This window comes from Priestia sp. JV24 (genome assembly GCF_025910025.1).
Classification (GTDB): Bacteria; Bacillota; Bacilli; order Bacillales; family Bacillaceae_H; genus Priestia; species Priestia megaterium.
The window spans coordinates 172,643-398,500 of sequence record NZ_JAPCIN010000016.1; the positions used below are offsets into that span (position 1 = coordinate 172,643).

At 38.5% G+C, this 225,858-nt stretch carries 238 protein-coding genes, 3 tRNA genes, 1 rRNA gene, 2 pseudogenes, 4 riboswitches and 1 other annotated feature (1 of these 249 running past the window's edge); of the genes and pseudogenes, 54 read left to right on the plus strand and 190 right to left on the minus strand.

Translation table 11 applies throughout. The features are described 5' to 3' along the window. From OK414_RS13320 to thiT, 3 genes are all read right to left on the minus strand, one after another. Window positions 1-276 carry the 5' portion of an ethanolamine ammonia-lyase subunit EutB gene (locus OK414_RS13320; RefSeq protein ID WP_034651661.1) on the minus strand. The gene continues 1,095 nt to the left of window position 1, outside the view, so only the first 276 of its 1,371 coding nucleotides appear in the window; its start codon is at window positions 274-276; the stop codon falls past the left edge of the window. 26 nt (window positions 277-302) lie between these two features. Beyond that, window positions 303-1,721, minus strand: a complete 1,419-nt coding sequence (locus OK414_RS13325) for an ethanolamine ammonia-lyase reactivating factor EutA (RefSeq protein ID WP_263045833.1) — start codon at window positions 1,719-1,721, stop codon at window positions 303-305. A 156-nt stretch (window positions 1,722-1,877) separates the two neighbouring features. After that, complete coding sequence (thiT, locus tag OK414_RS13330; RefSeq protein ID WP_080743108.1) at window positions 1,878-2,486, minus strand: energy-coupled thiamine transporter ThiT; 609 nt, start codon at window positions 2,484-2,486, stop codon at window positions 1,878-1,880. 32 nt (window positions 2,487-2,518) lie between these two features. Continuing rightward, window positions 2,519-2,619: riboswitch (TPP riboswitch) on the minus strand. A gap of 174 nt (window positions 2,620-2,793) precedes the next feature. After that, a riboswitch (Lysine riboswitch) is annotated at window positions 2,794-2,978 on the plus strand. Between the two features lie 102 nt (window positions 2,979-3,080). Between thiT and OK414_RS13335 the strand changes: the two genes are divergently transcribed. Then, the gene (locus OK414_RS13335) at window positions 3,081-4,520 is read left to right on the plus strand and encodes an amino acid permease (RefSeq protein ID WP_013057233.1); all 1,440 of its coding nucleotides are present in this window, start codon (window positions 3,081-3,083) and stop codon (window positions 4,518-4,520) included. 36 nt (window positions 4,521-4,556) lie between these two features. Here OK414_RS13335 and OK414_RS13340 read toward each other — a convergent pair whose 3' ends face one another. From OK414_RS13340 to OK414_RS13360, 5 genes are all read right to left on the minus strand, one after another. Further along, entirely contained in the window at window positions 4,557-4,925 is a 369-nt protein-coding gene (locus OK414_RS13340) for a hypothetical protein (protein ID WP_034651656.1), read from the minus strand. Between the two features lie 103 nt (window positions 4,926-5,028). Beyond that, entirely contained in the window at window positions 5,029-5,520 is a 492-nt protein-coding gene (locus tag OK414_RS13345; protein ID WP_016764305.1) for a GNAT family N-acetyltransferase, read from the minus strand. Window positions 5,521-5,610: 90 nt separating this feature from the next. Beyond that, window positions 5,611-6,198: a cysteine hydrolase family protein gene (locus OK414_RS13350; protein ID WP_176585429.1), complete on the minus strand. Its 588-nt coding sequence runs from the start codon at window positions 6,196-6,198 to the stop codon at window positions 5,611-5,613. A gap of 21 nt (window positions 6,199-6,219) precedes the next feature. Further along, window positions 6,220-6,528 (minus strand): cupin domain-containing protein, encoded by a 309-nt coding sequence (locus OK414_RS13355; protein ID WP_034651653.1) that lies wholly within the window; start codon window positions 6,526-6,528, stop codon window positions 6,220-6,222. Beyond that, window positions 6,503-7,270, minus strand: coding sequence for a YqcI/YcgG family protein (locus OK414_RS13360; RefSeq protein ID WP_263045834.1), 768 nt, complete (start codon window positions 7,268-7,270; stop codon window positions 6,503-6,505). The genes OK414_RS13355 and OK414_RS13360 overlap by 26 nt, the downstream gene beginning before the upstream one ends. A 152-nt stretch (window positions 7,271-7,422) precedes the next feature. On the opposite strand from OK414_RS13360, the gene OK414_RS13365 reads away from it, so the two are divergent. Then, window positions 7,423-8,064 carry a LysE family translocator gene (locus tag OK414_RS13365; RefSeq protein WP_263045835.1) on the plus strand — a complete coding sequence of 214 codons (642 nt, stop codon included), beginning with the start codon at window positions 7,423-7,425 and terminating at the stop codon, window positions 8,062-8,064. Here OK414_RS13365 and OK414_RS13370 read toward each other — a convergent pair. From OK414_RS13370 to OK414_RS13385, 4 genes are all read right to left on the minus strand, one after another. Continuing rightward, the gene (locus tag OK414_RS13370) at window positions 8,050-8,871 is read right to left on the minus strand and encodes an alpha/beta fold hydrolase (RefSeq protein ID WP_016764310.1); all 822 of its coding nucleotides are present in this window, start codon (window positions 8,869-8,871) and stop codon (window positions 8,050-8,052) included. The two genes, OK414_RS13365 and OK414_RS13370, sit on opposite strands and share 15 nt — an antisense overlap. Window positions 8,872-9,081: 210 nt before the next feature. Next, window positions 9,082-11,508 (minus strand): DNA topoisomerase IV subunit A, encoded by a 2,427-nt coding sequence (gene parC, locus OK414_RS13375; RefSeq protein WP_013083362.1) that lies wholly within the window; start codon window positions 11,506-11,508, stop codon window positions 9,082-9,084. Beyond that, window positions 11,505-13,481: a DNA topoisomerase IV subunit B gene (parE, locus tag OK414_RS13380; protein ID WP_013083363.1), complete on the minus strand. Its 1,977-nt coding sequence runs from the start codon at window positions 13,479-13,481 to the stop codon at window positions 11,505-11,507. The genes parC and parE overlap by 4 nt, the downstream gene beginning before the upstream one ends. 333 nt (window positions 13,482-13,814) lie before the next feature. Then, window positions 13,815-14,228, minus strand: a complete 414-nt coding sequence (locus OK414_RS13385; RefSeq protein ID WP_013057242.1) for a CoA-binding protein — start codon at window positions 14,226-14,228, stop codon at window positions 13,815-13,817. 205 nt (window positions 14,229-14,433) lie between these two features. Between OK414_RS13385 and plsY the strand changes: the two genes are divergently transcribed. Together plsY and OK414_RS13395 are read left to right on the plus strand one after the other, a co-directional pair. Next, window positions 14,434-15,027 carry a glycerol-3-phosphate 1-O-acyltransferase PlsY gene (gene plsY, locus OK414_RS13390; RefSeq protein WP_013083364.1) on the plus strand — a complete coding sequence of 198 codons (594 nt, stop codon included), beginning with the start codon at window positions 14,434-14,436 and terminating at the stop codon, window positions 15,025-15,027. Window positions 15,028-15,401: 374 nt separating this feature from the next. Further along, entirely contained in the window at window positions 15,402-15,692 is a 291-nt protein-coding gene (locus OK414_RS13395; protein WP_013057245.1) for a HesB/YadR/YfhF family protein, read from the plus strand. Window positions 15,693-15,733: 41 nt separating this feature from the next. On the opposite strand, the gene OK414_RS13400 is transcribed toward OK414_RS13395, so the two are convergent. The 3 genes from OK414_RS13400 to tlp all read right to left on the minus strand — a co-directional run bounded on the left by OK414_RS13400 (window position 15,734) and on the right by tlp (window position 18,017). Further along, window positions 15,734-16,156, minus strand: a complete 423-nt coding sequence (locus tag OK414_RS13400; RefSeq protein ID WP_013083365.1) for an acyl-CoA thioesterase — start codon at window positions 16,154-16,156, stop codon at window positions 15,734-15,736. A gap of 78 nt (window positions 16,157-16,234) precedes the next feature. After that, window positions 16,235-17,662: a phospholipase D family protein gene (locus OK414_RS13405; RefSeq protein ID WP_404932073.1), complete on the minus strand. Its 1,428-nt coding sequence runs from the start codon at window positions 17,660-17,662 to the stop codon at window positions 16,235-16,237. A 112-nt stretch (window positions 17,663-17,774) separates the two neighbouring features. Continuing rightward, on the minus strand, window positions 17,775-18,017 hold the full coding sequence (tlp, locus tag OK414_RS13410; RefSeq protein WP_013083367.1) for a small acid-soluble spore protein Tlp: 243 nt from the start codon (window positions 18,015-18,017) through the stop codon (window positions 17,775-17,777). A 172-nt stretch (window positions 18,018-18,189) separates the two neighbouring features. Between tlp and OK414_RS13415 the strand changes: the two genes are divergently transcribed. Further along, entirely contained in the window at window positions 18,190-18,801 is a 612-nt protein-coding gene (locus OK414_RS13415) for a hypothetical protein (RefSeq protein ID WP_034651643.1), read from the plus strand. A 31-nt stretch (window positions 18,802-18,832) separates the two neighbouring features. Here OK414_RS13415 and OK414_RS13420 read toward each other — a convergent pair whose 3' ends face one another. From OK414_RS13420 to acnA, 4 genes are all read right to left on the minus strand, one after another. Next, window positions 18,833-18,976 (minus strand): acid-soluble spore protein N, encoded by a 144-nt coding sequence (locus OK414_RS13420; protein ID WP_263045837.1) that lies wholly within the window; start codon window positions 18,974-18,976, stop codon window positions 18,833-18,835. A 44-nt stretch (window positions 18,977-19,020) separates the two neighbouring features. Continuing rightward, window positions 19,021-19,164 (minus strand): FbpB family small basic protein, encoded by a 144-nt coding sequence (locus OK414_RS13425; protein WP_013057252.1) that lies wholly within the window; start codon window positions 19,162-19,164, stop codon window positions 19,021-19,023. Window positions 19,165-19,378: 214 nt separating this feature from the next. Beyond that, window positions 19,379-19,978, minus strand: coding sequence for a TlpA disulfide reductase family protein (locus tag OK414_RS13430; RefSeq protein WP_013057253.1), 600 nt, complete (start codon window positions 19,976-19,978; stop codon window positions 19,379-19,381). 195 nt (window positions 19,979-20,173) lie between these two features. Next, window positions 20,174-22,894 (minus strand): aconitate hydratase AcnA, encoded by a 2,721-nt coding sequence (gene acnA, locus OK414_RS13435; protein WP_013083370.1) that lies wholly within the window; start codon window positions 22,892-22,894, stop codon window positions 20,174-20,176. Between the two features lie 220 nt (window positions 22,895-23,114). Between acnA and sspO the strand changes: the two genes are divergently transcribed. The 4 genes from sspO (at window position 23,115) to OK414_RS13455 (ending at window position 25,194) form a co-directional block, all read left to right on the plus strand. Then, window positions 23,115-23,264, plus strand: coding sequence for a small acid-soluble spore protein O (sspO, locus tag OK414_RS13440; RefSeq protein WP_013083371.1), 150 nt, complete (start codon window positions 23,115-23,117; stop codon window positions 23,262-23,264). A 212-nt stretch (window positions 23,265-23,476) separates the two neighbouring features. Beyond that, a complete protein-coding gene (locus tag OK414_RS13445) occupies window positions 23,477-23,617 on the plus strand; it encodes a small acid-soluble spore protein P (RefSeq protein ID WP_013057256.1) in 141 nt (46 codons plus the stop codon). Between the two features lie 152 nt (window positions 23,618-23,769). Then, window positions 23,770-24,210: an Hsp20/alpha crystallin family protein gene (locus OK414_RS13450; protein ID WP_263045838.1), complete on the plus strand. Its 441-nt coding sequence runs from the start codon at window positions 23,770-23,772 to the stop codon at window positions 24,208-24,210. 150 nt (window positions 24,211-24,360) lie between these two features. Next, window positions 24,361-25,194, plus strand: coding sequence for a Ku protein (locus tag OK414_RS13455; protein WP_013057258.1), 834 nt, complete (start codon window positions 24,361-24,363; stop codon window positions 25,192-25,194). A gap of 21 nt (window positions 25,195-25,215) precedes the next feature. Here the strand turns inward: OK414_RS13455 and OK414_RS13460 are convergent, their stop codons facing one another. From OK414_RS13460 to OK414_RS13500, 9 genes are all read right to left on the minus strand, one after another. Beyond that, window positions 25,216-25,614, minus strand: a complete 399-nt coding sequence (locus OK414_RS13460; protein ID WP_013057259.1) for a hypothetical protein — start codon at window positions 25,612-25,614, stop codon at window positions 25,216-25,218. Between the two features lie 186 nt (window positions 25,615-25,800). Further along, window positions 25,801-27,513 (minus strand): restriction endonuclease-like protein, encoded by a 1,713-nt coding sequence (locus OK414_RS13465; RefSeq protein WP_263045839.1) that lies wholly within the window; start codon window positions 27,511-27,513, stop codon window positions 25,801-25,803. Next, on the minus strand, window positions 27,467-29,101 hold the full coding sequence (locus OK414_RS13470) for an MrcB family domain-containing protein (protein WP_016764319.1): 1,635 nt from the start codon (window positions 29,099-29,101) through the stop codon (window positions 27,467-27,469). The genes OK414_RS13465 and OK414_RS13470 overlap by 47 nt, the downstream gene beginning before the upstream one ends. Window positions 29,102-29,521: 420 nt before the next feature. Continuing rightward, entirely contained in the window at window positions 29,522-29,974 is a 453-nt protein-coding gene (locus tag OK414_RS13475; RefSeq protein WP_029322049.1) for a hypothetical protein, read from the minus strand. Window positions 29,975-30,045: 71 nt separating this feature from the next. Then, window positions 30,046-30,525, minus strand: coding sequence for a (2Fe-2S)-binding protein (locus OK414_RS13480; RefSeq protein WP_034651629.1), 480 nt, complete (start codon window positions 30,523-30,525; stop codon window positions 30,046-30,048). Between the two features lies 1 nt (window position 30,526). Next, a complete protein-coding gene (locus OK414_RS13485) occupies window positions 30,527-31,360 on the minus strand; it encodes an FAD binding domain-containing protein (protein WP_263045840.1) in 834 nt (277 codons plus the stop codon). Next, a complete protein-coding gene (locus OK414_RS13490) occupies window positions 31,347-33,677 on the minus strand; it encodes a xanthine dehydrogenase family protein molybdopterin-binding subunit (RefSeq protein ID WP_170943839.1) in 2,331 nt (776 codons plus the stop codon). The genes OK414_RS13485 and OK414_RS13490 overlap by 14 nt, the downstream gene beginning before the upstream one ends. 18 nt (window positions 33,678-33,695) lie before the next feature. Beyond that, window positions 33,696-34,340, minus strand: a complete 645-nt coding sequence (locus tag OK414_RS13495) for an NTP transferase domain-containing protein (RefSeq protein WP_263045841.1) — start codon at window positions 34,338-34,340, stop codon at window positions 33,696-33,698. Next, window positions 34,328-35,347, minus strand: a complete 1,020-nt coding sequence (locus tag OK414_RS13500; protein ID WP_263045842.1) for an XdhC family protein — start codon at window positions 35,345-35,347, stop codon at window positions 34,328-34,330. The genes OK414_RS13495 and OK414_RS13500 overlap by 13 nt, the downstream gene beginning before the upstream one ends. Window positions 35,348-35,531: 184 nt before the next feature. Between OK414_RS13500 and OK414_RS13505 the strand changes: the two genes are divergently transcribed. Further along, window positions 35,532-35,762: a hypothetical protein gene (locus OK414_RS13505; protein WP_034651616.1), complete on the plus strand. Its 231-nt coding sequence runs from the start codon at window positions 35,532-35,534 to the stop codon at window positions 35,760-35,762. A gap of 12 nt (window positions 35,763-35,774) precedes the next feature. Further along, on the plus strand, window positions 35,775-36,008 hold the full coding sequence (locus OK414_RS13510) for a hypothetical protein (RefSeq protein WP_013057270.1): 234 nt from the start codon (window positions 35,775-35,777) through the stop codon (window positions 36,006-36,008). Window positions 36,009-36,138: 130 nt separating this feature from the next. Here the strand turns inward: OK414_RS13510 and OK414_RS13515 are convergent, their stop codons facing one another. After that, window positions 36,139-36,378: a hypothetical protein gene (locus OK414_RS13515; RefSeq protein WP_013057271.1), complete on the minus strand. Its 240-nt coding sequence runs from the start codon at window positions 36,376-36,378 to the stop codon at window positions 36,139-36,141. Window positions 36,379-36,448: 70 nt separating this feature from the next. On the opposite strand from OK414_RS13515, the gene OK414_RS13520 reads away from it, so the two are divergent. The 5 genes from OK414_RS13520 to OK414_RS13540 all read left to right on the plus strand — a co-directional run bounded on the left by OK414_RS13520 (window position 36,449) and on the right by OK414_RS13540 (window position 39,299). Then, window positions 36,449-36,922 carry an Hsp20/alpha crystallin family protein gene (locus OK414_RS13520; protein ID WP_263045843.1) on the plus strand — a complete coding sequence of 158 codons (474 nt, stop codon included), beginning with the start codon at window positions 36,449-36,451 and terminating at the stop codon, window positions 36,920-36,922. Between the two features lie 147 nt (window positions 36,923-37,069). Further along, window positions 37,070-37,966 carry a hypothetical protein gene (locus tag OK414_RS13525; RefSeq protein ID WP_258358324.1) on the plus strand — a complete coding sequence of 299 codons (897 nt, stop codon included), beginning with the start codon at window positions 37,070-37,072 and terminating at the stop codon, window positions 37,964-37,966. A gap of 92 nt (window positions 37,967-38,058) precedes the next feature. Next, the gene (locus OK414_RS13530; RefSeq protein ID WP_013057274.1) at window positions 38,059-38,190 is read left to right on the plus strand and encodes a hypothetical protein; all 132 of its coding nucleotides are present in this window, start codon (window positions 38,059-38,061) and stop codon (window positions 38,188-38,190) included. Between the two features lie 84 nt (window positions 38,191-38,274). Then, entirely contained in the window at window positions 38,275-38,829 is a 555-nt protein-coding gene (locus OK414_RS13535) for a PadR family transcriptional regulator (protein WP_016764331.1), read from the plus strand. Further along, on the plus strand, window positions 38,826-39,299 hold the full coding sequence (locus OK414_RS13540; protein ID WP_263045844.1) for a DUF4188 domain-containing protein: 474 nt from the start codon (window positions 38,826-38,828) through the stop codon (window positions 39,297-39,299). Before OK414_RS13535 ends, OK414_RS13540 begins: the two co-directional genes overlap by 4 nt. A gap of 25 nt (window positions 39,300-39,324) precedes the next feature. Here the strand turns inward: OK414_RS13540 and OK414_RS13545 are convergent, their stop codons facing one another. The 3 genes from OK414_RS13545 to OK414_RS13555 form a co-directional block, all read right to left on the minus strand. Next, entirely contained in the window at window positions 39,325-40,020 is a 696-nt protein-coding gene (locus OK414_RS13545; protein ID WP_263045845.1) for an SAM-dependent methyltransferase, read from the minus strand. Between the two features lie 67 nt (window positions 40,021-40,087). Then, window positions 40,088-40,429 (minus strand): DUF3147 family protein, encoded by a 342-nt coding sequence (locus OK414_RS13550; protein WP_016764334.1) that lies wholly within the window; start codon window positions 40,427-40,429, stop codon window positions 40,088-40,090. After that, a complete protein-coding gene (locus tag OK414_RS13555; protein WP_016764337.1) occupies window positions 40,422-40,829 on the minus strand; it encodes a MarR family winged helix-turn-helix transcriptional regulator in 408 nt (135 codons plus the stop codon). Before OK414_RS13555 ends, OK414_RS13550 begins: the two co-directional genes overlap by 8 nt. Before the next feature lie 174 nt (window positions 40,830-41,003). Between OK414_RS13555 and pssA the strand changes: the two genes are divergently transcribed. After that, on the plus strand, window positions 41,004-41,495 hold the full coding sequence (gene pssA, locus OK414_RS13560; protein ID WP_170943840.1) for a CDP-diacylglycerol--serine O-phosphatidyltransferase: 492 nt from the start codon (window positions 41,004-41,006) through the stop codon (window positions 41,493-41,495). 32 nt (window positions 41,496-41,527) lie between these two features. Here pssA and OK414_RS13565 read toward each other — a convergent pair whose 3' ends face one another. Further along, window positions 41,528-41,755 carry a hypothetical protein gene (locus tag OK414_RS13565; protein ID WP_034651602.1) on the minus strand — a complete coding sequence of 76 codons (228 nt, stop codon included), beginning with the start codon at window positions 41,753-41,755 and terminating at the stop codon, window positions 41,528-41,530. Window positions 41,756-41,978: 223 nt separating this feature from the next. Here OK414_RS13565 and OK414_RS13570 point away from each other — a divergent pair, with 223 nt between their 5' ends. Then, complete coding sequence (locus OK414_RS13570; protein ID WP_016764340.1) at window positions 41,979-42,737, plus strand: TrmB family transcriptional regulator; 759 nt, start codon at window positions 41,979-41,981, stop codon at window positions 42,735-42,737. Window positions 42,738-42,841: 104 nt separating this feature from the next. Continuing rightward, a complete protein-coding gene (locus OK414_RS13575; RefSeq protein WP_264363535.1) occupies window positions 42,842-44,011 on the plus strand; it encodes an MFS transporter in 1,170 nt (389 codons plus the stop codon). Window positions 44,012-44,055: 44 nt separating this feature from the next. Here the strand turns inward: OK414_RS13575 and OK414_RS13580 are convergent, their stop codons facing one another. From OK414_RS13580 to OK414_RS13610, 7 genes and pseudogenes are all read right to left on the minus strand, one after another. Beyond that, window positions 44,056-44,526, minus strand: a complete 471-nt coding sequence (locus OK414_RS13580; protein WP_263045846.1) for a DUF523 domain-containing protein — start codon at window positions 44,524-44,526, stop codon at window positions 44,056-44,058. Between the two features lie 83 nt (window positions 44,527-44,609). Then, window positions 44,610-45,050: an Asp23/Gls24 family envelope stress response protein gene (locus OK414_RS13585; RefSeq protein WP_171777163.1), complete on the minus strand. Its 441-nt coding sequence runs from the start codon at window positions 45,048-45,050 to the stop codon at window positions 44,610-44,612. 27 nt (window positions 45,051-45,077) lie between these two features. Beyond that, entirely contained in the window at window positions 45,078-45,287 is a 210-nt protein-coding gene (locus OK414_RS13590; protein ID WP_016764344.1) for a DUF2273 domain-containing protein, read from the minus strand. Window positions 45,288-45,302: 15 nt separating this feature from the next. Next, window positions 45,303-45,845: an alkaline shock response membrane anchor protein AmaP gene (gene amaP / locus OK414_RS13595; protein WP_263045847.1), complete on the minus strand. Its 543-nt coding sequence runs from the start codon at window positions 45,843-45,845 to the stop codon at window positions 45,303-45,305. 146 nt (window positions 45,846-45,991) lie between these two features. Next, window positions 45,992-46,822, minus strand: a complete 831-nt coding sequence (locus OK414_RS13600) for a YihY/virulence factor BrkB family protein (protein WP_034651593.1) — start codon at window positions 46,820-46,822, stop codon at window positions 45,992-45,994. A gap of 283 nt (window positions 46,823-47,105) precedes the next feature. Further along, entirely contained in the window at window positions 47,106-47,468 is a 363-nt protein-coding gene (locus OK414_RS13605; RefSeq protein WP_016764347.1) for a YidH family protein, read from the minus strand. A gap of 184 nt (window positions 47,469-47,652) precedes the next feature. Beyond that, window positions 47,653-49,105: pseudogene (locus tag OK414_RS13610) on the minus strand (alanine/glycine:cation symporter family protein). Between the two features lie 473 nt (window positions 49,106-49,578). On the opposite strand from OK414_RS13610, the gene OK414_RS13615 reads away from it, so the two are divergent. Continuing rightward, window positions 49,579-50,778: a multidrug efflux MFS transporter gene (locus OK414_RS13615; RefSeq protein WP_034655131.1), complete on the plus strand. Its 1,200-nt coding sequence runs from the start codon at window positions 49,579-49,581 to the stop codon at window positions 50,776-50,778. Window positions 50,779-50,811: 33 nt separating this feature from the next. On the opposite strand, the gene OK414_RS13620 is transcribed toward OK414_RS13615, so the two are convergent. The 4 genes from OK414_RS13620 to OK414_RS13635 form a co-directional block, all read right to left on the minus strand. Continuing rightward, window positions 50,812-51,111, minus strand: a complete 300-nt coding sequence (locus OK414_RS13620; RefSeq protein WP_263045848.1) for a TIGR04104 family putative zinc finger protein — start codon at window positions 51,109-51,111, stop codon at window positions 50,812-50,814. 153 nt (window positions 51,112-51,264) lie between these two features. Next, complete coding sequence (locus tag OK414_RS13625; protein ID WP_034651588.1) at window positions 51,265-52,437, minus strand: MFS transporter; 1,173 nt, start codon at window positions 52,435-52,437, stop codon at window positions 51,265-51,267. After that, a complete protein-coding gene (locus tag OK414_RS13630) occupies window positions 52,407-52,847 on the minus strand; it encodes a MerR family transcriptional regulator (RefSeq protein ID WP_263045849.1) in 441 nt (146 codons plus the stop codon). Before OK414_RS13630 ends, OK414_RS13625 begins: the two co-directional genes overlap by 31 nt. Before the next feature lie 151 nt (window positions 52,848-52,998). After that, the gene (locus OK414_RS13635; protein WP_263045850.1) at window positions 52,999-53,661 is read right to left on the minus strand and encodes a hypothetical protein; all 663 of its coding nucleotides are present in this window, start codon (window positions 53,659-53,661) and stop codon (window positions 52,999-53,001) included. 248 nt (window positions 53,662-53,909) lie between these two features. Between OK414_RS13635 and OK414_RS13640 the strand changes: the two genes are divergently transcribed. Both OK414_RS13640 and OK414_RS13645 read left to right on the plus strand, forming a co-directional pair. Next, window positions 53,910-54,497, plus strand: a complete 588-nt coding sequence (locus OK414_RS13640) for a beta-class carbonic anhydrase (RefSeq protein WP_013057294.1) — start codon at window positions 53,910-53,912, stop codon at window positions 54,495-54,497. A 16-nt stretch (window positions 54,498-54,513) separates the two neighbouring features. Beyond that, on the plus strand, window positions 54,514-56,133 hold the full coding sequence (locus tag OK414_RS13645) for a SulP family inorganic anion transporter (protein ID WP_263045851.1): 1,620 nt from the start codon (window positions 54,514-54,516) through the stop codon (window positions 56,131-56,133). A 43-nt stretch (window positions 56,134-56,176) separates the two neighbouring features. Here the strand turns inward: OK414_RS13645 and OK414_RS13650 are convergent, their stop codons facing one another. Both OK414_RS13650 and OK414_RS13655 read right to left on the minus strand, forming a co-directional pair. Further along, window positions 56,177-56,860 carry a response regulator transcription factor gene (locus OK414_RS13650; protein ID WP_034651576.1) on the minus strand — a complete coding sequence of 228 codons (684 nt, stop codon included), beginning with the start codon at window positions 56,858-56,860 and terminating at the stop codon, window positions 56,177-56,179. Beyond that, on the minus strand, window positions 56,838-58,328 hold the full coding sequence (locus tag OK414_RS13655) for a sensor histidine kinase (protein WP_047933584.1): 1,491 nt from the start codon (window positions 58,326-58,328) through the stop codon (window positions 56,838-56,840). The genes OK414_RS13650 and OK414_RS13655 overlap by 23 nt, the downstream gene beginning before the upstream one ends. Window positions 58,329-58,598: 270 nt before the next feature. Here OK414_RS13655 and OK414_RS13660 point away from each other — a divergent pair, with 270 nt between their 5' ends. Continuing rightward, window positions 58,599-59,099, plus strand: coding sequence for a GNAT family N-acetyltransferase (locus OK414_RS13660; RefSeq protein WP_016764355.1), 501 nt, complete (start codon window positions 58,599-58,601; stop codon window positions 59,097-59,099). Window positions 59,100-59,141: 42 nt separating this feature from the next. Here the strand turns inward: OK414_RS13660 and OK414_RS13665 are convergent, their stop codons facing one another. Together OK414_RS13665 and OK414_RS13670 are read right to left on the minus strand one after the other, a co-directional pair. After that, complete coding sequence (locus OK414_RS13665) at window positions 59,142-59,681, minus strand: SMI1/KNR4 family protein (protein WP_034651569.1); 540 nt, start codon at window positions 59,679-59,681, stop codon at window positions 59,142-59,144. Between the two features lie 155 nt (window positions 59,682-59,836). After that, window positions 59,837-61,429 (minus strand): APC family permease, encoded by a 1,593-nt coding sequence (locus tag OK414_RS13670; protein WP_034651567.1) that lies wholly within the window; start codon window positions 61,427-61,429, stop codon window positions 59,837-59,839. Window positions 61,430-61,678: 249 nt separating this feature from the next. On the opposite strand from OK414_RS13670, the gene OK414_RS13675 reads away from it, so the two are divergent. Both OK414_RS13675 and spoIIP read left to right on the plus strand, forming a co-directional pair. After that, window positions 61,679-62,158: a hypothetical protein gene (locus OK414_RS13675; RefSeq protein ID WP_263045852.1), complete on the plus strand. Its 480-nt coding sequence runs from the start codon at window positions 61,679-61,681 to the stop codon at window positions 62,156-62,158. Window positions 62,159-62,317: 159 nt separating this feature from the next. Then, window positions 62,318-63,487, plus strand: coding sequence for a stage II sporulation protein P (spoIIP, locus tag OK414_RS13680; protein WP_013083408.1), 1,170 nt, complete (start codon window positions 62,318-62,320; stop codon window positions 63,485-63,487). Window positions 63,488-63,513: 26 nt separating this feature from the next. On the opposite strand, the gene cobO is transcribed toward spoIIP, so the two are convergent. The 17 genes from cobO to OK414_RS13765 form a co-directional block, all read right to left on the minus strand. Next, window positions 63,514-64,053, minus strand: a complete 540-nt coding sequence (gene cobO, locus OK414_RS13685) for a cob(I)yrinic acid a,c-diamide adenosyltransferase (protein ID WP_013057304.1) — start codon at window positions 64,051-64,053, stop codon at window positions 63,514-63,516. A gap of 31 nt (window positions 64,054-64,084) precedes the next feature. Beyond that, window positions 64,085-64,654 carry a nitroreductase gene (locus OK414_RS13690; protein ID WP_047933579.1) on the minus strand — a complete coding sequence of 190 codons (570 nt, stop codon included), beginning with the start codon at window positions 64,652-64,654 and terminating at the stop codon, window positions 64,085-64,087. A 20-nt stretch (window positions 64,655-64,674) separates the two neighbouring features. After that, the gene (gene cobA, locus OK414_RS13695; RefSeq protein ID WP_034651561.1) at window positions 64,675-65,445 is read right to left on the minus strand and encodes a uroporphyrinogen-III C-methyltransferase; all 771 of its coding nucleotides are present in this window, start codon (window positions 65,443-65,445) and stop codon (window positions 64,675-64,677) included. Then, window positions 65,442-66,824: a cobyrinate a,c-diamide synthase gene (locus tag OK414_RS13700; RefSeq protein WP_016764360.1), complete on the minus strand. Its 1,383-nt coding sequence runs from the start codon at window positions 66,822-66,824 to the stop codon at window positions 65,442-65,444. Before OK414_RS13700 ends, cobA begins: the two co-directional genes overlap by 4 nt. A 13-nt stretch (window positions 66,825-66,837) precedes the next feature. Then, complete coding sequence (locus OK414_RS13705; protein ID WP_016764361.1) at window positions 66,838-67,962, minus strand: cobalt-precorrin 5A hydrolase; 1,125 nt, start codon at window positions 67,960-67,962, stop codon at window positions 66,838-66,840. Continuing rightward, window positions 67,959-68,735 carry a precorrin-4 C(11)-methyltransferase gene (cobM, locus tag OK414_RS13710; RefSeq protein ID WP_034651558.1) on the minus strand — a complete coding sequence of 259 codons (777 nt, stop codon included), beginning with the start codon at window positions 68,733-68,735 and terminating at the stop codon, window positions 67,959-67,961. The genes OK414_RS13705 and cobM overlap by 4 nt, the downstream gene beginning before the upstream one ends. Then, a complete protein-coding gene (gene cobI / locus OK414_RS13715; protein WP_095380261.1) occupies window positions 68,732-69,433 on the minus strand; it encodes a precorrin-2 C(20)-methyltransferase in 702 nt (233 codons plus the stop codon). Before cobI ends, cobM begins: the two co-directional genes overlap by 4 nt. A 2-nt stretch (window positions 69,434-69,435) precedes the next feature. Next, window positions 69,436-70,632, minus strand: a complete 1,197-nt coding sequence (cbiE, locus tag OK414_RS13720; protein ID WP_263045853.1) for a precorrin-6y C5,15-methyltransferase (decarboxylating) subunit CbiE — start codon at window positions 70,630-70,632, stop codon at window positions 69,436-69,438. Next, window positions 70,622-71,725 carry a cobalt-precorrin-5B (C(1))-methyltransferase gene (locus tag OK414_RS13725; RefSeq protein WP_095380263.1) on the minus strand — a complete coding sequence of 368 codons (1,104 nt, stop codon included), beginning with the start codon at window positions 71,723-71,725 and terminating at the stop codon, window positions 70,622-70,624. The genes cbiE and OK414_RS13725 overlap by 11 nt, the downstream gene beginning before the upstream one ends. Window positions 71,726-71,728: 3 nt before the next feature. Next, complete coding sequence (locus OK414_RS13730; RefSeq protein WP_026106605.1) at window positions 71,729-72,376, minus strand: precorrin-8X methylmutase; 648 nt, start codon at window positions 72,374-72,376, stop codon at window positions 71,729-71,731. Window positions 72,377-72,381: 5 nt separating this feature from the next. Further along, complete coding sequence (gene cobK, locus OK414_RS13735) at window positions 72,382-73,149, minus strand: precorrin-6A reductase (protein WP_263045854.1); 768 nt, start codon at window positions 73,147-73,149, stop codon at window positions 72,382-72,384. Beyond that, window positions 73,146-74,057 (minus strand): sirohydrochlorin chelatase, encoded by a 912-nt coding sequence (locus OK414_RS13740; RefSeq protein ID WP_034651543.1) that lies wholly within the window; start codon window positions 74,055-74,057, stop codon window positions 73,146-73,148. The genes cobK and OK414_RS13740 overlap by 4 nt, the downstream gene beginning before the upstream one ends. 18 nt (window positions 74,058-74,075) lie before the next feature. Next, window positions 74,076-75,698 carry a precorrin-3B C(17)-methyltransferase gene (gene cobJ, locus OK414_RS13745; RefSeq protein ID WP_034651540.1) on the minus strand — a complete coding sequence of 541 codons (1,623 nt, stop codon included), beginning with the start codon at window positions 75,696-75,698 and terminating at the stop codon, window positions 74,076-74,078. Between the two features lie 13 nt (window positions 75,699-75,711). After that, complete coding sequence (locus OK414_RS13750) at window positions 75,712-76,092, minus strand: (2Fe-2S) ferredoxin domain-containing protein (protein ID WP_034651537.1); 381 nt, start codon at window positions 76,090-76,092, stop codon at window positions 75,712-75,714. 101 nt (window positions 76,093-76,193) lie between these two features. Beyond that, window positions 76,194-76,374: riboswitch (cobalamin riboswitch) on the minus strand. 117 nt (window positions 76,375-76,491) lie between these two features. After that, a riboswitch (cobalamin riboswitch) is annotated at window positions 76,492-76,671 on the minus strand. A gap of 147 nt (window positions 76,672-76,818) precedes the next feature. Continuing rightward, complete coding sequence (locus tag OK414_RS13755) at window positions 76,819-76,977, minus strand: hypothetical protein (RefSeq protein ID WP_013057318.1); 159 nt, start codon at window positions 76,975-76,977, stop codon at window positions 76,819-76,821. A 350-nt stretch (window positions 76,978-77,327) separates the two neighbouring features. Beyond that, window positions 77,328-78,365, minus strand: a complete 1,038-nt coding sequence (locus tag OK414_RS13760) for a M42 family metallopeptidase (RefSeq protein WP_016764372.1) — start codon at window positions 78,363-78,365, stop codon at window positions 77,328-77,330. Between the two features lie 108 nt (window positions 78,366-78,473). Continuing rightward, a complete protein-coding gene (locus tag OK414_RS13765; RefSeq protein ID WP_014459829.1) occupies window positions 78,474-79,745 on the minus strand; it encodes a cation:dicarboxylate symporter family transporter in 1,272 nt (423 codons plus the stop codon). A gap of 386 nt (window positions 79,746-80,131) precedes the next feature. On the opposite strand from OK414_RS13765, the gene brnQ reads away from it, so the two are divergent. After that, on the plus strand, window positions 80,132-81,487 hold the full coding sequence (brnQ, locus tag OK414_RS13770; protein ID WP_034651532.1) for a branched-chain amino acid transport system II carrier protein: 1,356 nt from the start codon (window positions 80,132-80,134) through the stop codon (window positions 81,485-81,487). A 40-nt stretch (window positions 81,488-81,527) separates the two neighbouring features. Here the strand turns inward: brnQ and OK414_RS13775 are convergent, their stop codons facing one another. From OK414_RS13775 to OK414_RS13795, 5 genes are all read right to left on the minus strand, one after another. Beyond that, complete coding sequence (locus OK414_RS13775) at window positions 81,528-81,905, minus strand: hypothetical protein (RefSeq protein WP_016764375.1); 378 nt, start codon at window positions 81,903-81,905, stop codon at window positions 81,528-81,530. 170 nt (window positions 81,906-82,075) lie between these two features. Beyond that, window positions 82,076-83,080, minus strand: coding sequence for a hypothetical protein (locus tag OK414_RS13780; protein WP_263045855.1), 1,005 nt, complete (start codon window positions 83,078-83,080; stop codon window positions 82,076-82,078). Window positions 83,081-83,266: 186 nt separating this feature from the next. Beyond that, on the minus strand, window positions 83,267-83,464 hold the full coding sequence (locus OK414_RS13785) for an IDEAL domain-containing protein (RefSeq protein ID WP_013057324.1): 198 nt from the start codon (window positions 83,462-83,464) through the stop codon (window positions 83,267-83,269). Between the two features lie 133 nt (window positions 83,465-83,597). Beyond that, the gene (locus OK414_RS13790; protein ID WP_013083425.1) at window positions 83,598-84,881 is read right to left on the minus strand and encodes an ammonium transporter; all 1,284 of its coding nucleotides are present in this window, start codon (window positions 84,879-84,881) and stop codon (window positions 83,598-83,600) included. Then, window positions 84,878-85,294 carry a hypothetical protein gene (locus OK414_RS13795; protein WP_013057326.1) on the minus strand — a complete coding sequence of 139 codons (417 nt, stop codon included), beginning with the start codon at window positions 85,292-85,294 and terminating at the stop codon, window positions 84,878-84,880. The genes OK414_RS13790 and OK414_RS13795 overlap by 4 nt, the downstream gene beginning before the upstream one ends. 429 nt (window positions 85,295-85,723) lie before the next feature. On the opposite strand from OK414_RS13795, the gene OK414_RS13800 reads away from it, so the two are divergent. Together OK414_RS13800 and OK414_RS13805 are read left to right on the plus strand one after the other, a co-directional pair. Further along, on the plus strand, window positions 85,724-86,176 hold the full coding sequence (locus OK414_RS13800) for a DUF1641 domain-containing protein (protein ID WP_013057327.1): 453 nt from the start codon (window positions 85,724-85,726) through the stop codon (window positions 86,174-86,176). Window positions 86,177-86,209: 33 nt separating this feature from the next. After that, window positions 86,210-87,388, plus strand: a complete 1,179-nt coding sequence (locus OK414_RS13805; protein WP_013057328.1) for an NAD(P)/FAD-dependent oxidoreductase — start codon at window positions 86,210-86,212, stop codon at window positions 87,386-87,388. A gap of 45 nt (window positions 87,389-87,433) precedes the next feature. Here OK414_RS13805 and OK414_RS13810 read toward each other — a convergent pair whose 3' ends face one another. The 3 genes from OK414_RS13810 to OK414_RS13820 all read right to left on the minus strand — a co-directional run bounded on the left by OK414_RS13810 (window position 87,434) and on the right by OK414_RS13820 (window position 91,121). Then, window positions 87,434-88,390, minus strand: a complete 957-nt coding sequence (locus OK414_RS13810) for an AEC family transporter (protein ID WP_237892366.1) — start codon at window positions 88,388-88,390, stop codon at window positions 87,434-87,436. A gap of 12 nt (window positions 88,391-88,402) precedes the next feature. Next, window positions 88,403-90,106, minus strand: coding sequence for an NAD-dependent malic enzyme (locus OK414_RS13815; RefSeq protein ID WP_034651521.1), 1,704 nt, complete (start codon window positions 90,104-90,106; stop codon window positions 88,403-88,405). A 241-nt stretch (window positions 90,107-90,347) separates the two neighbouring features. Continuing rightward, the gene (locus tag OK414_RS13820; RefSeq protein ID WP_230586548.1) at window positions 90,348-91,121 is read right to left on the minus strand and encodes a hypothetical protein; all 774 of its coding nucleotides are present in this window, start codon (window positions 91,119-91,121) and stop codon (window positions 90,348-90,350) included. A 16-nt stretch (window positions 91,122-91,137) separates the two neighbouring features. On the opposite strand from OK414_RS13820, the gene OK414_RS13825 reads away from it, so the two are divergent. Then, window positions 91,138-91,938, plus strand: coding sequence for a PucR family transcriptional regulator (locus OK414_RS13825; protein WP_263045856.1), 801 nt, complete (start codon window positions 91,138-91,140; stop codon window positions 91,936-91,938). Between the two features lie 17 nt (window positions 91,939-91,955). Here OK414_RS13825 and OK414_RS13830 read toward each other — a convergent pair whose 3' ends face one another. The 4 genes from OK414_RS13830 to OK414_RS13845 are packed head-to-tail and all read right to left on the minus strand — an operon-like array spanning window position 91,956 to window position 94,694. Next, the gene (locus OK414_RS13830) at window positions 91,956-92,426 is read right to left on the minus strand and encodes a hypothetical protein (RefSeq protein WP_263045857.1); all 471 of its coding nucleotides are present in this window, start codon (window positions 92,424-92,426) and stop codon (window positions 91,956-91,958) included. Window positions 92,427-92,447: 21 nt separating this feature from the next. Beyond that, a complete protein-coding gene (locus OK414_RS13835; RefSeq protein ID WP_013083432.1) occupies window positions 92,448-92,672 on the minus strand; it encodes a non-oxidative hydroxyarylic acid decarboxylases subunit D in 225 nt (74 codons plus the stop codon). A gap of 16 nt (window positions 92,673-92,688) precedes the next feature. Beyond that, window positions 92,689-94,110 carry a non-oxidative hydroxyarylic acid decarboxylases subunit C gene (locus OK414_RS13840; protein ID WP_263045858.1) on the minus strand — a complete coding sequence of 474 codons (1,422 nt, stop codon included), beginning with the start codon at window positions 94,108-94,110 and terminating at the stop codon, window positions 92,689-92,691. Window positions 94,111-94,112: 2 nt separating this feature from the next. Further along, entirely contained in the window at window positions 94,113-94,694 is a 582-nt protein-coding gene (locus OK414_RS13845; protein WP_016764386.1) for a non-oxidative hydroxyarylic acid decarboxylases subunit B, read from the minus strand. Window positions 94,695-94,807: 113 nt separating this feature from the next. On the opposite strand from OK414_RS13845, the gene OK414_RS13850 reads away from it, so the two are divergent. Next, window positions 94,808-95,677 carry a LysR family transcriptional regulator gene (locus OK414_RS13850; protein WP_034651512.1) on the plus strand — a complete coding sequence of 290 codons (870 nt, stop codon included), beginning with the start codon at window positions 94,808-94,810 and terminating at the stop codon, window positions 95,675-95,677. Window positions 95,678-95,746: 69 nt separating this feature from the next. Here the strand turns inward: OK414_RS13850 and OK414_RS13855 are convergent, their stop codons facing one another. From OK414_RS13855 to OK414_RS13870, 4 genes are all read right to left on the minus strand, one after another. After that, window positions 95,747-96,703 (minus strand): AEC family transporter, encoded by a 957-nt coding sequence (locus tag OK414_RS13855; protein WP_057245090.1) that lies wholly within the window; start codon window positions 96,701-96,703, stop codon window positions 95,747-95,749. Between the two features lie 707 nt (window positions 96,704-97,410). Further along, complete coding sequence (locus OK414_RS13860; RefSeq protein ID WP_013057340.1) at window positions 97,411-97,815, minus strand: YkvA family protein; 405 nt, start codon at window positions 97,813-97,815, stop codon at window positions 97,411-97,413. Between the two features lie 99 nt (window positions 97,816-97,914). Next, a complete protein-coding gene (locus tag OK414_RS13865) occupies window positions 97,915-98,196 on the minus strand; it encodes a hypothetical protein (RefSeq protein WP_034651511.1) in 282 nt (93 codons plus the stop codon). 88 nt (window positions 98,197-98,284) lie between these two features. Continuing rightward, a complete protein-coding gene (locus OK414_RS13870; protein WP_034651509.1) occupies window positions 98,285-98,920 on the minus strand; it encodes a DUF1796 family putative cysteine peptidase in 636 nt (211 codons plus the stop codon). Between the two features lie 234 nt (window positions 98,921-99,154). Here OK414_RS13870 and OK414_RS13875 point away from each other — a divergent pair, with 234 nt between their 5' ends. Continuing rightward, window positions 99,155-100,159 (plus strand): LLM class flavin-dependent oxidoreductase, encoded by a 1,005-nt coding sequence (locus OK414_RS13875; protein ID WP_034651506.1) that lies wholly within the window; start codon window positions 99,155-99,157, stop codon window positions 100,157-100,159. A 27-nt stretch (window positions 100,160-100,186) separates the two neighbouring features. Here the strand turns inward: OK414_RS13875 and OK414_RS13880 are convergent, their stop codons facing one another. The 14 genes from OK414_RS13880 to OK414_RS13945 form a co-directional block, all read right to left on the minus strand. Continuing rightward, entirely contained in the window at window positions 100,187-101,506 is a 1,320-nt protein-coding gene (locus OK414_RS13880; RefSeq protein ID WP_047931499.1) for a (Fe-S)-binding protein, read from the minus strand. Further along, on the minus strand, window positions 101,503-102,915 hold the full coding sequence (gene glcD, locus OK414_RS13885) for a glycolate oxidase subunit GlcD (RefSeq protein ID WP_263045859.1): 1,413 nt from the start codon (window positions 102,913-102,915) through the stop codon (window positions 101,503-101,505). Before glcD ends, OK414_RS13880 begins: the two co-directional genes overlap by 4 nt. Before the next feature lie 128 nt (window positions 102,916-103,043). Beyond that, a complete protein-coding gene (locus tag OK414_RS13890) occupies window positions 103,044-104,156 on the minus strand; it encodes a CdaR family transcriptional regulator (protein WP_034651498.1) in 1,113 nt (370 codons plus the stop codon). A gap of 71 nt (window positions 104,157-104,227) precedes the next feature. After that, window positions 104,228-104,800, minus strand: a complete 573-nt coding sequence (locus tag OK414_RS13895; protein ID WP_263045860.1) for a DJ-1/PfpI family protein — start codon at window positions 104,798-104,800, stop codon at window positions 104,228-104,230. 120 nt (window positions 104,801-104,920) lie between these two features. Further along, window positions 104,921-105,247 (minus strand): IDEAL domain-containing protein, encoded by a 327-nt coding sequence (locus OK414_RS13900; RefSeq protein ID WP_095380275.1) that lies wholly within the window; start codon window positions 105,245-105,247, stop codon window positions 104,921-104,923. Between the two features lie 323 nt (window positions 105,248-105,570). After that, window positions 105,571-107,004, minus strand: a complete 1,434-nt coding sequence (locus OK414_RS13905; protein ID WP_016764396.1) for a GntP family permease — start codon at window positions 107,002-107,004, stop codon at window positions 105,571-105,573. 45 nt (window positions 107,005-107,049) lie between these two features. Beyond that, window positions 107,050-108,240, minus strand: coding sequence for an iron-containing alcohol dehydrogenase (locus tag OK414_RS13910; protein ID WP_016764397.1), 1,191 nt, complete (start codon window positions 108,238-108,240; stop codon window positions 107,050-107,052). Between the two features lie 245 nt (window positions 108,241-108,485). Continuing rightward, entirely contained in the window at window positions 108,486-109,634 is a 1,149-nt protein-coding gene (locus OK414_RS13915) for an ABC transporter permease (RefSeq protein ID WP_016764398.1), read from the minus strand. A 1-nt stretch (window position 109,635) separates the two neighbouring features. Next, window positions 109,636-110,742 (minus strand): ABC transporter permease, encoded by a 1,107-nt coding sequence (locus OK414_RS13920; RefSeq protein ID WP_034651490.1) that lies wholly within the window; start codon window positions 110,740-110,742, stop codon window positions 109,636-109,638. Window positions 110,743-110,761: 19 nt separating this feature from the next. Further along, entirely contained in the window at window positions 110,762-111,700 is a 939-nt protein-coding gene (locus tag OK414_RS13925; RefSeq protein ID WP_263045900.1) for an ABC transporter ATP-binding protein, read from the minus strand. 101 nt (window positions 111,701-111,801) lie between these two features. Beyond that, the gene (locus OK414_RS13930) at window positions 111,802-112,923 is read right to left on the minus strand and encodes a sensor histidine kinase (protein ID WP_263045861.1); all 1,122 of its coding nucleotides are present in this window, start codon (window positions 112,921-112,923) and stop codon (window positions 111,802-111,804) included. A gap of 4 nt (window positions 112,924-112,927) precedes the next feature. Beyond that, window positions 112,928-113,584 carry a response regulator gene (locus OK414_RS13935; protein WP_211186153.1) on the minus strand — a complete coding sequence of 219 codons (657 nt, stop codon included), beginning with the start codon at window positions 113,582-113,584 and terminating at the stop codon, window positions 112,928-112,930. Window positions 113,585-113,733: 149 nt separating this feature from the next. Further along, the gene (locus OK414_RS13940) at window positions 113,734-114,969 is read right to left on the minus strand and encodes a Zn-dependent hydrolase (protein WP_221791139.1); all 1,236 of its coding nucleotides are present in this window, start codon (window positions 114,967-114,969) and stop codon (window positions 113,734-113,736) included. 299 nt (window positions 114,970-115,268) lie between these two features. Continuing rightward, the gene (locus OK414_RS13945; RefSeq protein WP_013057357.1) at window positions 115,269-115,391 is read right to left on the minus strand and encodes a hypothetical protein; all 123 of its coding nucleotides are present in this window, start codon (window positions 115,389-115,391) and stop codon (window positions 115,269-115,271) included. A 291-nt stretch (window positions 115,392-115,682) separates the two neighbouring features. On the opposite strand from OK414_RS13945, the gene OK414_RS13950 reads away from it, so the two are divergent. Beyond that, entirely contained in the window at window positions 115,683-116,219 is a 537-nt protein-coding gene (locus tag OK414_RS13950; protein ID WP_014459798.1) for an IseA DL-endopeptidase inhibitor family protein, read from the plus strand. Between the two features lie 154 nt (window positions 116,220-116,373). Next, the gene (locus OK414_RS13955) at window positions 116,374-117,960 is read left to right on the plus strand and encodes a glycosyltransferase family 39 protein (RefSeq protein WP_205661313.1); all 1,587 of its coding nucleotides are present in this window, start codon (window positions 116,374-116,376) and stop codon (window positions 117,958-117,960) included. 40 nt (window positions 117,961-118,000) lie between these two features. On the opposite strand, the gene OK414_RS13960 is transcribed toward OK414_RS13955, so the two are convergent. Both OK414_RS13960 and OK414_RS13965 read right to left on the minus strand, forming a co-directional pair. Next, complete coding sequence (locus OK414_RS13960) at window positions 118,001-118,414, minus strand: GNAT family N-acetyltransferase (RefSeq protein ID WP_034651477.1); 414 nt, start codon at window positions 118,412-118,414, stop codon at window positions 118,001-118,003. A gap of 131 nt (window positions 118,415-118,545) precedes the next feature. Next, window positions 118,546-118,743: a hypothetical protein gene (locus OK414_RS13965; protein ID WP_095380279.1), complete on the minus strand. Its 198-nt coding sequence runs from the start codon at window positions 118,741-118,743 to the stop codon at window positions 118,546-118,548. A gap of 92 nt (window positions 118,744-118,835) precedes the next feature. Here OK414_RS13965 and OK414_RS13970 point away from each other — a divergent pair, with 92 nt between their 5' ends. Next, window positions 118,836-119,750, plus strand: a complete 915-nt coding sequence (locus OK414_RS13970) for an aminoglycoside phosphotransferase family protein (RefSeq protein ID WP_263045862.1) — start codon at window positions 118,836-118,838, stop codon at window positions 119,748-119,750. A gap of 17 nt (window positions 119,751-119,767) precedes the next feature. Here the strand turns inward: OK414_RS13970 and OK414_RS13975 are convergent, their stop codons facing one another. From OK414_RS13975 to OK414_RS13990, 4 genes are all read right to left on the minus strand, one after another. Then, a complete protein-coding gene (locus tag OK414_RS13975) occupies window positions 119,768-120,763 on the minus strand; it encodes an LLM class flavin-dependent oxidoreductase (RefSeq protein WP_034651468.1) in 996 nt (331 codons plus the stop codon). 14 nt (window positions 120,764-120,777) lie between these two features. Further along, window positions 120,778-121,062: a DUF3219 family protein gene (locus OK414_RS13980; RefSeq protein ID WP_016764409.1), complete on the minus strand. Its 285-nt coding sequence runs from the start codon at window positions 121,060-121,062 to the stop codon at window positions 120,778-120,780. 135 nt (window positions 121,063-121,197) lie between these two features. Beyond that, window positions 121,198-121,791, minus strand: coding sequence for a DedA family protein (locus OK414_RS13985; protein ID WP_013057365.1), 594 nt, complete (start codon window positions 121,789-121,791; stop codon window positions 121,198-121,200). A 94-nt stretch (window positions 121,792-121,885) separates the two neighbouring features. Then, window positions 121,886-122,605, minus strand: a complete 720-nt coding sequence (locus OK414_RS13990) for an endonuclease V (RefSeq protein ID WP_034651463.1) — start codon at window positions 122,603-122,605, stop codon at window positions 121,886-121,888. 268 nt (window positions 122,606-122,873) lie between these two features. Here OK414_RS13990 and OK414_RS13995 point away from each other — a divergent pair, with 268 nt between their 5' ends. Next, window positions 122,874-123,746, plus strand: a complete 873-nt coding sequence (locus OK414_RS13995) for a glycerophosphodiester phosphodiesterase (RefSeq protein ID WP_263045863.1) — start codon at window positions 122,874-122,876, stop codon at window positions 123,744-123,746. A 26-nt stretch (window positions 123,747-123,772) separates the two neighbouring features. Here the strand turns inward: OK414_RS13995 and OK414_RS14000 are convergent, their stop codons facing one another. Both OK414_RS14000 and OK414_RS14005 read right to left on the minus strand, forming a co-directional pair. Next, window positions 123,773-124,567 carry a carbon-nitrogen hydrolase family protein gene (locus OK414_RS14000; RefSeq protein WP_263045864.1) on the minus strand — a complete coding sequence of 265 codons (795 nt, stop codon included), beginning with the start codon at window positions 124,565-124,567 and terminating at the stop codon, window positions 123,773-123,775. Between the two features lie 12 nt (window positions 124,568-124,579). Beyond that, entirely contained in the window at window positions 124,580-125,839 is a 1,260-nt protein-coding gene (locus tag OK414_RS14005) for a sigma-54 interaction domain-containing protein (protein WP_013083462.1), read from the minus strand. 242 nt (window positions 125,840-126,081) lie between these two features. On the opposite strand from OK414_RS14005, the gene OK414_RS14010 reads away from it, so the two are divergent. Together OK414_RS14010 and OK414_RS14015 are read left to right on the plus strand one after the other, a co-directional pair. Further along, on the plus strand, window positions 126,082-126,852 hold the full coding sequence (locus OK414_RS14010; protein ID WP_263045865.1) for a carbon-nitrogen hydrolase family protein: 771 nt from the start codon (window positions 126,082-126,084) through the stop codon (window positions 126,850-126,852). Window positions 126,853-126,893: 41 nt separating this feature from the next. Beyond that, window positions 126,894-128,288 carry an APC family permease gene (locus OK414_RS14015; protein WP_034651449.1) on the plus strand — a complete coding sequence of 465 codons (1,395 nt, stop codon included), beginning with the start codon at window positions 126,894-126,896 and terminating at the stop codon, window positions 128,286-128,288. Between the two features lie 91 nt (window positions 128,289-128,379). Here OK414_RS14015 and OK414_RS14020 read toward each other — a convergent pair whose 3' ends face one another. The 27 genes and pseudogenes from OK414_RS14020 to OK414_RS14145 form a co-directional block, all read right to left on the minus strand. Next, window positions 128,380-128,874, minus strand: a complete 495-nt coding sequence (locus OK414_RS14020) for a hypothetical protein (RefSeq protein WP_263045866.1) — start codon at window positions 128,872-128,874, stop codon at window positions 128,380-128,382. Between the two features lie 53 nt (window positions 128,875-128,927). Continuing rightward, window positions 128,928-129,458 (minus strand): ankyrin repeat domain-containing protein, encoded by a 531-nt coding sequence (locus OK414_RS14025; RefSeq protein WP_016764417.1) that lies wholly within the window; start codon window positions 129,456-129,458, stop codon window positions 128,928-128,930. 116 nt (window positions 129,459-129,574) lie between these two features. Further along, window positions 129,575-130,087, minus strand: a complete 513-nt coding sequence (locus OK414_RS14030) for an Imm6 family immunity protein (protein ID WP_034651439.1) — start codon at window positions 130,085-130,087, stop codon at window positions 129,575-129,577. A 76-nt stretch (window positions 130,088-130,163) separates the two neighbouring features. Beyond that, complete coding sequence (locus tag OK414_RS14035; protein ID WP_016764419.1) at window positions 130,164-130,622, minus strand: immunity protein YezG family protein; 459 nt, start codon at window positions 130,620-130,622, stop codon at window positions 130,164-130,166. Beyond that, the gene (locus tag OK414_RS14040; protein ID WP_034651436.1) at window positions 130,613-131,125 is read right to left on the minus strand and encodes an ankyrin repeat domain-containing protein; all 513 of its coding nucleotides are present in this window, start codon (window positions 131,123-131,125) and stop codon (window positions 130,613-130,615) included. The genes OK414_RS14035 and OK414_RS14040 overlap by 10 nt, the downstream gene beginning before the upstream one ends. A gap of 272 nt (window positions 131,126-131,397) precedes the next feature. Then, window positions 131,398-131,814, minus strand: a complete 417-nt coding sequence (locus tag OK414_RS14045; protein ID WP_263045867.1) for a tetratricopeptide repeat protein — start codon at window positions 131,812-131,814, stop codon at window positions 131,398-131,400. Between the two features lie 37 nt (window positions 131,815-131,851). Continuing rightward, entirely contained in the window at window positions 131,852-132,271 is a 420-nt protein-coding gene (locus tag OK414_RS14050; RefSeq protein WP_034651430.1) for a hypothetical protein, read from the minus strand. After that, window positions 132,258-132,881 (minus strand): hypothetical protein, encoded by a 624-nt coding sequence (locus OK414_RS14055; RefSeq protein WP_263045868.1) that lies wholly within the window; start codon window positions 132,879-132,881, stop codon window positions 132,258-132,260. Before OK414_RS14055 ends, OK414_RS14050 begins: the two co-directional genes overlap by 14 nt. Window positions 132,882-132,955: 74 nt before the next feature. Continuing rightward, window positions 132,956-133,750, minus strand: coding sequence for an Imm47 family immunity protein (gene imm47, locus OK414_RS14060; RefSeq protein WP_016764424.1), 795 nt, complete (start codon window positions 133,748-133,750; stop codon window positions 132,956-132,958). Between the two features lie 30 nt (window positions 133,751-133,780). After that, window positions 133,781-134,281, minus strand: coding sequence for an ankyrin repeat domain-containing protein (locus OK414_RS14065; protein ID WP_016764425.1), 501 nt, complete (start codon window positions 134,279-134,281; stop codon window positions 133,781-133,783). A gap of 139 nt (window positions 134,282-134,420) precedes the next feature. Beyond that, window positions 134,421-134,798: a ribonuclease toxin immunity protein CdiI gene (gene cdiI / locus OK414_RS14070; RefSeq protein WP_016764426.1), complete on the minus strand. Its 378-nt coding sequence runs from the start codon at window positions 134,796-134,798 to the stop codon at window positions 134,421-134,423. A gap of 244 nt (window positions 134,799-135,042) precedes the next feature. After that, complete coding sequence (locus tag OK414_RS14075; protein WP_263045901.1) at window positions 135,043-135,531, minus strand: antitoxin YezG family protein; 489 nt, start codon at window positions 135,529-135,531, stop codon at window positions 135,043-135,045. A 318-nt stretch (window positions 135,532-135,849) separates the two neighbouring features. After that, the gene (locus OK414_RS14080; protein WP_263045869.1) at window positions 135,850-136,356 is read right to left on the minus strand and encodes an ankyrin repeat domain-containing protein; all 507 of its coding nucleotides are present in this window, start codon (window positions 136,354-136,356) and stop codon (window positions 135,850-135,852) included. A 187-nt stretch (window positions 136,357-136,543) separates the two neighbouring features. Further along, complete coding sequence (locus OK414_RS29910) at window positions 136,544-136,642, minus strand: SMI1/KNR4 family protein (protein ID WP_230586608.1); 99 nt, start codon at window positions 136,640-136,642, stop codon at window positions 136,544-136,546. A gap of 64 nt (window positions 136,643-136,706) precedes the next feature. After that, entirely contained in the window at window positions 136,707-137,423 is a 717-nt protein-coding gene (locus OK414_RS14085) for a superoxide dismutase (protein ID WP_034651424.1), read from the minus strand. Window positions 137,424-137,521: 98 nt separating this feature from the next. Next, window positions 137,522-138,008: pseudogene (locus OK414_RS14090) on the minus strand (immunity protein YezG family protein). A 668-nt stretch (window positions 138,009-138,676) separates the two neighbouring features. Continuing rightward, the gene (locus tag OK414_RS14095; protein ID WP_034655123.1) at window positions 138,677-139,165 is read right to left on the minus strand and encodes an SMI1/KNR4 family protein; all 489 of its coding nucleotides are present in this window, start codon (window positions 139,163-139,165) and stop codon (window positions 138,677-138,679) included. Continuing rightward, window positions 139,162-139,440 (minus strand): HNH endonuclease, encoded by a 279-nt coding sequence (locus OK414_RS14100; RefSeq protein WP_258358267.1) that lies wholly within the window; start codon window positions 139,438-139,440, stop codon window positions 139,162-139,164. The genes OK414_RS14095 and OK414_RS14100 overlap by 4 nt, the downstream gene beginning before the upstream one ends. A gap of 225 nt (window positions 139,441-139,665) precedes the next feature. Further along, complete coding sequence (locus OK414_RS14105; RefSeq protein WP_263045870.1) at window positions 139,666-140,130, minus strand: hypothetical protein; 465 nt, start codon at window positions 140,128-140,130, stop codon at window positions 139,666-139,668. 2 nt (window positions 140,131-140,132) lie between these two features. Further along, entirely contained in the window at window positions 140,133-142,115 is a 1,983-nt protein-coding gene (locus OK414_RS14110; RefSeq protein WP_263045871.1) for a ribonuclease YeeF family protein, read from the minus strand. A gap of 18 nt (window positions 142,116-142,133) precedes the next feature. Next, window positions 142,134-142,391: a YwqI/YxiC family protein gene (locus OK414_RS14115; RefSeq protein WP_045291795.1), complete on the minus strand. Its 258-nt coding sequence runs from the start codon at window positions 142,389-142,391 to the stop codon at window positions 142,134-142,136. Continuing rightward, window positions 142,388-142,819, minus strand: coding sequence for a DUF5082 family protein (locus OK414_RS14120; RefSeq protein ID WP_013057382.1), 432 nt, complete (start codon window positions 142,817-142,819; stop codon window positions 142,388-142,390). Before OK414_RS14120 ends, OK414_RS14115 begins: the two co-directional genes overlap by 4 nt. A 337-nt stretch (window positions 142,820-143,156) precedes the next feature. Continuing rightward, window positions 143,157-144,551, minus strand: coding sequence for an MATE family efflux transporter (locus OK414_RS14125; protein WP_263045872.1), 1,395 nt, complete (start codon window positions 144,549-144,551; stop codon window positions 143,157-143,159). A gap of 153 nt (window positions 144,552-144,704) precedes the next feature. Then, a complete protein-coding gene (locus OK414_RS14130; RefSeq protein ID WP_095380294.1) occupies window positions 144,705-145,337 on the minus strand; it encodes an HlyD family secretion protein in 633 nt (210 codons plus the stop codon). A 29-nt stretch (window positions 145,338-145,366) separates the two neighbouring features. Continuing rightward, a complete protein-coding gene (locus OK414_RS14135; protein ID WP_205661333.1) occupies window positions 145,367-147,022 on the minus strand; it encodes an MFS transporter in 1,656 nt (551 codons plus the stop codon). Between the two features lie 193 nt (window positions 147,023-147,215). After that, window positions 147,216-147,653 (minus strand): MarR family winged helix-turn-helix transcriptional regulator, encoded by a 438-nt coding sequence (locus OK414_RS14140; protein WP_034651403.1) that lies wholly within the window; start codon window positions 147,651-147,653, stop codon window positions 147,216-147,218. A 117-nt stretch (window positions 147,654-147,770) separates the two neighbouring features. Beyond that, entirely contained in the window at window positions 147,771-148,532 is a 762-nt protein-coding gene (locus OK414_RS14145) for an exodeoxyribonuclease III (protein WP_047931473.1), read from the minus strand. A 171-nt stretch (window positions 148,533-148,703) separates the two neighbouring features. Here OK414_RS14145 and OK414_RS14150 point away from each other — a divergent pair, with 171 nt between their 5' ends. Both OK414_RS14150 and OK414_RS14155 read left to right on the plus strand, forming a co-directional pair. Next, complete coding sequence (locus tag OK414_RS14150) at window positions 148,704-148,862, plus strand: hypothetical protein (protein WP_162837676.1); 159 nt, start codon at window positions 148,704-148,706, stop codon at window positions 148,860-148,862. 86 nt (window positions 148,863-148,948) lie between these two features. Beyond that, entirely contained in the window at window positions 148,949-150,208 is a 1,260-nt protein-coding gene (locus OK414_RS14155; protein WP_095380295.1) for an erythromycin esterase family protein, read from the plus strand. Between the two features lie 37 nt (window positions 150,209-150,245). On the opposite strand, the gene OK414_RS14160 is transcribed toward OK414_RS14155, so the two are convergent. The 14 genes from OK414_RS14160 to OK414_RS14225 all read right to left on the minus strand — a co-directional run bounded on the left by OK414_RS14160 (window position 150,246) and on the right by OK414_RS14225 (window position 166,402). Beyond that, on the minus strand, window positions 150,246-150,719 hold the full coding sequence (locus OK414_RS14160; RefSeq protein WP_034651395.1) for a heme-degrading domain-containing protein: 474 nt from the start codon (window positions 150,717-150,719) through the stop codon (window positions 150,246-150,248). A gap of 13 nt (window positions 150,720-150,732) precedes the next feature. Next, window positions 150,733-151,767 carry an oxidoreductase gene (locus tag OK414_RS14165; protein WP_013083483.1) on the minus strand — a complete coding sequence of 345 codons (1,035 nt, stop codon included), beginning with the start codon at window positions 151,765-151,767 and terminating at the stop codon, window positions 150,733-150,735. Continuing rightward, on the minus strand, window positions 151,764-152,534 hold the full coding sequence (locus tag OK414_RS14170) for a DeoR/GlpR family DNA-binding transcription regulator (protein ID WP_263045873.1): 771 nt from the start codon (window positions 152,532-152,534) through the stop codon (window positions 151,764-151,766). Before OK414_RS14170 ends, OK414_RS14165 begins: the two co-directional genes overlap by 4 nt. A 274-nt stretch (window positions 152,535-152,808) precedes the next feature. Next, entirely contained in the window at window positions 152,809-153,900 is a 1,092-nt protein-coding gene (locus OK414_RS14175; protein ID WP_216876104.1) for a toxic anion resistance protein, read from the minus strand. Window positions 153,901-153,918: 18 nt separating this feature from the next. Beyond that, window positions 153,919-155,535 (minus strand): YceG family protein, encoded by a 1,617-nt coding sequence (locus OK414_RS14180; protein ID WP_263045874.1) that lies wholly within the window; start codon window positions 155,533-155,535, stop codon window positions 153,919-153,921. 94 nt (window positions 155,536-155,629) lie between these two features. Next, window positions 155,630-156,208: a TerD family protein gene (locus OK414_RS14185; protein WP_095380300.1), complete on the minus strand. Its 579-nt coding sequence runs from the start codon at window positions 156,206-156,208 to the stop codon at window positions 155,630-155,632. Window positions 156,209-156,243: 35 nt separating this feature from the next. Beyond that, window positions 156,244-156,822, minus strand: coding sequence for a TerD family protein (locus tag OK414_RS14190; protein ID WP_263045875.1), 579 nt, complete (start codon window positions 156,820-156,822; stop codon window positions 156,244-156,246). Window positions 156,823-156,846: 24 nt separating this feature from the next. Continuing rightward, window positions 156,847-157,443 (minus strand): TerD family protein, encoded by a 597-nt coding sequence (locus OK414_RS14195; protein WP_034651381.1) that lies wholly within the window; start codon window positions 157,441-157,443, stop codon window positions 156,847-156,849. A gap of 286 nt (window positions 157,444-157,729) precedes the next feature. Then, a complete protein-coding gene (locus tag OK414_RS14200; protein WP_263045876.1) occupies window positions 157,730-161,368 on the minus strand; it encodes a multifunctional 2',3'-cyclic-nucleotide 2'-phosphodiesterase/3'-nucleotidase/5'-nucleotidase in 3,639 nt (1,212 codons plus the stop codon). A 595-nt stretch (window positions 161,369-161,963) separates the two neighbouring features. Continuing rightward, window positions 161,964-162,410 carry a DUF6376 family protein gene (locus OK414_RS14205; protein ID WP_205661342.1) on the minus strand — a complete coding sequence of 149 codons (447 nt, stop codon included), beginning with the start codon at window positions 162,408-162,410 and terminating at the stop codon, window positions 161,964-161,966. 397 nt (window positions 162,411-162,807) lie between these two features. Further along, on the minus strand, window positions 162,808-163,788 hold the full coding sequence (locus OK414_RS14210) for an ABC transporter permease (RefSeq protein ID WP_034651375.1): 981 nt from the start codon (window positions 163,786-163,788) through the stop codon (window positions 162,808-162,810). Then, window positions 163,781-164,692, minus strand: a complete 912-nt coding sequence (locus tag OK414_RS14215) for an ABC transporter ATP-binding protein (RefSeq protein ID WP_016764456.1) — start codon at window positions 164,690-164,692, stop codon at window positions 163,781-163,783. The genes OK414_RS14210 and OK414_RS14215 overlap by 8 nt, the downstream gene beginning before the upstream one ends. 13 nt (window positions 164,693-164,705) lie before the next feature. Beyond that, the gene (locus tag OK414_RS14220; RefSeq protein ID WP_013083493.1) at window positions 164,706-165,500 is read right to left on the minus strand and encodes a GDSL-type esterase/lipase family protein; all 795 of its coding nucleotides are present in this window, start codon (window positions 165,498-165,500) and stop codon (window positions 164,706-164,708) included. Window positions 165,501-165,523: 23 nt separating this feature from the next. Then, on the minus strand, window positions 165,524-166,402 hold the full coding sequence (locus OK414_RS14225) for an NAD(P)-dependent oxidoreductase (protein ID WP_013083494.1): 879 nt from the start codon (window positions 166,400-166,402) through the stop codon (window positions 165,524-165,526). 345 nt (window positions 166,403-166,747) lie between these two features. On the opposite strand from OK414_RS14225, the gene OK414_RS14230 reads away from it, so the two are divergent. Then, a complete protein-coding gene (locus OK414_RS14230; protein WP_013057405.1) occupies window positions 166,748-166,948 on the plus strand; it encodes a cold-shock protein in 201 nt (66 codons plus the stop codon). A gap of 204 nt (window positions 166,949-167,152) precedes the next feature. Here OK414_RS14230 and OK414_RS14235 read toward each other — a convergent pair whose 3' ends face one another. Together OK414_RS14235 and OK414_RS14240 are read right to left on the minus strand one after the other, a co-directional pair. Beyond that, the gene (locus OK414_RS14235; protein WP_263045877.1) at window positions 167,153-168,586 is read right to left on the minus strand and encodes a PLP-dependent aminotransferase family protein; all 1,434 of its coding nucleotides are present in this window, start codon (window positions 168,584-168,586) and stop codon (window positions 167,153-167,155) included. 299 nt (window positions 168,587-168,885) lie between these two features. Beyond that, complete coding sequence (locus OK414_RS14240; RefSeq protein WP_164795301.1) at window positions 168,886-170,586, minus strand: pyruvate oxidase; 1,701 nt, start codon at window positions 170,584-170,586, stop codon at window positions 168,886-168,888. Window positions 170,587-170,869: 283 nt separating this feature from the next. On the opposite strand from OK414_RS14240, the gene OK414_RS14245 reads away from it, so the two are divergent. Continuing rightward, window positions 170,870-171,070 (plus strand): cold-shock protein, encoded by a 201-nt coding sequence (locus tag OK414_RS14245; RefSeq protein WP_013057408.1) that lies wholly within the window; start codon window positions 170,870-170,872, stop codon window positions 171,068-171,070. A 192-nt stretch (window positions 171,071-171,262) separates the two neighbouring features. Here the strand turns inward: OK414_RS14245 and yjcZ are convergent, their stop codons facing one another. Then, window positions 171,263-171,400: a sporulation protein YjcZ gene (gene yjcZ, locus OK414_RS14250; RefSeq protein WP_013057409.1), complete on the minus strand. Its 138-nt coding sequence runs from the start codon at window positions 171,398-171,400 to the stop codon at window positions 171,263-171,265. A gap of 267 nt (window positions 171,401-171,667) precedes the next feature. Between yjcZ and OK414_RS14255 the strand changes: the two genes are divergently transcribed. Then, window positions 171,668-171,904, plus strand: a complete 237-nt coding sequence (locus OK414_RS14255) for a hypothetical protein (RefSeq protein WP_057245137.1) — start codon at window positions 171,668-171,670, stop codon at window positions 171,902-171,904. Between the two features lie 29 nt (window positions 171,905-171,933). Here the strand turns inward: OK414_RS14255 and OK414_RS14260 are convergent, their stop codons facing one another. Next, the gene (locus OK414_RS14260) at window positions 171,934-172,206 is read right to left on the minus strand and encodes a hypothetical protein (protein ID WP_034651364.1); all 273 of its coding nucleotides are present in this window, start codon (window positions 172,204-172,206) and stop codon (window positions 171,934-171,936) included. 142 nt (window positions 172,207-172,348) lie between these two features. Beyond that, window positions 172,349-172,546 (minus strand): hypothetical protein, encoded by a 198-nt coding sequence (locus tag OK414_RS14265; protein WP_013057412.1) that lies wholly within the window; start codon window positions 172,544-172,546, stop codon window positions 172,349-172,351. A gap of 307 nt (window positions 172,547-172,853) precedes the next feature. Between OK414_RS14265 and OK414_RS14270 the strand changes: the two genes are divergently transcribed. Continuing rightward, entirely contained in the window at window positions 172,854-173,636 is a 783-nt protein-coding gene (locus OK414_RS14270; protein WP_057245138.1) for an SDR family oxidoreductase, read from the plus strand. A 16-nt stretch (window positions 173,637-173,652) separates the two neighbouring features. On the opposite strand, the gene OK414_RS14275 is transcribed toward OK414_RS14270, so the two are convergent. The 4 genes from OK414_RS14275 to OK414_RS14290 all read right to left on the minus strand — a co-directional run bounded on the left by OK414_RS14275 (window position 173,653) and on the right by OK414_RS14290 (window position 177,904). After that, window positions 173,653-174,429, minus strand: coding sequence for an SDR family oxidoreductase (locus tag OK414_RS14275; protein WP_057245139.1), 777 nt, complete (start codon window positions 174,427-174,429; stop codon window positions 173,653-173,655). 102 nt (window positions 174,430-174,531) lie between these two features. Next, entirely contained in the window at window positions 174,532-175,494 is a 963-nt protein-coding gene (locus OK414_RS14280; protein WP_263045878.1) for a quinone oxidoreductase family protein, read from the minus strand. Between the two features lie 118 nt (window positions 175,495-175,612). Further along, window positions 175,613-177,127, minus strand: coding sequence for an acetyl-CoA hydrolase/transferase family protein (locus tag OK414_RS14285; RefSeq protein ID WP_128820519.1), 1,515 nt, complete (start codon window positions 177,125-177,127; stop codon window positions 175,613-175,615). A gap of 132 nt (window positions 177,128-177,259) precedes the next feature. Further along, window positions 177,260-177,904 carry a LytTR family DNA-binding domain-containing protein gene (locus OK414_RS14290; RefSeq protein ID WP_013083502.1) on the minus strand — a complete coding sequence of 215 codons (645 nt, stop codon included), beginning with the start codon at window positions 177,902-177,904 and terminating at the stop codon, window positions 177,260-177,262. A gap of 158 nt (window positions 177,905-178,062) precedes the next feature. Between OK414_RS14290 and OK414_RS14295 the strand changes: the two genes are divergently transcribed. Further along, the gene (locus tag OK414_RS14295; RefSeq protein ID WP_263045879.1) at window positions 178,063-178,743 is read left to right on the plus strand and encodes a DUF421 domain-containing protein; all 681 of its coding nucleotides are present in this window, start codon (window positions 178,063-178,065) and stop codon (window positions 178,741-178,743) included. 33 nt (window positions 178,744-178,776) lie between these two features. Here the strand turns inward: OK414_RS14295 and OK414_RS14300 are convergent, their stop codons facing one another. The 4 genes from OK414_RS14300 to OK414_RS14315 form a co-directional block, all read right to left on the minus strand. Next, window positions 178,777-180,264: a DHA2 family efflux MFS transporter permease subunit gene (locus OK414_RS14300; protein WP_034655116.1), complete on the minus strand. Its 1,488-nt coding sequence runs from the start codon at window positions 180,262-180,264 to the stop codon at window positions 178,777-178,779. A gap of 279 nt (window positions 180,265-180,543) precedes the next feature. Continuing rightward, entirely contained in the window at window positions 180,544-181,101 is a 558-nt protein-coding gene (locus OK414_RS14305; RefSeq protein ID WP_013083505.1) for a 3D domain-containing protein, read from the minus strand. Between the two features lie 539 nt (window positions 181,102-181,640). Next, a complete protein-coding gene (locus OK414_RS14310) occupies window positions 181,641-182,525 on the minus strand; it encodes a superoxide dismutase (RefSeq protein ID WP_034651345.1) in 885 nt (294 codons plus the stop codon). A 140-nt stretch (window positions 182,526-182,665) separates the two neighbouring features. Further along, window positions 182,666-183,496, minus strand: coding sequence for a glycosyl transferase family 2 (locus tag OK414_RS14315; protein WP_205661358.1), 831 nt, complete (start codon window positions 183,494-183,496; stop codon window positions 182,666-182,668). Window positions 183,497-183,727: 231 nt separating this feature from the next. On the opposite strand from OK414_RS14315, the gene OK414_RS14320 reads away from it, so the two are divergent. After that, window positions 183,728-184,393 carry a cupin domain-containing protein gene (locus tag OK414_RS14320; protein WP_263045880.1) on the plus strand — a complete coding sequence of 222 codons (666 nt, stop codon included), beginning with the start codon at window positions 183,728-183,730 and terminating at the stop codon, window positions 184,391-184,393. A 54-nt stretch (window positions 184,394-184,447) separates the two neighbouring features. Here OK414_RS14320 and OK414_RS14325 read toward each other — a convergent pair whose 3' ends face one another. From OK414_RS14325 to OK414_RS14335, 3 genes are all read right to left on the minus strand, one after another. Then, window positions 184,448-184,681 carry a hypothetical protein gene (locus OK414_RS14325; protein ID WP_013057425.1) on the minus strand — a complete coding sequence of 78 codons (234 nt, stop codon included), beginning with the start codon at window positions 184,679-184,681 and terminating at the stop codon, window positions 184,448-184,450. 64 nt (window positions 184,682-184,745) lie between these two features. After that, window positions 184,746-185,330, minus strand: coding sequence for a hypothetical protein (locus tag OK414_RS14330; RefSeq protein ID WP_047931450.1), 585 nt, complete (start codon window positions 185,328-185,330; stop codon window positions 184,746-184,748). An 84-nt stretch (window positions 185,331-185,414) separates the two neighbouring features. Next, window positions 185,415-186,122: a Type 1 glutamine amidotransferase-like domain-containing protein gene (locus OK414_RS14335; RefSeq protein ID WP_263045881.1), complete on the minus strand. Its 708-nt coding sequence runs from the start codon at window positions 186,120-186,122 to the stop codon at window positions 185,415-185,417. A 106-nt stretch (window positions 186,123-186,228) separates the two neighbouring features. Between OK414_RS14335 and OK414_RS14340 the strand changes: the two genes are divergently transcribed. Further along, entirely contained in the window at window positions 186,229-186,732 is a 504-nt protein-coding gene (locus OK414_RS14340; RefSeq protein ID WP_216876086.1) for an immunoglobulin-like domain-containing protein, read from the plus strand. 42 nt (window positions 186,733-186,774) lie between these two features. On the opposite strand, the gene ileS is transcribed toward OK414_RS14340, so the two are convergent. Then, window positions 186,775-189,873: an isoleucine--tRNA ligase gene (ileS, locus tag OK414_RS14345; protein WP_263045882.1), complete on the minus strand. Its 3,099-nt coding sequence runs from the start codon at window positions 189,871-189,873 to the stop codon at window positions 186,775-186,777. Between the two features lie 52 nt (window positions 189,874-189,925). Continuing rightward, window positions 189,926-190,167 (minus strand) — a binding site (T-box leader). A 363-nt stretch (window positions 190,168-190,530) separates the two neighbouring features. Beyond that, window positions 190,531-191,187 (minus strand): DUF6037 family protein, encoded by a 657-nt coding sequence (locus OK414_RS14350; protein ID WP_263045883.1) that lies wholly within the window; start codon window positions 191,185-191,187, stop codon window positions 190,531-190,533. 289 nt (window positions 191,188-191,476) lie between these two features. On the opposite strand from OK414_RS14350, the gene OK414_RS14355 reads away from it, so the two are divergent. Beyond that, window positions 191,477-192,433: a patatin-like phospholipase family protein gene (locus OK414_RS14355; protein WP_226701319.1), complete on the plus strand. Its 957-nt coding sequence runs from the start codon at window positions 191,477-191,479 to the stop codon at window positions 192,431-192,433. Between the two features lie 178 nt (window positions 192,434-192,611). Here the strand turns inward: OK414_RS14355 and OK414_RS14360 are convergent, their stop codons facing one another. From OK414_RS14360 to OK414_RS14375, 4 genes are all read right to left on the minus strand, one after another. Further along, window positions 192,612-194,324, minus strand: a complete 1,713-nt coding sequence (locus OK414_RS14360) for a TcaA NTF2-like domain-containing protein (RefSeq protein ID WP_263045884.1) — start codon at window positions 194,322-194,324, stop codon at window positions 192,612-192,614. A gap of 79 nt (window positions 194,325-194,403) precedes the next feature. Further along, window positions 194,404-195,312, minus strand: a complete 909-nt coding sequence (locus OK414_RS14365; RefSeq protein ID WP_263045885.1) for a phosphotransferase — start codon at window positions 195,310-195,312, stop codon at window positions 194,404-194,406. 181 nt (window positions 195,313-195,493) lie between these two features. After that, window positions 195,494-196,000: a hypothetical protein gene (locus OK414_RS14370; protein ID WP_317620597.1), complete on the minus strand. Its 507-nt coding sequence runs from the start codon at window positions 195,998-196,000 to the stop codon at window positions 195,494-195,496. Between the two features lie 51 nt (window positions 196,001-196,051). Continuing rightward, entirely contained in the window at window positions 196,052-196,981 is a 930-nt protein-coding gene (locus OK414_RS14375) for an ADP-ribosylglycohydrolase family protein (protein ID WP_263045887.1), read from the minus strand. A 149-nt stretch (window positions 196,982-197,130) separates the two neighbouring features. On the opposite strand from OK414_RS14375, the gene OK414_RS14380 reads away from it, so the two are divergent. Both OK414_RS14380 and OK414_RS14385 read left to right on the plus strand, forming a co-directional pair. Continuing rightward, a complete protein-coding gene (locus OK414_RS14380; RefSeq protein ID WP_263045888.1) occupies window positions 197,131-197,619 on the plus strand; it encodes a DinB family protein in 489 nt (162 codons plus the stop codon). Window positions 197,620-197,656: 37 nt separating this feature from the next. Beyond that, window positions 197,657-198,232 (plus strand): SAP domain-containing protein, encoded by a 576-nt coding sequence (locus tag OK414_RS14385; protein ID WP_263045889.1) that lies wholly within the window; start codon window positions 197,657-197,659, stop codon window positions 198,230-198,232. A gap of 116 nt (window positions 198,233-198,348) precedes the next feature. Here the strand turns inward: OK414_RS14385 and OK414_RS14390 are convergent, their stop codons facing one another. After that, entirely contained in the window at window positions 198,349-199,851 is a 1,503-nt protein-coding gene (locus tag OK414_RS14390; protein WP_034651283.1) for a malate:quinone oxidoreductase, read from the minus strand. A gap of 628 nt (window positions 199,852-200,479) precedes the next feature. Beyond that, window positions 200,480-200,782, minus strand: a complete 303-nt coding sequence (locus OK414_RS14395; protein WP_234943432.1) for an EndoU domain-containing protein — start codon at window positions 200,780-200,782, stop codon at window positions 200,480-200,482. 352 nt (window positions 200,783-201,134) lie between these two features. Between OK414_RS14395 and OK414_RS14400 the strand changes: the two genes are divergently transcribed. Further along, complete coding sequence (locus OK414_RS14400; RefSeq protein WP_095380329.1) at window positions 201,135-203,267, plus strand: GDYXXLXY domain-containing protein; 2,133 nt, start codon at window positions 201,135-201,137, stop codon at window positions 203,265-203,267. 221 nt (window positions 203,268-203,488) lie between these two features. Here OK414_RS14400 and abc-f read toward each other — a convergent pair whose 3' ends face one another. The 6 genes from abc-f to OK414_RS14430 all read right to left on the minus strand — a co-directional run bounded on the left by abc-f (window position 203,489) and on the right by OK414_RS14430 (window position 211,295). Continuing rightward, the gene (gene abc-f, locus OK414_RS14405) at window positions 203,489-205,117 is read right to left on the minus strand and encodes a ribosomal protection-like ABC-F family protein (RefSeq protein ID WP_263045890.1); all 1,629 of its coding nucleotides are present in this window, start codon (window positions 205,115-205,117) and stop codon (window positions 203,489-203,491) included. A gap of 371 nt (window positions 205,118-205,488) precedes the next feature. Beyond that, window positions 205,489-206,811, minus strand: coding sequence for an alpha-glucosidase/alpha-galactosidase (locus OK414_RS14410; RefSeq protein WP_014459694.1), 1,323 nt, complete (start codon window positions 206,809-206,811; stop codon window positions 205,489-205,491). Between the two features lie 26 nt (window positions 206,812-206,837). Continuing rightward, complete coding sequence (locus OK414_RS14415) at window positions 206,838-207,668, minus strand: carbohydrate ABC transporter permease (protein WP_034651257.1); 831 nt, start codon at window positions 207,666-207,668, stop codon at window positions 206,838-206,840. Continuing rightward, window positions 207,668-208,600 (minus strand): carbohydrate ABC transporter permease, encoded by a 933-nt coding sequence (locus tag OK414_RS14420; RefSeq protein WP_128820500.1) that lies wholly within the window; start codon window positions 208,598-208,600, stop codon window positions 207,668-207,670. Before OK414_RS14420 ends, OK414_RS14415 begins: the two co-directional genes overlap by 1 nt. An 89-nt stretch (window positions 208,601-208,689) precedes the next feature. Further along, entirely contained in the window at window positions 208,690-209,949 is a 1,260-nt protein-coding gene (locus OK414_RS14425) for an ABC transporter substrate-binding protein (protein ID WP_034651251.1), read from the minus strand. 311 nt (window positions 209,950-210,260) lie between these two features. Beyond that, the gene (locus OK414_RS14430; RefSeq protein WP_095380334.1) at window positions 210,261-211,295 is read right to left on the minus strand and encodes a LacI family DNA-binding transcriptional regulator; all 1,035 of its coding nucleotides are present in this window, start codon (window positions 211,293-211,295) and stop codon (window positions 210,261-210,263) included. Window positions 211,296-211,627: 332 nt separating this feature from the next. Here OK414_RS14430 and OK414_RS14435 point away from each other — a divergent pair, with 332 nt between their 5' ends. After that, a complete protein-coding gene (locus tag OK414_RS14435) occupies window positions 211,628-212,383 on the plus strand; it encodes a hypothetical protein (RefSeq protein WP_074896751.1) in 756 nt (251 codons plus the stop codon). Window positions 212,384-212,392: 9 nt separating this feature from the next. Here OK414_RS14435 and OK414_RS14440 read toward each other — a convergent pair whose 3' ends face one another. The 7 genes from OK414_RS14440 to OK414_RS14470 form a co-directional block, all read right to left on the minus strand. Further along, entirely contained in the window at window positions 212,393-212,608 is a 216-nt protein-coding gene (locus tag OK414_RS14440; protein WP_034651244.1) for a DUF3951 domain-containing protein, read from the minus strand. Window positions 212,609-212,678: 70 nt separating this feature from the next. Continuing rightward, complete coding sequence (locus OK414_RS14445) at window positions 212,679-213,140, minus strand: GNAT family N-acetyltransferase (protein WP_264363536.1); 462 nt, start codon at window positions 213,138-213,140, stop codon at window positions 212,679-212,681. A gap of 164 nt (window positions 213,141-213,304) precedes the next feature. Continuing rightward, on the minus strand, window positions 213,305-214,204 hold the full coding sequence (locus OK414_RS14450) for an alpha/beta fold hydrolase (RefSeq protein WP_263045902.1): 900 nt from the start codon (window positions 214,202-214,204) through the stop codon (window positions 213,305-213,307). 325 nt (window positions 214,205-214,529) lie between these two features. Then, complete coding sequence (locus OK414_RS14455) at window positions 214,530-215,666, minus strand: glycerate kinase (RefSeq protein ID WP_263045892.1); 1,137 nt, start codon at window positions 215,664-215,666, stop codon at window positions 214,530-214,532. A 21-nt stretch (window positions 215,667-215,687) separates the two neighbouring features. Beyond that, window positions 215,688-216,956 (minus strand): GntP family permease, encoded by a 1,269-nt coding sequence (locus tag OK414_RS14460; protein ID WP_263045893.1) that lies wholly within the window; start codon window positions 216,954-216,956, stop codon window positions 215,688-215,690. 126 nt (window positions 216,957-217,082) lie between these two features. Continuing rightward, window positions 217,083-218,180 carry a sugar diacid recognition domain-containing protein gene (locus OK414_RS14465; RefSeq protein ID WP_095380338.1) on the minus strand — a complete coding sequence of 366 codons (1,098 nt, stop codon included), beginning with the start codon at window positions 218,178-218,180 and terminating at the stop codon, window positions 217,083-217,085. Further along, the gene (locus OK414_RS14470; RefSeq protein ID WP_263045894.1) at window positions 218,177-219,565 is read right to left on the minus strand and encodes a sigma-54 interaction domain-containing protein; all 1,389 of its coding nucleotides are present in this window, start codon (window positions 219,563-219,565) and stop codon (window positions 218,177-218,179) included. The genes OK414_RS14465 and OK414_RS14470 overlap by 4 nt, the downstream gene beginning before the upstream one ends. A gap of 324 nt (window positions 219,566-219,889) precedes the next feature. Between OK414_RS14470 and OK414_RS14475 the strand changes: the two genes are divergently transcribed. Both OK414_RS14475 and OK414_RS14480 read left to right on the plus strand, forming a co-directional pair. Beyond that, window positions 219,890-220,738: an AhlS family quorum-quenching N-acyl homoserine lactonase gene (locus tag OK414_RS14475; protein WP_095380340.1), complete on the plus strand. Its 849-nt coding sequence runs from the start codon at window positions 219,890-219,892 to the stop codon at window positions 220,736-220,738. 54 nt (window positions 220,739-220,792) lie between these two features. Continuing rightward, window positions 220,793-221,977: an iron-containing alcohol dehydrogenase gene (locus tag OK414_RS14480; RefSeq protein WP_016766136.1), complete on the plus strand. Its 1,185-nt coding sequence runs from the start codon at window positions 220,793-220,795 to the stop codon at window positions 221,975-221,977. Between the two features lie 32 nt (window positions 221,978-222,009). On the opposite strand, the gene OK414_RS14485 is transcribed toward OK414_RS14480, so the two are convergent. From OK414_RS14485 to OK414_RS14495, 3 genes are all read right to left on the minus strand, one after another. Next, the gene (locus OK414_RS14485; RefSeq protein WP_016766135.1) at window positions 222,010-222,357 is read right to left on the minus strand and encodes a DUF805 domain-containing protein; all 348 of its coding nucleotides are present in this window, start codon (window positions 222,355-222,357) and stop codon (window positions 222,010-222,012) included. A 160-nt stretch (window positions 222,358-222,517) separates the two neighbouring features. Beyond that, on the minus strand, window positions 222,518-223,519 hold the full coding sequence (locus tag OK414_RS14490) for a DUF3231 family protein (protein WP_263045895.1): 1,002 nt from the start codon (window positions 223,517-223,519) through the stop codon (window positions 222,518-222,520). 255 nt (window positions 223,520-223,774) lie between these two features. Next, entirely contained in the window at window positions 223,775-224,053 is a 279-nt protein-coding gene (locus OK414_RS14495) for a hypothetical protein (RefSeq protein ID WP_013083544.1), read from the minus strand. 222 nt (window positions 224,054-224,275) lie between these two features. Between OK414_RS14495 and OK414_RS14500 the strand changes: the two genes are divergently transcribed. Beyond that, window positions 224,276-224,386, plus strand: coding sequence for an HU family DNA-binding protein (locus OK414_RS14500; RefSeq protein WP_141235325.1), 111 nt, complete (start codon window positions 224,276-224,278; stop codon window positions 224,384-224,386). A gap of 35 nt (window positions 224,387-224,421) precedes the next feature. Here OK414_RS14500 and OK414_RS14505 read toward each other — a convergent pair whose 3' ends face one another. From OK414_RS14505 to rrf, 6 genes are all read right to left on the minus strand, one after another. Further along, entirely contained in the window at window positions 224,422-224,628 is a 207-nt protein-coding gene (locus tag OK414_RS14505; protein WP_016766132.1) for a hypothetical protein, read from the minus strand. Between the two features lie 48 nt (window positions 224,629-224,676). Beyond that, window positions 224,677-225,024 carry a hypothetical protein gene (locus OK414_RS14510; protein WP_016766131.1) on the minus strand — a complete coding sequence of 116 codons (348 nt, stop codon included), beginning with the start codon at window positions 225,022-225,024 and terminating at the stop codon, window positions 224,677-224,679. Window positions 225,025-225,235: 211 nt separating this feature from the next. Then, a tRNA-Glu gene (locus OK414_RS14515) sits at window positions 225,236-225,307 on the minus strand. Between the two features lie 39 nt (window positions 225,308-225,346). Then, window positions 225,347-225,423 (minus strand) — tRNA-Ile (locus tag OK414_RS14520). 23 nt (window positions 225,424-225,446) lie between these two features. Further along, window positions 225,447-225,520 (minus strand) — tRNA-Trp (locus OK414_RS14525). Window positions 225,521-225,724: 204 nt separating this feature from the next. Further along, window positions 225,725-225,840: ribosomal RNA gene (rrf, locus tag OK414_RS14530) — 5S ribosomal RNA — on the minus strand. Between the last annotated feature and the right edge of the window lie 18 nt (window positions 225,841-225,858).

Here is a 225,858-nt window from a genome sequence, read left to right on the forward strand (position 1 = left end):
TGTCCATTTTTTGATCATATCGTAAACAGATGAATCAATCTGACTTTCAATTAATGCCGAGACGTTGTCTTCATCTGCGCTGAGCAGCGGGTAGTTTCTGATATCAGCAAGTGTGATATCAGCTAGGACTTGCTTTGCTGCCATTCGTTCTTTCATTGACTCAGCGCTAACTCCTGCTAACTGATCTCCAGAACGCTCTTCGTTTGCTTTGGCCATGATTTCTTTTAAGCTATAAAATGAAAATGTTTCTCCTAATAATCGTGTAGTTTTAAACATCGTTTCCTCCTTGTATATTTAGTAGATTACAATGAAAAAGCGAGCGTTTTAACGGAAACGGAGATCGCTTCTCCAGCTACTGGTAACCCTAGATCGATGTAATCTCCATGCGTAAAATCAATTTGATCTAAACAAATAATTTCTAACTCTTTCCTCTGTTTAGCTAGTGCTTGTCCTAAAGCTTTTGCAATATCTTGTTCGCATAGAACAACGAGGCACTTAGCTCCCTTAAAACAAGCAATAAATTCAGCGCTTATTATTTTTGCTAATTCTTGAAGCATCTTATAGCTGCAGTAAGGAAAATGAGATAAAGCAATAGCAACGGGAGGATCTTCTGCACTGAAAATAGTTGAAGCCTGCATACATGACGCTCGAGCTCTTTCTTGAAACAGCTGCTGATTCCACGTCTCCTCTTGCTGAACGGGTATCTCTATAATCGGAATATTTTTCAGCGGCAGCCGCTTCGACCCAATATATACGGTTGATCCGCTAACCTCTGTATTTTGCATACCAGCACCAATTACAGTAGCGCGCGTTGTCTCAGCGGCTTGAGATACTTGGATGGATTGAAAATGATATGCTAGAAGCGGACCAACGTCTCCATGTATGGCCACTTCTTCCACTGTTTTTGGCTTTTGCTTCTCCATCATTGCTCCTACTCCTCCTGAAACCATGATCGTTTCGGGGTGTATAGAAGATCTTGTATGAGGAGAAACGAGAAGCGTGGAATTTTGATTCAGCGCTTTTACATAATTCACGGTTTCTTCAGCTAGTAATTGACAGATAGACGAGAGCTTTTCAAATGTTGCTTTTTCACCTTCTCGCAGTATTAAAGAATTATTTTTTAAAAATTCAGTTAAATAAGATGAGATGTAGGTTACAAAACCGTCTGAATTCAGCCGAATTAATCTTCCTCCTACATGCAGTGTAAACGTTTCTATCACTTTTCCATTTTGACATAAAGCGATGTTAGCAGTGCCTCCTCCTACATCAATATTGGCAATTACTGCATTTGTTTCAGCGGAACGTTGGATTGCTCCTGATCCTTTTGCTGCTAACATTCCTTCCAAGTCAGCGCCGGCTGTTGCAACAACAAAATCCCCAGCATGTTCGGCTAGATAGTGAAGGATACTTTCTGCATTTTGCTTTCTAGCCGTTTCTCCTGTAATGATCACAGCACCTGCCTCCACTTGATCTAAGGAGATTCCTGCATTCTTATACTCTTGTTCTAGTAGTACCGTTAATCTTTGAACATCGATTTCAACCTCGTTTAGCATAGGGGTGGTATAGATAGAACTTGCATACGTTACGCGACGATCAATAATTTGACAGCCTGGCAGCGTAAACTGATTTTGTTGATTTGCTATTAACAGCTTGCTTACAATCAGCTTTGTTGTGCTTGTTCCGATATCTAAACCTATGCTCGTTATCCATTTCTGTAGCATGCTATCAATCCCTTATCTCGTTTGAATATGGTGATTATCATAAAACAGTTTTTTGAATATTTCACTAACTATGTTATCAAACCTGACACACTTTTGTGTAAACAAAGGTGACAAATGACAAAAAAGACTAAATCTTGGTAGATTTAGTCTTTTTGCTTATGATGAGTGTGATTTAGTTACAATCATTCTTGATGCGGATGGAATTAACAGTGAAAGGATAACTAGACATGATAGCAACGACCCAATCATCGAAATCCCGTTCATCGAGAAAGAATACCATAGGACAGGCATTCCTTTTGGTGCAGCAAATCCCCAAAATATTAAGCCTGCAATGAAATGGCAAAAATAACGAGCGAAACTTCCTATAATTAAAGATAAAATAATAAAAAAGAAAGCTTTTGATCTTTGATTATTAGCTAAGTATCCTTTAATAGAACTAGAGAAAATCCCGCCAAATCCAATAAAGGTAACAGCGATAACATACTCTATAAAAGCTTGCAATGGGGTTAAAATATATGCATTTCCTAAAGCTAATTGCAATATTCCCCATAAAAATCCGGATAAAGCTCCTCCTTTGACTCCCCATCGAAAGCACATAATAAAAATAGGAACCATAGAGAACGAAATGCTTACGCCTATTGCAATTTTTATAGAAGGTAAAAGATCAATTAAAAAAGCCAATGCTGCAAAAATAGCTATTTCAATTTTAGCCTGTAAAGGTAATGCTTTATTCACGTTTCTCACTCCTGTTTTTGAATCATTCATATCAAACGGTTTACACAGGAGTAAGCAAATATATGCTACTATTCCCACATTCCTGCGCTAGCGTTAACTAACAGGTTCGAAGGGTCTGAACAATTTGTTCACTCTCAGCACGGCGGCTCCCCCTGTGGTACGTTCGGATATTTATGTAGTATTATGACAACATTCATTATACCATATGTAACAAAATAGATTCGAGAGATTTCAAAGATGTTTCTATTTTCTGAATCTATTTTTTATAATGACAATCGTTTTAGTATTTGGTATACTTCTTTTATGTCAATTGAATATAAAAAACCCTCATCCTAATCGATGAGGTAGAGGTCGCAGTTTTTAATAGTAAAGTAACGGAAATGCAGAGAACATTGAGGATGTTGCTTGAAAGGAAAAATTGCCGAAGTTTAGATCACTTCTCGGTTGATTTAAGCTGGGGCTGTCTCCGAACAGGAACAGAACTGTCACATCATGCGAGTGATGTGAAGAGCTATCTTCACGGAAGGTTGACGCGGTTTTCAGATTTAAAAGCGCGCACATATACTGCGGGCTTTTTTTATGTTATCCCGTCTCTTTCCGTACATTCGAAAGGAGTATTTATCTATGCAAGAGCAACAAGAATTAAAACGTGGGTTGAAATCTCGCCACTTAACGATGATTTCATTAGGAGGAGCCATCGGAACCGGCTTATTCCTAGCAAGTGGTGGAGCAATTCACACAGCAGGACCTGGGGGAGCGCTTTTAGCTTACGCTATCATTGGCGTCATGGTTTACTTTTTGATGACCAGCCTAGCGGAGCTCGCAGCTTATATGCCTGAAGCTGGTTCGTTTAGTACGTATGCATCTCGTTTTGTAGATCCATCCTTTGGTTTCGCTCTCGGATGGAACTATTGGTACAACTGGGCTATTACAATTGCAGCTGAATTATCCGCTGGAGCCCTTATTATGAAATTTTGGTTCCCAAACTCTTCTTCTATTTTATGGAGTGCCCTGTTTTTATTAATTATGTTTGGGCTTAACTACCTTTCTGTAAAAGGATTTGGTGAATCTGAATTTTGGTTTTCGTTAATTAAAGTAGTAACGGTTATCATCTTTTTAGTTATTGGCATTATGATGATTTTTGGTATCTTTAACAATGAAGCACCAGGGTTTAAAAACTTCACGCTTGGTGATGGACCCATTCACGGTGGATTCTTTACTGTCTTAGGTATTTTTATGGCTGCTGGTTTTTCATTTCAAGGAACAGAGTTGCTTGGAGTCGCAGCTGGAGAAAGTGAAGATCCGGAAAAAACGGTTCCTCGCGCAGTTAAACAAGTCTTCTGGCGCATCTTGTTATTTTATATTTTAGCTATTTTTGTTATTGGGATGCTTATTCCATACACAGCCGATTCATTAGCAAGTGATGATGTGCGAGTAAGTCCATTTACTTTAATATTCGAACGAGCAGGTCTGGCGTTTGCAGCATCAGCTATCAATGCCGTTATTTTAACAGCCGTTTTATCTGCTGGTAACTCAGGTATGTATGCTTCTACGCGTATGCTGTGGAACTTAGCGAAAGATGGAAAAGCACCAAGGTTCTTAGCAAAAGTAAATAAACGAGGCGTTCCGGTGAATGCTTTAATTGCAACGGCACTTGTCGGTACACTTGCATTTGGTGCTTCATTTTTTGGAGACGGTGCGGTATACACGTGGTTACTTAACGCTTCTGGTATGTCTGGTTTTATTGCTTGGTTAGGAATTGCCATCAGCCACTATCGTTTTAGAAGAGCATTTGTTGCCCAAGGTCATGATTTGAGTGAACTTCCATATCATGCAAAACTTTTCCCTTTTGGTCCTATCTTTGCCTTTATTTTATGTGCTGTTGTTATTTTAGGTCAAAACTATTCGGCGTTTATGGGTGATTCGATTGACTGGTACGGTGTACTTGTTTCTTATATCGGACTTCCTTTATTCTTAATTGTTTGGTTAGGATACAAATGGACGAAAAAGTCAAAACTTATTCCGTTAAAAGAATGCCAAGTAACAGTGAAAAAATACGAATAAAAAAAGCTCTCTATTCTTTTGAATAGAGAGCTTTTTTTATATGATCTGATCAGCAAAATGAAGAGATATATAGGCGGGCTGATTTTTCATAACAAGCATATAACCTTTGAGGGGACGATTACAGTAATCAGCAGCTTCTATATAATAAATACGCTGAACTAACCTGCTTAAATGGGTTACAAAAGATGGAAATTGATGAGTAGGAATGTTTTGGATGTAGTCTATGATTTCTTGCTTAGTTTGAAGGCCCGAATGGGTACATTCTAACAGATGAAAAAGCGGATCTGCTGCTATAGTAGATAGTTCAGAATTGTGTTTGATTCTATTCAGCTGGATATGCAGTTCTTTTTTGGACCATCTTTTTGGAATAGCTCTTATATGCTGATATTGAAAATGTGTATTCATGATAGCTAACACCTTTCGTATTAAAATAATAAAATGACTTATTATTTTAATAACCTTTACACATTAAACTAAAACGTTACAATGTGTAAAGGTGTCATACATCTTATAAAATAAGCTGATAAAAAAGCACATCTTGCCACTGATCGAATTTCCAGCCTACTTCTTTAAATTCTCCGCAAAATGTAAAATTAAATTGCTTATGCATTTTGACACTGATATCATTCCCTTTTGTAATTCCTGAAATGACAACGTGATGGTTGAGTTCTTTAGCCAATTCCAAAATCCGCTTCATAAGCTGTTTTCCAATGCCATGCCCCTGTTGATTTTTATCAATATAAATCGATAGCTCTACCGTTTGAATATACGCTTCTTTATCTCGATAAGAAGAAAGCGAAGCATAGCCCGCTACTACCCCGTCTCTTTCCGCAACAATAAGCGGAAAGAGTTCATTGCTAATATGATTATCAAACCAGCTCCTTCTTTGCTCTACTGTTACAGGCGTTAAATCAAAAGTAGCGGCACTTGCTTGAACAGACTGGTTATAAATTTCAACAAGCATAGGTAAATCTTCTTCTTTAGCATAACGAATGATCATATGTACAAACTCCTTATAGTATAGAATTATCTTTATTTTACTTCTTTTAAGAAACATAATCTACATAAAAAACCGATGTGCGCATGCACATCAGTTATGATTTTGAGCATATTGAAAGGTTTGAAGAACTTGAAGTGTCTCTTTTGTAGAAACGACCGTTGCAAACTCCCCATGCAAAGAAGACAATGCGAATGTATGTACATCTTCTGCAGGAAGCCTTGTTTTTCCATCGTAGGACATACCATCAAAGCAAGCTGTTGCATCGTTTACAACGTACGTCCTGTACCCTAGATTTCCAGCCATGCGGGCAGTCGTAGAGACGCAGTGATTAGTAGTTAATCCTATTAAGATAAGCGTATCATAGCCATTTGCTTTTAAATAACTGTCTAGCTCTGTTCCAATGAAGCAGCTGTTCACGTGTTTGCGAATTAAGTATTCGTCTTCTTGTGGACCAAACCCTTCTTTGAACTGAAATCCCTTCGAACTTGGGTGTAAAGGAGAATCTGGATTTTCCGATGCATGCTGTACGTGAATGACAGGATAATTTTGGCGCCTCCATGCTTGCAGTAGCGTCAGCATATGTTTTTCTGCATCTAGGTTGTTTCTTTCCCCCCACTGTGGTGAATAAAACCCTTCTTGTACATCGATAAGCAGCAGAACTGGCCGGGAACGTAGCATAAGCATCATCTTCTTTCGTCTTTATTTTAAAATGGAAATAACGTATGTGCACCCATCAGGACCGGCTTTTGAGGAATGAACCGTTTGTTTCGGTAAATGTATTCGATCTCCTGCCTGACATAGAACCGTATCATGTTCAACTGTAAAGTAAATAGATCCTTCAAGTATATGAAGAATTTCATCAGTTGGATGGGTATGAGATGGGTGCGTTTGAAAAGCAATATCGTGCTGTACTTCAACGTATCCGGTATACGCCGGAAGCAGCTCTTTAATTACTTCTTCAAACTTTCCGCCAACTCCTTTTTTAATAGAGGCTTTTTTTACGTCCATGCTGTTCACTCCTTTTTAATTTAAACGGACACTGTCCGGTAGTATAGTTGTTATCATCATGTAAAAAATATTGCTTCCACTCTCGGTTTTCCTGCTGTCCATACCATCCTAACTCAGGGTGAGCAGATACGTCATCATATGTTTTTAACCGATCGCGGACCACCTTTTGGATGTGCCGCCCTATTTTTGAATCTCCTGTCATACCTTCAAACACCCACCGAGGTTGAAATGTAATCATAAATCCTCTGCTCTTACGGCTTTTACGTAAAGAATGAGCAGGCGTATTACAGACGACAAAAATAGGTTCTCCGTGAAAGCAAAATTCCCATAATGGATCTTTTGGATCTTTTGGAATGTCCTGCGGCCATTTCTTCTGATCAGTTTGATGAAGAAACGTCAGCGTATCCCAAAACATCGTTTCGTACTCTTCCATTGATCGTTCTTTATGTTCAGGCTTAAAGAATAACACAAAGGATGTATAGCGACCTATGGTCTTGAACGTATCTATGTATTCTCTAAGTGCCAACGCTACATTTCTAATATCTTGGTAGTTATAAGGAGTAGTCACAAATGAAAACCGCAGTAAATCTTTTTTAAAGCCTTCTACCCCTAATATACAAGGAAATGGATTTTCTTCTGACAATATATCGCTTCGGAAATATTGAAAAGCATCTTTTCCCCAAAATGGGACATGCGTTGACTCTAAAATCTCATTGGCTCGAAAAAGCATTTTTGATGCCATTAAAATCCTCCTTATGGAACTCAACGTTACATGTGTATTAAAGAAAAGAAAATTTATGAGCATTTTTAACTAAATGCCGATTCTAAATTATAAAACTCTAATCTATATATATATAAGCTACTATTGGACAAGTTAGAAAGGAGGCTGTGTTTGTGGAGTGGTTTTTGATTGCTATAAAACAAATAATTCTAGGTATTAGTCTCGCAGCACCGGTAGGTCCAATTAATATAGAGATGATTAAAAAAGGGCTGACAAAAGGATTTTGGGCTTCTTGGCTAGTTGGTTTGGGAGGCATGACGGCCGATATTTTATTTATGCTCCTCATTTTAATAGGGTTAACGCCTTTTGTTCAGATGCAAGCTGTTACTGTTTTCCTTTATGCAACTGGTTTTGTCATGCTTACGTTTGTTGGCTTTCAAAGTATGAAACAAGCTGTTTCTCGTTCCTTTTCAATAGATGTAAATAAACCCTCTATTAAAAGAGATAAGTCGTTTTTTACAGGTTTCTTCATTGCTCTTATGAACCCTTTAAATATTGTATTTTGGTTTGGTGTATTTGGGTCAAGCTTAAGCGAAAGCCTCCAAAGTCAAACGTGGCTATCAGTCTTTTTTCATAGTTTCTTTATTATCTTTGGAATCCTTCTTTGGAATTTAAATATTGCCAGCAGCATTCATTTCACAAGAAAATTTATCACGCCTAAACTTCTTCGCTTCATTACGTTAGGTGCAGGTTTTTTACTTTTTTTATTTGGCTGCCAATTCGGTTTTAAATGTATATCCTTACTTATAGGCTGAGCTTTGAGCGATGAGTTCAATAAGAGTGTCATTTACTTTCTCACGTTCATCATAAAAAAGACCGTGTCCACTATTTTCAAATGGAAGAAGTGTAGAAAATGAAATATGACGATTCATAACTTTTGCAAGATCAAATGGACAAATTTGATCTTTTTTCCCGTGTAATATATATGTCTCAGCAAAAATTTGGCTCAAATCTTCCCGTAAGTCTTCGTCTCGTAAAGACACCGCAGTTTTAATTGTTCCATGACCGGATGCCTCTAAACCTAAATCTTGAAACCACCCTTTAAAAGCTGAGCTGGTAGGCTGATTAAAAAACTTTTTGCCAAACTCTTCAAGCATGTTAGGGCGATCTCTATACGTATTTTGAATAATTGTATTTACTTCTTCAGAAGGAAGTCCATATGGAAAATCAGTTTTTTGAATAAAGCTTGGAGCCGCTGCTCCTAATAAAATTAACTTCTTCACGCCATATCCTAAATGTCTGCTCATATATCGAATGGCAATGGCTCCCCCCATAGAAAAGCCTACGAGCGTATAATTTTTCAGCTCCAGTCTTTCTACTAACATGCGAATATCATCTGCTAATTGATTATAAGAATAGCCGGTGAAAGGCGCATCTGACTTTCCGAATCCGCGAAGATCAGGAGCGATACATCGAATACCGCAGGCCGGCAACGTTGTAAATTGGTATTCGTACATTTTAGCGTTAACAGGCCACCCGTGAAGGAAAAGAACGGGTTCCCCTTTTCCAATATCCCGTACAAAAAGTTTAGTCTTAGGAGTTACGTGAATAAAATAGTTCATCTATAACACCTCCTAGATGTTCTTATATATATATGTTTAGGACAATTGGAACATTCAAAAGTTTCTTATAAGCTTGTGTAGGAGGTGCATGATGTTTATTTGGGATAAGGAGTAGGGAAATGTTTCTTATTGTTTATTTAGAACATAGTTTAATTTAAAAATATTGAACAAAAAAAGTAGTAAAGCGTTAAAAACTTTACTACTTTTTTGTTATTTTTCTTCCAGCCACACATCAACTAAATTGCCGGCTTCGCTTTGGTCCAATACGAATGAACCGTTGCTGTATCGGTCGCTAGCTCGCATTGTAGATGGATCAACCTGCTCGATTTGACCTTTAGATGATTCTACTATCATGTAATGTTCTTTAGAGATTGCTTTTACTTTTGCAATTTGATGCGGATTAGATTTTAGTTCTCGGACCATCACTAGCCCTCGTTTTGCTCGTGCTGATTCTTCAAACTCAGTAATTTTTGTCTTTTTCACAGCTCCTCGTTGCGTGGCGATAAATAATTCAGTTGATAGAGCTTCATCTTCATCGAAGATAACGCCGCTTACAACATAATCATCGTCTTTTAAGTTAATTCCTTTCACACCAGAAGCGCGAGTCCCTACAATATTAATTTCTTCTTCCCGGAAACGCAGTCCGTAGCCAGAGCGAGTGGCAATAAACACTTGTTTTTTACCATCGGTTTGATATACATCGATTACTTCATCATCGCCTTTTAAATTAACGGCGACAAGAGCTTTAGAGTAGCGCTGTGCTTTATATTGAAGTAATTCTGATTTTTTGACCATACCATTTTTTGTAAAGAAAAGCAGATACTGGTTTTCTTTAAATTCTTTCACCGGTATCGCCCGTACAATTTGCTCTTCTTTATCAATTGGAACAATGTTCATGATATGCTGCCCCATGTCTTTCCACCTGATATCAGGAAGTTCGTGCACTGGCATATATAAATAATTCCCTTTGTTTGTGAAGATGAGTAGCGTTTCAGTTGTATTAATTTCATACTTCGCTAAAATTCGGTCCGTATCTTTCATACCGAAGTCTTGCCCGTTAGACGCGGCGTAAGAACGAAGGCTTGTTCGTTTTACGTATCCGTCTTTTGTGACTGTCACCATCACTTCTTCAGATGGAACCATCACTTCTAGATTAATCTTAATTTCTTCGATTTCCGCTTCAATTTTTGAGCGGCGTTCTGTACTGTATTGCTTCTTTACACGGCGTAATTCTTTTTTGATTACATTAAAAAGTTTTTTCTCGCTATGTAAGATTTCTTCTAACTCGTTAATTTTAGCACCTAGCTCTTCAGCTTCCGCTTGTAGAGCTGTGATGTCCGTGTTTGTCAAACGGTATAATTGAAGCGATACAATCGCCTCTGCTTGAGGTTCTGTAAATTCATATTTGGCAATTAAATTATTTTTAGCGTCGCGCTTATCTTTAGAAGCTCTAATCGTCGCAATAACTTCATCTAAAATCGACAGTGCCTTAATCAATCCCGCTACAATATGTTCACGTTCACGTGCTTTTTGCAGTTCGTATTTAGAACGATTTGTTACCACTTCTCTTTGATGATCAATATAAGCATCAAGAATGTTGGCCAAGCTCATAAGCTTTGGTCGCTTTTTAGCAATAGCAACCATGTTAAAATTATAAGGTACTTGCAGATCCGTATTTTTATAAAGATAGTGAAGTACTCCTTGAGCATTTGCATCTTTTTTTAATTCTACTACGATGCGCAGACCGGTACGATCCGTTTCATCGCGAACTTCAGCAATGCCTTCCACTTTTTTATCTAAACGAAGCTCATCCATTTTCTTAACAAGGTTGGCTTTGTTTACTTCAAACGGAATTTCCGTAATGACAATTTGCTGTTTTCCGCCGCGAATGGACTCCACTTCCGTTTTTCCGCGAATAATAATTTTCCCTTTACCTGTCTCGTAGGCTTTCTTAATTCCGTCTACCCCTTGAATGATTCCTCCCGTAGGAAAATCAGGACCTTGAATAGCCGTCATCAACTCTTCAATTGTACACGTTGGTTTATCAATTCGCATGATCGTTGCGTCAATTACTTCACCTAAATGATGAGGAGGAAGTTCTGTAGCATAACCAGCTGAAATACCCGTGGATCCATTCACTAGCAAATTAGGAAACATAGCCGGTAACACAGTTGGTTCGCTACTTGTATCATCGAAGTTAGACACAAACTCAACCGTTTGTTTGTCAATATCTCGTAGAAGTTCTGCAGCAATCGATGAAAGGCGAGCTTCTGTATAACGCATTGCTGCTGGGGGATCTCCATCAATACTTCCGTTGTTTCCATGCATTTCGATTAATACATTTCTAACTTTCCATTCTTGACTCATTCGAACCATGGCCTCATATACAGATGAATCACCATGAGGGTGATAGTTACCAATTACGTTCCCTACAGTTTTGGCTGACTTGCGAAAGCCTTTTTCTGCTGTATTTCCATCTACGTGCATTGCATATAAAATACGGCGCTGAACGGGTTTTAACCCGTCTCTTGCATCCGGAAGTGCACGCTCTTGAATAATATATTTACTGTATCGACCAAAACGGTCGCCTAGTACATCCTCAAGAGGTAAATCTAAAAAGCGTTCTGTTTGTGTCATTGTACGTCCTCCTCTGCGACCGTTAATACATTTTCATTATCTAAAATATTTGGATCTTCTTCTAATCCAAACGCTACGTTGCTTTCAATCCATTTTCTGCGAGGTTCTACTTTATCGCCCATCAAAGTGGTTACACGACGATCAGCGCGAGCAGCATCATCAATACGAACACGAATCAGCGTACGCGTCTCTGGGTTCATTGTTGTTTCCCAAAGCTGATCTGCGTTCATTTCACCGAGACCTTTATAGCGTTGAATCATATACCCTCTTCCTACCTTATCGATAGCACCCTGCAATTCTTCGTCACTCCATGAATATTCAACCACTTCTTTTTTACCTGACCCTTTACTTACTTTGTAGAGCGGTGGAAGAGCAATAAATACTTTTCCTGCTTCCACAAGCGGTTTCATATAGCGGTAGAAAAACGTTAGCAGAAGCACTTGAATATGAGCGCCATCCGTATCCGCATCGGTCATGATAACTATTTTATCGTAGTTAATATCATCGATGGTGAAATCTGCTCCTACTCCTCCGCCTATCGCGTGGATGATCGTACTAATTTCTTCGTTTTTAAAAATATCTTGAAGCTTAGCTTTTTCGGTATTGATAACCTTCCCTCGCAGTGGCAGCACGGCTTGAAAGCGGCGATCCCTTCCTTGTTTTGCTGAACCTCCAGCGGAATCCCCTTCGACTAAGTACAGTTCGTTTCGCTGAGGATTTCTTGATTGCGCAGGCGTTAACTTTCCGCTTAGAACGGTTTCTTGACGCTTTCGTTTCTTCCCGTTTCTTGCGTCTTCTCTCGCCTTTCGTGCTGCTTCACGCGCTTGAGCAGCTTTGATTGCTTTTTTTACAAGAAGAGAGCTTACGTCCGGGTTTTCTTCTAAGAAATAGGCAAGTTTTTCAGAAATAACTGCATCTACAGACGAACGAGCTTCACTTGTACCTAACTTTCCTTTTGTTTGACCTTCAAACTGAAGCAACTCTTCAGGTATTCTAACGGAAACGATGGCTCCTAAGCCTTCTCGTATATCCGTTCCTTCTAAGTTTTTGTCTTTTTCTTTTAGCAGGCTTACTTTACGAGCATATTCATTAAATGCACGCGTCATAGCGCTTTTTGCACCGGACTCATGCGTTCCACCATCTTTGGTACGAACATTATTAACAAATGATAAAATGGTTTCAGAATAACCATCATTAAATTGAAAGGCAAATTCAACTTCAATATTATGATGAATCCCTTCAAAAAAGACGACTGGATGAAGTGAATCTTTTTCTTCATTTAAATATGAAACGAAGGCTTGAATACCTGTTTCATAATAAAAGATATCGTGACGATCATGTCTTTTATCGATTAACTCTATTTTGAATCCTTTTAACAGGAAAGCCGATTCGCGGAGCCGTTCACACAGCGTATCATAATTATACACAGTTGTTGAAAAGATCGTGGCATCCGGTTTGAAATGAATCGTTGTTCCCGTTTTTTTCGTTTTCCCTATTTTTTCTAGCGTCGTAACTGGCTTTCCTCCATTTTCAAAACGCTGTTCATAAATAAATCCATCTCGATGAATGGTTACGGTCAACCATTCAGACAGCGCATTTACAACAGATGCACCTACTCCGTGTAAGCCTCCGCTTGTTTTATATCCACCCTGTCCGAATTTACCTCCTGCATGCAAGATGGTTAAAATAACTTCAGGCGTTGGTTTTCCTAGTTTATGCATGCCCGTTGGCATACCTCGACCTTTATCTTGTACAGAAATTGAATTATCTTTGTGAATGGTTACAATAATTTCTTCTCCGTAGCCTGCTAGAGCTTCATCGACAGAGTTGTCGACGATTTCATATACTAAATGATGCAGACCTCGTGTATCCGTACTTCCAATATACATACCAGGACGTTTACGAACGGCATCTAATCCTTCTAGTACTTGAATTGCATCTTCATTATAATTAAATTGTTGTTTCCGAGCCATTCATACTACCCCTTTCATCACAACGAACATTACTACATTATGTATGAAACACAAACGTTTGCGCTTCGTGTCTAAGAATAAATGATCATGTATCCTATCTTTTAATTTTATAGTGTTCGCATCAACAGAACGTATGTTTCTATTTTTGCGTACTTACAAGATTTTAGCACAAATTTCCGTATTATAAAAGCAATATCTTGTGTATTCATGGATTATAAGCATTATAAAGCTAGCTGTCTAACGTCTATTGTAGCGGAAACGCTCTTACTATTTCAACGCATGGTGAAACCCATGCAAGCAGTGTGCATGGGTTGGTTGTTCTGCTTATAGATCTTACTTTGTTAAAGCATGCTCAACTTTTATACAACGATCCATAACTACAGTATACCCTTTTTTAGCGAGCAGGTCATATGCTTCTTCATTAATTAAACCAGATTGTGCCCAAAATACGTCTGCGTCTACTTCTAAAAACTCTTCTGCAACTTCAAGCAAATGCTCAGAGCGGCGAAATACATTAACGATATCAATATGTCCTTCAATTTCTTTTAATGAAGATACAGCTTTTACGCCGAGCGCTGAGTTTATTGTCGGGTTCACCGGAATAATCTCGTAACCTTGCTGCTGCATGGCTTCTGAAACCATATAAGACGTTCGATGAGGGTTATCTGATAAACCTACTACAGCAATGCGCTTGCTTTTTTTTAATATTTTACCAAGCTCTTGGCGGGAAGGAATTTTAATGGACATGTCTATTACCTCTCTTAGCTATATAATATGTACTGAACAACATTCGCGATTTACAGTTGATTTCCTGCATATAGTACCCGTTTTCTCTATTTTTGTAAACGTCTTCTTTTTTTAAAATAATTGTCTCTCACCTAAAACTAGCTATGTTTTTTTAAGTATCTCATGGTAAAATAGAAACGATATAGAAATAAAGGAGCTTTCAAACATGAATTATTTATTACCTATTCTTGCCTATATCTTGGGCTCTATTCCTTTTGGACTAGTTGTTGGAAAACTAGGATACGGCATCGATATACGAGAGCATGGAAGCGGCAATTTAGGCGGCACCAACTCCTTTCGTACATTGGGCGTAAAAGCTGGAATTATCGTTACGCTTGGAGACATTCTAAAAGGAACTCTAGCAGCTTCTTTACCGCTTTTATTTAATACGAATCAAAACATTCTCTTCATTGGTTTATTTGCTGTCATTGGTCATATTTTTCCTGTTTTCGCGAAATTCAAAGGCGGGAAAGCTGTTGCCACGTCCGCCGGAGTGATTTTATGTTATGAACCTCTTTTATTTGCTTTCGTACTATTATGTTTTTTTATCTGCTTATACATAACGAAGTATGTATCATTGTCATCAATGGTTACCGGGGTATTAACCTTTATCTACACGCTATTTAAGCAAGACTACATGCTTATTATGATTATTGGTTTAATTGTAGCCTTTGTCATTTACAGACACCGTGCAAACATTACCCGAATTCTTAATAAAACAGAACCGAAAGTCACATTTTTGTCAGGTAAAAAGAAATAAGAGGAGCTTCCTCTTATTTCTTTTTTTATAACCGATTTGTAAGCGAATACATTTCTTATTTATTAGTTATACTGATACTAAAATAAGGAGGTGAATGATGTGAAGAAAAAATGCCCTATTTGCAAACGAAATAAGAAAATGGATTCACAGCTAGAAGGAAGCCGCTACTGCGTTCACTGCTGGGAAACCATTGGAAAACAATATGATTTCAAATGAAAGAATGAAACGATTTAATATAGAAATGAAGCCTTCACCTCTATATTAAATCGTTTTATTTTATCTCATTCCTTCCTAGCTGGATTCGTATATATTGGTAATTTATCTACCTTTCTACTATAATAAGTGTATCCGCAGTATTGGAAGGAGCATAATTAATGAAATTAACAGTAACAGAAGCAGCAGCTACGTGGTACAAAGATGAAATGATGCTAGAAGGAAACGAAACAATTCGCTTTTTTGTTCGCTACGGCGGATGCAGCAACGTTCAAAAAGGTTTTTCTTTAGGTGTAAACACAGATTCTCCTAAAAACGTTGGCGTTGAAACAAAAGTTGACGGTTTAACATTCTTCGTAGAAGATGAAGACCTTTGGTACTTTGATGGTCATGATTTGACCGTAAATTATAATGAAGAAACAAAAGAACCTGACTTTCATTACGAAGCGTAAGAAAAAAAGCATCGATTTATCGATGCTTTTTATTCTTGCGCTTAACCCTGCTTTTTGGCCTCTTCATAGGCTTTATGCCATTCCGGATAATTACGGCGAATCGAAATGGGCTTAAAGTTTTCTTTTTTCACACATACGTGTGACGATGTTCCTGTTAACGCAAGTTCTTCATTTGAATTAAAAATTTCGTAGCCGTACACAACGCGTAGACCGTCATAGTTCTCAACCCAAGTATGTACTACAGCTGTCTCGCCATAATGAAGCGGCTTTTTATATGAAGCCTGTATATCAATAACTGGCGACAGCACACCGTCTCTTTCCATTTGTGCATAGCTAAAACCTAAATCACTAATAAACTGCGTTCGACCTATTTCCATCCATACTAAATAGTTAGCATGATACACAACGCCCATCTGATCGGTTTCTGCATAGCGCACTTCGATTTCTTTCGTTGATACTAACATGATTTTACCTCCTCTTGCCCTGTTCCTGTTTTATCTTACCATATAAGGAGAATATACTCCTACTAGTTTGGTTGTAACTCAATATGTTGTAAGACTAAGCGCATTTTGAATGCGATATATCAGTGTTTCCAGCCGCGTCATTTTATTTTCATACTTTTTATAAGGAAGTGTATATGTGTAGTCTTTATTTGTCCATAAACGGTCAAAATAAGCGTTTAGTTCGGTCATAACCTTTTTGTTAGAAGGTCCTGATACTTTAATATCCGTTTCTAAGTTCAAGTCAGCCAAATTTCGTTTTGTGAAATTTGCTGCTCCTGCAATAATAGTTGCATTTTTTTTATTTCGAATAAATAAAGTTTTGGGATGATACTGCTCTTTTCCCGTATAATACCAGCGAACTTTAATATCGCCTTTAGATTTTTTCACAAGTTCTGCTGCTACTGGACGGTTAGGCAGTCCGAACTTTTTTCTTCCAAACGCATTCTCATTAGGATCTAAAATTAATCGTACGTTTGCGCCTTGTTTGGAAGCTTTCAAAAGCGCCTTTATTACGTCTCGATCTCCAAGATAAAACATGCCAAGCCATACATCGTCGCCTTTTTTAGCATGACGTAAATCATGCAATACGTGCTTATAGATTTTGCCTTCTGTTAACAGCTGAACATAGAGGTCTCCCTTTTCTTTTTCTTTCTTCTTATACCGAGGTAACTTTCCTCCATAAGAAAAATCTGACACTGCTTGTTCACTTTTCACCACATCTCCAATAATATTCCCTTTTACTTCAAAGGCCATGTTAGAATTATAAAAACTTGCATCATGAGGATTGGCAGAGGAGATAATAACGCTTTGATCTGTTGCTACTACTTTTCTGTGATTAGCTTTTACATTTAACAACTTTAAATAAGCACGGACCGTCGCTTTAGGCGCATTGGTACCAAACGGATTTGTTATCCATCCGTTTCCTTTTTCACCAAACCACTGAACAAAAGTTCTCCACACTGAAGAATACAGTGGAATGGAGTCTCTGAGCTTAGATAAATTGGTTTGCACCACTTTGATTCCGTTTAGCCGCAGTGAATCTAACCACTTTGAATCATGTGAGCCGTAGGTTGTATTGATTTCATCTGTAATAAAGACGATTTCGATAGTAGGATGTTTTCGTTTCTTTTCAATCAGCTTACTTGCAAGCGTATCACTAAGGTGAGGAAACGTTTCGCCTTGGTTATAGTAGCCGTTAAATAGAAACATATCCATAATAATAAAAGCTTTTGCGTCATCAATCGCATTCGTAACTGCTTGAAAAATGTGTTGTTCAGAAGCAGATGTCTGCTGGTCTTGATACGTTAGGTCTGATAAGAGAAATACATCTTCTACTTTGTGCGGCTTACTTTCGTATGAAACTCCTTTAGGCAAAGGCTTATGCGTTTGATAAGAGCCCACAATAATCAAGACGACAAGTAAACTGACCAAAATCCTTACTACTTTCCTTTTCACGTGCTTTTTCACCTACATAAACCTCTTTGCTAGTTTGTATTAGTATTGACCTTACTAAAAAAATATAGAAAGAAAGCAGCTAAAACCGTTTATTTTTAGCTGCTTATTGTCGTTGCTTTATTTATTAAATCGTACCTTCGTAACCATTTTGACGAGCTTCTGACTCATCTTTTATTTCGCTGCGCATTGCTTCGATACTTACTTCGCGATTGTGATTTTTTTGCTGAATGCGCTGACGTTCTTCTTCATTGCTGCATGCAGCAGCTTCTTCTGCTTCTTCAATGTTCTTCATTGTATTTTGCACCATTGTTTGTAATTTTTCAACGTTATCACTGCGATCGTCTGGATTCGGTTTATTCCATGCCATTGTATCTTCCTCCTCAAAATAACTTTGTTACAATTGTAGTATGCCGGATTTGTTCATCTCTATAAGTGGAAAAAAATGATTTTAGTTTACATAATATAATTATAATTAAGTTAAAATATGTATATAAAACATACATAATATGGTAATATTTACATACAAAGGGGGAATCGCTATGACCAAACGAATGATAACATTACTAAGCGTCATCTTTATTGCAGTGCTTGCCGTATTTTTTATGTCACAAACCTCATTGGCATCAAAATTGACAGCAAGTGCCTTTATGAAGCCTCATCATTACTCAAAACATGAAGAAAAAATGTTAGCTGTGACAAACCTGGACTACAAAAGCAATATCATTGCATACGATGTGAAAGCTCCTAGTGACGCAAAAGAAGCTTATGTAAAAGCTACTTATTACGAAAAGGGAAAAGCAAAAGAACCTTTATTTTCAGGAGGGTTGACTGTTTCAAAAGAATTTGACATGTTTGCTATTACATATAAAATCGATGATGATGCGCATAAAGTTATGTTTAATGTAGGAAGCAACGATACAAACCTAGGAATAGAAGCGGAAAAGCCAAAAAAAATGAACGGATATTCCTTTACTGGATTAGAGAAAAAACAAACGGTAAAAATGAATAAAACATATCCAGTTGCTGCTTTATTTGGTGACGATGGCAGTGGCATACGAGTTGCTCCGCTTTCAACCGACGATGGAGAAGTCGTTAAAGAGCTTATTTCGAGCAATCCTTACGTTTATTTATTCACGGTAGAATTCAAATAATAAAAAGTCGCTGAATTCAGCGACTTTTTATTCATTCACCTTTGGTTTGAATAACTTGAGGATGCTTGCCGGATGTATCTTGCATTTGTTTTCCGTTATTTCCACCAGCTTCTCTCTGTTGAGTGCCGATGTGATTCGGAACAAAAGGTTTGCTTTGTTTTTTAGGATTTCCCATGCTTATCCCCTCCTCACCGTTACTCTAACCAACTTACTTTAAAGTTATTCAGCTCTTTCAAGCATACGATCTTCTAACCGCTTTTCAATTTCCATTTCAATGCGTTCAATTTCTGACTGATCTTTTAACAGCTGCGTTTTATTTTCTTGCACTAACTCTTCAAATGAACGTTTGCGCAATTTTCTCATGATCACAACACCTACTTTATGTAATTTTTATGAAAAATCTGAAAAATCTAAAGAAACTGATATCGTATAACTATCTATATTGTAACCAATTTGTCAGATAAGTAAACATACTTTTTTTGAAAAGTTGTAAGAAAGTTTGACATGTTTACTGACCTATCTATATATACGATGATAAAGTAAATAAGTTTCATGTTTAATAAAACAAGCAGCGAAGTTAATTCGCTGCTTGTTGAGCAAAGTTTTCCATTTGTTTAAGCGTCATTGGACCATTCACTCGTTGAACAATTTTCCCTTCTTCATCTATAAAGTAAGATGTCGGAATGGTGGAGACTCGATATTTTTTACTTCCTACACTATCTTGGTCGTCCAATAATACACGAAACGTAAACTGTTTTTCTTTAAGAAATTTAGATACTGCCTGTTTACTGCCTTCCGACGAAGTTAAATTAACCGCAAGCAGCTGTACATCGTTTCCATATTTCTCATAAAACGCTTGCATATCGGGCATTTCTTTTTGACACGGCGGACACCATGTTGCCCAAAAGTTTAAAATGACTTTTTTTCCTTTAAAATCCGATAATTGAACGGATTTCCCGCTCGTATCTGACAGTGTAAACGGAGGCGCTGTATCTTTTGGTTCCAACCCATAAGCTTGACCCGAAGCCTGACGAGCACTATCGCCTTTTTTGATATTTAAATCCTTGTATTCGCTTAAGTTAGAATTATCGGATGCTTCATTTGGAGAAAGCCCTTGCCAAAGGGCGTAGCTAAGAAAGCCTACTAGAAGCAAGACCGCAATTATTTTTTTAACCATATGATCGGCTCCTTTATTTCTTCTAAAAAGTGATAATCTATGTACTAATAGATATGTGCAATATCTACTAAAATAATCCTTTTATAGGGCATTTTCTTTTATAATATAGCATATTCCCCTCTCACTTTTTGTCGAAAACAGTGCGTTTGCATAAAAAAAGAGCGGCTCACGAGAACCGCTCTTTTTCTTTATAACTTACGCATGTGTTTTAGACTGTAATTTATCACGAAGCACCATTTGAAGGATACCACCGTGGCGATAGTAATCAATTTCAACTTCACTATCGAAACGAACCAGTACTTCAAATTCTTTTTTGTTTCCAGCTTCATCAGTTGCTGTTACTTTTATAAAATCACGTGGTTTTACTGTTTCATCAACTGCTACTGCAATTGTTTCTTTTCCAGTTAAACCTAATGTATCCGCGCTTTCACCATCTTTAAATTGAAGAGGTAAAACACCCATTAATACTAGGTTTGAACGGTGAATACGCTCGAAGCTTTCAGCGATTACTGTTTTAATACCTAAAAGATTTGTTCCTTTTGCTGCCCAGTCACGAGAACTTCCCATGCCGTAATCTTTGCCTGCAAGTACAACAAGACCTGTATCTTGCTCTTTGTATTTCATACAAGCATCATAAATGCTCATTACGTCATTTGTTGGCCAGTACGTTGTCCAGCCGCCTTCTGTACCAGGAGCTACTTGGTTTTTAATGCGGATGTTTGCAAACGTACCGCGCATCATTACTTCATGGTTACCACGACGAGAACCATATGAGTTAAAGTCTTTTGGCTCTACACCGTTTTCTTGAAGGTAAAGACCTGCAGGTGATGTTTTTGCAATTGAACCCGCTGGTGAAATGTGATCCGTTGTCACTGAGTCACCAAATTTCGCTACTACGCGAAGATCATTTAACGGCTCTACTTCACCTGGTTCTTCTGATAAGCCTTCAAAGAAAGGTGGGTTTTGAATGTATGTTGAATCATTCTCCCACGTATAAAGCGCATCTTCGCTTGTTTTAATTTCATTCCAGCGTTCGTTATCATCGAATACACGCTCATACTCGTTACGGAATAATTCAGGCGTTACGGTACGGCTAACAACTTCTTTAATTTCATCTTGAGAAGGCCAGATGTCGCTAAAGAATACTTCATTGCCGTCTGTATCAATGCCGATTGGATCTTTTTGTAAATCTACATCTACTGTTCCAGCCAGTGCATAGGCTACAACAAGCGGCGGAGAAGCAAGGTAGTTACCTTTTACTAATGGATGAATACGTCCTTCAAAGTTACGGTTTCCTGAAAGAACAGACGTTACAAGCAAGTCGCTATCTGCAATCGCTGCTTCAATTTCAGCTTCTAATGGACCAGAGTTACCGATACAAGTCGTACAGCCATAACCTACGATGTTAAAGCCGATTTTATCTAAGTATGGAAGCAGCCCTGAATTTTGCAGGTAAGCCGTTACTACTTTTGAACCTGGTGCTAAAGAAGTTTTCACGTAAGCTGGAACATCCAATCCTTTTTCTACCGCTTTTTTCGCAACTAAACCGGCTGCTACTAATACGTAAGGATTTGATGTGTTCGTACAGCTTGTGATAGCCGCAATGGCAATGGCACCTGTTTTCATTGTTGTTTCTGAACCGTCTGCAAGCTTAAATGTAATTTCTTTATCCACGTCTTTAGCATCAAGTCCGAAGCTTTGGTTGCTAACAGGAGCTGTTAAAGCCTTCTTGAATTCTGTTTGCATTTGAGAAAGTGGAATTAAATCTTGCGGACGCTTTGGACCAGAAAGATTTGCTTCAATCTCAGCAAGGTTAATCTCAACAACGTCAGTGAAAATTGGATCTTCATTTTCTGGTGTGAAGAATAAACCATTTGCTTTTGTATATTGTTCGACAACCTGAATGTCTTTTTCATCTCTTCCTGTTAAACGCATGTATGCTAATGCTTCTGCGTCAACTGGGAAGAATCCACATGTTGCACCGTATTCAGGAGCCATATTAGCGATTGTTGCACGGTCAGCTAATGGAAGTTCTGCTACGCCAGGACCGAAGAATTCCACGAATTTTCCGACTACTCCTTTTTGACGAAGCACTTGCGTAACTTTTAACGCTAAGTCTGTAGCTGTAGTGCCGTTTGGTAATTCACCAACAAGTTTAACGCCGATTACTTCAGGAACTGGGAAATAAGAAGGTTGACCAAGCATACCTGCTTCCGCTTCAATACCGCCAACACCCCATCCTAAAACACCGATACCATTAATCATCGTTGTATGAGAGTCAGTACCTACTAGAGAATCAGGGAAAGCTACAAATTCACCATCTTCTTCAACAGCATGAACAACGTTTGCTAAATATTCTAAATTTACTTGGTGCACGATACCTGTAGCTGGTGGAACTGCGCGATAGTTATTAAATGATTTTTGAGCCCAGCTTAAGAAATTATAGCGCTCTGTATTACGTTGAAACTCGAGGTCCATATTAATTCGTAATGAGTCAGCTGTACCTGCTTTATCAACTTGTACGGAGTGGTCGACAACGAGGTCTACTGGAATTTCTGGATTGATTTTGTCAGGATCTCCTCCTAAATCAGCCATTGCTTTACGAAGTGACGCTAAGTCTACAACCGCTGGAACTCCAGTGAAATCTTGAAGAATAACACGAGATGGTTTGAAAGGAACATCGATATCTTTAATATCTTTTGTTCCCCATTTTGCAAGGTTTTCGACGTGTTCTTTTGTAATAACACGGCCATCTACCTGACGAAGAACAGATTCTAATAATACTTTAATTGAATACGGCAGCTTAGATACATTGCCTAAACCTGCTTCCTCTAAAGCTTGTAAGCGGTAATAATTATATGTGCTGCCATTAAGATCGAATGACGAACGAGCGTTGAAAACGTCTTTTTTAGTCATTGCTTTTACCCCCTTAAAATTCTATGTATAAAGGATTTACTTACCCCATCCTCTATTCCCTTCACCATCTATCTTAATATAATATTATACATAAGTAAATAAAAAGAATGTTATTAATTAACATAAGTTTCACTTATAACCTTTTCCATCTTCCTTTTATTTTTCTAATAATTCATATTTCATTGATTTTTACGCATGCTAGAAACGGAGGTGATTTAACATGGCTAAACGCAAGTCAAACCACGTCATTCCTGGAGCTAACGCGGCTAGCGCTCAAGGAAAAGGAGCGGGTTATAATGAAGAGTTTTCAAATGAACCATTAACGGAACAACAGAAACAAAATAATAAAAAACGCAAAAAAAATCAATAAAACAATCTCTTATTGGATATACTAATTACTAGTTAGAAAAGCAAAATCGTTTAACTCCATGAAATCTAACGAGAAGGCGTCATTATATGTGACGCTTTTTTCCTGTTCCCATTTCCTGTTTTTGTTAAACCTATTTTTAGAAAGGGGAATTTTTCATCGGATAAATTCCCTGTCACTATCCTACCCTAATAAATGAAAGGGAGGCTTTAACTATGAACAAAAACAGCAGCAAAGACATCAGAAGAAATGCGCCAAAAAGCAATTCTGGACAGCCAGAACCGCTAAGTGGATCTCATAAAGTGAAAAACCGTAAGCATTCTCGCCAAAAACACAATAGCGGACATGATATGTAAAACAGCGGCAAGCTCTCTACAGAGCTTGCTTTTTTATGCGCAGACAAGACAGCTAGTACTTCAAGCTTATTCTTTGCGCAGGAGTTCACTAAGTACATAAACGCGCATATGATAGTAAAGTGAAACACTTTAAATAATGGAGGAACGCAGAAATGAAAAACAAGCGTCTGCCAGCAGACCAAATGTTTGTAAAAGGCTTTCAAGAGTTATTAGAAGTCATGCTTTCAAATCCCTTTATGAGTTATTTAGATTATGATTCCGTTCGTATAGATTTATTTGAAACAGAACAATCATTTATTGTCGAAGCTGAATTATTAGGGTATCACCCTAAGGATATTATCGTTCAGATACAAGCTGACCACTTACAGCTGACAGCCAAAAAATACTGCATTAGAGAATTTCATGATGAAAAGCAAGGAACGCTTGCAAGAGAACAAATGGAAGAAAGCGTTGAACGTACAATCGACTTTCCATTTCCATTGATGAATAAAAAAATTACCGCTACATTTAGTAACGAAATCCTTGAAATTACGATTTCTAAACATGAGACAAATAAATCTAATCAGCAAATATTCCCTATCGAGTTCCAATAAAGCTGCAGATGTTGTCTCTGCAGCTTTATTGGAACTATTTAATTGTTTATTTAGCACATAGTTTTTTAAGAATATTCTTCTTTTCAAAACAATGGGATATCTAATTTATTTTACGGCACACTACTAAAAAAGAGTAAAAGGAGAACGTTTATGCTTCATACTGCTTGGAAAGGTAAAATCAGCTTTGGATTAATTGATATCCCTATTAAACTGCACGGAGCAATTGAAGAAAAAGATGTAAAGCTGCGCACGCTACACTCCGTTTGCCATACACCTATTCATCAAGAAAAACATTGCCAAACGTGTGGACGAGAAGTAGAATCCGATGAACTGGTTAAAGGATACGAAACCGCGACCGGTCAGTTTGTTGTACTTTCACAACAGGAAATTGACAGTGTCAAAGAACCCTTTGCAGCAAACAAAGCTGTTGAATTGTTACACTTTGTATCGTTAGATGACATTGATCCCCTGTTTTTTGATAAGCCCTACTATATTTCTCCTGGGGAAACAAGCCTAAAAGCTTATTATACTTTATTAAATGCACTTGAAATAACGAATAAAGTCGGTATTGCGAATGTATTTTTATATTCCAAACAGCAAATGGCAATTATTCGTTCCGTGGGCGGATCTCTTGTTCTTCACACGATGCATTTTGAAGAAGAGCTTCGTTCAGTCACAGATGTGCCTAACTTATCCAGTACTTCTTCCATTAATGAAAGTGATACACAAGTGACGGTGGAATTAATTGATAAGCTATCTACTTCTTTTAATCCGTCTATTTACAAAAACAACTACCGAGATGCCTTACAAAACGTCATTCAACAAAAAATAAATCAAGGCGAAGTTACAAAAGGCAGCGGAAGCGAAGAACGAGATATTCGACATTTAATGGAAATGTTAAAAGTGAGCATAGATCCTTCTACTTTACACCCGACAAAATCAACAGCAGAGAAAAAAACTTCATCCTTAAAAAAGAAAGCATAAAAAAGCTAACGAATTTCTTCGTTAGCTTTCATTTGCAACAGAAGTCTTAGGAACAATAGTTCCATATGACGCCGGTATTTTTAAATATTGCGTTACTTGATTATTTTCTACAAAGACAATAAAGTTATCTTTTTTATCTTTTCCAATACCTTTTGCTTTTGCTTCAGACCACGTGAATCCCAGCTTTTCATTTACCTCACTGCGAGTCGTTTCCGGTCCAAAAACATATACTTTGTCCCATCTAAAATCACATAATTCATTAAAATCAAGGATGGAAGCTTCTTCTTTACTTTGATTTGTTTTTTTAATTTCATTAATTACAGTTTGCTGAAGTTGCGCTTGGTTGCGTTCGCTGTATACCCTGTCAATAAAAAAAGTTGCCAATAGCGCTACTAACGTGAATAGTAGAATCTTTTTCACTTCGTTGTCCTCCTGAAACGTTCTCTGCACATGATACGACTTCTTTTTGATACGGTTTTATTCTCTACTATTCTAGAAAATTCAACAGGAAAATACAACTAAAATCTCGAAATGTCATCAAAACATAAAAAACTTAACATTATGTCAACGCATAAAAAAAGACTTGTTCACTTTCTATCTATTCACCTACTCAGCGCTGAAAAAATGTGGTGCTACCGTACAAATAGCTTCAATAAATTCTTCTACTAACCCTTCTTCTCCCGGCAAAAAAGGCAGCGCACCAACTCCAACACATTCAATACTTTTATAAAAATGATGCTGCTTATAGCCCTCTGCTTTCCCTGGAAACAGCACAATCGCTGTTTGTACCGGCTTTATTCCATTTTCCTCTACAATAGCGTCTCGGTAACGATGCATGGTATTAATATCTTCTTCTCTAGGTGAAGGCGTATCGTGATTTGGTTTGATACGATACTTAGCGTCAAAAAGATATACACTTTTTTTCTCCCCTTGCTTTACTTCAAGCAGTAAGTCAGGCTTTTGAATAACGGTATGAGTATGATGGTATGCTTTCTGATACCATAGCGTGACTTCTGCTTTCCCCACTCGAAAACGATGATAAGACGGCTGCATCCTAACGTTCAACCCTTGTTCTGTCGTTGTCATGATGTTTTGTTCTATCCGCTTGCCGTAAGTTTGCAACTTCTTTAAAAGACTAACATACGTCCAGTATTCATAGAGAGTTGCGATATCTTTTAATGAAAGGTGGTAAAACTCTCCGTTAAGAGCCAATCCTCGCGTTAAGAACATAAAGTATCTGCTTGCTTCCCGGTAGCGGGGTGCCGTACGCAGTGTAGAAGGAAGAATTGAAGCTTGTAGGGTCTTCACCCATTGCCAAAACGCATTATTTAACAGTCTTTTTAATTCGGCATGATTAGTTTCTAGAGCCGATACGGCTTCTTTTTTTACATATCTATCTTCTATCAATTTGTCAATTAGTGCAGTTAGCTTATGATACAGCTGCGTCATCATCCATTTTACACTTTGATTTTCCAGATTATCATAGGTAGACACGTGCCTGGTGCCAATCGCTTTTGTGGGTACTACTTTTATATTTCGATTAATTTTAATCCCCCTGCTTGAAGATGCAAGATAGGTAGGGTGGGTTCGGACAAATGATATAGCACGGCTATCTTGTTTTTTTATTTGATCGCCTCTCATGAGCTCATGTTCAACTTTTACCGATTGAAATGGCTGATTTTCAATCTGACGCACAGAATGAAGAAAGGGTTTCATATAGTGAGAGAGAACATGATAAAATTCCGTCCATGTTGCTTGCTTAGACCAAACAGATTTTGCTTCAATATATGTTTTACGAAGCATATCGTATGCCAAATCATGAATATATCCGTTCACTTCATCAACCATGTGTACATAATCTGTCTTGTAGCTCATCTTTGAGGGGAAAATTTCAAGAGTAAAGGAGAGCTCTTTTTCTCTTTCGCTGTAAACATGAAATGTAGAATACCCTACTTCATTTTGAAAGCTTATATTTCCCGTCAAAATGTAGGGAAATCCTACGCTTTGAAAGCTTTGTTCAACTGCTTTTGAATCGTGGTTAACAAACAGGCTTGTTTCATTTTTAGAAACAACTGTAATTTGATAGGTTTCATTTTCAAAAAATAAAGGCTCAAGCGGCGGTTTTGAGGTCATCATGCCTTTTGTTTGATTTAATACTTTTACATGTGTAATTCCTTTTCCTGTACAAGAAAAAAACATCACTTCTTCTGCAGATTTTATTTTTTTCTTATTTTTCCCTTTTATAACCACCGTACACGTGTCAGTTTCAATTTCAACGTACGGTATTAATCCAAAATGACGTGTATCCGTATACTTCAAAACGTCTCATCATCTCCATTATTTTGCGTGCGCTTTTAGGAAATCTCATTCCATCTGCATTTACGACAGCTGTCTCAAATTCATCATCTAACAGCGTATTTGTACAGTAATAATAAAGGTTTTTTAATAAATCAAATGTGTACCCATCGCTTCCTGAAATACGAGGCAAAACTTTTTGCAAAACCTGAAAATCGAACGCCTGATCAAATGTAAACATTCCGCTTTTCACCGCGTAAATTAAATAAAAGCATATTTCGTCGCGTACGCGGTAACCTATTTGCAAATCGACTTCTATAAGCATCTCGTTGACAGTTAGCAATTCATTTGTTACTTCGTGAATGAGCTCAGCATGTTCAACATACGCATCTTTTAAGTGAACATATTGACTTTGAATTTGTACATTTTGAATGCCGTGCTGAGACGGATCTCTATCATCTAAAAAATCAAAAGAATCTAGTTGAATCTTATTTAACTCAATTGTGTTGGTACGATCTAACAACTTTTGACTAAACCCATGAGTTGTTTCATCCATATTAATTGTACCGATAATGAGAAGATTGGATGGCAAATAAATATCTCGGAACATCTTATGTCCCGGGAATAACGGAGCCGTTTTGATTTTCTCTTTTGACCAGCTCCTGCTTTCCATCACGCTTAAAATGTCGCTAAAATAATGCTCAACTCGAGCTAAGTTCATTTCATCCAATATGGCAACATATGTGTAAGCTGGATGCTGAATGGCTTGCTGCATAATCGACAGAAACGATCCTCTGCGAAAATCTCCTCTTAAATCAATATATCCTAATAAATCTGAACTATCGTGCCAATCGGGTCGAACAGGAATGAGCACTTGTCTTCCATTTTCAATCGTGGCACCGATACTATCTGCTAAGAGCTGAGCAAGCTTTGTTTTTCCTGTCCCGCTCATTCCTGATAAAACAATAAACGGTTTGGTCTTTAAAGCAAAGTAGGCGTTGGCTATATCATGTCGTTCATATGTAAATCCAGATTTCCTAATATACTCATGAATATGGACGATGGCGTCTTTGTCCCCCATCATCTCTTTGCTCATTCCGTATGTTTTTATATACTGTTCATGCATACTTAACAGTAAATGCAAGTCCTCTTGCAGCTGATCATTGCTAGGTAAGTCTGCTATATTGTAAGGAAGGTAAAGAGCTACTCTATCCTCAAAGCTTTTCGCTTCCATGCTTGTACCAATGACAATATGATTATCTTTCAATACGCGGGCATGTTCAGGAGTAAAAAATCGAATGTCTTTCAGATCTGTTCCTTCTTCTGAGTCTCCTCTCAACATGACTAAGTAAATACGCTGACCGTCTTCACTGAATAAATACGCGACCATCACGTCACTCTCTATATTCTTATTCGCAAGGGTCACGTAAGGAAATGTTTCAGCGTGGTGTCCCGATATACGCATTTCTTCTCGATTTATATGCTCCAATCGATAAAGAGAAATCGGAAGCCTGCGTGTAAGCATATTTTCTATTTCATGTTTTACAAGTACGTCTCCACCCATTTGTTTATAATGTTCCGCTACATACAGCAGCCGCTCGCGCAAACTCATCGAATTCTCTCCTTTCTGCCTTCACTGCAGTTTGTAAAAATAAAAAGCATCGTCAGCTGACCACGCAAAAGGTTCATTTCTTTTATTATAGACGCTTTCTTCGTATAGTAAGCTATTTTATAACGTTAGGAAACACTACATTATTCTTTTCTCTACATACATGTTTATGTTCATTTTAATGAAACATGACAGAAAAGAAAAGCGTTAGGGGCTTAATGAATGAAGGGGCAATGATATGAACAGAAAAATAAGCAGCTTGTGTGCCCAAGGATAAAACACCCATTATGCTACATGATTATTTAACATCTGATGCTTTTGGCTGAGTAAAGAAAAAGATAAAAATAATAAGCGGCAGGGCGATAAGAAAAATACTCGTCTCTGAAGGTCTTACTGTAGGTATATCCGTTAATGACATTTTAATCAGTCCTTTGTAAATTTTTCAACTAAGTCAGGATTTACATAAAAATGTTTTGATACGGTACGATGAAAAAACTGAGAGGATTGATTCAGTTCACTTAATGCAGGTTCTGTTTTGGGAACGCCAAAAATAGGTCCGCTTACGTTAATGGTAAACCTTCCAGAAGAAATAAAGGCGCCCGACACATTGATCTGGTTATTAAGCAGCAAAGCCGCAAGAAACACATCAATCATATCAATAATAATATTAATTCCCACATTTCCGTCTTTTCCTTCGATGCGACTGGTTCCTGTAATAGGTCCGCCTACTGAAACACGAAAAGCTCCGGGTGTCACAAATACTCCTATAATTGTTATTTGGCCAGTTAATAATAATATGGCTGTTACTACATCCAGATCTCGTTGAATGGCAAAGATAAGTTCCCTTTCTTTGTCAAAGCCGCTTTTCCATTCCACATTCTCCACACCCTTAGCACATACTATTCTAAACACGTGTAAGTGTTATTCTAATTCTGCTTTTTCTTTTCTCACTCGCGCTCCGAAAAGTGTAAAACAGATTTTACTGCGTCTTCAATTTCTTTATATCCTGTACATCTGCATATATTGGAAGCCAACCACTCCTTTATAATATCGTCACTGCCTGAAGGATGGCGTTTGGAAAGCAAATGAGCATTCATAATAAAACCCGATGTACAATAACCGCACTGAAAAGCAAAGTGTTCAATAAAAGCTTTTTGCATAGGTGAACTCTTCAGTCCTTCTATAGTCATTATTTCTTTCTCTTCTGCTTCTGCCGCTAACATGAGGCAGGATTTCATTGGCCGCTGATTTATCCCTACTGTACAAGCTCCGCAGTCTCCATTTAAACAGCCTGGTTTTGCTCCGGTAAGGCCCAGCTTTTCTCTTAATACGTAAAGCAGCGTATCTGCTGTTCGGATATCAACCATTTTTTCTTCCCCATTAACCTTTAGCTTAACTGTTATTCTATACCCTTCATCTCTTAGCACATTATGTTCCTCCCAGCTCTTTGAAAATATCAATCAATAAATTTTTAATCACAAATTTGCGATATCGATCCGATCCTTCTCCATCATTTAAAATTGGAGCCGGTATATACTCAAGAGCAGTTTGAAGTCGATCTTCTAATGGAATGTCTTTCTGGTTTAGCACTTTTTCTACTTCAGCTGATCGAAAAGGAAACGAACATACTCCGCTGAAAGCTACTCGAATGTTTTCTTCTGTTTTTAAAGCTGCTACTGTAACTAGTGGATATCCTGTATCCCACTGCTGGCGCTCCTTTATACTCATATACGGGAGGTCAGCATACTTTGTTTCAACAAACACCTGAACAAGCAGCTCTCCTTTTTTTAGCTGCAAACGCCGCTGAAAAAGATCGTGAATCGAATGGAGCTTTATTCCACTGAGATCTGCCACTGCGAGTTGACTATCCGCTAAAAGGAGCGGCAATACGGCTTCTCGATAAAAGATATGCCCACAAATATTTCCTCCCAGCGTTATTTTATTTCGAGCCGTGTGATCAGCCACTTCGCTAGCAGACTTACTTAATAAAGGAAATAAGTTTTTCTCTTCCAGTTCAGTCAACGTTACACCTGCACCAAAAATCATCCAGTCTTTATCGACTTCTGCTTTTTGAAACTCGGGTATATTTTTTATATCAATGACAGCATGGGTAACAAACAAACCCAACCTGCCCAATGTCAGAATTTCAGTGCCTCCAGCATAATAACGCGGCTGTTTGCCTTGATTCTCTAACTCTTGAAATAAGGCAACTGCTTCTGAAACGGTAGCAGGTTTGTGATATTCAAAGTCAAATGAAATCATCAGCATTCCCTTCTTTCATTCTCCAAATTAATTCTGGAATAAGCGGAAGGTGGTTTAATTCTGTTTCTGCTGCCACCGTTAAGCTGTTTCCTAAAGAAGCCGGCATACCAAGCAGCCCGTGTTCTCCGACTCCTCTAGCTCCGTAGGCCGCATCTAATTGAGGCGTATGAACAAATTCTACTACGTACTCCGGATGCTCTCCGTAGCGAAGAGGACGATATTTCCGAAGCTGAGGGTTTAAAATACGACCATTTGAATCAAACCAAAATGTTTCTCTTCCGGCAAACGATAGGCCCATACTCATCGCACCCATGACTTGCCCTCTTGCCATTTTCTCGTTTAACACGGTTCCTATGTCAATAACAGAGACTGCTTTTACAATACGATATCTATACGTTCTAGGGTTATATTCCACTTCAACTCCTTCAGCTGCTACCGTCCATTCAGGACCGGGACGCCCAGCTCCCGTTTCTTTATCCAAGTAGGTCATCCCTCTTAAAATATAATTGCCCCTCCCTATGATTTGCCCTCCAATTGCATTTCCGTTCGGATATTTATAACCATATACAATTTCTTTAAAGGCCAAGGAAGTTTCAGGCTCATCCCGTAAAAAAACTTTTTCATTTTTTATTTCGATATCTTCCTCAGAAGCTCGAAATATACAAGAAGCTATCTTTTTTAATTGGTTAATCACATCTTCAGCCGCTTCTAAAACCGCTCTTCCTGCCATAAAAGTGCCTCTGCTAGCCACCGTTTTCCAATGTTCAGGAGTCGTTTGAGTATCTACTTCCATTCGCACATGAATACGTTCCACGGGCATCTGCAATTTTTCAGCCAGTATTTGCGCGAGCACTGTTTTGGTCCCCGTGCCTAATTCAATAACGCCAGACATTAAATTCACGCTTCCATCAGGATTGAATGTGAGAATAACACCTGAACCTGCGTTTGTTTCAATAGTGGAGGTTTTCCAGACGCAGCTAATCCCTTTGGCAGTAATAAGGCCGTTTTCATGAACTATTCTCTGCCCTTCCTCCCATTTCATTAGCTGCTTCAAGCGACGAATACATTCCGGTAAGTTACCAACGCTGCTAGAAGTTAAACGTACTTGCGTAGGCGTAGTATCGCCCGGCAGAATAGCGTTTTTTTCTCTAAACTCCAAAGGATCTATACCTGCTTTTTTAGCAAGGATGTCCATCGTGCGCTCAAACGCAAATAATAGTTCCGAATGGCTAAATCCTCGAAATGGAGAAGCGTAAGGGTGATTTGTATATACACATAATGAATCACAAAAAACATGTTCAAGACGATAAGGTCCCGTACAGTCAGCTGCTGCTGCTTTACTCAAGTCCGTTCCTTTATCTGCGTAAGCACCGCTGTCGAACAAATAAAGAATGTCAGCAGCCTGCAAGAGTCCCTCTTTAGAACAACCTAGCTTGATTTTGGCATCTAGACCTACGTGAGCAGGCGAAGTAAGCATATCTTCTTCTCTTGTGTTCAATATTTTAACCAGCCTTCCACCCACAGCTTTTGAAGCTAGATAAGCAAGCAGCTCCAGCTGAACAGCTGCTTTTCCTCCATACCCTCCTCCTACTAGCGGTGTTTCAACGATCACTTTTCCCGCTTCAATTTCAAAGTACTCACTGATTAATTTTTTCACCATAAAAGGAGCTTGAGAAGAAGTGATAATTTTAACTAATCCATTTGGAAGGATTTCAGCAGCGGCGCTTCTTGTTTCCATTGCCGCGTGATCTGAAGGAGATAGAGAAAATGTTTCTTCAACTATTAACTCACTTTTTTGCCAACCTTCTTCTATATTGCCTTTTCGAATTTTAACTCTGTTTGCTACGTTGGTGCCGGGCTCTGGATACACCGTTTCATCATGCTTGTAGATGTGCATATGTTCATGCACTAAAGGAGAATCAGGCTTAATAGCGGCGCTAGGAGAATGTACGACAGGCAACGGCTCATATTGAATATGAACAGAACTCGCCGCACGCTCAGCGAGCGCAGGAGTTTCTGCTACTACTAGGACTACGGCTTCTCCGTGATACCGCACTTTTTCAAATGCAAGCGGTCGCCGGTCACGAACTCCTTCCCCGGTTAACGGCAAATGCTCACCCGTCACAACCGCGTGAACACCGGGAATAGCAATCGCCGCTTGGACGTCTATTGCTTGAATCCTTGCATGAGCGTAAGGGCTGACTACTATTTTGGCATGCAGGGAGCCTTTAAACATGTAATCATTTGTATATCGAGCCGTACCCGTTACTTTTTCCAATGCATCTTTTCGAATAACGCTTTTTCCAATGACCTCCACTCTTTTCACCTCCATCAATCAAAACAGTCGACTTTTCTCTTTGTATATCTTTTTAATGCGCTCATACGCTTGTTTTGTATCAACATCCATAAAAAGGCAAGCGTCGGTCCATTCATACAATATTCCATTTTCAGGTCCGCTTTGTCTTATGATTTTTCTTGCCCCTTGATCTCCTTGCAGCTTATCCAAGCTTGAAAACATTTGTTTTGAAAATAAAACCGGTGCTCTGGAAATTCCTTGATAAAAAGATGAAATAAATGGAACAGAAAAATGTTTTTCAAAAAGAGAAACAAATGTATCTATCAGCACGATGCTTATAAGAGGCTGATCTGCCAACAGCACAATAATAGCATCAGCGTTTAATTCTTTTGCTTTTTTTAATCCGCATTTTAAAGACGCAGACTGACCTTTTAAGGCGCTACTACAAGAAGTATGACTCCACTTCTGCTGATATGCTTCTGAAAAAAGAATAGGGTCAATCCACTCAAGATGATCTCCTTTCTTAGTTACTACTATCGTATGATTTACTTTTGAAGAAACCGCTTTTCGTAAAGCTTTACTCCCCAAACATCCATTCCCTAAAGGCAGCAGCAGTTTATTTCTGCCCATCCTTTTACTAGCTCCCGCGGCAAGATAAACAGCAACAATATTTAACCCGGACATTTTCGCCCCTTTTTTTCATCATACATTCGGAGGTTTTGAATTAATTCAGCAAGAATACTAACGGCAATTTCCTGCGGTCCTACCGCTCCTATAGAAAGTCCTACCGGCGAATGAATGCGTGATGAAATATCAGTATTCAATAATCGAAGCGTGCGCTTTTTAGATCCTAAAACTCCTATATACTTCACAGGGTTTGATTTTAATAGCGAGAGAATTTCTTGATCGCGATAAAAATTATGCGTCATGATCACAACAAAATCATCGCTTTGTATGGACAGCTGTCTGTCTACTTCCTCTGGAAATCCAATATGTATTTCCTCTGCTAGCGGAAAATGTTCCTTATTACATAAAGCCGGTCTCCAGTCGCATAAGGTAACAGAAAACCCCGTATTGGCAGCAAGTGATACTAAATATTTTGCATCGGCGCCTGCTCCCCAGATAATTAGACGAGGCTTTGGTTTATATAGATGAGCATATGTGAGCAAGGAGCAATTTGAAAGTTGAATACCGCTCTTTCTCCCATTCCAATCATCTGTTGCAAAAAATGATGCGTCGCTATTTCCACCAAATATTTCGCCCGTCTTTTCTACATAAAAAGAGGTTGTTTGAATAAAGTTTTTTTCTAATTTTTTAATATGCAAAACAGAATTTCGGTTATCTAAATGACGTTTCACCCGCAAAAGATTTTGCTTCATCCTCACAGTTACAGGTTCTAGAAGAATATAGAGAATTCCATTGCAGCCTGCTCCTTGTCCCCATCCTACATCACCTTCTTCTTTTAAATTGTACGTAACGGTTAATACGTGCTCAGTGTCGAACAACTCTTTTACGCGCTCAGCAATATCTGCTTCTACACAACCAGCGCTTAACATCCCAATGTTCTCCCCATTTTCTTGGAACAGCATGGACGCTCCTTCTTTTAAATATGAGGATCCTTCTACATGAACAATCGTTGCCAACACACTTTTTACTGTTGATGTGTTTACAGCATGTAAAATATCGTGCATTTTTATTATTCCCTCCTTTTCCTGTCGAGGTTTTAAAATCTTTTCACGTTTTACACAGAACTACAATACGCTACAGTAGACCACTTCTGCTCTCTGAATGAATCCATGTATTATTCATATTTTCAAAGAAGCTACAATAAGCTTTTAAAGACTTAGAAGAACTGTCGTTTGAAAGGAGAATAATATGCTATTCGACTCAACAAAAATCAACCTAGGAAAATTGAACGTTCGCAGTGCTGATCAAGCAAGCAGTATTTCTATTGGAAATACGTCAAAAGTTACAAGATATGTCACATCAAAGAAAAATCAGGCCTTCGGACAGCAGCACGCTGATCAATGTTTTACAACGGGATCTGCTTACAAAATTGTAGATAATGATTATGTAGATGCATTTGCAACAAAAAATGATAAATAAGGAGGAAACTATATGATTTTTTCGCCTATGGTCATTAACTTACAAGCCTTCAAAGTGAACGTTTTGGATAATTCATCTGTTTTAAGCATAGGACCTAATCAGCAGCTTGATGTGTTCGTATCTTATAAACGTAATCAAGGTCTGGGAGAATCAAACGGAGATTTTTCTCCGAACGTAACTCCGTTCTCATGGATTATAGACTCAGATGTAAATGATTCAAATTCAGTTAAAAATAGCGTAATTTAATTTTTTCATCTCCTCTACCTCTACTGCGCACAACTAGCAGCATATCTTCATCTATTCATCTATTAGCATTCAATCGGAAGCCTAATAAATATAACCTGCATCTGAACTGGCTATATTTATTAGGCTTTTTCTATGAAATGGGCACTTTTTGAAAAGATGATGGGCTGTCAATTTGATCTCGATCATCGACACAGCTTCTCGTTCCTATAAAGCCGCTATCATCACCAAAATTTTGCCCAAATCCCTGTGTTTTTTTATCTGAATTATTCCAGTCTGCTAGTAAATTCTGTCCGATATTTACTGCAGACGCATTTTCAAAGGAATTTATCTTTAGCATTAAAATATTAATATTTATAGATGCACCTGCCATTTAAACCACCCCCTTTTCAAACTATATTCAAATTCCATCTTTTTATGATGTGTGGTAAGGAGGAAACCATATGGACTTTGATAAACTTATGCAGTGGATGGAATTTGCTAAAAAATATCAAACAAATGACTTTTGGAACGGTGTTTTTGATCAAACTGCTTTTAACGAATTTATGAAAGAAAATATGGATATGAATGCTCCTGATTCATATCAGGCACCTCAGACTTCTAAAAGTACTTTTCCACCTGTTGACATTTACGTTACCCCACATGAAATCATTATTATCGCTGACTTGCCCGGCTATCTAAAAGAAAATTTGCACGTGTCTGTTTCAGGCAGCCGGCTTTTGTTAAAAGGCTCAACGCACCCTCTCATCACAGGACAGCCGGTTGTACAAGAACGACCTTCTGGAGACTTTAACCGAATTATTGAATTGCCAGAGCCTACGGATGCGCATCATCTGCGTGCGAAATTTGAAAATGGATTGCTTATTCTTTCTTATCACAGGCAGTTTTTCCAAGAAGAACGTATTCACATTGAATAAGGCTTAGTAGTTTTATGAATGAAATTCAATAATTCACATAAGCATTTATAAACGCAAAGAATTTAACGTGAATTTCCAAACTGGACCCATTTATATTTATCTAATTGTTATTACATCGGAAATAAGCCCAAGATGAGGAGAAGCGAAATGTCTATGAAAGGATTTTTCAACCCCAAACAGACTAACCAACAGCTTCATACTGAGCTAGCGGACTTCAAACATCAAATCAAGCGTATTAACACGCTTGAAGTTCACATGAACCGTTTTCTAAAACTCGAACCGCAAATTGGTTCTCTCATAATGCTCAAAAAAAAGCTGGAGGCTCAGCCCTCGCACTCCAATGATTCTTCACCTTCACAAAGAAGCACTCATAAAAATGCTGAACATGCATATGCAAAAGATAAGAAAGAGATTGCTAACCAGCTTCAATTTTTAAAGGAAAAAGTAGCGCAATTGGAACAAGTGATCTCCATGCAACCCCCTCGCGATAAAAAGATAGACGCTGTACCTTATATGGATATAACTCGGTTAGTTGAACAATCTGTAGAAAAACAAATGGCTCCTTATATCGAAAAAATGACCGAACTAGATAACAGAGTTTCAGCATTAGAACGCAGCATGTCGCTTTTAACTGAAGTACAGGTGGACATGCTAAAACGAACGTCTTCCCTTCAAGAAGAAGTAAAATTGATTCACCAAAAAGGCACACTTTTAGAAAATGCTCCCCCGCCTATTCATATTGATAAATTTTTTCTTGATAAATACGAACAAAACAACAATATTGGCCAAGTTGGCATTAAAGAACTCGGCGGTACTTTAAATATCGGAGCTACATACGGAAGCGGAGCTATACCAAAGGATTTCACGGACCAAATCCAAAAAGACATGGAAGAGTTAAAAAACGCTAAATCAGATATTTCTTCTGGTAAAACGAAGCCTGCACAAGAGGAAAAAGAGAATTCTTCTTCCTCTTTCGAAAAAGAAGACACGTATACGGAAGTTCCTATTTTTGATGAAGATGATCCAAAGGAAGAGTCAGTCTAAAAAAGTCATAAAATTATATGTAGTTATGACTAGAATTTTTGCAAGCTATTCTTTACACTATAGGTAATAACTTCAAAAAAGGAGATATGCTGATGCCAAAGCTTTTATGGAGAATAGGTGCTGTCATGTTGCTAATGTGTGGAGGCTTTATCTTTTTATTTATTGCTGCTTCGCAAATGATGGTTCAGCAATACAAACCTTTTTTTAGACGCGAGAGTGCATAACTCTCGCGTTTTTTTATTGAATATTATCCTGTTTATGGTAATATACATATATATATATCAAAAAGATATAGGAGAGGAAAATAAATGAAGGAGAATCAAACAACATATGCAATTTTAGGACTTCTTACCACGGAATGCAGAACTGGTTATGAAATTAAGCAGTTAATGGATCGAAGTTTAAATCATTTTTGGAAAATCAGTTATGGCCAAATTTATCCCACTTTACAAAAGCTTGTGAATAATGAACTAGCAACGGTCAATTCCGTTGCTCAAACTGATAAACCAGATAAAAAAGAGTATGTAATAACAACTAAAGGAAAAGAAGTTCTGCAAGATTGGCTGCGTGAACCTATTAAGCAGCTCCCTTCCGAAAGAAATGAAATTTTGTTAAAACTCTTTTTTAGTAGTCAGCAAGAAAAGCAACTCACAATTTCCCAGTTAAAAAACGCTCAGCAGAAACTAACTGAACGTTATCACATGTATTGCGGAATCGAAGACAGCATTTCTAACAGCCCTTCTCCCGACAGAACGTATTGGCTTATTACCCTAGACTACGGTAAACGAACAACGTGTGCTTCGATAGAATGGTGCAAAGATACGATTAATAAATTATATGATGAGGAGGCGCATAATTTATGATTCATTCCAATCGTGTGATGGCTAAGCCCGGTCAGGAGTTGGTTGTCTTTGTTATAGGAATGCGCATTAATAAATGGATAGCCGTACACAAATGGTTCCCTGTATTTAAAGCAATGCCTCCTATGATTCGCGAATTGTATACAAACAAAAAACTTGGCTTTTTATCTTTGCAAGGATCTTTTAATTTAAGAACCATCACGCTGATTCAATATTGGGAGTCAGTTGATCAATTGACCTCCTATGCCAAAGGTCCTCAACACTTAAAAGCTTGGAATTCTTTTTATAAACAGGCTTCAAAAACGAATGCAGTGGGCATTTATCATGAAACGTACGTCATTCCTACAGGAAATTATGAATCAGTATACGTGAATATGCCTTTGTTCGGTTTAGCTAAAGCGCTTGGATCTGAAACCATAACGAAACATACTCAAACTGCCAAAAAACGTTTGAATGTTAAAAAGCCGCTTTAACTAAAAGCGGCTTTCGTTATATTTGTTATACATATATTTTCAGCATTTGATTGGCACCTTTTTGAAATTCATACGGGACGTCTGCTATTTCTGTTCCCTTTACTAGAGGCGCAATCTCTTCTAACAGCTGCGGCAAATAGGTAGAAATCTTGCCGCTCAAATTCGTTAAAGGAAATAAACGTACTTCCTCTTTTGTAACGCGTATCAGTTCTTTTAAAGCCTCTAAATGAAACGTATAATCTAAACGGTCACTGTACATAAATAAAAAGTTTGCACAAAGCGTTAAATCAAACTCGTTCTTTTGAAACGGCAAATTAGGAAGTGCTCCGTACTGATAGGCTTCAGGATTCTTTTTCATATGAGCAATACAATCTTTTAATGCTCTTTTTCGATGTTCAGTTAAATCATCAATAGACGAAAAATACTTCCACACATACTGTTCCTGTACGTGCTGCATTTGATTCATCGTATGAATTAAATCCAGGCTTCCTTTCTTTTCAAGCTCTTCTGCCGTAAATTTATAGGCAATATCACAGCTAGTAGCCTCCATACCTTGCTGCAAGGCATGAGCAGTAAAAGAACAGGCCCCGCTAGCACAGTCTAACACTTTTTTTCCTTTTAAATGCTTTTCATTCAAATTAAACATAGCTCTATACTCTTCAAACGTTCTGCCGATAAAAACAACTCGGTCAATTCCTAACTTTTTCTCTGCTAAACTCAACTCTACTCAGCTCCTATCTTTTACTTAGACTTTCATTTTACAGAAAATTGGGTTAAATTCCAATAGTTTATGTAGTAATTAGTTTAACCACTATCTTTTGAAGGCCTAAAAACAGGCTCCAACACATAACTCCTATTGATAAACTCATAAACAAATGAAGAGAGTTTTTTAAGCAAATATAGACGACAGCAAGTAGTAAAATAGTGCCTGGCAGTCCATAAAGAACGCCGAGTGTAAACTGACTGACCACTTCCTTTTTTTCTCCTTGCACTGATAACCATATAATACTTAGTAAGCTCACAATTGGAAGGGCAGCCACAATTCCACCGTATGTCGGAAATCTTTTGGCCATTTCTGTTACCCCTGCAATAATAAGAGCAGACATTAAAATTTTGATGATACTATACATGTTTTGCACGCTCGCTCAATAACTGAAAAGCCTGTTGAATCAGCTGTTTTTCAGATGCTGTCATTTCGCGTAAAATAGCTGATACTTTTTCTTCATCCAAGCTTGAATTCCGTTTTAACAGGTCTTTTCCTGCTTCTGTTAAATGCAGAATTACTTTTCTTTCATCATGTATATCTCTATTTTTATATACATACCCCTTATCAATACTTCTCTTTACGTGTTCAGATGCCGTATTATGTGAAACGTGTAAATAATCCGCAATTTCTTTTATTCCAACCGAAGATGATTTATCTATATGCTGTAAAAGACGTATTGTTTGGTGTGTAATTTTCTCTTGATGCGTATAGTGCAAATGATAATAAATAGACGTCCAATAACTGTTTAACTCTTCTACTTTCATGATCCTGCTCCTTTATATCGTATTTTTAGTTATTATCGTATTATACGATATATATATATTACAGGAACAACAGCCAGGTTTCAATACTACCTTCTTTTTATCTGACATCTCACATAATAATACGATTTAACAGTTACACTAATCGTACACACTGTGAAAGGCGGTTGTATGACATTGATTCTTCGACTGTTAAAATGGGTTCCGAATCTCTTTACGATTGGAAATTTGCTAAGCGGCGTATTTTCCATAGCTTTTAATATGAATAGCTACGAACGCTTAGCTGCTCTTTTTATTTTTCTAGCCGCTTTTTTCGATTTATTTGACGGCAAAATTGCGAGAAAGCTGAAAGTTAACAGTGCGTTTGGTGTAGAGCTAGATTCTTTGGCTGATATTATAAGCTTTGGCGTAGCGCCTGCAATGCTATTTCATACTCTTTCTCCCCACTCTTGGCTAACCGTACTTGGTTTTATGATTTATCCAAGCATGGGCGCATTAAGATTAGCTAAATTTAGTGCAAATCCAACCATAGGTTATTTTATAGGGCTTCCTATTCCTTTTCCCGCTCTAATTATCGCACTGCTTGGCATGTTTTATTACGTAAACCCTTACCTTATGATTATTTTAGCTATTTTGATGGTTAGCCCTATTCGAGTGATGAAAATTTAGATGCAATAAAAGACAGACAAAATGCCTGTCTTTTATAGTGCTGTCCATTCTTCGAACAGCATTTTATGCTTGAATTTCAGCTCATGTTCTCTTTTTTCAAGCTGAGCTTGTAAAGAGAGCCACTCGCTATTATCAGGTGCTGAGCATAATTTTTCTTCAAGGGACAGTAAGGAATCCAGTACGTCTTCAAGCTGAGCAGCCACTTCTCTTTGCTGTTTTATGTTCATTTTTTTCAACAGTAGTTTTTCATTTTTCTTCATTTTTTTCACCTCTTTCTTTTCTTTACCCAATGTTGAGTGTTTTAGTATAGAAAGTATATGGTTAAAAATATTTCTACTGTAATAAAGATTCTTTAATAGCTTATTTTATTTTTAATGGTCATTTAGAAGATAGTTTAATAAGATTATTGCATCTGATACAATTAGTAATACTTTTACAAACCGTGATATACTTAAAAAAAGAAAGGATGATGAATAGAAAATTATGCTGCAAAAATTTGGTTTTTCTCAGTATGAAAGTCAAGTATATGAAGCGCTGCTTGCGAATGATGGCCCGCTGGATGCTAGTTCGATTGTTACGTATTCGCATGTTCCAAAAGCAAAAATTTATGAAGTGCTTAATCGTTTAATTGATAAAGGTATTGTAGTAAATACATTGTCCGGGAAAAAGAAACTTTACTCAGCGGTAGCCCTTCAAACCGTCATTCAAAAACTTACTGCTGATTTTGAAAATGACATTAATGAATTAAAAACATATAAAATTAAAAAAACGTTTACAGATGACCATGTTTGGAGTTTAAAAGATAAATCCTCTATTTCTGCCCATATTGAACAATTGATTCATGAAGCGGAATCTTCTATTATTTTATCCGCCTGGAATGATGAGTTAGAACATTACCGCTCATTGCTAGAAGAAAAAGAGAAACAAGGCGTAAACGTCGAGGTCTTAACCATAGGAAACTTGCAGACTGCCCTCAAACATTTACATACATTAAATCCAATAGATGATCATAAAAACCTTGAGCCGTCGCAGTTGATTATTGTTGACGATGCTTACCTTTTATTTGCCGGCATTGAACATGAGACATGGAAAGCAATAAAAACCATGTCGCAGCCGCTTGTAAAAGTTTTTGCTGATTTCTTTTATCATGACGTTGCACTTACCCATATTACAAAGAAATATCAAGAGCAGCTTCTTCAAGATTCTGAGATCATGGAGCTGCTTACTCGACTGCGATATTAAAAAGGTTACTAATTCATTAGTAACCTTTTTAATATTACCTATTGAAATCCTTTCTAAAAAAGGTTACTATTCTAGTTGTAACTTTTTAAAGAGGGGGTTTTTTGATGAATAAAAAAGTTTACATACTTGCGATTGCTTCCTTTGTTGTTGGAGCGGTCGAATTAATTCTAGGAGGCATCTTAGACTTAATTGCCGATGCATTTCATGTATCATTAGCAAAAGCAGGTTATTTAATCTCTATTTATTCGTTTGTTTATGCCTTGTCTGCGCCGATTTTACTAAATGTGACGGCTAAGATAGAGCGTAAAAAAGTTTATATGTGGACATTATTTATTTTCTTATTGAGCAATGTATTTTCAGCCTACAGTTCAGGCTATTATATGCTACTGATTGGACGTATCCTTGCTGCTGCGAGCGGTTCTTTTATCATTGTACTATCTACCACAATGGCTTCTAGAATGGTAAAACCTAAATACCAAGGCAGAGCAATTGGCATCGTATTTATGGGAATCAGCGGCTCACTTGTTTTAGGCATTCCTCTTGGTATTCTGATTGGAAATGCGCTTGGCTGGCGTCAAGTATTTGTTATGATTGCAATTTTGACTGCCATTATTATGATTACCGTTTGGTTTACAATGGAGCGTCTAGCTCCTGCTCCAATTGTACCGTTAAAAACTCAGGTAAAAGCTTTACGCAATAAAAAAATGCTCGCTATTCACCTAGCAACATTATTTGTACTTGCGGGCCATTTAACGCTTTATGCGTACTTCACACCATTTTTACAAGAAACACTAGGATTAAATACAATGATGGTGACCATTATTTATGGTATTTTCGGTCTTGCTGCCGTGGCAGGAGGAGGACTTGGAGGAGCTGTTTCTGATAAATGGAACCCTTCTTCATCTGTTATCACCATGATTGCTCTCTTTTTTGTTAGCATGATTGCTATGCCTTTTGGCGTTCATTTGCCATTCGTTGTGTTCTTGCTTCTTATGATCATTTGGAGTGCGCTCAGCTGGGCGGTCTCACCGGCTCAAAGCAATTTAATTATTCATAGTGCACGCGACACGTCGGACATTTTAATCAGCACCAATGCAGCGATTTCACACGTAGGAATTGCGATCGGCTCCTATGTTGGAGGAATTGTCGTTAATCAATACTCTGTTATTTATAACGGCTGGGTCGGATCTATTTTTGTTTTGCTTGGTCTTTTCTGCTCTCTTTATGCGGTAACGCGAACAGAAAGCACAGCAGATACGCTTCACAGTAAATAAGCTTTTATAAAAAAGCGTACACACATGGTGTACGCTTTTTTTGATTATGATGGGTCTCCATGCATTTCAGCTGCAAATTGAGATTCGGACATGACGATAAAACCATGCTTTCTTAGCAACGCAGTCGTTACCCCTTCACCGGCTAATTTAACATTTGAAAATGCTCCGTTATATATATGTTCACTTCCACATGAAGGGCTGTTTTCTTTTAGTACAATAACAGTAGCTTTTATTTCTTTTGCGATGCTTAGTGCCTTATAGGCCCCGTCTATGTATATATCTGTCACGTCTTTTCCCGATCGTTCAATAACTCGCGCATTTCCATTTATTACGTCTTTTCCCGTTCCTTTTATAATTTCTGCCGGTTCTCTAGGCGTGTGAAATCCACCTAACAGTTCCGGACACATCATCACCGCCTCTTTATTTTCAACGAGCGCTTCAATTTCCTTAGCTAAGGCACTGCTTCCATTATATCTGCAAGCTTGACCTGCTAAGCAGGAACTAACCAAAATCACAGAATTCTCCCTCCCATAAAAAAACACTTCTCATTCATCATACAAAGAATATATGATGAATGGAAGTGTTTACCTTTTATATTTTATTCAAGATCACGCTTTGACTCCTGCTCTTTGTCTCGATCCGTTTTCGCTTCAAATTCAGAGCGAGTCATTACGTCCTCTACATGCATATTTACTTCTACTACTTCTAAGCCCGTCATCTCGTGAACTGATTTTTTTACGTTATTAACGATTTCAGAGAAAATAGCTGGAACATTTTTTCCGTATTCGACAATTACTTTTAAATCAAGGGCAACTTGCTTTTCTCCTACTTCAGCGTTAATCCCTTTTGTGATATCTTCAGTGCCGCGGAAGCGATCTGTTAACCCGCTCATAAATCCGCCGCTCATTGATAAAATTCCTTTAATTTCATTAGCTGCAATTCCAGCAATTTTTTTAATGACTTGATCTTCAAATGTTAACGTATTTTGATGTGTATTTTCCTGAGATTTTACTGGTGTATTTGTTTCATTAACTGCCATAACTAACATCTCCCTTAAAGTGATTTTCTATCTTCCTTTAGTAAAGAATCCTACCCAAGCATTTATGTCTAAATGACCGTCTCGCCACTTCCCGATTACATAACCAATTCCCATAAAAGCTACAATTAGCAGCGTGGGACCAAAACCAATTGTTAATAACAAAATTGCCAACACTAAACCTGCCAGAATACCAAGTACTCGGCCACGGTACGGAATCAATTTATCAGGAGTACTCATTATGTCCCTCCTTCATCACACAACACGCTCTTTCTTTCGTGTTTGTATATCTGTTAAGTCAATACGGACCGAGTGAACGGGAAGCTCGAGTAAGGCCTCCACGGCGCGTTTTGTTTCAAGCTGCATTTCTTTTCCTAGTGTTGGTAGTCGATCTCGTCCAAACAACGAACAGTTGATATACAGACTAACTTTTTCTTTGCGAGAATGAATAGATGCCTGGACTTCAGGAGAGCGTATTCCCTGAAAGCTTCTAATTGCTCGTAAAGCTGTAGATTCGATTGTTGCTTTAGAAATTGTTATTTTGCCTTCACCAGTTACAATTGCTAAATTCTTTTTAGGCGGTCTGCTAAATATGCCTGTCAAAAGAACAATAATAAAAATAACTGCTAAAAATGCGCTTATTGATAAAATTGTGTAGTAAAACCACTCCTGATGCCGCCACTTTTCTAACCAGTTTGAAAGGTGAGGAACCCTATAAACCATCAGTGCTAACATACCGCAACAAATCAGTCCTGCAATTCCAATAATTGCGATTAAAAACAGATTAAAATTATTCAATTTTCCACCTCATCTCAACGTGAACTCCTACTGCTTTTTTGTTGTGTGTAAAGGGAAGGCAACGAGATATTCAATAGTTAGCCGCAATATTTTTTTGATAAACTTTCTAACTGTAAAACTGAATATAAAAAAACGACCAGGTTTCCCTAGTCATTTTTCGCGTCTCTATACGTTGTCTTGTGAGCTTTGATGAACTTATTACCGTTTATTAAACCGCCAATTAATAAAATAGCGGCCGTTAAATAAAACCAGACCATTAAAATAATAATACTTCCAAGCTGACCATAGATTTGCGAGTAGCTTCCAAACTGGACATAGTATCCAAATCCGGTAGATACAACTTGCCATCCTAGCGTGGAGAAAACAGCTCCTGGAAGTACATCTTTCCACGTTACTCTTGCGCTTGGCATCAGTTTGTAAAAAAGAATAAAAAAGCCTAATAAAAATAATGTCCCAATTCCCCATCTAATTGTCGTCCAGCTTTGAAACCATATGTCAGGAACTTGGACTTTTGTTAGGACCAGATGTCGAATGACCTCTTCAATAATTGGTACAAATAATGAAATAGCTACCACAACCATAAAACCAAAAGTTAAAATTAAATCATTGATTAAACCGCGCAAAAACGTTTGTTTTCTTTGAATATGATACGCGTCATTTAACGAGCGAACCAAAGATTGTATAGCCATAGATGCGAGCCAAAAAGTCGCCAATAAACTAAAAGATAAAACTTTTTTACCGCTATTGTTAACTGTTTCAATTGACCGTTCAATTACGTCATAGGCGCTTTTAGGAGTAAATGGTTCAATAAATATCAGCAAATTGTTTGTATCAATTGGAAAGAAACTCAGCAGAGAAAAAAGAAAGATAATAAACGGTACAAAAGATAACAAAAAATAGTAGGCTGTTTGAGCAGCCTGATCAAAGAAACGCTCCGTAAAAAAACGAGCGGCAACGGTCTTAGATGTTTGAATCATAACAGCGTTCTCCTTTACTTTCGCTTCACTTTGTAGTGAAATTCATATTCAATTTTTATGTTTAACATATATTGGATAAGTTTCGGCTTATAAAGCTTTCCTTTTCCATTATCCGCGGTTAATAAAGAATTTAACCTGTAAAATTATACAGCCGGTTCATAAAGAAGATAATTATTATAATTACATCTGCCATTACCACCATATCAATAGATCTTCTTTTTCTTTCATAAAACCATAAATTCTTTGAGGCTGATCTCCCTTTTTTCTTACTTCTTAAACTTTTTTACGCTATGTTAAAAAAGTAAAACATAAGAGCGCCGATCAGCATCAGCATAATCATTGAAACAAAAATAACCAAAGCGTGAGAAGATTGATACGTTTGGCTGTTAATTTTTTTGCGGGTTGAAAAATAATGATAGGTTGAGAAGAGAAGCAAACCTGCACTTGCAGCTAAAGAAAAGATAATAACAGCAATAATAAGAGTATCGGCTGCTTCACTTAATTTTTTTCCGGAATTGAAATGTAAGCCGCCTGCAACAAAGCCAATGCCGAGTGTGGCAATAGACGTTCGAATCCACGCTAAATACGTTCGTTCATTTGCTAAATGCTGCTGAATATAAATGGATTCATTTTCTTTTTTAGTCATTTACATACCACCGTCCTTTTATATGTCTTCTATTATAAATAAATGCTCAAACGAAAATAAATTGAGGACGCTTCACGCCACATTATACCCGAAAATAACGAATCATTACCATCTTCAAACGGTCAAAAGAGCTTCTTCATAAATCAAAAAAGCCAACGGGATAACCTCAGCTGGCTTTTTTGATTTATGAAACATTTTCCTTATCTTGATCATGCTGATATTCCTCGTCCCAATAATCAGCGTTTTGAATTCCTAATTTTCTTGGAGAAAAGATAGGGTCTATCCCTAGTTTTCTCTGCTGGCGATAATCTTTTAAAGTTATTAAAGCAGGTTTAGCTAAAATCAAAATTGCAATTAAATTGAGCCAAACCATTATTCCAACTCCGATGTCTGCTAATGCCCATGCAGTTTCAGCCGTTCGGATAGATCCGTATAAAGTAGTGGCTAAAAGAGCTGCCTTAAGGAACATGGATACTATTTTATTTTGTTTGCCTTTTATTACGTAAGCTAAGTTCGTTTCCGCAATATAATACTGTGACATAATCGTAGTAAAGGCGAAAAACAAGAGAGAAACAGCTACAAACCCTGATCCGAATCCAGGAAGCACCGTCTCAACTGCTTGCTGCGTATATTGAGGCCCGGCTTCAACTCCTTTTAAATGATCCACATTGAACGAACCATCTGGCGCTTGGGTGCTGTAAGAACCTGTAATTAAAATCATAAAGGCTGTAGCAGAGCATACAAGCAGCGTATCAATATAAACTGAAAAAGCTTGCACTAAACCCTTGCTTGGCAGGATGTGAGACTTCCGCTGCTCCTGCGGGGTGAGCTCCGGTACCTTGACCCTCTTCATTTGAATATACACCTCGCTTGACTCCCCACGTTATAGCCATGCCAATAATTCCGCCGAACGTAGAATCAAGTGCAAATGCACTTTTAAAGATTAAAGCAAGCACTCCTGGTAAAGCTTGAATGTTCAATCCGATAATCACTAACGAAACAAGGACATATCCCATGGCCATAAACGGAACAACATATTGTGCCACGGCAGCAATACGCTTAACGCCTCCAAAAATAATTAATCCTAAAATAACAACAAGTACAATTCCAGAGGTTAAAGGCGGAATTGAAAATGCATTATTTACCCCTGCTGTAATTGAATTTGCTTGCACTCCTGGTCCAAGTACACTCATAGCTAGCAGTGCGGCAAAAGCGAAAATCAGTGCGTACCACTTCTTCCCCATGCCTTTTTCAATATAATAAGCAGGCCCACCTCGGTATTCTCCTTTATCTTTTACTTTATAAATTTGAGCAAGTGTTGATTCAATAAATGCACTAGCTGAACCTATAAAAGCAATAAACTACATCTAAAAAACTGCTCTTGGACCACCGAATGCAATTGCTGTTGCAACTCCCGCAATATTTCCAACTCCTACGCGCCCTGATAAAGCAAGTGTTAACGATTGGAAAGACGAAACGCCCGATTCAGAACTTTTTCCATTAAACAATAAAGTAACCATATCTTTCAAATATCGAACTTGTACAAATCTAGTGAGAATAGTAAATAAAAGTTCCACTCCTATACATAGGTAAAGCATCGGCGTACTCCAAATCATTTCACTTATTGTACTAATCATCTGCTCCAATATGAATTCCCCCTTAAAACACTTTGCACATTATGAATAATGAGAACATAGTTTTAATATAGAGTTAAAAAACAGAAAATCCACTCTTTTTTTAAGGTTGTTTTACACATTATTTGATAAATAGACAACATTTGCGGATATAACGTATATTTTGGACAGATTATCTGACGCATTTTTCAGTGATGCGTAAGTTCTTTACATAATCCCCACTGTCACAGCATAAGGTAATAAGTGAACCAAGGGTCACTTTACGTTCTAAGCCGAGCTTACACACAGCACATCTTTCTGTTTTCATTTCACATTAATAGTTCACTAAGTGAATCATTTTATTTTTAAATATTTCTGATATATGGTATAATTTAAACTGACAAAAAGATGCTGCATGTATGCTAAAAGAGCAGGCCGTATGGTTTCGCTCTTTTGTTGTTTTCACGCCATGCGGCACAACGAAAGAAGGAAATAGAATGGAATTATGGAAACGAAACTTGTACATTTGCTGGTTCGGTTCTTTTTGCACCACAGCCGGGATGAGTTTAGTTATTCCGTTTTTACCGCTTTATATTGAAAAGCTGGGAGTTCACGATACAAGCTCCATCAGCAGATGGGCTGGTATTGCCTTTGGATCTACCTTTTTAATGGCGGCTATTGTTTCTCCTTTATGGGGGAGTTTGGCCGATAAATATGGGCGAAAGCTTATGCTCCTTCGCGCAAGCTTGGGTATGGCAGTTGTTATGACTTCCATTGGTTTTGTGCAAAATGTCTATCAGCTTGTCGGACTGCGCTTTTTAATGGGTGCCGTTTCCGGCTTCATCTCTGCAGCCATTACATTAGTAGCGACTCAAACACCTAAAGAGCACAGCGGTAAAGCATTAGGTACGTTGTCTACAGGGGCTGTATCAGGATCTTTATTAGGACCGCTAGTAGGCGGCTACTTAGGAGATACAATCGGGCTACGCCACGTCTTTTTCGTGACGGGTGCATTTATGTTTTTGTCTTTTTTAATTGTAAATTTAATTCAAGAAGACAAAAAAGAGACGGCGAAAACGACGAAAGAATCTAACATTGGGTTACTGTCTCTTAAAAATTCAAAGGCCGTGATTGGTGTATTTGTTACAACTTTTTTACTGCAGCTTGCGGTTATGGCTATTCAGCCAATCGTTACACTGTATGTAAAACAACTGTCTGCTCATACCGATCACCTTGCCCTTATTTCAGGTTTTGTCGTAGCGGCAACAGGAATTTCAAATATTTTAGCTGCATCAAAACTTGGCAAAGTCAGCGATCGCGTGGGTCCTCAAAATGTGCTTCAAATATGCCTGCTCATCGTAGCGGTTATTTGCGGCTTACAGGCCTTTGTGCATAGTACTTGGCAGCTATTCTTACTTCGTTTTTTACTCGGTTTTGCAATGGGAGGATTATTACCTTCTATTAATTCTTATTTAAAGAAAATTGTACCGGACTCTATTACAGGTAAAATGTTTGGCTATAATCAAACAGCGCAATATTTTGGGAATTTAGCCGGTCCAGTCATTGGCGGACAAATTGCCGGAGCTAAAGGAATTCCTTACGTATTCTTAACAACTAGTGTTCTTCTACTATTGAATGCTGGGTGGGTGTATTATCAACGCCATCACGGACAACAGCTAGACGGTAAAGCCGCATAAAAAAACCTTCCGTTTTAACGGAAGGTTTTTTTATTACCACAAGGGTTCTTCTTCGCTGCTTACTTCATAAGAAAGTGGCATCATAACAACCGCTGCTATGAAGAAAATAAGCTCCGCGACAACAATGGATGGAAAGGAAAAGTCAAATAGTGAGAGAATAAGCCAAATAATAAGGGGTGCAAATGAGTAGATTGATAATCGCTTTTGGGATTTTGCAGAGATATACTGTTGTTTGTCACAGTGTGGGCATTCTAAAACGTTTCTAAATGTTAACAGTTGTTTAAAGGTTGTCCTCCAGCTCCATTTATGATTACAATTTTGACAGGTGGCCATGGGCATCACGCTCCTAAAAAGAATTTATGTACATATAAAGTATACGTACAAGTTGACAAAGAGTTTCATTTTTATGATTAAAAACGTTTTTACTATTATAACATAAAACAAAATAAAAGGCTTTTTACAAGAAAAAGCCTTTTATTTCAACTTTTATTTAGATACAGCTTCATTCGTTTGAGAAGCTGTTTTTACTTTTATAACCATAATAACAAAAGCTAGCAATCCAAGAATCGCCGCTACGAGAAAAGGAGCTTGAGGCGCTACGGCATTGCCGATAACTCCTGATAATAAAGGAGCAAACGCTGCGCCTAACCATCTTAAGAAATTATATCCTCCAGATGTAATTCCTCGTTCATAAGGAGATACTTCCATTACATGACTCGTAAATAATGCATTATTAAGTCCTGATACAAGACCTGCTGCCATGATTAAAACAATGCGCAACCATGTTGCATCAAAGGCAAATAAACAAATTAAAATAAGTGAAAAAACAATTAAGCTAACATGCAACACTTGTTTTGGCTGATATCTTTTTTCTAACTGATGTGCTAAAACCGCTGAGCCATAAGCTAAACATAACCCCCATCCAAAGAAAACAAAGCCAATTTGAAGAGCTCCGATCGATAGAATAAGCGGCGTATAAGCTAACACTGTAAAAAATCCGTAGTAATAAAGCATGCCTGATACAGCGCCTTGAGTAAATGTTTTTAATTTATAAAGTTTAATCATGTCTTTAAAACCCGCTGCTTTACGAGGCTTAGTGCTTGCAGGCTGTTTAACAATCGTTAATACTAAAATAAAGGCGATAAAAATTAAAGCACTTGTACCGAAAAAAGGCAATCTCCAAGAAGCATTTCCTAACACGCCTCCTACAAGCGGTCCTCCGGCCATTCCCAAACCGATCGCAGCTTCATATAACCCTACTGCTTTTTTCACTTCACCTGATAATGCAATAAGCAGCGTCATAGCTGTTGCAAAGAAAAACGAATTACCAAGTCCCCATCCTGCTCGGAAAATAGAAAGCTGAGGAATATTGTTAGAAAACCCGCATAGTGCTGCAAAAATCGTCACAATGATAAGTCCTGTTACCATCAAACGCTTGTCTCCTACACGTGATGCTAAGATACCTGCTGGAATCATCATAATAGCCATCATTAACAAATAGGAAGTAAATAACATTTCTACTTGCCAATGAGAAGCTCCAATTTGCTTAGCAATCTCCGGTAAAATCGGATCTACTACCCCGATTCCCATAAATGCTAAAAAAGTAGCTACTACCGTAATAATTTGACCTAATCGGTTATTTGAATGCTGTCCTTCCACTCTTTCATCTCTCCTTTTGTTTTTTCATGTATTTCCATAGCAGATTCTCGCATTTCTTTTAATTCTGTTTTAAATGCCTGCATTTTAACCACTTTAAATTCAATCATCTTGATTTGATTTTCCAGTAAATTTTCTATTTTAATTATCTCTTTCGCTGATAATCCTTGCTGCTCACTTCTTTCTTCAATCATTCTTTTGAGCGACATAAACTGCTGCAGCTCCTGTAAAGAAAAACCGAGAACTTCTTTTGCTTCTGCTACTTTCCTTAGTTCTTTTACCTCTTCTTCGGAATAAATCCGTGCATTTCCTTTTGTGCGCTGCGGGGGCAAAATGAGTCCAATCTCTTCATAATACCGAAGAGCACGCTTGGTCAAACCGGTCATTTTCGTCACGTCATCGATTAAATACATGCTTTCCCCTTCATCCCCTTCAACATTAACGTTAACGTCAACTCTATATTACTATTATAGATTAACGTTAACGTTAATGTCAATAATAGCAAGACATTTTATGTAAATTTAAAAAATATGTGCACAAAAAACCTATTGATAAATCAATAGGTTACATCAATAGGTCATATAGCTGCTGTGCTGTTTCTCCTGTTACTTTACCGTATATCCCTCTTCTTTTAGAAGTAAGTTCCGCACTCTCGGCGGTGAATCGTACATTGTATACGACTCCTTCATAAGTAAGCTGTACATCTGGATCAAGAGCGGTGCTGTAATCAGCTTTTTTCCACTGAATTTGTTTCATAATTGATTCTACAGCTAAAGCATCTTCTGAACTTAACATTTTATCTCCTGCTTTTATAGGCTTGCCCTCCCTTTTTTTATTAAATTTTAGTTCAGAATGAGAAAATGAAAATTCAAGTTGGTTTTTATCATGCGCTATGAAATCTTGGGGTAGTTCTACATAGCAGACAACTTCTCCTTCGTGTACAAACACAAGCATTTGATTAGCAGCAGATATTTTTTTCATCATCTCTTCACTGATCGGTGCGTTTACAAGTTTTTCTACGTCGGCTTTCTTGCTTTTGTTTGTTAACAAATATCCTTTTTCCCATTTAAAATCACTTAACTTCGATACATCCACTGAGCTTACACCTTTTTTTTCAAATGATTGCTGAATATTCTCCCCCATTTCTTTGTCGTTGGTGACTTGGGCATTAGAACTGCACCCTACTAAACAACAAAAAATAAGGCCTATTGCTATAAGAGCCTTCACTTTTGCCTTCCTCCTCTCTACCATTCTTTTAGACAATTCCAACTTTGTACCATTTTAACATATAATTCCTATTTTTCGTGAAAACAAAGAAAGAATGCGCTTACATAATTTCACGCATATAAATGTGATTTATTTATAAGTTTTTTCTGAATATTTTAAGAAAATTTTAATATTTTATTTAGTTCGTTTTTAAACTTTATCTTTAGACTAAAAAATAAGTTAAAAATAAATAACGCAGGAGGAAAACAATGACTTGTCTATCTGAAGTTTTAAAGTTTAATGAAAAATTTGTAACAAATAATCAATTTGAGGCTTTTCAAACATCCAAATTTCCTAACAAAAAAATAGTCATCTTAACTTGTATGGATACACGTTTGTTAGAATTACTTCCTAAAGCCATGGGACTAAAAAATGGAGATGCAAAAATAGTGAAAAATGCCGGAGCTGTTATCTCCCATCCCTTTGGCAGCGTCATGAGAAGTATATTAGTTGCCGTCTACGCTTTGCAAGCTGATGAAGTATGTGTCATCGGTCATCATGAATGTGGAATGACAGGCATGAAAGCTGAAGCTATTTTAGCCTCTGCTGAACAAAGAGGGATTAGCACGGAACAAATTCGCAATCTAAAATATGCCGGTATTGATTTAGAATCATGGCTGACTGGGTTTGAATGTGTAGAAGATAGTGTCGAAAACAGTGTGGATATGATTCGAAATCACCCTTTATTACCAAAAGACGTTCTTGTTTCTGGAATGGTCATTCATCCTTCAACAGGAAAACTTGACGTCGTTGTAAACGGCTATTCCCAAGACCGAGCTGAAACCGTAAGCTCATGAAGGAGGATTTTATCGAATGCTAAAAGATAACCGATTTCAAGGCTATTCAGCAGGGCATTTACAAAAAGACATTATCGCCGGTTTGGTTGTTGGGGTCGTTGCTATTCCTTTAGCAATGGCCTTTGCTATCGCTTCTGGTGTAAGACCTGAATACGGGATTTATACCACCATTATCGCAGGGATTATGGTTTCAATATTAGGCGGATCGAAATTTCAAATTGCAGGTCCAACGGGTGCATTTGTTCCGGTGCTGCTTGGAGTTGTCATGCAGTATGGTTATGAGAACCTCATTATTGCCGGCTTTATGGCTGGAATTATGATTACGCTTCTCGGAGTATTTAAGCTAGGGAAATTTATAAAGTTTATTCCGCGCCCTGTGACGATTGGATTTACAGCAGGAATTGCGATTATTATTTTCTCAGGTCAGATCGCTAACTTTTTAGGATTAAAAGGAATTGCAAAGCATGAGGAATTTCATTTAAATATGATTGAAATCCTACGAAAAATTGCAACGATTAACATTTACAGCGTCATCATAGCCGCTATTTGTTTAGCTATCGTGATTGCAACGCCAAAGTTTTTACCTAAAATTCCGGGTGCCCTTCTAGGTCTTCTTGTCTCCACACTTGTAGCCATTACACTGTTCCCAGGAAAAGTGGCAACGATTGGCTCTACTTACGGTGCCATTCCGAGTAAACTACCATCTTTTAGCTTCCCAGATTTAACATGGGATAACATCGTGATGCTATTTCCGGCTGCCTGCGTAATTGCAATGCTTGGCGGTATTGAATCTTTACTATCAGCTGTTGTTGCTGATAATATGGCCAAAACCAAGCATAATAGCAATAAAGAGCTTGTGGGCCAAGGAATTGCTAATATTGCTACCTCTCTATTTGGCGGAATTCCAGCAACTGGTGCCATTGCCAGAACAGCTACCAATATCAAAAACGGCGCAGCTTCTCCGTTATCAGGAGTCATACACGGCTTAGTTGTTTTATTGGTCCTTGTGATGCTAGCTCCTTATGCATCAAACATTCCGCTGGCAAGTATGGCACCTATTTTAATGTTTGTGGCTTGGAATATGAGTGAGCGTAAAGAATTTGCGCATATTTTAAAAACCAAGTCAGCTGATTCATTTGTACTGGTAGCTACGTTTTTATTAACAGTTTCAATCGATTTAACAACAGGTGTAGGCATGGGTCTACTTTTAGCTATTGTTATGTTTGTGAAACGAATGAGCGGATCACTGAAGATTTCAAAGGTTTTAGCGGAAACATCTGAAAACGCTCACAAATCTGATTTGATGGAATATACCATGCAAGGATCTCTTTTCTTTGGATCAGCTGAAGTATTAGAAGATTCCTTTGATAAGATCGCTGAAGCGAAACCGAAAGTTTTATTGCTTCGAATGAGCCAAGTCTCCTTTATTGATACATCTGGAGAAGCTTTACTATCGAAGGTGGTCGAACGTTTGAAAGATTCGCATAGCCAAGTCGTTATTTCTGGCTTACAGCACCAGCCGAAAGAAATGTTAAAGTCAACCGGTCTATATGATAAAATCGGTGAAAAAAATATATTTTCCTCAGAACCTCCCGTGAGTAAGATTAAAGCTCGTCATAGAATCGTTACTACGTAATAAAAAAGAGATCCGAACGATTAATCGTTCGGATCTCTTTTTTTTAAATATTAAACCGGTACCCTGCTCCCCAAACCGTTTCTAGGTACTGAGGATCTGCTGGATTTTCTTCTAACTTTTCTCTTAGTTTTCGAATGTGAACTGTTACGGTTGAAATATCTCCTGAAGAATCAAATCCCCAAATTTTTTCAAATAGATGTTCTTTACTTAATACTTGATTTGGATGAGAAACGATAAACTTCAGCAAATCGAATTCCTTCGCTGTAAAAAACACTTCTTTGTCATTCACAAATACTCTTCTAGCGAGCGTGTCAATCGCTAAGCCATGAATGCGAATCATACGCTTTTCCTGCTTATCAGAGAGTCTTTCATATCTCGCTAAATGCGCTTTGACTCTTGCGACCAGCTCCCCAGGGCTGAATGGCTTGGTAATATAGTCATCTGCACCTAGCCCGAGCCCTCTAATTTTATCAATTTCTTCTTTTTTAGCTGAAACTAAAATGATTGGAATATCTTTTGCAGCTCGAATTTGCTTGCACACTTCAAATCCGTTCACTTTAGGGAGCATAATATCCAAAATAACCAGATCAAAATGTTCATTTAACGCTTTTTCTAATCCCTTATCCCCGCTATATTGAACGTCTATTTCAAAATCGTTAATTTCTAAATAATCTCTTTGCAATTCAGCAATACTTACTTCATCTTCAATTAATAATATCTTCTTCATGTGTATCACCATTTTCATTCATTTTTTGCAAAGAAAAGAAAATACTTGTTCCTTCGCCAAGCTTACTTAGTGCCCAGATGTCTCCCCCGTGGCGTTCAACAATTTGTTTTGCAATGGCTAGTCCAAGTCCACTTCCTCCAGTATTGCTGTTGCGGGACTGTTCTGCTCGATAAAACCGGTCAAAAATATGCGCTAATGCTTCAGGTGAAATTCCAGAGCCGTTGTCTTTTACTTCAATAATGAGTTCACTTTCGGTAGCAGAAAGAACGATATCGATTCTTCTTTTTTCTTTATCCATAAATTTAATGCTGTTGGTTGTTAAATTTATTAAAACTCTCCGTAGCTGCTCAGCATCTGCCTTTGCATACAGTGTCGTTAGAGAATCATTAGAAAATAAAACATCAATATCATGTTCACTCATTTCAAACTGAAGCTCTTGCACATAACTTTCCATAAATGCTGAAATATTAAGTTTTTTAAACACAAATGGAATTTCGTGCAAATCCAATTTAGAAAATAAAAACAGCTCATCGATTAACGCATTCATGTCTTTTGCTTTTGTTGAAATCGTTAACAAATATTTAGAAAGCTTATCTGGCGTATTAGCTACTCCATCTTGAATTCCTTCTACATATCCTACAATGGAAGTAATAGGAGTTCGTAAATCGTGTGAAATACTTGAAAGCAGCTGCTTTCGATTATCTTCATATTGAATTTGCAGTTCAACAGAAGATTTTAGTTTTTGCCTCATTTCTTCAAAAGCTTGCGTTAATTCGCCTATTTCATCCTTTGAATTAGCAGAGATCTCAAAGTGAAGATCACCTTGTTTTATTTTTTCAGCCGCTTCTTTTAATTCACGAATGGGTTTAATAATGCTTCTTGAAACAAGATAGTTTAAAAATCCAATAATCACAATGACTAAAATTAATAGTAGAAAGATTAAAAAAGGGAAAATTCGATTAATAATGCCTACATAAGGGCTGATTTTTCGCAAAACGTAAATGCTTCCTTTTTCTTGATTCGAGAAATGAAAATCAAGGTTGATATATGTAAAGTACTGCTTGCCTATGCGCAGCATGTCCTGCTGATACGAATGATTTCCTTTACTTTTTTGATGTTTTGGCAAGTATTTACGAAGGTTTTCTCCTTTAATGGATTCTGAAGCATATACAACCTCTTTGTTTTTTTGAATCACAATATCAATATTTTCAAATTCATATTTTTTAACCGTCTCCGGCCGCAGCAGCTGCTCCGGTTTTTCTTCACTCAATAACTTTAAATCCAAGAATGCATTTTCTTCTTCTGGCGTTAACAATTTGTACTCATAGGAGTGACTGTACAGTTTTCTTACAAAATCGGCGTCTCCAGTAATGGAGAAGAAAATGAGAAAGCCCGATAAAAAAAGCAAAATAATAAAGACAAACACAATACTGATATACGTTAAAATAAAACGCAGCTGAATTGACATTACTTACCCTATGCCCCTTTGGCTTTAACAAAACTATTTGATAGACTAGTAAAGGTGAATAACAAATAGATCGTTAGACATTATACATATAGCAAAAATTAAAACAACAAAACAAATGTATATTCTCACTTTACCGTGATAGAGTGAGAATGAACACCACCTTTTTTACCATTTTATGAATTACTGGAAAATTATGATCTATTTTTCATAATATTCTTAGGCTTAAAGTTATAATATATGCCTTAATATTTAAAAAAAGGAGACTTTTTAATGAAAATTATTAAAGCTACTTCCTCTAACATCCCTTCTGTTGCCCGTCTATACGTAGACAGCTGGCGCATTACATACAAAGGGTTAGTACCTGATGCTTATTTAAAAAGCTTGTCTTATGAACAAAGTACAGAAAAATGGTCCCTTTTTCTTACCGAGCCTTCTCATTTTATTTTGCTCGCTATCGATGAACAAGGAAAGATTGTCGGCTTTTCAGCAGGTAAGCCTCATTTGTCCCGTGCTGAAATATACGCGCTATACGTTTGCAAGGAAGTGCAAAACCAAGGAATTGGTCATCTTCTATTTTCTCATTCAGTAAAAGAATTTGCTGATCAGCAATATACGTCTATGATTATTTGGGCTATGAAGAAAAATAAGAAAGCAGTTCAGTTTTATAAAAAATTAGGCGGCAAAAAAATCTTGAATCGCACAAGTCAGTTTGGAGAAACTAAAGTTGAAGACGAAGCATACGGTTGGGAACGTCTTCCTTCTAATAAATAAACGAGCACACTAGTGTGCTCGTTTATTTATTAGAAGATAATATTATTGAGCCGTCGTCTTTTTGTCCGTTGAATGAACTTTATTACAAAGCTCATTCCAGTGCCAAAAACAATTCCCTTGACTCACTATAAAACAATCCAGCCATTTCTGAAAATTCATATGTAATACATGTGCATCTTGAACCGATGCGTTCCGCTTTTTTACTATTATATATGCAGAGTGCGCTGATTTTTTGGAGTCAATGATAATCTCTTCTTCTCCAACAGACCCAATTGTCATATAGAGACTCTGACTTTTATAAGCTGTTTCTCTTACATCTTCTAAGCTATAAAGATTCCCTGCTATTTTTTTGTCAGCATCAATGAACAAATTACACCCATTTGTTAGCTGCAAAAACTGCTTGTAGTCTTCAGGAAGTGATACATGCATTTCTTCTTCAAAAACATTCAGTTGATTCTTGCTTACTCCATCAAAAAAAGTACACGTGGTTCTGTATACTTCTCCTTCATTTTTACACACTTCTATAACATTATTGTTTTCCCACAGCCGCTTTCGAAGTGAATTTATTATTTTTTCAATCATACTCTTCCTCCAAGCGTTGGATTTAAAACGGTTACATTACATTAATTAAACAATAATGTGCTAATTCCTTCTTTCCTACTAAATTATACGACAAACTTTAGAATTTCATGTTCAAATAACATAGAAAAAAGCAGCGAATATCGCTGCTTTACAGGTTATACAGGTGCTTTTTCTTCCTGTTCAGGATGGTGATCGTAATCAATAAGCGCTTTTGGAAGGCCCGTATATTTAGCCCAATAATAAATCCCAAGAGATACGACCGCTATGATAATTAAGTCTACAGGCGTATCGATCAAACCCTTTCCTCCGCCGAACGAACCAATATAAGAAATAAAGAGCATGATGATATAATAAGCAACTAACCACCAAGTTGATTTAATCTGCTGACGAAGACTTACTTCGTTTTTAGGCACATATTTAGTAAAAATCAAATATATAACAAACATAACCAATTGAGAAGTTAACAACCATGAAATAGTCTTCCATCCTGACCAGTAGACAATAAAGGAAGCAAAAATAAAGGATAATGGACCAATTATACTCATTCCTCTTAATTTAAAAGGCTTTTCCAAATCTTTTGCGTTCACCATAAAGGCCGCTGATGAAATCGGTGCAATCGCGTAAGAAAGAATAAGCGCAACAGAGCATACGTTTACGAGTGCATTCCATGAAGGAAATGGCAGTGTCCAAAAAATCGAAAGTCCTAATGAAAGCCATAGAGATGATCGAGGAATCCCTGTTTTTTTATCCACATGAGCAAACGTTTTAAATAGCGTACCGTTACGAGACCAAGCATAGATAAGTCTAGATGTTGTATTCATAAAAATATTACCGTTACCACCCGGTGATAAAATAGCGTCTAAAATAACAAGTGTTGCTAGCCAGCCAAGGCCAAGAACAACAGCGATGTCTTTAAATGGCAGTGAGAATTTATCTTGAATGCCGGACCAACCGCCTTTAATCATGTCAGATGGAATAGCTCCGATAAATAATACTTGTAGGGCAGTATAAATGAGAGCTGCTAGAATGATACAAATCACAAGAGCAATTGGAATATTACGCTGAGGATTTTTCACCTCTCCAGCTACAGATACAATTGGATGAAGGCCTAAGTAGGCAAACATAACCCCGCCTGTGGCAATGGCGGCCTGGATACCATCAAACCCCCCGGGAGCAAACTCTCCCATCGTAAAGTTTCCTGACTTAAAATAAAATGCCAGCGTTACGATTACTGTAAGCGGTACAAAATATTTAAAAATAGAAATGATAATATTCGATTTTGCAAATGCTTTTACACTCCAGTAATTGAGTAAAAAGAATAAGCAAAGCAACACAAATTGTAGAATCCATCCAGATATTGTCGGTGAATCAGATCCAGATTTTGTTAAACCCGGAAACCAGTAGGCCACATACTGTCTCACAGCTGTTACTTCGATAGCGATTAAGCTAGTGTACGCTACAATAGTAATAAATGAAATCATATAGCCTACAAGATGACCGTGTGAATAAACAGGATATCGAATAATTCCTCCTGTACGAGGCAAGGCAGCCCCTAGCTCAGCGTATACAAGGCCTATTAATAAAATAATAACTCCACCAATAACCCAAGAAAAACTTCCTGCAGGACCGGCTTGCGTAGCGACATTACTAACGGCAAACAGCCAAGCGGAGCCAAAAATAGCCCCTAATCCAATCAATGTTAAATCTAACAGGGATATCGTCTTTTTAAACGGACCTTTATTCTCCATAAGCTTCCTCCTTTGGATGAATCATCACTTTTGTTGTTTTTTTTGACAACATTCATATATATTCGATAATATACGTCAAAATTTTTATTACTATACCCATTCAAAATTACTTTGAATCCCTTTTCTTGATTTCTAGAGATTAATTAACAGAAAATTCTTAAAAATAACTCTTATATTCAAGACACACTAAAACTTTTTCTTCTCTTCTTTAATAGGTAAAATACTCAAGAGATGAAAGGAGTTAGACAAATGACTTTACCGGAAAATTTGCCTGTTGATTTTACAGCTTACAGCCACTTAACATTCCTTCCGCTCGGACGCAAAAATAAATCGATTCGGTCCGTAGGAAGTAAACATACTAAAGGGCTACTTGGACGTTTAAATGACTACTTTGAGCGAGCAATGAATGAGTTATCTCAAGAAGATATAGTCCTTTTTCAAACGTTCTTATTTGGAAGTCATAGGGGCGGTTTTCCTGTGGCAATTGATAAAAATGAAGACGTTTATCCTCACTTTTGGAAACCAACTTCATTTCTATGGAAAGAATATAATAAGAATCGCGGCATTCCTATCCATCATGATGAGTTTTATTCTCAAGATTTTACAGTTTTATCTAAAAATGAGTTGGAAAACTATCAGCTGCTTAAAAAAGAGAAAAAAGGATTCAGCCTCACTCCAAAAGGCGAAGCCATCCGACGTCTATTTGAAGAAGAATCGCGGAGAATATGAGATTATATCTCGCGTGATTCTTTTTTTTGATTTTGAAGACTACTTTCTCTATTAAATGCTTATCATAATTAGAAATCTCCATTCATATAATCATTACTAGATTAGCAAAGTCCTTCATACCTATTAGCCTGATGCTGACATAGAGAGGAGATTTCGCCATTGAAATCTAGTAATCGCGCCAATTTTGTAGTGTTAACATATAAGATGGTTCTTGTTATTTTATCCATTGTTTTAATGACATCATCTATCATTGTTCTAGTGAGTTACTCAGCATTTAAAGAACAGTTCAATTCTTCTATTGTCTATCAAACGTTATCGAAGCATAAAGCGGAGAGCCTTTATTATTTGATGAGCCAAGAAAACCACCACTTTTCAACGGCTTTCGATAAAAACTACTCGCCTCCAGGTCTTTCTTCTACACTGCTAGAGTTATCAACAAGTATTCGAGCAGAAGACGCGAGAAGCTTGTTTGGTTCAGAACTTCCTGGATTCAGTATTTACGACTCCAATATTATCATCGCCGGTGAAGGCACAAATTTCACAAACTTCCCTAGAGAATCTGCACCGCCGTTAGATGAAACACTAAAAGAAAGAAATTCTACTACAAAAGTTCAGCAACCTAAAGAAAACAATGGTACGAATGCTCCAAATAATAATACAACTGGCGGAAAAAAGGTATTTTATATTTATCATACGCACAGCTGGGAATCTTACTTGCCTCTATTAGGACTTGAAGGTGATCCAGATGCTAATAAAGCTGTAGATAGTAAAACCAATATTAATATAGTCGCAAATATGCTAGGAAAAGATTTAGAGGCTCAGGGAATTGGGGCAGAAGTAGATCAAACCAATATTGGACAGAAATTAAAAGAAAAAGGCTGGAACACCAACCAATCGTACGCCATGTCTCGCACAGTAATTGAAACGGCGATGACTGAGAATAGAGATTTAACTTACTTTATCGATTTGCACCGAGATTCGCTTCGAAAAGATAATACAACCATTAAGATTAACAATAAATCGTATGCAAAAGTTGTGTTTGTTTTAGGGAAAGCGAATCAAAACTTTGAACAAAACTTAAAAATGGCAAAAGCGCTTCATGAAGGTCTTGAAAAGAAATATCCTGGGTTAAGCCGTGGAGTTATTGGCAAAAACAAATCCAGCGGTAACGGTGTATATAACCAAGATGTTTCTAAAAATGCGATTTTAATTGAAGTGGGCGGAGTTGATAATAACTTTGATGAACTAACCAATACAACAAAAGCACTGTCTGATGTCATTAGCCAATTTTACTGGCAAGCTGAAAAAGTAGATGCCCCTGCTCAATAAAAAAAGCCCTCTTCACTGAGGGCTTTTTAAAATTCAATTCCTTTTACAGCAGGAATTCCTTCATCATAATAATGTTTATGAGGCTTCATTTCCGTCACAAGATCTGCTGCATCCATCACTTCTTTTTTGGCAGAACGCCCGGTAATGACCAAATGCATATGCTCAGGGCGCTTTTGAATAAGGTCAATTACTTCGTGTAGCGGTAGCACATCATCAATAGGAAATTTCTCGATAGCCAGTGCATTATTTAACTCGTCTAAAATAACTACATCATATTCGTTCGAGAAGACTTTTTCCTTCGTTAGCGCCCAAGCTTTTTGCAAAGCTTCACGATGTTCAGGCGGTGTTTTTGTCCACGTGAAGCCGACTCCTGTTTGAATCATTTCAATTCCTATTCTGTCAAACATCAGCTTTTCGCCATATGTACGCTGAGGAGATTTAATAAATTGAATCATTAATACTTTTTGTCCGCGTCCCGTAGCGCGCAACGCAAGACCTAAAGCAGCGGTTGTTTTTCCTTTACCGTCTCCGGTATAAATTAACGTAAGACCCCGTTTGTCTTTCAATCTAAAAACCTCTTTTTCTTCGAATTTCAGTTTACAGCCATGTTGTTTTTTCTGTAAACGGTGTTCTAGCAGGCTCTTTCATTTTTATAAGAGACTCTTCATTTGGATAGCCTAGAAATACGTTTCCTACTACGACTTTACCTGAAGGCTTGCCGATAAACTCATACAGCCTCTCGTCTCGAACAAGACCAACGCCTCTTGTTCTCCAAACGAATCCAAGACCTAGTTCTTTAGCTGCTAGCCACATGGAATGAATCGCGCATGAAACCGCATATTTGTTGTCTTCAGTGGCTTCGTCGTCTCCTTCAACTGTGTCAGCAGTTACGACGATATGGACAGGCGTATTTTTTACTGCTTTTAACGAACTTTCTACTAAATGGGGCTTTGTAGGAAAGCGCTCCTTTAAATAAGCTTCAGCCAGTTCTTCATACTTCTTTTTTGCTTCTCCTTGAATCACATAAAAGCTCCAAGGCTCTCTCATTCGGTCATTTGGAGCCCATGTCGCTGCTTCAAGCAGCTGTTCGATTTTCTCTTGCTCTACTTCACGTGCTTCATGATCTCGTACCGCTCTTCGTTCTTTTAGCTGTGAGATAATCGTCATATTGTCTCCTCCTTTTAACATTAAAGCAGAATATTTTCCGCTCTTTCTTCGAACCATTTTATTTTTTCTCTAATTGTCACTACCTCACCTACAAGCACGATAGCAGGATGAGCAATTTCTGCTTTTTTTGCTATTTCTTCGATTGTGGCAAGCGTTCCGGTTACGGTGCGCTGATACTTCGTTGTGCCCCATTGAACAAGCGCTACTGGCGTATGTTTATCTCGTCCATGGTCCATCAATTGCTTGCATATATGAGATAAATTTCCAACGCCCATGTAAAACGCAATTGTATCTATTCCTTGAGCAAGCGCTGACCAATTTAAATAATCTTTTCCTTTTTCTTCTCTTCCATGACCCGTTACAATCGCAAAAGAAGTGGCATGATCTCTATGGGTAACAGGAATTCCTGCATAAGCTGGAGCTGCAATTCCTGACGTGATACCAGGCACTACTTCGTAAGGAATTCCTTGAGTAGCAAGCACTTCCGCTTCCTCTGCTCCGCGGCCAAACACAAAAGGATCGCCTCCTTTTAAGCGCGTCACTACTTTTCCTTGAAGCGCTTTTTCAACAAGCAGTTCGTGAATACGATCTTGGATGACTCCGTGCTTGCCCGGTAATTTCCCGCAAAAAATAAGCTCCGCGTCTTTTTTAGCATAGTTTAACAACTGTTCGTTGGCTAAGCGGTCATATAAAATAACATCCGCTTCTTGAATACACTCCATTCCATATACGGTTATTAGCTTCGGATCTCCTGGTCCAGCTCCTACTAAATATACTTTTCCAACTGTCACACGGCATCTCTTCTTTCTTTTTTTACCGCTTTACACTGTTCCACCCAGTTTTCTACCATCTTCGTAGAAGAGCCAAAATGAAAGTGCGTATAGCCGGCAATTAAATTATTGTTCATATAGCCTTCTTCTTTCATTCCTCGCATCCCTTTTGTATCATAGGCAGGCGAAAACTCTTTCTCTGAATGAAAGGTTGAATAATGAAATTCATGGCCTTTAGCTTGTATATCGCCTTTAAATAAAAAATTCCCCTGCTTTCCCGTCACTTCTCGGTACCCTAAAGCAGCTAATTTTGTCTGCATTCTTACTTGTCCGGGAATAAGCCCCACCATTTCATGGCATGTATCATCTGTTGTGACAATACCATCTGTTAAAAACATAAAGCCTCCGCACTCAGCAAGCGTAGGAATCCCTTTTTGAATAGCTGCTCGAACAGAATTTTTAACGTCGATTTGCTGAGCCAGCGTTTCAGCAAATTCTTCTGGAAATCCGCCTCCGATATAAAGACCGTCAGCATCTTGTGGAACCACTTCTCCTTTTAAAGGCGAAAATTCTACAAGCTCTGCTCCGTAAGCTTTTAACAATTCGAAATTTTCTTCATAATAAAAGTTAAAAGCGGCATCTCTCGCTACAGCAATTTTCACTTGAGGTACGGACGGCTTTGTAAAGATAGGCTCATTAATTTCTATTTTAGGAGCTAAAGCCAGTTCATATACTTTTTCGATATCAATTGTATCATGAACAAGCTTTCCTAACTGTTCAAAAAACGGTGTTAACTCTCCTCGTTCAATCGACGGAATGAGCCCGAGGTGACGTTCAGGAATCGTAAGATCATCGTTTCTTTTCAAGTAGCCTACTACAGGGATATGACATTCCTGCTCAATCGCTGCCTTAACAAGTTTATAATGCCCTTCACTTCCAACACGGTTAGCAATCACACCGACGATGTTAGCTTCGGGTAAAAATTGCTGAAAACCTTTTACAATCGCCGCTGCACTTCTAGCCATACTAGCACAATTGACAACTAAAAGGACAGGGCTATTGGTGATTAAGCTGATTTCTGCTGTTGTTCCTTCGTTCGTTAACGGGTTTTTCCCATCGAAAAATCCCATAACTCCTTCCATGATGGAAATATCAGCATCTTCACTAGCACGAGCGACAATTTCTCTAACCATATCGTGTTCAAGCATCCAGCTGTCTATATTTCGAGATGTTCGTTCTGTAACAGCCGTATGATACGTTGGATCAATATAATCGGGTCCGCATTTAAACCCTTGAACTCTGTAACCAGCTTGTCTTAATGCTGCCATCAGCCCGATTGTAAGTGTTGTTTTCCCTACGCCACTTCCAGTACCGGCAATGACGAGTCTTCTGTTTGACATGTTGTTCTCTCCTTTAGTCATAGGGAATAAGCGCCACTGAAATGGTTACATTCCCTGACTTTTTCTTCACAAGTTCAAGCTTATCAGCACCGCTGTATAACATAGCAGCAGGTTCACTGACGCCATATGCACCTGTATATTTAAAGACAGTATCTGAAGGCTGTTGGATACTTATGCTGTTTAGCTCTTGGGGCGAATAATAGACAAACTCCCAGCCGTACTTAGACGCCACTTCTAACAGCCCTTCTTCATCTTTCTTTAACTCTATTGTACATAATGCTTTTACACTTTTCATTGAAAACTGAAGTTCAGCAAGCGTTTTTTCAATAACGGTTTCAATTTCAGCTGTACTTGTCCCTCGATTGCATCCCATCCCAATCGCTAATACTTTTGGCCGGTAAAGAACACCGTTTTCTAAGATTGCTTCTTCCTCTTTTTTTAAATTGCGATGCGTTACGATCAAAGCTGCATGTGGCGATGCTTCAAGAGCTGTCTGAATCGATGAATATGTTTTAATGTTAGCTGGAACAGGGTGCTCATAATGCCACCAGTTCTTTTCACCTGATTCTTGAACCACTGCTATTTCTTCTTCATTCACCACAGAAGCGCTGACAGGCGTTAGTTTTTCTGCTGATTCCCACACCCATCCAAAGCGCTTACCAAATAAATCAACTGGAATTGTTTTTTGCACATCGGATGCTGTTGTAATAACAGGATGAGCTTCAAGAGCTGCCGCAACTTCACGCGTAAGCTCATTTGCTCCTCCGATATGACCCGAAAGCACGCTGATGACATTTTCGCCTTTATCATCAATGACAACAACCGCAGGATCCGTTTTTTTATCTTTTAAAATAGGAGCAATCATACGTACAACTGCTCCGAGTGAGATAATAATAATAAGCCCTTTATACGATTCAAAAAGAGAAGGCAAAAGCATCCGAACGCTTCCTGAAAACAGCTGAATGTTCTGCTCTTGTTCGTCTCCTTTTTCAAACTTGCTCATGTAATACACATCAGACTGCTGAAAAGTGCGGCCTAGATTTCTTGCAATTTCTACGCCGTGTTTTGTGATAGCTACAACGGCATAATCTCCGCGCTGTGTAATGAGGGCTTTTTTTCCTTCTTGGAGTTGAATCATTCCGACTTCACTCCTCTTCGAAAGCCATGGGTAAATGTTTTGTCATAAAGTTTTGAACGATAATCTTTGTCATGAATGTGTGGATCAAGTGCCCAGCCTGCCAAAATCATCGCCTGCTTGCGAATGCCGTTTGTTCGCATAGCATCATCGAGGTCTTTTACCGTTGTGCGAACAATTTTTTCATCTGGCCACGTTGCTTTATAGACTACTACAATCGGCGTGTCTTCACTCCAACCCGCGCTTATAAATTCTTTCATTACTTTTTTTGTGAGCGTCGCGCTTAAAAATAACGCAATGGTACATTTATGTTTTGCTAAATCAGTTAATTTTTCAAACTCAGGTACAGGCGTTCTTCCTTCAGCACGAGTTAAAATAACCGTTTGAGTCAAATCTGGAATGGTTAATTCTGCTTCAGCCGCTGCAGCAGCAGCGAATACGGAGCTGACGCCCGGAACGATTTCAATATCAACGCCTTCTCTTTTTAAAAGCACCATTTGTTCCATAATGGCTCCGTACATAGCAGGATCTCCGGTATGTACTCTTACAACCATTTTTCCTTCACGCATGCGTTCAAGCATCGTACCGACCATTTCTTCTAAATGCATACCCGCTGTTTTTAACACTTCAGCTCCTGGTTTAGACTTAGCAACTAGCTCTTGACTTACCAGTGAGTCAGCGTACAAGACAACATCTGCTTGCTGAAGTAATTTTAAGCCTTTTACGGTAATTAAATCTGGATCTCCGGGTCCAGCTCCGATTATGTATAACTTCATTTTCGCACCACCATTAGCGTTAAGTATTGTAAATCAGCTCCTTCTAGTTCTGAAGCTTTCCAGATAATTTCTTCATCTGACGTTACTTTTGTCACCACTGACGCTTTTTCAAGCAGATCAAGCTCTTTTAAAAGACCAACCATAAAATCGATGACTTTGGCCACTTTAATAAAAATGACGCAGTCGTTTTCCATTAATACTTTTTTCATTGTTTCATAATCTTCACGAGCAGGAACAATCGCTACGTGTTCATCACCGTCTGCTAAAGGAATACCTAAGCGAGATGCCGCTCCATTAATAGATGAAATGCCAGGAATTACTTGAATCGGAGCTTCAGGGTGACACTCTTGCATTAGACGCATCATGTGAATAAACGTACTGTAAAGCATAGGGTCGCCCTCTGTGACAAATGCTACATCTTTTCCTTCCTGGAGCTTTTCCCATACTCGTTCTACCGTTTCGGTCCATTTTCTTTCCAAAATAGCAGGATCTTTTGTCATTGGAAACACAAGGCCGAGCATGTCTTTTTCATTTGCACTGAAATAGACATCAATAATTTTTTGGGCATAGCTTTTGCTTCCTTTTTGCTTTTTCGGATACGCAATAACGGGTGATTCTTTTAATTTACGAAATGCTTTTACCGTGATTAGTTCTGGATCTCCTGGTCCAACTCCAAGTCCGTACAATGTTCCAATCATGTTCATTCTCCTTTTTGGGCTGTAATAATATAAATAGGGTTTAAAGCATCAAAGCGTGTTAAATGTAAAATTGGCTTGCTCCTTGAAATTTGTGCAAGGGTAACAGCAGTCTCAAATCCTCGCTCTTTAAAAGCTTTCATCGCTTCTGCTAAATTTTCAATTGTCACGGCGTTTAATACGATACGTCCTTCTGAATTTAAGCGGCTGCAGCACACGTCCAAAATGGTTTCCATGCCTCCTGCTGTCCCTCCAATAAACACTGCATCAGGATCAGCAAACTCATTTAGTCCTTCTGGTGCTTTTCCGTGCACAGTGTGGGCATCAACCCGAAATTTCGCTAGATTTTCCCTGCAATTTTCTAAGTCTGCTTCATTTTTTTCCACAGCAAAAATTTGTCCTTCACGCGCAATTTTAGCCGCTTCAATTGCCACTGAACCTGTACATGTTCCGATATCCCACACGACGCTGTCTTTCTTTAGCTGCAGGGCGCTAATACTAAGTGTACGAACTTCTTTTTTAGTGATAAGTCCTTTATCTGGCTTGCGTTGAATAAATTCATCATCTTCTATTCCAAGAGGCCAAACTGGGCTTTTTTCTATCTGTTTTAATATCACGACATTAAGCGGAGAAAAGAATTGATTCGCCGCTTCTTCCAGCGAAAGCAGCTGACAGCGCTCCGTTTTTCCACCTAAATTCTCTGCTACAAACATCTTGTATTCTGTCATGCCAAATGACAATAAGTAGTTTGCCAGAGCACTAGGAGAATTTTGCTCATCGGTTAGAATCGCCACTGTTCTATAGCCGTCAATGCGCTGAGCCAGCCCTTTTATGCTCCTGCCGTGCACGCTTGTAAAATAAGCGTCTTGCCATCGCTCCTTTAGGCGTGAGAATGCAAGCTGAATAGAACTTAAATAAGGGTATATTTCAACGTCTAGCTTCGTAGAAAGATAGCTTCCTATTCCGTAAAATAACGGATCACCTGAGGCTAACACAACCGCATTTCCTTCTTCGTTTTTTAAACGTTCAACAAGAGAAGAAAGCCCTCCTTCAATCGCCACTTTTTCTCCTTTAAAATCTTGAAAAAAATCAAGGTGACGCTTACCTCCAACTAGCACATCGCTTTCATAAATCCACTTTTCATACATAGGAAGCAAACTTAACTTTCCGTCGTCACCAATTCCAATAATTTTAATTGCCATGTTGCACCGCCTGTCCTAAAAAATCTCCTTTTAATGTGTAAAGAGACGTATCGACATCGATTCCGTCCCCTACTTCCTTTAACGCTGATAAACAGCAGTACTCGCACAGTTTTTCAAAAAACTGATGATGACCGCTTTGTGTCATTAAATCTCCCACTTGAGAAGCTGTGTTTGCACCTTTTATTTCCTCTACCAGTTCAGCAGAAGCGCCTGACTCAGAAGCTGCTGTTGCTAAAAAATTAAAATCAATGGGTGCACTTTTTGAATGAACCATCATAACGCCTTGCGCGACTTTTGAAAACTTTCCCATCATGCCTACGAGCGATACTTTTTTCATTCCTTGCTTTTTACATTGTTTTAACGTAAATCCAACAAAATCTCCCATTTCGATAAATGCTTCTTCCGGAAGATCTGGGAACTGTTTCATTCCATACTTTTCGCTTCGGCCCCCTGTCGTAATGACGACGTGCTCACAATTACTTGCTTTAGCAACGCTGATTGCCTGCACGATGCTTGCTTTATAAGCAGCTGTTGAGAACGGAACGACAATCCCCCGCGTCCCCAGTATCGAAATGCCTCCTAAAATACCTAGACGCGCATTTAATGTCTTTTTCGCCATTTCTTCTCCCTGAGGAACCGAGATGACAATCTTAACGCCTTTTTGTATATTGTATTGGGCTAAAAGCTGTTCAGCCGTTTCTTTCAGCATCTTTCTTGGAACAGGGTTAATGGCTGCTTCACCGACAGGAACCGGGAGGCCGGGCTTTGTCACACGCCCTACTCCCACTCCTCCATCAATGATAATGCCTGCACCATTACACCACGAAACTTCAGAAATAATCAGCGCTCCGTGCGTGGCATCGGGATCATCTCCAGCATCTTTAATGATGCTAGCTACAGCGCTGCTTGTACGATACTCGCATTCTTCAAGATGAAACGTAGCAAAGCGGCCGACAGGTAGGTAAATCGTTGACTCATCTTGCACTTCTCCTGAAATTAGCGTAAGCAGAGCTGCTCTCGTAGCTGCCGTTGCACAAGCGCCCGTCGTATAGCCTTCTCTGAGTTTCTTAGGTTCTTTTGGTACTTCCTTCATGCGTTACACCTGATCTGCAAGAATTGAAATTGCATTTAATGCAGCAACCGTTACCGTACTGCCGCCTTTTCGCCCGATGTTTGTAATAAACGGCACGTCAAGTTTTGCAAGTTCTTCTTTAGATTCAGCTGCTGAAACAAATCCTACCGGCAGACCAATAACAAGCCCAGGCTTCGCTTCTCCTTCTTTAATCAAACGAATTAATTCAAGTAAAGCTGTGGGTGCGTTCCCAATTGCAAAAATTCCACCGTCTGCTTCTTTGATAGCTTTTCGCATAGAAATAATTGCACGCGTTGTATTTAAGCGCTTTGCTTCTTCCATTACGTCCGGATCTGAAATATAAACTTTGATTTCACCGCCGTGTTTTTCAATTCGCTGCTTGTTTGTTCCTACTTGCACCATTTGTACATCTGCAACCACTTGCTTGCCGCTGCGAATAGCTTTAATTCCTGCTTGAATCGCATCCGGATGAAACAGCATGCTGCGTCCAAGCTCAAAGTCTGCAGACGCATGAATTACGCGCTGAACAATTGGGTACTGTTCGTCTGTAAACGGATGAGACCCAAGCTCTTCTGTAATCATCTCAAAACTTTTTCCTTCTATTTGCTGAGGCTGAACAGTTAACGGTTTAAATTCTGTACGAAAATCCATCTCAATCAACTCCTAGTTTGGTTTACTAAAGCATGAACCACTTCTTCAAAAGTGGAATACACGGTCCCATACTCAATTTTCGGTCGCCCAATCATAATAATATCTAAGCCTAACTCTTTGGCTGCTTCCACTTTTTCATCCACAGATCCAACTTTTCCGCTTTCTTTTGTGACCATGACCGTCACTCCGTATTGCTTATACAGTGCTCGATCAAACTCTTTTGTAAAAGGCCCTTGAATAGCAATAATATTTTTTTGCGGAAATCCTAATTGCTGGCACTTTTCCATATTATCCAGCCTTGGAAGCATACGAGCAACAAGCCGTACATCTGAAAGAGGAAGCAGCTTTTCTGTAAAAACCTGCAGCGTTTTGCTGCCTGTTGTCAGCATAATAACTCCTTTTTTCTGAGCTGCTACTTCTGCTGCTTCTTCATACGTAGAAACCATCGTCATATTATCATAGGCAAAAGCCTGCGAAGCCCGCTCATAGCGTATGTAAGGAATCGCTGTTTCAGCAGCCGCGCCGATAGCATTTTTAGATGCTTCTTCTGCAAAAGGATGACTTGCATCCACAATAGCTTTTACACGATGTTCGTTTACAAAATCCATCATATCTTCTTTTTTGAGACGTCCAATTTTCACTTTCACTTCTGCACGCTGTAATTCGATAGCTGCGTTTTCGGTTACAACCGTTGCCGTAACCTCATGACCTGCTTTTTTCACTTGCACGGCTAATGCACGTGCATCGCTAGTTCCGGCTAACAATAAAATCATTTTAGCTCGCCGACCTTATCTTCATGGTGGTCGTGGTCATGATGGTGATCGTGGTGATGGTGTCCGTGATCATGGTCATGATCGTGATGATGGTGGTGATCAATATGCTCCATAATGCCGAGGCGATATTGACACGTATCGCAGTTCATTTTCACTTCACCTTCTAATCCTTCTTCAGCACGTTCTTTTAAAATTGTCTGCAGTTTTGGATGAAAACCGAAATAGCCGGCTAGCTTAAACTCGATGTTTTCATGCTGCATTTTATACTGCTTCACCATTTCTTCTAATCGCTTAATTAGTACTCCTGTAAATAAGAAATACGGGAGAATAACCACTTTTTTAGCGCCCAGTTTTAAACATCGCTCTACCCCTTCATCAATCAGTGGAGCAGTCACGCCCATAAAAGAAGTTTCAACGATTTTATAGTTTGTTTTTTCCCAAAGAAGGCGCGTAATTTTATATAGATCACTGTTTGCATCAGGATCACTTCCTCCTCGCCCTAAGACAATAACAGCCGTGTCTTCAGCTGGAGTTTCTAAATTCTCTCCTGATTCTTGTAATCTCGTTTTTAAAATTTCCAGGGCTTCTTCATGAACGCCAATGGGACGTCCGTATACGAAGTTTACGTGTGGATATTTTCCCTTAGCTTCATCTATAGCCGCCGGAATATGTATTTTAGAGTGGCCGGCAGGCAAGAGCATAATTGGAATTACAACTACATCTTTTGCTCCTTTTGCCACACATGTATCAATGCCTTGACTTACATTTGGGCGTTCAAATTCTAGAAAACACGTTTCTACTAAAATAGATGCGTCCCAATCATGCTTCATAGTCGAAATAAATTCGCGAATTTGATCGTTCCCTTCAGGATCTCTGCTTCCATGACCGACAAATAAAACTGATTTCATATAATGCCCTCCTATTTTTTAATCTCCACACGGAGCTGGTTCTACTTTTATTTTTGGTGTTATATCTTGATAGTCGAATCCATAAACGTTCTTCACACGCTTAAAGAATTTATGAAATCGCTCATTAGGATGACCTTTTTCTTTATATTCATGGACAATGTTCTCGACTATTTCAATAATGTCATCAGGTGCTATGCCTTCCGCCACAATTTGACCTGAATGCGCATTGCGTCCAACCGTTTTAGCTCCTAAAAATAAATCAAACGCACCTTTTCTATAGACAATGCCGATATCTTCTTGAACTGCGCCATAGCAGGCCATGCCGCATCCATTAATACCAAGCTTCAGCTCTTTTGGCATGTCCATTCCCCCGAGGCGCTTTTGTAATTCTTCCGTATGTGGAATAGCATCGCTTTTTTCTCCGTCACAAAAATCACACGCTTTGATTGTGAACACATCTCCGACCGGAGATAGTAAAAAGGAAGCTGCTTGGAGCTTTTTAATAATCACATCTGGTTGAGTCGTTGGGATTTGCAGTTTGATTTGATGGTCAGGTGTATACTCCATCGTACCTTTTTCACCAACAACTTCTGCTAGTGTTGTCATTTGAACAGGCGTGAATTTCTTATTTGCAAGTCCTGGACTAACCGCCACTTCGAAAATGGACTGTATTGGCTGATGTACGACCGCAGAAGTAGGTTCACCTAAAATTGCTTGAAGCGCTTCTTCTGCAAGAACTCGTGAAGTTGCTGTTTCTTCTGGTGTGGTCTGAACTGCTTCAATAGCTGAAGCTGTTTGCTTTACAGTCTCTTCTTGATCGAGAGCCCACGGTTCCGCTTCTTTTCGAAGTCGCTGATGCGGTCTTAGCGGCTGCTCCGTTTGGTTAAGGGTATATTTCCGCTGATATCCGCGCGGTGTAATCATTAAATCGTCGTAAAAAAACGTAGATGAATTCCCGACAACAACGGTAGTCAGCATGCCAATTTCATGATTTAACATGTCTTTTAAGTTGGTCATTACGACTTCTTCACGGTGACGATAAGCGCTTTTCACAAGACCAACAGGCGTATCAGGAGAACGGTACTTTAATAGAATCCTCTGTGCTTCAACAATTTGTCTTGTTCGTCTTCCGCTTTTTGGATTGTAAAAAGCCACTACGAAATCTGCTTGTGCAGCTGCTTCGATTCTTTTTTCGATTAGTTCCCATGGCGTAAGGTGGTCACTTAAACTAATTGTACAAGCATCATGCATCACGGGCGCTCCAAGGAGGGATGCGCATGAATTAATAGCCGAAATGCCAGGAATTACTTCCAGCTCTACGCCCGTTTCTTTTTTCCAACCTTTTTCAATCAACACTTCATACACAAGGCCTGCCATTCCATATACTCCTGCATCTCCGCTTGAAATGACAGCCACGGTTTTTCCTGCTTCAGCTTGCTTTACAGCTTCTTGTGCACGGCTTACTTCTTCGGTCATTCCCGTACTAATAATTTGCTGATTCGTTAACAGTCCTTGAATTAATTCCACATAGGTTTTGTAACCGATGATCATATCACTTTCTTGAATGGCTTCTCTTGCTCGCTGTGTAATATGTTCAAAGCTTCCCGGCCCAAATCCGATAACTAACAGTTTACCTTTCATGCTAGCTCCTCCTTTATGCGTTACTTTTTACTTTATCAATTCCTTCTATGGAGTCACTGTTTTCCGGGGAAACGAAACCATTTTGATCATATTCATAAATAATCGATTCCTTTATACTGCAGCCTCCTGCTAAATGTTCTTCGACAATCCGGTGAGCCACGGTTTCAGTGACCTGCTTGTACCAATCTCCTGAAGGATACACAATAGCTACAGGAGCATCTTTACATCGTCCGTTACAGCGTGTACGCGTTGTATGAACCGTTTCATCCAAATCCAGTTCCGTCACTTTATTTCGAATAGCTTGGGTGGCTTCTTCTCCACCTTTTCTCATACAGCTGCTTCCATTACAAATCAATACGTGATGTTTTGTTCCGTTTAAGTTCCACGTCGTCACACTCATTCGCTCCTTTACTAAAAAAAGCGCCTCTATCAATGATAGAGGCGCAGAAAAATTCAAACTAAGTTTTTGCACTTCCACCTATATCCCGTAGGGTAAGCTTCGCATTAAAGAAAGGCTGGTTTCCTGACTTCGATTCATCACTTGACTGCGCCTTCCCGAATACAGTGGCATATGCAATCAGCTCATCTTCACAGTGGCGGGTACCGCGCTGGCTTCACACCAGACTTCCCATTTAACACAATGTAAACATTGCGCACCTTTTTTGCACGATATGTAGTTTTACGACATGAGAAAAACCCGCTTCGCTAATATGCGAGCGGGTAAAACGTCAGAATAAGAGTGTACACGAATGCCACTTTAAGCCAACGTTTCCCTTCCCGCTCCCCGGAGAAATAGAAACTTCACAATAAAGACAGGTCTCCTGACTTGTGTATCATTCTACTTGAGAACCTTCCCGTGATTTTTCCACAGTGGTTATACTCGTTCGTCCACACTTACAGTTGCGGGGGCAGTACTGGTCTTTCACCAGTTTCCCTATTAAGCCTTCTTGGCATCTTTGTTGTTGCTGTTTGATATATATGAACCTTTTAAACTATCAGAATAATAGAAGTAACTACCATATCATAGCGTACATTTTTTTTTATTTCAACTCTATTCTTTTCGAAAGATACAAGCATCTATAAAAAAAACAAGAGCATAAAGTCAGCTCTTGTTTTTTCATTATATAGCTACTAATGTTAAATGAGGATCGTTATAATACACCACTTCTGAAAGAACTTTACAGCCATTTGTTTTGGCAAAAGCTTCTCTCGCCTGCTTTTCAGTTTCAAATTCAAACATTTTCATTTCTTTTCCAGCATATACCGTCAGTACCCACATGAAAAGATTCGCCTCCGATTATTGTAGGGATCGTTATATCCACATTATGCCGAAACCATTTCCTTTTGAAAACCCATTCTACAAAACTTGTCACAAGAAACTTTTAAAAATTTAAAAACATTTTAACTTCTGTAAATGAACAAAATGTACAAAAGGTTTAAGCAATATTACACCTCTTTAAAAAGGTGCTTTTTAACCAACTGTTGCTTCACCAGTAAAAAATATATAGTATTTATTAAAAAAAAGAAGCCGGACAGCCGGCTTCTTTTTTAGGAAAGGAAAGTACAGACATCACAATCCCGTACTTCTCTTTATTTTGCATAAAAATACACTAATTAAATATTCCTTTCTTAAAACAGAACCATGTTCGACTGCACATAGTGATAAAGAAGCTTATACGTATGGTTTAATGAATCTTGATGCGTTCTCTCAAACGCATGAGAAGAATCAATTCCTGGACCAATTAAGCCGTGTACGATATCATGTCCAGCACGAATAGCAGCAGAAGCATCTGACCCGTAAAACGGATAAATATCTAATTTGTACTGAATATCATGCTGCTTAGCTAGCTCCACCAAATGCTTTCTCAAACCGTAATGATATGGGCCGCTTGAATCTTTTACACAAATAGACACGGTGTATTCATCGGTAGATTGTCCATCTCCCATAGCACCCATATCAACCGCTAAGTATTCTACTGTTTGAGGTGTAATGTTCGAATTTCCTCCGTATCCAATTTCTTCGTTATTTGAAATGAGAAAATGCGTAGTGTATGGCAGTTCGATCTGTTCTTCTTGAATTGTTTTCATGAGCTGAAGCAATAAAGCTACGCTTGCTTTATCATCGAGATGACGAGATTTAATAAAACCGCTTTTTGTTATTTCTACACGAGGATCAAACGAAACAAAGTCGCCGACTTCAATTCCAAGGCTGCGAACATCTTCTGCGCTATGTACTTTTTCATCCAATCGAATTTCTATATTTTCTTGATTTCGCTCAGCTTTCCCTGCATCTTTATACACATGAACAGATGTTTGATGCATAAGGATGGTTCCTGTAAATACTTCTCCTGATGAAGTTTCAATTTCACAATATTCTCCTTCAATAGAATTGTAACGAAACCCTCCAATCAAGTCGATTTTCAGACGTCCACTCGGTTTGATTTCTTTTACCATAGCACCTAATGTATCGACATGAGCCGTCAGCATGCGGTGGTGATCTGTATCTTTACCGGGAATAGTAGCGACTAAGCCTCCTTTTCGATTGCGATACGTTTGAATATTTAGCTCTTTTACATAGTCTTCGACAAATGAAATTACCTTTTCTGTATTTCCAGAAGGACTGGGAATCGAAACAAGCTTTTTAATTAACTGAACAGTTTCCGTCATTATGACACTTCCTTTGTCTCTCATTTCTTTTATTTTACCATATGTTTCAAAAAAGATAACAGGCAGCTCCAAACAAAACAAGCCGGGCAGCTGCCCGGCTTGTTTGTTTTAAGCTATGTTTGATTTCTTTAATTCATTTGTATAATTTAATGATTTTTGCTTATCAAATTCGCCTTCAGACTTCGACATCACAATTGCAGCTAAAGCATTTCCTACTACGTTAACTGTGGTACGCATCATATCAAGAATGCGGTCAATTCCTGCAATAAATGCCATGCCTTCAAGAGGGAAGCCCATAGATTCAAGTGTAGCAAGTACAACTACAAACGATGCCCCTGGTACACCAGCCATTCCTTTTGAAGTTAACATTAGCACAAGAAGGAGCTGAATTTGATCCATAATGGAAAGGTCGATGCCGTACATTTGAGCAATAAATAGCGATGCCAGGGCCTGATAAATGGTTGAACCATCTAAGTTAAACGTGTAGCCTGTTGGAATAACAAACGATGTAACCGATTTAGAACAACCGAAGTCTTCCATCTTTTTGATAAGAGATGGTAAAACGGCTTCTGAACTTGCCGTTGTAAAAGCAAGAAGCAGCTCATCTTTTAACACTTTTATCAGCGTAAACATGCTTGTTCCAGCCATTTTAGCAATAATTCCAAGAACCACAAGCACAAAGAAAATCATGGTGAAGTAAACGGCGAACACTAATTTTCCTAATGGAATAAGTGATCCGACACCAAACTTTATAATATTAACACCAATAAGTGCAAATACACCTACTGGAGCAAATTTCATCACCAAATTAGTTACCCAAAACATTGCATCCAAGACGCCTTCAAAAAAGGCTAAAACAGGTTTTCCTCTCTCTCCAATCGAAGCTACGCCTACACCAAACAGTACGGAAAATAAAATGATTGGTAAAAGATCGCCTTCTGCTACGGATTGAAAGACGTTTGTCGGAACAATATGAAGAAGCTCTTGAGCAATCCCTGTACTTTCAGACGTTTTTGCCGTTGCCTCATATTGAGAAATATCGCTTTTTTCAATATGTCCCATATCAACCCCTGCACCAGGGTGGAATAAGTTCGCGGCAATAATCCCCACTACAATAGCAATAGTTGTAACAATTTCAAAATAAAGAATTGTTTTTCCGCCAAGCTTACCTAATTTTTTGATATCGCCTACTCCTGCGACCGCTACGATTAATGCTGAAATCACAATCGGTACGACAATCATCTTAATTAAATGAATAAATATGTCTCCAACCGGCTGTAAAATAGAAATGGCTGTATCGCTTCCATAAAAAATTGCACCTACAGCTACGCCTAAAATCAGTCCAATTAGAATCTGAGTTGCTAGACCTAACCTTTTCACTTTCTTGCTCCTTTCGCACAGTTGACTTTCATCCATCGAGCATATGCGGTTCCGCGAACCGTGTATAAATATACATCCTTACAGCACCTTATGTAAACAGTTCTTTACTAAAAGGATGTAAGGCCGCACATGCGAATTTTTAAAAGCCACGGTTCTGTTTTATCATATCAAATAATTGTTGTATATTGAGATTTTTTTGCTAAGTATTTTTCTATTTTTGCTATTTCAGCGAATAAATTAAAAAAATAAAATTTTATATTGAAATATGCATTTTAGGTTAGTATAATACGATACATGTTTATTTTTATTATTCGAATATAAAATTCTGAAAATTTTAATTATTCAACACGATAATAAAAAGCATTTATAATTTTGGAGGTTTTAACGTGTCAAACAAAGTTCCTTTTTCATTTATAGTGGTTATTGGCTTTATGCTTTTTGCCCTATTCTTCGGTGCAGGTAATTTAATCTTCCCTGCAATGTTAGGTCAGTCTGCTGGAAGCAATATTTGGTCAGCAAACGCTGGATTTTTAGTAACGGGTGTAGGTCTGCCTCTTCTAGGCGTTCTCGCATTTGGTTTTTCCGGAAAAGAGGATTTGCAGTCTTTAGCTAGTCGCGTACACCCAGCTTTCGGTATTATCTTTACTACGATTTTATACTTGGCAATCGGACCGCTTTTTGCGATGCCAAGAACGGGAAGCGTTTCGTTCGAAATTGGCGTTAAGCCTTTTTTATCAGAAAATCCAGGGCATCTTCCCCTTATTATTTTCACGGTAATTTTCTTTACTATTACCTGCTTTTTTTCGCTAAATCCTGCGAAAATTGTCGATTTAGTAGGAAAAGTTTTAACACCTATTAAATTAACGTTTATTGGAATATTGGTAGTTGTAGCTGTTGTGAACCCAATTGGGAAATTTGAAGCACCAAGCGAAGCTTATACAACACACTCATTTTTTAAAGGCTTCCAAGAAGGCTACTTAACAATGGATACACTAGCATCATTTGTTTTTGGAATTATTATTATTAATGCAATTAAAGAAAAAGGAGCAAAAACTAACCGACAAATCATCACAATTTGTGCAAAAGCTACGGCTATCGCTGCCGTTATTTTAGCTCTTATTTATAGTGCATTGTCCTATATGGGTGCTTCAAGCGTATCAGAGCTTGGACGTCTTGATAACGGAGGTACGGTTTTGGCTGAAGTATCAAATTACTACTTTGGCTCTTATGGAGGAATTCTTTTAGGTCTGATGATTACCGTTGCTTGTTTAACAACAAGTGTAGGCCTTGTAACATCTTGTTCATCTTTCTTCCATAAGCTGTTTCCAAGGGTTTCTTATAAGTTGATTGCTGTCATTTTATCAGCATTCAGCGCTGTTGTAGCAAACTTTGGTTTAACAGAATTAATCGCTATTTCGGTTCCGGTCTTAACAGCTATTTATCCGTTAGCTATTGTGTTAATTGCTTTAACATTCTTACATCCTTTATTTAAAGGACGTTCTGAAGTTTACCAAGTAAGCCTTCTGTTCACGTTTATCGTTAGTTTATTTGATGGCTTAAATGCTGCTGGATTCAAAATTGCGGCAGTAAACGATCTGTTTACATCGATCCTACCTATGTATGGAGTGGGTCTCGGCTGGGTAGTTCCTGCTATTGTAGGAGGATTAATCGGTCTTGGCATTACCTTCCTTCGTACAAATGATAATACGAACAGAAACACTTCAAGAAAATTGATTAAATAAAAAAGAGGATGCGAGTGCATCCTCTTTTTATTATGGCGTCTTATGAGTAAGGAGTTTTTTTCTCCATTAACTTCACTTCTTCTTTTAACACATGTTTTTCGTATAGATATTTATCCGTTCGTTGAAAATGATATTTATCAGCTTTTTCTTTTTCAGATGTGGTCAAAAGCACTCGACGATCAGAAGCATCTGACACACCAAACGTTTCATTTTGATAAGTAGCATACGGAGCTACAAAAAACACTTCTTCAACAGCATCACGAGGAACTTCTTTTGTAAAAGTCGTGTCATTGTATGAAATGAATCCATTTGCTACATCGCCTTTATCATAGCTAATCAGCTTTACACACCCGTTTTCCGTTTCATAACATTCGTAATCCCGTTCATTATATGCTGCATACAAACCTTTTCGAATCACAAAAAACCAGTCCTTTACATTGGATTAGCAACCGCTGGCACAAATCGTTTTTCTTCTGCCACATAGGTAGCTAAAAGTACTTCTTCCCCATTTACCACTTGGTATAGTTCCGCTCCGTTTGCTGGTGGATAATAGTTATCAAATTTGAACTCTGGAACGGTTTCCCCGTTTCAAGATCCTGTAAACCCATTAAGCGTACATGGAGGTCCGTCTATTGTTTTTCCTCCGAACACAGTTCCGTAGGGAATATCAACATGGCTTACCGCTTGCGATTTGAATTTGATTACACCGTACGTCGATCCTTCTTCAGGAAACGGCCTTTTACCTGAACCATCGGTGTAATCTAAACGTAAGCTTTCAACAAAATCTTTGTACGAAGCAATATCATGAACATCTTCAGCTTTAGCTACATATCCTCCCACTGCCGTATAAGATCCATCTACATACTTTTCAATATCTTTAGCAGGGATCGTTTTTTGCAGCAGCGTATCTTTTGTAAGGGGTGAAACAGAGTCACGTATAGCCTTCATTACTTCTATTTCATGAGAAGTTAATGTTTTAACATCCTTTAATTTTAGTTCATTAAACTCCTTTTTTGTAAGATTGACGCGCTTTAGCACTTCATTAATTTTTTGATCGAAATCTTCTAAGCTTTCTAAATCTGAAGCCGTATAATGAGCATCAACTGTCCTTACATCTTTATATACTTTTTTAACTTCATTTAATTCATACTGTTCTACTTCATCAGCCGTTTTAAACGTTTCAACGCTTGAAATGGTTTTGCCATTCGTATCAGCTACAACGTAACCGTCTTCAGCTTTTATTACATATCCGACTTCTCCGTTACCTAACGCAATTAAGTCTGACTGTTGAAAAACGGCTTTCTCTTTTTCTTTTTGAAATTCCTTATCTGTCATTCCCTTAGTAACGAGAGCTTTAAGTTCTGATATGTCTTTACTGTCTTTTTGATTTGCTTCTACTTTCTCAGCTGTAACTGATGATGAAGTTTCTGTATTAGATGGAGAATGAGTGACCGTCCCGATGACAAAAATAAGACCAAACACAATCCCTATGCCATACAAAAATTTGCTTGTTTTATGAGCTCTAAATAAAATTCCTAACACAATGCAAACAATACCCGCAATCAAGCTATCTACTAATAATAGATGTCCCAACCAAACCCCTCCTCTTTAATTCTTATTTATGTTAAAAAAATCCACAAAAGAGGTCAATACAATTAATGTAAATAAAGTTTTAAATAGGAATATATTCATAATTATTACTAATTAATCCCTTTTAGTAGGTCTCAAAAATAAAACACACCACCTAAAAATAGATGGTGTGTGAAGTATAGTAAGTAATTAAGAAATTTGTTTAAGTTCTGATGAGAGTTTTAAAAACTCTTCTTTATTTTTCATCAATAGCGTGCGGTCGATTTCTTCTTTTAGCTGTGCTTTACGAAATTCTGCAATCGCCTTGTCTAAAATCATCTCAGCGAATAATGCATCAAGCACCTTTCCGTTGGATTTTTGCGGTGAATTAAGTAAATTCTTTTTCATAAGAAATCAACTCCTTGGCTTTTTTATAATATAACACAAATATTCTGACTTTTCAATCATTTAAACCAAGTATTTTAAATCTATTTTTTTCACATAAAAAGGCCGCCCTTTTGTTATAAAGCGCGGCCTTTTATTACGAATCTGAGGCTTTTTCTTTTACTTCCGCATAGTAATTTTCATATTCAATAAATTCAGGAGCTTGATGAGCTGCCATGATACCGTGGTAGCTGATATCTAAGCCCACTTCTTCTTCTTCTTCCGTAGATCGAAGCGGAACCACCAAGGAAATAACCTTTAACCCTATCCACGTCGTAACAAATCCCCAAGCGCATAGAGCGATTAATCCAAGAAGTTGAACTCCAAGTAACGTCCAGCCTCCTCCTGTAAACACACCGCCGTCTGTAGAAAACAAACCTACAGCCAACGTGCCCCATATTCCCGAAGCAGCGTGTACAGGAAAAGCTCCTACAGGATCGTCGATTTGACGTGCTTCGAGCCAGTTTGTAGCTGCCATCATTAATAAGCCAGATACAGCTCCAATAAAAATAGCAGATGGTGTGTTAACAAAAGCGCACCCGGCCGTAATGCCAACCAGTCCAGCAAGCGATCCATTTATTACAGAAGGTGCATCTGAACGGTTGTAGCGAAATAAAGTATAAAATAAAGTAGCTGCTCCGCCTGCTGCTGCTGATAACATTGTGACAATAGCAATGTGACCAATTCTAACGTCAGTGGCACTTAGCGTACTTCCTGCGTTAAACCCGAACCATCCAAACCATAATAAAAAAGCACCCACTGATGCAAGCGGCAAATTGCTGGGAAGAGAAACAGAACTAATTCCATTTTTCGTGAACTTCCCTTTTCTCGGTCCAATCATTATTGCAGCTGCTAAAGCTGAAAAACCACCAAGAGCATGGATAACCGCCGAACCGGCAAAATCAAGCATCCCTAACTTACTAATCCATCCGCCTCCCCAGATCCAGTGGCCGGCTATAGGATAGATAAATGTAGTCATCAAAATCGCATATAAAAGGTATGCACGGAAATTAATTCGTTCTGCCACTGCTCCAGAAACGATAGAAATGACCGCAATAACAAATGCACATTGAAACAACCAAAACGTTTCAAGCCCAATTGGAATGTCAAGGTGCGATAAATTACCTGATAGCGCAAAACCGCTTTTACCGACAACTCCGCCTAAATCATCTCCGTACATTAATCCAAAACCAATTAAATAGAAACAAAGCGTTCCTATTGTAATATCAGCGAATACTTTCATAATAATATTCACACTATTTTTGTAGCGGACAAAACCTGCCTCTAGCAAGGCAAAGCCGCCTTCCATTAACAAAATCATCGCCGCTGTTAACACGACCCACGTTGTATTTATCCCTAAACTTAGTTCATTAACACTCATATCCCAACGCCTCCACTGCTTTTTAATCGTTTTATTTCTTGTACAATAGCAGGCGAAAGTGTAATTTCACTTGTTTCTTCATTTTCCGCTTTTATTAATTCAAGAACTTCATGAAGTTCTCGCATTTGTGCTTTAAGGTGATCAATTTTTTTAAAGCGTTCCTTTACGTATACCATATACTCGACCGCTTGATGCTGACTTAAAGGACGCCCGGTAAAAAATTTACGAAACGGCGATAGTGATTGATACCAAGCTTCTTCAGCACGTTTCTTCTCTTCGTATTTACTAATTTTCGTTTTTATATCTTCTATTTCTTGTGCTTTAGCTTCTTTTAACTTCATTATAAATTCAATTAATTTTAATTGAGGCAATGTAATGACCACATTATGATAAAGTTCATCCACTATAACCATGTTATATCTCCTTACATAAGATGTTATATTCTGATTATATGTAGAACACTATAGTAAGTCAATGTAATTTTTTGAAAACTCTTTAAATAGTAAATGCGCCCTATCTTTTTAATACTTATAGAATATTAAGTCCGTATGTGTTGAAATATGACGTTATTTGTTTTATCGTAGGAAGAGGAATCATGTTAGTTCCCTATTTTAATTTTATTTACCTAGGCAATTATTCACTTTATTTCTTATAAACTTTTATTAAACATAGGGTTACGAGGTTCTTCACTTATTTTTTCAACGAAATGAGTTGATTTTATCTCGTATTAAAATTAAAATAGAATTATGTGCAAGATTTCACAACTTCACAATGTAGTTTGAAAGTCTAGCAGATAACTAGGAACTACATATGCAACAGTATCCAGCAAAGGAGGACTTTTCATGTCTCAATCAACTATTCAAAAATCAGCTGCAGAGGAAAATGCTGCTGTACAAACAGAAGCGGCAGTTAACAAAGGTCAAGCGGATGTGTTAGATCAATTGTTAAAGCCTGAAGTACAAGAAGCTCTTACTGTTCTTGTAGATAATTTACCAAAATTATCTGAAATGGTAACGGTGCTTACAAAAACTTACGACGTTGCGCAATCATTATTAACTGACGACGTATTAAAAGAAGATCTACTTGGTGGAGTAAAAGAATTTATCGAGCCGGTAGAAGGAACAGTAAAAGGTCTTGCAGCTACTGCAATCGAAGCAAACGATCGTGCAGAAGCAAATGCTTCTAATTCAATCGGTTTATTCGGTTTATTACGCATGCTTAAAGATCCACAAGCTCAAAAACTATTCCGCTTTGCACAAGCGTATTTAGACATTACAAACGAAAAACAAAAATAATTTTCATTAAAAAGTGTGGACGGAGGATCGACTATGTCAAAACATATTTTAATTTTAGGCGGCGGTTACGGTGGTTTATTAACTGCAATGACAGCTCGCCAACACCTAAGTGCGGATGAAGCAAAAATTACAGTAGTGAACCGTTTTGCTACTCACCAAATCATTACAGAATTACACCGTCTAGCTGTAGGCGGCGTTTCTGAACAAGCGGTAGCTTTACCACTTGATAAATTACTTAAAAACTACAACGTTGATTTAAAAATTGCAACGGTAAAAGAAATCTCACCAGATCAACGTGAAGTATCTCTTGAAGATGGTACAAAATTAAGCTACGACTACCTTGTTACAGCTTTAGGTAGTGAAACTGCTTACTTCGGTATCCCTGGTTTAGAAGAGCACAGCTTCGTTCTTAAATCAGTAAATGATGCAAACCGTTTACGTGCACACGTAGAAGCTTGTATCGCTGAATACAGCAAAACAAAAAATAAAGCTGACGGTACAATCGTAGTTGGCGGCGGCGGATTAACAGGTATCGAACTTGTTGGTGAATACGCTGACTTAATGCCAAGCCTATGTCTAAAACACGGTGTTGATCCAAAAGAAATTTCTCTATACTGTGTAGAAGCAGCTCCTACAGTTCTTCCAGGCTTCCCTGCTGAATTAGTAGAGCGCGCTCAATCAAGCTTAACAAAACGTGGCGTTACATTTGTTACTGGTACACCTGTAACAAAAATGGATGCTACAACTGTTGAACTTAAAGACGGCAGCAAAATTGAAACAAAAACAATGGTATGGACTGGCGGAGTTCAAGGTAATTCTGTAGTTGCTAACTCAGGTATCGAAGTAAACCGCGGTCGTGCACTTGTAAATGAATTCTTACAATCTACATCTCATAAAGATGTATTCCTTGCTGGTGACTCAGCGGTTGTAATGGGTCCAGAAGGTCGCCCTTACCCACCTACTGCTCAATTAGCTTGGCAAATGGGTGAAGTTGTAGGCGTGAACTTAGCAGTAGCTATTCGCGGCGGAGCAATGGAATCATTCGTTCCTGTCTTCTCTGGTACACTAGGAAGTCTTGGACGCAAAGATGCAATTGGTACAATCGGCGGAAACAAAACGCAATTAAAAGGTTTACCAGCATCACTTATGAAAGAAGCAAGTAACGTTCGTTACTTATCTCATATCAAAGGATTATTTGCATTAGCTTATTAATCCGTCTTAAAACGAAAGAGGAATTCTCCTCTTTCGTTTTTTTATTTACATAAGCCAAGAAATAAGAAGCGGCAGCGTAATCAACGATAAAATAGCACTAATGACAAAAGCAGATGCGGTTTCGTTTTCCAAGCTTTCAAACCGCAAAGCAATCATCGCAGCTACAGCAGACCCAGGAAAAGCTACCAGCAAAATAGCTTTTGTCACTTCATCTGAAGATAATCCTATCCATACTGCAATTCCGAGCATAACGATGGGTTGAACCGCTACTTTTAAGACGGCGATCCCAAGCGCACCTTTACTGAAGTTAATTTTTCCAATTCCAATCGTTACTCCTACCGCAAACAAAGCTGCTCCCGATGTGATACTTCCGATTTGATCAAGCATATCCTGTAAAAGTTTAGGTGACTGAAAGCCGCAAAGCGTTAAAATCACTCCAATTAACGGTACACATGCCAAAGGCTCAGATAAACCATGCAAAATGGAATGAACCGTTACTTTGAATAAACTTGTTTTCTCTTCCCCTTCTTTTCGCCCCCGTTGTCCAACGGTTCCTAAAATCGTTGCCAGCGGGTCTAAAATCGCGTTTACTACGATTCCTGTTATGGCAATTGGAATCGCTACGGCGCCTGCACCGAACAATCCTCCGAGTACTGGAATGCCCATAAAAGCAAACGTTGGCTGAGCTGAGTTTAGGGCAAACATAGAAGAAGAAGTTAACGTATGCTTCCCTGCATACTTCACGACGAGCAATATAATGATGTAAAACCCGACGATTCCTAAAATCAGCGCTACTAAAAACGGCCATTCGTCTATGAGTGTTTTTCTTGGAGTTGTCGTTACACCTACAAATAAGTGTGCAGGAAGCGCAAACTTCGTTACTAATGTGTTGAGCCCCTTAGACGTTTGCTTATCAAATTTTTTAAAGTGCCCTGCTAAATAACCAAGCAAAATGACAAAAAAGATAGGCGCGAGAATGAGAAAAATTTGACCTATGCTCATTTATCATTCACCTCATTCATTTCTTGCCTTAACCGGTTTATAAACAGGCTGCCATGCCGCTGCTTCTACAAGTTCAGTTACATTTTGCTTGGTAACAGTTGCTACGTTATCTTTTACAGCAGCATCAGCAACTGCTACAGCAACCGCCTTTGATACTTTTTGAAGATCTTTAATGTTGGGAAGAAGCGTATCTCCTTTTGTGTCTGTTTCTGCTATACGCGCTACTGCATTGGCTGCTTCTGCAAACATAGATTCAGTAAACTTTTGAGCGCGAACCACAATTGCACCTAAACCAAGACCCGGAAACACAAAAGCATTATTAGCCTGTCCGATTTCATAAGTGTGCCCGTTATATTCAACGGGTTCAAATGGACTTCCCGTTGCAATAAGGGCTTTTCCTTCCGTCCATTTTATAATATTTTCTGGAATAGCTTCAGCAAGTTTAGTTGGGTTTGAAAGCGGCATAATCACCGGACGCTCTACATGCTTTGCCATTTCTTTAATAATTTCTTCGGTAAAAGCATCCGTGACGCCTGATGTTCCAATTAAAATAGTCGGCTTCACTTGCTTGACAAGCTCCAACAGTGAAATTTTATTTTCATCGTCTTTTTCCCATTCTTTAATCTCTTCATTTTGGCGAACATACGGCTGTTGAAAAGGAGCTAAATCTTCCATATCTTCGGTTAACAGACCTCTGTAATCATATGCCCAAAAACGATCATACGCTTCTTCTTCAGATAGCCCTTCAAGCATCATCGCACTATGAATACGATCAGCATTCCCGATTCCGGCAGATCCCGGTCCAAATACAACAACCCTCTGATCTTTTAGGGGCGTTCCTGTAATACGCACCGCTGTTAAAACGGCTGCAAGAGTAATCACTCCCGTTCCTTGAATATCATCATTAAACGTTAAAATTTTATCGCCGTATTCTTTCATAATGTGACGCGCGTTAATATTCCCAAGATCCTCCCAATGAAGAAGCGCTTTAGGAAACTTGGTCGTTATTTCTTTTACAAATTGAGCAATAAAGCGATTATAGTCTTCTCCTTTTACTCGTTCATGACGATTTCCTAAGTACAAAGGATCTTCAAGAAGCTTTTTGTTATTGGTCCCCATGTCAAGAACAACAGGCAGTACGCGGCTTGGATCAATTCCCGCTGCCGCTGTGTAGACCGCTAACTTTCCAACGGCAATATTTATCCCTCCTACACCCCAGTCCCCAATGCCGAGAATACTTTCTGAATCCGTTACAACGAGCAAATCAATATCTTCGCCGTCGAGTCCTAAGTTTTCAATCGCCTCACTTAACCGATCCGCTTCATTTACGGATAAATATAGTCCGTCAGGTCGATGGTATTCATGGCTGTATTCTTGAATGGATTGACCTACAGTAGGCGTATAAATAATGGGAAGCATTTCACTTAAATGATCGCTTAATAAACGATAAAATAAGACAACGTTCCGATTATGCAGATCATTTAACGAATTATTTTTTTGAAGATCATTCGGCGCTTTTTTGAACTGCTCATATGCTCTTTTTGCCTGTTCTTCTAACGTTAAAACCGTTGGAGGAAGAAGTCCCTGCAGATGAAGCTCTTCTCTCTCTTCTTCAGTAAAAGCAGAACCTTTATTTAAATAAGAAGTGGATAAAACTGATTTTCCTTTTAGTGAAGTTGAAATTGACCCACCTTTTTCTATTTTATATGCTCTCATGTTTTTTTACCTCTTTTCCTAAACAATTAGATAGGGTTAGGGTCAGCAAAGAGATATATTTTTAACCATTTATTTTTAATGAAAACAAAAAAGAGATTGAGCCATAACTACATCAATCCAATCTAAAGACGACAAACGGGATAAATGAGACCTAACAACGTTCAACCTAACAATAAAAAATCCGAACGATTCATCGTTCAGATCTTCCTTACACGAAAATACGTTTTTTCCGCCTCGTTTTTTATACCACGCTATAGTTTTCCTGCTCACTTTCTGAGTAATTAGGTGGCTGTATATGTGAAGGCACAAGACATTCATAGCTTTCCCCTTCTAGTCTATCCTCCAGCTCTTGTTTGGCTTGACTAATCAGCTCTTGATTTTCTATCATTTCAATCGCCGTAGCCGCGATGGCTTTTCCAGCCAATAACATCGCATCGTGGGCATACTCCGTTTTCCCTTGAGCAACAGCTTGCCATGTATGAAACGGCGTAGCATAAGCCCACGTTGCAGTCACGCACTGTGCAGTGGGAACATTCCAGCTAACGTCTGCGACATCAGTTGATCCTGTCATGAAGGAAACATTTTTAGACATAGGAGCAATTTGGTTGAAAACCGGATGATCCGCTAAAGCTCTGTCTAGCAGTGAACCCACTTGTTTTTTTGCTGCTTCTTTATCTTCGGCGGATGTAGACTCGTAAATAGCTTTGGCAAAAGCTATTTCTTCATGTTTCACTTCAGCCAAATTTATTTGCATCATTTGCTTATGCATCAGCTGCTCCATTGTTTGATTTGGAATTAGATTAGCGCAGGCTCCTTGAATTTCCTGTTCCATTTGTGTTTCAGTCATTAAAGCCGCTCCCTTTGCAATTTTCACAACCCGTTCATAAAGTTCTTTTACTTGAGATGGTTTCGGAGCACGAATTAAGTACATCACTTCCGCTTCTGCTTGAACAACATTAGGAGAGATGCCTCCGCTATTTGTAATCGCATAGTGTACGCGCGCTTCATCTATCATATGTTCACGCATATAAATGCTGAAAAAACAAACGTTAGTCGATTTATTTTACAAGCGAACACATGAATTATTTAGTGAATACTTATCGTGTTATGACACCACTTTGCTGTATCAAAAAGCAGCTGAGCTAAACATTGATACAAAAAAGCATATTCTGGTCGCTCTCATTACCATTCGTTCACAAGCGGACCTGCAGCTCTTAAACTTACACCTTCATCGCCTTGTATCTGACATCAAATCGGTTTTCAGCTCAAAAGCACCGGTCGTATACGGATTCGATACCAAAGTAACCATTGTATTTACGCTTGACCCTTATGAAAAACATCATGCTATTATCAAACAATTAGAAGGTTTACTCTCAAAATGGCGTTACTACAATGAATGTCATGTAAAAACAGGGATTGGAAGTCGGTATTCTCATTTTACTCAAATAGGAAAAAGTTATAGTGAAGCTGAAAAAGCTGTCTCTTACCTGCTGTCTCAGCAGCAAGATGGATGCATGTTGTATGAGGAAATAGGAATTAACCGACTATTTATTAATCAATCAAAAGAAGAGGTCAAAACCTTTATTGATGAGGTATTTCTCCCTCTTAAGAACAATCATTCAAACGATGAACCTTTAGAGCAAACGCTAGAAGCGTATTTCGATAATAACCGCTCTGCTTCACTTACAGCTAAGCAGCTTCATATTCATGTTAATACACTCTATCAGCGGTTGAAAAAAATTGAAGGAAAAATGAACATATCATTTACAAACAGTGAACACCTATTAAAAGTTCAGCTAGCATGCTATTTAAAAAAATTTCATTACAGCTAAAAAACCGATTCTTATTTTTAAGAATCGGTTTTTTCAGTAGAAAGAACAGCCTCAATTGATTGCTTCCAGCCGCTCAGTACCTCTTTGGAATCATGAAGCTGAAATTGAATTCCTGATGTTAAAACTGCATATTTTGCGTAATCTTCTTTAACAGCGGCTACTTCTCCCGTAAATAGCTCATAGCCTGATAACACAGGAGCTTCTTTTTTTAGCCAAAATTTAATGTAATAAGCTTTTCCTTCAACAACTAATGTAACGGTTGCCTTATGATTCTGTATCATGTTTGTTGAAGAGGTTGTATCTTTCCATACTAACAGCTTGACGCGTGAAGAGCTAATAGCTACCAGCTCTCCAGCGCTAATCATGGCTACATGAGGAAAACCCTCGGATGTCACTGTAGATAGCAGCATTGCATCATGCTGTTTCCTTTCTAAGTCTTTTCCATTTAAAAATACGCGCACGGCTTTTGGCAGCTCTGCTTTATTCATTTTACTTACCACCTTTGCTTATTAAGATCGAGGTGGCACAGGAGGCACGTGCGTTGCCAGCGGTACGTCTTTTGGATTGACTTTAAATGGTCGAGGGTATTTTTCAGGATTGGTGATGGTCTCAGGTTCAGAAGAACGCCAGGTAAACAAACACACGTTGCATAAGTAAATCTCCCAGGCTCCTTCAACTGGTGATTTAGATACTAAGTTCGCTTGTTTGGCTTCACATCTTGGACAAGTATGCATGTTGATTCCTCCTTGTTTATTTTTGCATCATATTCGTTAAGATTTTTTCCCATTTTTCAGTTTCAAGTGGTGTATCTAAAGGCTGAGAATAGTGGCCTCTTGTTTCCGGTGCAACTGGTGTTGTAGCATCCAAAATCATTTTATCTGTAATACCAGCCGGATCAGATCCTGGATCAAGTGGCAGAACTGAAAGATTAGGCACTGTTATAACATCGTGTTTTGGGTGCATTTTTGTTGATAGCGCCCACATGACTTGCGGTAAATTAAACGGATCCACATCTTCGTCTACTAAAATAACTAGCTTGCAATATCCTAATCCATGCGGCGTAGTCAATGCCCTCATACCAACCGCCTTAGCAAATCCTCCGTATCGGCTTTTCGTTGAAATGATAGCAACGAGACCATGAGTATACATCGCATTCACAGCTTCAATCTCTTCAGGATATGCTTCTTTTAGCTGCTGATATAAAGGAACGCTTGTATTAATTCCAATTAAATAATCTGTTTCTGTCCAAGGCATACCGATATATAAACTTTCAAAAATAGGATCTTTGCGATGGTATACATGATTGATTTTGATAACAGGCATGCTTCTGCCGCCTGAGTAATGACCTGTAAATTCGCCAAAAGGACCTTCATATTCACGTTCACCAGCTAAAATTTCTCCCTCTAAAATCACTTCTGCTCCCCAAGGTACATCTAAATCAGAAAGCTGAGACTTCACAATTCTGTATGGCTCACCTTGAATAGCTCCTGCCATTTCATACTCAGATTGATCGTAATGAAGCGGCGTAGCGGCTGCTGTAACAATCGCAGGTTCACATCCTAAAGCAATTGATACAGGGAGGTTTTCACCTTTTTCTTCGGCTTGTTTTAAATGAATGGCAATATCATGCTGTGGCACGGGCTGAATGCCTAGACGATCTTTCCCTTTGACCTGCATACGGTATATCCCTACATTTTGTTTACCGAAGTTCTCCTTATCATGCTGATCACGAGAAATAACACACGCTTTATCTAGATAATAGCCTCCGTCTCCTTGATTTAAGCGAAACAACGGCAAAAGATCGAATAAGTTAATATCGTCTGTTATTTCACACTCATGAAACGGCGCTGTCTCTTCTCTTTTCACTTTGACAGGAAATTTTTCATATCTCCGAGCAAACTCAAAGAACTGTTCTTTTACAGGAGTCGATTTAGGCAGCCCCATCATTAACGCGTGATTTGACCAGGAACCCATTACGTTTAGAGCTACCTTTGCATTGTGATATCCATAAATATTAGTAAACAATAATCCCGGCGTTTGATCTCCTAAATTACTGATGGCTTGACCTGCTGAACCCAAATCAGGATCAGGCTGCACTTCATCAGTAATCGTCAGCAGCTGCCCTTCTTTATGTAGCGTATCAAGGAAATCTCTAAAGTCTTTATAAGCCATTTTTATTTTCCTCCTTGTGATAAATGTTTAATTCCTTGCCATCTTTTTGCTTCAGGAAGCTCAATTCCCAACTGATCTAACGTTCGAACAGCAATATGTGTGACAATATCGTCGATCGTCTTAGGTTTGTTATAAAAAGCCGGCATAGGCGGCACGAGGATAGCTCCCATTTTTGAAAGATCCAGCATGTTTTCTAAATGAATCGTATTTAAAGGCGTTTCGCGAGGAAGTAGCACAAGTGGCTTTCTCTCTTTTAACATCACATCTGCCGTTCTCGCTATTAAGTTATCTGCTAGTCCCATTCGAATAGATGCTAATGTTTTCATACTGCAAGGACTAACAATCATTCCATCTATACGAAAAGAGCCGCTCGAAATTTTTGCTGCTTGGTCTTGATATGAATAACAATAATCTGCTAGCGCTTCTACTTGCTGAACGCTATAGGATGTTTCCAGCTTAATTGTGGCATGAGCCCAAGGCGACATGACTAAATGCGTTTCAACAGAAGCCTTCTTTAACAGCTCTAAAATTCGAATACCTAAAATAGCTCCCGTGGCTCCCGTTATTCCTACAGCTATTTTCATTTCCCTTCCTCCTCTCTGTTCTGGTTACACATTTAACTTTACACTTATTTTCCATACAATTAAAATATTGATAAAGTATATAATAATACCTTTAAAGTATGGAGTTGAATACAGTGGAATTAAGACAGTTGCATTATTTTATTGTCATAGCTGAAGAATTAAATGTGACCAAAGCAGCAAAGCGCCTGCATATGGCTCAGCCTCCTCTAAGCAGACAGCTAAAGCAGCTCGAAAATGAGCTAGGTCTTTTGCTTTTTGAACGAAACAATAACAAGCGCTTATTGTTAACGGTAGAAGGAGAGCTTTTTTTAAAACGAGCGAAAGACATTGTGCAAAGGGTCGAAAAATCAGTATTGGAAGTACAGGAATGCAAAAACGTAACAAATGAAAAGCTTGAAGTAGGATGTACAATCTACTGTGCATCAACCGTTCTCGATAAGCTAACTCTTATTCAAAAACAGTATCCAAACAGTACATTTAATATCTATGAAAACGAACCTGCTCATTTAAACGAATTATTGACGGAAGGAAAAATTGATGTAGCGGTCACCACTACAGACTTACCTTATCAACATGTCAAAACAAAAACACTTGCACCAGATATCTTTGTTGTAGCGGTGCCGAAAGAAAGCGGTTATGCAGAAGAAAAGATTTCAGTAGCCGAAATTGCTTCTCTCCCTCTTATTCTTCTTCGTTCAAATCGAGAAATAAGCATATACAATCGCATTATAAAAGAATTTGAAAAGATGGATATAGCACCTAATATTTTATGCGAATGCCATGACTCAGCGATGCTTCTTAATTTAGTATGTCGTGGCCTTGGTGCTGCTATTGTTCCTTATTCGATGCTATCTTCTTTTTCGCTAGAACATATTAAAATTTTAAACATAGAAGACAATCCATTTGTAATTGAGCCTTTAGTTACGTGGCGTACCGATAGTTATCTTCCCAAAATCGCTCAAGAATTTTTAAAACTTTTTTAAGTATAGATACACAAAAAAAGGCTTTGCTAAAATAGCAAAGCCTTTTTTATTTTATATTGATATATGTGACTACATTAACCAAGAAATTAATAGCGGTAATGTAACAAGTGACATAATGGCACTAAGTACGAATGCTGAAGCTGTTTCACCAGCTAGGCTGTCAAAGCGCACTGAAATCATTGCTGCTACAGCTGAACCTGGGAACGCTACTAATAAAACTAATTTTACGATGTCAGCTGATGATAGACCCATTGCTGTTGCAATTCCTAACATTACAAGCGGCTGAATAGCCACTTTTAAAATCGCAATACCAAATGCTGCTGGGCTAAATTGAATTTTACGGATACCAATTGTTACCCCAACTGCGAATAGCGCCGCACCAGATGTAATTGAACCGATTTGATCTAAGCTGCTTGATAATAAATCCGGAGCTTGGAACCCACATAATACTAATACTACTGCGATTAACGGAACACAGGCTAATGGTTCAGAAAGACCATGTAAGATTGATTTAATCGTTACTTTAAATAAGCTTTCTTCAGAATCTCCTTCACTTCTTTCGCGTTGTCCAACCGTACCAATAATAGTTGCTAAAGGATCAAGCATCGCATTTACTACGATACCCGTAATAGCGATTGGAATTGCTACTACATCCGCGCCAAACAAGCTACCTAATACGGGAATACCCATAAATGCAAACGTTGGCTGCGTAGAGTTTAAAGAGAACATAGACGCGCCTGTTAGTGAGTATTTGAATACATATTTTGCAACAAGTAAGAAAAGAACATAAAATCCAATAATACCAAGAACTAATGCTAATAAAAACGGCCATTTTTCAATAAGCGTTTGTTTTGATGTTGTTGTAATACCAACGAATAGATGTGCAGGTAACGCAAATTTTGTTACAAGCGTATTTAACCCTTTAGATGTTGTTGCATCAAACTTTTTAAAATACCCTGCTAAATAACCTAGCAAAATAACAAAAAAGATTGGGGTTAAAATAATAAAGATTTGACTAATTTCCATTTTTGAACACTCCATTGTTTAGATTAGAATCAATCATATAAATTTGCTTTCTTAGAAAGATAATTATTTTCTAAGGCTTGTCTATGGATATTGTTTACGTCAGGCCATTCATCTCCCCTTTTGCTAAACATCTCTACAAATATGAAGTAACGTATAATGGTTCATGAAAACGCATGGACTTTGTTTTTCTGCAATCATTTATTTACTTCGAAACTGTTCATTTAATCAACATCAAATCACATAAAACTTGTCATACAATACAGTAACTCTACAACCTTAGTAAAAACTTGTCATACAATCATGTTGTTGGCTTACTTAGGCTGAAAAAAAACACCTTCAAATGAAAGATGCTTAATCTTGTGACGAAAGAAAGCGACTTCTGATTGATGAGGAAGAATCTCTAAGAGTTTGAAACTCTCAGTTAAAAAGTTCCATAATTTCACAAAGTTTTTACAAACTATCTTACTTATTTGTATATTGCTTTCTGTGACGAATTTATGAACATGTTTTAACTTAACATTTGTAGGACAATTATTCAATTACATTGATTAAAATTTTAATGAAAAAAATATTTTAATCCTGTTTTTTTTACATAAAACGGATTAAAATAGTCACAAAGACCTATGTATTATCGGTTAAAAAGAAGATGATTCATCTATCACCTTCTTTTGCTCACTTTATTTAATAATGACATTTCGATCATAACGTTACTTTATTTTAGCATCAATAATGGAAAAATTGTGTTCTTCTGAAAACCACGTTTTAATTTTTTCTTTTGCTTTCAGTTTAACACCTTCATCAATGTACATGGCAACTTGAATCAATGCAAGCCCTAGAGCTCCTAAATCATCTGTAAATCCCACTCCTGCTGCAAAGTCTGGAATTAAATCTAAAGGAAGAATAAAATAACCTAACGCTCCTATAATGACTGCTTTTGCTTTTGGGGGAATATCAGGTTTTTGCAGCGTGTAGTATAAAAGCAGTACGGCATAAACAACGTTTGCTCCCGCTTTTTTACCAAACTTTTTAAGCTTGTCCCAAAATTTTTCTTCCGAATAATATTTGGCTGTTTCCTCTGTACGAACGGGTACAATTTCTTGTTTCTCTTCCATATCGATCACCCTTTCATTACCATATGTACTTATTATAAACGATTATCTTTACCCAATTCCATTGATAGATGAAACTCCATAAACCTGCACAAAGCAGGTTTATGAATTTTTTAACGAATAGTGCTTCATGACGATGGTAACTAGGTCATTCAGCGCTGTTTCACTTTTAGAATGATTTTCAAACTGCTGAATGAGATCCATATGTTCAAGCAGCACTTCGTAATTACCCGTCATCTTTCTGAGAACTTGATATGCGGAACTATTCAAATCCACTTGTATTTTCAAATCATCCAGCTGTGCTAAATACTCGTTCCAGCGCTGGTCTTGTTCTAGCAGCAGCCATACAATTTCCTTTATCGCCTTCCGCACATTGGACTCCATCTTTTCATCTCCTTTGATACACAGATATAACAAAGTCTATGAAAAAAACAAGCTTTCTCATTCCCGTATTAAACAAAAAGAGTTTCTTTTATTTTATAACAAGCCCGCTGAAGAGCTCTTCCCATACTTTATCATCGCGCAGCACGTCCATTGAAAAAATAGGTGCATATAAGACACACGTGTAAGGCAAGTCCCAGTTAGCTTCGGACAAAAGTTCTTTTTCACTGTTTGTCAGCAGCAGTATATAGAAATCGTTTTTGACCATTCGCTTTAAAATATGCTCTAATTCTTTCGCTTCTTCATACGTTCCACCCATACGAATAAACAATATACAAGAACTGGTCTCCATCGACGTTAAAAACCGCTCCGTTCTCCGCTCATACTTTTCTTTGACTTCACTGTACGAAAGCCAGTTATCTTCTGTATTGATAGACGACGGAAAATCATGAGCAGAATCAATTTGATACACCTTATCACGCAGTCTAAGGGTGGAACCGTCTCCGAAAGAACTAACATAGGTTAAATGTTCATATAAAAATAAGTCTTTACAGCGGTTTTTCAACAGCTGATTGACATGAGAAAGAGAAATGCTAATACACCAATCAATCACGCCGGCTTGTTTTCGCAAAGCATATTTTTTCATGTATATCCCTGGAAAACAGTTATAGCCTAAACTGTATATCATATCGTACTGCTTGCTTTTTAGTTCATTTAAAGTAACCATATTCATCCTCCCTTCTACTATAAAATATGACAGCTTTTTATAGAAAGAGGCGGCTTCTGCCTTATACCGTACAAGCTTTTTGTTTCTCAAAAGCTTGTGTAAATAAAGAACAATAACATAAAGGAAAATAATCGAAGCAAAATATTTTGGAACTCGAAAGATTATTGTTAAAATACTTGTATTCCATTGAAATAACAAGGCCTATGAAGTCTTTAAAGAAAGAAGATGAAATTGATGAGTAAAGCATTAAAAGATATTCCGATTTCCGTACTGGATCTTTCTCCTGTAGTTGAAGGAGGAACTGTATCTGACTCACTTAGAAATACATTAGATTTAGCTCAGCACGCTGAAAAATGGGGGTATAACCGCTACTGGCTAGCTGAACATCATAATATGACAGGTATCGCAAGCTCCGCTACATCTGTTGTAATTGGTCATGTAGCTGCAGGCACGTCACGCATTCGCGTAGGCTCTGGAGGTATTATGCTTCCTAACCATTCTCCGCTTGTTATTGCTGAGCATTTTGGCACGCTTGAATCACTATTTCCAGGACGTATTGATTTAGGCTTAGGAAGAGCGCCAGGGACGGATCAGCTGACAGCACAGGCGCTGCGACGCGACCGCAGAAGCGACGGCAGTGACTTCCCCGAACAGCTAACTGAACTGCAAGAATACTTTAAACCGGCTTCAGAAAGTCAGATGCGCGTTAAAGCTGTTCCCGGTCAAGGTTTAAATATTCCGATTTGGCTGCTTGGCTCAAGCGGTTTTAGCGCACAGCTTTCTGCACAGCTAGGTTTGCCATTTTCATTTGCAAGTCACTTTTCACCTAATAATACAATGACAGCTCTGAACATGTATCGCCGTTATTTTAAGCCGTCCGACGTGTTAGACAAACCATATGCAATGTTAGGTGTAAACGTAATCGCTGCTGATACAGATAGAGAAGCTGAACGTTTGGCTACTTCTATGCAGCAGCAGTTTCTAAATTTAATTCGAAACACACCGGGTAAACTAAAAGCTCCTGTGGATAATATGGATGAACTATGGACTGACTTTGAAAAAGCTTCTCTCCAACAGCAGCTGGGCTCTTCTATTGTCGGAAGTCCTGAGACGATTAAAGTCAAGCTTGAACAGTTTATTGAAGAAACAGAAGCAGATGAACTGATGATTAACGCTCAAATTTACGATCACAAAGCTCGCCTTCGTTCGTACGAAATTGTTTCTCAGCTGTTCAAATAATAAAAAGGCCGGACACGTCCGGCCTTTTTATTTGCTTTCTACTGCTTCAAGAAGTAAATCTGCAAGATGAACGGCCCTTACACTTTCTTCTACGCCTTCTCTAACTACCCCTAGCTTCATTTGAATGAGACAGCCCGGGTTTGCTGTTACAATCGTATGTGCATGGGCTTCTTTCACTTTTTCCATTTTATAATCTAAAATTTGCATAGACATCTCTTGTTCCGTTAAGTTATAAATACCAGCTGAGCCACAGCAATGATCCGCATTTTCCATTTCATTAAACACCGTTCCGTTAATCGCTTGGATCAGTTTTCTCGGTGCGCTGGACGTTTTCATCACGTTTCTTAAATGACACGAGTCTTGATACGTAATAATTTGACTTGGAAGCGATAACTTTTGTTTTTCCACAAACTGCTGCTGCAATAAAATCTCTGAAAAATCTTTGACTTTGGCAGAAAAAGCAGCTGCTCTTTCTTTCCATTCGGGTTCCTCTTTTAATAAATGATCGTATTCTACCAACAGCGCACCGCAGCCTCCTGCATTAAGAACAATATCATCCGCTTGAATGGATTCAAACGCCATAATATTTTGCTTCGCTAACTTCTTTGCCTGATCTTTTTCTCCTCCATGCGCATGCAGTGCGCCACAGCACGTCTGCACTTCTGGTATAACGACCTTACACCCCGCTTTTTGTAAAAGTGCAATCGTCGCGTTGTTTGTTTCCATAAACATCGTATCCATTAAACACCCTGTAAAAAAAGCAACCGTACGCTCTCTTGTTCCTTCTGCTTCAAATAAAAAAGGACGTTTCTTCATTTCTTTTTTTGTTAGCACAGGCGGAAGCGTTTTTTCCATTTGTGCTAAATTACCGGGCAGGACATTTAGTATATTTGTTTTTTGAACAGCTTTTTGCAAGCCGCTTCTTTGGTAGAAAGCAAGCAGAGAATGTACATTTTTTAATCGTTCTTTATGCGGGAAAAGCTGTTCAAACACCATATGCCTGAGCGCTTTTACTGGCCATTTATGCCTTTTTTTCTGCTGAATAATATCACGCGCTTCTTCTAATAAGTGTCCGTACTTCACACCCGAAGGACAAACAGGCTCACACGCTCGGCAGCCAAGACAAAGATTCAATTGCTTTTCAACAGATTCATCAGGTTCAATAAGTCCGTCTACAACTCCTTTCATCAAAGCAATTCTTCCGCGCGGTGACGCTGCTTCATATTGATTCGTTTGTCCATACGTCGGACAGCTTGGCAAACAAAAACCGCATCTCATACAATTCATTAACTCGTCATAATCTAACCGTTCTTTGAACGCTTGCTGAATGTCTTTTGTTGCCGTCATGAACGAACCACCACTCTTTTTCTCGTGTCTTTAGCAAAAATTTTCCCTGGATTCATAATTCCTTGCGGGTCCAAAGCATACTTAATTGCTTTCATCGCAGCTACTCCTTCTCCTCCCATCTTCAGCGCTAAATACGGTGCTTTCATTTCTCCAACTCCGTGTTCACCTGTAATCGTTCCTCCAAGCTCAATGGCTTTATGAAAAATCGCTTCAAAAGCTTGTTCGACGCGGTGAAGCTCTTCTTCGTCACGCGCATCTGTTAAACAAGTCGGATGCAGATTTCCGTCTCCCGCATGACCAAACGTACAGATCTTAACATTATATTTTACAGCAATTTCATTAATCGCTTTGACCATTTCACTAATTTTAGACCGCGGGACGGTTGCGTCTTCTAAAATGGTCGTTGGCTTCATTCGCGCTAAAGCAGAAAGAGCTGATCTTCTTGCTGTACTTAACGCTTCTGCTTCTGCTTGTGAAGCTGCTACTTTTACAGATACAGCATTTCCTTCGCTGCAGATACGGGAAATCATTTCAATATCGCGAGTCACTACTTCCGGCGGACCGTCTTGTTCAATCAATAAGACAGCGTTTACATCTGTTGGTAGCCCAACTTGCGCAAAATCTTCTACTACTTCACACGTCGGCTGATCTAAAAATTCAAGCGTAGCTGGAATAATCTTATTGGCGATAATAGCTGAAACCGTCTTAGCGGCTGCGTCCATGTCTTCAAACAGCGCGAGCAGAGTTTGTTTTGTTTCAGGTATTGGAATGAGCTTTAAAATGGCTTCTGTCACGACGCCAAGCGTTCCCTCAGACCCAACAAACAAGTTCGTTAAATCGTAGCCAGCTACATCTTTAGCCAACTTGCCTCCCGTCTTAATACAGTCACCGTTTGCGAGAACTACTTCAAGACCAAGAACGTAATCTTTTGTTACGCCGTATTTTAAGCCTCGTAACCCTCCTGAACATTCATTGATGTTCCCTCCGATGGTTGATATTTTCATAGAGCTTGGATCAGGAGGGTAAAATAAACCTTTTGCTTCTACGGCGTTAATTAAGTCTAACGTGATAACACCTGGCTGCACGGTAGCGGTTAAATTTTCTTCATCAATTTCCAAAATTTTATTCATTCGGTTAAATGTAAGAACAATTCCGCCTTGCGTTGGACACGTTCCTGCGCTTAAATTTGTACCTGAACCTCTTGGCACAATAGGAACATGATCTTCGTTGCATATCGTTAAAATTCTTTTCACTTGATCTTTGTTTTCAGGCATAATAACCGCATCAGGAAGCGACTGAAAGTTAGGTGTTGCGTCATAAGAGTACACGAGTCTTGCTTCACTGCTATCTTGAAAGTTGGCTGATCCTACAACTTCAATGAGCTTTGCTTGTGTTCGTTCATTAAGCATAACGTTCCTCCTTATATATCTCTTAATCTTATTATAGTTGCAGAAGCCACGAGGGACTATGGATAAAAAACTAAAAAAAAGCGCTTTAAAAACTCATTTTTTGTATGTTTATCTAACGAAGGGCGCACTTACTCTAATAGAGACAGCGCAAGGTAAAAAAGCGTGATACCCTTTACGCTTTTTGGATCAATGTCTGTTAGTTCTTTCATTTGCTTCAAGCGGTAATGAAGCGTATTAATATGAATATGTAAATCAAACGCCGTTTTTTTCAACGATTGATCGTTGGCTAAATAGCATTTCAGCGTTTCGAGAAGCTCTTTTTCTTTTTGAATGGAAGAAAGCACTCGACTCAAGAATTCCTTTTTTACAGGTTCAGAAACGTCTTCTAAAATCATGTCCATCAGCAGCTCCTCATAAAAAACAACGGTTTGACGTTTTGAAGCCACTTTAAGCGCTTTTTTCGCTTCTTCATATGAAGCATGCAAATTAAATTGCTCCGCTGGCTTTCCTACACCAATAGTGATCATAACTTGGTTGTTTGCTTGAATATACTGCTGACATTTTATTAATTCTTCTTTAAATCCTCGCCTTGCCTTTTCACCTACAGCCTCTTTAAGTAAAAGCAAGCGATCGTATCCCCAATTTGCAATATAATCTCCTTCAGCTTTATGACTTTCAAACCAGTAGCGAATCATTTCTTGTACGTGCTGCTGCTTCTTTTTCGAAAGAGATGAATCAATTTGAAAGAGCGTGCAGCAATAAGAGCTGTCTACTTGTACTCCTAAAATATGGCCTCGTTCAATAAATTCTGCATCTACTTGCTGGCTATAAATCCATTCACGAAAAAAAGCTTCTACTCCTTTATTTTCCCATTCCTTTGTTTCTATGTAATATGCCTCGCGAATAATTAGCTCTGTTAATCTTCGAATAATGTCTGCAAAAGGCTCAACAGCTTCTGGCATACCTGTAATACCAATAACGCCAATAATGTCTCCTTGATAACTGATAGGCAAATTAATTCCTGGCTTAACTCCTTTTAAATCTGCTGCTTCTTTTTTGGAGATATATAGTTTTTCCTTTTTTTGCATCACGTTCCACGCGCCTTCATGAAAAAAACCAACCCGCTTTTCTTCTGTAGACGCAATAATAATTCCGCGTATATCCGTTACAATTACATGTTCTTTCATCACAAGCTGTACTTCTTTTATAATTTTCTTCGACAGTTCAGACACTAGCTGCACGTTGTTTACACCTCACCTATCATCAATTAAAAGAGCTGAAAGAATGGTTTTCTCTCAGCCCTCTTTTTTTATTATGCGTTCACTTTTTCAGCTTTTTTTAGCACGTTAAAAAACTCTTTCATAAATTTAGGTAAATCCGGCCAAGCTTGCCCGGTTACTAGGTTTCTGTCTACATGAAGCGTCTGTTCTACAAATACAGCACACGCCGCTTCTACTTCCGGTCGGCAAGCAGGATACGCTGTCACTTCTCTGTCCTGCAGATACTCTCTAACCGTCGTTAACACGAGCTGACCATGACAAATAACGCCTAAAGGTTTATTTTCTTTTAAAAAATGCGCAGCAATTTCCTGAACTTTTGTGTTCATTCGAATGTATTCAGGCGCCCGTCCTCCAGGAATAATAAGTCCATCATAATCGGCGGGATCCACTTCATCGACAGAAGCGTGAGAATCAATTTTATATCCCATTTTCTCTGTGAATGTTTCCATCTCTGGAAGGAAATCATGAACAACCGTTTGAAGCTTCTTTTTCACGGGAGAAGCAATGGTACACTGAATACCTTCTTCTAAACAGCGATAATACGGATAAAAAACTTCTAAAGCTTCCACGGCATCTCCTGTTAAAATTAAGACACGTTTACTCATCTTTTATCACCTTTTCTTTCTTAATGTCATCACTTACTTCTTCTCGCAAGCTGCTTTCCATTCCTGCTTTTCCCCTATGAATAATAAAAAAAGCAGGGCCTTCATTCCTTATCAGGAATGTCAGCCTTGCTTTTTATCTTGTAATTTTTTTAATTCAGCTGTTAATTCACTAAACCAAGCCTTGTCTTTCGTTAACAGCGCAAGATCAATCAATGAAAGAATCTGCTCTTCGTGCGCCGTTTTTTGAAGGGGCAGCTTCTCTATTTTTTCATCCATCATGCCAATGGTTGTGCCGACCATTTTTTCATCATCACTTTTTACAACGTTGATTAGTGCTGCTTTTTTAGATGGATCAATCATTTTAATATATCCGTATATAAGTTCACCGTTGCGAGACTTTCCTTTGACCCAGTCGCCTACTTTTAAATTTCCTTCAAATAGCTTCACAGTCATTCTCCTTTCTTCATAAACATGCTAAGAATTAATGTAACCGCAGAAAGTAGTGTAATCATAATACTTACAGTTTAGAAAGTCAAAGAATCTGTTTTAAAGCAAAAAGCTTGATATACAGCTAAATCACTGCAACCTATAGACGAACAAAGGAGATAAAGATTCCTTGTGAAACCGCTGCTGATTTCCGTGCAAGGCTCCGCTCCAATTAACCGCTAATACACCTATATACATGAAATCTATGTTCACCACAACCATAAAAAAATCCGAACGATTCATCGTTCGGATTTTTCTTCAATTAAATTCAGCCTCTTTATTTGTTATACGAGTCCAGTTAAGCTGTAGATTCCAATGATTAAGAAACATGCAAGCGTTTTTATAACAGTGATGGCAAAAATATCTCGGTAAGACTGCTTGTGGGTTAACCCGGTAATAGCAAGCAGAGTAATAACAGCTCCGTTATGAGGAAGCGTATCCATACCGCCTGATGCCATCGCTACAACTCTGTGCATAACTTCAGGAGGAATGTTGTACTGATTAATAGCTTCTACATACTTATCTCCCATCGCACTAAGCGCAATTCCCATACCTCCAGAAGCAGAGCCTGTAATACCAGCTAAAATGTTTGTCGTAACGGCTCCATTGACAAGCGGATTTGTAAAGGTATGTGAAATACCATCACGAACGGCTGCAAAGCCAGGAAGAGATGAAATGACGCCTCCAAAGCCATACTCAGCTCCCGTGTTCATCGCAGCGAGAAGCGCTCCGCCAATACTTGCGTTAAGACCAGCTTGGAAACCGGTGGTCACTCTCTTCCAGTCATACGCAATCGTTGTGATAATTCCAATAACAAGTGCCAACTCCACTGACCAAATACCAACAACTGCGGTTAAATCTACTTTCCCGAACGCTTCAAGGCCAATTTTGGCAAAATCAAAACCGTCTGGGTACCATTTTGGAATAGAAACAGTAAAAAATTTGTTTGCCACCCCTACAAGCACAAGCGGAACAAATGCAAGAATCTGTCTTGCTACGCTAGGTTCATATTTAGGTTCTGTAGAAGGTACAGACTCTTTTTCTAGCTCTGCAGCAGCCGCTAGTTCATTATTAAACCCGTAGTAGCCTTCTCCAGCTTTTCTTGCTTTTTTGCTTCGGCTTTCTAAATACCAAAGACCTAAGCTAAAGACAATAACCGATCCGATAATCCCCAGTGTCGGAGCAGCATAGATGTCTGTTTTAAAAAAAGTCGTTGGGATAACGTTTTGAATTTGCGGTGTACCCGGAAGTGCATCCATGGTAAACGAAATAGCTCCTAATGCAATCGTTCCCGGTACTAATCGTTTTGGAATATTCGCTTCGCGGAATAAGTTAGCCGCAAACGGATAAACTGCAAACGCAACAACGAATAAACTTACGCCGCTGTAGGTTAAGATTGCTCCCATTAAAACAATAGCCAAGATGGCGCGTTTAGCTCCTACTACTTTAACAATTGTTTTCGCAATCGATTCAGCGACTCCAGACATTTCTACCATCTTCCCGAAGACTGCTCCTAATAGAAAGACAGGGAAGTAGTTTTTAATAAACCCAACCATTTTCTCCATAAAAACGTTTGAGAAAAACGGGAGTGCATAGCTTGGTTCCGTTAAAATAACGGCTAGCAGCGCACAAAGTGGAGCAAACAAAATAACTGAAAATCCGCGGTAAGCAACCAGCATTAAAAGCCCCAGAGATAGCAAAATAATCAGCAAATCCATAACGTTTCCCCTTTCATCCCTCATTCAATTTGTTTTGAATTTATCTTATTTTTTATAAAGTGCAGACTTAAACTCATATTCATAGCACGTGTAATACAGCTGGATAATTTCTTCTGCCGTCGGTACAACAGGATGGTTAGCAGGACTTCCGCTTTGAATCGCATCCGCTGCCATTTTCTCAACCGCCGCGTAAAACAGCTGGCGATCAATGCCCCACGATTGAAGATTAGGAATCTCTAAGTCGATACAAAGCTGCTTGATGGCTTCAATTAACACATCTGCTCCCTCTTTTTTTGTATATGATACGTTCGGAAAAAGAGCTTGTCCTATTTCACCTAAACGATCGATTGAAGCCTCTTTTGTATAGTCCAAAACCGCAGGCAGGAGCATCGCATTAGAAATACCGTGCGGCACATGGAATAACGCGCCAATAGGTCTTGACATACCGTGCACTAGCGCAACAGATGAATTTGAAAACGCCATTCCTGCCAGCATAGATGCATAGGCCATTTCGTTTCTTGCTTGAACATTTTCTCCATTTCTATACACAAGACGGATATTTTTCATGATTAACTCAATTGCTTGAAGCGCAAGTGAATCTGTAAAAGGATGTGCTTTTTTAGACAAATACGCTTCCACTGCATGACTGAGTGCATCAATTCCTGTAGCTGCCGTTACATGTTTCGGACATGATAGAGTTAATAACGGATCAACAATGGCTGTATCAGGCAATAATTGAGGTCTTGCGAGCATCATTTTTACATCGTACGCCGTGTCTGTAATAACCGTCGCTTTCGTCACTTCTGAGCCTGTTCCAGCAGTTGTAGGCACGGCAACCAAAGGAAGCGGACTATCTTGAAAATCTTGTTGATTTTGAAAATACGTTCGTAGATGCCCTTCATTTGTCATCATAATGGCAACCGCTTTTCCAGTATCGATACAGCTGCCTCCCCCTAAGGCAATAACCACATCGCACTGCTCCGTTTTACATATAACAAGCGCTTCATCTAGATGAATATCTGTCGGCTCTGAATTTACGCCTGTATACACAGCACAGTCCATGCCAGTCTCTGCTAAGTAACGACGGCAAGTTTCTACATTGCCTGCTTTCACCATAACGTCATCACTTATAAGCAATGCCTTTGTCCCAAGCAGTGCAGCCTGTTCTCCAATTTTAGAAAATGATCCTTCTCCATATAAAACCGTGCGTGGTACAAGTAGTTCATAAATTCCCACTGTTTTTCCCCCTTTGTTATCTCGCTGACAATCTCTCCTTCCGTATTTTCATGCTGACTTATGTAAGCGATTTCATTTGTTTGCGCAAAAAACCAACATGAACTTCGTTTTTCTCCCCTATTTATTCTCTTTTTGTATACCCCTTTCCTCTTTCATTCTAAAATTTCATCTTATATTTTTCAATCTTTTTTTGTAACTTTTTAAAAATTACAAAAAAAGCCAGAGGTATTCTCTGACTTTACCATTTAAATAAACTTTTGAACAGTATTATTTCGATTTAATTTATAAATAGACAGCAGGAAAAAAACAAGTGCAAAAGCTAGTAAAATGCTGATATTTAACCATAGGCTGCTTAAATCAGCTCCTTGTTGAACACTTTTTAACGTACTTAATACCCACGTTTGAGGAAGAAAGTCGGCTATTTTCTGCATCACATCCGGCATAAATTCAGGCGGGAAAAAGCAGCCGGACAGTAAACAAGTTGGCGTGATGATAAGCGTCTGAAGACCATTCGCTGCTTTTGAACTTTCTGTAAAAGCGATAATTACAAGAGACAAGCCGATGGCTACTAGACCAAACAAAACTAAAATGAAAAACAGCTGCCATACGGGAATGTTCATATCTACGTGAAAAAGAGTCGTAATACAAACAAGTGTAATCATTACTTGCAGAGTTAATAAAATCATATTTGTAATAACATTGGATATCACGTATTGCCTTGCGCTAACTGGCGAAGCTAACAGTCTAAAATACGTTCGCTGCTCTTTTTCTTTTGTGATAAGAGCCGATAAATTCACCGCAGAAAAAAGCATAAACATGATTAAATATCCAATTGTCTGCTTGACAATGTTTTGATCGGTTCCTTTGTCTTCAAGGGCATGCGTTGAGACGTGGAATGGCGCTTTTTGATAATTCTCATACATTTGTTTAAAAGCCGCATCGTCGCCTTCAGCAGCTTGATTCAGCGAAGAAATATTGTCAATATATTGATACAAATAAGACTTAATAAAGCTCGTTACTTCTGCTCCTTTTATTGAAGTGATTGTAATATGATCTGGTTTGTTTGCTTTGACGCTGTCAGAAAACCCTTTTTCAAAGGTAATAACCGCATCAACTTTCTTTGACGTAATCTCATGATCCACTTCTTTGTCAGTGAGCATTTTAACATTTGTTTTATGCAGTCCTTTTAAAAACTGAACGGTATCTTTTGTAATATCCGTTGAGTCGTGATTGACAACTCCGATATTCACCGAAGTCCCTCCTGCATTTCCATAAATAAGAACGGACATTAAAACCCCTGCAATAGGCAAACCAATAACAAGCACAAGCGTCCTTTTGTTTCTAAGCAGCATATTTCTTAGCATATTTGTGACAAGCCACATGATATTTTTCATGTTATAACCCCTCTCTTTTTCTCAAAAGCACAATTGCTATGCCCAGGAATAAAATAGAGAAGCCTACGTTCAACCCGATAACTGAAAGAGAAGCGCCCATATCATTTGTATAAATCAATTTAATAAGTCCATTATTCATCCAGGTTAAAGGTGATACATTGACGAATCCCTCTCCAGATCCATTTTGAAAATAGGTTCCTCCCACAATACACGACACTTGAATAACAACCATAATAATTGCTCTTGACGCCGCTTCCGTCTTCGTAAGGTAGCTAACTCCTAATCCAAAGCTAATGGCAAAAAGAATCTGAGATACTAACATTACGAGTACTAAGAGTAAATGATCTCCCCAGTTGGCATCAAAAAAATATTTAGTCGACATAATGACGACTAACACACAAATGGAGTGAACCAAAACAGTGCCTAAAATTTTTCCGACAAAAATTTCAGCGGTTTTAACCGGCGCGGCTACTAATCGACTAGCTGTATTTCGCATACGCTCTCCTCTAATTAAATAACTCGCTGAGATAGATCCGTACAAAACAATCATAGTTGTCATTGAAATGGCGTAGTAGTCTATTGAATTTGGCTGTTTTTGAGAATGAAGAGATGTTTCTTGAATATAGTCATGCTTAGACGCACGGAGCAGATTATCCACTTGCTGAGGGTTTACTTTGGCCACTTCCATAGCCACATTGTACTTATCCACAAAAGTGCTTAACATACCTTGGACCATGTTGAATTCAATGCTGTTTTCTTCATTTCCATAGAGATGAATGTCTCCGTCTTTCACTTCTACATAAGCTGTATAGCGCTGTTCTTTTACTTCTTTTTTTCCATCCTGATTTTTTTTCAGCGCTTTAAAGTGAATGCCCGATTTTTCTGCATGGGCAGCAAACTGCTTAAAAGCAGCAGATTCTTCATTACTTGTGTTGATTTTATAGAGAACATAACTGTCGTCTATCTTCATATCGTTATTAAAGGCTTGAGACAAAGCTGTTCCTAAAATAAGGACGAGAGCCAGCGGAAAGAGAATCATAAAGATAAATGCACGCTTATCTCGCAGATCACTTTTCATTTCTTTCAAAGCAATTGCAATAATATTCATTCGTTATTCCTCCTTTCTTTTATATATCTCTTAAACTGCGCCCTGTCAGCGTGAGAAAGACCGTCTCTAAATTAGGGGCTTGTTCTTTAACTGCTTTAATTTCGATATGATGGGTCATTAAATAATGAATGACTTTGTTCAAGTTATTCACTTCGGCGCTTGAATTAATTTTAATGATTCCATCTTCATACGTAACGGCTGTTACGCCTGGAATTTCTTTTAGACCGCTGCAATCTATATCGTCCGCTTCTTTTACTTCAATCCAAATATCTTTTGTATCAGTGATAATAGCTTTCAGCTGCTCTTTTGTTCCTTCAGCAATAATTTTGCCGTGATCAATAATCGCAATCTTTGTACATACCTCTTCTACTTCTTCCATATAGTGACTCGTATAAATGATTGTGCTTCCCATTTCATTTAGCTTTTTTACAGATGTTAAAATATAATTCCGGGACTGAGGATCAATGCCAACCGTCGGTTCATCCATAATGATAAGCTTGGGGCGATGAGCAATTGCACATGCGATATTTAACCTTCTTTTCATTCCTCCTGAAAAGCTTTTCGGATACGCCTTTTGTTTATCTAAAAGCCCTACAAACGCTAAAGCTTCTCCGACTCGTTCGTTAAGAAGTGACCCTCTTAATCCGTAGAGACCTGCAAAAAACTTCACATTTTCATAGGCTGTCAAATCTTCATAAATCGCTAAGTCCTGCGGAACAATTCCAATGTTCATCTTTGCGAAATTTCGGTGTTTCTTTATATTTTTCCCAAGTACTTCAATATCGCCGCTGTTGCTTTGAAGCAGACTAGCTACCATATGAATCGTTGTGCTTTTTCCTGCTCCGTTTGTTCCTAAAAAGCCGAATATATCTCCTTCTTCTACTTGTAAAGACAAATTATCTACCGCAATAAAATCTCCAAATTTCTTTGTTAACTTTTGAATTGATAATACGTTCATCATTTCACCTCTAGTGTGTTGGTATATCCTTATTTTATGAAAAAAAGGCAAACTTACGTCAGTGCATAAGTTCACCTTTTCTCCATGAGAAATCTCATTATTTATGTATGAAATTTCTCACCTATCGGCAGCAGTGTGGTAACAGAAAACCCGTTTGCCCCGTCAACGATCATCGTTCCGTTAATGGAAGCCGCTCGCTCTTCCATTCCTGCTATGCCAAGGCCTTTTTGAAACAAGTGAGCCCCTTTTCCATTGTCTTTGACTTCTACTTTAACCATTTTATTTAGTACATGAAGCTCAATGGCAATCATCGTTGCTTCTGCATATTTTAATGCATTCGTAATAGCTTCCGTTATATTTTCATGGATAATTTTCCACTGAAGAGGGGTGATAAGATCCAAATTCCCTTTGTATACAAGAGGCATTGCAATACTATGTTTAGCCTCAAATTCACCAATAAATAATTTAAGCCTGCTGATTCCTATTTGCTCAGCGGGAGGCTTTATACTTTTTAACGTTAACCTGATTTCTTCAATGCCTTCTTTCGAAATTGTAATTGCATTTTGAAGAAGAGACAGCGCTTTTTCTTCATCTTGCTTCATTACATGCTTTGCTGCCTCCATTTGAATAAGCGCTCCTGTCATTGAATGACCAATCTTATCATGAATTTCCTGCGATAATCGATTTCGCTCTTCTAATTTTGAAGCATATTGAGACTGTCTCACATACTCTTTATTTTCATTCACGTGCTTTTGCAGCTTTTGCATACTTACTCTCATTTCATCGAGCTTTTGTTCATAATTGATTGTCCGCTTTTGATAGAGAGCTGCTCCTGTATAAATAAAGAAAGTAAACGCAGCGACTAACACATACAGTGCGCTAATGTCAGAGGGAACAAGCAGCATTGGAAGCAAAACAACCAGCAGCACCATCCATTTTTTCACGACTGATTCTCCAATAAGCTCACAAAGGTTTAGCGGCAAAAGAAGAAAAAACAAAGGATGAAGTTTATACGCACAATATAGAATAAGGACAATTGAACTAACAATAAACATACGCTTGAACGCGCTCTTTTTCACAATGGACGCTGCAATATTAACACAGCTGTAAAGAAGCAGTGCTAACACAATAGCTGAAATCGAGTGGACATAATTAGACTGAATATACGTAATAGCCAAAAACAGTATAAGGATGAGCTTAGTCATCATTAATCCGACTTCCATAGCCCTACTTCCCTTTACCGGTTAAATAGTAAATAGCAATTTGAGTGCGATGCTCAAGTCCCGTTTTACTTAAAATCGAACTAATATAGTTTGCTACGGTACCTTCTGAAATAAAAAGTGTTTTAGAAATTTCTTTATTTGAAAGCCCCTTGGCAATCAGCGTCATAATGCTCGTTTCGCGCTCTGTAAACTGTGTCATATCCGCTTTTGACTCGCGCTTAGTTGCAGCGTTTAAACTTGATTTAATCTTATCTAGCACAACATCTTGAAGAACCGTATGTCCGTTGAACACGCTTTTGATTGCGTCTCGAATGCGCTCTGGTTCTGTATTTTTTAACAAGTAGCCTTTAGCTCCGTTTTTTACGGCATCAATTATATATTCATCGTCATCAAACGTAGTTAAAATAAGCGGCTTTGCTTTGGTTGACTCTGAAATAAGCTTTGTAGCCTCTACACCGTCCATAACAGGCATTCTTACATCTAACAATGCAATATCGACAGAATGATTCTTGCAATATTGAACGGCTTCCTGACCATCTTTTAAAGTAGCGACAACGTTGAATTCCTCGTATGTATTTAGTATAATTTTCATTCCTTCTCGAATAAACGAATTATCATCTGCAATAATAATAGTAATTTTCATTTCTGTAAGTGAGAACATCTCACTTTTTTTCACATCCTTTTTTCACATCCATCCGCATGCTTCTCATTTATTGTATCCATAATAAACCAAAAGTTCAATGCGATAGTTCGCAGTCTTTCTAAGCACTAAAAAAGAGCAAACCTCCGCAGGTTTACTCTTTTATCTCATTACTTCTGAGCTAACTTGATCACTGTTTCTAAAAGTACATTTACACCTTTTTCACATTCTTCCCAAGGAGTGAACTCTTCTTCACAATGACTTTTTCCGTTTACGCTCGGAATAAAAATCATAGCCGTCGGAATATAGCTAGCTAAAAACTGGGCATCATGTCCAGCTCCGCTTACCATTCGCTTGTAGGAATACCCAAGCGAACGAACCGACTCTTCCACTTCATCGCAAACCGTTTTATCAAACCATACGGTATCGCGACCCCAAAGCTTGGTCACCCGCACTTCGCAGCCTTCTAACAGCTCCGCTTGATCAGGCAGTGATTGAATAATTTTTTCTACAGATGCAATGACATCTTCATCCGTATGTCTCGCTTCAAGCGAAAAAATAACTTTATTTGGAATAACGGTATGAATATTAGGCAGTACATTCATACGGCCCATTGTATAGACTAAATTTGAATCTAATCTGCCGAGCTCATGACGAGCTTCAGCAATCAGGTTATTAGTTGCAAAAAGCGCGTCTTTCCGCATGTCCATCGGCGTCGTCCCGGCGTGATCTGACTCCCCCGTAACTTCAATTTCATAGCATACCATGCCGAGCACGCACTCGACTACACCGATCGATTTGGCTTCTCGTTCTAGAATAGGACCTTGCTCAATATGTAATTCCACAAATGCCGATGCTTCAGTAAGACGGTTACTCGTATCGCCTTCATATCCGCATGATTGAAGGGCTTGCTCAAACGTCACGCCGTCAACATCCATCTTCTTCATCATAACGTCTTTTTGAAATTTGCCCGATAAAATACCTGAAGCCATCATGGAAGGCTCAAAACGCGCTCCTTCTTCATTCGTAAAGTTAACAATCATAATCGGCACCTTCGGCTTAATATTATGTTCCACCAGCGTTCTTACTAACTCTAATCCTGCAACTACACCGAGGATTCCATCAAACCTTCCGCCTTTTTTTACGCTGTCCATGTGTGAGCCAATCACAACAGGCGGCTTATCTTCTACTCCTTCAAGCGTGGCGTAAATACATCCAAGATCGTCGATTTTAATATCCATTCCAAGATCACGGCAGCATGAACAAAAATAGTCTCGTGCTAAGCGGTCTTCTTCTGACAGCGCTAAGCGGGTTACACCATTATTAGGTGTTCGTCCATACTCGGCAAATCGTTCAAGCGTATTTTTTAACCTTTCTCCATTCACTGCTACTTTTTGTCGTTGCAACTCAACCACTCTCCTCATTATTTGGTTATAAAGTGTGTCTAAGATGCTGTGTTAATGAATATCATTCATTATGACATAAAATAGGCGATATCACTTGAAGCCCGTTAGAACTCCTTCCATTATTTTTATAATGAAAGTGCGCAGTTTGCCTTATGTATCTATTAGCTTCAAAACGTAAATTTCCTGCTTTTTTCTATGAATAATGCACGTGTTATTTATGCATTTTTATTATAAAAATAACGATAGGTTTTTTTCAAAAAAAAGAGAATTAGTTATTATACTAACTCTCCTCTACACACTTACTTTTTATTTGCTTTCTTCGCAATCGCAATCATTGTAGCCAAAACACCGACTGTAATAATCACAATAGCAATTACAGCAGTGGTAATAATAATTCCTGATGTTACTTCTGAAACACCCATTAGTCTACGTTCTCCTTTTGTGCCTGACCTATTTACCTACATCAGCATACTGGTCGGTTTATTCCTATTATATACGAACTTGTAAAGCGACGAAATATGTGACACATAATTGACATACTGTTTATATGTTTTCTTTTAATTCTACGTTTTATTTAAGAAAATACGGGAATAATTCAAACATATATAAGAAATACTCTTTATTTCTTTAAAGAAGTATTGTAATATAAATGTAACAATTGTAATATTAACAGCATGAATGTTACATATATTCAATGAATGAGTAGGAGGGAAATGGAAATGAAAAAATTTGGAATAATCTTAGCATCACTTGCTCTTTTCTTTTCACTAAGCACAGGAGTTACAGCTCAAGCAGCATCACAAAATCTATCAACGACTAATGCGGTAAAAATTGCAGCAAACGCAAGCAACCATTTCTGGAATGCACTTCATGGATCTAAAGGTAATTTATGTACTCAAAAAACATTTAATTATAAAGGCACTCAGTACTCATATCTTTGTCAAGATTTTAATACAAAAAGCAAACTAGTAAGCTACTTATCTGAAACTTTTACAAACAGTGCTATTCAAAAAGGATTAACAAATTATCGCTACATCACATATAACGGAAAGCTTGCTCGTCCTGTCGGTGACGGATTTAGCATGCTAGAGTGGAACAAAGCAAAAGCAAAACTAACTTATCAACGTGCCGATGTTCGCTCTTATCAATTTACGGTTCCAACAGTTGACGGAGGAAGTGTAAAACGCACCGTTACATTTTATAAATCTGGTTCACAGTGGAAAGTAAATAAGTTTGATGCTGTACTATAAGCAATATAAAAAACAAGGTCTTCTAAGGCCTTGTTTTTTTATGCTCTCTCCTCCTCTCTTTATTAAAGAAGTTTCACTTTATTTTCACCAACTCCCCTTATAGTATGGAGACACACTACTACTTATTCGATACATTGTCATCGGAGGATTTTATATGAACATACTACAAAAAAGAACGGCTTTTATCGTAATGGCTGCTTTTCTTTTAGCATTTGTTTTCAGTATCGTTTCACTATCACACTATAAAGGAGAAGAACATTTATTTTCGATTCAAGAAAGTCATCAGTTAAAAAAGATTACTAGTGGTATATCTGCTCCTGATAATCATTCGAGGGATCATCGTCTTCCTTCAGGAAACGGTCCTACTTCACCCAGCAATTCCGGAGAACACGTAACGCCTTTTCATAATTTATCTATGGATAACGGTGCCGGAAGTCAAGGAGCTAATAAAGACTATGAAACGCCGCTAGCTCTTTATACGGTGGGCTTTTTTATAGCAGCAGCTTTCGTTTACGGATTAGTAAAGAAAAAGAAATGGCATCATTCGACAGGGCATTCTCGCGTTATTTTATGGTCATTACTTGGCACTGGACTATTTATCCGGATTGCGCTGATTCCGTGGGTAGGCTCTCATATGGATGCATCTCTTTTCAAAAACTGGGCATCGGTTGCGGCTAATCATTTTTCAAATTTCTATGCTAAAAGCGGAAGCGATTATCCGCCGTTTTATATTTATATCTTGTTTATCGTTGGGAAAGTTGGCAGTTTACCGGATTTTCAGCAGTATTTTTCTCTGTTGATTAAAATCCCGCCTATTTTAGCGGATGTTGTCACATCTTATTTACTCTATCGTTTAGCTCGTAAATACTTGGCACCTTCTTTTGCATATCTGTTAGCAATGGGGTATTTATTTAACCCGGCCATTTTAGTTAATTCAACGTTTTGGGGACAAGTCGATTCATTTTTCACTTTGCTTATTGTCCTAGCCATTGTAATGATTACGGAAAAAAGAATTTATGCGTCGGCCGTTATTTTTACAGCAGCGGTCTTAATGAAGCCGCAGGCGATTATTATCCTGCCTATTTTGTTTTTCGAGCTCATTCGCCTGAAGCAACTGAAGCATTTCTTCGGGATTGCTTTCACTGCTGCTTTCACTGCTGGAGTGATTTTATTGCCTTTTTCAGCAGGAAAAAGTCCAACGTGGATTATTGATTTATTTTCATCCACCATTGGAGAGTACCCGTATGCTTCTGTTAACGCCTATAACTTTTTTAGTTTAATAGGCGCAAACTATAAAGACAGCTCTGCAACGCTGCTGTTTTTCAGCTATCATACGTGGGGACTTATTTTTATCGTCGCAACAACTGTTTTTTCATGGCTTATTTATATAAAAGGGCGCAGCTTTAAATACGCCGCTCTTGCAGCGCTTATTCAAATTTCCGGGGTATTTACGTTTTCTTCAAGCATGCATGAACGCTACTTATTTCCAGCAGCAGCTCTTGCTTTGCTCGCTTATATTTATTTGAAAGACAAAAACTTGCTTTACTTATCCCTTGGATTTAGCGTCAGTATTTTTATGAACACTTTTTTTGTTTTATACGGTGACAGCAATATGCAAAACAGTACGTCCTATCCGTTTTCTATGTTTGCTACGTCTATGCTAAACGTTTTGCTTGTTGTTTATTTAGTAAAAGTTGCTTGGAATTTAGTCCAAAAAAGTACGGTTTTAAAAACTGCATAATACAAAAAGCTCAGTGAGTATGATTGATCACTGAGCTTTTTTACATAACAAGCGACATGCCTGGCGCGTCTTCTTCTCTTTCTTGAAACCCTAATTTTTTATAAAAATGATGCTTTCCTTTTGCTGCAAACAGCTGAATCGATTCAATTCCGCTTTCTTGGCATTTCGTCAACAGCTCTTGAATAATTTGCTTTCCAAGCCCTTTGTTTTGGTATGCGGGATCTACCATCACATCGCAAATAAGCGCTTGGTAAATTCCGTCTGAAATCATACGGCCGAATGCAATTAATTGTTCATTGTCGTAAATACCGACTCTAAACCAGCTGTTGGCTGCAGCTTCAAACAGCTGTTCTTTTGTATAATTTCCTTTTTTACTTTTATGTAATCCGCTCGCTTCATGCAGAGCTGCAAACTGCTCAAATGGCGGAACCTCTTTTTTTATTACATAAGACACGTTCATTCTCCTCTCAATACCGTTGTTTTCTATATTATATTTATACATCAAAAAGAATAATAATTCAACATTTTTATCTAGTTACCTTGTTACCCTTTCTTCAAATAAAAAAACTGCCAAACGGCAGTTTTTTAGGCTTGTACTGATTTTTTTCGTTTTTTAAGGTTAATTTCTGCAATGATAAGCAAAATGACTCCAAGAACAATCATGATTTTACTCACTGTTTCTAGCCACTCCGGTGCGCTTCCAGCAAGTAAAAGTGGAAACCCAATGATATAAACCGGAAACCCCACGAGAGCCCAAGGGGATTTCACCTTCTTTTTCTTCATATGTAGGATCTCCTCTTTCTTTACAGATTCTATGTAGGCTGTATATGATGAGTTTATCAGAAAAAATTGGAAACGACAAAGGAGACAAACGCATGTATACGTTGCCTCAAACATTTTGTGATACGATTACTCACCTTCACCCTCATAAAGGTCAAAAATGGCTAACTGACTTTCCTCAGCTTATTCGCTACTGTGAAGAGCGCTGGCGTATCAACATTCACAGTCACTTGCCTCTTTCTTATCACTTTGTTGCTCCTGCGCGCAAAGCAGATGGAAGCGAACTAGTTGTCAAACTCTTTGTAGAGCCTTCCGAGCTGCTTCATAAGCAAGAAGCACTGACAGCACTAGCTGGTAAGAACACGTTAAAAATAGTGGACAGCGATGCTGAAAAAGGCATTTTAATGCTTGAAAAGCTGTCTCCCGGATGCCCGCTTTCCTCTTTATCAACTAAAGAAGAAGCTGCGTTAATCGCTGCTAGGCTTATGAAATCTCTATGGCGCGTGCCTCACTCGGACTCCACTATCGAAACAGCCGTTAAAAGAGAGAAACAGCTTCGAGAGTATACACAAATGTATCCAAGCGGTATTGATTTTCTTTCTTCTGAAACGCTTCAACACGCACTAGCCGTTTTCTCTGAATTAAACCGCACTTCTCAGCAGCTTTTTTTGCTTCACGGCGACTTGCATCATGATAACATCTTACAGTCTGGTGAGGCGTGGAAAATATTTGATCCAAAAGGGTTAATTGGAGAAAAAGAGTACGAAATCATCCCTTTTCTTTTAAATCATCTGCCTAAGATAAATGTGGCAGAGACAATTGACCATCGAATCAATATATTTGTAAAAGAACTGAACGTAAGTAAAAAACGCATTTTACTGTGGGGATACGCTCATTCTGTGCTAGCCACGTGCTGGTTAATAGAGGACCGCCAAGACGCCGCTTCTTTTTCACGTGCTATAGAAGCATTTCAGCACTTATTTGAGTACTATTACGGGCATAAAAAATAAGAGCCGACATTTGGCTCTTATTTTTTGCATTTCTCTGCGACAAGCTCATATGATTTTAATCGGTCAGCCGGATCGTGTGTAATAGTGATAAGCATGAGTTCATCCGCTCCGTAGCGTGCTTGAACTTCTTGAAGACGGACGTGTACTTCTTCTGGGTTTCCGATAATCATGGCTTCTTTCATCTTCTTCATTTTTTTCTCTTCTTCTTCTGTCAGCGGATAGCTGGCCGCTTCTTTAATAGAAGGCACACCTTTTGCTTCCATTTTATCCTGCTGAATTTTCCATACGAGTGAGCTTGTTGCGATGCGATGGGCTTGCTCCGTTGTTTCAGCGCAAATGACCGATACAGTGACAATCGCATAGGGCTGATCACCAGTCCGTCTTGGCTGAAATGCCTGTTTGTACTGATCAATAATAGCTGAACCGTCTTGTTCACTCATAAACTGTCCAAACGTATAGGCTATTCCGTTTCTAGCGGCGAGCTCGGCACTTTTTTTACTTGTGCCAAGCAGCCAAGGTTCCGGAGAGACAGGCGGCAGCGGCGAAGCTGAAAGCTTTGCGTATTCATGTTCAGCCGGAAATTTATCGTCTAAAAACTGAAGAAGCTCTTTAACAAGTTCAGGCATTTTAAATACTTGCTGTAAAAAATTATCCGACAGCGCATTTGTTGCTTCAGCCGATCCACCCGGCGCGCGCCCAATCCCTAAATCAACACGCCCTGGAAACAGCGTTGCGAGCATGTTATACGTTTCAGCTACTTTATACGGCTTGTAGTGAGGCAGCAGCACCGCTCCCGATCCAATTCGAATTCTATTAGTCTGTGCGCCGATATAGCCAAGCATCACTTCAGGAGCCGAGCAGGCAAGTCCAGACAAATCATGATGCTCTGCAATCCAGTAGCGCTCATAGCCAAGCTTGTCACCCGCTTTGGCCAGCTGCATCGATGCTTCTAACGCTTCCGCCGGGGTCTGATGGGATGAAACGGGCGATTGGTCGAGTATACTTACTTTCATCACGCATCTGCTCCTTATTCGTTCACTTCAATTAAACTTAATGAAAAATCCCCTACCTGGCCTTTTTCATATAAATTTGTAAAAGACGTAGAGTATTGATGAATCGTTCCTTGAAAATCGAGATCTTCTTCCGGGACATTTACATGAAAAGTACCTTTATATAAAAGTGTAGTAATATCATGATATTCCTCACTTGTTACTTTAAAATCAACTGAAACTTTTATTTTGCCTTTTACAATTTCTTGTTCATAGCTGTAAATTTGAATAGGCGTATCATTTAATACAATTTCTTGTACCACGTTAAATCGTCTCCTTTTTTAGTGCGTATGAAAAATAATAGCACTTGAAGAAGTCATGAGCAAATAAAAGAGCTTCTTTTTGCTCATGCAAAAAAAAGCATGGCTTTTTGCCATGCTTTTAGTTCAAAAACAATCTTATACGCGTTTTGTACGCGTGCGTTTGAATACGAAATAAAGAACAATAATAACAAATGCCGCAACCACAAACGGAAGCGTATATTTGCTTGCTACGTCTTCAATGTTCGCCCAGTTCTCGCCTAGCTTTCCGCCTAAGTAAATAAATAAAATCGACCAAGGAATCATCGCTAACACGGTTAAAGACGTAAACTTCCAAAACGGCATTTTAGCAATACCTGCAGGAATCGAAATTGCATGTCGAACAACCGGGACAAAACGAGCGGAGAAAACAACACCCGCGCCGTATTTATTAAACCAGTTTTCCGCAAGATCAATATGCTTATCATGAATGAATAAGTACTTGCCGTATTTTTGAAGAAACGGACGTCCTCCGTAGGCTCCAATCCAATATAAAAACCACTGTGCAATCGTTCCGCCAATAATTCCGGCAATGACTGCTCCAGGAAAACTAATCATGCCTTGAGAAATCATATACCCTCCGTAAGCTAGTACAATTTCACTTGGAATGATTTCAATCATTAAGCCGAGCGCAATACCTAAATAGCCAAGGCTCGTTAAAAAATCCAAAATACTCGCAACAAATGAACTCACCTTTAATCACCTTACTCATTCTTTAATAATTTTACACTACTACTATATTCCAACCATCAGTATAAAAGAAAACTATGAACTCACTATGAACAGCTTACTTCCCTGTTGACTGCCGGTACCTTTTCCGCAGCTCATGCGTATGCAGATCCGCTAGGCGGACCGGAATTGGAAGCTTACTTTCTTTTGAAATAAAATGCATCATAAGCTGATATGACATGTCCAAATCAATATAGTTTCCGCACGACAGAAAAATAGGCTTTACCCCTTTGGCTGTCCTTACTACTCTACCATAAACTTCGCCATCAATCACAATATCTTCATAAGCGCCCTCTGTATCTTCAGGCATAACGTAATCATGTCCCTTGATCTTTAAATAGCTTTTCCCAATTCCAACGGTAGGTTTATTGAGAAAAAACGAAGCATGTGTGGCTACTCCCATGTGCTCGCAGTGCAAATATCCATTGCCATCAAATAAAAACACGTCGGGCTCTATTTGAAGTTTTTTAGCTGCTTCAAGAATTAAAGGAAGCTCTCGAAAAGCTAGGAATCCAGGAAGATAAGGAACGGTTACTTCTCCTACACTGTGCACTTTTTCTACAACGTTTTTCGTCTGATAATCAACTACTACAATGCTGCAAGCTCCGTAAGATATGCCGTTTTCTTCCCAATATGCAACATCAACACCAGCACAGTTATGTATATGCGTCATTTTCACCCGTGATGTTAAATCAATTTGTGCTTTTAGCTTTTGCTGAAGCGTCCGGCACTCCTCTTTCGTTTGCATCGTAAACGTATGTATGTACTGAATATCCATGTTCCATTCCTTTCATTGACTGACTCACCTATTATACAACTATTTTCTAAGAAATTCCTATTCTTTTTTTCACACCTTTTATTATAGCGCCGTTTCCTTAACGTTTGATTAAAATCTCTATTCATTTACGCATTTTTTGTAAACATCACCATGAAAAAATCCCTATTTTTCTTTACGAAATGTCAACGCTTTCTACACACTTTCTCTATATCAGCATCACATTTTTTCGTTACGCTATTTCTATACCAACGCATAGGAGAGAAACGTGATGAAAAAATATTTAGCTGGTCTAAGCGCAGTAGCCTTGTTATGCTGTTCGATTGCCTCTTCTGCTTTTGCACGCACGGAAGAAAAACTTACGAACATTGCCCACCGAGGAGCCTCTGCTTACGCACCTGAAAATACAATGGCTGCTTTTCATCAAGCACTAGAAATGAATGCAGATTACATTGAACTTGACGTGCAACAAAGCAAAGACGGTGTACTCGTTATTATGCACGACCGTACCGTAGACCGAACGACAAACGGAAGCGGACGCGTTCGAGAGTTAACGTACGCTGAGCTTCAGCGCTTGGATGCAGGAAGCTGGAAAGAGGATTCTTTTGCGAATGAAAAAATTCCAACTCTTTCACAAGTGTTAGATGAATTTCAAGGGAAAATCGGTATATTAATAGAGTTAAAAGCCCCGGAACTTTATCCTGGAATTGAAAAAAAAGTAGCTATTGAAATCAACAAGCGAAAGCTCGATCACGTTATCATTCAGTCTTTTAACGTTTCATCCATGAAAAAAATGCATGAGCTTCTCCCAAACGTTCCTATAGGCATATTAACTTCTTCACAGCGAGATACAAACCCAAACTCAATCCAGCAATTTGCTGACTTTGCCACTTACTTTAACCCGTCCTATGACATACTAACGCCTGCTCTTATCCACCAAGTCCATTCTGCCGGAATGAAAATATCACCGTGGTCTGGAACCAAGCGGCTTCCCGCTTCATTTTTGTGGAAAACAAAAAGCGACGGAGTGATTACGAATTATCCTGATGAAGTGAATTGGGTGCAAACATCAACAAAAATAGGAAAAACCATTCACAGAAGCTCCGCGAGTCACACTGCTCGCTTAGTTGGTGTAAAAAAGTAATAGCAGCTTTCTTTAATAAAGAGCTCTTATAGCCCTTCTCTTCTGTATAAATTTGACTTTCGATTATCTAAATAGTTCAAGATTTCCTTTGAACTTGCTGAAGACGATAGGTCTATGTCAACAATCGCAAGATCCTCATTATTAAGAGATTTAAACACACAGTGCCCATTAGGATTAATAACTTCACTTTCACCAAAATAGACATAGTCGTCTTCTAATCCAACTTTATTAGCAGCTGCAATAAAAATATGATTTTCTAAAGCTCTTGACCTCAAATAAATGTGCTGATGATGCTCGTAAGGAATCATGTTCGCACAAAGAACAAAGACGACTTCGGCTCCTTTTAACGCTAGAATTCGCGCCACTTCAGGAAATTCCATATCATATGTAATCATCACTCCAAACTTTCCTTGAGGTGTATCAAAGACCGGTATACTATCTCCAGAAGTAAAATATAAATTTTCATGATCAAAAAGATGAATTTTACGATAAGTTCCTACTATCTCACCTTTCTTATTAATAAATACAGCGGAATTATATATTTTAAAGCGGTGTCTTTCTGGAAAACCAAGAATAACTCCTATTTGTAATTCTTTAGCATACTTTTTTACTTTTGTGATTAATTCTCCTTCTATTGATTCAGCTAATTCCTCCACCTGTTCATTTAACAAAAAACCAGTCAAAAATAATTCAGGGAATAACACAAAATCCGCCCCTTGATCTTTAGCCGCTTCCATTGTTCCAAAAACTCTCTTTAAATTTTTATTTTTATCATGCAAATTGCTTCTAAGCTGGGCTAATGCAATTTTTAATAGACGCATCCCTTCACCTCTTTAAAAACCTTCTTTTTTGTATACTTTTAATTTTTTTGAAATAGTGGACTGATCAACCTGCAATACTTCTGCTACTTTGTAAGTACTTTTGTATTCACCGTAAGCTTTTAAAATTAATTCTTTTTCTACTTGTCTTTTAGCTTCTTTCAAAGATATTGGTGCTTTAGGAGAAAATGACCAACCGTTTTCACGTATATTTTTTTCTTCTAGCACTTCTTTTTCAGTCATATTTGTTACGACAATTCTTTCTATCGTGTTTTCCAATTCCCTTATGTTTCCTGGCCATTTATATTGGATAAGCTCTTGTTTTACTTCATCATTAATTTCTTTTCGAAGATGATATTTTGTATTATATTTAAAAAGAAAATGATCAATTAAGATATGTATGTCCTTTTCTCGCTCTCTAAGAGGTGGAATCGTGAGCGGTACGACATTAAGCCTATAGAACAAATCTTCACGAAATAATTTTTCCTCAACAAGCTCCTGTAGATTTTTATTTGTTGCAGCAATTACTCGCACATCTACTTTCTTTTCCTCTGTACTTCCTACTTTTCGCACCGCGTTTTCTTGCAAAACACCTAGCAGTTTTGCTTGTAGGTTTAAAGGAAATTCCGCAATTTCATCTAGAAAAATTGTTCCTTTATGAGCAGCCTCAAATAAGCCGACCTTTCCTCCTTTTTTTCCGCCTGTAAAAGTTCCTTCTTCATACCCAAATAGCTCTGATTCGATTAAACTCTCTGGAATAGCACCACAATTAACAGAAATAAAAGGCTGCGTTGAACGTGTACTAGTACTATGAATAAATTTAGCAATTTGACTTTTGCCTACTCCCGATTCACCTAGTAGAAGAACAGTGGAGCCTACATGAGCAATTGTTTTTATAATTTTACTAATTCGTTTCATAGCAGATGATTCCATAATCAACTCATCAGTTTTGTGCTGTTCTTCATTGGAATAAGGGTTAAACATGCTTTGAGATATATTCGCTAATGTCACGATTTGATTTATGTAAGAGTTCGCTTGGACAAGGTGAAGAGTAAACAGAAAGGTTCTTCCCTCATAGGTGCTTAATAACTGAGTAGAGTCACTTGGAGCAGCAGTAAAGACCTTTTTCCACTGAACTTCTTCAAATAACATATTTTCTTGAAACAACGATAAGTGACTGGTTTGTTTATTATTGATAGATACGGTATCAATGCGTCCTTCATGATCTATGATGACTACTATTGATTCGCAGGTATCTGTTGAAGAATTCCTCATTATCCATTTCCTCCTTTCGATTGTTTCTAATGAAAAATCGCATCATTGATGATAAAAATCATCATCTTAACTTTCCAAATAACTATATAAGCAGAATATGACTTATTTTCTTTTTATCCCTATTAGTATAATGAAAAAATTCATCTTTTTAAAGATTAAAAATCAGAATTAACTGAAAAAATGTGTTGGCACACTTCTTGCTTGTATTTATAGTGAAAACAATTATGAGGAGGTACTTTACAGTGAATATTACAATTGCTCAGTTTTGTCCTGTACTAGGCAATAAAAAAGAAAACATTCGAAAAATAAATGACTGTATCAAGCAAGCTGTAAGCGAACAGGCTGACCTTGTTGTCTTTCCGGAACTTTGTTTAACAGGTTATTTTATTTGGGATGATATTAAGGAGCTAGCTGAATCCGTGAGTGGTGAAAGCTTGCAGCTTTTCCAAAAAAGCTGCAGGGATCACAGCATCCACGCCGTTATATCTTTTCCTGAAGTAACAGCTAACGGGCATTATCATATTACATCAGCTCTTATAGATGATACCGGAACTGTAATTGGTACGTATCAAAAAACACATCTTTTTGACAGGGAAGCTGAAATCTTCCGCCCAGGCAACACTTTACCTGTTTTCAAAACCAAATTCGGAAACATTGGCTTAATGATTTGCTATGACCTTGAATTTCCTGAAGTGGCCCGAACTTTAAAAATAAAAGGAGCGGATTTACTCATCATCCCGCTTGCTAACATGAGCCCTTACGAAGATTATCAAATAACGTATTTAAAAAGCCGTGCTATGGAAAATGAACTTCCAATTGCTCTATGCAACCGAATAGGCTCTGAAGAAGATACATTCTTTTTTGGACATAGCGCAGTCGTCAACAGTAAAGGAAAAGTTCTTCTAAAAATGGGTAGCAAGGAACAAATATCGACAGTAGCTATTTCTTTAGAGGAATCAAAAGATCAGAAGCTTAATTACCTTATGCACAGAAGAGCGGATTTGTACAAATAGATATAGGAAGATTAAAAACAATTTTTAAGGGAGGCGCAAAGATGGAAACAAAAAGAAACCAAGCAGTTCCAACTTTGAAGTTGTCACATATTGTTTTGTTTGGACTTGCTTATATGACACCAATGATTGTATTTGGTATTTACGGCTTGTTGGCTGAAACCACCCATGGACTAGTTTCCACTGCTTATATAGTGGCTTTAGCTGCTATGCTATTTACCGCTTATAGCTACGGTAAAATGACTAAAGCTTTTCCTATTGCAGGGTCTGCTTATACGTATACAAGAAAATCCATAAATCCATATGTCGGATTTATGATTGGATGGGCTGTTTTACTAGACTACCTGTTTCTTCCTATGGTTATTTGGCTTATCGGAGCTGTTTATTTACATACAGCTTTCCCTAACATTCCTCTTTGGACATTTGTACTAGCCTTTATTTTTATTACAACTGTTATCAATATAATTGGCTTAAAAGCAGCGGCGAGCGTCAATACATTAATGATGATTTTTCAATTGCTCGTAGTCGGTATTTTTATTTCACTAAGCATTATATATCTTATAAAAGGCTCATCACCTTTTGCACTCTTTAGCTTTAACCCATTCTTGAACGAGCATCTTACATTTTCGTTTGTAGCCGCTGGCGCTTCCATTGCTTGTTATTCTTTTTTAGGATTTGATGCTGTTACAACTCTATCTGAAGAAACCATTAATCCTGAAAAAACAATGCCAAAAGCTATCTTTCTTATTACACTAATTGGAGGCATCATTTTTATTGGAGCTTCTTATTTTCTACAGCTTGTTCATCCTGACTATACATCTTTTAAAAATATTGATTCAGCAGCATTTGAAATTGCCGTACAGATCGGCGGCAATTTATTTAGCTCTATTTTTCTAGCTGGATTAATTATTGCTCAATTCGCATCTGGCTTATCTGCTCAAACAAGCGGAGCCCGTTTATTATTTGCAATGGGAAGAGACGGCGTACTTCCCGCTAAGATATTTGGGTATCTTCATCGAAAATCAAAAACACCCCTAATGAATATTTTATTCATAGGAGGCATTTCATTGCTGGCTGTTAAGCTTGATGTAAGTACATCTACTTCATTTATTAACTTTGGAGCATTTTTAACGTTTATTTTTGTAAATCTATCGGTCATTTTTCACTATTACTTCACGTTAAAAAATGAAAGAAAGAATCGTTTTCTTCTGTACTTTCTTATACCGGCTATCGGAGCAGCCCTTGATTTCTATCTCTTTATTAATCTTGATAAACACGCCTTAGTGCTAGGAAGCGTCTGGACTGCCATAGGACTTGTGTACTTAACTTTTCTTACAAAAGGATTTAAGCTTTCTCCTCCAGAAATGGATTTCGATGAAGAGGAAATAACGAAACCTTCCTCTCTTGTACATCAAAAAGCTGCTGAAAAGACATTGTAACTTTTTAAAAAAAGGGATGCTATTTATAGCATCTCTTTCTCATGTCGGTCTTGAATACTCGAAATGAACTATCCAACGCTTCTTTCCTTCCTCACAGCTCAAATAAACTTTCTCCGTCCTTATTTATCCAATACTTTTCTGTTTCTGGAATCAAAGCTGTAAAGTCTTCATACGTTCCTTTCCAATCACTTGGAACATATTCTTCAAATGAAGCCGGCTCAGGAAACAGTGAATAGAACACCTTTTGATCACAGTCCACCAAAAACGAAGGGATAAAGTCTAATACGTCTTCTTCCTCTCCGCTTTCTATTTTATCTTCAAACAGCTTTAAAAGAGTAGCTGCATCTGCTTTATATGACTGTATACGCTTTAAAAAAAGCTCAGCATTTTCACTGCTGAGAATCTCCATTCCTTTTCGTTCAGGTTCAATGTATTCGTCAACCGCTAAATCACCTTCATTTTCAAAAGCTTGCGCAAACTTCACATAATCTAAATACCATAGCTCTCGGTCAGTCACATACCATTGAAACTGCTTTTTATGTATCACTCCGACAATTACGTTTTCAGCATATATAGGTTCTAGCATGAGATGGACCTCCTTGCTTTTATTAGCTTTGTGACCTGTTATATACGATTTAATTAATCTTTAAGCACTCTCTTTTGTACTTTTTCATTCAGCTTTTGCTTTAAGTATTCAGCAATTTCTATTTGTCCAAATTCCTTAGCATATCGGTACGCATCCATTTCCTTAATATTCTCACTGGTATATTGAACGGAAATATCTATACCTTGATTAACTAGATATCCAACTACTTTTTTATGACCACCGTAAATTGCTGCAAATAAAGGATTTCTTTTTGCCAAGCTTACATCTAGTTCTGCTCCAGATTGGATTAAGTACTGTACTATTTCTACATGCCCCTCACCTGCTGCGACTCGTAAGGGAGAAGCATCAAATATATCACCTTTTGTATTTACATCGATTCCTTTATGCACTAGATACTCTACTATTTCCATCTGTCCTTTTTTTGCTGCTATATGCAACCAGCTACCAAATGGAGTCATGGTGTGTAGAATTTCTGCATTACTACCTATTAATTCTTTGACTGAGTTAATGTCACCACGTTTAATTGCATTTCTTATTGCTTTATTGACGCTGTTTTTCTCCAAATCATATCCCCCTTAATGTAGTTGCCCATTATTGCCGTGTTTTAATATAGACATCTCCCTCAATAATTTAGCTGTTTCTACCGTTTTTATTTTTAAATAGTTGTGGTCAATTAAAATTACTGTCGTATTTGTAGTTCTCTTAACACTTTTGTTCGCAAATCATTCACTGTTTTTCTATTCGTATCATCATTTAATAAAGAAGTTAATCTTTCTATGTAACTACCTGCATTCTCTATACATCTTTCAAAACCATTTATAAAATGCTCTACTAATGTATCATCAACTAAAGCAATGGGTTCGGGGTAATATTCGACGCCTTCTCTTTCAAATGCTTTTCTACTAGTAAAGGCAACTGCATCAATAATACAGTCCCAGGCTATAACATCTGTTTTATTATCTGACGTCTCTTGAATTATTGTGATACCATTTTCCTCGTGATCTAATAATTCATAAAGAGTATCTCCACTATTTTCTTTGTCTTTTAACCATTCCCAGCATTTACATATAACTTCCTGAGCTAAAATTTGATCTTCCGTACGAGAAAGTACAGGCACAACTTTTTCTGAAAGCCCCAGAAAAAATATGACTTTATCATGCTCTGTTAAACTATTGAAATTAGCATTAGTCATTCTTAAACTCCGTTTCCATTTCCCTCAATATGATGAGCTTAACGCCTCCGTCCATATATCTTTTGCCCTTCTATGATTAGGAAAGAAATTTTTTTATGATCTTTTTATCATATTCATCTTCTGAAATAATCCCTAAGTACTTATACTCCCAAATCACCTGTTGTTCATACGGGTCAACAGTAAGAATATCTTCATACCCGTAGTCTATCTCAAATTTCCCATCATGACCTAAATGCAAATTTAAACTTGTCCATATCTCCTGCTTGTTTTCTATAAATACATCTAACAACTCACGAAAGCACTCTAACTGTTTATCTAATAACACTAAGTAGCTCTGTTCTGACACCTCAAATAGTTCAGGTATATCATGACTATATATAGGTTCATCGCTTCCTTTTGGATAATAAAAGAAATACGTTGTTTGAGAACCTTCTCCTACTTCTGCATACAAATAGATGTCTCGCCAGTCTTCTTGTATCATTTCCTTTAAATTATCGGCCACCTTTTGATAAATATTATTAAGCTTTAATTCCATTTACTGTCCACCTTCTGCTTTAAATATTCAGCAATTTCTATTTGTCCTCGTTCAATCGCAAATTCATAGGCATCCATATTTTTCATCGTATCCCCTGTATACGTTACAGTAATATCAATACCACTCTGAACAAGGTATTTTACAATATCAAGATGACCGCCATAAATCGCTGAAAATAAAGGATTTCTACTCGAATCGCTTACATCTAATACTGCACCTCTATCGTATAAGTACTGAACTATGCTAAATTCACCTACACTCGCTGCATGTGCAATTGGCGCTGACTTTGGTACACCTTCATTTGTGTTAATATCCATCCCGTATTCAACTAAGAACTTTATCATATCAAGGCTACCAGCTCTAGCAGCCACGTGTAGCCACGTTCCAAAAGGAGTTATAAACTCAAGCAGCCTTTTATCTGTAATCAGAATCTCTTTTGCTTGTTCTGTATCACCGTTCTTAATTAAATCATAAGTTTTAACTGCTCTTTCCTTATTATCCATAGAAACCTCCTAAGATATTTTTGTTCATACGGATTCTTCACCAGTTTATAGTATCAGAGAGATCCCTTTAGTCTTCTGAAACCTCTTCCAGAATTCATCTAATGATTTAAATAGGATTATTTGGATACTCTTTTAAATAGTGCTCTATTAAACTCTTACTCTATTTCAGCATATTGGTTCACAGCCCTCTTCCTATGCATTAAAATCAAAAATCCTCAATAGCCTGCTCTACTGAGGGTTTTACTCTTCACTTAAACTGTATTTTTCTCTATTTAAATTAACTCTATAATAAGTTTAAAGTATTTATCATCTTCCTGAAAAAAGATTTTATAATCTTCAATTTGATAAGCCTTGTACAAATACGCTTTTGCTTTTTCAAACTCTCCAAGCTCACAAAAACTTTCCCCTAACCGCAACAACAGAAAAAGATTTTCATTTCCGGCCGGACACTTCAAGGCATATTCCAAGCTGCGTATAGCATCTTCGTAGTTTTTTATTAAAAAGTATGTATCACCTAAAGTTCCGTAAATCCACGTAGCCGCTGACCATTTTTCCTTTGGCTCTGGAACTAATTCAAGTGCTCGTTGATAAGAAGCAATCGCTTCACTCATTTGTTTCAGTTCAGCAAATCGATCACCTTCTTCACATAACTTGACAATTCGCTGGTGAAGTTGATCGTTCATTTCCATTACAGCATCTCCCTACTGAAATAATAAGGTTTCATCTTCATGATCCTTTTAGCAGCTTTATATATTTGACATCTTGCCCTTCGAACGATCTTCCTTCTGACTTTTTATTGGCAATATCAAAAAATTCTTTTGCAACATTTAATTCGCCCAACTCATAATAAATAGTTCCTGATAAAAATTCACGCTCTCCGTCATCTATTCTTTCAAAATCCGATGTATATAAATGATTTAACCATTGCTTAGCGCTTTTGTAATTCTTTATCACTGTAAATGTATCAATAATATCCCGTACAATATTGTAAGTGTCAGGATATAAACCTTTAGGCTGTGGAATTTCACCCCAAGCTTGTACCAATAAATCTATAGATGTTTCGTAATCATTATTTCCAAAGCATTCATCGCTTTTGGTCTTATATTTCTCCATTCTCACTTGCTTTTCAGGGTCAATTTGTATCATTTCTTCCTCCACTCAAAATATCTTCATCTCTTTCATTTAATACTGCCTTCACTTGATCTCTTTCAAAAATCACCATATATTCATATGGTAACGCTAAAACTTGAATAAGGGATGGACGAATCTTTAATAATTGATAAACATAAAAAGCCTCAAGCTCTTCTGTATCATCTTCTTCATGTACCGGCCCTATGTACCAGCCAGAATCTCCTCGTTCAGCTCCGCCGCTTCTTTGTAAGTAAATGCTATCTACTTCTAGTATATTTTTAGCTACCACGACTTTATCTCTAAAGCTGACACCTTCACCATTTTTCATGTTTAACTTGCGCAAAAAGTGAACTTGTTCCAACTGCGCCCATAGAGAAAGCGTTAAATCTTCTGTATAATCCTCAAAGGGATTCCCTGAATAGTCCGGTGAAAGAATGTAATACTCTTCATTCTTTACAGAAACAATAAAGTTCGACCACCCTATTTGTATCGAAAACCCGTCAGTCCATTTTTCTCTTTCTATCGTTTCAAAGATACGAAATAGACTCTCAACCTGCATTTTTAATTCATATTCTGCTTGAACTACGACTACTTTATCCCCTATATTTCTAATGAATTTTTTCAATTATTCTTCCCTTTCTTTTTCCACTAATTTTGTTACCAAATGGATTGCGTTTGGACAGTACGTATGGTTTCTTTCTATAGCTTATACCCATAAAAATACTTTTGTCCTTTTTCCCAGCTTTTAATGGAAAGATTGTAAATATACTCCATCATTTTTTTATAATAGCTTGCATTCATAATTGTGCGGTAATCTCCAGGCACTTTTTCCCCAGTTAAAATGGATAATAAAGATGGAATCAACTCCATTTTTAATGGTTCTTCGTTATGTGCTGCACTCATCGCTCTTTGGACTAATTTTTTTGTTAAGTCTCCGGGAAAAGCTACATTTTGTTGAAAGTAATAACTTTCTGGATCATTCTCATTGCAATACTCAACATAATAGTCTCCTATTTCCTCGGCAGTCGCCTCTTCTCCGATTTTCGCTTCATAGTCAAGGAAAAAATCAAGCGAATCCTTTATGATAATAGCCGTATCGTCAATTTCATTCCAGTCTTCAAGTAAAGCCAATAAATACGGAACTACTTCAAGAGAAAGTGATGTTGTCGCTGCGGATGCAAACGTATCAACCGTTTCTTCGGTACTTTTACTCAAAAATCGCAGATTATTTGAATCTCTTAAGTCGTCATGTGTTGCGATAGCGAAAAAGACCCTTATACACAAATTCAAAACCGCTTCATCTTGAGTCCCGTTCATCAATTGAATTAATAGCGGCTTTTGAGTAAAATCCCCTATTTTATATAACTCGATTAAATTAAATAAAATGTCCCTTTCTGTATGGCTTTTCAATAGATGTTCTTTTATTTCAGCTTGAGATAAAGTGGTCTTTTCACCAAACCATATACTATTCATAAGGTTTCTTGAGCCTACCATCATTACACCTGCTTTCGCTAAGTAAATTATCTATTTCAACTTTCTCTTTAAATATTCAGCAATTTCTATTTGTCCTCGTTCAATCGCAAATGCATAAGCATCCATCTCTTTCATATTTTCACCAGAGTATGTAATCGATATATTAATATGATTCTCAACTAACAGTTTAACCATCTCAAAATGACCGTTATATATAGCAGCAAACAGCGGATTTTTATCTGGTTCACTGATATCAATTTTAATATTATGGTTAATAAGATACTTAGCAATATCTATATGTCCTTTTGCAGCCGCTCTTTCTAAGGCATTGGTAGAAAAAGTTCCTCCTTGTGCATTAACATCTATTCCAGCACGAATAAGGTATTGTACAATTTCTAAATGACCATGAGCTGTCGCTACATGTAGCCATGTGCCAAAAGGTGTAACCCATGTTAACATTTCTGGCTCTTTCTCAAGTAAGTCTCTCACCTTATTTAAGTGACCACCTTTTATAGCACCTCTAATAGCTTTTGTCATTTGAGTTATTTCCATTTTTCGTTTTCCCTCTACTTTCTACTTTGTAGAATTCTCTCCAAAATATATCGTCTCTCTGCTTGGTGTAATGCGCTGTAGTGTGGGGAGCTTATTGTCTATAGCAAGACTCGATTCGTTGCTTCTTCATATACTCCTACTAGTCTTCATTACTATGATTTTGTTTGATTTTATGTAAAAGAGCCATCACTTTTTCTTTATCATGGGCATGATCTTCCATATATACGTGGCAAATTTTGTGCAAGTAAGTTAAAAACGTTTCATAATCGACAATAACACTTTTGTCAGTGTCACCCGTACCGTCTAGAAATTCAATGCCGTTTTCCACATAGCCCTCTTCCCACGGCTCTAAGTCTCCTGAAAATGTACAAGTGTAGTACTCATTTCCATAACCAGTTTCCTCTGAAAAATAGTGTAAGACTTTTAAAAATTTTTGATCTGATAAAGCGCTATAAAAACTTATCATGGGAGACAACGTACAATCTATATCATGAAATAATTCTACGATTTTCTGCATTCGTATCACCCTTTTATAATTAATTGAATCAACATTTACTATTTGACCGTGACCACTACGCAAACGCTAGGGTTATCTCTTGAACCTCTATAATCTAAACACACAAAATCTCCTGCAAATAAAATAAAGATTGGTAATAAATATTTATTTCTACACTTATAAAAAGTCCTCTTGATGTAATTTTTCCAGGGTTAATTTAGTACCTTCATGATGTGGGAATTTAACCACAAATACTGGATTTATGCTAAATTGGATTATTGGGATACTCATTTAAATACTTATTGATTAAAGTCTTACTTTCGCTATCATCTGGTTCTGTTCCTAAATATTTATATTCCCAAATCACTAGCTGGTCATCAAAGCTGTAATCCGTGTCAAACCAATTTGTATAATCATAATGCACCTTCAATTTGCCATCGCTATTAACAGATAGTGTAAAAGAGTACCAAAGTTCTTGCTGATTATCTTTAAAAACGTTTCTTAATCTATTACTTAACTCAAATAAAGCTCGATCCTTCATTTTATAAAATTCTTTATCAATATCGTATTCATAAGGAATTTCTAAACTATATTTATAGTTCTTTTCATTCTCAAGGGTATTATAAAAAAAGCAAGTTCCTCCTCCCGTTTCGGATATTTGAGCGTGAAAATAAATCTTTGTCCATTGTGTAGGAATCATTTCATTCACTGTTTCAGAAATTTCTCTATAAAATTGATTTATTTCTGTTTCCATACTCAATATGTTCGACCACCTAACTGTTTTTCCGTTTTATAAAGTGTTCTCTGTACCACACAGTAATGTTTCTCTATAACTATTATAAACCACTACAATAAACTCCTCATTACTCTTAATATAAGACACTAAAGTACTAAATGCGTTCTCTCCACTTCCTACATTGCGTTTTTTACACTTCAAATACTAACTTTTTACTCCAACATAAAAAAGAATTCGACTGTTTTCGAATTCTTTTCCTAATTTAACAACTTCTCTCCTCATTTTTTTGCTCTTAAGCAATTTGTACCACCTGCATGAGAGACAATCTAAACCCAATCAATTTCCAGTCATCCTTTGCTTTAAATATTCAGCAATCTCAGTCTGCCCAAACTCCTTTGCATATTCATAGGCATTCATATTTTTGATGTTTTCTCCCGTGTATCTAATGGACACATCTATTCCTTTTTGTACTAAATATTTAACTACTTCTTGATGCCCCCCATAAATTGCTCCAAACAGCGGATTTCTCTTCGCTAAGCTCACATCTAGTTCTGCTCCAGATTCTATTAAATACTTTACTATCTCTAAATTGCCAGATCCAGCTGCTAGATTTAACGCAGAAGCATCAAATGTCCCGCCTTTCGCATTAACATCAATTCCTTTTTCAACTAAATACCGGACGATTTGAAGGTTCTCCTTTTTAACCGCTACATGTAACCACGTACCAAATACAGTCACGGTATTCAAAGTCTCTATATCATCACCTATTAGTTTTTTCACTGCATTGATATCGCCAGTTTTAATGGCATTTCTTATCGCTTTCTTACTATGGTTTCGGTCCACTATGCAAACTCCTTCATTTGAATCTTCATTGTCAGTTAACCTCTCACCAATTTGCGCAATAATAACTTCAACATCGTACCAACCATTTATATGATCCGATTCGTTATCTTCAAGAACACATAAAAACCGTTCAATAATACAATCACTCTCGTCATGGCTAAATTCATTTGAAATTGGAACAACCCCATTATTTTTTTATAAATTCATGATATGATTTTGGAAATGAAATTCTTAAGCTTTTTTCAACGGTATTTAATAGTTCATCATTTGGTAAAGGTAAAACAATGCTATTACTATCTACTTTCCTATTTTTTCACTACTTGTTACTTTCTTTCTCTACGCTTATATACTTATTCAAATCCTATAACCATCCATTCATCTACTACATCCCAAAAGTTTAGATTATACTCTGGCTCTTCTTTTGAAGACCACAAAGTGGCGTTGTCACCCAAACTGTTTTTATAATCCACTACTACATAAGTTCCCATTCCATTACTGAAAAATCCATATGAAGATGCGAAGTCAATTTTTAAATTACGTTCTCCAATTTCTTCAATAATGTCCCATTCATAATCGTCTAAATATGTGATATCTTCTAGGGACTCTAACCCCATTGACTTACTTGGATAGTAGTAAAACCCACTATGAACATTTTCATAAAAGCTTCTAATTTTATCTGGAATTTTACTCCAATCTTCTTCAAGCTGTTCGTTATTAAAGTACTCTTTAGGATTTCGGCCTTCATAATATAAAATTTTCCCTCTGGCATTTTTCACCGAATATAATATCGAATACCGATCACCAATAGCCATTAATTCAACATCTATCAAAAATCCCTTTAAAAAAGATATGGTGTTGCTCATTTCATTACTTACATATCTTTTCCATATATTTAATACCCTACTTATCTTACTAGATTTATTTTTCTCTTTTAAAATTTCTCTCCATTCATCAGGAATTAAATCCTTTTGGATATAATCAATGTCATTAGACTCTATTAAGCTTACAGATAGTTCTTCACTTAATGTATATTTATTTAAGAAATTCAACTTATCTTGAAGCATCATTTCTACCCACTCCCTATTCTTCTAAAATCTAGCTATTAAGCCCTGTATTTTCACTTTGTGTTTACTGCTTCCTTCATTTGTATAGCCTTAATAATTATTTAAATAGGATTCTTTGGATATTCTTTTAAATATTGATCTATTAAACTTTTAGTTTTTTCATCCGCTGGTGCTTCATCTAAATATTTATACTTCCAAATCTTTTTCTGTGCTACAAATCCGTAATCTGTATTCAACCAATCTGTATAATCAAATGATACAGAGAACTTCCCTGTTTGATCTAACATTAGCGTAAAAGAATACCATAGCTCCTGGCTATTTTCTTTAAAGATTTCTCTAAGCTGTTCACTAAGATCAAAAAACTTATCTTCTTTATTATTAAATTCTAGTTCCGATGGATTAAATTGTTTCGGTATATCTAGACTATACGTGTAGCTATTATCTCTAATTGATTTATAAAAAATGTAAACTCGCCCCCCCGGATTCATCAATCTGTGCATAAAAATAAAATCTTTCCCATTCTTCTGGAATCATATTATTAACCGTTTCTGCTATTTCTTGATACAATTCCTGTAACTGAATTTCCATTTGCATAAAATTTATCCTCCCGCCTGATTTTTAATTGTTACTCTCTCTAATTCTTCACCTTCAATTTGATACTATATTCTAAATTTAATAGGGCGTATTGAATGCCATTTTTAACAGAAAAATATTTTTACCGATACTTTTTTAGAAAAGCTTCCTTCAAAGCATTTGCCCAACCTTTATCTTTCTCCATAATAAACCAAATTCTATTAGAACGATTGTTATCTATTTTACCTGCACTAATGTTGTTCCTCAACATGTCGCGTCTGGTTATGTATTCTGTCAAGCCATTTATGGTAACAATATCGTAGAGGCCTTTTTCGGTTTGCTCCAGGACTTTGAAGGATTTGGCGGATTTGTAGGCGTCTAAGGAGTGATCCGCTGCGCTTAGGCCTTTAGCTATTTAATTGAAACAAATAAAAATGAAGACTCTTTGAAATTATATATCCTCAGATAAAAGAAAGTACTTGCTGGCTGTTATAGACCATCAAGTGCTTTATAGTTAGCTATATAGAATAAGTTGTAAGTTTCTTGTGTGCTCCATGTAACGAATAATTTCGAAATTTAAAATTCCATCCGGCCTAGTAAGTGTATCTGTTTTTCCCACAAAATATTGTTACACAATTCCACAGCCATACAACCTCCATGAGCTAAGTGTTTACTCTTAACCCTTAGTCATGTAACTTATCAAGAAATTCAGTAAATGTTGTTGCAACATAAAATACATTCTCTCTTGCACGCTCTTCCGCCTGCTCTTCCGTTAAACCCTCTTTCTCGATTAACATTTCTTTCTCCCAAGCATTTTCATGTTCCCAAAAAACCACAATCGGATTATCTTCATGATCTTTATAATCAAAGCATATTAAGTTTCCAGACGGATCGAAAGCAAAAGGGATTAACTTTTTCGGAAGTGTATCCTGATAATCATTAAAGACTTCTAGAATATGCTCATCATCTTCAACGTCATATGTTAATAATGTTCCAAATACCTTTTCTTTTCCTTCAACTTGAAATAATTCAGGACTAACATGGGCACCATTATAATCCATAGCAACCTCTATATAATCTAAGGGAAATTTCACTCCTAATTTTTCTCCAACATTCTCCACTTCATTCTTAGTGACTGGTTCGTCCCATGATCTCCAATTTATATTACTCATCTGATACCATCTCTCCATAATTTATTTCCACCTAAATGATTTACTTTGTGCGTTTTAGATACCACAAGTTGCATCTTACCAGGTACCTGATGATGGTGCCATGTTAATCCTTTGATTCTAGCTTCACCATTTTCAATATCTCGAAGTTGTTTTAATGTAAATATGTCTTTAGATATTTCCTCGTGTCCAATCGCTTCTTTTAACAGCTCTGTACATTCTTTAAATTGTCTATCATCAGTTACTTTGAACAGACTCTCTTTTATAGCTATATACATAAAATGTCATCCGGCCCATTTCCCTTTCTTTTCTCATTATTCACATATTAAAATAAGACTCCATGATGGCATATATCACCTTCGTGAAGTCTCTATTCTCAAACGTATTCTTGTTCTGTTTGTCCAACTCAAATATTTTAATTACCTTTTTATTCAATTGCTTTATCCGCTTATAAATAAAACTTCTCGTATAACACTTATGCACTGGAGAACGCTTTAAATACGTTACCTTTCCTCTTTGCACAAATGAATGTACTGGCCAAATTCAGGAAATGCATCCCAATTTCCTTCAAGGGTATCGTTAGTCTCGCGCTCCTCGACTGAGCCGTGCTTTAAATCCCGCTTTTCCATTGCTATATAGCCATCTTCTCTGAAACCCAAAATCAAGCTACTTACTTCTGTATCAGTTTCATCATCGTACTCCCAATATATGGCTGTTCTTAAAAAAATCTTACCCTCACTCATAACTTCAAAATCATAATTTAAATATTTACGAATTAGGTCATCATAAAACCCTACCGAAACCCATTCATTTGTAACATTTATAATATACTTAGGTTTCTCATCTTCCATTAATACTGCCGTATATGGTTCATGTTTTTGATGATTCGTGTATGCAGTACGATCATCAAGAATATTCCAAGGCTTCTTTTTGATGTCGGACCATTCGTCACAATAATAAATTTCCATAGTCAATTATACACCTTCCCTTTAATATCCCTAATCACAATCCGGTTTTTTGTTGCTTCGTCAAGAATTGTTTGCGGAATTGTTTTATTTTGAACTGGTACTTCTAATATTAATTCACCTTTAAGCCGCCCTCCTTTGAGAGCATTAGGATTAAAAGTACTATTTGATATTTTGGATCCTGAAGAATATTTTTTGGTAATTTCATTTAAGTAGCTCTTAGCTGTCTTTTCTTGCACTTCGCTAAGTTGAGTAAATTTTCTCGATACTATTTCCTTGTTAGGTGCGTATGAGTCAACTACGTACTTTTTGCCTCCTACTTCTTTTGCCTCCAACTCTACTTCATTATAAGGGTAACGAGGACGATTTTCCTTATTAAAATTATTACCTGCTTGCCAACGATCTTTCAGCCAATCTGGTAGAGATTTCTTTTTGGGTGTAACTTCACTAGTAACCTTAGAAACAGCCGAAACTTTCTCAGCTTTCTGCATAACATAATTTTTTGAGTTCTGCAACGTCTCTCGAACCGTTCTTTGGCCCAAGTCTGGGCCTAGAGGCGCTAATTCTGGCATGAGTCTCGGCATATTTGAATCTAGAATATTGTTATACGTTTTCTTTAAGGATTGAGTCCACGATGGAGAGCTTTTTTGAACGCTTTGGTACGCACTGCGGGCTCTGTTCGTAATAACTTCAGTACGAAGTGAATTACGCATATCACTAAGCTTCTTCGCTCCGTTTGCCACGGCATTAGCGCCTGCTTTCGCTGTTTTCCCCGCTACCTTCGTAGAAAGCGCCCCAGCTCCAGCAATTCCTAATGCTTGCAGAAGACTTGCTTTACGCTGCTCTTCACTGATTTTATTCCCGAACATGTCGCGTCCGGTCATATATTCTCCTAGCCCGTTTGCAGCCACAAGACCGTAGAGGCCTTTTTCGGTTTGCTCCAGGACTTTGAAGGATTTGGCGGATTTATAGGCGTCTAAGGCGTGATCCGCTGCGCTTAGGCCTTTAGCCGTTTTGTAGATGGCTTTTCCGCCTTTTGCGGCTCTTCCTACCCAGCCGACAACCGGAATGAAGCCGGCTGCTGCCATGGCTCCTGCTGCGACGCGCTGTGAGGTGGAAAGTTTTTCACCCGTAACAGGGTCCACGCCTTCTGCTGCTCGTTTATAATCATAATATCCGCTGACCTCTCCTGTAAAGGTAGAAACCGCGTCCCACGTTTTTTCATACCACGGCTTGTTTGCTTCTTCTTCTTGCTTTTTTTCCAGCTCGTATACTTCTTCTTGCTGCTTGTTGTAGTCAACATATGAAGTTGCATAGTCGTTTAGCTTTGTTTGAACTTTATACAGCTCGCTGTCGTGATAGGCTTTTTCGTCAAAGGCAAGCTGATAGACACTTCCTCCTTGACTCGTAGCAAGCTCTAAGCCGCTTACTAGCATATCCACTACCGCATAGAAATCGTCCATTTCGCTGTATTCTTTTGACCATTCAGCGTCAAGCTGGTTCACTGCTTCAATTGTATCGGTGCGTTTTTTCTCTGCTTCTTCTATTTTATCGTTAAACTCACTCGTTGAAAATGCTGAAATAGAGACGATATCGTCAATGCCGTTTAAAATACTCTGCAGATCGTCGTGCTGCTGCGCAACCATTTCTTTAGCATTGCTGTTGGCGTTTTTTAGCTCTGTTTCTAAAAATGATTCATCTACAATCGTGCTTCCTGATAGCTTTGCTTTTTCAGCTTTAACGTGAAGCGTTGAAAAGTAGCTTTGCTGCATTTTAATTAAGTTTTCCCACTGTCCGGCCGTATCGGCGTGCTGCTTATAAAAAGATTTTATATTGTCAGCGCCTTTTCCTTCTAAGCTGCCTTCTAAGTCCGCTACGCCCTGCAGCGCTTTTTTCAGTTCACCCAGCTGGCTGAGTAACTCATCGTAGGCTTTTTCCCTGTCTTTTGCTACATCAAACAGCGCTTTTGCATCGTATACCTTTCCCACAGTCATCCCCCTTTGCTGCTACGAATGGATAATAGATTCGTCTTGTTCTTTTAGTAAGTCTACATTAGATTTTGTATCTTTTACGTTTTTGTTTAGTGCTTTTATATAAGTAGAAATAAGCGTTTGAATTTCTTCTTCGCGCGCTGCCCATTTCTCTGTAGTATCAAGGCTGTTTTTTCCAAGGTCAGGCATTTTGCTAATGGATAAATTTCCAATCGCTGTGCTGACTGCTTCAAGCTTTTTGATAACATCAGCGTGATCAAGCTTAATTGTCATGAAAACAGCCCCCTTCTAATTTCACTAATCTTGTTTTCTACTGCGTCGTAAGCTTCTTCACCTTTAGCTAATAAAGAATCCGCTTCTCCAATAACGGCGTTCAAGCCGCTCAAAGCTCCTTTTTCAGCTTCTAGCGCCCATATCTTTGTTTCAATTTCACGAATGTATCCATCGTAATCACCGTCTAAAATGCCTTTTATGTTGTCGTAGGCTGCCGTACGTTTTTCGTCAAAATCATCCGATAACGTACCCGTCCATTTGTCTCCCAGCTCAGGCTTTTTGATGTGTTCAATTTCTTTTAATGAAACAGCTTGTTCATGCTCAATTTTACTTTTAGCTGTTCTTAGCTTAGAGATCTTTCCTTCTACATCTGAGACTCTTCCAGATACTTCTCCCAGCAGTCCGTCTAATACGCTTCCTAACCCCATATCGTTCCTCCTGTTCCGCACATTTCAAGTTTAATCCAATAATTATAAGTATAAAATTTGTCTCATTATAGCTAAATAGGAAAAAACTCTCTTTTTTTATACTTCTAGTTTCATGAATTGAGATAAAAATGAAAAATAAGAGAAAAAAGACTCATGTCTAAATACGTTATCCAACCATATACTGTTATCTAAAACAAAGAATAAGTAGAATAAAACCATTCCTTTGTACCCATACCCGTTTTTTTCCACAAATTAAAGCTTTTTGCGTAAAAAGACCAACTTCACTTCGTTTTTTTACACAGCAAAAAACCTCTGCACATTCTGCAGAGGTTTTGTTTTATACTTGAACCGGCGTTGGTTCTTCAGCTGTTTGTTCGTGCTGCACAAGTCCGTAGTTTTCCCATGCTCGGCTTTTCCAGCGGAAAAACATAATAACTGCGCGCGTCCATTCATCGGCTGCGATGGCAAGCCAAATGCCAGCGAGCCCCATGTCTAAATGGAAAACGAAGAAATAACCGAGCGGCAAGCTCATCATGACCATCGACATCGCACCAATTAACACCGGATATTTGGCATCTCCCGCTGCCCGCAGCGAGTTAATCAGCACAATGTTCATCGTTCTTCCCGTTTCAAGCACAATGCTCAGAAGCAGCACCGTCGCCCCAAGCTCAATGATATGCGGATTGGCTGTAAACACGCTGATCAGCTGTGTTCTGAATGTCATCACAAGAACAACCATCATCATCGTTACGGCACTGGCCCATTTGACGCTTTTCCATACGCGATGGTACGCCTCATCTTTTTCGTTTCCGCCTACTAAACGGCCGACAATAATCGCTGTACCCATTCCAATTGCAATGGCAAATAAGTAAATGAACATTGAAATATTCATCGCGTACTGTCTCGCAGCAAGTGATTCTGCTCCTAGGTAGGTTGCATAGTATAAAAAGACAATTTGACAGCCTTGATACATAACCTGTTCAAAAGCCGACGGAATACCGATTTTTAAAATTTTGCCGATATATTCTTTTGAAAGCGTAATGTAGTACTGAAATTTCACTCTATATTCCATCACTTGATACAGCAGCCAAAAGAACACAATCAGCGCAACAAATCGGCTGAACGCGGATGAAATCGCTGCTCCTTGCACGCCCATTTCCGGAAAGCCGAACTTCCCAAAGATTAAAGCATAGTTTCCTGCAATATGAAAAATGTTCATTCCAAGTGAAACAAACATCGCCTGCTTCGTAAAGCCGTGTACGCGAATAATCGCTGCAAGAGAGTTAATAATCGCTTGAAGAAAAATAGCTCCTCCGACGATGGATAAATAGCTTTGTGCATACATCAGCACGTCACCTTGTAAGTTCATCGCTTCCATCATATGCCTTGAAAACAAAAGAAAACCCGCGCTAATAACTAGCCCGACTCCTAAATTTAACGTAACGGCCAAAGCAGAAATCTTTGACGCTTCCATATACCGTTTTGATCCTAAATACTGAGAGACAACAATTGCCGCTCCGTTACCAATGACCTCTAACACCAAAATCGCAATGTGAAGGTATTGATTGGCTGCTCCGACTCCTGATACGGCATCATCCGACAGCGCACTTAGCATAAAGGTATCAGCAATCCCCATTAACATAAAAAGAAACACTTCTAAAAAGATCGGCCACGTTAAGAAAAACAAATTCAGCTTTTCTTTTGGCCCTTTTTTTGTTTCGACCGCGGTCATCCCATCACCTTCTTTACCGATATCCAATTTCAAACAAGAAGTATCTTACCACACATTTCCTTTGTATACATCCCCTTTTTAGCACATTTTTTATTTTATTTGTTTAGGCATAAAAAAAGCCGCTTCCCTGAAGGAAGCAGCTTTTTTCCGTTATTAAATTGAAATTTTCACTTCCGCGTTCATACCTGGAAGAACTTTATCTGATGCATCATCAATTGAAATTTTCACCGGTACTTTTTGCGTTACTTTTGTGTAGTTTCCTGTATTTTGAGCAGGAAGCATAGAAGACACTGAGTTGGTTGCGCGGCCGATTGCTTCAACATGGCCTTTAAAGACTTTACCTGAATCTCCGTCCACTGTAATGTCAACGCTGTCTCCTTCTTCAATATCACCTAGGTCTGTTTCTTTAATGTTTGCCGTAATATAGATTTTAGATAAATCAGCTGTTTGTGCTAATACATCGCCAGCTTTTACTAATTGATTTTGAGATGCGTTGTTTTTAATAATTGTTCCGTCAATCATAGAAGTTACGTCTGTTGATTTGTCGCCTTCTTTTAAGCTTCCAACAGAATCACCTTGAGAAACACTGTCTCCTTCTTTTACATTCCATTCGCTTAACTGACCGTTAGCTGAAGCAATGACTTGCGAAAGCGGTGCTTCTACCTGCGCTTCATCTGTTTTAACGTAATTTGCTTTTTCGTAGAAATAATATCCACCAAAGCCTACTAGTAATAAAATCACAATGATTCCAACAATGTTAGTAACCAATAAACGACTTTTACTCATCGGAATTCCTTCTTTCTATAGTTAGTATATTATATAGATGTTTCTTCTGTTTGAGGTGCCGGCAGCATTTTTCTTTCTTCTTGCGGCTCAGCTTCTTCTTGAACCTCTTCTTTTTGAACAAGAATTCTATTTTTACCGCTCCACGCTTTACTTAGTGAAGCAATGAGCATGATTACGCCTAAAATACCAAGCAAGAAAAATAAGTTGTGATACGCATGTAAAATCGATGCTTTTTTAGCGCCTGCTACAACAGCCGTCACAGCCGATGTTTTTGCGTCTGCTTGACTCATCCCCATACCCATATAGCGTTTAATCATTTCAGACAGCTGCAGCTTCACCTGAGGATCTACTGAGCTAATTTGTCCTCGGAAATCTTCATAATAAATCGCGTTTTGTCGAACAACAAACCATCCTATTACAGGTGCTATAATGGCTCCTAGTAAATTTCGAATGGAGTGCAGTGAAATCGAACGCATCGAAGCTTGATGTAAATCTCCGGCTAGCGCCGCTCCTAGTGCACCGGATACCAGTGCCATACTAACACCCATACCAAAGAGCATAATGTGAACATATAAACTGACTAGTGATGTATCAGCTGATACGTTTACCCAGCTAAATCCTACAATGACAATGAGAAGTGATCCAATCGCTCCAAGATAACCTGGACCAAATTTATCATACAAGAATGTTGTCGCAAATGCTGAAATCAGTACCCCAACAAAAAAGTATAAATAAAAATAAGAAAGCGTGGTGTACGATGCATTTTGCACATTTTGCATGACGCCATTAATACCTGCGATTGCTAAGATGTATGCCATATGACCGCCAATTGCCATAATTGTACCTGCAACTGGTTTTACGGCTAGCAGCGATTTTAATGGTACTAACGGATTTTCAGCCGCTAAATCAACTAAAACAAAAATGACAACTAACCCTGCTGCAGCTAGTAAGAATGGCCACACTTGAATAGAAGCGAATCCTTCATATCTTAGTTCATACAGTGGATATACTAGTAAAATCATAATAAGACTAAGGATAAAGATACTTTTCTTATCTACTGGACGCTCTTCTTGCTGACTTGGATCGTGAGCAGGCAATACCTTATATCCGATAAACAGACAGACAAGAGAAGCAAGTATTCCTAGAACAAACACCCAGCGCCAATTGTCCATGCTAAGAGATACAGCGCCTAAAAAGGCTCCAATTGCTGTTGAACCGAAGAGTCCGCCGATCGCTAACACTAAAAAGAAGTTTCGGATTTTATTGGGAAACGAAATCAGCGCAGCTGGAATAATGGTTAAAAACAACATTCCTGAGCTTAAGCCTTGAATCAGACGACCAAGGGATAAAAATGCCACATTTTCAGAAAAAACGTTGATAATCGAACCTGCTAAAAAGACTAAAACGAACGTTAAGTATGCTTTACGCACGCCATATTTTTTCGTCAGCATCGGACCAATTGGTACCCCAAGTCCAAATGCCAAATTAGAAATAATAGATGGCAATAGTAAGCTTTGTGTACTCGCATCAAATCGATTTTGAATCAATACTTGATTGACCGTGTAAGATAAATTCAAAAAATACTGAGGGCCAATCGAAAATAGCGTTAAAATCGCCATAATTAAGTATTTAGGTACGCTTAAACCTTGTTTGTCGGAGGCTACTGCTGGATTATTCTGACTCATATTTATTCCTCCTTTTATTAAATTCTTTTCATATGACTAACAATTCCTTACATATTTTATCGTACAAGTTGTATCATGCAAGTTATAGCAGCACTACATATTATACATCTTTTAATGAAGAAATCAACTTCTTTGTTCCAACTTAAAAAGACTATTTTTCAATAGCCTTTTTGTTTACCTATATGTATTCGCTTTAACATCCATTGCTGCGCCATTTTTTAAAATTATGATTCAAGCGGGATAAGCTTTTTTCCAGTACTAAAATCTCTTCTTCCGACCAATCTTCTAACACTTCAGCATAGGCCTGTTTACGCTTGCTTTGTACATGCTGCAAAATATCTTTTCCTGAATCCGTCATTTCAATTAAACTAATTCGCCCGTTTTCTGGACTTGGAAAGCGGCGAACAAACTGTTTGGTTTCAAGCGCAGATACTTGCCGGCTAGCTGTAGATAAGCTCAGCTTTAAATTTTCAGCTAATGCATTAATCCCGAGCGGACTGCGCTGATCTAGCTCGCTTAACAGTAAATATTCAGAACGGTCCAAGCTTCCAAGCTTGGGACTGTGCGTCGTTGTTAGACGAACAAGCAGCGCAATTTCGTGCTCAATGGTTTGCAGCGAGTCTCGCTTCACCTCTGTCTCCCCCTTTATCTCCTAGAACATTCTGTACTTTTCGATATGTTTACTATACCGCAACCGTTCGCGTGAACCAACCTTTTTTCCGTTTTTCTTCTATTATATAGAAAGAAATCATAGGTGGGGTACATTTAATTCTAACATCACGGGACAGTGGTCGCTTCCCATTACATGCGGATGAATAGCAGCTTCTTGAATCACGTCTTTGATTCTCTCTGATACGATAAAATAATCAATGCGCCATCCGATATTTCGTTCTCGCACTTTGTTCATATACGACCACCAAGTATAGGCTCCTTCTTCATTTGGATATAGATAGCGGAATGTATCAAGAAATCCGCTAGCAAGAAGCGTCGTCATTTTCCCTCTCTCTTCTATGGTAAAACCAGAATTTCCTCGGTTTGACTTTGGATTGCGCAAGTCAATTTCTGCGTGGGCTACATTTAGGTCTCCGCATAAAATCACTGCTTTACGGCTATTTAATTTGTTTAAGTACACGAGCAGAGCATCTTCCCATTGAAGCCTTTCTTCAAGCCTTGCTAAGTCTCTTTTAGAATTTGGCGTATACACATTTACTACATAGCATTGTTCAAACTCGAGCGTAATAATACGTCCTTCGTCTTCTGATTCTTTATCCACACCGTATGAAACGGATAAAGGCTTTTGCTTTGTAAAAACTGCCGTTCCGGAATAGCCTTTTTTCACGGCATAATTCCAGTACTGATAATATCCTTCTAGCTGCAAATCAATTTGTCCTTCCTGCAGCTTCGTCTCTTGAATACAAAATACATCCGCATTCACTTCTTGAAAATAATCTAAAAATCCTTTTCGCACACACGCGCGAATGCCATTTACGTTCCACGAAATCAACTTCATAAACTGTCCACGTTCTCCTCACTCGATTTATGTATCAGTGTTTAGTGTAGACAATTTCTTGCATGAGTTCAAATAATTTAAAGCGTATACTTTTCTTTTCAAGGTATTCCTGATATTTCTTCTTATTTTATTTTCTGTACCTCAAACACTAGATACAAGAGGTGAAACATAATGTCAACAAACAACACGTATGAAAATAATGAAGAAGTTTCTGTTGTTTCTAAAAAAGAAGAGCACCCTACTAAAGAATGCGAAACACAGAATCAAACGGCGCTTACTAAAGAAGATTTTTCTTTAAATGATTCTGCCATTAAGCACTTTAGCAGGTAATTCATAAAAATAAAAACCCGTTAACTGGTAGCAAGACTTGTTGTACAAAGCTCTTGCTATCCATTTCTTAAAAACAAGGTGATCATATGCTAAAAACCATTCAAATGATAGAAGCCATAAAAAAACATTCTATGCCTTTTGCTGATGTCGATGACTTACTACCGCTCATTAACACAGCAAGCCGCGCTCAATACGTACTTCTCGGAGAAGCATCTCACGGCACATCTGAATTTTACGAAATTCGGGCAGCTCTTACGAAAGAATTAATTCATCATCATGATTTCTCCTTTATAGCAGTGGAAGGAGACTGGCCTTCGTGTTTTGAAGTTAATCGCTATATTAAAGGATATACAACTCAGTACGCGAATGCCGAAGATGTCTTAAAATCTTTTAACCGCTGGCCCTCATGGATGTGGGCTAATCAAGAAATAAAAGAATTGATTGAATGGCTTCGTGATTATAACAACAACTTGCCAGCACATCAGCCGAAAGTAGGTTTTTACGGCTTAGATGTATACAGCCTGTGGGAATCGATGGAAGCTATTATTGAGTACTTAGAAAACAACCACGCTTCTGATGCAAAGAAAGCGAAAAAAGCCTTTGAATGCTTTGAACCTTTTCATCGCGAAGCACAGATGTACGGAATCTCTTCTGCTCTTTACGGAAAAAACTGCATGGTAGAAATGTTAGAGCTTTTACAAACCATTCAGCAAAAAAAAGATACCTATACTCATGAGCCTGAGGCTGCGCTTAGTATGCAGGTAAATGCGCTGGTAGCAAGCAATGCTGAAGCTTATTATCATACGATGATTACCAACGACAATGAATCGTGGAATATTCGCGATCGTCATATGGTAGAAGCTTTAAAATATATTCAAGCTTACTACAAAGAAAGCGCTAAAGGCATTGTATGGGAGCATAACACTCACATCGGAGATGCAAGAGCAACGGACATGAAAAGCAGCGGCATGGTGAATGTAGGTCAGCTTACCCGTGAAGAATACGGACCGAAGCATGTTTACGCCGTCGGATTCGGAACTCATCACGGCACGGTCATTGCTTCTGATAGCTGGGGTAATCCTCAGCAGGAGTTAACCGTTCCTCCAGCTATAGAAGGAAGCTGGGAAGATACCATTCACCGAGCAGGTGCTTTTGATCAATATCTCATGTTTACAGAGGAAAACCGAAATTTTTTCCATTCAACGATAGGCCACCGCGCCATTGGTGTTGTATATGACCCAGAGATTGAACAATACGGAAATTATGTTCCTTCTCGCTTGTCAAAACGATATGATGCTTTTATTTATGTAGAAGAAACACATGCTTTATCGCCACTCATCTTTTAATTAAATAAGCGGACTTCCAACGAAGTCCGCTTGTTTTTTATTGTAAAAAGCTACGAATCGTATCGGTCACGAGTGCGTGATCTTCTTCTTGTGACATTCCTGATACGGTGATGCTTCCAATTACGCCGACGTTTTTAACCGAAATCGGAAATGAACCACCTACCGCTTCGAATTCGTGAGGGTTCGCTGCATAAAACTGCGCGTAAGAACGATCTTTTAACTCGCAGTACAGCTTCATATAATACGAGCTGTGATGGTGGCGAAAAACGGTATTTGATTTTCGTTTAATCCATTCTTCATGATCCGGAATCGCCCCTTCCATCGCATGATGAAAAAGTGTTTGACCATTTCGTTTAATATTTACTGTAACGGATTTTCTCTTACTTTTTGCTTCATTAATAATTGCTGTTCCTATCTGTAACGCCTGGTCATTTGTAAATTGATGAAAGATTAGTTCTTTTTCCTGTTGAACTACTTTTTCAAGCAGCGTCTCTACCGAATGATTACTCACTGTTTCTCGCTCCTTAGTTAAAATAAACCGCTCGTTTTTCTTTGCTGCTTTCAAAGGCCGCTTCAATAACTTTAACCACGTCACGAGCTTCTTCTGCTGAAACCGGGAGCTCTTCTCCTCGAAGCAGGCTATCGGCAATTTTTTGATAATACGTCACATAAGAACCGTGCAGCGTTTGAATTTCTTTCGTTTCGCCTTCGCCAGTTGTCAGCTTTCCGTAGTGCTCAGGGCTGTCGGCTCCCCACGTATCATCCACAGGCTTCTTGCCGGCTCTTAGCATATCTTCTTGACCGTCAATGCCGTATTTAATATAGCTTGCTTTTGTTCCGTGAACTTGAAAGCGCGGCCCGTTGCTTGGCACAATGGCACTTGAATGTAAAATAACGCGAAGAGAACCGTATCCAAGCACTATGTGGAAGTAATCATCCGTACGTGCATGATCTCGCTGACCAAATACATCAGCTTGAACAAATTCAGGCATTCCAAAAAGATGTAAGGCTTGGTCAATTAAATGAGATCCCAAATCGTAAAGCGCTCCTGATCCAGATCCTTCATTTTCTCTCCAGCGGTCTCGAACAGCTGGACGATAGCGATCAAAATGAGCTTCATACATTTTAACGTCGCCTAATTTCCCTTCTTCAATCAGCTGCTTTACCGTCAAATAATCATTATCCCATCTGCGGTTATGATAGACGCTTAGTTGAACATCCTGTTCTTTTGCTAATTGAATTAATTCATTTGCTTCTTTTTCCGATACGACCATCGGCTTTTCAACAATTACATGCTTGCCTGCGCGTAGTGCGTCTTTCACCATTTCATAGTGCATGCCGCTAGGCGTTGTAATAATAACTAAATCAATGCTGTCATCTTCTAGAAGTTCAGATAGAGTGCCCACTACTTCAACATCCTCTAAGTCACTCTTTACTTTTTCAGGATTTGAACTCATTACTTTTGAAATATGAAATTCGTCTAACACGCTTAAAAGCGGCGTGTGAAACACTGTTGCTGAAAATCCGTATCCTACTAATCCTACTTTTATTTTTTTCATCGTTTTTCTTCTCCTTTATCAAAATCTGTTACGATAAGCTGCACTTGATTTTGCTCTATTTTTTCTTTTACATCCGCTTCTGGCGCTTTATTTGTAATTAGGATATCAATGTCGCTCATATCACATACTCGATGTAAAAATTCACGTTCAAACTTCGTATGATCCGCAAGCATAATCACTTGTCTTGCGCATTGAATCATTTGTCTTTTTAAAAACGCTTCTTCTTCACTTGGAGATGTAATACCATCTGCACCAACGCCGCACGTACCTAAAAACAGCTGATCTACTTTGTATTCCTGCAACGTAGAAATCGTTCTTGGCCCGGTGACGTTACGGTTTTTCCCGTTAAACTTGCCCGGCAGCAAAAACGTATCACACGTCGTATATTGATCGAGCAAATCCACATTATCAATGGAATTTGTAATAACGGTTACATGCTTTACATCCATATACTTTGCCATCAGCGCGATGGTCGAAGACGTATCTAAAAGCACGTCATACCCCTCCGACATTAACGCAGCTGCTTCTTTAGCAATTTGTTCTTTCGCTTTGGTAGGCGTTCGCTCACTGTAATCGATGATATGACTTGACGATAGCGTCGCTCCGCCTTTGACTCTCATAACCTCACCGTGTTCTTCAAGCTTGACTAAATCGCGTCTCGCCGTATCTTTTGAAACGGTGAACATATCGCAAATTTCGTCTAATGTAATCGTGCGGTGTGTGTGAAGGTATTCAATAATCGCACTCATGCGCTGCTCTTGATACACCCGAATACCCTCCTTTTTTACTTTGATATGAACTAATTGTAGCGCAAAGAAAAGTTAAAAACCAGTAAAAAACTTAAAATAATTAAGTTTTTTTCGTTTTTAAATTAAATTATAAAAGTACACGAACGTCTTTTGGAAATAACTATCTTATTTTGGATAATACTTCTTTTATATCTGATACCCTTTCACGCTTTTCACTAATCGCTTATAGATCAGACTTCTAGCAAACGTATATGCAAAAAAAGCAGGAATCGTAAAGATTCCCGCCTTTTCGTTACATCTTATGTTCAAGCGCTTTGAAGTTTTCTTGAAATTGCTCCAAGCGAACAAGTCCTTCTTCACGAAGGCGTTTATTTTCCTCTTCAATTGCTTTTGTTTCCTGCATTCCTTTCATAATGATATTCCACGTTTGCTCCATCGTTTCTACTTTTACGCTAGGGGCACCGGACATTTTAGCGATTTTAACACTTTGCTGTGAAATATTTTCTGCATTTCGAATGAGCAGTTCATTTGTACGTTTGTCTAATTCGTTCATCGACTCGGCTACTAAATTTTGACGCTTTGCTGCGATTGCGTTAATAAGTCCATTTTTAAAAATAGGAATCGTTGTAATAAACGCAGAATTGATTTTGCCGATCAGCTTTGTATTTCCTCGCTGCAGCATGCGAATTTGAGGAGCAGATTGATAAGATACTTGTTTTGCCATTTCTAAATCATATAATCGCTGCTCCATCAGCTCAACCGCATTTTTTAAGGTTTGAAGCTCCATTGCCGCCAGCTGATTTCCACTCGACGCTCTTTCTTCAAGCACCTTTAGCTCTTGTTTTAACTCTTCTACTTTCACTTCGCCCGCTACAATGTATTTTTCAAGCTCCATATAATACTGATAGTTTTGCTCGTAAAGCTGTTCAAGTGTTGTGGTTGAGTGCTTCATTTCGGTTTCATATTTTGTAATTTCAACATATACTTTATCAATTTCAGAGCCCATCGTCTCATATTTTTGAAACAGCTTGTCTACTATTTTTTGACCGCGTTTAAAAAGCTTAGAGAAAAACCCTTTATCTTCAACAAAATCCTTTGCATCAAATTTATCCATAATCTTTCCAAGCTGCTTTAATAATTGACTTGATTCTTCCATGCTAGACGATTTAATTGTACTAAGCACTTTTCCGGAAAAAGAGGAAATTTCATTAGCTGTTTCTTTCCCATACTCAAGTAAAGCCAGCTGATTTTTATAATCAATTTGTTCTGCCAAGCGACGTACTTCTGGCTCTTCTCGCAGTTTTGCTTTTACTTCGTTAGGCTTTGTTTCTAAAACTTCTTCGGCTTCATTTAAATCTAAAGGCTGTAATTCGTTTGGTGCCATTTAAAAACCCTTCTTTCTTTAAAAGATTCGTTTTAACCATTTTTGAATGAGCGACGGCTCTTTGAATTCTTCATTAAAGCTAATATCTTCTAGCCAGTGCATATCGAAATATTTTTCTTCGACAAACGCTTCTATATCTATTTGACCGGTCGGATTAAAAAGAACAATATCAACGCCAAATTCATTTAACAGAAGCAGTAAAGCTGCATCTTCACGCGTAAACGCTTCATGTTCATTTCCGTGATAAATAATAAGACGGGGTACATGCTGCGTATAATCAAACTTTTGAAGCATGCGAAGCACGTTGTTTGGAAGCTTCAAAGACTGATTAAACAAGTACATTTGATGCTGATACGCATCTTCATGATCTAACCGAAGAAGCTTTGAATGTGCACAGTATCTGGAAATGGCTGCAGCTAGCCCTTGCTGAAGCCCGATAGGCAGTTCTTTATAGCGCCACCAGTTGCTTTCAATCATTTTATCTGGACTGAGCGTCCCATCACTTCCGAGAGCGCCTTGGTAGTGAAAGTGATTATTTCCTTCTATCTTTTTGACAAAAGGAACAGAATCAATCGTCAGAGCTAACTCATTTTCCGTTTGCATGAGCTCATGCACTTTGCTCCAGTACTCTTTTCGGTTTTTAGAAATACCAAGTACTTTTGAGAATAGGACCGGCACGTGTACATATGGCTTTGACACTTCAAAATTAGGACGAATAAACGCCCGTTCTCTCATTAATAAAAAGATCTCATCATACGTCGTTTTGAGAGTAACTGAAGTTGGAAAATACGAACGAAATTGCCAAGGTTTATACAGCAGGGACTCCTCTGAATGAAGCACTTGCTCAATTTCTTGAGAAGCCCGAAATGCTACCGTACCTTTTCGAACCGGTTTATCCGTTGGAAAAGGAAAAAGCGAGCTAGTAGAAGGAAACGTATAAACCGTTGTTAAATGTTGATTCTTATCTACTTCTTTTAAATTATCCTTTCCCTCCGGATGAAAGGTAAGGACGTCAAAACCTAGTAAAATTAAATAAGAGAGAAAATACTGCTCGCTTTTATTCGCATCTCCATACCACATGATGCGAGGCGCGTGCTCAGGAAATGCTTTATCGACCATCCAAGGTTTTACATGATTCCACTGCCACTTTATTAAATCGATTAATACGCGTTGAAAATGCCCGTCCATAAAGCCCTCTGCATGTTGTTCTTTAAAACACGTTAAGGTTTCAATAAATTTTTCGCGTACTCTTCTATGTATAGCGGGATTTTCTGACTTCACGATCAGCTTTTTTCCTTCTAAAAAAGCAAACAGTCGATTGACAGAAAGGCCGCATTCTTCTTGATTAATTTTAAGAATCGTTTGTACTTCTTTTAATCTATCATTTGAAATGGACTTATCAAGCTTATCGTGCAGGACAAGGATCGATGATGATGAATGCGCGAGTTCATAAAGAAAGGATGCGTACTCGTCCGCATCAAGATGGGTGCCTACATATCTTCCCGCCACTTGTTTATAGGAAGTTTGCTGCTCATTTTGTATAAAGTCACCTCGCAGAGAAACATCTTGAGAAAAAAGAGAAGTTCCATCCTGCTCGTTAAGATTAATGATATGAGGATCAATTAGTTTACTCACGCCTTACAGCTCCTTTCTTTTCAGACATATACATGCTAAAAAGAAAGGGTACTCGTTAAAGCACCCTTTCTTTTTCATTTATCCCATGCCTTTTTTATACGGATAATCCGTAGTTGCGGCAAAGATCGGCCAAGCCACCGGAAAATCCGCTGCCAATGGCATTAAACTTCCAGTCGTTTCCGTGCTTGTATAGCTCGCATACAACGACAGCTGTTTCGATTGAAAAATCTTCGCCTAAGTCGTAACGAAGCACTTCTTCGTTTGTTTCAGCGTCTATCAGACGAACAAACGCGTTGGATACTTGTCCAAAGTTTTGTCCGCGAGCATCTGCGTCGTGAATCGTGACGCTGATTCCGATTTTTTCAACGTGGTCAGGAAGAAGGGAAAAATCAACGGCTATTTGCTCATCGTCTCCATCTCCTGCACCCGTACGGTTGTCACCGGTATGCTCCACAGCGCCATTGGGACTTTTTAAATTGTTGTAAAAAACAAACTCCTCGTCATTTACAACCTGACTTGATTTATTGGCTAAAAATGCACATGCATCTAAATCGAAATCATGAGATCCAGCATATTTGTTTGTATCCCATCCAAGGCCTACTATTACTTTTGTTAATCCTGGGTTGGTTTTCGTTAGGTCAATGCGCTGACCTTTTGATAAAGAAATTGACATAAAAACATCCTCCGTACGTTTTCTTGCTTTAATAATTAGGCGTTTAGACCAAAGTCGTTGACAAGTGCCGCTAAGCCGCCTTGATAGCCGCTGCCAATAGCATTAAACTTCCATTCTCCGCCGTGTCGGTACAGCTCTCCTACTACAACGGCTGTTTCGATCGAGAAGTCTTCACCTAAATCATAACGAATTAACTCTTCGTCATTTGTTGCATTTAAAATACGAACGTAGGCATTGCTTACTTGGCCAAAGTTTTGACCGCGCGCTTCCGCTTCATGAATCGTAATGGTAAACGCGATACGTTCAATAGATTGAGGCACATTTTTCAAGTCTACTTGAACCTGCTCATCGTCTCCTTCACCTACGCCTGTACGGTTATCTCCGGTATGCTCAACCGCTCCGTTTGCACCCGTCGTATTATTGTAAAAAATAAAATCAGATTCTGAAGCGCATTTTCCCTCTTGGTCTAATAAAAAGACAGATGAATCTAAATCAAAATCGTTTCCACCGTCATACTTATTTACATCCCATCCAAGACCTACTACTACGTTTGTTAATCCTGGATTCGTTTTTGTTAAATCTACTTTTTGTCCTTTTGAAAGATTAATAGCCATTTCGTTTCCCTCTTTTCAAGCTGTTTATTTTGTATATTTATTTGCAATTTCTCCTAATCCAGTATCTCTCGTTGCATCTCCAGTTGCTGAAAACTTCCATTCGTTCCCGTCTCGGTAAATTTCACCTGCAAATAGAGCGGTTGCTCCTGAATGGTCTTCAGATAGATTAAAGTAGACAAGCTCTTCGTTTTTAGCGCTGTCTACAACGCGAATAAACGCATTTTTAATCATACCGAAATCTTGGTTTCGCTCAACACACTGATAGATGTTGACCACAAACACAAGTTTATGTACGTTTCCAGGAACCTTTTTTAAATCAACAAAAATTTGTTCATCGTCTCCTTCACCTGCTCCGGTAAGGTTATCGCCTGAATGCTTAACGCTCCCGCAGTTACTGTGACGATTTCCAAAATACACAACGGCTGAGTTACTTACAAGCTTATCGTTTGAATTTAGCATAAGAACAGATGCATCACAGTCGATACTTGGTCCGTTTCCTCCGAAACCAAAAAAGCTGCGTTTTTTTACAGGATCCCATCCTAATCCAACTGTAATAGAAGATAGGCCTTCTCTTCCTTTTGTTAAATCAATTTTTTGACCTTTTTGTAGATTAATAGCCACTTTTATTTACTCCTTTACTGTAACGAACATATTCTATTTCAGGTTCTATATGGCTCTATATCATAGCGCAGATAAATGAAAAAATAGTGAAATTTTTATACCACTTTTAACGTTTACGTAAATCTTCTTTTCATGGAAAGAATACCACAATTTGGTGATTGTTTCAAAAATTAAGCGGTCTGTTGTGACATAAATTAATTGATTTAAAGTTTGAAAGTGAAGATAATCTACTAAAAAAGACTGTCTCTAAACCGGAAATCCGAGTTATGAGACAGTCTTTTTTGGCTTATTGAGCTATTTTCAAAGTAGGTTCTTGCTGTTCAGCTGTTTTAGCAGCTGCCACGTTTTGAATACGGCCTTCAGCTTTGTATTCAAACGGGCTCTTGAGTGTTTTAATATAGTTTACCGTTGCTTGTAAATCTTCTGGTCCCACTTCCATATCTGAAGAAAGTGCACCAATACCGTATTTTTCATTTCCGTACATATAGTTATTCACTACTACCGTGTATTCTTTTTCTTTGTCAACTTTACTTCCATCTGGAAGCGTAATATCGACTACTTTATTCGTGCTTCCATCCCACGTATAGTTAAAGCCTGCAATATGGAAATCTAGTCCGGATGATGTAATCTGGTTATTCAGCACCGTTTCTAAATCCGCTCCGCTTAGCTTTACTTTATTTAAGACGTTGCCAAACGGCTGAATCGCAAACAAATCACCATATGTCACGTCACCTGCATCAAGCTGTGAACGAACGCCTCCGCCATTCATTAAAGCAAAATCTGCGTTCATTTCTGCTTTCATGCCGTCAGCAATTAAGTTTCCAAGCGCGATATCCCCTGTTGCTCCGCTAGAAGGATAGCCTTTTGCCAAATCTGTAGATGACTTCCCAACCACTTCTGCTTTAATAGGCGCTGCTAAATCTTCGTACTTTTTCATAATACTTGAAACTTCAGGATCTGGCGTATAGTCTTTTTGATATACGGTCACAATTTTTGCATCTTTTTTCACGATGTCACCCGTATTATCGATTTCAACGTCTACGTCAGAAAACGCTGAGCCGTATGAATAAGCTTGAACAATTAGTTTGTTATCTACTACTTTGTTGTTGTATACGTGATTGTGAGCTGAAAAGATAACGTCAACTTCATCGTCAACTTTTTTAGCGATATCTGCTGCATCAAATTCAGTAGGAGTTCCGTTTTGATTAGATGGATTATGAGCAAGTACCACAATTGCTTTGATACCTTGCTTTTTCAGCTCTTCCGTATACTTATCAATCGCTGCTGCTTCGTCCGTAATTTTTAAGTTTTCATTTCCTTTACGAACAATCATGCTTGGCGTTTCTTGTGTTACAACGCCGATGAAGCCGATTTTCTTGCCGCCTACTTCTTTTATTGCATAAGGTTCTGTAATTAATTTATCAGTTGACGTATCATAAGCATTTGCCGCTACTACTGGGAAATTCATGCCGTCGTATCCTTTTGTTCCTTTTGGATGGTCTCCGCCTTCAATCATACGGTGAAGCTCAGCGATGCCTTCATCAAACTCATGATTTCCAAGCGTACCTACATCAAATCCAAGTGATTCCATCACTTCAACCGTTGGCTCGTCTTGAAACAGCGCTGAAACTAACGGGCTTCCGCCAATCATATCTCCAGCATGAACTAAAAGCGTATTCGGATTTTCAGCTTCTTGTTTACGAATAGCTGCTGCTGTATATTTCATATTTCCAGCTAAAAGCGCTTGGCCATTTGAATTGATTTTTGTATCTGTATCGAGCTGACCGTGCAGGTCGTTCATGCCTAAAAGCTGAACCTTTGTATTATCTTTTGATTCGCCGTTTAAATTAATTTTGTAAATGCCGAATCCTTTGTCATCCGTTTTATTTGTATACGTAATGTTGCTTCCTTCAGTTAAATAGCTTTCTCCGCGCGGTGAGCTTGTGAACGTCACGTTAGCCGTTCCGTTAATTGGTGCAATGGACCAGTTATCGTCAGCTGTTGGTGTAATTTCTTTTTGCTCGGTGATGTAGTCCATTAGAATTTGACGGTTTTCATCCGCTGAATCCACCACAAGCTCGCTTCCTTTTAGACCAGGGAAGTTTCCGCCTCCGCCAGCCCGGTAGTTATTTGTCACAACGATAAACTCTTGGTTCGGATCAACCGGCTTGCCGTTATACGTTAAGTTAACAACACGGCTTGAATCTCCGTGAATCACGTTTCCATTCACATCGTATTTTGCTGGTTTTGTGACGTCAATTTGGTATTGAACGCCATCGATTACGTCGAAATTATAAACAGGAAAGCTTGGGTTTAATAATTCCTGCTCTTCTGTTTTATTCGGTGTAATTTGATTAAACTTACCCGCAGACATATCAATCCAGTCTTTTACAACAGAACCTTTTACTTTAACCGCTTTTAACGTGTTGTCATATAGATACAGGTCGCCAGCGCTTCGGATCGTTAAGTCACCTTTTTTAATTTCCGTATATTCATCAACGCCGTTTCTTCCTGCTTTAAAAGGTGCTCCAACTGATAAAATTGGAAGGTCTTTGTATTCCGGCTTATTTTGAGAAACATATTTTTCTACGTAATCTTTTTGTGCGTTTGTCACAACTTGAATAGATGGATCATCCTGCACAAGAGAAAAATAGCTGTGGATATCATCGGTCGTTTTACCGATTGGTGTGTTCACGTATTTAACCGTTGCATCATGATCTTTTTGAACTGCTTTAACAACGCCTTTATCCGGTTCTACCGTACTTTGCGTAACCGTTTTCCCTGACGCGTCTTTTACGTCTTTATACGTTTCACGCGTGGACGATTGAGAGCTTACTACTTTCCATTTTCCTTTTTCTTCTTTTAACGTTAAGTCGATTAAACCAAGTGACCCTCCGCCGTAACCTGCTTGAACAGCCGGAACGCCGTTGATCGTTCCTTTTGCATTATCAACTCCAGGAAGAGGTTTTTTATCTGCTCCAAGGAACAAACCGTCTAGCGAAGCTTCTGTTTTAGCAGGGAAGACTTTATGCGTGTGTGAAAACGTAATAGCGTCAATGCCTTTTACTTCACTTAATGAATAAATGACATCTTCCGTGTTTTGCTTGTTGCTGCTAAATCCAGAGTGAGCCATTGCAACAACTACGTCTGCACCTTTTTTCTTCATTTCTGGAATATATTTGTTGGCTGTTTCCACAATGCCTTTTGTAATGACTTTTCCATCAAGGTTTGCTTTATCCCAATCGTTAATTTGAGGCGGCACAAAGCCAATGAAACCAACTTTAATGGTTCGTTTCTTTCCATTTTCATCGACGACTTTTTTATTCATAATTTTATAAGGCGTAAATTTATTTTTATCGTTTTTCGGGTTGTTGTCATGATCATCAACGTAGACATTGGCATTTATGTAAGGAAAGTTTGCGTCGTTATACGCTTCTGTTAGGAAGTCTAATCCATAGTTGAACTCATGATTTCCAAGCGTTGCAATATCATAATCCAGCTGATTCATTGCTTTAAATACAGGATGAACTTCCCCTTTTTTCAGCGGGTCAATCTTAGCTTTGTACGTGCCTAGAGGCGTTCCTTGAATGAGGTCTCCGTTATCTACTAATAAGCTGTTTTTTACTTCTTTTCGAGCGTTTTTGATTAAGGTAGCGGTTTTAGCTAAACCCACTTTGTCGTAAGAGGCATCTTTAAAATAATCATAGTTTAATAGATTCGTATGAACATCGGTTGTTTCCATCAGGCGTATGTTCACAAGCGCATCTTTTTTATTATGGCCTTGATGCTTGCTTTGCTGTGAGCTTTGTCCAGGATGACGTTCTTCCGCTCCTGCCTGTGTAGTTAAAAGAGGCATAGATAATAGAGAAAGTGCCAGTGATGTGGATAGGATTTTTTTCGTTTTACTACTTTTGTTCTTTTTCATCTACCATTCACCTTTCAAGTAAGTTATCATCGCTATAAATCTAGCAACTGTTCAAAAATAGTATAGCAGAAAAGATTTATAAAGGATGTAAATTTTTTGATTTTTTAGTAAACCATTTGTATGCGTTTTATTAACTTTTTGTAAACCGAAAAAATTTTTTTAGTTTCTCTCTTTAAAACCAAGGACTATAGTTTTTGTTAATTGGATGAATCCTCCTTTTTAAATGAGTCTTATTACCTAATGAATCAACGTTCCCACGCCCTTTTTTAATTCAAAAAAAATTCATTTCAAGGGGTGTGTATATATGTACTATACATAGGATATGAAAAGCAGACATTAAGTTTGTCACAGCTTCTAACAAAATTTCGTAGATATAAAAAAGAAAGAAAAGGTTTTTGTCTTCTAATAAATAGATATATTTATATAATTTTACATTTACACAAGGAAACGAGGTTGAGTCATAAGACATAACTACATCAAACCTACGTTTACCTGCAAATAAAAAAATCCGAACGAAGTTGATTCTCCATCAAGAATCTTGATTCATCGTTCGGATGTTCTTTAGTTAACATAATTTTTTCTCAGCCGCGTTTTCTTACTGACCTAATTCTTTAATTTGTTTCATAATACTTGATACATCTTGAATTGATTGAAACAATTCACTGTTTTTTAGCGTTTCTGGATTGAAGCTCCCATCCTTTATATTGGCTTCATACGCTTCAATTCCACTAATGATTTTTTCGTTTTGTTGAACAAGCTGATCGTGCATATCAGAAGCGATGTCAGGAGCTTTTGTTTGATTAAATTCTTCTGCTTTCCCTTTCATTTCCTGCAGCTTTTGCTCTAGCTTCTTTATTGCCTCGTCGTCATTAACAGCTTTTTCCGCTAGAGGCGGTATTTCTTCAGCAAACTTTTGTGCTTCACTCACGTAATCTTTCGCATCATTTGCGTAGTTCAGCGTACTGCTTGTATCTTCAAGAAAAGAACAGCCGCCGACCATAAAAAGAACAGCAGTTGATATGACTAGCATCCATTTTTTCACTTAGCACTCAACCTTTCTTATTTTCTTTTCTACTATCTTCTTTTCGATTTTCGTTTCTTTAACTCTTTCATAATAATGGGTACAGCTTTTTTTATTCCTTTTTTTACAGCGGGGCTTTTTAACAGTCTCGATAGTTTTGACATTTTCAAGCTCCTCTCTCATTTTGAAATAACAAAAAACACCTTTACCACATGTGGTAAAGGTGTTTGTATCCAGACCTTTACCAATGGTAACATTGGCAAAGGTCTCGCTAACAATTTGCATTGTCAATAAAGCCGGAGATAATAATCTCGAAATGACGACTTTACTGCAAGAGCTACTCCCCTTTGAGCAAAACAGCATTTTTTGTTAATACAATCATAACGCACGTTCCTGATTATCGTCAACTTATACGGAATTAGTACACGTCTTTTTTGATAAATACCAGAAACGACACGAGCAGCCCGGCAAGTCCCCAAATGGTTAAAACACCCAAGGAAAACCCTAATGTCATTCCTTCAGTCGGAGGAGCTGTGCCTTGCAGATAAGAAGTTAAATTTAAATTAACCATAAACAAATACTTAGCTGAATGCCATGAAGAAACCATGCTGCTTAAAATTGTACCTGCAATCAAACAAGCAAGCATCACACCCATACCTGCAGCTGTACTTTTAATTAAAACAGACAGCATAAAAGCAAGCGTTCCAACAACTAGTGAGACAAACCAAGCAAGACCAAACTCCATTAAAATATATCTCCACTGCGAAATTAAATGGACGTCCGCTGTATTTAAGTCATTTCCCTGTACGCTAAACCCCGTAAGAATCGGGGCTGTCCAGCCTTTAAATCCAAATACAACACCAGAAATGAGGTACGACAAAACGCCAAACATTAAAATTAAAAACGAGACGGACATGACGAGCGTGATGTATTTACTAAGCAGGATTTTCCACCGTTTCACAGGTCTCGTCAACAATACCTTGATGGATCCCAAGCTGTACTCTGAAGACACTAAATCCGCTGCAATAATCATAATCATCAGAGGCAGCAAAAGCTGAATGGCGTTTTCAATGAACCCTCGCACAAACGTTGGCGCTCCTGGTTCTGAAGGATTGATATCGTTATCTAAGTAATACTGCTGCTGCGCCACGCGAATTTCAAGCTGCTTGCGCCAATCATCTGAAATTTGGCTTCCGCTCAGCCGGTTTTGCGTATCGATAATTTCTTGCTGCAGCGTACTGCGCCAATCGGTCGTTCCTAGCTTTTCTTGAAGGCGCTGCGTTTCGCGAAGCTGAGCATAGGTAAACATGGAAATCAAAACTCCCATGATAAGCGTAACGATTAACAGGCGCTTTTTTCGAACGAGCTTGATCATTTCATTTTGAACCAAACTAATCAATCGATTCGCCTCCTGTCATTTCGATAAATAAATCTTCAAGAGTTGGAAGCTTTCGATTCATTTCTTTTACCGTTACTCCTGCTTGGATGAGCTGTTTGTTCCACTCTCCCACTTCAGCTTCTTCATAAAACGTCGTGACATACTCCCCCTGCACTTGTACAAAGTCCGTCACTTGTTTTAAAACGTCTATTCCTGCGGGCTGTGGATCTAGCTTCCACAGTAAACGCTCTTGCTGAGTTAACAGGGTCTTCACCGATTCTGTGTGAATAACTTCTCCTTTTGCGATAATCGCTACTCGGTCACACATTAGCTGAATCTCGCTCAGTAAATGACTGGATACTAAGACGCTTAGACCTTCACTTTCAGCTAAAAAGCGAATAAATTTACGCATATCCCGAATCCCAGAAGGGTCTAGTCCGTTCGTTGGCTCGTCTAAAATAAGTACTTTTGGTTTTCCGAGAAGCGCTTGCGCAATTCCTAAACGCTGCCTCATACCTAACGAATACGTGCGAACTAAATCGTGGATACGCTCTTGCAAGCCAACTAATGCCACAACTTCATGAATGCGTTCTTCCGTCATAGAAGGAATCATGCGTGAAAAGTGCTGCAGATTTTCCCAGCCGCTTAAGTATGGATACAGCTCAGGATTTTCAACAATACAGCCGATATGCTCCATCGCTTTTGTAAACTGCTTCGATACGCTGTATCCACAAATATAAATGGAACCAGCCGTCGGGCGAATCAAGCCGACAAGCATTCGAATCGTTGTCGTTTTACCAGCTCCATTGGGTCCTAAAAAGCCGAACACTTCGCCTCTTTTTAGTTCAAAATCAATATTTTTGATAATTTCTCGTTTTCCTATTACTTTTTTCAGTCCTTTTACTGAAAGCGTTACTTCACTCATATCATTCCCTCCCTTACCACGTAATGAGCGATGCTACACGTTCTGCGATCAGCTTGTAGCCTTTTGCATTAGGATGAAACTTATCGGTATATAAGTAGTCATCTACCTTTAGCTGAAACAAATCAAAGGTCGGAACAAAAACAGTTTGCTTATAATTAGCACTTAATTCACTGCTTTTGTAATTCCATTCTCGTACAATAGCCGTTGTCGTTTTTGCATCTTGCAGGTTACTAAACGGATTGTATAAACCAATCAAAAAAATCGTCGTGTCTTTATTTGCCGACCGGATACTTTTTAAGATGCTGTCTACGTTTTTTAAATAGTCATTTTCTAGCTTTTGAATATTGTTTTTATTTAAATTTTGCAGCGTTTGTCCGCCTTGAAATAAGTCATTTCCCCCAATGGTGATCAGCACGGTATCTGCCGACTTAATCTGCCGCTGAATTTGCTGCTGCTTTACTTGACTTGCCAGCTGCGAAGACGTTTGACCTTTTATTCCAAAGTTACTTAAGAGAATTTTCTTCTTCGTTTTTTCTTCAAGATTATCTTTTAAATACCCAACGTATCCTTTTCCCGCTGCGTCTCCTGTTCCTCTTGTCAGGGAATCACCTAAAGCGACAATCGTATAATTCTTGGTGCTTTTGTTACTGCTGCTTGTTTCTTGCTTTGGCTTTGGCATTTCTTTTACAGTAGCTTTTGAGGCGCTAACATAATCATAAATAGACATTCCAAGCCCCGCTGCAAACAGCAGACACGAAATAATCGAAATAAAGGATACAATCCATACCCACTTTCCTTTCGCTTTCACTGGCTGCACTCCTTTTCGTCTTTTTAGTTATCTTTTTTTAGAGCTTCAACTGTTTTTAGTAAAGCGGACCAGTCTAAATGACCCCAGCCATTTTCGATTCCTTGTTCATAATGACCTTTAACAAGCTCTCCTAACGGAAGCGGAGCGGACACTTTTTTGGCTGCATCAATAGCCAGGTTTACATCCTTTAGTCCAAGCTCCAGCTTGAATCCAGCGGGATCAAAGTCTCTTTTAGCAATTAAATTGCCGTAATTTTTATACACAGGAGATGCAAATAAGCTATTAACCACTTCAAGAAACTGCTCCGCTTGCATGCCATACTGCTCTACCATAACTACTGCTTCAGAAACAGCTTCTAACATCGAGACTAATAAAAAATTATTGCCAAGCTTAGCTACATTTGATAAGTAAGGCTCGTCTCCTACAGTGAAAATAGTTTGACCAATCGCTTCAAACAGCGGCCAAACGTGCTCTCTTGCTTCTTTATTACCTGCAACTATTACTTTGAGAGCCGCAGCAGCTGCTGCGTCGGGGCGACCTAAAACAGTCGCTGCAACAAAATGCTGTCCTGATGCAGCATGTGCGCTTGTTAATTTTTCGGATAAATCTACGCTAATAGTACTCACAGAAACGTGAATACCGCCTTTTTGAAGGCCTGCAAGTATACCGTCTTGTGACATCGTTACTTCTTCTAAAGCCTCGTCATTTGAAAGAATTGTAAAGACAAGATTTGCTTCTTGTGCTGCTTGAGCAGGTGTCTCCACAATCTTTGCTCCTTTTTTCACAAGACTTTCCGCCTTCGCAGCAGTCCGGTTATAAATCACAAGTTCATGACCCGCTTTTATCATATTTTCCGCCATCGGTAATCCCATATTTCCTAAACCAATTAAACCCACTTTCATCTTTACCACTCCATTTCAGCACTCAGTATGTACATTTATACTTGTTTTCTACCTTTAGAAAAACCATATTTTCATTATTATATAACTACAGGAAAAGCGAATACAAAGAATAGCCTTTCTAAAATGTTCAAAATATGACATTTTTTAGACGTGTCTTATGAAAAACTTGTCAAAAAAACACGGATACTTTTTAGATAAAGCGCTTGCAAGCATAGGAAATTTCTGCTAAGATATAAGAGAATTATTTTTGTTCGGTGGGGATGTATGAGTATTGTCACTTTTCGTCTTTAGATTTGAGCAAGAATAGTACCACAATGTGCGAGTCCGCACGAGGAGGCAACAATTATGGAACAAGGTAAAGTAAAATGGTTTAACGCAGAAAAAGGTTTTGGATTCATCGAGCGCGAAGGTGGAGACGATGTATTCGTACACTTCTCAGCAATCCAAAGCGAAGGCTTCAAATCTTTAGACGAAGGTCAAGCTGTAACATTTGACGTAGAACAAGGTCAACGCGGACCTCAAGCTGCTAACGTTCAAAAAGCATAAGAAACACAACATATCAGAAACAGATCCTTTAAAGGATCTGTTTTTTTGTGTACAAACATAAAAAAGCCCTGTTTTTCAACAGGGCCAGTCGGTACAAATACAGAAGTAAAGTTAATGGTACTCTTAGTATAGCACAAGATCATAACAATCTATACGAAATAATAAAATAAAACTTTCATCCGGTACGTTTACCTATGTTTATAGCTATTCCAGACTCTCTAGGGCGCTCGCAAATCGTTTGATTCCTTCTCGAATGACCTCTTCTTCCCCTCTGCCAAACGTAAAGCGAATAGCTCCGCTTTGAGAACTCAGCACGCTTCCTGGCACAAAAGCCACACCCCTTTTAAGCGATTCTTCCAATAGACGATAGTCATCGACCGGCTGATTCACTTTGCACCATAAGTGAATCCCGCCTTGAGGTGAATTAAAAGATACTTTTGATCCGAGCAATTCGTTCAGACTCGACGACAGGGCATACTCTTGCTTTTTGAGCTCTTGTCTAAGCTTTTCAATATGCGAAGAAAACGTAGGAGAATCTAAGAATTGATAAGCAATCCACTGCGGAAAGATGCTGTGGCCAAAGTCAATTTGCTGCTTAGCGTCTGCCAGGCGCTGAATCACTTGCTCTGGCCCTACTATCCAGCCAATTCGAAGACCCGATGCCACGATTTTAGAAAGCGAGCTGATATAGAGGACATTTCCGTTCTCGTCCATGGATTTCAGCGTTTGATGTACATTTCCGTCAAATGCCGTGAGTGAATAAGGATCATCTTCAATAAGCGGAATGCCGTATTCTGAAGACAGCTCTAAAAACCGCTTTCGGCGTGCTTCTGATAACACAATACCGGTCGGGTTTTGATAATACGGATTTAAAAAAACCATACGAATACGATGCTTTTTATGTAATTCTACTAAGTCCTCCGGGTTGGCTCCATTTTTATCTACAGGCAGCAAAAACGTTCGTAAACCTGCTGATTGAAAAAGCGGCAGTGAATAGCTATAGGACGGATCTTCAATCGCTACTGCATCTCCTGGTTTTAACAAACACTGAACAATCAAATGAAGTGCTTGCTGTGCACCTGATGTAATTAAAATGGAATTAGCATCGGTGGAGATTTTTCGGTACTCATGAACATGAGCAGCAATAGCGTCACGCAGACGTTCATTGCCGTGAGGATGATCATAGCCTAAATGCTCATTAAACGGCATGCCCGCTAATATTCGCTGAAAATCTTCATTTGGAAATAAGCTAGGAGCTAATTCTCCGCTGGCTAAGTTTACAAAATCTGTTCGCAAAGCTTCGCTTCTTATTCGCTGTACGAGCGGTAAATTAGGCAAAAATGAACCGTCTTCTACATATCTCCCCCAGTTTGGAATACGTTTACGGGAAATCCCCCAGATGCTCGAACTAACTCGCGTGCCGCTTCCTTTTTTACGTTCTACGATTCCAAGTGCCTGCAGTTCTTCATAAGCAGCTACTACCGTGCTTCTGTTCACATTTAGCTCAGCAGCAAGCGTTCGTTCTGATGGCAGCATAGAATCCGGCGGAAATGCTCCCGACGAAATACAGCTTTCAATATATTCTGCAATTTGTTTATAAATCGCTTTTTTGCTAGCGCGATCTGGTCTCCAGTTCATGCGGCGTCAGTCCTTACATTTAAACTTTCTTATTAGTAGTTTATCCTTTATCTCTCTTATCTTAAAGCAGTTTTATAAAAAAAGACCATCCAATTCGGTATTATTTTGCTCATCCACTTTACATAATAAATATGATATTACTACTTTTCATTTGCTGGTATTTAAGTTTACATAATAATTTTATAGTTAATTAAAATACATTCACCATTCCAACAAAAAAATCCAAACGAAGTTGATTCTCCATTAAGAGCTTCAATTCATCGTTCAGATCTTTAAATACTTTCGTCACAGCCTCTTTTTTATAGAGGCGGTAAATCTAGCTTGCCTTCTTGAAACAATTCTTTCACCATATGCTTGGCATAACCCGTTGCTTGCCCTAACGTAATCTTAGCTGGCATAGGCGCTTCGTTTGCATCAACGATTACATCGATAATACACGGCTTGTTTTGTCGAACAGCACTTTCAAAAGCCGGCAGCAGCTCTTCTTCTTTTTCAACCCGGTAGCCAACACCTCCGCAAATGTCTGCATACCTAGCAAAATTCGGATTTGTTAAGTCTGTTCCGAATTCAGCATTTCCCATTACTTCTTGTTCAAATTTAATCATACCGATTTTATGGTTATTAAATAGCACCACAACTAGCGGAAGATTGTATTTAACAGCTGTAATAAAATCTGCCATCGTCATCGCAAAGCCGCCGTCTCCACAGACCGCAAACACCTGCTTCTCGGGATAAGCAATTTTTCCAGCAAGTGCGCCCGGCAGCCCGCATCCAAGAGTCGCTAGCCAGCTTGAAATCACAAACTGCTGATTTGTCATACGAAAATGACGCGCCATCCATACTGTGACGTTTCCTACATCTACGGACAAGACCGCGTTATCAGCCGCTACGTGCTGAAGCGCTCGAATCACTCGCTGTGGCTTGATAGGTAGACTTTCTTTTGCTTCTTGGGTATCAAGCTGACTCCACCACTTTTTCATACGTTCTTGACTTTGCTCTAAAAACTGGCGATGCTCTGAGCGGCCAACGTTTTCTAAGAACCACTGAATGGTTGTTTTTGCTTCTCCTGCAAGCCCTGCATCTACAGGATATCTTTTGCCAATTTGTGCAGGATCAATATCAATATGAATCGTTTTCGCATGCTCTGGCAAAAAGCCTGTAAACGGATAGGACGTTCCAATCATGATGAGCGTATCCGCTTCTTGCATCGCTTCATACGCTGGCTTTGTACCGATTAATCCAAGTCCTCCGAGACAATATGGATGTTCATCCGGTATTGCGCCTTTTCCAGGAAGCGTAAGAACAATAGGTGCTGCGATTTTTTCTGCAAACGCAAGCAGTTCTTCTCTCATTTCATGTGTGCCGCGACCAGCTAAAATAACCGGACTTTCTGCTTTACCAATCAAATCTTTTGCTTTTTCAAGGTCTTCTCTGTGAGGAAAGACGTCTTGTTTAACGATTATGCTTGATGTTTCCCGTGCTTCTGATCCGACTTCAAAACGAGGGATATCATCGGGAATAGTTAACACAGCCACACCTTTTTTAGCATAAGCTGTTCGAATCGCTTGATTAACAACAGTGGGAAGCTGTTCAGCGGACATGATTCGCTGGTTATATACAGCCACGTCATCGAACATTCGCTCTAAATTAATTTCTTGAAACGCATCGCTTCCGATGAGATCGGACTCCACTTGCCCTGTAAGTGCTAACACGGGAGCTTTGTCTAACTTTGCATCATACAAACCATTCAGTAAATGAATCGCTCCCGGTCCGGCAATAGCCGTGCATACACCGATTTTACCGGTTAGCTTTGCATATGCAGCCGCTGCGAGAGCTCCCGCTTCTTCATGCCTCACTTGAATAAATTTAATTTTATCCTGGGCTTTGCGAAGCGGTTCAATAATTGAATTAATGGAGTCTCCTGGCATGCCGTAAATATGATCAACGCCCCATTCAATTAACAGTTCAATCAGTTTTTCCCCTGCTTTTTGTTTAAACATATGACTGACCCCTTTCTTCTTATATATAGAGATAGTGTGACCTGATACGCTCTTTCTTACTTATTTTCACTCGTATAATTTTCGTTTTCTTTCATTGAATGAATGAACCACTTTCGTTAAATTTTCTTCATTCCTTGCAATTATCATTAACTTTTGCTATTCTATAAGAAGAATTATTTTTGTTCGGCAACAATCGATAGGTGAATACTTTCGTCTTAAAGATTTTGATCATGAGCAAGGATAGTAATACAATGTGTGCATAGCACACGAGGAGGCAACATTCATGGAAAAAGGTACAGTAAAATGGTTTAACGCAGAAAAAGGTTTCGGATTTATCGAGCGCGAAAACGGCGACGATGTATTCGTACATTTCTCAGCAATCCAAAGCGAAGGATTCAAATCTTTAGACGAAGGTCAAGCTGTAACATTCGACGTTGAAGAAGGTCAACGCGGACCTCAAGCTGCTAACGTTCAAAAAGCATAAGTAGAAAAAGACTCTGATTTCAGAGTCTTTTTTTTATGTAGAACCACGCATAAAACCTTTTTAACGTGCAGTTTGTACACGTTATTATAAATAATAAACTAAAAAAGTCTCTTCATCCCGAAGAGACCTTTTGTGGAAGAAATAGTTGAAGAAATAAAGTGTGGATGTTGCGTCGTCCTCATTTTTTAATAATTAGCACCAGCCGCCGCCGAAGCAAGAAGCGCCGATGATGATTAATAAGATGAAAAGTACAATGATTAAAGCGAAACCGCCGCCGCAGCCACCGCCGCCATAACCACAACCGTATCCGTAACCTCCGTAGTATCCCATGTGTTTCACCTCCATTTGCTATACTTTAAGATATGTGGATTTAGTTAAATTGCTCCTAATAATTCCATAGAACTTTTGAAAATGTTTGTCATACACTAAAAATACTGCGTTTTTCAAACATGCCCCACAAAGAGATAAAGCATTTGATTTTATGGGCATTTACTCCTCTTTTCTTTATCTTTTAAAAATGTAATCGCTCCCTTTTTCATGAATGTACACCGTGATGAATACCTTTAGTTATGTACACTCACACGGGAGGGATTTAATATGTTAACACTCGAAATTTCAAAGCAAATCGTTAAAAACGTCTACCCTATTGTCTTATCGAATCGCAGTAAAATCTTTCAAGAGGAAGTGAGCGTCGCCGCTTTGCAAGACTACTTTGGTCTTGATCATGCCTTTAGCGTGTATGCAGCTGCCACCATTATTTATCAGCTAGAAGCCGACGGGTATGTTTCCAAACCTCTGAAGTGCAATGAATACAAGCGAATTTTGCTCAAATAAAAACAAGCATCCCCGCAAGGATGCTTGTCTTATTTATAGCTATACCTGTCGAATAACTGCTCGACTCTTTTGTGGTAATCGGCAAGGTAGTCAGAAAGCTCAGTTTTACTCAATTTATTTGCCTGCTCTTCAAATAGTGACAGCAGCGAAATTTTAATCATTGCCATTTCCGTTTCCGAGCGATTTTCATTTCGCAAATCTTTTCTTAAATTCCACAGGCTTTGCTCCATTTCATGCTTTAATTGTTCTAGTGAGTGTGGTTTTTCAGATCCGGCACGAATGTCTTTTTTAAATCCACTCATCTTATCACTCCTCGCATTTGCACCTGCTAGATAGTATCTAATGTATACTATACCATAAATAACTATACGAGGCTTAAGCATGCCTTTTAAGCAATTGGTCACAAAATAAAAAACATCTCTTTGGATGTCTTTACGTTACCTTTTATCTTACTTCGTCTTCTTCACCTTTTACATATTTAAAAAATGAATCAATCATTTCGTTTAAAAAATCATTGCGATCTTCAAAATTCATAATTTCTAAAAATTCCACAATATCCTTATCTAAACTAATAGAAGCGGGAACATAAGCAGCCGCTTCCCTTCTTTGCGGGAATGGAATCACATTATTTTTCTTCTTCATAAAACACCGTCCTTTTTCTGTGCTTTACTAGTGTAAGCTTTCAAGGAACGATTTGCAAGTCCCTCTGATGTAAAATTTTATATAAACATTCTTCTGAAAAGACAGGGTATATCTTTAGCTACTCAAGTAAGCTCATTTGACATTAGCTTTTTCATGTTCTGGCGTCATATTAATAATTCGCCGCTGTTTTCTCTTTTCCTTTTGGCATCTTTCAGCAAATTTAAACACAAATATTTTAAAAGAGGTTTTTATTTCCTTCGTATAGGCTAAAGAAAGGAAACAACATTTTTATATGGAGGGGTTACAAATGATTGCATTAACTGGGAAAGTTGCGCTTGTGACGGGAGCGGCGTCTGGAATTGGACGTGCTTCAGCCATTACATTAGCTGAACAAGGAGCGCGCGTTGCTCTTTTAGATTTAGACGAAGAAAAACTACATGAAGTAAAAGAGACCATCATGTCGAGCGGCGGAGAGTGTATAGCCATTAAAACAGACGTCTCCGACTCTGAAAGTATAAAAGAGAGTATCGAAACGATCAGCAGCTTATGGAGTCAATTACATATTGTTTCTATTAACGCAGGCATCAACGGTACGTTTTCTTCTATTGAAGAACTATCACCAGAAGATTGGACAAAAACGATTGATACAAATTTAACAAGTACTTTTTTAACCGTGAAGCATTCTATTCCTTATTTGAAAGCTCAGGGAGGAAGCATTATTATTACTAGCTCAATTAACGGCAACCGTACATTTTCAAATATCGGCATGAGCGCATACAGTTCCTCAAAGGCTGGCCAAATGGCGTTCGGCAAAATGGCAGCTCTTGAACTTTCTACATACGGAATACGGGTAAACGTCATTTGTCCAGGAGCAGTTGATACAAATATTGAAAGCAATACATTCCGTCAAGAAGACAAATTAAAAGAAGTCGCGATTCCAATTGAATATCCAAATGGCAATCAGCCGCTTGCTAAACGCTCAGCTAAGCCCGAAGAAGTAGCGGAGTTAATCTTCTTTTTAGCTTCTGACGCGTCCAAACATATTACCGGAAGTGAAATGTTTATTGACGGCGGAGAATCGCTGCTGTAACGTACAAGCCCCTGCATTATCTGCCAGGGGCTTGTTTTTTGCTTTTATGAACAACGTCTACTCCACCCGAAGCGGATATAATGCTGCCTGTAATCATATCTGAGTTTTCATCACAAAGAAACTCAATAATACGCGCAATGTCTTCTCCTGTCCCTGATCGGCCGACAGGCGTTTCCTTGTCTTCTAGTAATCTTGCTTTTATAATATCATTTTCTTTCATGTCTCCTACAATATCTCCGGGACAGACCATATTGGCCGTAATCCCGTATTCGGCTACTTCTAGAGCAAGCGATTTGGTCAGAGAAGCTAGCCCTGACTTAGCGGCACTAAAAGCCGCACGGTACATCCATCCAGGGGTGTGCTCTACATCTTGAAAACCGTATGTAATAACCCTTCCAAACTGCTGTTTTTTCATAATAGGAACAACCGCTTTTACAAAATGAAAAACGGAGCTTAAATTCCCTTCCAGCATTTCATACCATTCACTATCTGTGTACTCTATTAATTTTTTTCTTTCAAATACATATGGACCTGCATTATTAATTAAAACATCAATACGTCCAAATCGTTCCATGACCTGGGCAACGACATGTTCAATATCTGCTTTACTCGTTATATCTCCTTCTACAAACTGTACGTTGTCTTTATATTGATGCCATTCTTTTTGCAGTTCTCGCACTTTATTTTTATCACTTCGAAAATGGACGGTAACAGAATACTGCTTTTTTAAAAACTGTTCTGTTACCTTCTTGCCAATACCTTTATGACCCGCTGTAATCAATGCATGTTTCATCTACCTTCACCTCTTTCACTCTACTTATCTACTATATATTAGACAGCTCCTTAGTTTCTCCTTTACTAACAAAAAAAAGCCCTTGACGAAAGGGCCTTTCTTTTACGGTCTTAACAAAATTTTCCCTGTACTTTTCCGGCTTTCAAGCAGCTCATGTGCTTTCGCTCCGTCTTTTAAGTCAAACACCACGGGATCGGTTAGCACAAGCTGACCTTTACTAATCCACTCAAACAGCTGCTGTGAACGTACTTTGCGTTCTTCATATGACACAAGCACGTTCCATAAGTCTCCGCCTGTAAGCGTTTTAGAGGTATCCATCAGCATACGCGGGTCGACCGGGGCCGGATCGCCTCCTGCCATTCCGTAAAATACCACGGTTCCGCCTGTTTTTACGGCTTCAAAGCTTTTTTCTAGCGTAACCCCTACAGATTCGTAGGCAACATCTGCGCCTCGCTTCGTTACTTTTTTCACTTGTTCCACCCAGTTATCTTCGTATAAAAAGACATAGTCAGCGCCTGCTTGAGCCGCTGCTTTTGCTTTTTCAGAAGATGACGTTAAGCCAATAACCTGTCCCCCTAATAGCTTAGCAATTTGAACTAAAAGCTGCCCTACGCCTCCAGCAGCTGCGTGAACAAGTACATAATCGCCCGACTGAATGCTGTAGCTGTCTTGTGTTAAATAGTGAGCCGTTAACCCTTGCAAAAGCACAGAAGCAGCTGCATCAAACGAAATATCGTCAGGTACAGCAATTATTTTATCTTGTGGCACGGCAACAAGCTCTGCATTTGCAAAAGGGACATCAGCAAAAGCAATGCGGTCTCCTACGTTAACATGACTTACTTCTGCTCCTACTTCTTCTACCATACCTGCTCCTTCATATCCTAAAATATACGGAGGTGTACCCGTTAAGTGATAGTTCCCTTTTCTTCGGTACACATCCGCAAAATTAAGTCCAATTGCTTTTGTTCTTACTAGTACGTCTGTTGGACCAATAGAGGGGTTCGGTATATCTTGATAGTGAAGAACGTCAGGTCCTCCAAATCTTTCAAATACTAATGCTTTCATATATAAGTTACCTCGTTTTCTTTATGTATTCCCTTTCATCGTAATTCAACGAGATAACAAACACAAGTTTCTTACTCAGCAAAAAACGCTTTGTCTCATGAGGAGACAAAGCGTTTTTTCAATTTGTTTGCGCTACAGCTTCTTGCATTGTTCCATTTTTTTGATAAGACATATGAAAAGAAAAGGCTTTTTCAAGAACGTGCGGTGTTTGTCCGCCTCGCGTGAGCGCTTCTTCGTAATACGCCATAAGCTGGTCGCGATACATTGGGTGGGCACAATTTTTAATGATTCGTTTTGCTCGTTCTCTTGGAGCGAGTCCGCGCAGGTCTGCGTATCCTTGCTCTGTTACAATCACATCAACATCGTGTTCCGTATGATCAACGTGCGAAACAAACGGCACTATGCTTGAAATATCACCGTTTTTAGCAATGGATTTTGTTACAAAAATACCAAGGCGCGCATTTCGGGCAAAATCTCCTGAGCCTCCGATTCCGTTCATCATTTTTGTTCCCATCACATGCGTGGAATTGACGTTTCCGTAAATGTCTAGCTCTAGGGCAGTGTTAATAGAAATCAGTCCTAAGCGACGAATGATTTCGGGATGGTTTGAAATTTCCTGCGGGCGAAGAATGAGCTTATTTCGATAGGCTTCAAAATTAGAGAAAACTTGTTCCATTTTATCTGCTGAAAGCGTAATTGAGCAGCAGGAAGCAAACGTAACTTTTCCTGCGTCAAATAAATCAAACACAGCATCCTGCAATACTTCTGAATACACCTCTAAATCATGAAACTCTGAATCTAACAAACCGTGGAAAACGGCATTTGCCACAGATCCAATTCCAGATTGTAAAGGAGCAAGCGATTCAGTTAATCGCCCTTCTTTAATTTCTTCACGTAAAAATGAAATCAAATTTTGAGCCATTACAACCGTTTCTTCGTCAGGTGCTACAATCGTAGACGGTGAATCTAGCTGATTTGTAAATACAATACCCTTTACTTTATCTAAATCAATTGGTATGCCTAACGAACCAATACGATCATCAGATTTTTTCAAAGGAATTGCATCTCGCTGTCCTTGAACGCCCGGATCATACAGATCGTGAATACCTTCTAACAGCTCTGGCTGCGCTGTGTTAATTTCAATAATAATAGATTTTGCATGTTCGGCAAACACCATTGAATTGCCAATTGACGTTGTTGGAATCATCATTCCGTCACCTGTGATAGAAACCGCTTCCAAAATAGCGAAATCTATTGAATCTAACACGCCTGAACGTACCCATTCAGAAGTATGCGATAAATGCTGATCAATAAACTGAAATTCACCTTCATTAATTTTTTTACGCATGGTAGGGTCCGCCTGAAAGGGCAAGCGTTTATTTAACATGCCTTTTTCTGCAAATAGCTTATCCACATCTGACCCAAGTGAAGCACCGGTATACACGCTTACTTTTATCGGTTCTGTTTCCGCTCGTTTCGCTAGCGCAAACGGTACAGCTTTGACATCCCCCGCGCGTGTAAAACCGCTTAGACCAAGGGTCATTCCATCTTGAATCCAAGATGCTGCTTCTTCAGCAGAGACAATGCGATTCTGTAGTGCTTCATGCTTAATTCGACTGCAAACGTTTTCCATTCTGTTCACTCCTTGTTTTTGCTCTTTTTTACCATTTTACTGTAAAGCAAGCGTCTACAAGAGTTTTTGGAATGAAATGGACAAAAATAGCGATAAAACAGCATATTTGATGATAATTAAGCAAAATGACGGTTAAAACCCAAGGAGTTTTCGAAAATAGCTGGCGTACGACTGACTGACCGGAATTTTTTCTCCGCTGCTCATTACTAGTAAAAAAGTTGAATGTGTATCAGGATAAATTTCTTGAATTTGCGTCACATTGACGATAAAGGAACGATGACAGCGCACAAACTCTTCTTTTGGAAGCACATAATCAAATTCATTTAACGTGTATTTATGCGTACCCGTATACTTCTGTGCGTACACATATGTTTTTCGGTCACGCGCTTCTACGTAGATAATTTTTGAGAAAGGAACCGGTATCCATCCCTCGTTCACCTTTAACGTCACAACTGACTTTCCGCTCGTTAACGCAGGAAAAATCGCCGTCACGCACCCTTGCACCTCTCCTTCGTCTAAGAAAGGCACGGCCATGCCGTAGTAAGGCGTGCCAAACACGTCTCGGTGAATAAATTCTGATACTTTTTGCTTTCGTTCTAATGCTTTATATGTAATCGTTCCTTTTTTAATTTGATCTCCAGGGCTGATTTTTAAATTAATTCGTTTACTTGCCCGGTAATACACGTACGTTTCTAGATCTGAAACGGCAATCGACGCTTCATCAGAGAACAATTCGCTGATAACGTCTAATAATGCTGAAGCTTTAAATGGTTTCATCTTTTCACCTTCTTTTGTCTAGTCAAACACGCTGCTTCTTTATTGTAGCGCAAAAGCAAAAGCTAGTGGGAAAGAAGCATGGAATTTATCTTTTCAACTGCATAAAATTTCTATTTTTTCACAACATAAAACAATGAAATGAAGGAAGGGTGAAATGTATGGGCTATGCTGAATCGACGTTTCGAATCGCCTGTTCATTTTTTGTGCTGCTTCTTTTAACGCGGCTCATGGGAAAAACAGAAATCAGCCAGCTAAATGTGTTTACGTTTATTACGGCGATTACGATTGATAATATTGCTTCTTCCCTCTCCACTGATAAGCGAGTAGAGATTGATAAAGGAGTTTATTCACTGTTAGGATGGACATTTTTAACGATCGCTATGGGCTATCTTGGAATGAAATCGAAAAAAGCGCGCCATCTTATTACCGGTGAGCCTAAAATTGTGATTAAGCAAGGGAAAGTGATGGAAAAGGCATTAAAACAAGTCCGGCTAGATATTGAATCTCTTTTAGGCATGCTGAGGCAGCAAAACGTATTTTCCATAAAAGATGTAGAATACGCCATATTAGAAATCAACGGAAACCTTTCCGTTATGCAAAAACAAGATAAAAAGCCGAACTCGTGGTCAAAAACGCTTTTATTTCCCACTTCAACGGGCGTTATTTACGATGGAAAAGCGAATGAAGATGCCTTGAAGGACCTGCATGTAGATAATAATTGGCTGCATAAACAGCTAGAAAAAGCGGAAGTTAACTCAATTGATGACGTCTTTTACGCTGAGGTCCAGTCCGACGGATCGCTTTACATTGACTATAAAAAAGACAAATTTAACTCATAAAAAAAATCCGTACCAAAAGGCACGGATTTTTTATTAGCTTGCTTTTTTCACACGATTTGTAATGGTATCTTCTTTTGGTGATGTTTTACGAATAAAGAAGGCTAAAACAAACGCTATCACACTTAAAATCGTTGCAATCATAAACGCATCGTTAATACCCATTGCCGTACCTTGATTCACAGCTTCAGCCATACTGCCTTTATCTGCCGGCAAAATTTGCTGATTCGTTACGATGTTTTTCACGTGTTTTTCACCTTGATTCATCATAATAGATACAAAGAACGCCATTCCTACAGCTCCAGCAACCATTCGCAGCGTATTAACCATCGCTGTGCCGTATTTATTTAAGCTAAGCGCAAGCTCATTTAATCCTGCTGTAAATATTGGCATCATGAGCAGCGACATACCAAACATACGAACAGTATAAACAATCATTACATACATAAATGTTGTTGTTGTTTCAAGTTTTGTTAGTTCATATGTTGTCACAACGGTAATCGCTAAACCAATAACAGCAAGCCATCTTGCTCCAAACTTATCAAACAGACGTCCTGTAATCGGAGACATAATCCCCATTACAATTCCCCCTGGCAGTAACAGCAAGCCTGAAAGAAACGGTGAAAAACCGCGTACGTTTTGCATATAAATCGGCATTAAAATCATACCTGAAAACATTGCCATTGTTACAATCACGTTAATGATTGTTGTTAAAGTGAACATACGGTAACGGAAAATACGGAATTCAAGAAGCGGCTGATCGATTTTTAACTGACGGAAAATAAAGAACAGAATTGAAATACCGCCTACAATGAACATAGCTAATACTTCAGTGCTGGTCCAGCCCTTTGTACCGCCCGTAGCGAACGCATAAAGCAAGCCGCCAAATCCAACTGTTGACAAAATAACGCCAAGCACATCTAGCTTAGGTCGGCTTGTTTCCGTCACGTTTTTCACTAAAATAATAGCCGCAATTACGTTAATGAGTGCAATTGGAAACATCATAAAGAATAAAACGCGCCATGAGTAGTGCTCAACTATTAAACCAGAAAGCGTCGGCCCTACTGCCGGTGCGAAGTTCATCGCTACACCAAAAATCCCCATCGCAAAGCCGCGTCGGTCAGGCGGGAATAATGTAAAAATAACGTTGGTAATTAACGGAAATAAAATCCCTGCTCCTGCTGCTTGCACGACGCGTCCCACTAAAATAACGGAAAATGTCGGTGCAATACCGCAAAGCAGTGTTCCTACTGTAAACAGCCCCATTGCTGTAATATACAGCTGCCTTGTAGTAAATCGATTCATTAAAAATGCTGTAATTGGAATAACAATTCCGTTTACTAACATAAAGATGGTTGTTAACCAGTTACCCGTAGCCGCCGTTACATGGAAATGATCCATCATTTGCGGAAGCGCAATGTTAATCAGCGTTTGATTTAAAAAAGCGACGAGCGCTCCCATTATCATTACGCCAAAAATAGACCGAGTTCGGGCTTGATCGGACTGTTGTGTTTGTGTATTCATTTTAACAAGACCTTTCCCTTTAAAATTATCTGTATGTAAATCTTCAGATGACAACCAGGTTAAGAATATATTTTATGTGTTCATTCTATTAATTTATGTCACGAATATTTAATGAACTTAATTATATACCGGATAAATATATCTGTTTCCGAAATATTTGTCAACAAATATGATCATTTTCGTAAAACTTTTCCATCAGTATATATAAAGTAGTATACCCTTTAATGAAGAAAAAAATGAGAGCCCTTCAACGAAGGCTCTCATTTCCTTAAGAAATACTTATTTTAAGATTTGAACTTTTACTGTTTTTCTTCCCCATTTTAACGCTTCTTTTTGAGAAGGAAGAAGAACGTCAATTTTATTTCCTTTAATCGCACCGCCCGTATCAGCTGCGATTGCCGTGCCGTAACCCTCTACGTATACTTTTGAACCAAGCTTAATCACTTTTGGATCGACAGAAATCACTTTTTGATTTGGATTCTTTTTCAAGTCAATTCCAATCGCTGTTTTTCCGCTGCAGCCTTTGCAGTTCGCTGTATACGCTGTTGCTGTTACTTTAAATTCTTTCACAACGTTTGAAGACTTCGCAGGCGCTGCTTTAGCAGGCGTGCTTGATTTTGTTTGAGATACTTTTAATACTTGTTTCGGATGAATGCTGTCTGACTTTAAGTTATTCCACTGTTTCAGCTGACTAACCGATACTTTATATGTCTTTGCAATTTTGTATAGCGAATCTCCGCTTTTTACTGTATATGTATTTGTTGCAGCTGATGCACCACTTGCCACTCCGAACAGTGACATTAGAACTAAACTGAACGTAATCATTGTCTTTTTCATGTAATTAATTTCCCCTTTATCTACCAATACATAAAAAATAACACATGAATATTACAGTTATATTTCAGTAACATGTCAATAGTTTGATAGTTTAGTTACAATAAAAATAAAGATTCTTCCTTTTAAACTAGTAAATTAATCACCTTTACTCTTCAAAAACATACATATTTAGGTATATGACGGTGCTTTTACACACATTTATAATGGATTATTTCATTTGTAACATTTCACTGGTTCTAGAGGCTTATACTTTGTTTTATATTGGTTATTTAGAACATAGTTTATTTAAAATTAATAAATGCGTTAAAGGAGCTTAATATAAATCACTTTTTACACCGCTGTTGCTTTCCGCAGGAGTCTTCTTCTTGCTCTCCAATCAACAGCTAGAAACGCATACATATATGGCCGCCATAACAATAAAAAATCCGAACGAGTTGGATTCTCTATCAAGAATCTCAATTCATCGTTCGGATCTTTCTTCCACTAAAATACTTTTATCATAGCCTTTTTATTTGAAATTAAGATGCCTGCATTACTTGTTAATATGGCTGCCACTGAAGCATTTTAGCTGCCTCGAACCTTTTTTCTACATTTGGCCAGTAAACTATTTTCCACCAATTATCAACGTACGGATCACGTTCATTTTTGTACTGCAAATAATAGGCGTGTTCCCATACGTCTAATACGAGCAGCGGAATCGTATCCCACTGCGTGAGAAGCTGATGGCGCTCAGCTTGCAGAACTTCGAGCTTTCGCGAACGCGGCGACCATACTAAGATAGCCCAGCCAACACCCTCTACTTTTTTTGCAGCTTGAGAAAAGTGCATCATAAACTTCTCATAGCTGCCAAAGTCTTTTTGAAGCTGCTGCAGCAGCTGTCGTCTCGGCCTCCCTCCTCCTTCTGGACTCATAATTTCCCAAAAGATTGTATGCAAGTAATGACCGGAGCCATGAAAAGAAGCTTCCCGTTCCCAATGTTTTATGAGGTCAAAATTGTTTGTGTTACGGGCTTGCTGAAGCATGAGCTCTGCTTTATTTAATCCATCTACATAGCTTTGATGGTGCTTGCTGTGATGAAGACGCATAATTTCCCGGTTAATATACGGTTCAAGAGCTGAATAGCTATAGCCAAGCGGCGGCAGCTCGTGCTGTCCTGGCGCTATCGATTCTCGCTCCCTGCCGTCGTCTCCGAGCCGCTCTTTTAAGACTTTATCAATATGCCGCACTGCATTATTGATTTCTTCTAACGTATATTCGTTGACATCTTCTTCACTTAAATATTCAAGAACGTCTTCTTGCGTGCGCGTTATATATGACGTTATATCTACTTCTGTAATGGCTTCTTCAAATACCGGATCACATACTTGTTCAAGCCAGGTCTGAACTTCCATCAAGTATCTTTTTCTCTCATCTTGATCGGCCATACTTTCCCTCCTTACACCTCATCTTCACTATCATATTCAAAAGAAAAAGCAACATAACTTCCTACTTGTATCTATTGAGTTAGAAAATTCGACATAAAAAAGGCAAGAGTTCCTTTAAGCTTGAACTCTTGCCTTTTTTATTATATTTTCTTTGCCATATTCACATAATCAATCGTTTCTTGCTTGCTAACAGCCGCGTGCTTCAGCTTTGGATTATAATAGAGCTCGACTTTTATATTATTGATTTCACAGTCATCTGGCATATCCTGCAAATCCGTTAAAAATGGCAGCAAGTGATTGTTCATATCGTATTCAAACGCCCCGTTTTGCAAGTAATACACCTTCGGCACATAGTTAATATGGCGAAAAAACTTCACTGCGTTAATTCGCTCACCGTATAAGGCTATCACTTCATCTTCTGTCAAGTTCGGATAAGATAAATTAAACACTTGCCGAACCGGCGTTTTCAGCCACTTGGTCAAGCAAGTCTGCGGATTGTTGACAAGCGCTTTTGCTCCTTTTACGTACCCCGCTAAAAACATCGACATAAAGCCGCCGCCTGATGATCCGTAAAACAGCACATTGGACGAATTCACGTGCACTTTTTTCATGAACTTTTCAATTAAAACGGCAATGTCTTTTAAATAAAAACGGTCGCTTGTCCCTTGTCCCCACGCAAGCGAAACCTTTCCTAAGTAAAGCGTAGGATCGTTATAATAAATAATGGAATCTTGGAATTCATTCATCCACGAATGGCGCTGAAAATAAGGAGGACCTGCCGGCATTTCCTGACTTGCCCCTCCTCCTGAGCCAAACACAAGCAAATGAGAAGACTCTTTTTTTAATCTCACTAAAAACTCAAACAACACTCCGTTCCACTCGACCGCGACTAAAACGGGCCTATTAAACGGCAGCTGAAGTTCATCTAGCTTTTTATACGTACTAGTTATTTTTTCATATTGATCAAGCAACAGCCCTGCAACTCACTTTCCTTAAAATGATCTGTCGTATGCGTCTGACATTGATCATGGCTCTATAAAAAAAGAACCTGTTACAGTGTATGAAAATCAGTGGACAAATGATTGTACATCTCATCAAAAAGAGGCCCTCACCACATTTCCGCCTAGGCTTCTGTCACGAAATACAACGCTTCACATACGATACAGCATCATAAAAAATTCAAGGATCGGAGCTGAAGACCGTTGTCAACGTCTTATATGGATTACAATAATCCAAACGTGCAATACTTTTCTGATGTGAATAAAAACAGACTTAACACGCGAAACGATCAAAATTACATTAACCGATTAGGTCGGGATGTGCTCAACACATTAGGAAATGTGTCGTTACTCGATATTTATTTAAGCAAAAGCCGCGTGGTCGAACCGCACTATCATCAAAATGCCGCTGAGCTTGTTTACTGTATTTCAGGTTCAGCCGTCGCTTCATTAATCAATCCGTTTAACAACGAAGTCACAAATATTCCGATTACTCCCGGTCAAGTAGCCAATATCCCTCAAGGCTGGTGGCACTGGGAGATTGCGTCTGAAGACAATACGCATTTACTTGCCATTTTTGACGCCCCTTACCCGGAATACATTTTTGGATCGGACATTTTAAATAAGACGCCTATTGAAGTCCTTGCTCACACGTATTGCTTAGACCCGGAGCAGCTAAAGAAAACGCTGGCTCCGTTAAAAAATCAAACCATCGTGATTGGACCAACGGACGAATGCGGAGAAAAAGAACAATATAAAAAGGAAAAACAAGCTGGCCCAGCCTACTATCACACTGCTCCTTATACGTATCCTTCGCCTCAGAATCCCTACTATCACCCTCAAAGCCCCTATCACTATCGGTACTGGTAGAAACAAAAAAACCCCGCTGCCAATGCAACGGGGTTTCTTAACGAATACATAACATTATTGTTCTTCTATATACGTGCTATGAAAGGCTGCTTCAATATATGCAACTTGGAAATGATAATGTCCAATTAAATATTTCACAATGTCCACCTGGTCGATTTTGCCGGGCTTATCGACCATCGCTTCTTTTACCATTTCTTCGAATGTACCTTGATCAAACTGTTCTTCATGGACAACAATTGTCTCAGAGTACATTTCGTCTTGTCCTTCTGAAATGCGATAGTAATACAATTTTTTCACCTCGATTTGTCTTAAGTGTATGTATACCCTTAACTACTCATTTTGAAACATTTTTTCAACGTTCTTTTTCCGCTTTACGATAGGCTGCGGCTTTTGCTTTTACAAGCAGCCTTGTAACCCAGTACGCCACTAACGTTATTCCTATATCAATAAGAAAAATATAAAACAAACTCATTCCTTTTTCTGAATCAATAAATTTAAAATGGTGTTCAAGAGGCGCCAGCCCAAATGAAAAAACAGCGCTCAGCAGAATCGTATACAGATAAAAATTCTTTTGCTGATTCGTACAATATTGATAAAGCAGCAGAAAGCCTACTGGCAAAATAGAAGCGGTAATATTCGTTGCGTTGGGAAGCAGCGGCGTTAAGAAAAACGTGTGCGTTAAATGACCGCTTCTCCCAAGTGCAATATCAATATATGCCCAGAGCATATGCACTGTGTAACCGAAGAAAAACACCTCAAAGATCCTCGTCCAATCTACGGTAAAATACAACAACACAAGAGGAAGAACGAGCGAAGCAAGTACCACCCAAAACTGCCAGTTTCCGAAATCTGAATACTGATGCCAATACGACGATAATAACTCCTGCAGCTTATCGCTTTGTTCATGTATGTTTCCCCAGTATCGTTCATAACTCACTGAAGTAACCTCCTATATAGAGTCTCTGCTTATGTATGTACGAATAAGCTCCATTTTATACAGAGAAACATGGAAAGCAGCCATTTATTGCTTGCCATCACCCAAATAAGTCACCGGGAGTTCATGTTCAATGATTTTGCTCGCTTTTCGATCAACAGCATACGCTTTTGCTGTTGATCTTGAGCTAACTGATGCGGATAGCTTCTCATCTTTAAAATGCAGCGCGACTCCGTCATCTACAGCATAGCCTTCTTTCATTTCTCCGCTTGCCATTAACTCATGATACGAAGGTCTTCGATTGCTTTCTCCGTCGTAGTGAGGACAGTTGCTGCCGGTTAAAAACCCTAAACAGTCGATTTTAGACAGGTTGTTGTTCATTGAATCAGTGACGCCTTCTTCAAACCAGCAAAGTGAACCTGCGCTTATTCCCGCTAAGATTATTCCTTTTTTATAAGCTTCTTTTAAAATTGTATCAAGTCCCCACTCTTTCCATAAAGAAAGCATATTCCTTGTATTACCGCCGCCTACATACAAAATGTCGTGCTCCATCACATATGCTTTTAAATTCATAAAGTTTTGAGAAAACAGCGATAAATGAGACGGTGTGCATACTAACTTCTCAAACGCTTCATAAAACCTTTCTATATAATTATCCGCATCTCCGCTGGCTGTAGGGATAAAGCAGATTTTCGGCACATCTGTATGAGCTTGTGAAAGTATGTATTGATCCAGCAGCAAGTTATCCGGCTCCATCGAAAAACCTCCGCCGCCCATGGCTATAATTTGTCTCATTTCAATCATTCCTTTCAAAAAAGTGATATAGAAAATGTAAAATCATACTATTTCTCATAGATGAATTTCCGTATAATGGAAGAGTGAAAAAGGTGGTGCAAAGCTTTTGAAAATAGTACGAACACTTTTACTAATACTAGGCATTTTTATTATTTTATTTTGTATTTTTGGCTATATCGATTATAACGGTCAAAAAATGGAACTAGGAGCCAAACAAGAAAAACACATTCCTTCTTCCATTAACACTGACGGGGGAACTATTACGCTATCTGCTGTCAGTAAAAAATACGATAAAACGCAGTTTGGCTTTTTTGTTATCCAAAACAATTCGACGCATACCTTAACAATTCCTTATGAAAATACGGCGGATCACTTAAAAGACGGAAAGTGGTACGAAGTTGTGCTAAACGGATTAGAGTTCCCTGATAAAACCATCACGCTGAAGCCAGGGAAATCATTCAAACTAGATATCGCAACTCCTAACTACAAGGTAGGAAAATACCGTTTTGTGCAGCACTTTAGAGATGAAAACGGAAAAGAGCATGTGTTAGCGGCTCCTTTTGAAATCGTTTGGCCGAGTCTTAAGAACGTTCTCGGGCAGTTTGATTAAAGGTAAAAAAGCACTTACCCGCTATGAGGTAAGTGCTTTTTATCAGTTCTGATTTAAAACGCGAAGCGTAACTTGCTTTGTTCCAACTTTTACCGTCTCTCCGTTTTTAATAGTTTCTTTCACACTGAGACTGTGCAGCAAAAGATTTTCTTGAAGTAGCGTTTCAAACTTCGCGACGGCTTCCTTCACTTCTTCGTCTCCGCTAAGCTCTAAATTAATACGTAAATTCACGGGTAAATCCAGCTTTTTACGATAATCTTGAACCGCTCGAATTACTTCACGAGCGACTCCTTCCTGCACGAGTTCTTCCGTTAACGCCGTATCCAACACCGCAGTATACATGCCGTTTGATGCCACTGCAAAACCTTCTTTTGGCACTTTTTCAACAAGTACGTCTTCCGTTTCAAGCGTTAGGTTCTCTCCTGAAGCAAGCGTAACACTTAGCTTGCCTTGTTCAACAAACTCTTTCCCTTTCTCTTCTGAAAGGTTTTTCAGCGCTTGGTTGACCTCATTCACTTGTTTTCCAAACTTTGGTCCAGCCTGTTTAAAATCCAGTTTTAATACGTATGAAACCAGTTTGTCGTCGTCTTGCTCCACGTTAAAGTTCTTTACATTAAGCTCATCTTTGATGACATCACGATATGCTTTCCACTCTACATCTTCTTCCGTTACCACAAGTGAAAGACTCTGCAAAGGCTGCTTTACTTTTAACGAATGCGTATTTCGGATGCTTCGGCCTAGTTCCACTACTTGAAGCACCGCTGCCATTTCTTTTTCCAGCTTTTCGTTCACTTTCGTTTGATCACATGCAGGATAGTCTGCTAAATGAACGCTTTTCCCTGTTAGATTTTCATGAACATCATCCGCAACAAACGGCGTAAACGGTGCTAATAGTTGACTTAATGTCACTAGTACTTCATGAAGCGTATCGTAAGCTGCTGCTTTTTCGCCGTCCATTCCTTCTGACCAAAAACGATCGCGGGAACGTCGCACATACCAGTTGCTTAGCTCTTCAATGAATACAGCGATTTCACGAGCCGCGCTTGTAAATCCGTAATCTTCAAGATGTACTGTTGCGCGCTTGACCGTGCTGTGCAAACGTGAAAGAATCCATTCATCCAATTTTGTTTTTTTTAATTCATACGTTTGCTCCGGATCATAGCCGTCAAGCTTAGCGTACAGCACGTAAAAGCCGTACACGTTCACAAGTGTATCAATGACTTTTGACTTCGCTTCTTGCACGACACGCTCTGAAAATTTCTTCGGATTCCAAGGTGCACTGTCTGCTAAAAGCGCCCATCTAAGCGCATCAGCACCAAATGTATGAATAAGATCAACAGGGTCTAGCGCATTTCCTTTACTTTTAGACATCTTTTGACCGTTTTCATCTAAGACGTGACCAAGAGACAAAACGCGCTTATACGGTGCTTTTCCTGTAAAGAGCGTTGAAACTGCCATCAAGCTGTAAAACCAGCCGCGCGTTTGATCAATTCCTTCTGCGATAACGTCTGCTGGAAACTGCTTTTGAAACAGTTCGCTGTTTTCAAACGGATAGTGATACTGTGCAAACGGCATCGACCCGCTGTCAAACCAAACGTCAATCACTTCCGGCGTTCGCTTCATTTCTCCGCTGCAGACCGGACACGTTAGCTGCACGTCATCTACATACGGCTTATGAAGTTCAATGCTGTCATCCACGGAATGAGACGCATGTTTCTGAAGTTCTTTGATGCTTTTTGGAGCTACTTGATGCTGACATTCTCCGCATTCCCATACGTTCAGCGGCGTTCCCCAGTAGCGCTTTCTGCTGATGTTCCAGTCCACCATATTTTCCAAAAAGTTGCCAAAGCGACCGTGCTTGATATGATCCGGGTACCACTTCACGCTTTCATTATTTTTCAAAAATTTTTCTTTTAACGCCGTCGTTTGGATAAACCAGCTTTCATTTGCGTAATAAAGAAGCGGCGAGTCACATCTCCAGCAAAACGGATAGCTGTGCTCATGCTTTTCTTTATGATACAGCACGTCTTGATTCGCTAAATAACGTACGATATCAACGTCGCAGTCTTTCACGAAACGTCCTTGAAACGGCGGCACTTCAGATGTGTACTGGCCTTTTTCATCCACAACATTCACAAATGAAAAGCCGTTTTCTTTTACAACTCTGTAATCATCTTCCCCGTAAGCAGGTGCTAAATGAACAACGCCCGTTCCGCTTTGGTCCGTTACATAATCAGCCGTTACCACTTCATGCCCTTTTTCCACTTTCACAAAATTAAACGGCGGCTCATACGACATTCCTTTTAACTCATTTCCTTTATGATGAGATAAAACGCTATATTCTCCTTTTAACACTTTGTCTGCGAGCGCTTCTGCCACTATATACACGCTGTCGCCTTGCTCGGCGCGAACGTAGCTCATCTCTTCATGCACCGCAAGCGCCACGTTTGATGGAAGCGTCCAAGGCGTTGTCGTCCAGCCCAAAAAATACTCATTATCGCGGTTTTTCATTTTAAATTTGACCGTTACCGTTAAATCTTTTACATCTTTATACCCTTGCGCCACTTCATGCGAACTCAGCGACGTTTGACAGCTCGGGCAGTAAGGTGATACGCGGTGGCCTTTATAAAGAAGTCCTTTATCATGAATCGTGCCAAGCACGTTCCATACACTTTCAATGTATGAATTCTCCAAGGTGATGTAAGGGTCTTCCATATCAACCCAATAGCCAAGCTGCTCTGTGAACGTGCGCCACTGCTTTTCATACACAAACACACTTTCCTTACACTTGTTGATAAAAGCTTCTACCCCGTATTTTTCAATATCATGCTTTCCTGAAATTCCGAGCTGCTTTTCAACACCGAGCTCAACCGGAAGTCCGTGCGTATCCCAGCCTGCTTTTCTGATTACTTGATGCCCTGTCATCGTCTTATAACGAGCCACCACGTCTTTAATCGTCCGGCCTAGCGCGTGCCCAACGTGAGGCAAACCGTTTGCTGTTGGAGGCCCTTCATAAAATACAAACGAAGGATACCCTTCTCGATTTTGAACCGACTGCTGAAACACATTTCCTTTTTGCCACTGCTGCTGGATACGCTGTTCGCGCTCTTGCGAAGACTCCCTTACATTCACTTCTTTCATGTGATACCACTCCTTTTAAAGTTAAAAGCACACAAAGAAACCCGTCCCTATGACTAGGGACGGGTTTTAACCGCGGTACCACCCTGGCTTCTATTGATCCGTTCATCAATAGCACTCAGCAACGTACAATCATACGCGTTCTTTTTAACGGTAGACTACCGTTCAAACTTACTTACAGTTCAGTTTGACTTCTCAGAGAGGATATTCCCCTGCAGCTTGAACACCGGCTTTCAGCTATCACCAGCTCTCTGTGGAACAAACTTGCAGGGTACTGATTCTCTTCAACGAATTTGTGTGCTTTTATTAGTAGCTATTGTATGCGGTTTGGAAGGGAATGTCAATGTTTTGAAATACTTATTGAGATCAAAAGGTTTAGATCTAGGTTATTTTGTTTCTGCACTTAACATTTGATCGATTTTATTACGCGCTGTTATCCCGTTCTTATCTTTCCATTCAGAAGTTCCACTGCTTCTTCGCTGTGTAATAAATATGGCTGCGGCTAAGACGGTACAGAAAACCTGGTCTTGTACAAATACATATCACGCATCTTTGCTTTCTAATACACGACTCGCATAAACATCGCGACGTTTACAATATAAATTATAAGACACTTTTTATAATCAAGGAAAAGTTAATATAAAAAGTAAAAATTTTTACTTATAAATTATTTTTCTTCTCTTTCCAGCGTAAAAGAATATCCTCATCTGTTTTTTGTCTTGAAGGATCCTCAGAAAAGCAAAAACTTATTGTAGTGTCATCCTTTAGTTTCTCAAATAATTCTGGTCTGAATATTGCTGCTTTTTGATTATTCTCAGGACTCCTTTGTCCTGATGTACCATCTTTTTTGGTTCCATTTCTTTTTACACCAATACAATAAATGCCCTTAGAAGAATCCGTATCCGTTTTATTCAAGTACTCTGTTATAGAACTCTTTAAATCTATCTCTTTATCAACTATTAATTGGTTTGGAATAAAAGTGGAGAACTGCTGTGTAAATTGTTGAATAACATCTCCCAAGTTTTCTTTATATTCAATTCCAAAAAATTTTCTAAATGATTTCATATCAGAGATATGTATCTTATACAAGTCTGCATAGGTACAAAAATTTTCGTTCCTCCCCCTCTTTTTAATAAACTCAAGCTTTACAATTGCATACTTACTGTCTTTCTTTTCGCGTTCTGAATAAACTTTCACTAGAACAATATATTCTTGCTTTTTGTACTGAAATAGAAAAACGTCTACAGCCCAATTTCGTTTTTTTAATTCATCTTTTATAATTTTCAAATTTTCTAAAGGTGCCTTTTGTTTATTCAAAATATTCCTCCTATCCCTTTTCTTAATTTCCGAAAAATATTTTTTATAATTATAAAAAAGAATTTTACAGAGTATATCAAAAAAATGGAATTTTATGAAGTCTAAACTTATTTTAAGATAAGTAAAAAGTTAAGACAAAACTAAAAGACATAAGCCTCTCCTAATACTAAACTCACATCCTATAAGCTTCCTGAAGAACTGATAGAAGAAATATTCATACCAACTCAACACATAAAATAAACATATACAGAATAATACCTCTGATAAAATTCGAAAGGAGAAATCACCTTTGACAAAATATAGAATTATGACCTTTGATGGAGGCGGTACTTTAGGTGCTTTAAGTTTACAGCTTTTGAATAGATTGACTTATCAAAACCTGAAGTTAATTAGTGAAACCGATGTTTTTTCAGGAAATTCAATTGGTTCATTTACTGCTCTTTCACTAGCAAGCGGAAGATCACCAGAGGAGACATTTCAGTTTTTCAAAGATCAAATCTTACCAGCGTTCAGCGTTTCCCGACCGGGCGGACCTGTCTTTAACCAGCAACTACCCTATTCTGGTTTTATTAAAGCCATACGAACATTTTTCCCCCGAGACCTTCGCCTTAAAGACTTAAAGAAACGAATTGTTGTGCCTGCCTTTCACTTGTTTGCACCAGAGCTGAATCGTTGGAATCCTGTGTTATTTCACAACTTTCCAGGTTCTCCTTATCTTAATGAAAAAGCGAGTGACGTAATCCTCCGGAGCAGCGGTGCTCCCGCGACGCAAAGAGCTTATCAAAACTACGTGGATGGGTATACGGTAGCAACTAATACCAGTACAGCTAGTATCGCGTTTGCAGTAGGGAAAGCAAAACAGCCGTTGGATCAAATTGCCGTATTATCCATCGGAACAGGTGAGCAGCCAACTCAATTAAGAAGAGATACAAAAGGATGGGGAATGGTGAGCGCCGATAACATACGACCTGAAGACATGGAAGACCTTCCGCCAAATTGGGGAGTACTTTTAGACCGGTCTCCAAATGAGCCATTGCTGCCGTTTCTTCAGATTATCTCTGGTGGATCAAGCTACTATGAATCGATGGTCAGCTCTGAGCTTTTAGGCGATCAGTTTTTCCGGTTAAATCCGCGGATTCCTAATTTCTCTAAAACGGATCCTTCAGTAGTGCCCGCTCTTATTTCAATTGCTAATAAAACTAATTTACGACCTGCGTTTCATTTTATCGAGAAAAACTGGAATTAATATGACCGTACTTTAGATTAATTTTTTGTTTCTATATGGAAGTATTTAAAATTTTATATAACAAGATCTCCACGCTGGCAGCGTAGAGATCACCCTAACCTCAATCACACCACCCAACCACAACAACCGCTAGCTCCAAAAAGGAACTACCGGTTGTTCATAATCTCTCAGAAACCGTTCACTCTTCCACTGGCTTCTGCTCATCTGTTAACGTATCAATTTTAGTAATTTGAAGTTTGTCTTTGCCAGCAGCTTTCACATGATAAATTCGTTCTTTTTTAAACTGCGTGCTCGCGTCATATGAGTCGGTGAACGTGTATACTTCGCTTGTATAAATGTCATAGGTTCCGTCGTTATGTGATTCTGTTTTTGTCACGAGAAACTGATCGTTAGCAAACGATACGTTTTTTCCGGCAAGTGATGTGATATAGGTTTTTAGCTGGTTATACACTGGCTGATCCGAGTCAATATAGGGCGCCATCCCACTAAAGTCTCCGCTGTTTAAGCTTGAAAAGTAAGCAGCTTTATAAGAAATAAAAAAGTTTTCAAGATCCGTTTTGCTTACAGCATCTGGCTTAGGCTGTTCATTTTTTAACGACTGCGTGCTGGCCGTAGCTTTTATGTTTGAGCTTGTTTCTACCGTTTGATTATCACGATTCACATATACAATTGTCAGTAATAATGCAAGGGCGATAGCGCCTCCTATTAAAATAGGAAAAGTGCGTCGTGATGATTGCTGCTTTTTGAGCACGGGAAAGTCTGCGTAGGATGGCAGCGTAACAGGTTCTATATCTACCTTTAACCGAGCTAGTGGCTTTAGCATCTCCGTGCTTTTTATACTGTTAAGCGGCTGAAGTGCTAAAAATTCTTCGTAGGTAACAATAAATTCGTTTACTGCTATTCCTTTATACATACCGTAAATTCGATTCCACAGTTCTCGACACCGAGTATCCTTTATATCTTCACTTAGTTCGTTAAAAAATGGTCGTGATTTTTTAATAAAAGCCGCTAACCACGTTTGATGAACGTCGACTTTGTGGACTGCATTTAGGTCGTTAAGTGATTGCTTTAACTTGGCGTGTTCATTTGCATCGTTTTGGCTAATGACTTCCATACTGCGTTGCGTTTCTTTCAGCACAGTAGAAAGACTCTTACTCATTTTTTCTTGCAGGGCATCAAACTGGCTGCGGATATCAGGCCAGTGAAGTTCGAGTAATTGTTTTTGTGCATTCGTGGCTTTTCGAATGCTTTCATTTAGCTCATGCTGCTTTGTGCGAAAGGCGGTTGCTTTTTGTTTGGTCACTACTTTATTTTTGCTTAGCTGCTTCCACTCTTGCTTTAAGCTCTTGTCTTCTTCGAGTACTGTGGCGGTCGCTTGTTTTACATGTTCATGCTTTTTTTGAAAGTCAACGAACGCCGACAAATACGTATTCCAGCTTTCCTTGATTCTTTTTAATGATGACGTGTTAGCGTGTTTTTCTGTTAGTTGAAAAAAGTCGTTTCTAAACGCTACCATATCAGCTTCAGAAATGAGTTCTTTTCCGAAAAGCTCTGTAACACTTCTATGTATACTTGTTAACTGTTGGAGCTGTTTCATATTGCTTTGACGCTTGTTTATGTACTCCGGATAATCGTTTGAAAGAAACGTCACCATTGTATATTCAATGTTGCTCATATTATACTCTGTCCGTTCTTTTTCTAGTTCGTCATACACTTTCTGCAGCTGACGTTCTACTATGGAGAGAAATTTTTCTTTATCCATCCCGTCTACTTCTTCTTTTAGCATGTTTAAAGATTCCGTTTCTCCAATAAGAAATGTTTTTTCTTTATATAGCTGTATCCACCTTTCTAGTAAATGTGCTGCTGATTCATTCCAGTGGCTTGTATTCATCGTTTGCTTCACCTGTTGTTTTTATTTTTATCCTTTTTTAACTATACAGGAATTGAGCAGAAATTCTATTACAGTTTTATTACTCTTGAAAAATCAGGTTCAAGCTTTCTAGAGCCGCTTCTAACGTTTGTTTGTCTCCTTGGTCGTCACTGTGTGCCACAAGCACTACGGTTGTAAACACTGCTTTCCATTTTGCCAGCCTATGCGTTTCTTCATCTACTTCTCCGTATTCTTGAAAAAAACGTGCTCTTCCTTTAGGAGGTAAAAAGCTGTAGGCAATCGCTAGGTCAACTGCCGAATGACCAATATGAACGTCTCCCCAGTCAATAATGCCTGAAACCATATTGTTTTGATCAACAATCATGTTTTTAATATGAAGATCTCCGTGAACTAGTACATGTTTTTCTTGATAGTGAATTTCTTGTATGTCATTTACATAGTCTTCGAGAATTTCTTGTTTTGAATAAAGACTACGCTCTTTCATTTGCTTGACATATTTCTCTAGCGCCGGCTTTCGTTTCATCATATCAAGCCGATTTAACTCATCAAACGGCACGCCGAGCTCTTGGGCTTTTAAATGAGGATAGTGATGTAGCGTACGAAGAAATCTTGCTAGTACAGAAGCGGATTGTATGCGCTCTTCTTCTGTTAATCTTGCAGGCGGAGTTCCTTGCACGTAGTGATAGCCCGTAAACGGCCAAGGATATCCTGCATTCGGCTTACCGAAAAAAATAGGCTCTGCAATCGATAGAGGCAATTGAGAAGCAAGGCTTGGTAAAAGCTGATTTTCTGTTCTTAATAGTCCTACTGCGAGTTCTCTTCTTGGAAACCGGAACACAAAGCGGTCGTTCACTTGATAGACCGTATTGTCAAAGCCGTAGCCAAGCAGCGAAATTGTAGCGGGCGCAAGTTCTGGAAACTGCGTCTCGATTAGCGTTTTGGCAAACGGTGCTGATACAATTTGTTCTGCATCCCATGCGTTTGGCACTGTGATCACCTTTCTTTAACGTGAAGTTTGTATGTTATGTAAAAGTATATTATAAATGATTTTGACCATAAAAACCCTCTGACGCAAAGCCAGAGGGTTTCAGTGAATATATAAATAAGATAGGATGCCTTAGAACGGCACACTACGCCTCTAAGTTAGTAGCCTACGGTACGTTTACTACTTAATACGTACACCAAAATACCTCATCGACTGTTTCTTCAACATGCTCCATCTTAATAAAGTTCAATAAAAGATCCGTTTGGTCATTTCCTGTATACTCATCTTGGTCAACATTATAAAATTGAATAATCTCGAGCTTGTACATACCGTTTTTAATATCAATTCTATACTTGGAGCAGTTTTTATCAGGCACTAACTGATCTTCAAACTGGGCGGCCATCGTAAGGCAGTCATAATCTACGAGATAAAGCTGATGATTGGTTACATTTATATAACCTGTTGCTTTCCTAAAGTATGTATCTATATCCGACTCTGTTCCAATCTTCACTTCTACGTTCCAAGAGTGTTCAATTCCTTCTTCTGTCATTTGACATACTAGGATATTTCTCTTTTTCATTTCACTGCCGAAGTGATTCAGAAGCTGGTCTAGCTTCCAATCCTCATCTACAAATGATTGGTACTCTTTTACATTTGCCACTCCGATAAAATTGGTATCGCCAAAATCCATAGAAAATTTCACTTTATCTCCTCCAAACTTTTGAGTAATTTTTATGATCCATTAACATATATCCGCAAACTTCTTACAAGCCTTCTCTAACTCTTCTTTTTTAGCAAGCTGACAAACCCACTCTTTAGGGATACCATCCAGCTGATAATACACCCCTGCTAGAGTACCCGTAATAAAGCCAATTGTATCGGTGTCTTCTCCTAAATTCACAGCGGTAAGTACAGCTTCTTCGTAGTCATCGCTTTGCAGAAAAGACCAAAGAGATGCTTCTAGCGAGCTGACGACGTATCCGGTTAACCCGATTTCATTTCTCGCTGCGTGCGGCAAGCTTAGGTTTAACACTCGTTCATACACAGAAAACTCTGCTTCATACTCCGTACCTGTTAACTGCTTTTGACAGAGATTTACCGCGTTTTCATATGCTTCAAAAGGCTCGTTGCCGTCAAGAAGACGAATAAGCAGCTCCACGTATATAATGCAGCCAAGCGTAGAGCGCACATGGCGGTGCGTGACGTGCGCAATTCTTTCTATTTCTTCTTTTCTTTTTGTAAAGCTAGGTTCATCACATAGTGTAAACGCAAGCGGAGCAATACGCATAAGCGCTCCGTTTCCGTTGTCGTATTCACCTTTTCCTCCCCACTCTCCTTTAGGAAGTCCGCTTTTATAGCGGCGAATCGCTTCGCTTGTAGCGATGCCTATATCAAACATTTCTCCGTACGGCGTCCAGTAGCCATTCGCCCAATAGCTCTCAAACTTTTGCATTAAATCATATTCATCTTGTTTTTCTAGTAGATTATCAATCAAGCACATCGTTAAAGACGTATCATCTGACCACGTTCCTTCAGGCTGGTTATACGTACCGTAGCCAGTCATAGCCGTAATTCGAAATGAATCGCGCTTTTTAAACTCAACTGGACCGCCTAAAGCGTCTCCGACAGCTCCTCCTAGAATTGTAGAAAGTACTTTTTTATGTAACGTCATGTGATCAGCTCCTTTCTATTATTGTAATTGTTTGATTTTGGAATTTGCAAGAGATCTCTTGCCTAGACGTTTTTTCTTCTTTTTACAAAGGAATTTACAAGCCTTAATCTAATTTAGTAAGAGGTAAAAAAACATGTGAGGTGTGGTAGATGATTCATTTTTTTGAATATAATTGGCAAGTGAGAGATGAATGGTTTAGCTGGTGTTATCAACTTTCTAGAGAAGAACTGTTGAAGAAGCGGATTGGAGGAATGGGCAGCATTTTACAAACTCTGTTTCATATTATTGATGTGGAAGACAGCTGGATACGCGCCATCCAAGGTAAACCAGATATCGTTCTTTCTTTTGAAGAACACGATACGCTCGAAAAGCTTCAAGCACTCTCTTCTGCACATAGACCCGAAATTGCCGACTTTCTAAGTCATTTGAATTTTCCCAACAAAAGGTACGTAACAGTCCCTTGGGATTCTACTTCTTACACGGAAGCTGACATTGTGCATCACATTATCATTCATGAAATCCATCACATCGGCCAGCTTTCTATTTGGGCAAGAGAAGTGAATAAACAGCCTATTTCTTCTCACTATGTAGGAAGAAACATAAAAGACATTCCTTCGTACTTCTCTAAAAACAATTGATCAACAAGAACAAACGTTCTATATTAAATATATGGAGGTGAAAACGACGAGACCTGAACTTATAAAAGACTTACCTATCAAAGACTTTACCGATTTTTACTGGCTCAAAACCGAGCTGCAGCAATTTTGCCGAGAAAACAACATGAGCCCGTCTGGATCTAAAATGGAACTTTCAAAAAGAATTGAAGTGTTTTTAACAACCGGTGAGACTCAACAATCAAAAACACCGTCTAAAAGACGCTCGTCCTCTAAAACGAAAGCGCCGCTAACATTAGATACCGTCATTGGAGAAAATCACCGCTGCAGTCAAGAAGTACGGGCTTTTTTTAAAGAAGCCATTTATCCTACGTTTCATTTTTCCACGTATATTCAAAACTACTTTAAAGAAAATGTAGGGAAAACCTATCGAGATGTGGTAAAAGCGTGGCATGAAGAAGAAAAACGTAAAAAGCAGCCTTCTTATCAAAAAGAGATTGCGCCTCAGTTTGAGTACAACCGCTTTATTCGCGATTTTTTTAACGATCCGAAAAACAAAGGAAAAAGCCGCGATGATGAAATTGCGGCGTGGAAGCATTTGAAACTTCAGCCTGGAAGCAATCAATACCGCTCTTAAATCAAACTCTACATAAATAAAGACCATTAAAACACCACCTCAAGAAAAGGTGGTGTTTGTGCACGCCTGTAGATTTCTTCACATACGCATGTGCTGTTTATTGCGGCGTAAAATCTTTAGCTATAAACAGACTCTTTTTTAATTAAACCAAGCGTCTGTGAAGTGGACGCATGAATTTCGTTAAAAAAGTCTGGATGATCAACTAACGACATGCCATAGGAAGGAATCATTTCTTTTATTTTTGGCTCCCACTTGTTCATGTTTTCTGGGAAGCATTTTTCCAATACTTCTAGCATAACGTGAACCGCCGTTGATGCACCAGGAGAAGCGCCAAGAAGTGCAGCAACAGAACCATCAGCGGCACTTACAACTTCTGTACCAAACTGAAGCGTTCCTTTCCCACCGGCTTCCGTGTCTTTGATTACCTGCACACGCTGGCCTGCTACAACGATATCCCAGTCTTCGCTTTTCGCGTTCGGGATAAACTCACGCAGTTCTTCTACACGTTTTTCATTTGATAACAGCACTTGCTGAATTAAATATTTTGTTAACGCCATTTCTTTGACGCCTGCTGCTAGCATGGTTAAAATATTATTCGGCTTTACAGAACTGATTAAATCCAAGTTTGAGCCTGTTTTTAAGAACTTTGGTGAAAAGCCGGCAAATGGACCAAACAACAGCGTCTTTTTATTATCAATATAGCGTGTATCAAGGTGCGGAACCGACATTGGCGGAGCTCCGACTTTGGCTTTTCCGTATACTTTCCCGTGGTGCTGCGCAATCACTTCAGGGTTATTGCATACCATAAATAATCCGCTTACTGGGAATCCTCCAATATGCTTGGATTCAGGAATACCTGTTTTTTGAAGTAAAGGCAAGCTTCCGCCTCCACCACCGATAAAGATGAACTTTGCCGTGTGGTACTCAACTTTGCCGCTGTTTACATCGGCGACTTTTACTTCCCACATACCGTCACTTTTACGTTTAATATCTTTTACACTTCGTTTGTAATGAACGTGAACCCCTTTATTCTTCAGGTGGTCAAACAACATACGTGTTAAAGCACCGAAGTTTACGTCTGTTCCTGAATCAATTTTAGTTGCGGCAATTGGTTCATTTGACGTGCGCCCCTTCATGATTAACGGAATCCATTCTTTTAGTTTGTCAGGACTGTCGGAATACTCCATTCCTTGAAACAACGGATTGTTTGACAGCGCTTCAAAACGCTTTTTCAGAAACGATACATTTTTTTCCCCTTGTACCAAACTCATATGCGGAATTGGCATGATAAAATCTTGCGGATTGCGAATCAACTTGCTGCTTACCAGATAAGACCAAAACTGTCTTGATAGCTGAAACTGCTCGTTAATTCGGATCGCTTTTGTTATATCTATAGATCCATCAGCTTTTTCTGATGTATAGTTTAGTTCGCACAGCGCAGAATGGCCCGTCCCTGCATTATTCCATTCGTTCGAGCTTTCTTCCCCTGCGTCTGCGAGTTTTTCAAATACTTTAATGTCCCATTCAGGTGCTAACTCTTTGAGTAATGATCCCAAAGTTGCGCTCATGACTCCGGCACCAATTAAGATAACGTCTGTTTTTTTCTGTACGTTGCTCATTATAACCTTCCTCATCCCCTATATTTGTAAAAAGATGTAGGCGCTCCTGCTTACGTAGTAAAAAAATTCAGGTGCGACCTAAGAACACACCTTTTTCTGTCTCACTTATAACTATATCACAGTATAATTGTCTGATGATTATAAACTATTCAAAAATGATAAAAAAGTGAGAAAATCGCCCACAAATTCCAAAAAACTTATTAAATTACGTCTGCATTTTCTTTTATTAGTAAACTTTTATACCTACTTCTAAGTGGCAAAGCATTGATTAATAAAATAACAAACTATTCCAAAAATTCAGCTTAAAAACCAAAATAACTGCCTTGAAAATTTCACCTACTATAACTATACTCATTTGAAAGAACAAACAGCACTATAATTAGAAATGCCTTCATTCTTTTTGACTAGTTATACGTAGATGTATTCATATATGTATAGAGCACCGGCTCGTCCAGGTGCATTTTTAGAAAAATAAGTATATATTGTAATGACTAATTTTCAGCTCATATTGCAAGTTACAATATCTATGTCATATAACATACCATGAAATAAGTGAATAAGTAAATGATTATTCAGAAATTTATGTTATAAAACCTAACATGTATGTTGACTTTTACATAGGACATACTTAACAGTACTTTACACGATTCCATTCCTTTGGAAAGAAACTTGATTTGGCTATTTTTCTCTTTCCATCAATTTCGACTTTGGCTTCATAAACCCCGTTTTTATCAGTTTTTTTCTCGGTTCCAGGAATAATTTTTCCACCCATCATACTTTCATAATGATATCCAACCGCTTTTCCGCGCCTATTAATTTCCCCATGATAAATATGTTTCATCGTTCCTGTATTATATTTACCTTCACCCTTAACCACCGCATCCTGATCATTTATCCCCTCAACATTAGCCCTACTACCCGACTCTTCCACTTTCTCCAACGCTTTCGACTGGCCTTTTGAAACGGTTCATACACCTTTTTCGACCAGTTGCTTGCTGCTTGTGTGCTGACGACATTCCGCATGTCACTCAATGTTTTGGTTGCTTTATGTGCAGGTACACGTGGAACGTTTGTTACTTTTGGAACGGATTTTACGGCGCCTGCGGGTTTCGCTCCTCTAATTATACTTTTATTATCAAAATTTCCGGACTACTTCACTTGTTATTTCCATGCCACTAAAAGACCTTTTTACACAATTTTTTTGTTAAAACGCATTCATTCTTTCTATTTCCAAATATTTAAACATGCGCTAGTATATACATAATATAAAGAGGAGGTTGAGTATGAGAGAAAAGCTCGTAAGACTCGGTTATTTACTGGGGTTGGCTCTTGTTTTGTCCGGCATTTTATATTTCTTTGCATCGAACTGGCAAGGCTTTGACCGCTATACTAAAATTGCGCTGAGTGTGGGGCTGATGCTGCTGTTTTACGGAAGTGCATTTGCGGTGCGAAAGCTGCTTCCTCAGCAGGCGTTTTTAAGTCACTGGACGCTTTTGGCCGGCGCTCTTTCATTTGGATTAAGCATCGCGCTTCTTTCTCAAATTTACAACACGCACGCTGAATCGTACTGGCTGTTTTTAATTTGGCTTGTGCCGGTTATTTTGTTTAGCCTCTTTACAAAGTATCAGCCATTTTACGTGTTATCGTTTGTTTTATTTCAATTCACCATGGCTTTTTTTATTTCACCAACAGGTGCAGTTTCACAGCGAGGCGAACACGAGACGCTTTTACTTTACGCAGGAATGGCGTTTGTGAACTTACTCATCTTTTGGATCATAAAAAAGAAACAGCGATCGTCTCCTGTGATCATGTATGCGGCGTTTTGTTTGTTTCACTACATTTTTTTAACTGTTTCCCTGCCGGGTTTCACAGGCAGCTCTAGCTTACGGATCGGTCTTATTATTTTTTATTTGCTGTTCTTACTAAGCTCCTTTTTTTATTTTTCAAAAGTGGAGCCGCAAAGGCCATTTTTAGGGATTTCCATTGTGGCATTTGCTTTATTTGTTATTGAACAGTTTTTCGCTTTTATTTTTAAACACTACGCTGAATGGTCGCTGTTTTTAGCGTTAGGGTTCGTGATTTTGTTTATTGGTGCAAGCGTATGGTTTGTCAAATGGCTCACTGCCAACACGTCAGCACAAAAAACCTCGCTCCGCGTAATCAAACGAATAGCGGTGATTGGGATTACGGCCATTGCATCGGTAATTGGCAGCAGCTCTTTAGGAGGACTTGTCACACTTATTACAGGAACGTATCCAACAAACGGAATGCTTGTGATTGGCGTTTTGCTGATTGTGGCATGTTATTTAATTAAAGCAGATATTCCAACGGTAAAATATACGCTTTTAATGATGGGCGTATTAATTAGCGGCGGCGCTTCTTTTTTTGTGAACGACATTCTGTTTTTTATCTACGTCATCGCACTTATAGCGCTTTTAGTATTCACGAAGCATACGCCCGTTCGCATGCTGCTTTTTGTGCTAGTGCAAGGGCTTCTGTTAATAAAGGTTCCCACTGCTTACTATGACACTATCAAAATAGATTATGTGCTGCTCGCTTTGTTTCTATTAAATGCCGCTGTGTACGCGATAAACGTACACCACGCGTTTAAAAAAGCAGCGCTGCTTCTTGCTTTTATCTTTTTACTGTCGCTGACTGAATTAAGCGAACCGTCTTTTTTAAATATTATTTACTGCACGGTGTTTTTTGTAATTTCGACTGTCTTTTTATTTGTGACGGTACGAAAAGAGCCAAAATATGATTTTATTGTCGGCATGATTTTCTGGTTTGTTTTTTTAGCGATGAAATATTACGACTTTGTGTGGGATTTATTTAATAAATCACTTGTGCTCGTTATTTTAGGTCTGATCTTTCTTTTCCTAAGCAGAAAATGGGACCTGTCAACGCCTGATCAGCCGCAGCCGTCGTTTCTTGACCGCAGTCGAACCGCTGTATGGATCATCATTATTGTTCAGCTTATTATGCTGGGCGGCATTTTCACTAAAAACGAAGTGCTTCTTCAAAACGGAAAAGAAATTAAGCTCGCTTTACAGCCGATCGATCCGCGCTCGCTGCTGCAAGGCGATTATGTTGAGCTGAATTACGACATTGCGCACGTTACCTTACCTCATGTGAAAGACGGAGAAAAAGTGAAGCTCGTTCTTCGCCCTAACAAACAAGGTGTGTATGAATACGCAAAAATCTACCAAGAGGATGATGACTGGAATAAGCCGTATGTTTCTAAAAAGAAAGACGTTGTGATTACGGGCAGCTATCACGACTGGGGAATTCAGTACGGAATTGAGCATTACTTTATTCCAGAAGGAACCGGCAGCAAAGTGGAAAGCGAAGCTCGTTTTGCTACTGTACGCGTTGGAAAAAATGGAGATGCGATCGTTACCAAAGTAGGCAAATAAAAAAAACAGCCGCTTCAACATTGAAGCGGCTGTTTTTTGTTTTAATTGATAAATACGCCGATGGTCATCGTTAAAATAAGAATCACAAAGAAAATAATGATTCCATAGCCAATCCATTTTATTCTTTTGGGCGCTCCGTTTACATTCATATCCGTTATTTTTCCTTCAATACGCTTTTGATGTTCAGTAACATCATTTATTCATTGTTAGGCGAAGTGATATTATCCTTCTTTTCCATTTAATCGTTTTCTTTTTTCTAACAGCTCTTCATATCTTTTTTCAAGCTGCTGCTTTTCTTTTCCTTCTGGCGTGATAGAAAGCTCGCTAATCACTTTTGTTAATTCTAATTGAAACGCAAGTTTCTCCGCTTCACTTTGCTGCTGTGACGCTTTTTTGCTTTTACCCGTGTCTTCAATCGTCGCAAGCTCCGCTTTGGACTGTTTTAACGTCAAAACATGCGTCGCAAGCTTTTTAACAAAATAGCGGTCGTGCGTCACAAATAAAATCGTCCCTGGATAAGCTTTTAACACTTCTTGAAGCGCTTCTTTTGTATGAAGATCAAGATAGTTGGTCGGTTCATCTAAAAGAAGAACGTTATAGTTTCCTAAAAAGACTTTTGCTAATGCCGTTTTGACTCGTTCTCCTCCGCTTAGCATCTCTACTTTTTTATACACGTCTTCACGTTTAAAAAGTAAGCGCGATAGCACCGTACGAATAAACTGCTCGGTGTACGGACTGTCTTCTTTAATGTTTTCTAAAATGCTTTTAGCGGGATCTAGATTTTCAAGACGCTGATGGAAAAAGCCGAGTTTTACAGGCTTCGCAACCGTGATGCCTTCTGCTCGCTGCTCAATCATATTCAGCAGCGTAGATTTTCCGGCGCCGTTTTTGCCGACAATCGCTACTTTCGCTCCTGGCTTCACACCGCCTTTTAGATTTTGAAACAACATATGATTACCAGCTGATGCTGATACTTTGTCAAAGCTCAGTACCTGCTTGCTGTGTACTTGGTGAAACTGCGACAGGTCAAAATGAATTTCTTCCATTTCTTTTGGCTTTTCTTTTTTTTCCAGCTTTTCAATTCTTGTTTCAATCGCTTTTGCGCTTCTATCTAGCTTCGCTTTTTGTTTTCCGACCGCTCGCTTATGAAGTCTCGCTTCAGAGTTGCCCATGCGGCTCGGCGCTTTTTTAAGCGACTTTGATTTTTGGCTTTTTTCTTCAGACGCCAGTTCGAGCCGCTGCTTTTCTTTTACATACTGTTCATATTCAAACTGCTGTCTTTCAACCGCATGTTTTTTTTGCGTCACATATTCTTGATAATTGCCTTCATAACAGTTAATTTTGCCGTCTTCTACTTCCCATATGGACGTACAAAGGCGGTTTAATAATTCTCGATCATGTGAAATCAACAGCAGACTGCCTGTAAAAGACTTCATTTCTTCTTCAAATTTTTCTACGCCTTTTACATCTAAGTGGCTCGTTGGCTCATCAGCTGCAAGCAGTTCCGCGCCGGATGAAAGAGCAGCAGCAATTTTCTTTCTTGTTTCTTCTCCTCCGCTAAGAAAGTCGGCTTCAGTTGGCACGTTCCACTGGCTTTTCATCTCAGGAGAAACGTCTCCTGTAGCTTGAACATCAAGCTGAGGAATCAGTGAGGAACGGCCATATGTTTGCACAATTCCTTGATCTGGACTCATTTTTTTCATTAAAATATGAAGCAACGTCGATTTGCCTTCTCCGTTTTTCCCCACAATTCCAATTCGCTCTCCGCGATGTACTTGAAGTTTCTCTGCTTGAAAAAGCAGGCGATCTCCATAGCTTTTTTCAATATTTATAGCTTCTAACAATAACATAAAAAAACCTCCCTAGGATTTCTAGAGAGGATTAGAGGTCATAATTAGGCATACGCAAATATGCACCCTTTTTATAGAGTAAAAAAAGGGAGAAATCACTTCATATAAGACATATAGAAATGGCACCTAAAAATGTACAGACTAATCCTATCTAGACAAATGTTCATTTAAAATAAAGTTTTAAAAGAATGTCTAAAAAAATAGGATTACTTATCCATTGTCTACGGTACCTTTCCTTTCTTAGTATAAAATGACTTGCTTCTTACAGTGTATGATGAAGTTTTTTAAATGTCAATATCGATTTGGATGATATTACCTTCTTTTCCTAAGCACAAAAGATCCTCAGCTGATCTCAGCTGAGGATTCTTTTATTACACGTATTGGTTCACTTTCCCTGTAAAATCAGGCAGCCACTCGCCGTGCGCTTCAATTAAATCATCGCACATACGAATGATGTCATCCATAGATAATTCCGCATTTGTATGAGGATCTAGCATCGCTGCTTGATAGATGTGCTCTCTTTTCCTAGTGACTGCTGCTTCAATTGTTAGCAATTGCGTATTAATATTCGTACGATTTAACGCCGCAAGCTGCTCAGGTAAGTCTCCTACATAAGTCGGCATAATGCCGCTTCGGTCTACAACACATGGAACTTCTACGCACGCTTTTGTCGGCAGGTTACTAATTAAGCCCCCGGTATTCAATACGTTACCGGCAAATTTAAACGGCACGTTTGTCTCCATTGCTTCAATGATTCTAGATCCGTACTCATGTGAACGTGTATGAGTTAACTGACTGTTGTTAACCATTTCTTCTCTCATTGATTCCCAATTGCTAATTTGCTCTTCGCATCGGCGCGGGTATTCATCAAGAGGGATGTTAAACTGATCAACAAGATTTGGATATTTATGTTTAATAAAGTATGGATGATACTCTGCGTTATGCTCAGACGATTCGGTAATATAATAACCGAACTTATCCATTAGCTCAAAACGCACCATATCGTGATGCTTTGTTCTTTGTTTTTCTTTTGCTAGACGTTTGATTTCTGGGTATAAGTCTTGTCCATCTCTTTTTACTTCTAGCAGCCATGCCATATGGTTAATGCCTGCGATTTTCTCTTGTATTCCTTCATGATCCATTCCGAGAGAATCAAATAAATCTTTTGTACATACTTGGACACTGTGACAAAGGCCTACCGTCTTTACATTGGTATAGCGCAGCATTGCACCCGTTAGTGTTGCCATTGGATTGGTGTAATTTAAAAACAGCGCATCTGGACATACTTCTTCAATATCTTTTGCAAAATCAAACAGGACCGGAATCGTGCGCAGTGATCTGAAGATTCCTCCAATCCCTACTGTATCTCCAATCGTCTGACGCAAGCCGTATTTTTTAGGAATTTCAAAATCAATGACGGTGCTTGGTTTGTAACCGCCTACTTGAATGGCATTAATCACATACTTTGCTCCTGTTAAAGCTTCTCTGCGGTTCAAATAGGCTTTAACCGTAATATTCACTTTATAGTTTTCTTTTAGATTATTTAGCATATTTTCCGAATCTCTTAAACGCTCAGCATCTATATCGTATAGCGCAAATTCAAAGCCAGCTAAAGCAGGCACAAACATGCAGTCTCCTAAAATATTTTTTGCAAAAACTGTACTTCCCGCTCCGATAAATGTGATTTTAGACATCGTCATCTTCCTTCCTCGTATTGGTTTTATCCTTTTACAGATCCTGATGAAAGCCCTGCAATAAAGTATTTTTGCAGCACTAAAAATAAAATGGTCATTGGAAGCATTGCAATAATCGCAGCTGCTCCTACTAAGCTAAGATTATTTTGATTTTCGGCAAAAAAGCTTGCTAACGTAACGGTTAATGTATGCATTTCCTTATCTTGAAGGAAGAAAATTGCAAACTGATAGTCGTTCCAAATATAGACGCTGGCAATAATTAAAATGGATGCAGTAACAGGCTTTAGCAGCGGAAATACGATTTTAAAGAAAATCGTTAACGTGCCGGCACCGTCAATTCTTGCTGCTTCCTCGAGCTCTTTAGAAATAGTGGAGCGAATGAAACCCGCATACAAAAAGATTGTTAGCGGCAAAAATGCTGCGACATTATTTAAAATAGCAATTTGGTATGTGTTCATCATCCCCATATTTACAACCATTTTGTACAGTGGAACTAATGCTGTTAGAGGCGGTATTACCATCACGGCGATAAAGATAAAATAGACGTACTTATTTAGTTTCGTTTGGCGGCGCGCTAGAGGATACGCAGCCATTGATCCTAAAAAAATAAGCAGAACCGCCGAAACGAACGTAATGATAAACGTATTCATAAAAGAACTGCCTAAATTCGCTTGCTCCCAAGCCGCTGTGAAATTTTCAAGGTGTATGCTTTTTGGAAATACCCATTTGGAACTAAAATCCCCGGTTGCTTTTAAAGAAGTCGTAACTAGAATATAAAAAGGGACAATATGAACGAGCGTTATACAAAGCGCTAGAAAGGTAAAAAATCGTTTTTTCCGTTTATTTGTATAGTCCATCACGCTTCTGTCTCCTTTCGTTTAAAGTACACAAGTGCTGATAAGCTAATGACTAAGATAATAAGCGCCATGCACACACCTTGAGTTGCTGCATAGCCGGCGTCTTGTCTTCTAAAATATAAGTCATACATAAAAGTAGACATCGACTGCGATGCATCTCCAGGTCCTCCTCCTGTCAGCGCAACAATGACGTCAAACAGTTTTAAACCCCCGATAATATTTAAAACGACGTTAATTGTAATCGAAGGCATAAGCAGTGGAAGCGTGATGTTTTTAAACTGCTGAAGAGCAGATGCTCCGTCAAGCTGCGCTGCTTCGTAGTAATCTTTTGAAATACTTTGCAGCCCTGCTAAATAAATAATCATCGCAATTCCAACGAATTGATACGTATTGACGAACACGATAATCCAAGAGTTAAGCTCCGGAGTTCCTAAAGCATTAATCTTCTCAAAGCCTAAAAATACAAGAAGGTCATTTAAAGCGCCTCCTTGGTAGGCAAAAAAGAAGTACCAGATATACCCCATAATAATTGGGCTGATAATAACTGGAAGATAGACAATTGTTCTTGTTACAGCTTTCATTTTAATGCTTTGATTCAGAAGCAAAGCGTATAACAAGCCAATAATATTTTGAAAAATAGTACTGCCTATTCCGTAGAGCAGCGTATTTTTTATCACAAGCCAAGTCGTTGGATCTGCAAGCAAACGTTTATACTGCTGGAGCCCAATCCAATCGTACGTTTGTGAAAATCCATTCCAATTAGTAAAGGAAAGTCTAATTCCGTTAATAAAAGGATAGATAATAAAAACGGTGATAATTACTAAGCCGGGAAGGTACATCCACCATAAAGAGGACTCTGTTTTTAATTTTTTCTTTCGTTTTTTCGTATCTCTTACTACAGAAACCGGCCCTTTCCTGACTAATTCATTCATCGTGTTCACTCCTATTTCAGCTTGTGTTGAAAAGATGCAGAAGCCTATCTCCCTGCTTCTCGGCGAACAAAGAACTTTTGTACACTATTTTATTGTTTACTGAGACGCTTGTACTCTTTTTCCATCTCTTTTGATAATTGCTTTGGCGTTAAACTTCCCGCTAGCAATTCTTGACCTGTAGAAGACATCACTGCCCACATGCCGCTTGGTAAATACTTTCGGTCGAAGTATGGCTCAACTTTAATATCGCTATACTTATCGTAGTATTTAGAGTAGTAGTTTTGGGTTTTATTGTTTGTCAGAGCCGATGCTGAAGACGTTCCTTCGGCAATCTTTTTGGCAACTTCCGGCTGTGACACAAATTCAATAAATTTCTTGGCTTCTTTAAGGTGCTTAGAATCCTTCCACGCAGCAAGAGTAAAGCGCTCTCCGCCAATCCAGCTTTGCGTACCGCCTTTATGAATAGCAGGCACCGGTACCGTTCCTACTTTTACTTCAGGATTTAATTCTGTTGCATCCGGTCCAAGAGATCCGCCCACAAATGTGAAAGCAATTTTATTTTGAGCCATTAATTCCGTTGCTTGAGATACTTTTGCGGTTAATACATCTTCATTCAGCAGCCCTTTCTTCTTCATTTCTGCCATTGTTTCCGCTAGCGGCGTGTAGTTTGACCAATTAAATGTTCCTTTTTCCAACTGCTTAGCGTAGTTCTTATTTTTTGCTGTAATAAGCTGAGGTGTAGCCAGCTGATCAAACACTTGAGCAATATTGCCGTTTTCCCCTCCTGGAATCCATAGAGGCGCTACTTCTCCTTTGCTCTTCTTTTTTACTGTTTCTAACGCTGTTATAAATTCATCCATTGTGTTAGGAGGCTTTATTCCGTATTTTTCTAACAGTGTCGCATTATAGCTAATTCCGTCTTTTGCTTGATTTAAAGGATACGCATACACTTTGCCGCTTTTATCTTTTAAAATTTGATTTAGCGCCGGATCCAAATGCTGAACCCAATCCATATCTTTTAAATCTGCTACATACTCACTGTAGCGAAGCTGAGACCAGCCGTGCGTATCAAATAAATCAGGCATATCATTTGCACCCATTTTCACACGAAGCATATCTTCATAGCCGTTACCCGGAAAATTCGCATCAATTTTAATATCTGGATTTTGTTTTTCAAATTCTGCAATCGCGTTTTGAAGCGCTTTTCTCTCGCCTTTATTACTCATCGTAGAAAAAAGCGTTAACGTTGTTTTCCCATTTCCGCCTGTTGCCGCTTCTTTATTTCCGCAGCCCGCTGCCACAACAGAAAAGACTAGTAATAGAACGAAAAGATACGTAAGCTTTTTCATTTATCTTTTTTCCTCCTTATACTCTATCAAGACATAAATAACTGAATATTCAGTTATTTGTACGTAGACAAATTCATTGCACAACGAAATAAAGTCACTTATAATTTAATCCTATACTTTTACAAAGGTTCAAAGAGTCCTAGAGATGAAAAAGCTTTTTCATTTACATACTTATCTGCCAATAAGTATGTAGTTTCTAGGGCTTTTTAACCTGCTTTTTCTATGGTTTTTTCTATTTTTCTTCCCCCTTATCACTCTTTATGTATGAATTCTTCTTTTCTATCACCCCCTTTCAAGTTATAACTTTTAGGCTACTGTTTTTTGAGTAAGGCTCCGCAGCTTTCACGATAAATTAATTTAGTCGGCACCATGACTTTTAAGGGAACGGATCTACCGCTTAACCGATCTACTAGCATTTTAACAGCCTGCCTTCCCATTTCTTCCGTATATACTTTAACCGTTGTGAGCGGCGTGCTCGCAAATGCTGCGATATCCACATCATCAAAGCTTACAATCGCTACGTCTTCAGGAACCTTTATATTTGATTGCTGCAAGGCACGCATTGCTCCTATCGCCATTGCATCACTTGCGATAAAAAATGCCTCAGGAAGATTTCCTTGCTTAATCGCTTGTCCCATCAGCTCATATCCTTCATTCATTGAATATTCGCCGACATAAACTTTCTCAGAATCGAGCAGGCCTTTTTCATGCATAACGCGTTCAAAAACCGTTTGACGCTGATCTTCAATAATAGAACTTCCGTTGATATAATGTTCTCTTTCTGTCCCTCCGATATAGCCAATTCTTTTATAACCGAGGTCAAATAAATGATTTAATGCATGTTTAGTAGCTTTCTCAAAATCAATCATGACCGAATCGTACAAATCCTCATCCGCTTTGTGATTGATAAAAACAATAGTATCTAAATGATTGCTCACTTCTTGAACCGTTTCTGGACTAACTCTTCCCACTACAATTACTCCATCAAGATCCTGCAGCAGCTCTTCTTGCTTCATGCCTTTTAGTCTAAATGACTTTACTGTAAAAATTTCTTTTTCTGCGCATTGACTTTCTATTCCATGGCGAATAGAAGAAAAAAAAGGGTCTACTAACTCTTCTTCAAGGGATTGAGCAAAAATAATACCTATCTTTGGAGCTTCTATGTCTTTTCCGTTTGCCGTTCCTTTTCGTATCTTCACGGGCGTATATTGCAGTTCCTTGGCTGCATGAAGAATGCGCTCACGAGTAACCTCAGATACAGAAAGCGTATGATCATTATTTAGTACTCTGGATACGGTTGAACTGGAAACATTAGCGTACGCCGCTATATCTTTTAAAGTTGCCATCTTTTTACCTCTCTATTATAATCTTCTATTTTTACTAAATATTTATCTCTTATATTGGAAGAATAGCACATTAATAAAACGCTTTCAATAAATAATTTTAAAATTTCAGTAAATTTATTAAAATATTCCCCAAAATTCTTCATTTCTTTTGTTAGTTCCGCCGTTAAAATGACAAAAATCCGCTATTACTACTTTGTTTTTATCACACCGCACTAAAACTTAAGTAAACTTTTAGTAAATATTAATTTTCATAAGAATTTGTTCATATTTGATATAAAACGGTTTGTTGGGGAAAATAAAAGGAGAAATACTGATAAGGAAAGAGAGAGCATATGATTAGCCAACATTCTTATTTTCAACAATGTCTGCCTGCCCTTCAACAATTACATAATATGAATTTCACGAAAGAACAGCTGTTGCAAAAAGACTTTTTAATCGGTCAAGAAAAGGAACTAAGCATGTACTACTCACCCCATAACGATTACATAAATCCAGAAGCTCATATTATTATTGCCGGCATCACACCAGGCTGGTTTCAAATGAAAACCGCTTTTAAACAATGCGTTTCCAGCCTGTCCCATCATCATCCGCTTGAACAAGTACTGTACGAAACAAAAAAAGCCGCTAGCTTTAGCGGAACGATGAGAGTAAATTTAATAGACATGTTAGATCGATGCGGCGTTCAAAAAGCGATAGGTATGGACAGTGCCGCTGAGTTATTTGCTTCACAGCGAGATATGCTGCATACAACGTCCGTATTAAAGTATCCTGTGTTTTACAAAGGAAAAAACTATACGGGTCATCAGCCGCCAATTGAACGATCAGCACTTCTTTCACACTATGCTTTTGAAGTGTTTCCACAGGAATTGAACGAAATAAAGAATCCGTGCTTAATCGTTCCGCTAGGAAAAGCAGTTGAAAATGTTTTAAGAAAACTTTCAAGTGAATCTTCGCTTTCTCAGCATACGTATTTATTTGGCTTTCCACATCCATCAGGAGCAAACGGACATCGAAAACGAATATTTGAAGAACACCTAAGGGAATTTACGGAAATTGTGGAGGAGTGGGCTGTAAACAGAAGGAGTTGAAAACGACCTTTAGCTCTTTCTGTTTGCAACATCTCCTTCTTTTTCTTCTAGTTCTCGTTCATTTTGCTCTTCATGAAACTCTTCTTCTGTTTGTGCAGCAAGATAGTCAAACGGCGTATAGTAATTACGAGGAAGCTTTCGGTGCCAAACTGTTTTAATAATAATAATCATCAGCGGAATACTCACCGTTAAAATAGCGACTAAAACTAGTAGCGAAAAAATCATAAATTATTTCCTCCTGCTTTATGAACCGTGCCTCCTGAAATAACAAAGCGGATCCCCTACACCCATCCACTTATATTTCATCTACATTCACTGTCATCAGTATACGGGATTCATGAGTAACAAAACCGTTCTTTTCAAAAAAACGTTCTGGTTTGCCTTGGCCTCTTTCAGTAGACATGTAGACTTCTTTCACTTCTTTTTGTATAAGTAACTCGTTAAGGAAAGATAAAAGACTCGTTCCTATGCCAGTTTGCTGAGTGTTGCTTAACACACAAATTTCATTTACATAAAACGTCTTATAGTTCGCCCACTGTTCTTCATTTCCTACTACAAATCCTACGAGTTTATTATTTTTACTGTGGAAGTAACCTATCCCTATGTAACCTGGAGTTTTACTGATATCGTATAAACGAGCATAAGCAGTGTTTATACTCCAAGGCTCATTCCACGGTGACCCACTAAAAACACTTGTATAGATGATTGCTGCTTCTTCTAATTCTTTATCCCTTAGTAAACGAACTTGACTTTTCATCATATTACTCCTTTTCCTATCAACTTTCTTGAAATTCATTTATATATAAAACATTCCAGTTATTGGTTAATTATAACATTTATAGACGTAGAACGACTAAATTAGTTATCGTTCTTCACTGTACTAGAAAAAGGAGATCCAATGTTAGGACTCCTTTTCTTAGATCAACTGTATTTCTTTTTACTTGAATTAATAGATGTATCTATAAAATCATTCACATATTCGCTCATTTCTCTGTACTTCGTCCAATGTAAATAGTGATGTCCTTGTAAAACAACTAGCTTTTGCGACGATACGTGACTTAATTGATTTTGGTAAAACGTAATATTTGATTTTCCCTCTTTTGGTTCTTTGTCTACTTTTCTAGTAAAAATCATTACGGGCGTCTTTGAAGGAAATGACATATCGAGAGTTTTATTTATATTGTTGTTCAGTTCTTTCGCTTCATCGATGACGTTTTTGTTGTAGCCTTTCCAGCTGGAGATTACTTTTGTCATTTTTAAATTTTTTGTTGTATACGTTCCTTCTTCGGCTAGCGGTAGATACTGATTAGGACTAGTAAGCAGGGCTAAGCGAGCAAGTCCACTTGGCGCTAAAACACTCATCAAACTTGGTATATTCGGCGCTTCTTCTTTAAAATAATCCAGCGCTTTTGGCAACGTAGGGTCTATTCCAATAACTGCTTTTACTTCATCTGGATATTTATTAGCGTAATACATGCTGTAAACGCCAGAAACTGAGTGCGGCATTAATATATACGGGCCTTTTATATCCGATTTTTGCAAGGCTTCTCTCATTTCACTTACACTATTTTCTACCGTTCGTTTTTTATTCGTAATGTCACTCCATCCGTATCCAAATGGTTCTACCACCACGACTTTATTATCCTTTGACAGTTCATTTACTAACGGTTCAAAATCCAGTGCAGGCGCAGTCGTTCCCAACCCGCTTAGTAGTACAATCGTATTTTCCCCTTTACCTTTTGTATATACATGAATATCTCTGCCATTAACCTCTACTAATTGACCAATAGGCGGATACTTTTTCTTTTCCACTGCCGTCATTACTTGATTCGTTACAACCCAAATGATGCATATCCCCAATATAGCTACTATCACATTTTGTAGAATTCTCAAGAACCTAAACTTTTTTTGCACGTTTACCTCTCCTTTCCGTAAGTAGCAGTTAGTAAGCCGACGAGAATGCTAACGAATCTTTGTAACTGCTTACTTACTATGACGCTTCAGAAAACGTTTAGTTCTATTTCCTATATAAAATTTAAAAGAATGATAGCAGCTTACTTCAGCACTAAACGAAAAAAAGGCCTCTTCTTATGGAAGAGACCTTTTACTATTTATTAAAAAGGGAATAATAAAAACTGTAACTCCTTCACTTGATTCCTAAGCGTATAACTGACGCTACGTTTTTAGCCGTTCTTTCAATATTTTCACCAGCTTTTTCTAGCGCTTCCGGAAGAGTCACTGCCCCAGGCACGACGCTGAATAAAGCAAAAATACCGTGTTCATACACAGCTTCGCTTCCCGCTCCAATGCTTCCTGCTATTGCGATCACGGGAACGCTATGCTTTTTTGCTGTTTTGGCTACGCCGATGGGTGTTTTTCCGTAAATGGTTTGACCATCTATTCTTCCTTCACCAGTAATGACAAGATCGGCATTTTTAATATAGCTTTCTAACTGAGTTGCTTCAATGACAATGTCTACACCTGGCTTTAACTCCGCAGATAAAAATGCCAGCAGGCCGCCGCCAAGCCCTCCTGCCGCTCCCGCACCAGGAACACTTTGAATATGAATATCCATTTCTTTTTCAATAACCGCTGCGTAATGAGCTAGATTACGGTCAAGCTGTTTAACCATATCAGGAGTTGCACCTTTTTGAGGGCCAAATACCGCAGATGCTCCGGTTGCACCCGTTAACGGATTGTCTACGTCGCACGCAACTTCTACTTTGACTTCAGCAAGCCGAGAATCGAAGTTTGTAAGATCAATAGCAGCTAACTGGTTTAAACTGCCGCCTCCTTCTTTTATTTCTGCTCCGTTAGTATTAAGAAGCTTTGCCCCTAAAGCTTTTGCCATACCGGCTCCTCCATCATTTGTAGCACTTCCTCCGATGCCAATAATGATATGCTTTACTTTTTGATCTAATGCTTTAAGAATGAGCTCCCCGGTTCCTCGCGTTGTAGTTATAAGCGGATTGCGTTCATCCATAGGAACTTGATGAAGACCTGAAGCGGCTGCCATTTCAATAACAGCCGTTTTGCCGTCTCCAAGAATTCCGTAAAAAGCTTCCACCTCTTTACCTAAAGGTCCGGTTACCTTAGCTTGTATAATTTGTCCGCCCGTCGCGTCCACAAGCGACTGAACGGTCCCTTCTCCACCGTCTGCCATAGGTACTTTGCTAATCTCCGCGTTGGGAAAATGAGTTTTTATTCCTTTTTCCAGGGCTTCACAGACGTGCAGAGCCGTTAAGCTTTCTTTAAATGAATCTGGCGCAATTACAATTTTCATCCGCAAACACTCCTTTTATTTTTAGCCGTATAGCTTTAATACACCAAATATAAGCGTGGATACAATTGCCATGATGAGTCCAATAAGCGATTCGTACGGTATTAATTTTAAGCGTTCTTTTATTTTCATATTTACACTTCCGCCCGTTGCGTGAAAAAAGCTTCCGTGCGGAAGGTGATCAAGTACGGTCGCTCCGGCATGAACCATAGCAGCTCCGGCCAAAGCAGAAACGCCTAGCTCTAAAATTGTCGATCCAAAAACTTGGCTTGCGACTGCTGTTCCTGCGGTTGTCGAAGCAGTTGCCGCTGACATAAAAATACCTGAAACCGGAGCTAAAACATAAGCTGGCAATCCAATGGCAGACAAGCCTTGAATAATCACGTCTTTTAGCTGAGAGTTAGCAATGATTCCTGCTAGTGTCCCCGTTCCAAGCAGCATAATGGCTACACCTGACATTTTCCCTAATCCAGAAATAGCATATGTATTAAGTTGTTTTCCTTTTTTCATCACAATGGCACCAACAATCCCTCCTACAGGAAGCGCAACCATTGGATCAATATTAAGATCAAAAAGCGGGCGTAGCGCCAGTAGCACGATGGTAACAATTGGTGCTATGATAGCCGTTAAAAACAGCGGCAAGCTGCTTGCATCCACTGTATCTATTTCTTCAGCTTCAACCATTGTTCCTTTTTTCACCAATCGTTTGGCTATTAGATAAGTGACCGCTACGCCAAATACAGCGGGAATAATTCCTGCAGCCATCACGGATGTAAGTGGAATATTGAATGCGTCCGAAGCAGCAATAGCGTTAGGATTAGGAGACATTAAATTTCCTGCCTTTCCTCCTCCAATCATTGCTAGTAAAATAGCAGGCTTTGACATACCCGTACGTTTAGCAATGGCTAAAGCAATAGGCGCCACTGTGATCACAGCCACATCAACAAACACACCTACTGTCGTAAGAATGAGTGTGGCTAGCGCTAGAGCTAAAAGCGCTTTTGTTTCCCCTAGTTTTTTTACAATGGTTTCTGCTATAACCGCTGCTGCACCTGATTCTATTAATACCCCGGCCAATATACCAGCTGCAAGAATTCGCAGCACTGCGGGAATGATGCCTTGTGCCCCTTCAATCATTAAAGTAACGGTATCAGCAATATTAACTCCGCCAATCAGTCCTCCAATTAAAGATCCGGCTATCATTCCGTATGCAGGAGCCACTTTCTTTAAGATTAATATAATGGCAATTACTAATGCACAAATCGCGCCTAATGCGCTTACTTGAACGTCCATAAAGCATCCCCTTTCTTGTTTCTTCTATCCCCAACGCTAATTGTAAGCGCTACCTTCAATTCTTTCATTAGTCACTTCAACAAAAAAAGACCTTGCTATCGCAAGATCTTTTATGCACGTGCACAATTATGAAATTTTAGATAACAGTAGCGCTACATACAGTTCGAGGAGGTCTTTTACTTTCCTTGGATCTTTTCCCGTGATGCTTTGGATTTTATCTAGACGGTAGCTTAGCGTATTTCGATGTATAAAAAGCTTTTTAGCTGCCGTGCTTCCTTCGCCATTTTCTTCTATGTAGACCGTTAACGTTTCGATAAGTTCTTTTTTCTTATCATATTCCTTTAGCTTTTTATAGTGATCCAACAGATCATGATTTTCTTGAAAACCGGCGCGTTGACGTAACAGTACGGGAATTTGATAATCCGCATAGCAGTAGAAATCAGCTTCTGGATGAAGCTTTGAACCGACCGCAAGCGTATCTTTTGCCTGCTGATAAGATACATGAAGGCCTTTAAAATCAGCTTGAAAAGATCCTGCCGCTAACTTACACACCATACCAGACGCCCGAAGCTGTTTTTCCAGCTGTTCCGCATAGCTGCTAGCGCTGCCTGTTTCTGTAGATTTTAATATGACCACTCCGTCTGGAAGCATAGCGTATAAGTCATTATTAGCTATGTATTTCTTTACAAGTTTCATAACTTCATGGCGATTGTCAGCTGTAACAATCACTGCCACTCGTGGAAGGTATAAATTAATATCAAAGCGATTCGCCCGGTCAAAAAATAAAGAGTCAAACGGATCTTCTTGTTGAAGAAGCTGATGAACCAGCTCTTCTTTTAATCGTTCATCCCATTGAATTTCCTCTATTAAAATCATTTCTTGAAAAATCATTTCAGCCGCCATGCGCACAAGCTCTCCGTAATTACGAATTTGTTCTGGCAGTCCTGTTAACCCCACGACTCCAACAATTTCTCCGTTAAAGAAAATAGGCAAATTCACGCCCGGTTTGGCCCCTCGCAGCGAGTCAGCCTGCTGCTGAGTGATTTCGTAGGAACTGCCGCTTTTTAATACCATTAGCGCTCCTTCGTGGATTTGATTCATTCGATTTTTGTCACCCGAACCAATAATGACTCCTTTTTCGTTCATTACGTTAATGTTGCAATCAATAATCTCCATCGTTCTACACACAATTTTCTGAGCTAATTCTTTTGTTACGTATCTCAAGCCTGCTCCTCTCTTTCTTTACATTCCCATCTTTTTAGTTTCTTTATCAAAGTAGAATGATCGATACCTAATTCTTTCGCTGCTTGCCGGAGTGATGAACAATGTTGGATAGTTTCTTTAACGAGCCGCTGTTCAAACTGCTCCACTTTCTTTTTTAGAGGTAAATAATCACATTTTTCATCTTCATTATAAGTATGAAAAGGTAAATGATGGGCTTCAATTGTTTCACCAGGAATAGACACAATCATATTCTCAACCATATTTCGAAGCTCTCTTACATTTCCCGGCCATTGGTACGCTTCTAGCATTTGCTTCGCTTTATTTGATATGCGCTTTTGGACGTAATACAAGCTGCAAAAGTAGGAAACGTAATGATCAACGAGTAAACTAATATCCTCTTTACGTTGAGATAAATGCGGAAGGGTGATTTCAACTACCTTTAAACGATAGTATAAATCTTCACGGAACCTACCCTTTTTAATAAGCTCTCCTAGATGTTGATTTGTTGCCGAAATGATTCGTATATCGATACTTTTTGTTTTAGTTCCTCCAATTTTCTGTACCTGCTTTTCCTGTAACACTCGAAGCAGTTTTACTTGCAAGGAAATTGGCATTTCACCAATTTCATCAAGCATCAAGGTTCCGCCATCAGCGAGTTCTAACAGTCCTATTTTCCCTTCTGTTCTAGCGCCAGTAAAAGCTCCCTTTTCATAGCCGAATAACTCTGATTCTAGCAACGGTTCAGGAATGGCTCCGCAGTTCACTTTAATGAAGGGCTGATTGTTTCTATCGCTTGAATCATGAATAAGATTAGCGACTACTTCTTTTCCCGATCCTGAGGGACCTGATAGAAGAATACTTGTAGGAAACGGAGCTACTCGTTTGGCTTGCTGATAAACCATGTTCATCCTATTGCTTTGAAACACTAGGGGCTGTTCCGACCCATTCACTTTTACAGCGTATTTATTTGCATTCATATGTGAAAACTCTTTTACCTTTAACAGCTCTTTTTTAACTGCGTTTAACTGTGTAATATCCTGTACAGTGGTAACAACGAGCTCTATTTCACCTTGTTTGTTAAACACTGGATTTCCTGTTACCATAACGTCTCTTCCGCTTGAAATCGTTTGCATAATAGAGCGCCGTTTTTTTTCTTCTAACACAAGTAGGGAAACAGATTGATCAATATATCCTTCATCTATAACGGTTTGCATATGCTTTCCTAATACGTTTTGTTTATTGGTTCCTGTGATTGTTTCATAAGCTTCATTTACATATATCGTTATTCCCTTTTTATTTACTACATATATTCCGTCCGTAGAGAATTCAATAATGGCCTGTAACGTTTCGTTCGTCAAATCTTTTTTTTCTTTAAAAGAAGTCATTATTTCATATTCCTTTCTTATGGTGAATTTCCGCCAATATACGGTGAAACTTTTCACCACTATCCATTCAATGTACAATAGGCTTTTTCCTTCTAAAAGCGGTGAATACTTTCAGCACATGGTTATAAAACTCCAAGGAAAACTGGGGTAATATTTACTTTTTGAATAATGGCATAGAAATTGCAGTTTAGTATGTTGAAAGAACAGGAGAGAGTCTCTCCCCCTTCTAAAAAGGATTATTCTCTCCAGAATATAGGGTAAATGCAGTACAGAGTCATTTTAAAAGTACAAATAAAAATCCCGCTACATTTAGGAGGCTATTGTATGTGTAATATTATTAAACCTAACTCAAAGCTTTATGTAATGGATAACGGCTCGATGCAAATGGATAAAAACTGGATGCTTGCAATGCATAACCCAGCAACTGTTAAGAACCCTCATACACCTACGGATTTTGTAGAGTTTCCAATTTATACTGTATTAATCGATCATCCGGAAGGGAAAATTCTGTTTGATACAGCCTGCAATCCTGAATCAATGGGACCACAAGGGCGCTGGACTGAAGCAACTCAACAAATGTTTCCTTACTCAGCTACAGAAGAATGTTATTTACCGAATCGATTAGAACAATTAGGGGTGGATCCTAAAGAAATTAAATTTGTTGTTGCTTCCCACCTTCATCTTGATCATGCTGGCTGCTTAGAATTGTTCACTAACGCTACTGTTATTGTTCATGAAGATGAGTTAAACGGCACCCTTCAGTCTTATGCACGCAATCAAAAAGAAGGTGCTTATATTTGGGCTGACATTGACGCGTGGATAAAAAATGACCTTCATTGGAAAACGATTAAACGAAACGAAGATACCATTAAACTGGCAGAAGGAATTAATGTCTTGAACTTTGGAAGCGGACATGCTTGGGGTATGCTTGGCCTTCATGTTCATTTGCCTGAAACAGGTGGCATTATCTTAGCATCTGATGCAATCTATACAGCTGAGAGCTATGGTCCTCCTGTGAAACCACCCGGTATTATCTACGACTCTCTCGGGTATGCAAACACGGTTGAACGTATACGCCGTCTAGCCTACGAAACTAATTCGCAAGTTTGGTTTGGTCACGATGCAAATCAATTTCAGCAGTTCCGCAAATCTACTGAAGGTTATTACGAGTGAAATCAAGCAACTGCTTAAGATAAAAAATTTTTCTATAAATTGGAGGGCAAACAAATGACCATCTCAAAACTAGTTTTCACCCCTCTCAGCTATACAGGATGGGGCTCACTTCAACAACTGCTTCCGGAAGTGAAAAAATATCATCCTGCTCATATTTTAATCGTCACAGATCCCGTGTTAAAAGACATTGGACTTGTAGATAAAGTGAGTGCTCCTCTTATCCAAAATGGGTATGAAGTAGATGTATACGCAGATACGGCACCAGAGCCGCCTTTAGCGCTTGGTGAAAAACTCGTATCTTACGCAAAAAGCCAAAAATTTGATTTAGTCATTGGAGTTGGTGGGGGCAGCGCATTAGATTTAGCAAAACTTACGGCCGTTTTAGCCGCTCACGACGGCGCTGTAGAAGAATACTTGAACTTAACTGGTACAAAACAAATTTCAAAAAAAGGTCTTCCTAAAATTTTAATTCCTACAACTTCCGGCACGGGTTCAGAAGTAACGAATATTTCTGTATTATCTCTTGAAAGCACAAAAGACGTTGTGACCCACGACTATTTGCTTGCAGACGCTGCCATTGTAGATCCTGAGCTTACGCTAAGCGTGCCTTCTAAAGTAACGGCGGCTACAGGGGTTGATGCATTAACTCATGCCGTTGAAGCTTATGTATCAGTAAATGCAAATCCAGCAACCGATGCCTTAGCACTAAAGGCTATACGCATGATTAGCTCTTCTTTAAGAACAGCTGTAGAAAACGGCAAAGATAAAGAAGCGCGAACTCAGATGAGCTACGGAAGCTATTTAGCGGGACTTGCTTTTTTTAACGCAGGCGTAGCCGGTGTTCATGCACTTGCCTATCCGTTAGGTGGACAGTTTCATATTTCACACGGTGAATCAAACGCCGTATTGCTTCCATATGTGATGGGTTACATACGCAGCAGCTGCGTGGAAAAGATGCGGGATATTTTTGAAGCACTAGGCGGAAACGCTACCTCTTTATCAGAAGAAGAAGCTTCTTATCAGTGTGTGAAACAGCTGCAGTCACTTGTCAAAGACGTGGGCATTCCTCAAACTCTTCGCGGATTTGATATTCCAGAAAGTGCCCTTCAAAAGCTGACAGGAGATGGCGTCCAGCAAAAACGAATTCTCGCTCGCAGTCCTTTGCCTCTTCATGAGAAAGACATACGAGCTATTTACCAATCGGCTTATGATGGCGCTATAGTAGAACCTCTACACTAAAGAACTCCCCCTTACCTAAGGGGGAGTTCTATTTATGCTGCTTTAGCCGTTGTACCAAAACGATTCTCTTTAGGGTCACTAGGCTGACAGAATAAGACAATTAGCCAAATACCGCCAATAAGCGGAACTAATGTAATGAGCTGCCACCATCCGCTTTTTCCCGTATCATGGAGCCTTCTTGCTCCTACCGCTAACGAAGGGACTGCAATCAATAGCGAGTAGATTACCGGCAGAAAAAGAGGCTTATCAATAACGAACTGAATGAAAGAAAGAATAAATGAAATAACAAAGTTGACCAATACAAACATCCAGTATTCAGTTCGGCTTGCTCTGCCAGAAAACGTCCCGTAATTTTTCAACACTTTTATGTACCACTTCATATGCAACACCCTCCTTTTTTAGTATAAAATTGTAAATTTATAGTTTATATATCCTTTTTATTCAAAAAACAAACCGTTAAACGAACAAATAACGACATTTTTTATACAAAAGAAAAAACTTCTTTCAAAAAAAGAAGTTTTCGTAATGTATTATGCTTTTCTATTTAATCAAATCATTTCGGTCTTCCATACTTGGCGGTTCCTCAAGCCACCCGTTTTTGGCCATGATTTTTCCCCCGTCTTGCCCGTATGTTAAAATGTCTTTGGCCGTACTGACAAGAGTAAGAGGAAGATCTCCACGTAAACTAAATGCAGTGCCTAGAGCGTTGCTTCCCAGCCCAAAACTGCAGAACAAACTCACGCAGTACATCATTAGTTTATCTGAAAAAGGTGCTACTTTTGACTCGGTCGCTTTCGCTCCCCACGTTGCAGGCGTCTGAATATCGCTCTCTAAAAGAATTTTGCTATAATCACTTACAATTTTCTTAGCCAGCTCTTTTCCTTTTACAAAATACTTCTTTACTTCAGGCTCACTTGCTACTTGAGCAAACCCTGTGATCATTTGCATGCCAAGAATGTTGCTTTCAATAGCATAATAAATATGCGCTACCTCTACAGTATTTAATGCACGTTTACTGGAAAATAAATGGAGGCCATTCATATAATCTGTACCTTCAGCAAACTTCACTGTTTTAGGTACTGAAACAGCTGGAGGCCTTGGAAGCACGTTTTTTTCCTGAAGATAATCTACACATTTGTCATAGCCACTTTGCGTGAAAGCGGTAAGCTCTTTATATAGAGAGATCATGTCTTTTCTGTAGGACATGGTTAAATGAAGCGTATGTAGCCCCATGCTAATTTCTTTTAAAAGGCGAAGAAACATAATATCAAACACTTTATCATAAAGCTTAGGAACACCGACATTTACGTCTTTTTCTGTGTATCCTACCGGTATGGCTGCCCCTTCATTTTTTAGAATCATTTTGATATCTTCAATATAGTTCACAACTTGCATATGCGTATCTTGCATAATTTCTTTTGCCCCGTCATCTTCTGCGTGCGCAATAAAATATTCTAAAATTCTTTGGGTCATTGTTTTTTGCTGATAGGTCATCCAAAGAGTAGCAATTTCACTTGAACTTAACGGTATTTCTTGACTCATGCACTCAACCTCCTGCTAGGGATACATACGTAAATCTTCATTTGTTCACGAGTGGGTATCTGTAATGAAGACTTTATTCTCGACCTTAACATTCCTCCCCGCAGCCAGATACACAGCTCTGTCTCTTCCTCAATTAATTCTGCTTCATTTACTATGCACAAATTGGAAGAATTCTATGTATTTACCCTCGCTTTTAAATGGAGGAAACAAAAAAAGCCCCCTCTCATTAAAGGCGCTTTTTCAAAGAAAACGTTTTTATTCCATCGTATCAGAAATTCTTTTGTAGCTTCCGCATTTTTTTAGATATTGAATAATATCTTGATCTTTTACACGTTGAATAGCTGATCCGAACAGTTCTGCTGCTACCTGCATACGTTCATGTTTATGTTCAATGGTCATAATATATCGAAGCGCATCCACAACCGGTGCATTGTGACGTGTACGACGAGTTATGTACTCGTGAATGGCTTCATTTAACCCTTCCGATTCCGCTTGTTGAAACTCAGGTTTTCTTACCGCTTGACTATATACCACTTTTTTGCCACTCCTTCTCCTCATTTTTAATCATTTTTATCTTTCTTTTATTTCCATTTCCCTAACAAAAGGGAAACAAAACATGCAATGTTAACTTTTTTAGAGTTTTCTAGCAGATGCATGATGCATTTAAAAGAACATAGGTTTGATCCTTTATAAGGAAACTATGATATATTTTTTGTCTACACAGACTATACACAGTAAGGAATGAGGTATTTAGATATGAATAAAGCTGAATTTATTGATGCTGTTGCTTCAAAATCAGAATTAACAAAACAAGACGCAAAAAAAGCGATTAAGCTTATAGCTTCAATAAAATCACAATTTTTTTAAAATACGTTGATTAAAAAAACACCCTGAGAGGATGTTTAATAGTTAGCTTGTAAAGCTTCACTCTTTTTCTTTAGTTTTTGACTTTCTTCTTCTAACTCAATAATTTTATTTTGGAGCTCTGTATTATCAAAGTCTTGCTCTAACTCTTCAGATAACTTTATTCGCTGTTTATGAATTTCAATTCGTTGTTTAGCAATCGCTTCTACTTCTTTGTTTAATTGTAATTGTTCATATGGATTCATATAAATTCCTCCCTTACTTTCACTTTCAACACAAGAAGACAGATTCCTTTAAAATAAAGTCCAGTGAGTGTTCCCTATAAACATGCTAATGGCCCCAAACGCACTAGCAATAAAACTAAAATTCCATACAGTGCGCATCCAAACTGCTAAAGAATCATATGTCTTTTTAAAGGCTACTTCACGCATAAAGATGAGATAAAGAACTGTAAACCCATATACACCAAATGCTACCCATTGAAAAGTTTCTTGAATTTGTGGAACTATTAGAACAACTGCTACTAAAGCTACGGTGAAAATGAGGTTCACAATCATAAAGAAGCTGACGAAACGCATCCACTTAAATCCCTTTTCGTCTAGTTCCGCAGCACCTTGGTTTTTTCGCTTTAATTCCTCCATTGTTCATTACCCCTAGTATTCAGTTTTATCCATTATAGCACGTTATCCTAGTGTTATTCTTAAAGTACTAGTATCGTTATGTTCAAATTTCAGAGATTAGACTCAAAGATTTTGAAGTTTTCACATTAGAATTTTATACAGGCTCAATCAAAATCTGTAGTTATCTAACATAAATAAAAGAGCAGTTTGCAAATGCAAACTGCTCTTTCGATGACCCGTACGGGATTCGAACCCGTGTTACCGCCGTGAAAGGGCGGTGTCTTAACCACTTGACCAACGGGCCAAGATTGTTTTTTAAGTTTAACTTAACGGTTTGTTATACTGGTGGGCCTAAGTGGACTCGAACCACCGACCTCACGCTTATCAGGCGTGCGCTCTAACCAGCTGAGCTATAGGCCCTTAATCCTCATATGTATCTAAAATGGCAGGGGCAGTAGGAATTGAACCCACACTGACGGTTTTGGAGACCGTAGTTCTACCTTTAAACTATGCCCCTATAAAAAGTAGCAGTCATGACGGGATCGAACCGCCGACCCCCCTGCTTGTAAGGCAGGTTCTCTCTCAGCTGAGCTAATCCTCCAAAAAAATCTATATAAGCGCTATAAACAGCGTTGTTTTCATTACTTATAATAGAATGTTCCAAATAAAAAACCCCTATGCTCTTTTACAAGAGGTTAATAAGGGTCCTTATCATTGAATTGCCTGGCAACGTCCTACTCTCACAGGGACAAAGTCCCAACTACCATTGGCGCTAAAGAGCTTAACTTCCGTGTTCGGTATGGGAACGGGTGTGACCTCTTCGCTATCGCCACCAGACCTGTATCTCAATAATTA

Bases quoted from the DNA above. Each gene is read 5' to 3' on its own strand.
- OK414_RS13325 (WP_263045833.1), bottom strand. From the start codon at position 1,721: ATGCTACAGAAATGGATAACGAGCATAGGTTTAGATATCGGAACAAGC.
- thiT (WP_080743108.1), bottom strand. From the start codon at position 2,486: ATGAATGATTCAAAAACAGGAGTGAGAAACGTGAATAAAGCATTACCT.
- OK414_RS13335 (WP_013057233.1), top strand. From the start codon at position 3,081: ATGCAAGAGCAACAAGAATTAAAACGTGGGTTGAAATCTCGCCACTTA.
- OK414_RS13340 (WP_034651656.1), bottom strand. From the start codon at position 4,925: ATGAATACACATTTTCAATATCAGCATATAAGAGCTATTCCAAAAAGA.
- OK414_RS13345 (WP_016764305.1), bottom strand. From the start codon at position 5,520: ATGATCATTCGTTATGCTAAAGAAGAAGATTTACCTATGCTTGTTGAA.
- OK414_RS13350 (WP_176585429.1), bottom strand. From the start codon at position 6,198: ATGCTACGTTCCCGGCCAGTTCTGCTGCTTATCGATGTACAAGAAGGG.
- OK414_RS13355 (WP_034651653.1), bottom strand. From the start codon at position 6,528: ATGGACGTAAAAAAAGCCTCTATTAAAAAAGGAGTTGGCGGAAAGTTT.
- OK414_RS13360 (WP_263045834.1), bottom strand. From the start codon at position 7,270: ATGGCATCAAAAATGCTTTTTCGAGCCAATGAGATTTTAGAGTCAACG.
- OK414_RS13370 (WP_016764310.1), bottom strand. From the start codon at position 8,871: ATGAACTATTTTATTCACGTAACTCCTAAGACTAAACTTTTTGTACGG.
- parC (WP_013083362.1), bottom strand. From the start codon at position 11,508: ATGACACAAACAGAACGCTTTTTAGATTTACCTCTTGAGGATGTACTA.
- parE (WP_013083363.1), bottom strand. From the start codon at position 13,481: ATGGCTCGGAAACAACAATTTAATTATAATGAAGATGCAATTCAAGTA.
- OK414_RS13385 (WP_013057242.1), bottom strand. From the start codon at position 14,228: ATGTCCATTAAAATTCCTTCCCGCCAAGAGCTTGGTAAAATATTAAAA.
- plsY (WP_013083364.1), top strand. From the start codon at position 14,434: ATGAATTATTTATTACCTATTCTTGCCTATATCTTGGGCTCTATTCCT.
- OK414_RS13395 (WP_013057245.1), top strand. From the start codon at position 15,402: ATGAAATTAACAGTAACAGAAGCAGCAGCTACGTGGTACAAAGATGAA.
- OK414_RS13400 (WP_013083365.1), bottom strand. From the start codon at position 16,156: ATGTTAGTATCAACGAAAGAAATCGAAGTGCGCTATGCAGAAACCGAT.
- tlp (WP_013083367.1), bottom strand. From the start codon at position 18,017: ATGGCATGGAATAAACCGAATCCAGACGATCGCAGTGATAACGTTGAA.
- OK414_RS13415 (WP_034651643.1), top strand. From the start codon at position 18,190: ATGACCAAACGAATGATAACATTACTAAGCGTCATCTTTATTGCAGTG.
- OK414_RS13420 (WP_263045837.1), bottom strand. From the start codon at position 18,976: ATGGGAAATCCTAAAAAACAAAGCAAACCTTTTGTTCCGAATCACATC.
- OK414_RS13425 (WP_013057252.1), bottom strand. From the start codon at position 19,164: ATGAGAAAATTGCGCAAACGTTCATTTGAAGAGTTAGTGCAAGAAAAT.
- OK414_RS13430 (WP_013057253.1), bottom strand. From the start codon at position 19,978: ATGGTTAAAAAAATAATTGCGGTCTTGCTTCTAGTAGGCTTTCTTAGC.
- acnA (WP_013083370.1), bottom strand. From the start codon at position 22,894: ATGACTAAAAAAGACGTTTTCAACGCTCGTTCGTCATTCGATCTTAAT.
- sspO (WP_013083371.1), top strand. From the start codon at position 23,115: ATGGCTAAACGCAAGTCAAACCACGTCATTCCTGGAGCTAACGCGGCT.
- OK414_RS13445 (WP_013057256.1), top strand. From the start codon at position 23,477: ATGAACAAAAACAGCAGCAAAGACATCAGAAGAAATGCGCCAAAAAGC.
- OK414_RS13450 (WP_263045838.1), top strand. From the start codon at position 23,770: ATGAAAAACAAGCGTCTGCCAGCAGACCAAATGTTTGTAAAAGGCTTT.
- OK414_RS13455 (WP_013057258.1), top strand. From the start codon at position 24,361: ATGCTTCATACTGCTTGGAAAGGTAAAATCAGCTTTGGATTAATTGAT.
- OK414_RS13470 (WP_016764319.1), bottom strand. From the start codon at position 29,101: ATGAGTTTGCGCGAGCGGCTGCTGTATGTAGCGGAACATTATAAACAA.
- OK414_RS13485 (WP_263045840.1), bottom strand. From the start codon at position 31,360: ATGATTTCATTTGACTTTGAATATCACAAACCTGCTACCGTTTCAGAA.
- OK414_RS13495 (WP_263045841.1), bottom strand. From the start codon at position 34,340: ATGTCCGGGTTAAATATTGTTGCTGTTTATCTTGCCGCGGGAGCTAGT.
- OK414_RS13500 (WP_263045842.1), bottom strand. From the start codon at position 35,347: ATGCACGATATTTTACATGCTGTAAACACATCAACAGTAAAAAGTGTG.
- OK414_RS13505 (WP_034651616.1), top strand. From the start codon at position 35,532: ATGCTATTCGACTCAACAAAAATCAACCTAGGAAAATTGAACGTTCGC.
- OK414_RS13510 (WP_013057270.1), top strand. From the start codon at position 35,775: ATGATTTTTTCGCCTATGGTCATTAACTTACAAGCCTTCAAAGTGAAC.
- OK414_RS13515 (WP_013057271.1), bottom strand. From the start codon at position 36,378: ATGGCAGGTGCATCTATAAATATTAATATTTTAATGCTAAAGATAAAT.
- OK414_RS13520 (WP_263045843.1), top strand. From the start codon at position 36,449: ATGGACTTTGATAAACTTATGCAGTGGATGGAATTTGCTAAAAAATAT.
- OK414_RS13525 (WP_258358324.1), top strand. From the start codon at position 37,070: ATGTCTATGAAAGGATTTTTCAACCCCAAACAGACTAACCAACAGCTT.
- OK414_RS13530 (WP_013057274.1), top strand. From the start codon at position 38,059: ATGCCAAAGCTTTTATGGAGAATAGGTGCTGTCATGTTGCTAATGTGT.
- OK414_RS13535 (WP_016764331.1), top strand. From the start codon at position 38,275: ATGAAGGAGAATCAAACAACATATGCAATTTTAGGACTTCTTACCACG.
- OK414_RS13540 (WP_263045844.1), top strand. From the start codon at position 38,826: ATGATTCATTCCAATCGTGTGATGGCTAAGCCCGGTCAGGAGTTGGTT.
- OK414_RS13550 (WP_016764334.1), bottom strand. From the start codon at position 40,429: ATGTATAGTATCATCAAAATTTTAATGTCTGCTCTTATTATTGCAGGG.
- OK414_RS13555 (WP_016764337.1), bottom strand. From the start codon at position 40,829: ATGAAAGTAGAAGAGTTAAACAGTTATTGGACGTCTATTTATTATCAT.
- OK414_RS13565 (WP_034651602.1), bottom strand. From the start codon at position 41,755: ATGAAGAAAAATGAAAAACTACTGTTGAAAAAAATGAACATAAAACAG.
- OK414_RS13570 (WP_016764340.1), top strand. From the start codon at position 41,979: ATGCTGCAAAAATTTGGTTTTTCTCAGTATGAAAGTCAAGTATATGAA.
- OK414_RS13575 (WP_264363535.1), top strand. From the start codon at position 42,842: ATGAATAAAAAAGTTTACATACTTGCGATTGCTTCCTTTGTTGTTGGA.
- OK414_RS13585 (WP_171777163.1), bottom strand. From the start codon at position 45,050: ATGGCAGTTAATGAAACAAATACACCAGTAAAATCTCAGGAAAATACA.
- OK414_RS13590 (WP_016764344.1), bottom strand. From the start codon at position 45,287: ATGAGTACTCCTGATAAATTGATTCCGTACCGTGGCCGAGTACTTGGT.
- OK414_RS13600 (WP_034651593.1), bottom strand. From the start codon at position 46,822: ATGATTCAAACATCTAAGACCGTTGCCGCTCGTTTTTTTACGGAGCGT.
- OK414_RS13605 (WP_016764347.1), bottom strand. From the start codon at position 47,468: ATGACTAAAAAAGAAAATGAATCCATTTATATTCAGCAGCATTTAGCA.
- OK414_RS13615 (WP_034655131.1), top strand. From the start codon at position 49,579: ATGGAATTATGGAAACGAAACTTGTACATTTGCTGGTTCGGTTCTTTT.
- OK414_RS13620 (WP_263045848.1), bottom strand. From the start codon at position 51,111: ATGGCCACCTGTCAAAATTGTAATCATAAATGGAGCTGGAGGACAACC.
- OK414_RS13630 (WP_263045849.1), bottom strand. From the start codon at position 52,847: ATGTATTTAATCGATGACGTGACGAAAATGACCGGTTTGACCAAGCGT.
- OK414_RS13640 (WP_013057294.1), top strand. From the start codon at position 53,910: ATGACTTGTCTATCTGAAGTTTTAAAGTTTAATGAAAAATTTGTAACA.
- OK414_RS13645 (WP_263045851.1), top strand. From the start codon at position 54,514: ATGCTAAAAGATAACCGATTTCAAGGCTATTCAGCAGGGCATTTACAA.
- OK414_RS13650 (WP_034651576.1), bottom strand. From the start codon at position 56,860: ATGAAGAAGATATTATTAATTGAAGATGAAGTAAGTATTGCTGAATTG.
- OK414_RS13655 (WP_047933584.1), bottom strand. From the start codon at position 58,328: ATGTCAATTCAGCTGCGTTTTATTTTAACGTATATCAGTATTGTGTTT.
- OK414_RS13660 (WP_016764355.1), top strand. From the start codon at position 58,599: ATGAAAATTATTAAAGCTACTTCCTCTAACATCCCTTCTGTTGCCCGT.
- OK414_RS13665 (WP_034651569.1), bottom strand. From the start codon at position 59,681: ATGATTGAAAAAATAATAAATTCACTTCGAAAGCGGCTGTGGGAAAAC.
- OK414_RS13670 (WP_034651567.1), bottom strand. From the start codon at position 61,429: ATGGAGAATAAAGGTCCGTTTAAAAAGACGATATCCCTGTTAGATTTA.
- OK414_RS13675 (WP_263045852.1), top strand. From the start codon at position 61,679: ATGACTTTACCGGAAAATTTGCCTGTTGATTTTACAGCTTACAGCCAC.
- OK414_RS13690 (WP_047933579.1), bottom strand. From the start codon at position 64,654: ATGACGATTATCTCACAGCTAAAAGAACGAAGAGCGGTACGAGATCAT.
- OK414_RS13700 (WP_016764360.1), bottom strand. From the start codon at position 66,824: ATGTCAAACAGAAGACTCGTCATTGCCGGTACTGGAAGTGGCGTAGGG.
- OK414_RS13705 (WP_016764361.1), bottom strand. From the start codon at position 67,962: ATGATTCAACTCCAAGAAGGAAAAAAAGCCCTCATTACACAGCGCGGA.
- cobM (WP_034651558.1), bottom strand. From the start codon at position 68,735: ATGAAGTTATACATAATCGGAGCTGGACCCGGAGATCCAGATTTAATT.
- cobI (WP_095380261.1), bottom strand. From the start codon at position 69,433: ATGATTGGAACATTGTACGGACTTGGAGTTGGACCAGGAGATCCAGAA.
- cbiE (WP_263045853.1), bottom strand. From the start codon at position 70,632: ATGGCAATTAAAATTATTGGAATTGGTGACGACGGAAAGTTAAGTTTG.
- OK414_RS13725 (WP_095380263.1), bottom strand. From the start codon at position 71,725: ATGAAGGAAGTACCAAAAGAACCTAAGAAACTCAGAGAAGGCTATACG.
- OK414_RS13730 (WP_026106605.1), bottom strand. From the start codon at position 72,376: ATGGATTTTCGTACAGAATTTAAACCGTTAACTGTTCAGCCTCAGCAA.
- cobK (WP_263045854.1), bottom strand. From the start codon at position 73,149: ATGATTTTATTGTTAGCCGGAACTAGCGATGCACGTGCATTAGCCGTG.
- OK414_RS13740 (WP_034651543.1), bottom strand. From the start codon at position 74,057: ATGAAATCAGTTTTATTTGTCGGTCATGGAAGCAGAGATCCTGAAGGG.
- cobJ (WP_034651540.1), bottom strand. From the start codon at position 75,698: ATGAAAGGTAAACTGTTAGTTATCGGATTTGGGCCGGGAAGCTTTGAA.
- OK414_RS13755 (WP_013057318.1), bottom strand. From the start codon at position 76,977: ATGTGGGTACTGACGGTATATGCTGGAAAAGAAATGAAAATGTTTGAA.
- OK414_RS13760 (WP_016764372.1), bottom strand. From the start codon at position 78,365: ATGACGGAAACTGTTCAGTTAATTAAAAAGCTTGTTTCGATTCCCAGT.
- OK414_RS13785 (WP_013057324.1), bottom strand. From the start codon at position 83,464: ATGAAAAAGAATTTACTTAATTCACCGCAAAAATCCAACGGAAAGGTG.
- OK414_RS13790 (WP_013083425.1), bottom strand. From the start codon at position 84,881: ATGAGTGTTAATGAACTAAGTTTAGGGATAAATACAACGTGGGTCGTG.
- OK414_RS13795 (WP_013057326.1), bottom strand. From the start codon at position 85,294: ATGGTTATAGTGGATGAACTTTATCATAATGTGGTCATTACATTGCCT.
- OK414_RS13800 (WP_013057327.1), top strand. From the start codon at position 85,724: ATGTCTCAATCAACTATTCAAAAATCAGCTGCAGAGGAAAATGCTGCT.
- OK414_RS13805 (WP_013057328.1), top strand. From the start codon at position 86,210: ATGTCAAAACATATTTTAATTTTAGGCGGCGGTTACGGTGGTTTATTA.
- OK414_RS13810 (WP_237892366.1), bottom strand. From the start codon at position 88,390: ATGAGCATAGGTCAAATTTTTCTCATTCTCGCGCCTATCTTTTTTGTC.
- OK414_RS13815 (WP_034651521.1), bottom strand. From the start codon at position 90,106: ATGAGAGCATATAAAATAGAAAAAGGTGGGTCAATTTCAACTTCACTA.
- OK414_RS13820 (WP_230586548.1), bottom strand. From the start codon at position 91,121: ATGATAGATGAAGCGCGCGTACACTATGCGATTACAAATAGCGGAGGC.
- OK414_RS13825 (WP_263045856.1), top strand. From the start codon at position 91,138: ATGCTGAAAAAACAAACGTTAGTCGATTTATTTTACAAGCGAACACAT.
- OK414_RS13830 (WP_263045857.1), bottom strand. From the start codon at position 92,426: ATGAATAAAGCAGAGCTGCCAAAAGCCGTGCGCGTATTTTTAAATGGA.
- OK414_RS13835 (WP_013083432.1), bottom strand. From the start codon at position 92,672: ATGCATACTTGTCCAAGATGTGAAGCCAAACAAGCGAACTTAGTATCT.
- OK414_RS13840 (WP_263045858.1), bottom strand. From the start codon at position 94,110: ATGGCTTATAAAGACTTTAGAGATTTCCTTGATACGCTACATAAAGAA.
- OK414_RS13845 (WP_016764386.1), bottom strand. From the start codon at position 94,694: ATGAAAATAGCTGTAGGAATAACGGGAGCCACGGGAGCTATTTTAGGT.
- OK414_RS13855 (WP_057245090.1), bottom strand. From the start codon at position 96,703: ATGGAAATTAGTCAAATCTTTATTATTTTAACCCCAATCTTTTTTGTT.
- OK414_RS13860 (WP_013057340.1), bottom strand. From the start codon at position 97,815: ATGGAAGAGAAACAAGAAATTGTACCCGTTCGTACAGAGGAAACAGCC.
- OK414_RS13865 (WP_034651511.1), bottom strand. From the start codon at position 98,196: ATGGAGTCCAATGTGCGGAAGGCGATAAAGGAAATTGTATGGCTGCTG.
- OK414_RS13870 (WP_034651509.1), bottom strand. From the start codon at position 98,920: ATGGTTACTTTAAATGAACTAAAAAGCAAGCAGTACGATATGATATAC.
- OK414_RS13875 (WP_034651506.1), top strand. From the start codon at position 99,155: ATGAGTAAAGCATTAAAAGATATTCCGATTTCCGTACTGGATCTTTCT.
- OK414_RS13880 (WP_047931499.1), bottom strand. From the start codon at position 101,506: ATGACGGCAACAAAAGACATTCAGCAAGCGTTCAAAGAACGGTTAGAT.
- glcD (WP_263045859.1), bottom strand. From the start codon at position 102,915: ATGCTTAATGAACGAACACAAGCAAAGCTCATTGAAGTTGTAGGATCA.
- OK414_RS13895 (WP_263045860.1), bottom strand. From the start codon at position 104,800: ATGAGTAAACGTGTCTTAATTTTAACAGGAGATGCCGTGGAAGCTTTA.
- OK414_RS13905 (WP_016764396.1), bottom strand. From the start codon at position 107,004: ATGGATTTGCTGATTATTTTGCTATCTCTGGGGCTTTTAATGCTGGTT.
- OK414_RS13915 (WP_016764398.1), bottom strand. From the start codon at position 109,634: ATGAAAAATATCATGTGGCTTGTCACAAATATGCTAAGAAATATGCTG.
- OK414_RS13920 (WP_034651490.1), bottom strand. From the start codon at position 110,742: ATGAATATTATTGCAATTGCTTTGAAAGAAATGAAAAGTGATCTGCGA.
- OK414_RS13925 (WP_263045900.1), bottom strand. From the start codon at position 111,700: ATGAACGTATTATCAATTCAAAAGTTAACAAAGAAATTTGGAGATTTT.
- OK414_RS13930 (WP_263045861.1), bottom strand. From the start codon at position 112,923: ATGGAAGTCGGATTAATGATGACTAAGCTCATCCTTATACTGTTTTTG.
- OK414_RS13935 (WP_211186153.1), bottom strand. From the start codon at position 113,584: ATGTTCTCACTTACAGAAATGAAAATTACTATTATTATTGCAGATGAT.
- OK414_RS13945 (WP_013057357.1), bottom strand. From the start codon at position 115,391: ATGGGTGTTTCAGAAGTAACATCAGGAATTATTATTACCACTGCTGTA.
- OK414_RS13950 (WP_014459798.1), top strand. From the start codon at position 115,683: ATGGAAATGAAAAAATTTGGAATAATCTTAGCATCACTTGCTCTTTTC.
- OK414_RS13955 (WP_205661313.1), top strand. From the start codon at position 116,374: ATGAACATACTACAAAAAAGAACGGCTTTTATCGTAATGGCTGCTTTT.
- OK414_RS13965 (WP_095380279.1), bottom strand. From the start codon at position 118,743: ATGAAGAAAAAGAAGGTGAAATCCCCTTGGGCTCTCGTGGGGTTTCCG.
- OK414_RS13970 (WP_263045862.1), top strand. From the start codon at position 118,836: ATGTATACGTTGCCTCAAACATTTTGTGATACGATTACTCACCTTCAC.
- OK414_RS13975 (WP_034651468.1), bottom strand. From the start codon at position 120,763: ATGAAAGTAAGTATACTCGACCAATCGCCCGTTTCATCCCATCAGACC.
- OK414_RS13990 (WP_034651463.1), bottom strand. From the start codon at position 122,605: ATGGATATTCAGTACATACATACGTTTACGATGCAAACGAAAGAGGAG.
- OK414_RS13995 (WP_263045863.1), top strand. From the start codon at position 122,874: ATGAAAAAATATTTAGCTGGTCTAAGCGCAGTAGCCTTGTTATGCTGT.
- OK414_RS14000 (WP_263045864.1), bottom strand. From the start codon at position 124,567: ATGCGTCTATTAAAAATTGCATTAGCCCAGCTTAGAAGCAATTTGCAT.
- OK414_RS14005 (WP_013083462.1), bottom strand. From the start codon at position 125,839: ATGAGGAATTCTTCAACAGATACCTGCGAATCAATAGTAGTCATCATA.
- OK414_RS14015 (WP_034651449.1), top strand. From the start codon at position 126,894: ATGGAAACAAAAAGAAACCAAGCAGTTCCAACTTTGAAGTTGTCACAT.
- OK414_RS14020 (WP_263045866.1), bottom strand. From the start codon at position 128,874: ATGCTAGAACCTATATATGCTGAAAACGTAATTGTCGGAGTGATACAT.
- OK414_RS14030 (WP_034651439.1), bottom strand. From the start codon at position 130,087: ATGACTAATGCTAATTTCAATAGTTTAACAGAGCATGATAAAGTCATA.
- OK414_RS14035 (WP_016764419.1), bottom strand. From the start codon at position 130,622: ATGGAATTAAAGCTTAATAATATTTATCAAAAGGTGGCCGATAATTTA.
- OK414_RS14040 (WP_034651436.1), bottom strand. From the start codon at position 131,125: ATGGATAATAAGGAAAGAGCAGTTAAAACTTATGATTTAATTAAGAAC.
- OK414_RS14045 (WP_263045867.1), bottom strand. From the start codon at position 131,814: ATGGAAATGAACGATCAACTTCACCAGCGAATTGTCAAGTTATGTGAA.
- OK414_RS14050 (WP_034651430.1), bottom strand. From the start codon at position 132,271: ATGATACAAATTGACCCTGAAAAGCAAGTGAGAATGGAGAAATATAAG.
- imm47 (WP_016764424.1), bottom strand. From the start codon at position 133,750: ATGGTAGGCTCAAGAAACCTTATGAATAGTATATGGTTTGGTGAAAAG.
- OK414_RS14065 (WP_016764425.1), bottom strand. From the start codon at position 134,281: ATGGAAATAACTCAAATGACAAAAGCTATTAGAGGTGCTATAAAAGGT.
- cdiI (WP_016764426.1), bottom strand. From the start codon at position 134,798: ATGCAGAAAATCGTAGAATTATTTCATGATATAGATTGTACGTTGTCT.
- OK414_RS14075 (WP_263045901.1), bottom strand. From the start codon at position 135,531: ATGGAAACAGAAATAAATCAATTTTATAGAGAAATTTCTGAAACAGTG.
- OK414_RS14085 (WP_034651424.1), bottom strand. From the start codon at position 137,423: ATGATGCTTCAAGATAAGTTGAATTTCTTAAATAAATATACATTAAGT.
- OK414_RS14095 (WP_034655123.1), bottom strand. From the start codon at position 139,165: ATGAGTAATATAAATTGGAGATCATGGGACGAACCAGTCACTAAGAAT.
- OK414_RS14100 (WP_258358267.1), bottom strand. From the start codon at position 139,440: ATGTATATAGCTATAAAAGAGAGTCTGTTCAAAGTAACTGATGATAGA.
- OK414_RS14105 (WP_263045870.1), bottom strand. From the start codon at position 140,130: ATGGAAATTTATTATTGTGACGAATGGTCCGACATCAAAAAGAAGCCT.
- OK414_RS14115 (WP_045291795.1), bottom strand. From the start codon at position 142,391: ATGACAATTAAGCTTGATCACGCTGATGTTATCAAAAAGCTTGAAGCA.
- OK414_RS14120 (WP_013057382.1), bottom strand. From the start codon at position 142,819: ATGGGGTTAGGAAGCGTATTAGACGGACTGCTGGGAGAAGTATCTGGA.
- OK414_RS14125 (WP_263045872.1), bottom strand. From the start codon at position 144,551: ATGACCGCGGTCGAAACAAAAAAAGGGCCAAAAGAAAAGCTGAATTTG.
- OK414_RS14130 (WP_095380294.1), bottom strand. From the start codon at position 145,337: ATGAGTAAAAGTCGTTTATTGGTTACTAACATTGTTGGAATCATTGTG.
- OK414_RS14135 (WP_205661333.1), bottom strand. From the start codon at position 147,022: ATGAGTCAGAATAATCCAGCAGTAGCCTCCGACAAACAAGGTTTAAGC.
- OK414_RS14145 (WP_047931473.1), bottom strand. From the start codon at position 148,532: ATGAAGTTGATTTCGTGGAACGTAAATGGCATTCGCGCGTGTGTGCGA.
- OK414_RS14150 (WP_162837676.1), top strand. From the start codon at position 148,704: ATGTCAACAAACAACACGTATGAAAATAATGAAGAAGTTTCTGTTGTT.
- OK414_RS14155 (WP_095380295.1), top strand. From the start codon at position 148,949: ATGCTAAAAACCATTCAAATGATAGAAGCCATAAAAAAACATTCTATG.
- OK414_RS14165 (WP_013083483.1), bottom strand. From the start codon at position 151,767: ATGAAAAAAATAAAAGTAGGATTAGTAGGATACGGATTTTCAGCAACA.
- OK414_RS14175 (WP_216876104.1), bottom strand. From the start codon at position 153,900: ATGGCACCAAACGAATTACAGCCTTTAGATTTAAATGAAGCCGAAGAA.
- OK414_RS14185 (WP_095380300.1), bottom strand. From the start codon at position 156,208: ATGTCAATTTCTTTATCAAAAGGTCAGCGCATTGACCTAACGAAAACC.
- OK414_RS14190 (WP_263045875.1), bottom strand. From the start codon at position 156,822: ATGGCTATTAATCTTTCAAAAGGACAAAAAGTAGATTTAACAAAAACG.
- OK414_RS14200 (WP_263045876.1), bottom strand. From the start codon at position 161,368: ATGAAAAAGAACAAAAGTAGTAAAACGAAAAAAATCCTATCCACATCA.
- OK414_RS14215 (WP_016764456.1), bottom strand. From the start codon at position 164,692: ATGAGTGAAGTAACGCTTTCAGTAAAAGGACTGAAAAAAGTAATAGGA.
- OK414_RS14225 (WP_013083494.1), bottom strand. From the start codon at position 166,402: ATGAAAGTGGGTTTAATTGGTTTAGGAAATATGGGATTACCGATGGCG.
- OK414_RS14230 (WP_013057405.1), top strand. From the start codon at position 166,748: ATGGAACAAGGTAAAGTAAAATGGTTTAACGCAGAAAAAGGTTTTGGA.
- OK414_RS14235 (WP_263045877.1), bottom strand. From the start codon at position 168,586: ATGAACTGGAGACCAGATCGCGCTAGCAAAAAAGCGATTTATAAACAA.
- OK414_RS14240 (WP_164795301.1), bottom strand. From the start codon at position 170,586: ATGTTTAAACAAAAAGCAGGGGAAAAACTGATTGAACTGTTAATTGAA.
- OK414_RS14245 (WP_013057408.1), top strand. From the start codon at position 170,870: ATGGAAAAAGGTACAGTAAAATGGTTTAACGCAGAAAAAGGTTTCGGA.
- yjcZ (WP_013057409.1), bottom strand. From the start codon at position 171,400: ATGGGATACTACGGAGGTTACGGATACGGTTGTGGTTATGGCGGCGGT.
- OK414_RS14255 (WP_057245137.1), top strand. From the start codon at position 171,668: ATGTTAACACTCGAAATTTCAAAGCAAATCGTTAAAAACGTCTACCCT.
- OK414_RS14260 (WP_034651364.1), bottom strand. From the start codon at position 172,206: ATGAGTGGATTTAAAAAAGACATTCGTGCCGGATCTGAAAAACCACAC.
- OK414_RS14265 (WP_013057412.1), bottom strand. From the start codon at position 172,546: ATGAAGAAGAAAAATAATGTGATTCCATTCCCGCAAAGAAGGGAAGCG.
- OK414_RS14270 (WP_057245138.1), top strand. From the start codon at position 172,854: ATGATTGCATTAACTGGGAAAGTTGCGCTTGTGACGGGAGCGGCGTCT.
- OK414_RS14275 (WP_057245139.1), bottom strand. From the start codon at position 174,429: ATGAAACATGCATTGATTACAGCGGGTCATAAAGGTATTGGCAAGAAG.
- OK414_RS14280 (WP_263045878.1), bottom strand. From the start codon at position 175,494: ATGAAAGCATTAGTATTTGAAAGATTTGGAGGACCTGACGTTCTTCAC.
- OK414_RS14285 (WP_128820519.1), bottom strand. From the start codon at position 177,127: ATGGAAAACGTTTGCAGTCGAATTAAGCATGAAGCACTACAGAATCGC.
- OK414_RS14290 (WP_013083502.1), bottom strand. From the start codon at position 177,904: ATGAAACCATTTAAAGCTTCAGCATTATTAGACGTTATCAGCGAATTG.
- OK414_RS14295 (WP_263045879.1), top strand. From the start codon at position 178,063: ATGGGCTATGCTGAATCGACGTTTCGAATCGCCTGTTCATTTTTTGTG.
- OK414_RS14300 (WP_034655116.1), bottom strand. From the start codon at position 180,264: ATGAATACACAAACACAACAGTCCGATCAAGCCCGAACTCGGTCTATT.
- OK414_RS14305 (WP_013083505.1), bottom strand. From the start codon at position 181,101: ATGAAAAAGACAATGATTACGTTCAGTTTAGTTCTAATGTCACTGTTC.
- OK414_RS14310 (WP_034651345.1), bottom strand. From the start codon at position 182,525: ATGGCCGATCAAGATGAGAGAAAAAGATACTTGATGGAAGTTCAGACC.
- OK414_RS14335 (WP_263045881.1), bottom strand. From the start codon at position 186,122: ATGAGACAAATTATAGCCATGGGCGGCGGAGGTTTTTCGATGGAGCCG.
- ileS (WP_263045882.1), bottom strand. From the start codon at position 189,873: ATGAAAGAAGTGAATGTAAGGGAGTCTTCGCAAGAGCGCGAACAGCGT.
- OK414_RS14360 (WP_263045884.1), bottom strand. From the start codon at position 194,324: ATGAATACAAGCCACTGGAATGAATCAGCAGCACATTTACTAGAAAGG.
- OK414_RS14370 (WP_317620597.1), bottom strand. From the start codon at position 196,000: ATGGATTTTGGCGATACCAATTTTATCGGAGTGGCAAATGTAAAAGAG.
- OK414_RS14375 (WP_263045887.1), bottom strand. From the start codon at position 196,981: ATGACGTTACATAAAAAAGTACTTTCTACAATTCTAGGAGGAGCTGTC.
- OK414_RS14380 (WP_263045888.1), top strand. From the start codon at position 197,131: ATGATTCATTTTTTTGAATATAATTGGCAAGTGAGAGATGAATGGTTT.
- OK414_RS14390 (WP_034651283.1), bottom strand. From the start codon at position 199,851: ATGAGCAACGTACAGAAAAAAACAGACGTTATCTTAATTGGTGCCGGA.
- OK414_RS14400 (WP_095380329.1), top strand. From the start codon at position 201,135: ATGAGAGAAAAGCTCGTAAGACTCGGTTATTTACTGGGGTTGGCTCTT.
- abc-f (WP_263045890.1), bottom strand. From the start codon at position 205,117: ATGTTATTGTTAGAAGCTATAAATATTGAAAAAAGCTATGGAGATCGC.
- OK414_RS14410 (WP_014459694.1), bottom strand. From the start codon at position 206,811: ATGTCTAAAATCACATTTATCGGAGCGGGAAGTACAGTTTTTGCAAAA.
- OK414_RS14415 (WP_034651257.1), bottom strand. From the start codon at position 207,668: ATGGACTATACAAATAAACGGAAAAAACGATTTTTTACCTTTCTAGCG.
- OK414_RS14420 (WP_128820500.1), bottom strand. From the start codon at position 208,600: ATGAATGAATTAGTCAGGAAAGGGCCGGTTTCTGTAGTAAGAGATACG.
- OK414_RS14425 (WP_034651251.1), bottom strand. From the start codon at position 209,949: ATGAAAAAGCTTACGTATCTTTTCGTTCTATTACTAGTCTTTTCTGTT.
- OK414_RS14430 (WP_095380334.1), bottom strand. From the start codon at position 211,295: ATGGCAACTTTAAAAGATATAGCGGCGTACGCTAATGTTTCCAGTTCA.
- OK414_RS14435 (WP_074896751.1), top strand. From the start codon at position 211,628: ATGATTAGCCAACATTCTTATTTTCAACAATGTCTGCCTGCCCTTCAA.
- OK414_RS14440 (WP_034651244.1), bottom strand. From the start codon at position 212,608: ATGATTTTTTCGCTACTAGTTTTAGTCGCTATTTTAACGGTGAGTATT.
- OK414_RS14445 (WP_264363536.1), bottom strand. From the start codon at position 213,140: ATGAAAAGTCAAGTTCGTTTACTAAGGGATAAAGAATTAGAAGAAGCA.
- OK414_RS14450 (WP_263045902.1), bottom strand. From the start codon at position 214,204: ATGACGGCAGTGGAAAAGAAAAAGTATCCGCCTATTGGTCAATTAGTA.
- OK414_RS14455 (WP_263045892.1), bottom strand. From the start codon at position 215,666: ATGAAAATTGTAATTGCGCCAGATTCATTTAAAGAAAGCTTAACGGCT.
- OK414_RS14460 (WP_263045893.1), bottom strand. From the start codon at position 216,956: ATGGACGTTCAAGTAAGCGCATTAGGCGCGATTTGTGCATTAGTAATT.
- OK414_RS14470 (WP_263045894.1), bottom strand. From the start codon at position 219,565: ATGACTTCTTTTAAAGAAAAAAAAGATTTGACGAACGAAACGTTACAG.
- OK414_RS14475 (WP_095380340.1), top strand. From the start codon at position 219,890: ATGTGTAATATTATTAAACCTAACTCAAAGCTTTATGTAATGGATAAC.
- OK414_RS14480 (WP_016766136.1), top strand. From the start codon at position 220,793: ATGACCATCTCAAAACTAGTTTTCACCCCTCTCAGCTATACAGGATGG.
- OK414_RS14485 (WP_016766135.1), bottom strand. From the start codon at position 222,357: ATGAAGTGGTACATAAAAGTGTTGAAAAATTACGGGACGTTTTCTGGC.
- OK414_RS14490 (WP_263045895.1), bottom strand. From the start codon at position 223,519: ATGAGTCAAGAAATACCGTTAAGTTCAAGTGAAATTGCTACTCTTTGG.
- OK414_RS14500 (WP_141235325.1), top strand. From the start codon at position 224,276: ATGAATAAAGCTGAATTTATTGATGCTGTTGCTTCAAAATCAGAATTA.
- OK414_RS14505 (WP_016766132.1), bottom strand. From the start codon at position 224,628: ATGAATCCATATGAACAATTACAATTAAACAAAGAAGTAGAAGCGATT.
- OK414_RS14510 (WP_016766131.1), bottom strand. From the start codon at position 225,024: ATGGAGGAATTAAAGCGAAAAAACCAAGGTGCTGCGGAACTAGACGAA.